212 protein-coding genes, 1 tRNA gene and 2 pseudogenes (2 of these 215 running past the window's edge) are annotated in these 225,312 nt (G+C 61.4%); 54 read left to right on the top strand and 161 right to left on the bottom strand.

Annotation, left to right across the window (positions count from 1 at the left end; all coding sequences use genetic code 11):
- Positions 1-47: the 3' end of an RNA polymerase sigma factor gene (locus tag AB4Z19_RS18170; RefSeq protein ID WP_442025914.1), read on the top strand. It extends 460 nt beyond the left edge of the window; only the last 47 of its 507 coding nucleotides appear in the window; its start codon lies off the left edge, out of view; its stop codon occupies positions 45-47.
- Positions 44-805 carry an anti-sigma factor family protein gene (locus AB4Z19_RS18165; protein WP_442025913.1) on the top strand — a complete coding sequence of 254 codons (762 nt, stop codon included), beginning with the start codon at positions 44-46 and terminating at the stop codon, positions 803-805. Before AB4Z19_RS18170 ends, AB4Z19_RS18165 begins: the two co-directional genes overlap by 4 nt.
- Here AB4Z19_RS18165 and AB4Z19_RS18160 read toward each other — a convergent pair.
- A complete protein-coding gene (locus AB4Z19_RS18160; protein ID WP_442025912.1) occupies positions 802-1,299 on the bottom strand; it encodes a winged helix-turn-helix transcriptional regulator in 498 nt (165 codons plus the stop codon). The two genes, AB4Z19_RS18165 and AB4Z19_RS18160, sit on opposite strands and share 4 nt — an antisense overlap.
- A 256-nt stretch (positions 1,300-1,555) precedes the next feature.
- On the opposite strand from AB4Z19_RS18160, the gene AB4Z19_RS18155 reads away from it, so the two are divergent.
- Positions 1,556-2,332: a response regulator transcription factor gene (locus tag AB4Z19_RS18155; RefSeq protein WP_442025911.1), complete on the top strand. Its 777-nt coding sequence runs from the start codon at positions 1,556-1,558 to the stop codon at positions 2,330-2,332.
- Between the two features lie 66 nt (positions 2,333-2,398).
- Here AB4Z19_RS18155 and AB4Z19_RS18150 read toward each other — a convergent pair whose 3' ends face one another.
- Positions 2,399-4,960, bottom strand: a complete 2,562-nt coding sequence (locus tag AB4Z19_RS18150; protein ID WP_442035744.1) for a TonB-dependent receptor plug domain-containing protein — start codon at positions 4,958-4,960, stop codon at positions 2,399-2,401.
- Between the two features lie 331 nt (positions 4,961-5,291).
- On the opposite strand from AB4Z19_RS18150, the gene AB4Z19_RS18145 reads away from it, so the two are divergent.
- Genes AB4Z19_RS18145 through AB4Z19_RS18135 form a run of 3 tightly spaced genes read left to right on the top strand, consistent with a single transcriptional unit; the run spans position 5,292 to position 7,677 of the window.
- Positions 5,292-5,669, top strand: a complete 378-nt coding sequence (locus tag AB4Z19_RS18145) for a BlaI/MecI/CopY family transcriptional regulator (RefSeq protein WP_442035743.1) — start codon at positions 5,292-5,294, stop codon at positions 5,667-5,669.
- A complete protein-coding gene (locus AB4Z19_RS18140) occupies positions 5,666-6,946 on the top strand; it encodes a TonB family protein (protein ID WP_442035742.1) in 1,281 nt (426 codons plus the stop codon). The genes AB4Z19_RS18145 and AB4Z19_RS18140 overlap by 4 nt, the downstream gene beginning before the upstream one ends.
- Entirely contained in the window at positions 6,931-7,677 is a 747-nt protein-coding gene (locus tag AB4Z19_RS18135; protein ID WP_442025805.1) for an SIMPL domain-containing protein, read from the top strand. The genes AB4Z19_RS18140 and AB4Z19_RS18135 overlap by 16 nt, the downstream gene beginning before the upstream one ends.
- A gap of 3 nt (positions 7,678-7,680) precedes the next feature.
- Here AB4Z19_RS18135 and yghU read toward each other — a convergent pair whose 3' ends face one another.
- The 5 genes and pseudogenes from yghU to AB4Z19_RS18110 all read right to left on the bottom strand — a co-directional run.
- Positions 7,681-8,529 (bottom strand): glutathione-dependent disulfide-bond oxidoreductase, encoded by an 849-nt coding sequence (gene yghU, locus AB4Z19_RS18130; protein WP_442035741.1) that lies wholly within the window; start codon positions 8,527-8,529, stop codon positions 7,681-7,683.
- 33 nt (positions 8,530-8,562) lie between these two features.
- The gene (locus tag AB4Z19_RS18125) at positions 8,563-9,723 is read right to left on the bottom strand and encodes an MFS transporter (protein WP_442035740.1); all 1,161 of its coding nucleotides are present in this window, start codon (positions 9,721-9,723) and stop codon (positions 8,563-8,565) included.
- 1 nt (position 9,724) lies between these two features.
- Entirely contained in the window at positions 9,725-10,285 is a 561-nt protein-coding gene (pnuC, locus tag AB4Z19_RS18120) for a nicotinamide riboside transporter PnuC (RefSeq protein WP_442025808.1), read from the bottom strand.
- Positions 10,286-10,288: 3 nt separating this feature from the next.
- On the bottom strand, positions 10,289-11,047 hold the full coding sequence (locus AB4Z19_RS18115) for a hypothetical protein (RefSeq protein WP_442025810.1): 759 nt from the start codon (positions 11,045-11,047) through the stop codon (positions 10,289-10,291).
- A 69-nt stretch (positions 11,048-11,116) separates the two neighbouring features.
- A pseudogene (locus AB4Z19_RS18110) lies at positions 11,117-11,398 on the bottom strand (peptidase M48 family protein); the annotation flags it as partial.
- A 271-nt stretch (positions 11,399-11,669) separates the two neighbouring features.
- Between AB4Z19_RS18110 and AB4Z19_RS18105 the strand changes: the two are divergent.
- Complete coding sequence (locus AB4Z19_RS18105) at positions 11,670-12,701, top strand: hypothetical protein (protein WP_442035739.1); 1,032 nt, start codon at positions 11,670-11,672, stop codon at positions 12,699-12,701.
- Between the two features lie 20 nt (positions 12,702-12,721).
- Positions 12,722-16,024 (top strand): ATP-binding protein, encoded by a 3,303-nt coding sequence (locus tag AB4Z19_RS18100; protein WP_442035738.1) that lies wholly within the window; start codon positions 12,722-12,724, stop codon positions 16,022-16,024.
- Positions 16,025-16,083: 59 nt separating this feature from the next.
- Here AB4Z19_RS18100 and AB4Z19_RS18095 read toward each other — a convergent pair whose 3' ends face one another.
- Positions 16,084-17,592: a tetratricopeptide repeat protein gene (locus AB4Z19_RS18095; RefSeq protein WP_442024985.1), complete on the bottom strand. Its 1,509-nt coding sequence runs from the start codon at positions 17,590-17,592 to the stop codon at positions 16,084-16,086.
- Positions 17,593-17,774: 182 nt separating this feature from the next.
- On the opposite strand from AB4Z19_RS18095, the gene AB4Z19_RS18090 reads away from it, so the two are divergent.
- Positions 17,775-18,524: a substrate-binding periplasmic protein gene (locus tag AB4Z19_RS18090; RefSeq protein WP_442024987.1), complete on the top strand. Its 750-nt coding sequence runs from the start codon at positions 17,775-17,777 to the stop codon at positions 18,522-18,524.
- On the opposite strand, the gene AB4Z19_RS18085 is transcribed toward AB4Z19_RS18090, so the two are convergent.
- From AB4Z19_RS18085 to AB4Z19_RS18070, 4 genes are all read right to left on the bottom strand, one after another.
- A complete protein-coding gene (locus tag AB4Z19_RS18085) occupies positions 18,517-19,476 on the bottom strand; it encodes an alpha/beta hydrolase (RefSeq protein ID WP_442024989.1) in 960 nt (319 codons plus the stop codon). The genes AB4Z19_RS18090 and AB4Z19_RS18085 overlap by 8 nt on opposite strands.
- Positions 19,477-19,560: 84 nt before the next feature.
- The gene (locus AB4Z19_RS18080; protein ID WP_442024991.1) at positions 19,561-20,442 is read right to left on the bottom strand and encodes a DUF2145 domain-containing protein; all 882 of its coding nucleotides are present in this window, start codon (positions 20,440-20,442) and stop codon (positions 19,561-19,563) included.
- Complete coding sequence (locus AB4Z19_RS18075; RefSeq protein WP_442024993.1) at positions 20,442-20,909, bottom strand: hypothetical protein; 468 nt, start codon at positions 20,907-20,909, stop codon at positions 20,442-20,444. The genes AB4Z19_RS18080 and AB4Z19_RS18075 overlap by 1 nt, the downstream gene beginning before the upstream one ends.
- Positions 20,910-21,002: 93 nt before the next feature.
- Positions 21,003-21,446 carry an Lrp/AsnC family transcriptional regulator gene (locus AB4Z19_RS18070; protein WP_442024995.1) on the bottom strand — a complete coding sequence of 148 codons (444 nt, stop codon included), beginning with the start codon at positions 21,444-21,446 and terminating at the stop codon, positions 21,003-21,005.
- A 90-nt stretch (positions 21,447-21,536) separates the two neighbouring features.
- On the opposite strand from AB4Z19_RS18070, the gene AB4Z19_RS18065 reads away from it, so the two are divergent.
- Positions 21,537-22,136 (top strand): LysE/ArgO family amino acid transporter, encoded by a 600-nt coding sequence (locus AB4Z19_RS18065; protein ID WP_442035737.1) that lies wholly within the window; start codon positions 21,537-21,539, stop codon positions 22,134-22,136.
- An 18-nt stretch (positions 22,137-22,154) separates the two neighbouring features.
- Here the strand turns inward: AB4Z19_RS18065 and AB4Z19_RS18060 are convergent, their stop codons facing one another.
- Both AB4Z19_RS18060 and AB4Z19_RS18055 read right to left on the bottom strand, forming a co-directional pair.
- Positions 22,155-22,436: a hypothetical protein gene (locus tag AB4Z19_RS18060; protein WP_442024998.1), complete on the bottom strand. Its 282-nt coding sequence runs from the start codon at positions 22,434-22,436 to the stop codon at positions 22,155-22,157.
- 14 nt (positions 22,437-22,450) lie between these two features.
- Positions 22,451-23,218 (bottom strand): SDR family NAD(P)-dependent oxidoreductase, encoded by a 768-nt coding sequence (locus AB4Z19_RS18055; RefSeq protein ID WP_442025000.1) that lies wholly within the window; start codon positions 23,216-23,218, stop codon positions 22,451-22,453.
- A 103-nt stretch (positions 23,219-23,321) separates the two neighbouring features.
- Here AB4Z19_RS18055 and gcvA point away from each other — a divergent pair, with 103 nt between their 5' ends.
- A complete protein-coding gene (gcvA, locus tag AB4Z19_RS18050; protein WP_442035736.1) occupies positions 23,322-24,224 on the top strand; it encodes a transcriptional regulator GcvA in 903 nt (300 codons plus the stop codon).
- Here the strand turns inward: gcvA and AB4Z19_RS18045 are convergent.
- The 21 genes from AB4Z19_RS18045 to ubiE all read right to left on the bottom strand — a co-directional run bounded on the left by AB4Z19_RS18045 (position 24,221) and on the right by ubiE (position 46,507).
- Positions 24,221-25,321: a redoxin domain-containing protein gene (locus AB4Z19_RS18045; RefSeq protein ID WP_442027363.1), complete on the bottom strand. Its 1,101-nt coding sequence runs from the start codon at positions 25,319-25,321 to the stop codon at positions 24,221-24,223. The two genes, gcvA and AB4Z19_RS18045, sit on opposite strands and share 4 nt — an antisense overlap.
- Before the next feature lie 37 nt (positions 25,322-25,358).
- Positions 25,359-26,126 (bottom strand): enoyl-CoA hydratase, encoded by a 768-nt coding sequence (locus tag AB4Z19_RS18040; RefSeq protein WP_442035735.1) that lies wholly within the window; start codon positions 26,124-26,126, stop codon positions 25,359-25,361.
- An 87-nt stretch (positions 26,127-26,213) separates the two neighbouring features.
- On the bottom strand, positions 26,214-27,410 hold the full coding sequence (locus AB4Z19_RS18035; RefSeq protein ID WP_442035734.1) for an acetyl-CoA C-acyltransferase: 1,197 nt from the start codon (positions 27,408-27,410) through the stop codon (positions 26,214-26,216).
- Between the two features lie 27 nt (positions 27,411-27,437).
- Entirely contained in the window at positions 27,438-27,935 is a 498-nt protein-coding gene (locus AB4Z19_RS18030; protein ID WP_442027366.1) for a YiiD C-terminal domain-containing protein, read from the bottom strand.
- Between the two features lie 6 nt (positions 27,936-27,941).
- The gene (locus AB4Z19_RS18025) at positions 27,942-30,356 is read right to left on the bottom strand and encodes a 3-hydroxyacyl-CoA dehydrogenase/enoyl-CoA hydratase family protein (protein WP_442035733.1); all 2,415 of its coding nucleotides are present in this window, start codon (positions 30,354-30,356) and stop codon (positions 27,942-27,944) included.
- 128 nt (positions 30,357-30,484) lie between these two features.
- Complete coding sequence (locus tag AB4Z19_RS18020; RefSeq protein WP_442035732.1) at positions 30,485-32,275, bottom strand: acyl-CoA dehydrogenase C-terminal domain-containing protein; 1,791 nt, start codon at positions 32,273-32,275, stop codon at positions 30,485-30,487.
- A 52-nt stretch (positions 32,276-32,327) separates the two neighbouring features.
- Positions 32,328-32,915, bottom strand: coding sequence for a TetR/AcrR family transcriptional regulator (locus AB4Z19_RS18015; protein WP_442035731.1), 588 nt, complete (start codon positions 32,913-32,915; stop codon positions 32,328-32,330).
- Between the two features lie 258 nt (positions 32,916-33,173).
- On the bottom strand, positions 33,174-33,548 hold the full coding sequence (locus AB4Z19_RS18010; protein ID WP_442025600.1) for an RNA-binding S4 domain-containing protein: 375 nt from the start codon (positions 33,546-33,548) through the stop codon (positions 33,174-33,176).
- Entirely contained in the window at positions 33,548-34,711 is a 1,164-nt protein-coding gene (gene clsB, locus AB4Z19_RS18005) for a cardiolipin synthase ClsB (RefSeq protein ID WP_442025596.1), read from the bottom strand. Before clsB ends, AB4Z19_RS18010 begins: the two co-directional genes overlap by 1 nt.
- Before the next feature lie 3 nt (positions 34,712-34,714).
- Positions 34,715-35,527: an endonuclease/exonuclease/phosphatase family protein gene (locus AB4Z19_RS18000; RefSeq protein WP_442025595.1), complete on the bottom strand. Its 813-nt coding sequence runs from the start codon at positions 35,525-35,527 to the stop codon at positions 34,715-34,717.
- Positions 35,528-35,565: 38 nt separating this feature from the next.
- Positions 35,566-37,254: an ATP-binding protein gene (locus AB4Z19_RS17995; protein WP_442025594.1), complete on the bottom strand. Its 1,689-nt coding sequence runs from the start codon at positions 37,252-37,254 to the stop codon at positions 35,566-35,568.
- Positions 37,251-38,531 (bottom strand): HD-GYP domain-containing protein, encoded by a 1,281-nt coding sequence (locus tag AB4Z19_RS17990; protein WP_442025593.1) that lies wholly within the window; start codon positions 38,529-38,531, stop codon positions 37,251-37,253. The genes AB4Z19_RS17995 and AB4Z19_RS17990 overlap by 4 nt, the downstream gene beginning before the upstream one ends.
- A 69-nt stretch (positions 38,532-38,600) precedes the next feature.
- Positions 38,601-39,065 (bottom strand): dihydroneopterin triphosphate diphosphatase, encoded by a 465-nt coding sequence (nudB, locus tag AB4Z19_RS17985; RefSeq protein ID WP_442035730.1) that lies wholly within the window; start codon positions 39,063-39,065, stop codon positions 38,601-38,603.
- A gap of 73 nt (positions 39,066-39,138) precedes the next feature.
- Positions 39,139-40,944: an aspartate--tRNA ligase gene (gene aspS, locus AB4Z19_RS17980; protein ID WP_442026159.1), complete on the bottom strand. Its 1,806-nt coding sequence runs from the start codon at positions 40,942-40,944 to the stop codon at positions 39,139-39,141.
- Positions 40,945-40,968: 24 nt separating this feature from the next.
- Positions 40,969-41,556: a DUF502 domain-containing protein gene (locus AB4Z19_RS17975; protein WP_442026158.1), complete on the bottom strand. Its 588-nt coding sequence runs from the start codon at positions 41,554-41,556 to the stop codon at positions 40,969-40,971.
- A 21-nt stretch (positions 41,557-41,577) separates the two neighbouring features.
- The gene (locus tag AB4Z19_RS17970; RefSeq protein ID WP_442026157.1) at positions 41,578-41,865 is read right to left on the bottom strand and encodes an FmdB family zinc ribbon protein; all 288 of its coding nucleotides are present in this window, start codon (positions 41,863-41,865) and stop codon (positions 41,578-41,580) included.
- Between the two features lie 32 nt (positions 41,866-41,897).
- Entirely contained in the window at positions 41,898-42,539 is a 642-nt protein-coding gene (locus tag AB4Z19_RS17965) for a methyltransferase domain-containing protein (RefSeq protein WP_442026156.1), read from the bottom strand.
- The gene (gene ubiB, locus AB4Z19_RS17960) at positions 42,539-44,107 is read right to left on the bottom strand and encodes a ubiquinone biosynthesis regulatory protein kinase UbiB (protein WP_442026155.1); all 1,569 of its coding nucleotides are present in this window, start codon (positions 44,105-44,107) and stop codon (positions 42,539-42,541) included. Before ubiB ends, AB4Z19_RS17965 begins: the two co-directional genes overlap by 1 nt.
- Positions 44,104-44,739: a ubiquinone biosynthesis accessory factor UbiJ gene (locus AB4Z19_RS17955; RefSeq protein ID WP_442026154.1), complete on the bottom strand. Its 636-nt coding sequence runs from the start codon at positions 44,737-44,739 to the stop codon at positions 44,104-44,106. Before AB4Z19_RS17955 ends, ubiB begins: the two co-directional genes overlap by 4 nt.
- 80 nt (positions 44,740-44,819) lie before the next feature.
- Positions 44,820-45,764 carry a Tim44 domain-containing protein gene (locus AB4Z19_RS17950; RefSeq protein WP_442026153.1) on the bottom strand — a complete coding sequence of 315 codons (945 nt, stop codon included), beginning with the start codon at positions 45,762-45,764 and terminating at the stop codon, positions 44,820-44,822.
- Positions 45,765-45,772: 8 nt separating this feature from the next.
- Positions 45,773-46,507: a bifunctional demethylmenaquinone methyltransferase/2-methoxy-6-polyprenyl-1,4-benzoquinol methylase UbiE gene (ubiE, locus tag AB4Z19_RS17945; RefSeq protein WP_442026152.1), complete on the bottom strand. Its 735-nt coding sequence runs from the start codon at positions 46,505-46,507 to the stop codon at positions 45,773-45,775.
- A 177-nt stretch (positions 46,508-46,684) separates the two neighbouring features.
- Between ubiE and AB4Z19_RS17940 the strand changes: the two genes are divergently transcribed.
- Together AB4Z19_RS17940 and AB4Z19_RS17935 are read left to right on the top strand one after the other, a co-directional pair.
- Positions 46,685-46,933 carry a hypothetical protein gene (locus AB4Z19_RS17940; protein ID WP_442035729.1) on the top strand — a complete coding sequence of 83 codons (249 nt, stop codon included), beginning with the start codon at positions 46,685-46,687 and terminating at the stop codon, positions 46,931-46,933.
- A 108-nt stretch (positions 46,934-47,041) separates the two neighbouring features.
- Entirely contained in the window at positions 47,042-47,236 is a 195-nt protein-coding gene (locus AB4Z19_RS17935; RefSeq protein WP_442027063.1) for a hypothetical protein, read from the top strand.
- On the opposite strand, the gene AB4Z19_RS17930 is transcribed toward AB4Z19_RS17935, so the two are convergent.
- The 4 genes from AB4Z19_RS17930 to AB4Z19_RS17915 form a co-directional block, all read right to left on the bottom strand.
- A complete protein-coding gene (locus AB4Z19_RS17930; RefSeq protein WP_442027065.1) occupies positions 47,230-47,646 on the bottom strand; it encodes a gamma-butyrobetaine hydroxylase-like domain-containing protein in 417 nt (138 codons plus the stop codon). The genes AB4Z19_RS17935 and AB4Z19_RS17930 overlap by 7 nt on opposite strands.
- Positions 47,639-48,040 (bottom strand): HIT family protein, encoded by a 402-nt coding sequence (locus AB4Z19_RS17925; RefSeq protein ID WP_442027067.1) that lies wholly within the window; start codon positions 48,038-48,040, stop codon positions 47,639-47,641. Before AB4Z19_RS17925 ends, AB4Z19_RS17930 begins: the two co-directional genes overlap by 8 nt.
- A 200-nt stretch (positions 48,041-48,240) precedes the next feature.
- Complete coding sequence (locus tag AB4Z19_RS17920; RefSeq protein WP_442027066.1) at positions 48,241-52,254, bottom strand: DUF3683 domain-containing protein; 4,014 nt, start codon at positions 52,252-52,254, stop codon at positions 48,241-48,243.
- A gap of 213 nt (positions 52,255-52,467) precedes the next feature.
- Positions 52,468-52,962 (bottom strand): YqaA family protein, encoded by a 495-nt coding sequence (locus tag AB4Z19_RS17915; RefSeq protein ID WP_442027068.1) that lies wholly within the window; start codon positions 52,960-52,962, stop codon positions 52,468-52,470.
- 167 nt (positions 52,963-53,129) lie between these two features.
- On the opposite strand from AB4Z19_RS17915, the gene ilvA reads away from it, so the two are divergent.
- The 5 genes from ilvA (at position 53,130) to rapZ (ending at position 58,238) form a co-directional block, all read left to right on the top strand.
- Positions 53,130-54,662 carry a threonine ammonia-lyase, biosynthetic gene (gene ilvA, locus AB4Z19_RS17910; protein WP_442023146.1) on the top strand — a complete coding sequence of 511 codons (1,533 nt, stop codon included), beginning with the start codon at positions 53,130-53,132 and terminating at the stop codon, positions 54,660-54,662.
- Positions 54,663-54,771: 109 nt separating this feature from the next.
- Positions 54,772-55,608: an NADPH-dependent 7-cyano-7-deazaguanine reductase QueF gene (gene queF / locus AB4Z19_RS17905; protein WP_442023127.1), complete on the top strand. Its 837-nt coding sequence runs from the start codon at positions 54,772-54,774 to the stop codon at positions 55,606-55,608.
- 205 nt (positions 55,609-55,813) lie between these two features.
- Positions 55,814-56,296, top strand: a complete 483-nt coding sequence (locus tag AB4Z19_RS17900; protein ID WP_442023128.1) for a PTS sugar transporter subunit IIA — start codon at positions 55,814-55,816, stop codon at positions 56,294-56,296.
- A 45-nt stretch (positions 56,297-56,341) separates the two neighbouring features.
- The gene (gene hprK / locus AB4Z19_RS17895; protein WP_395403087.1) at positions 56,342-57,277 is read left to right on the top strand and encodes an HPr(Ser) kinase/phosphatase; all 936 of its coding nucleotides are present in this window, start codon (positions 56,342-56,344) and stop codon (positions 57,275-57,277) included.
- A gap of 97 nt (positions 57,278-57,374) precedes the next feature.
- Complete coding sequence (gene rapZ, locus AB4Z19_RS17890) at positions 57,375-58,238, top strand: RNase adapter RapZ (RefSeq protein ID WP_442023129.1); 864 nt, start codon at positions 57,375-57,377, stop codon at positions 58,236-58,238.
- A gap of 72 nt (positions 58,239-58,310) precedes the next feature.
- Here the strand turns inward: rapZ and AB4Z19_RS17885 are convergent, their stop codons facing one another.
- From AB4Z19_RS17885 to AB4Z19_RS17835, 11 genes are all read right to left on the bottom strand, one after another.
- Positions 58,311-58,817, bottom strand: a complete 507-nt coding sequence (locus AB4Z19_RS17885; protein ID WP_442023130.1) for an arsinothricin resistance N-acetyltransferase ArsN1 family B — start codon at positions 58,815-58,817, stop codon at positions 58,311-58,313.
- An 87-nt stretch (positions 58,818-58,904) separates the two neighbouring features.
- Positions 58,905-59,279, bottom strand: a complete 375-nt coding sequence (locus tag AB4Z19_RS17880; RefSeq protein WP_442023131.1) for a VOC family protein — start codon at positions 59,277-59,279, stop codon at positions 58,905-58,907.
- A gap of 87 nt (positions 59,280-59,366) precedes the next feature.
- Entirely contained in the window at positions 59,367-59,828 is a 462-nt protein-coding gene (locus tag AB4Z19_RS17875; RefSeq protein ID WP_442023132.1) for an Lrp/AsnC family transcriptional regulator, read from the bottom strand.
- Positions 59,825-60,910: an enoyl-CoA hydratase/isomerase family protein gene (locus tag AB4Z19_RS17870; RefSeq protein WP_442023133.1), complete on the bottom strand. Its 1,086-nt coding sequence runs from the start codon at positions 60,908-60,910 to the stop codon at positions 59,825-59,827. Before AB4Z19_RS17870 ends, AB4Z19_RS17875 begins: the two co-directional genes overlap by 4 nt.
- Before the next feature lie 112 nt (positions 60,911-61,022).
- On the bottom strand, positions 61,023-61,382 hold the full coding sequence (gene hpf, locus AB4Z19_RS17865) for a ribosome hibernation-promoting factor, HPF/YfiA family (protein ID WP_442023134.1): 360 nt from the start codon (positions 61,380-61,382) through the stop codon (positions 61,023-61,025).
- Positions 61,383-61,449: 67 nt separating this feature from the next.
- Entirely contained in the window at positions 61,450-62,931 is a 1,482-nt protein-coding gene (locus AB4Z19_RS17860; RefSeq protein ID WP_442023135.1) for an RNA polymerase factor sigma-54, read from the bottom strand.
- Between the two features lie 9 nt (positions 62,932-62,940).
- Complete coding sequence (lptB, locus tag AB4Z19_RS17855) at positions 62,941-63,702, bottom strand: LPS export ABC transporter ATP-binding protein (RefSeq protein ID WP_442035728.1); 762 nt, start codon at positions 63,700-63,702, stop codon at positions 62,941-62,943.
- Positions 63,699-64,298 carry a lipopolysaccharide transport periplasmic protein LptA gene (lptA, locus tag AB4Z19_RS17850; RefSeq protein WP_442023136.1) on the bottom strand — a complete coding sequence of 200 codons (600 nt, stop codon included), beginning with the start codon at positions 64,296-64,298 and terminating at the stop codon, positions 63,699-63,701. The genes lptB and lptA overlap by 4 nt, the downstream gene beginning before the upstream one ends.
- A 21-nt stretch (positions 64,299-64,319) precedes the next feature.
- Complete coding sequence (gene lptC, locus AB4Z19_RS17845) at positions 64,320-64,916, bottom strand: LPS export ABC transporter periplasmic protein LptC (protein ID WP_442023137.1); 597 nt, start codon at positions 64,914-64,916, stop codon at positions 64,320-64,322.
- Between the two features lie 9 nt (positions 64,917-64,925).
- Positions 64,926-65,465, bottom strand: coding sequence for a KdsC family phosphatase (locus tag AB4Z19_RS17840; protein ID WP_442023138.1), 540 nt, complete (start codon positions 65,463-65,465; stop codon positions 64,926-64,928).
- Positions 65,465-66,487, bottom strand: a complete 1,023-nt coding sequence (locus AB4Z19_RS17835; protein ID WP_442023147.1) for a KpsF/GutQ family sugar-phosphate isomerase — start codon at positions 66,485-66,487, stop codon at positions 65,465-65,467. Before AB4Z19_RS17835 ends, AB4Z19_RS17840 begins: the two co-directional genes overlap by 1 nt.
- Positions 66,488-66,567: 80 nt before the next feature.
- Between AB4Z19_RS17835 and AB4Z19_RS17830 the strand changes: the two genes are divergently transcribed.
- Positions 66,568-68,547 (top strand): cation:proton antiporter domain-containing protein, encoded by a 1,980-nt coding sequence (locus tag AB4Z19_RS17830; protein ID WP_442023139.1) that lies wholly within the window; start codon positions 66,568-66,570, stop codon positions 68,545-68,547.
- A gap of 69 nt (positions 68,548-68,616) precedes the next feature.
- On the opposite strand, the gene AB4Z19_RS17825 is transcribed toward AB4Z19_RS17830, so the two are convergent.
- The 3 genes from AB4Z19_RS17825 to AB4Z19_RS17815 form a co-directional block, all read right to left on the bottom strand.
- Positions 68,617-69,747 carry a DUF484 family protein gene (locus AB4Z19_RS17825; RefSeq protein ID WP_442023148.1) on the bottom strand — a complete coding sequence of 377 codons (1,131 nt, stop codon included), beginning with the start codon at positions 69,745-69,747 and terminating at the stop codon, positions 68,617-68,619.
- A 31-nt stretch (positions 69,748-69,778) separates the two neighbouring features.
- Positions 69,779-70,630 (bottom strand): MOSC domain-containing protein, encoded by an 852-nt coding sequence (locus tag AB4Z19_RS17820; protein ID WP_442023140.1) that lies wholly within the window; start codon positions 70,628-70,630, stop codon positions 69,779-69,781.
- Positions 70,631-70,730: 100 nt separating this feature from the next.
- Positions 70,731-72,236, bottom strand: coding sequence for an NYN domain-containing protein (locus tag AB4Z19_RS17815; protein WP_442035727.1), 1,506 nt, complete (start codon positions 72,234-72,236; stop codon positions 70,731-70,733).
- A gap of 62 nt (positions 72,237-72,298) precedes the next feature.
- On the opposite strand from AB4Z19_RS17815, the gene AB4Z19_RS17810 reads away from it, so the two are divergent.
- Both AB4Z19_RS17810 and AB4Z19_RS17805 read left to right on the top strand, forming a co-directional pair.
- Complete coding sequence (locus AB4Z19_RS17810) at positions 72,299-72,790, top strand: nuclear transport factor 2 family protein (RefSeq protein ID WP_442023142.1); 492 nt, start codon at positions 72,299-72,301, stop codon at positions 72,788-72,790.
- Positions 72,790-74,013 carry a glycosyltransferase gene (locus tag AB4Z19_RS17805; protein ID WP_442023143.1) on the top strand — a complete coding sequence of 408 codons (1,224 nt, stop codon included), beginning with the start codon at positions 72,790-72,792 and terminating at the stop codon, positions 74,011-74,013. The genes AB4Z19_RS17810 and AB4Z19_RS17805 overlap by 1 nt, the downstream gene beginning before the upstream one ends.
- A 79-nt stretch (positions 74,014-74,092) precedes the next feature.
- Here the strand turns inward: AB4Z19_RS17805 and AB4Z19_RS17800 are convergent, their stop codons facing one another.
- From AB4Z19_RS17800 to ychF, 3 genes are all read right to left on the bottom strand, one after another.
- The gene (locus tag AB4Z19_RS17800) at positions 74,093-74,236 is read right to left on the bottom strand and encodes a hypothetical protein (protein ID WP_442023144.1); all 144 of its coding nucleotides are present in this window, start codon (positions 74,234-74,236) and stop codon (positions 74,093-74,095) included.
- A gap of 102 nt (positions 74,237-74,338) precedes the next feature.
- A complete protein-coding gene (locus AB4Z19_RS17795; protein ID WP_442035726.1) occupies positions 74,339-79,570 on the bottom strand; it encodes a hypothetical protein in 5,232 nt (1,743 codons plus the stop codon).
- A gap of 156 nt (positions 79,571-79,726) precedes the next feature.
- Entirely contained in the window at positions 79,727-80,818 is a 1,092-nt protein-coding gene (ychF, locus tag AB4Z19_RS17790) for a redox-regulated ATPase YchF (RefSeq protein WP_442029327.1), read from the bottom strand.
- Between the two features lie 70 nt (positions 80,819-80,888).
- Between ychF and AB4Z19_RS17785 the strand changes: the two genes are divergently transcribed.
- The 4 genes from AB4Z19_RS17785 to AB4Z19_RS17770 all read left to right on the top strand — a co-directional run bounded on the left by AB4Z19_RS17785 (position 80,889) and on the right by AB4Z19_RS17770 (position 87,005).
- Entirely contained in the window at positions 80,889-81,419 is a 531-nt protein-coding gene (locus AB4Z19_RS17785) for a DinB family protein (protein ID WP_442035725.1), read from the top strand.
- A 114-nt stretch (positions 81,420-81,533) separates the two neighbouring features.
- On the top strand, positions 81,534-84,746 hold the full coding sequence (locus AB4Z19_RS17780; protein WP_442035724.1) for a DUF2339 domain-containing protein: 3,213 nt from the start codon (positions 81,534-81,536) through the stop codon (positions 84,744-84,746).
- Positions 84,743-86,113, top strand: a complete 1,371-nt coding sequence (locus AB4Z19_RS17775; protein WP_442026698.1) for a DUF3999 family protein — start codon at positions 84,743-84,745, stop codon at positions 86,111-86,113. Before AB4Z19_RS17780 ends, AB4Z19_RS17775 begins: the two co-directional genes overlap by 4 nt.
- Before the next feature lie 19 nt (positions 86,114-86,132).
- A complete protein-coding gene (locus tag AB4Z19_RS17770) occupies positions 86,133-87,005 on the top strand; it encodes an N-acetylmuramoyl-L-alanine amidase-like domain-containing protein (RefSeq protein WP_442035723.1) in 873 nt (290 codons plus the stop codon).
- Here AB4Z19_RS17770 and pth read toward each other — a convergent pair.
- From pth to AB4Z19_RS17715, 11 genes are all read right to left on the bottom strand, one after another.
- Entirely contained in the window at positions 87,002-87,586 is a 585-nt protein-coding gene (gene pth / locus AB4Z19_RS17765; RefSeq protein ID WP_442026702.1) for an aminoacyl-tRNA hydrolase, read from the bottom strand. The genes AB4Z19_RS17770 and pth overlap by 4 nt on opposite strands.
- Positions 87,587-87,639: 53 nt before the next feature.
- Entirely contained in the window at positions 87,640-88,110 is a 471-nt protein-coding gene (locus AB4Z19_RS17760; RefSeq protein ID WP_442026704.1) for a YybH family protein, read from the bottom strand.
- A gap of 63 nt (positions 88,111-88,173) precedes the next feature.
- Positions 88,174-88,599: a hypothetical protein gene (locus tag AB4Z19_RS17755; RefSeq protein ID WP_442035722.1), complete on the bottom strand. Its 426-nt coding sequence runs from the start codon at positions 88,597-88,599 to the stop codon at positions 88,174-88,176.
- Between the two features lie 40 nt (positions 88,600-88,639).
- Positions 88,640-88,885, bottom strand: a complete 246-nt coding sequence (locus AB4Z19_RS17750; protein ID WP_442023479.1) for a hypothetical protein — start codon at positions 88,883-88,885, stop codon at positions 88,640-88,642.
- An 8-nt stretch (positions 88,886-88,893) separates the two neighbouring features.
- Positions 88,894-89,190, bottom strand: a complete 297-nt coding sequence (locus AB4Z19_RS17745) for an ArsR/SmtB family transcription factor (protein ID WP_442035721.1) — start codon at positions 89,188-89,190, stop codon at positions 88,894-88,896.
- 130 nt (positions 89,191-89,320) lie between these two features.
- Positions 89,321-89,926 (bottom strand): 50S ribosomal protein L25/general stress protein Ctc, encoded by a 606-nt coding sequence (locus AB4Z19_RS17740; protein ID WP_442023483.1) that lies wholly within the window; start codon positions 89,924-89,926, stop codon positions 89,321-89,323.
- Positions 89,927-90,038: 112 nt separating this feature from the next.
- Positions 90,039-90,989 carry a ribose-phosphate pyrophosphokinase gene (locus AB4Z19_RS17735; protein ID WP_442035720.1) on the bottom strand — a complete coding sequence of 317 codons (951 nt, stop codon included), beginning with the start codon at positions 90,987-90,989 and terminating at the stop codon, positions 90,039-90,041.
- 117 nt (positions 90,990-91,106) lie between these two features.
- Positions 91,107-91,183: transfer RNA gene (locus AB4Z19_RS17730), tRNA-Gln, on the bottom strand.
- 77 nt (positions 91,184-91,260) lie between these two features.
- On the bottom strand, positions 91,261-92,139 hold the full coding sequence (gene ispE / locus AB4Z19_RS17725) for a 4-(cytidine 5'-diphospho)-2-C-methyl-D-erythritol kinase (RefSeq protein WP_442023486.1): 879 nt from the start codon (positions 92,137-92,139) through the stop codon (positions 91,261-91,263).
- 6 nt (positions 92,140-92,145) lie between these two features.
- Positions 92,146-92,730, bottom strand: a complete 585-nt coding sequence (locus tag AB4Z19_RS17720; RefSeq protein ID WP_442023488.1) for a lipoprotein insertase outer membrane protein LolB — start codon at positions 92,728-92,730, stop codon at positions 92,146-92,148.
- Positions 92,730-94,520 carry a tetratricopeptide repeat protein gene (locus tag AB4Z19_RS17715; RefSeq protein WP_442035719.1) on the bottom strand — a complete coding sequence of 597 codons (1,791 nt, stop codon included), beginning with the start codon at positions 94,518-94,520 and terminating at the stop codon, positions 92,730-92,732. The genes AB4Z19_RS17720 and AB4Z19_RS17715 overlap by 1 nt, the downstream gene beginning before the upstream one ends.
- Before the next feature lie 88 nt (positions 94,521-94,608).
- Between AB4Z19_RS17715 and mutM the strand changes: the two genes are divergently transcribed.
- From mutM to mutY, 3 genes are read left to right on the top strand one after another with little or no spacing between them, the layout of a single operon-like run.
- Positions 94,609-95,442 (top strand): bifunctional DNA-formamidopyrimidine glycosylase/DNA-(apurinic or apyrimidinic site) lyase, encoded by an 834-nt coding sequence (gene mutM, locus AB4Z19_RS17710; protein ID WP_442023492.1) that lies wholly within the window; start codon positions 94,609-94,611, stop codon positions 95,440-95,442.
- A gap of 20 nt (positions 95,443-95,462) precedes the next feature.
- The gene (locus AB4Z19_RS17705; protein ID WP_442023500.1) at positions 95,463-97,391 is read left to right on the top strand and encodes a dynamin family protein; all 1,929 of its coding nucleotides are present in this window, start codon (positions 95,463-95,465) and stop codon (positions 97,389-97,391) included.
- A 45-nt stretch (positions 97,392-97,436) separates the two neighbouring features.
- Positions 97,437-98,555, top strand: coding sequence for an A/G-specific adenine glycosylase (gene mutY, locus AB4Z19_RS17700; RefSeq protein ID WP_442035718.1), 1,119 nt, complete (start codon positions 97,437-97,439; stop codon positions 98,553-98,555).
- Here the strand turns inward: mutY and AB4Z19_RS17695 are convergent.
- The 8 genes from AB4Z19_RS17695 to AB4Z19_RS17660 are packed head-to-tail and all read right to left on the bottom strand — an operon-like array spanning position 98,552 to position 108,694.
- Positions 98,552-99,679: a deoxyguanosinetriphosphate triphosphohydrolase gene (locus tag AB4Z19_RS17695; RefSeq protein ID WP_442023496.1), complete on the bottom strand. Its 1,128-nt coding sequence runs from the start codon at positions 99,677-99,679 to the stop codon at positions 98,552-98,554. The two genes, mutY and AB4Z19_RS17695, sit on opposite strands and share 4 nt — an antisense overlap.
- 3 nt (positions 99,680-99,682) lie before the next feature.
- A complete protein-coding gene (gene aroKB / locus AB4Z19_RS17690) occupies positions 99,683-101,302 on the bottom strand; it encodes a bifunctional shikimate kinase/3-dehydroquinate synthase AroKB (protein WP_442023501.1) in 1,620 nt (539 codons plus the stop codon).
- A 44-nt stretch (positions 101,303-101,346) separates the two neighbouring features.
- Positions 101,347-103,578 (bottom strand): beta strand repeat-containing protein, encoded by a 2,232-nt coding sequence (locus AB4Z19_RS17685; RefSeq protein WP_442035717.1) that lies wholly within the window; start codon positions 103,576-103,578, stop codon positions 101,347-101,349.
- Positions 103,579-103,622: 44 nt separating this feature from the next.
- The gene (gene pilQ / locus AB4Z19_RS17680; RefSeq protein ID WP_442035716.1) at positions 103,623-105,788 is read right to left on the bottom strand and encodes a type IV pilus secretin PilQ; all 2,166 of its coding nucleotides are present in this window, start codon (positions 105,786-105,788) and stop codon (positions 103,623-103,625) included.
- The gene (locus AB4Z19_RS17675; protein WP_442035715.1) at positions 105,785-106,318 is read right to left on the bottom strand and encodes a pilus assembly protein PilP; all 534 of its coding nucleotides are present in this window, start codon (positions 106,316-106,318) and stop codon (positions 105,785-105,787) included. The genes pilQ and AB4Z19_RS17675 overlap by 4 nt, the downstream gene beginning before the upstream one ends.
- On the bottom strand, positions 106,315-106,977 hold the full coding sequence (locus tag AB4Z19_RS17670; RefSeq protein WP_442030195.1) for a type 4a pilus biogenesis protein PilO: 663 nt from the start codon (positions 106,975-106,977) through the stop codon (positions 106,315-106,317). Before AB4Z19_RS17670 ends, AB4Z19_RS17675 begins: the two co-directional genes overlap by 4 nt.
- A gap of 8 nt (positions 106,978-106,985) precedes the next feature.
- The gene (locus AB4Z19_RS17665) at positions 106,986-107,618 is read right to left on the bottom strand and encodes a PilN domain-containing protein (protein WP_442035714.1); all 633 of its coding nucleotides are present in this window, start codon (positions 107,616-107,618) and stop codon (positions 106,986-106,988) included.
- The gene (locus AB4Z19_RS17660; protein ID WP_442035793.1) at positions 107,618-108,694 is read right to left on the bottom strand and encodes a pilus assembly protein PilM; all 1,077 of its coding nucleotides are present in this window, start codon (positions 108,692-108,694) and stop codon (positions 107,618-107,620) included. Before AB4Z19_RS17660 ends, AB4Z19_RS17665 begins: the two co-directional genes overlap by 1 nt.
- 374 nt (positions 108,695-109,068) lie before the next feature.
- Here AB4Z19_RS17660 and AB4Z19_RS17655 point away from each other — a divergent pair, with 374 nt between their 5' ends.
- On the top strand, positions 109,069-111,339 hold the full coding sequence (locus AB4Z19_RS17655) for a penicillin-binding protein 1A (RefSeq protein ID WP_442026838.1): 2,271 nt from the start codon (positions 109,069-109,071) through the stop codon (positions 111,337-111,339).
- A gap of 63 nt (positions 111,340-111,402) precedes the next feature.
- On the opposite strand, the gene cyaY is transcribed toward AB4Z19_RS17655, so the two are convergent.
- Positions 111,403-111,735 carry an iron donor protein CyaY gene (gene cyaY, locus AB4Z19_RS17650; RefSeq protein ID WP_442026836.1) on the bottom strand — a complete coding sequence of 111 codons (333 nt, stop codon included), beginning with the start codon at positions 111,733-111,735 and terminating at the stop codon, positions 111,403-111,405.
- Positions 111,736-111,774: 39 nt separating this feature from the next.
- Here cyaY and lptM point away from each other — a divergent pair, with 39 nt between their 5' ends.
- Positions 111,775-111,963, top strand: a complete 189-nt coding sequence (gene lptM / locus AB4Z19_RS17645) for an LPS translocon maturation chaperone LptM (RefSeq protein ID WP_442026835.1) — start codon at positions 111,775-111,777, stop codon at positions 111,961-111,963.
- A gap of 6 nt (positions 111,964-111,969) precedes the next feature.
- Positions 111,970-113,238 (top strand): diaminopimelate decarboxylase, encoded by a 1,269-nt coding sequence (lysA, locus tag AB4Z19_RS17640; protein WP_442026834.1) that lies wholly within the window; start codon positions 111,970-111,972, stop codon positions 113,236-113,238.
- Here lysA and rodA read toward each other — a convergent pair.
- From rodA to AB4Z19_RS17610, 6 genes are all read right to left on the bottom strand, one after another.
- On the bottom strand, positions 113,231-114,316 hold the full coding sequence (gene rodA, locus AB4Z19_RS17635) for a rod shape-determining protein RodA (protein ID WP_442035713.1): 1,086 nt from the start codon (positions 114,314-114,316) through the stop codon (positions 113,231-113,233). The genes lysA and rodA overlap by 8 nt on opposite strands.
- Positions 114,317-114,548: 232 nt before the next feature.
- A complete protein-coding gene (locus AB4Z19_RS17630) occupies positions 114,549-115,202 on the bottom strand; it encodes a sulfite oxidase heme-binding subunit YedZ (protein ID WP_442025467.1) in 654 nt (217 codons plus the stop codon).
- Positions 115,202-116,170 carry a protein-methionine-sulfoxide reductase catalytic subunit MsrP gene (msrP, locus tag AB4Z19_RS17625; protein WP_442025468.1) on the bottom strand — a complete coding sequence of 323 codons (969 nt, stop codon included), beginning with the start codon at positions 116,168-116,170 and terminating at the stop codon, positions 115,202-115,204. Before msrP ends, AB4Z19_RS17630 begins: the two co-directional genes overlap by 1 nt.
- 90 nt (positions 116,171-116,260) lie before the next feature.
- Positions 116,261-117,412 carry a c-type cytochrome biogenesis protein CcsB gene (gene ccsB / locus AB4Z19_RS17620; RefSeq protein ID WP_442025469.1) on the bottom strand — a complete coding sequence of 384 codons (1,152 nt, stop codon included), beginning with the start codon at positions 117,410-117,412 and terminating at the stop codon, positions 116,261-116,263.
- A gap of 27 nt (positions 117,413-117,439) precedes the next feature.
- Positions 117,440-119,524 (bottom strand): cytochrome c biogenesis protein ResB, encoded by a 2,085-nt coding sequence (locus AB4Z19_RS17615; protein ID WP_442025470.1) that lies wholly within the window; start codon positions 119,522-119,524, stop codon positions 117,440-117,442.
- Positions 119,525-119,625: 101 nt separating this feature from the next.
- Positions 119,626-120,291: a c-type cytochrome gene (locus AB4Z19_RS17610; protein WP_442035712.1), complete on the bottom strand. Its 666-nt coding sequence runs from the start codon at positions 120,289-120,291 to the stop codon at positions 119,626-119,628.
- A 160-nt stretch (positions 120,292-120,451) separates the two neighbouring features.
- On the opposite strand from AB4Z19_RS17610, the gene yihA reads away from it, so the two are divergent.
- Both yihA and hemB read left to right on the top strand, forming a co-directional pair.
- Entirely contained in the window at positions 120,452-121,150 is a 699-nt protein-coding gene (yihA, locus tag AB4Z19_RS17605; protein WP_442025474.1) for a ribosome biogenesis GTP-binding protein YihA/YsxC, read from the top strand.
- Between the two features lie 3 nt (positions 121,151-121,153).
- Positions 121,154-122,158 carry a porphobilinogen synthase gene (gene hemB / locus AB4Z19_RS17600; RefSeq protein WP_442025472.1) on the top strand — a complete coding sequence of 335 codons (1,005 nt, stop codon included), beginning with the start codon at positions 121,154-121,156 and terminating at the stop codon, positions 122,156-122,158.
- A gap of 68 nt (positions 122,159-122,226) precedes the next feature.
- Here hemB and AB4Z19_RS17595 read toward each other — a convergent pair whose 3' ends face one another.
- The 6 genes from AB4Z19_RS17595 to AB4Z19_RS17570 all read right to left on the bottom strand — a co-directional run bounded on the left by AB4Z19_RS17595 (position 122,227) and on the right by AB4Z19_RS17570 (position 131,230).
- The gene (locus AB4Z19_RS17595) at positions 122,227-123,690 is read right to left on the bottom strand and encodes a sodium:solute symporter family protein (RefSeq protein ID WP_442025473.1); all 1,464 of its coding nucleotides are present in this window, start codon (positions 123,688-123,690) and stop codon (positions 122,227-122,229) included.
- 109 nt (positions 123,691-123,799) lie between these two features.
- Entirely contained in the window at positions 123,800-124,639 is an 840-nt protein-coding gene (locus AB4Z19_RS17590; RefSeq protein ID WP_442035711.1) for a hypothetical protein, read from the bottom strand.
- Between the two features lie 158 nt (positions 124,640-124,797).
- Positions 124,798-127,935 (bottom strand): efflux RND transporter permease subunit, encoded by a 3,138-nt coding sequence (locus AB4Z19_RS17585; RefSeq protein WP_442028212.1) that lies wholly within the window; start codon positions 127,933-127,935, stop codon positions 124,798-124,800.
- Positions 127,932-129,122: an efflux RND transporter periplasmic adaptor subunit gene (locus tag AB4Z19_RS17580; protein WP_442035710.1), complete on the bottom strand. Its 1,191-nt coding sequence runs from the start codon at positions 129,120-129,122 to the stop codon at positions 127,932-127,934. Before AB4Z19_RS17580 ends, AB4Z19_RS17585 begins: the two co-directional genes overlap by 4 nt.
- Positions 129,123-129,140: 18 nt before the next feature.
- Complete coding sequence (locus tag AB4Z19_RS17575) at positions 129,141-130,487, bottom strand: ATP-binding protein (protein WP_442028128.1); 1,347 nt, start codon at positions 130,485-130,487, stop codon at positions 129,141-129,143.
- Positions 130,488-130,504: 17 nt separating this feature from the next.
- Positions 130,505-131,230 (bottom strand): response regulator, encoded by a 726-nt coding sequence (locus AB4Z19_RS17570; RefSeq protein ID WP_442028127.1) that lies wholly within the window; start codon positions 131,228-131,230, stop codon positions 130,505-130,507.
- 271 nt (positions 131,231-131,501) lie between these two features.
- On the opposite strand from AB4Z19_RS17570, the gene AB4Z19_RS17565 reads away from it, so the two are divergent.
- Positions 131,502-131,978: a Spy/CpxP family protein refolding chaperone gene (locus AB4Z19_RS17565; RefSeq protein ID WP_442028126.1), complete on the top strand. Its 477-nt coding sequence runs from the start codon at positions 131,502-131,504 to the stop codon at positions 131,976-131,978.
- A 172-nt stretch (positions 131,979-132,150) separates the two neighbouring features.
- Here the strand turns inward: AB4Z19_RS17565 and dsbD are convergent, their stop codons facing one another.
- The 29 genes from dsbD to rplC form a co-directional block, all read right to left on the bottom strand.
- A complete protein-coding gene (gene dsbD, locus AB4Z19_RS17560; protein WP_442035709.1) occupies positions 132,151-134,031 on the bottom strand; it encodes a protein-disulfide reductase DsbD in 1,881 nt (626 codons plus the stop codon).
- 117 nt (positions 134,032-134,148) lie between these two features.
- On the bottom strand, positions 134,149-134,544 hold the full coding sequence (gene rplQ, locus AB4Z19_RS17555; protein ID WP_442026296.1) for a 50S ribosomal protein L17: 396 nt from the start codon (positions 134,542-134,544) through the stop codon (positions 134,149-134,151).
- Positions 134,545-134,664: 120 nt separating this feature from the next.
- Positions 134,665-135,642 (bottom strand): DNA-directed RNA polymerase subunit alpha, encoded by a 978-nt coding sequence (locus AB4Z19_RS17550; RefSeq protein ID WP_395403206.1) that lies wholly within the window; start codon positions 135,640-135,642, stop codon positions 134,665-134,667.
- A 161-nt stretch (positions 135,643-135,803) separates the two neighbouring features.
- Positions 135,804-136,427: a 30S ribosomal protein S4 gene (rpsD, locus tag AB4Z19_RS17545; protein ID WP_442026297.1), complete on the bottom strand. Its 624-nt coding sequence runs from the start codon at positions 136,425-136,427 to the stop codon at positions 135,804-135,806.
- Positions 136,428-136,652: 225 nt separating this feature from the next.
- Complete coding sequence (rpsK, locus tag AB4Z19_RS17540; protein ID WP_028101645.1) at positions 136,653-137,057, bottom strand: 30S ribosomal protein S11; 405 nt, start codon at positions 137,055-137,057, stop codon at positions 136,653-136,655.
- A 14-nt stretch (positions 137,058-137,071) separates the two neighbouring features.
- Positions 137,072-137,437 (bottom strand): 30S ribosomal protein S13, encoded by a 366-nt coding sequence (gene rpsM, locus AB4Z19_RS17535; RefSeq protein WP_442026298.1) that lies wholly within the window; start codon positions 137,435-137,437, stop codon positions 137,072-137,074.
- A 19-nt stretch (positions 137,438-137,456) separates the two neighbouring features.
- Positions 137,457-137,570: a 50S ribosomal protein L36 gene (gene rpmJ, locus AB4Z19_RS17530; protein ID WP_442026299.1), complete on the bottom strand. Its 114-nt coding sequence runs from the start codon at positions 137,568-137,570 to the stop codon at positions 137,457-137,459.
- Positions 137,571-137,602: 32 nt separating this feature from the next.
- The gene (gene infA, locus AB4Z19_RS17525; RefSeq protein WP_005663428.1) at positions 137,603-137,821 is read right to left on the bottom strand and encodes a translation initiation factor IF-1; all 219 of its coding nucleotides are present in this window, start codon (positions 137,819-137,821) and stop codon (positions 137,603-137,605) included.
- Positions 137,822-139,156 (bottom strand): preprotein translocase subunit SecY, encoded by a 1,335-nt coding sequence (secY, locus tag AB4Z19_RS17520; protein WP_442026300.1) that lies wholly within the window; start codon positions 139,154-139,156, stop codon positions 137,822-137,824.
- 27 nt (positions 139,157-139,183) lie between these two features.
- On the bottom strand, positions 139,184-139,615 hold the full coding sequence (gene rplO / locus AB4Z19_RS17515) for a 50S ribosomal protein L15 (protein ID WP_395403219.1): 432 nt from the start codon (positions 139,613-139,615) through the stop codon (positions 139,184-139,186).
- 26 nt (positions 139,616-139,641) lie between these two features.
- Entirely contained in the window at positions 139,642-139,818 is a 177-nt protein-coding gene (gene rpmD / locus AB4Z19_RS17510; RefSeq protein WP_395403221.1) for a 50S ribosomal protein L30, read from the bottom strand.
- 10 nt (positions 139,819-139,828) lie between these two features.
- Positions 139,829-140,347: a 30S ribosomal protein S5 gene (rpsE, locus tag AB4Z19_RS17505; protein WP_442026301.1), complete on the bottom strand. Its 519-nt coding sequence runs from the start codon at positions 140,345-140,347 to the stop codon at positions 139,829-139,831.
- Between the two features lie 10 nt (positions 140,348-140,357).
- The gene (gene rplR / locus AB4Z19_RS17500) at positions 140,358-140,720 is read right to left on the bottom strand and encodes a 50S ribosomal protein L18 (protein ID WP_028101651.1); all 363 of its coding nucleotides are present in this window, start codon (positions 140,718-140,720) and stop codon (positions 140,358-140,360) included.
- A 13-nt stretch (positions 140,721-140,733) separates the two neighbouring features.
- Complete coding sequence (gene rplF / locus AB4Z19_RS17495) at positions 140,734-141,267, bottom strand: 50S ribosomal protein L6 (RefSeq protein ID WP_442035708.1); 534 nt, start codon at positions 141,265-141,267, stop codon at positions 140,734-140,736.
- Positions 141,268-141,278: 11 nt separating this feature from the next.
- Positions 141,279-141,674: a 30S ribosomal protein S8 gene (gene rpsH / locus AB4Z19_RS17490; protein ID WP_442035707.1), complete on the bottom strand. Its 396-nt coding sequence runs from the start codon at positions 141,672-141,674 to the stop codon at positions 141,279-141,281.
- A 14-nt stretch (positions 141,675-141,688) separates the two neighbouring features.
- Positions 141,689-141,994, bottom strand: coding sequence for a 30S ribosomal protein S14 (rpsN, locus tag AB4Z19_RS17485; protein ID WP_055937643.1), 306 nt, complete (start codon positions 141,992-141,994; stop codon positions 141,689-141,691).
- Between the two features lie 6 nt (positions 141,995-142,000).
- Positions 142,001-142,540 carry a 50S ribosomal protein L5 gene (gene rplE, locus AB4Z19_RS17480; RefSeq protein WP_442035706.1) on the bottom strand — a complete coding sequence of 180 codons (540 nt, stop codon included), beginning with the start codon at positions 142,538-142,540 and terminating at the stop codon, positions 142,001-142,003.
- Between the two features lie 6 nt (positions 142,541-142,546).
- Positions 142,547-142,861, bottom strand: coding sequence for a 50S ribosomal protein L24 (gene rplX / locus AB4Z19_RS17475; protein ID WP_342118638.1), 315 nt, complete (start codon positions 142,859-142,861; stop codon positions 142,547-142,549).
- A gap of 11 nt (positions 142,862-142,872) precedes the next feature.
- Positions 142,873-143,241 (bottom strand): 50S ribosomal protein L14, encoded by a 369-nt coding sequence (gene rplN, locus AB4Z19_RS17470; RefSeq protein WP_028101657.1) that lies wholly within the window; start codon positions 143,239-143,241, stop codon positions 142,873-142,875.
- A 256-nt stretch (positions 143,242-143,497) separates the two neighbouring features.
- A complete protein-coding gene (rpsQ, locus tag AB4Z19_RS17465) occupies positions 143,498-143,764 on the bottom strand; it encodes a 30S ribosomal protein S17 (protein WP_442027734.1) in 267 nt (88 codons plus the stop codon).
- Positions 143,761-143,952 (bottom strand): 50S ribosomal protein L29, encoded by a 192-nt coding sequence (rpmC, locus tag AB4Z19_RS17460; protein WP_442027733.1) that lies wholly within the window; start codon positions 143,950-143,952, stop codon positions 143,761-143,763. Before rpmC ends, rpsQ begins: the two co-directional genes overlap by 4 nt.
- 12 nt (positions 143,953-143,964) lie before the next feature.
- On the bottom strand, positions 143,965-144,384 hold the full coding sequence (gene rplP / locus AB4Z19_RS17455) for a 50S ribosomal protein L16 (protein WP_155440039.1): 420 nt from the start codon (positions 144,382-144,384) through the stop codon (positions 143,965-143,967).
- 2 nt (positions 144,385-144,386) lie between these two features.
- Positions 144,387-145,184 carry a 30S ribosomal protein S3 gene (rpsC, locus tag AB4Z19_RS17450; RefSeq protein ID WP_395403239.1) on the bottom strand — a complete coding sequence of 266 codons (798 nt, stop codon included), beginning with the start codon at positions 145,182-145,184 and terminating at the stop codon, positions 144,387-144,389.
- 9 nt (positions 145,185-145,193) lie between these two features.
- Positions 145,194-145,526, bottom strand: coding sequence for a 50S ribosomal protein L22 (gene rplV / locus AB4Z19_RS17445; RefSeq protein ID WP_395408768.1), 333 nt, complete (start codon positions 145,524-145,526; stop codon positions 145,194-145,196).
- On the bottom strand, positions 145,523-145,798 hold the full coding sequence (gene rpsS, locus AB4Z19_RS17440; RefSeq protein ID WP_093556914.1) for a 30S ribosomal protein S19: 276 nt from the start codon (positions 145,796-145,798) through the stop codon (positions 145,523-145,525). The genes rplV and rpsS overlap by 4 nt, the downstream gene beginning before the upstream one ends.
- A 9-nt stretch (positions 145,799-145,807) precedes the next feature.
- The gene (gene rplB / locus AB4Z19_RS17435) at positions 145,808-146,635 is read right to left on the bottom strand and encodes a 50S ribosomal protein L2 (protein ID WP_442027732.1); all 828 of its coding nucleotides are present in this window, start codon (positions 146,633-146,635) and stop codon (positions 145,808-145,810) included.
- Entirely contained in the window at positions 146,635-146,952 is a 318-nt protein-coding gene (rplW, locus tag AB4Z19_RS17430; protein WP_442027730.1) for a 50S ribosomal protein L23, read from the bottom strand. The genes rplB and rplW overlap by 1 nt, the downstream gene beginning before the upstream one ends.
- On the bottom strand, positions 146,949-147,569 hold the full coding sequence (gene rplD, locus AB4Z19_RS17425) for a 50S ribosomal protein L4 (protein ID WP_442035705.1): 621 nt from the start codon (positions 147,567-147,569) through the stop codon (positions 146,949-146,951). Before rplD ends, rplW begins: the two co-directional genes overlap by 4 nt.
- A gap of 3 nt (positions 147,570-147,572) precedes the next feature.
- Entirely contained in the window at positions 147,573-148,229 is a 657-nt protein-coding gene (rplC, locus tag AB4Z19_RS17420; protein ID WP_442035704.1) for a 50S ribosomal protein L3, read from the bottom strand.
- 241 nt (positions 148,230-148,470) lie between these two features.
- On the opposite strand from rplC, the gene AB4Z19_RS17415 reads away from it, so the two are divergent.
- From AB4Z19_RS17415 to AB4Z19_RS17405, 3 genes are all read left to right on the top strand, one after another.
- Complete coding sequence (locus AB4Z19_RS17415; RefSeq protein WP_442028958.1) at positions 148,471-149,229, top strand: PEP-CTERM sorting domain-containing protein; 759 nt, start codon at positions 148,471-148,473, stop codon at positions 149,227-149,229.
- 15 nt (positions 149,230-149,244) lie between these two features.
- Positions 149,245-150,033, top strand: a complete 789-nt coding sequence (locus tag AB4Z19_RS17410; RefSeq protein WP_442028957.1) for a PEP-CTERM sorting domain-containing protein — start codon at positions 149,245-149,247, stop codon at positions 150,031-150,033.
- 84 nt (positions 150,034-150,117) lie between these two features.
- Positions 150,118-151,482: a family 43 glycosylhydrolase gene (locus tag AB4Z19_RS17405; RefSeq protein ID WP_442035703.1), complete on the top strand. Its 1,365-nt coding sequence runs from the start codon at positions 150,118-150,120 to the stop codon at positions 151,480-151,482.
- Here AB4Z19_RS17405 and AB4Z19_RS17400 read toward each other — a convergent pair.
- The 14 genes and pseudogenes from AB4Z19_RS17400 to AB4Z19_RS17335 all read right to left on the bottom strand — a co-directional run bounded on the left by AB4Z19_RS17400 (position 151,465) and on the right by AB4Z19_RS17335 (position 173,479).
- Positions 151,465-153,351, bottom strand: a complete 1,887-nt coding sequence (locus AB4Z19_RS17400) for a glycoside hydrolase family 127 protein (protein ID WP_442035702.1) — start codon at positions 153,349-153,351, stop codon at positions 151,465-151,467. The genes AB4Z19_RS17405 and AB4Z19_RS17400 overlap by 18 nt on opposite strands.
- A 1-nt stretch (position 153,352) precedes the next feature.
- Positions 153,353-155,542 carry a formylglycine-generating enzyme family protein gene (locus tag AB4Z19_RS17395; RefSeq protein ID WP_442035701.1) on the bottom strand — a complete coding sequence of 730 codons (2,190 nt, stop codon included), beginning with the start codon at positions 155,540-155,542 and terminating at the stop codon, positions 153,353-153,355.
- On the bottom strand, positions 155,514-157,985 hold the full coding sequence (locus AB4Z19_RS17390) for a sodium:solute symporter family transporter (RefSeq protein WP_442035700.1): 2,472 nt from the start codon (positions 157,983-157,985) through the stop codon (positions 155,514-155,516). Before AB4Z19_RS17390 ends, AB4Z19_RS17395 begins: the two co-directional genes overlap by 29 nt.
- Before the next feature lie 7 nt (positions 157,986-157,992).
- On the bottom strand, positions 157,993-159,261 hold the full coding sequence (locus tag AB4Z19_RS17385) for a CaiB/BaiF CoA transferase family protein (RefSeq protein WP_442035792.1): 1,269 nt from the start codon (positions 159,259-159,261) through the stop codon (positions 157,993-157,995).
- A gap of 45 nt (positions 159,262-159,306) precedes the next feature.
- Positions 159,307-160,053: pseudogene (locus tag AB4Z19_RS17380) on the bottom strand (HpcH/HpaI aldolase/citrate lyase family protein); the annotation flags it as partial.
- Between the two features lie 5 nt (positions 160,054-160,058).
- Positions 160,059-162,197, bottom strand: a complete 2,139-nt coding sequence (locus tag AB4Z19_RS17375) for a TonB-dependent receptor (protein WP_442035699.1) — start codon at positions 162,195-162,197, stop codon at positions 160,059-160,061.
- A gap of 68 nt (positions 162,198-162,265) precedes the next feature.
- The gene (gene rbsK, locus AB4Z19_RS17370; protein WP_442035698.1) at positions 162,266-163,216 is read right to left on the bottom strand and encodes a ribokinase; all 951 of its coding nucleotides are present in this window, start codon (positions 163,214-163,216) and stop codon (positions 162,266-162,268) included.
- Between the two features lie 105 nt (positions 163,217-163,321).
- A complete protein-coding gene (locus tag AB4Z19_RS17365) occupies positions 163,322-164,323 on the bottom strand; it encodes a LacI family DNA-binding transcriptional regulator (RefSeq protein ID WP_442025786.1) in 1,002 nt (333 codons plus the stop codon).
- A gap of 1 nt (position 164,324) precedes the next feature.
- The gene (locus AB4Z19_RS17360) at positions 164,325-165,584 is read right to left on the bottom strand and encodes a serine hydrolase domain-containing protein (protein ID WP_442035697.1); all 1,260 of its coding nucleotides are present in this window, start codon (positions 165,582-165,584) and stop codon (positions 164,325-164,327) included.
- 38 nt (positions 165,585-165,622) lie between these two features.
- Positions 165,623-167,113 carry a tryptophan halogenase family protein gene (locus tag AB4Z19_RS17355; protein WP_442035696.1) on the bottom strand — a complete coding sequence of 497 codons (1,491 nt, stop codon included), beginning with the start codon at positions 167,111-167,113 and terminating at the stop codon, positions 165,623-165,625.
- A gap of 10 nt (positions 167,114-167,123) precedes the next feature.
- On the bottom strand, positions 167,124-168,134 hold the full coding sequence (locus AB4Z19_RS17350) for a cupin-like domain-containing protein (RefSeq protein WP_442030119.1): 1,011 nt from the start codon (positions 168,132-168,134) through the stop codon (positions 167,124-167,126).
- Entirely contained in the window at positions 168,121-168,831 is a 711-nt protein-coding gene (locus AB4Z19_RS17345; protein WP_442035695.1) for a SapC family protein, read from the bottom strand. Before AB4Z19_RS17345 ends, AB4Z19_RS17350 begins: the two co-directional genes overlap by 14 nt.
- 30 nt (positions 168,832-168,861) lie before the next feature.
- Positions 168,862-170,418, bottom strand: coding sequence for a tryptophan halogenase family protein (locus tag AB4Z19_RS17340; protein ID WP_442035694.1), 1,557 nt, complete (start codon positions 170,416-170,418; stop codon positions 168,862-168,864).
- Positions 170,419-170,506: 88 nt separating this feature from the next.
- On the bottom strand, positions 170,507-173,479 hold the full coding sequence (locus tag AB4Z19_RS17335) for a TonB-dependent receptor (RefSeq protein WP_442035693.1): 2,973 nt from the start codon (positions 173,477-173,479) through the stop codon (positions 170,507-170,509).
- A 307-nt stretch (positions 173,480-173,786) separates the two neighbouring features.
- Here AB4Z19_RS17335 and AB4Z19_RS17330 point away from each other — a divergent pair, with 307 nt between their 5' ends.
- The gene (locus tag AB4Z19_RS17330) at positions 173,787-175,061 is read left to right on the top strand and encodes an ROK family transcriptional regulator (RefSeq protein WP_442035692.1); all 1,275 of its coding nucleotides are present in this window, start codon (positions 173,787-173,789) and stop codon (positions 175,059-175,061) included.
- On the opposite strand, the gene creD is transcribed toward AB4Z19_RS17330, so the two are convergent.
- The 10 genes from creD to rpsL form a co-directional block, all read right to left on the bottom strand.
- A complete protein-coding gene (gene creD, locus AB4Z19_RS17325; protein ID WP_442035691.1) occupies positions 175,062-176,411 on the bottom strand; it encodes a cell envelope integrity protein CreD in 1,350 nt (449 codons plus the stop codon).
- A 75-nt stretch (positions 176,412-176,486) separates the two neighbouring features.
- Entirely contained in the window at positions 176,487-177,881 is a 1,395-nt protein-coding gene (gene creC / locus AB4Z19_RS17320; RefSeq protein ID WP_442035690.1) for a two-component system sensor histidine kinase CreC, read from the bottom strand.
- On the bottom strand, positions 177,878-178,594 hold the full coding sequence (creB, locus tag AB4Z19_RS17315; protein ID WP_442028719.1) for a two-component system response regulator CreB: 717 nt from the start codon (positions 178,592-178,594) through the stop codon (positions 177,878-177,880). Before creB ends, creC begins: the two co-directional genes overlap by 4 nt.
- The gene (locus AB4Z19_RS17310; RefSeq protein ID WP_442028717.1) at positions 178,591-178,788 is read right to left on the bottom strand and encodes a hypothetical protein; all 198 of its coding nucleotides are present in this window, start codon (positions 178,786-178,788) and stop codon (positions 178,591-178,593) included. Before AB4Z19_RS17310 ends, creB begins: the two co-directional genes overlap by 4 nt.
- On the bottom strand, positions 178,788-179,462 hold the full coding sequence (locus AB4Z19_RS17305; protein WP_442035689.1) for a M15 family metallopeptidase: 675 nt from the start codon (positions 179,460-179,462) through the stop codon (positions 178,788-178,790). Before AB4Z19_RS17305 ends, AB4Z19_RS17310 begins: the two co-directional genes overlap by 1 nt.
- 87 nt (positions 179,463-179,549) lie before the next feature.
- Positions 179,550-179,867, bottom strand: a complete 318-nt coding sequence (gene rpsJ, locus AB4Z19_RS17300) for a 30S ribosomal protein S10 (protein WP_028101676.1) — start codon at positions 179,865-179,867, stop codon at positions 179,550-179,552.
- Between the two features lie 106 nt (positions 179,868-179,973).
- The gene (locus AB4Z19_RS17295) at positions 179,974-180,933 is read right to left on the bottom strand and encodes an elongation factor Tu (RefSeq protein WP_442035688.1); all 960 of its coding nucleotides are present in this window, start codon (positions 180,931-180,933) and stop codon (positions 179,974-179,976) included.
- 76 nt (positions 180,934-181,009) lie between these two features.
- Positions 181,010-183,115: an elongation factor G gene (gene fusA, locus AB4Z19_RS17290; RefSeq protein ID WP_442035687.1), complete on the bottom strand. Its 2,106-nt coding sequence runs from the start codon at positions 183,113-183,115 to the stop codon at positions 181,010-181,012.
- A gap of 115 nt (positions 183,116-183,230) precedes the next feature.
- Positions 183,231-183,701: a 30S ribosomal protein S7 gene (gene rpsG / locus AB4Z19_RS17285; RefSeq protein ID WP_395403298.1), complete on the bottom strand. Its 471-nt coding sequence runs from the start codon at positions 183,699-183,701 to the stop codon at positions 183,231-183,233.
- Positions 183,702-183,812: 111 nt separating this feature from the next.
- Positions 183,813-184,196 (bottom strand): 30S ribosomal protein S12, encoded by a 384-nt coding sequence (rpsL, locus tag AB4Z19_RS17280; protein WP_028102972.1) that lies wholly within the window; start codon positions 184,194-184,196, stop codon positions 183,813-183,815.
- Between the two features lie 285 nt (positions 184,197-184,481).
- On the opposite strand from rpsL, the gene AB4Z19_RS17275 reads away from it, so the two are divergent.
- Entirely contained in the window at positions 184,482-186,317 is a 1,836-nt protein-coding gene (locus AB4Z19_RS17275; RefSeq protein ID WP_442035686.1) for a phosphoethanolamine transferase, read from the top strand.
- Here AB4Z19_RS17275 and AB4Z19_RS17270 read toward each other — a convergent pair.
- The 3 genes from AB4Z19_RS17270 to AB4Z19_RS17260 all read right to left on the bottom strand — a co-directional run bounded on the left by AB4Z19_RS17270 (position 186,310) and on the right by AB4Z19_RS17260 (position 188,592).
- A complete protein-coding gene (locus tag AB4Z19_RS17270; RefSeq protein ID WP_442030031.1) occupies positions 186,310-186,777 on the bottom strand; it encodes a DUF2269 family protein in 468 nt (155 codons plus the stop codon). The genes AB4Z19_RS17275 and AB4Z19_RS17270 overlap by 8 nt on opposite strands.
- The gene (locus AB4Z19_RS17265; RefSeq protein WP_442035685.1) at positions 186,762-187,976 is read right to left on the bottom strand and encodes an SDR family oxidoreductase; all 1,215 of its coding nucleotides are present in this window, start codon (positions 187,974-187,976) and stop codon (positions 186,762-186,764) included. Before AB4Z19_RS17265 ends, AB4Z19_RS17270 begins: the two co-directional genes overlap by 16 nt.
- A gap of 91 nt (positions 187,977-188,067) precedes the next feature.
- The gene (locus AB4Z19_RS17260; RefSeq protein ID WP_442028245.1) at positions 188,068-188,592 is read right to left on the bottom strand and encodes a GbsR/MarR family transcriptional regulator; all 525 of its coding nucleotides are present in this window, start codon (positions 188,590-188,592) and stop codon (positions 188,068-188,070) included.
- A gap of 100 nt (positions 188,593-188,692) precedes the next feature.
- On the opposite strand from AB4Z19_RS17260, the gene AB4Z19_RS17255 reads away from it, so the two are divergent.
- Positions 188,693-189,826, top strand: a complete 1,134-nt coding sequence (locus AB4Z19_RS17255) for a DUF1624 domain-containing protein (RefSeq protein ID WP_442028246.1) — start codon at positions 188,693-188,695, stop codon at positions 189,824-189,826.
- Here AB4Z19_RS17255 and AB4Z19_RS17250 read toward each other — a convergent pair whose 3' ends face one another.
- Positions 189,827-191,842 carry a serine hydrolase domain-containing protein gene (locus tag AB4Z19_RS17250; protein WP_442035684.1) on the bottom strand — a complete coding sequence of 672 codons (2,016 nt, stop codon included), beginning with the start codon at positions 191,840-191,842 and terminating at the stop codon, positions 189,827-189,829.
- A gap of 211 nt (positions 191,843-192,053) precedes the next feature.
- On the opposite strand from AB4Z19_RS17250, the gene AB4Z19_RS17245 reads away from it, so the two are divergent.
- The 8 genes from AB4Z19_RS17245 to AB4Z19_RS17210 all read left to right on the top strand — a co-directional run bounded on the left by AB4Z19_RS17245 (position 192,054) and on the right by AB4Z19_RS17210 (position 202,910).
- Positions 192,054-193,322: an efflux RND transporter periplasmic adaptor subunit gene (locus AB4Z19_RS17245; protein ID WP_442035683.1), complete on the top strand. Its 1,269-nt coding sequence runs from the start codon at positions 192,054-192,056 to the stop codon at positions 193,320-193,322.
- Between the two features lie 27 nt (positions 193,323-193,349).
- Complete coding sequence (locus AB4Z19_RS17240) at positions 193,350-194,051, top strand: ABC transporter ATP-binding protein (protein ID WP_442024294.1); 702 nt, start codon at positions 193,350-193,352, stop codon at positions 194,049-194,051.
- A gap of 2 nt (positions 194,052-194,053) precedes the next feature.
- Positions 194,054-195,367, top strand: coding sequence for an ABC transporter permease (locus AB4Z19_RS17235; protein ID WP_442024296.1), 1,314 nt, complete (start codon positions 194,054-194,056; stop codon positions 195,365-195,367).
- Between the two features lie 7 nt (positions 195,368-195,374).
- A complete protein-coding gene (locus tag AB4Z19_RS17230; protein WP_442024298.1) occupies positions 195,375-196,610 on the top strand; it encodes an ABC transporter permease in 1,236 nt (411 codons plus the stop codon).
- A gap of 15 nt (positions 196,611-196,625) precedes the next feature.
- Entirely contained in the window at positions 196,626-197,966 is a 1,341-nt protein-coding gene (locus tag AB4Z19_RS17225; protein WP_442035682.1) for a sigma-54-dependent transcriptional regulator, read from the top strand.
- 113 nt (positions 197,967-198,079) lie between these two features.
- Positions 198,080-199,408 carry a sensor histidine kinase gene (locus AB4Z19_RS17220; RefSeq protein ID WP_442024314.1) on the top strand — a complete coding sequence of 443 codons (1,329 nt, stop codon included), beginning with the start codon at positions 198,080-198,082 and terminating at the stop codon, positions 199,406-199,408.
- Positions 199,409-199,477: 69 nt separating this feature from the next.
- Positions 199,478-200,236, top strand: a complete 759-nt coding sequence (locus AB4Z19_RS17215; protein WP_442024302.1) for a spermidine synthase — start codon at positions 199,478-199,480, stop codon at positions 200,234-200,236.
- 223 nt (positions 200,237-200,459) lie between these two features.
- The gene (locus tag AB4Z19_RS17210) at positions 200,460-202,910 is read left to right on the top strand and encodes a TonB-dependent receptor plug domain-containing protein (RefSeq protein ID WP_442035681.1); all 2,451 of its coding nucleotides are present in this window, start codon (positions 200,460-200,462) and stop codon (positions 202,908-202,910) included.
- A gap of 44 nt (positions 202,911-202,954) precedes the next feature.
- On the opposite strand, the gene AB4Z19_RS17205 is transcribed toward AB4Z19_RS17210, so the two are convergent.
- On the bottom strand, positions 202,955-203,602 hold the full coding sequence (locus AB4Z19_RS17205) for a pentapeptide repeat-containing protein (protein WP_442024306.1): 648 nt from the start codon (positions 203,600-203,602) through the stop codon (positions 202,955-202,957).
- A 79-nt stretch (positions 203,603-203,681) separates the two neighbouring features.
- On the opposite strand from AB4Z19_RS17205, the gene AB4Z19_RS17200 reads away from it, so the two are divergent.
- The gene (locus tag AB4Z19_RS17200) at positions 203,682-204,083 is read left to right on the top strand and encodes a hypothetical protein (RefSeq protein ID WP_442024308.1); all 402 of its coding nucleotides are present in this window, start codon (positions 203,682-203,684) and stop codon (positions 204,081-204,083) included.
- Here AB4Z19_RS17200 and AB4Z19_RS17195 read toward each other — a convergent pair.
- On the bottom strand, positions 204,080-204,616 hold the full coding sequence (locus AB4Z19_RS17195) for a cysteine hydrolase family protein (protein ID WP_442024310.1): 537 nt from the start codon (positions 204,614-204,616) through the stop codon (positions 204,080-204,082). The two genes, AB4Z19_RS17200 and AB4Z19_RS17195, sit on opposite strands and share 4 nt — an antisense overlap.
- A 138-nt stretch (positions 204,617-204,754) precedes the next feature.
- Between AB4Z19_RS17195 and AB4Z19_RS17190 the strand changes: the two genes are divergently transcribed.
- Positions 204,755-205,405: a Crp/Fnr family transcriptional regulator gene (locus AB4Z19_RS17190; RefSeq protein WP_442035680.1), complete on the top strand. Its 651-nt coding sequence runs from the start codon at positions 204,755-204,757 to the stop codon at positions 205,403-205,405.
- Here the strand turns inward: AB4Z19_RS17190 and AB4Z19_RS17185 are convergent.
- On the bottom strand, positions 205,344-205,976 hold the full coding sequence (locus tag AB4Z19_RS17185) for a Crp/Fnr family transcriptional regulator (protein ID WP_442025745.1): 633 nt from the start codon (positions 205,974-205,976) through the stop codon (positions 205,344-205,346). The two genes, AB4Z19_RS17190 and AB4Z19_RS17185, sit on opposite strands and share 62 nt — an antisense overlap.
- Before the next feature lie 98 nt (positions 205,977-206,074).
- Positions 206,075-207,556: a MocR-like pyridoxine biosynthesis transcription factor PdxR gene (gene pdxR, locus AB4Z19_RS17180; RefSeq protein WP_442025744.1), complete on the bottom strand. Its 1,482-nt coding sequence runs from the start codon at positions 207,554-207,556 to the stop codon at positions 206,075-206,077.
- A 69-nt stretch (positions 207,557-207,625) separates the two neighbouring features.
- Here pdxR and AB4Z19_RS17175 point away from each other — a divergent pair, with 69 nt between their 5' ends.
- On the top strand, positions 207,626-208,264 hold the full coding sequence (locus tag AB4Z19_RS17175; protein WP_442025743.1) for a pyridoxamine 5'-phosphate oxidase family protein: 639 nt from the start codon (positions 207,626-207,628) through the stop codon (positions 208,262-208,264).
- Here AB4Z19_RS17175 and AB4Z19_RS17170 read toward each other — a convergent pair.
- The 10 genes from AB4Z19_RS17170 to AB4Z19_RS17125 form a co-directional block, all read right to left on the bottom strand.
- Positions 208,261-209,910, bottom strand: coding sequence for a hypothetical protein (locus AB4Z19_RS17170; RefSeq protein WP_442025742.1), 1,650 nt, complete (start codon positions 209,908-209,910; stop codon positions 208,261-208,263). The genes AB4Z19_RS17175 and AB4Z19_RS17170 overlap by 4 nt on opposite strands.
- Positions 209,907-211,946, bottom strand: coding sequence for a DUF4175 family protein (locus AB4Z19_RS17165; protein WP_442025741.1), 2,040 nt, complete (start codon positions 211,944-211,946; stop codon positions 209,907-209,909). Before AB4Z19_RS17165 ends, AB4Z19_RS17170 begins: the two co-directional genes overlap by 4 nt.
- Entirely contained in the window at positions 211,930-212,979 is a 1,050-nt protein-coding gene (locus tag AB4Z19_RS17160) for a hypothetical protein (RefSeq protein ID WP_442025740.1), read from the bottom strand. Before AB4Z19_RS17160 ends, AB4Z19_RS17165 begins: the two co-directional genes overlap by 17 nt.
- Positions 212,979-213,869: a DUF58 domain-containing protein gene (locus AB4Z19_RS17155; protein ID WP_442025739.1), complete on the bottom strand. Its 891-nt coding sequence runs from the start codon at positions 213,867-213,869 to the stop codon at positions 212,979-212,981. The genes AB4Z19_RS17160 and AB4Z19_RS17155 overlap by 1 nt, the downstream gene beginning before the upstream one ends.
- 5 nt (positions 213,870-213,874) lie before the next feature.
- Positions 213,875-214,876, bottom strand: coding sequence for an AAA family ATPase (locus tag AB4Z19_RS17150; RefSeq protein WP_442035679.1), 1,002 nt, complete (start codon positions 214,874-214,876; stop codon positions 213,875-213,877).
- On the bottom strand, positions 214,873-215,493 hold the full coding sequence (locus tag AB4Z19_RS17145) for a DUF4159 domain-containing protein (RefSeq protein WP_442035678.1): 621 nt from the start codon (positions 215,491-215,493) through the stop codon (positions 214,873-214,875). Before AB4Z19_RS17145 ends, AB4Z19_RS17150 begins: the two co-directional genes overlap by 4 nt.
- An 11-nt stretch (positions 215,494-215,504) precedes the next feature.
- On the bottom strand, positions 215,505-216,839 hold the full coding sequence (locus AB4Z19_RS17140; protein ID WP_442029009.1) for a TldD/PmbA family protein: 1,335 nt from the start codon (positions 216,837-216,839) through the stop codon (positions 215,505-215,507).
- An 8-nt stretch (positions 216,840-216,847) separates the two neighbouring features.
- Positions 216,848-218,485, bottom strand: a complete 1,638-nt coding sequence (locus tag AB4Z19_RS17135) for a TldD/PmbA family protein (RefSeq protein ID WP_442035677.1) — start codon at positions 218,483-218,485, stop codon at positions 216,848-216,850.
- Between the two features lie 84 nt (positions 218,486-218,569).
- Positions 218,570-219,907, bottom strand: a complete 1,338-nt coding sequence (locus AB4Z19_RS17130; RefSeq protein ID WP_442035676.1) for a TldD/PmbA family protein — start codon at positions 219,905-219,907, stop codon at positions 218,570-218,572.
- Positions 219,908-219,925: 18 nt separating this feature from the next.
- Complete coding sequence (locus AB4Z19_RS17125) at positions 219,926-221,560, bottom strand: TldD/PmbA family protein (protein WP_442026146.1); 1,635 nt, start codon at positions 221,558-221,560, stop codon at positions 219,926-219,928.
- 264 nt (positions 221,561-221,824) lie between these two features.
- Here AB4Z19_RS17125 and AB4Z19_RS17120 point away from each other — a divergent pair, with 264 nt between their 5' ends.
- Genes AB4Z19_RS17120 through AB4Z19_RS17110 form a run of 3 tightly spaced genes read left to right on the top strand, consistent with a single transcriptional unit; the run spans position 221,825 to position 224,393 of the window.
- Positions 221,825-222,643, top strand: coding sequence for a class I SAM-dependent methyltransferase (locus AB4Z19_RS17120; protein ID WP_442026147.1), 819 nt, complete (start codon positions 221,825-221,827; stop codon positions 222,641-222,643).
- Positions 222,644-222,700: 57 nt separating this feature from the next.
- Positions 222,701-223,561 carry a hypothetical protein gene (locus tag AB4Z19_RS17115; RefSeq protein ID WP_442035675.1) on the top strand — a complete coding sequence of 287 codons (861 nt, stop codon included), beginning with the start codon at positions 222,701-222,703 and terminating at the stop codon, positions 223,559-223,561.
- Complete coding sequence (locus AB4Z19_RS17110; RefSeq protein WP_442026149.1) at positions 223,539-224,393, top strand: substrate-binding periplasmic protein; 855 nt, start codon at positions 223,539-223,541, stop codon at positions 224,391-224,393. Before AB4Z19_RS17115 ends, AB4Z19_RS17110 begins: the two co-directional genes overlap by 23 nt.
- Positions 224,394-224,611: 218 nt before the next feature.
- On the opposite strand, the gene AB4Z19_RS17105 is transcribed toward AB4Z19_RS17110, so the two are convergent.
- Both AB4Z19_RS17105 and AB4Z19_RS17100 read right to left on the bottom strand, forming a co-directional pair.
- Positions 224,612-224,740, bottom strand: a complete 129-nt coding sequence (locus AB4Z19_RS17105) for a hypothetical protein (RefSeq protein WP_442026150.1) — start codon at positions 224,738-224,740, stop codon at positions 224,612-224,614.
- Between the two features lie 69 nt (positions 224,741-224,809).
- Positions 224,810-225,312: the end of a serine hydrolase gene (locus AB4Z19_RS17100; protein ID WP_442026151.1), read on the bottom strand. The gene runs 1,114 nt beyond the window's last position; 503 of the gene's 1,617 nt are visible here — the last part of the coding sequence; its start codon lies beyond the right edge, outside the window; its stop codon occupies positions 224,810-224,812.

The following is a 225,312-nucleotide window of genomic DNA, read 5'->3' as shown; positions in this document are numbered from 1 at the left end:
TGATGCTGGGCCAGGCCGTGCCCTCGCCCCTGAAAGTCGTCAAATGAGCATCCCTACCGAAGCCGAACTGCAAGCCTGGGTCGATGGCCGCCTGGCCCCGTCCCGCCGGGCCGAGGTGGACAGCTACCTGGCCGTGCGGCCGGACGAATCGGAACGCCTGACCGCTTACCGCCGCCAGAACAAGGAGCTGCGCGCCCTGTTCAATCCTGTCATGGACGAGAGCCTGCCTTCCGCGCTGACGCGCCCGCCGCGCCGTCCGCTGCCGTGGATGCGTATCGCGGCCGCCATTTCCATTGCGGTAGGCGCCGGTCTGCTGGGCATGGCGGCCGGCTGGTCGATGCGCGGCCAGGCACTGGCTACCATTGCCGCCGCGCCGGACGCCTTGCCGCACCGGGCGGCCGTGGCCCATGCCGTGTATGCACCGGAAGTGCGGCATCCCGTCGAGGTCGGCGCGGACCAGCAAAAGCACCTGGTGGCCTGGCTATCAAAACGGCTAGGTACGGAGCTGAAGCCGCCGCAACTGTCTCCTTTAGGCTACGAGCTGGTCGGCGGACGCCTGCTGCCGGGCGATGGCGGGCCTGTGGCGCAGTTCATGTACGCCGATTCCACCGGCCAGCGCCTGACGTTGTATGTGAGTTCGGGACAAAAAGAAATGCGCGAAACGGGCTTCCGCTTCGCGCAAGAGGGAAATGTGCGGGTGTTCTACTGGATCGACGGCAGCTTTGGCTACGCCCTGTCAGGCAGCATCAGCAAGGACGACCTGGGCCGCATCGCCCAGACCGTCTACGACCAGCTCACACCTTAACTGTGCATGCGGCGGCTGGCTTCGCTGATGCGGTTACGCATCACTTCGCTAGCTGCCGGGCCAGGCGCGAACATATAGTCCTCGTCATTGATGGCCAGGCCGCTGTTTGCATCGACCAGCACCTGGTCGGCTGGCTTGCCGGTTTCGCGGCTCACCACCAGCAGGCTGGCGCCTTCCGGCGACAGGTGTTCATTGCCCCAGGCGACGAACGCCAGGAGTACAGGTTTGAAATCGCGGCCTGCCTTGGTCAGGACATACTCATAACGTGGTGGACGCGCGCTGTACTGTCGACGCTCCATGAGTCCGCCCTCAACCAGGCCGGCCAGACGGCGGGTCAGCATATTCGGAGCGATCTTCAAACTCTTTTCGAACTCATCGAAGCGGGTTAAGCCGTAGAAAGCATCGCGAAGGATCAGGATGCTCCACCACTCACCCACCTTGGACAGGCTGCGAGCGATTGGGCACGGCATCTGGCCAAAGTCTGTGTGTTTCATATTGCCTCCGTTTCAGGTGGATAACCAAGTGTCAACGCCAGTCTCTGTTTTACATCTAAAAATGCCTGAAAAGACTCACCAATAATCACTAGCGGATCTCAAGCTGCGAAAACTGCTGCTTTGCTAGTTCATTTTGGTTGAGCCCGACTCACTACACTTTTGCCAGAAGCGACAGCACGTTTGCCAGAGGAGAAAAGCGAAAAAATTTTAAGAACTTGGGCATAATAAGCAACAAGCCCCCGGCATTTGTATTCACATGTATCTGACCAGCGATGCACAAGTTCGCAACATCCTCATCGTGGACGATTCCGCGTTTGAGCAGCGCATGCTTGTCGACCTGCTTAGCGAACTACCGTATCGCGTCTCTGTCGCCTTCAATGGCGAGCAGGGCTACCAGCTCGCCCTCTCCAGCCGCCCCGACCTGATCCTGCTCGATGTGCGCATGCCGAATATGGACGGCTATACCTGCTGCCGGCTATTGAAGGCTAACCCGGCGACGCGCGATATCCCGATCATCTTTTTGAGTGGTACGGATGCGGCGGAGGACCGCATCATGGGGCTGTCGATTGGCGGGGTGGATTTCGTGTCGAAACCCTTTACGCCCGGCGAACTGGCGGCACGCATTCACGTGCACCTGAATCTGATGCAGCGCCAGCCTGCACCGGCCACAGCGAGCGAGCCGGCCGAAGTGGACCCGGACACGGTCATCGTCAATGCGGCCAAGCGCCTGATTTCCGATAATCTGGCCGCCTTGCCCTCGCTGGCCGAGATCGCCTGCAGCGTGGGCACTTACCGCGAAAAGCTGAATCATCTGTTCCGCACGCACACGGGGATGACGGTGTTTGCCTTCATCCGCGAAGCGCGCATCCAGCGCGGACTGCAGTTGCTGCGTGATACCGATATGGATGTCCAGGACATCGCCTTACTCATCGGTTTCAATAACGCCGGCAATTTCGCGACCGCCTTCCGCGAAAAAACCGGCAACACCCCCAGCGCCTACCGCGCCTCCCTTGAGGACGACGCCGCCGCGTGAGCGTCACGCACGGCGGATCGAATGATCCGCCCTACGGCGTAGGTCGGATCATTGATCCGACTGCTTTTAGAACCTGTGGGTCAGCTTGACGGAAGCGAAGCGCCCGCGCGGGTCCGACTGGGTGTAATCGAAGAAGGCAAACGACGAATCCCACGACGGCTTCTTGTCTGCCAGGTTCAGCACGATCAGGTTGACCGTGGTCGCCGGCGTGATCTTGTAGCCGAAGTTCACATCGAAAGTGCCCACCGGCTTCACGCGCTCGCCCGGCCGCGTGGTCTGGTCGTAGCCATCCACGTAGTTCCAGGTCAGCGTGCCGCTGTACGCGCCGTTTTCCCAGTTCGCGGAAGTCACGCCGCGCCATTTCGGAATCGAACCAAACCAGTTATTGCCCGCGCCATTGGTCAACGGCGCGCCCAGTGACAGCGGCGCTTCGAACTTCAGCACATAGCTCAATTGCGCGTTCAGCGCGAAGCTGCCGTATGGCGTGTGCGGGAAGCGCTGGCGCAGGTCGAAGTCGAAACCGCTGGCCAGGCGGTCGCCCTGGTTCGCGTACTGGCGATACAGCGTGAGGATGCGGCCTTGTGCGTCACGCACGATCTTCTCCGGATGCGTGGCTTCGTTGGCGATGATGCTGTCCGCGCTCTCGGTGCCGATCACGCCATTGGTGCGGATACGGTAGTAGTCCACGCCAATGCTGCTGGTCGGCGTTGGCGACAGCACGAAGCCCAGGTCGATATTGTTCGAACGTTCCGGCGACAGATTGCTGTTTGCCGTCGTAATGTTGGTGATGCCGCGCGCCTGGGTTGGCGTGATCGGGTCACGCGGATCGATCACACTGCCATAGCTGACCGACGTCGAGTTGGTGATCTCCGGCAGCGATGGCGCACGGAAGCCGCGCGACACCGTACCGCGCAGCAGCAGCCACGGTGCGGCCTGATAGCGCACGCTGGCTTTCGGCGAGAAGGCGCTGCCGAAGTCGCTGTACTTGTCGGCACGGCCGGCCAGGTTCACGCTCAGGTCCTTCACCACCGGGATATTGAACTCGGTGAACAGCGCCGTTACATCGCGGCTGCCGTTGATGATGTTGATGGCCGGACGCAGCTCGGTGCCGGTCAGTACGGCGGTCGACGTCTGCGAGTCCATCTCTTCACGGCGCCATTGCGCACCGAAGGCAAAGCCCAGCGGGCCAGCCGGCAGTTGGGCCACTTCTTTGGACGCATTGAAGTCCACCGTGGTCAGCGTCGAATCGGCCGGACGCAGCGTGGACAGGCGCAGGCGGTTGCGCACTTCTTCGCTATTCTTCGACTGATCCGCGAAGTTGTAGCTGCCGTCGGCCAGCACCTTCTCAAATTCGTAGCGATTGACGAAGTTCTGCACGGTCTCTTTCAGCTTGCTGCCGGAGCGGCCAATCGAAACGTCGTAATCCCAGCCGGACCATGCGCCCTTCACGCCAGTCAGGGCGCGGTAGAAGTCCACCTTGTCCTGCTTCATGCGCGGGCCAAGATCGAACAAGGTCGCGTTAAACGGCAGCGGCGTGCTGCCCGGATTATTCGGATGGCCGACCGGCAGCACCACATTGATCGTATCCAGCGCCTGCCTGCCATTGTTCCATGCGCGCAGGCCGCTGCCCACCGTCAGCGGCGCGCTGAAAGTTTCGTCGGCGTGCGAATAGCCGTACAGGACTTCCGCATAGGCCTCGGTGTTCTCGTTCAGCTTCAGCGTCCCGCGCAGCGATGTGTGGACGCGCTCCACGCCTGGAATCAGGGTGCGGAATTCGGCCGGGTTATAGGCCAGTACATTGCCCGTCTTGCCCGGCGTGATGTCGCCGTAAGGCTTTACCTGCAAAGGCCCTTGCGCACCACCGAGGAACCGGGTCGGATCGTTGCCGACGTAATTGGTCGGCACCCAGGCCAGCGTGCCGTTCGCATTGCCGCGGAAATCGGAATCGCGCATCCACGACACATCGCTTTGCTGCAGCTTGTCGCGCTTCAGCGCATCCAGCGAGAACACGATGCTCCAGCCTTTTTCATCCAGGCTGCCGAAGCCTGTCTGCAGCATGGCGCTGCGCTCGACCTGGCCCGTGCCCTGCGTCGAACTGCCCACTTGCGCACTCACTTCGGTGCCGGTGAATTCCTTGTAGAGGATGATGTTCACCACACCCGCCACGGCGTCCGAACCGTACACGGAGGACGCGCCATCCTTCAGCACTTCGATGCGCTGGACGGCCGCCATCGGCAGGCTATTCAGGTCGACGAAGGTGTCTTGCAAATCCTGCGCGGTCGCATAGCTTGCCACGCGCTTGCCGTTCACCAGGATCAGCGTGTTTTTCTGTCCCAGGCCACGCAGCGACAGGCCCACCGTACCGGCCGAGAAGCTGCCCGTGTATTGCTCGTTGTAGCTGTTCCCGCTGTTGGCGGAAATGGTGCGCAGGATGTCCGCGACGTTGGTCTTGCCGGTAGCGGCGAGATCCTTCGCGCTGAACACCTGCACGGCGCTGGCGCCCTCTTTCTGCGCGGTGCGGATATTCGAGCCGGTAACGACAACGCGCGCCAGTTCCTCTTCCTGCGCAGCGGCGATTTGCGGGAATGCGGCGGCAATGGCCAAAGTGATGCTGAGTGGTTTGATCATGTTTTTCTCTTGGTGGAAAGTGGATGTGCGCGGCCACGCCGTCCTTGTGGGACAGTGTTTTTACGCGAACGGGGTACTGCGGGGGTCAGGTACGGCGGCACATGTACGGCACCATGCAGGGCGGCGCGTACAGGATGTTGGACTGGGAGATGTGGCTGGAATAGAACATTAGTGAACTATATCCAAGGATTTTCATTTCTGAAACGAATTAAAACGCGATTGCTTATACCTAAAACCACATATAGACAGCATTGTCTATAAATCGCCACAGCCTGCAGCGTTAGCAAACAAAGAAGTATACAAGTTTGTCTAGACAGACTATTCTGGACTTATGAACACGCCACCTAAACCGACTCCAGCGGAACTGGACCTGCTGCAATTCATCTGGCCCCTCGGCGCGGCAACCGCCAAGCAGGTGCACGAATCCATGCTGCAAGAGCGTCCCGACATCGCCTATGGCACCGTGCTGCGCCTGATGCAGATCATGCACGGCAAAGGCCTGCTGATACGCGACGAAAGCCAGCGCTCTCACATCTACGCGCCCGCCGTCGGCAAGGAAGCGATGCAGACCAATATGCTGCAGGACCTGCTGCAGCGCGCCTTCTCCGGCTCGGCCAAGGCGCTGGTACTGACGGCTCTGCGCAGCGGCATCAGCAAAAAGGAACGCGAAGAAATCGAGAAGCTGCTGAAAGACGGAGACCAGCAATGAACGCGGCCATCGTCGAAGCGATCGGCTGGGCGCTGGTGCACTTCGTCTGGCAAGGCGGACTGATTGGCGCTGCCGCCGCGCTGCTGCTCGTACTGCTGCGCCGCGCACCGGCCTCGCAGCGCTATCTGGTCGCGTGCGTCGCGCTGCTGATGTGCGCCGCGTGGCCTGCTGCCAGACTGGCCCTGCGCCTGTCCGCGCCCTCCTCCTCCGCCGCCGTGTTGGGGGCGCCTGGCAGCGGCGCCGCGGCCTTCGGCCCGCTGGCCAGCTTCAGCGCCGCATGGCTGGCCGCCCTGCGCGCGCATCTCACCGGCGTTGTCGTGTTCTGGCTCGCCTGCATCGTCGCCCTGAGCGCCCGCTCCGCGCTTGGCCTGTTGTGGATCGAGCGCGCCGCCCGCCGCGGCAACATCGACGTGCAGTGGCAAGCCCGCCTGTCGCTAATGGCCGATCGCTTCGGCATCAAGCGTCCCGTGCGCCTGCGCATCGTGCATACGCTGGCGAGCCCATTGACGGCCGGCTGGTGGCGCCCAGTCGTGCTGGTGCCGGGCGCCCTGCTGACCGGCATGCCTCCTGAATTGTTGGAAGCCCTGCTGGCCCACGAACTGGCACACGTAAGGCGCCACGACTACCTCGTAAACCTGCTGCAGAACGTGATCGAGATCCTGCTGTTCTATCACCCCGTGGTGTGGTGGCTGTCGCGCCGCATCCGCAGCGAACGTGAATTGATAGCAGACGAATTAGCCGCAAGACTGTCCGGCGAACCGCGGCGCCTGGCCCTTGCACTGTCCGAACTGGAAAAACTCCAGTTCTCCCACCACCACCTAGCCCTTGGGGCACATGGAGGAGATTTGATGGTACGCATTAAACGCCTGGTTCAACCTGAACGCAGCTCCAGCAACTGGAAGGCCGTCATCGCGGTATTCGGCCTCGCCGCAATCACAGCCGGCTGCAGTATCGCCAACGCGACGTCGGAAGCCAATGCACCAATTATCGTGGATAAGCCTGAGCAGCGTGCTGTCGTGGACTTCAAGTCCTGCTCAAAACCCGAGTGGCCGGCGGCCGATCTCAACGCCAGCCATACGGGCGCTGTCGTGCTGCGCTTCCTGATTTCCAAAGAGGGCAAAGCGCTCGATTCCGCCATCGTTAAATCGAGTGGCTACCCCGGACTTGACCAAGCGGCGCAGGAAGGCATCGCAAAATGCCACTTCTCGCCTGCCGTCAACGAAGGCAAGCCGGTCCAGTCCTGGACCCAGATGCAATACGTTTGGCTGCTGAACTGATGCGCCGCGCGCTGGCCGCCTGGATGCTGTGCAGTGCACTTGCTGCACAGGCATCGACTCTACCCGAGTATCCCTTCGTCTCCACCAGCGGCCGCGCGCAAACCTGGCTGGCACCGGATATCGGCGAACTGCAATTTGAAATCGGCGCACAGAACGTGATGACCGACGCAGCGAGCGCCGATCTGGACAACCTGGCAGCGACCGTACAAAAAGTCCTCGCCGCGCACACCATTCCGGACACGGACGTCGAAAGCTTCGAGCTGGGTAAGAAATCCGTCACGCTAGCGCAAGCGGCTGCAGACGGCGCCACGCAAGCATGGCTGCTTAGCCGCCAGTACCGTGTGCAGGTGCGCGATCTGTCGCAATGGGGTGCCGTGCTGACCGAACTGCTTGCGCTCGACCACCTGGACAGCATCAAGATCGCCTTCGATCGCACTGACCGTGATCGCATCAATAAGGACCTGATGGCGGATGCGGCAAAAGATGCGCGGACAAATGGCGAACTGCTGGCTGAATCCTTCGGCCGCAAGCTGGGACCGGCGACGGCTATTTCGCGTGCTCCGCTTGAGAAGGTTGGCGCGCCCTACCTCGCGCCACAGGAGCCTGCGCCGCGCTATGCACCGCGCGCCAGCGCCAGCTATTCCGTCAGCCCGGCGAATGTGGCGCAGTATCTGGTGCCCATATCGATACCATTTGGCCAGTCGGTCAACGCCATCTTCCGGCTGAAGTAGCGGTCATACCGGCGCCAGCTTGTCCTGTGTCTTCGTGTCGAAATCGCTGGCGTCGTGACGTTCATGCAGTTGCTGGGACGGCTCGCCGGTAGTGCGATTGACCATGCGGCCGCGCTGGACGGCCGGGCGGGCCAGCAGAGCGTCGGCCCAGCGCAGCACGTTTTTGTATTCGTGCACGGACAGGAACCCGCCGCCGTTGTATAGCCATCCTTTGACCATGCCGCCCATCCAGGGAAAGATGGCCATGTCGGCGATGGTGTATTCGGGACCGGCCACGTATTCGCTTTCGGCCAGGCGGCGGTTCAGCACATCCAGCAGGCGCTTGGTCTCCATTGCATAACGGTTGATGGCGTATTCGATCTTCTCCGGCGCATAAGCGTAGAAGTGGCCGAAGCCGCCGCCGACAAAGGGCGCGCTGCCCATCTGCCAGAACAGCCAGGACAGGCACTCGGCACGTTCCGCGGGTTCGGCCGGCAGGAAGGCGCCGAATTTCTCCGCGAGATACATCAGAATCGCGCCGGATTCGAACACGCGCACCGGCTGCGCGCCGGAGCGGTCCACCAGTGCAGGGATCTTGGAATTGGGATTGGCCTCCACAAAGCCGCTGCCGAATTGTTCGCCGTTGATGCGGATCAGCCAGGCGTCGTACTCGGCGCCGGTATGGCCCAGCGCCAGCAGCTCTTCCAGCATGATGGTGACCTTCTGGCCGTTGGGGGTGCCCAGCGAATACAGTTGCAGCGGATGGCGGCCGATCGGCAACTCCTTCTCGTGCGTGGCGCCGGCGATGGGACGGTTGGTGCCAAAGCCCTGGTTATTCCAGGTCCAGACTTCGGGAGGGGTGTAATCAGACATTCGAATCTCCAGCATCAAGAGCAGCTGGCCATTCTACTTCTTCGAGAAAAACAGCGCAGCGAGCGATACGAAACTGAGCGCGGCGCCAGTGAGGAAGGTCACCGACGCGCCAAAGTGGTCCCACAGCAGGCCCGCAATCACGCTGGCGAACAGCATGGCGATGCCACTGGCGAGGTTGAAGAAGCCGAAAGCCGTGCCGCGCAAATCATCCGGCGCCGCATCGGCCACCATGCGCGCCATCAGGCCCTGTGTGATGCCGAGATGGATACCCCACAGCGCAACGCCGCACAGCAGCACCGGCCAGCTGCCGTCCACCGACAGCACGAGGTCGGACGCCACCAGCACCGCCAGCCCCAGCGCCAGCAGCTTGCGGTGATCGAAACTGTCGGACAGTTTGCCGAAGGGGTAGGCGCTGACCGCGTAGAAAATGCTCATCGCCACCATCACCAGCGGCGTCATGGCCAGCGGCACGCCGGCCTGCTGGGCGCGCAGCACGAGGAAGGCTTCGCTGAAGCGCGCCAGCGTGAATGCGGCGCCGAAGATGGTCACCCACCAGAAAGCGCGCCCCAGGCGGCGCAAGGAATCGAGGTTCAGATGCGGCCGGTCCTCAGGCTTGGTCGGCGCGTTCGGCTCGGTGACGCCCATGACCAGCAACGCCACCGACGCCACGGCGGGCACGCAGGCGACCCAGAACACGGCGCGGAAATTGTTGGCCCAGGCCAGCATCAGCACCACGGCAAGCGATGGACCAAGCACCGCACCTACCGTGTCCAGCGCCTGCCGCAGCCCGAAGGCCGCACCGCGAATGGACGACGGCGTGATGTCCGCGATCAGCGCGTCGCGTGGCGCACCGCGCATGCCTTTGCCTATACGGTCCAGCAGACGTGCCGCCACAACCATGCCGTAGGCGTTCGCCAGCGCAAACAGAGGCTTGGTGGCGGCCGCGAGGCCATAGCCAAACGTCGCCAGCGCCTTGCGCTTGCCCAGCCGGTCGCTCAGCACGCCCGACACCACTTTGACGATCAAGGCCGTCGCATCCGCCAGGCCTTCGACCAGGCCGACCAGCGACACACTGGCGCCCAGCGGACCAACCAGGAACAACGGCAGCAGGCTGTGAATCATTTCCGAAGACACGTCCATCAGCATGCTGACCAGGCCAAGGACCCACACGCTGGACGGTATCTTCGCAGTCATGCTACGCCGCCTGCATCTGCCGGCGCCACCAGCGCCATGAAACGATGGCGTTGATCCAGTACGCCGCGTACAGCGCCGAAGTCAGATACAGCCCGCGGCTGGCATACAGCGGCACGGACACCGTATTCACCAGTATCCACACCGGCCAGCTTTCCACGCGACGCCCCATCAGCAGCACCTGCGCAATGATGGAAAACATCAGCACCGAGGAGTCGATAAACGGCGCATAGGCATTGGTGAAGTGCTTCAGCATCAGCCCATACACCACGGTGGAGCCCACGCCGACCAGCGCCATCCACATCAGCGTGCGCGGATTGGCGGAGGTCACGTGCAAGGCGCTGCCATGGTCGCCGCGCAGCCACTGCACCCAGCCGATCACGCAAGTAATGATGAAGAACAATTGCAGCGCCACGTCCGCATACAGCTGGGTGGAATAGAACAGCACCGCGAACATCGCGCAGCCGACAATGCCCAGCCACCAGGAGTGGATATTGTTGCGGCCCGCGAGAACGATCGATACAGTCATCACCGCATTGGCGGCCAATTCGAGTGGGGGCACCATCCCTTAATTACCTCTGCATTCGGCCGGCAGCAAATGTGCCGGAATCTGGGAACTGCCGCACAGCCAGGACAGCTTGTTGTCCGCGCCCTGCACCGGCACAAAAGCAATCGCCTTGCTGCGCCATTCATAGGCGGACGGGAACACGCGCACGACGCCACTGGCGTCCAGCTGGACATCCACCACGGCGCGGTCCGGGTCATCCAGCGCGTAACCCGCCTGGGCCAGGCTATCCGGATTGCGGCCATTCACATAATAGTAGCGTTCCACGGCGGCCGTCGCATCTTTGCCGACTTCAACGGCGCTCGCGATGCGCTGCTGGTCGCGGTTCTCGCGGTAGCCCGGCAGCAGCCCGGTGCCCAGAACGCCCAGCAAGGCAATCGCCACCAGCAGGCCGCCGGCGCCGCCGACCACACCGGTGCGCGGCACGAACAGCGCCAGCACATATGCCAGCGGATGACGCGATGGCACTTCGATACGCCGTCCGGCGGCCAGTGCATGTATGGCTGCGACGCGCTTGACCAGCCAGGGCTTGTCCGACACCAGTTCATGAAACGACATCCAGAATCCCGCCGACTCGCGCGCCTGGCCGGCGTAGGCGGTGAGCGACAGTTGCTGACGGCGGCGGCCGCATGCCGCCAGCACGGCCAGTCCCTGTTCGGCGCTGTGCAAATCGTCGCAGGCGAGGAAACCGTGGCGGTCGCAGGTATATTCCCTGGCCCGCGAATAAGCCGCGCCAAGCAGCGGCAGCACGGCCGATGGCATTAACAATGACGCCCAGCGCATATGCCGCAGTTTGATATGGCCGATTTCATGGCCAATATAAAAATTGATGGCGTTGGGTTTATCTTCAAGCGCTTCCACAATAGCGCTATCAAGGATGATAAAACGATCGGACAGAATACGCGCGGCCAGCGCATCCAGTCCGCCGCGCGGCTGCAGCAAATAAGCGCAGGGATTATCCAGCAGCCCAAGGCGCTCGCAGCAAACGTCGACGCGCGCCCGCAAATCGGGGAACTGCTGATAGGTGATTTTGACGGCAGTACCTTTGACCCATGCGCCCAATGCAGAACGGATAAATACAAAGGTCAATATCAGAAATGCCAAAATTAACATTCCAGCAAAAGGAGCAATGACAATCAAGGCGCCCCAGAATAATAGGGCCAACCCCAGCATCAGGCCAAACAAAGTGCGCTCGGTTTTATAGATCAGCTCCATGAGCCGGCATTTTAAATTAGTTTATTAAAAATTAAAACGCACGGTTTCTTTCATTTACAAATTAATTAAGCCGATACCATCTGATACCGAACTGAGACGATACTGGACTGTTGCCCTTCAGGGCGGCACGGGATACTGGCAATAAGTCGCAACGCAACGGAATACCGCCATGACCACCATGCCCATCGTCGCCAACATCCCCACCCCGGCCCTGCCCCATGCACGCCGCTTCAGCAGCGTGCTGCCGATGAACGAGGTGCTGCAAGTGGGTGATCTCATCGTCTCCGACAACGGCCTGTTCTTCGCCACCCTGCGCGAGGATGGCTGTTTCGCCATCTATCGCGGCATCGACGATACCGATCCCGATGCCCTGCTGTGGGAGAGCACCAGGAAGCCGGCCGAGGGTCCCTTCTTCGCCCTGGTGCAAGGCGATGGCAATTTCTGCATCTATCAGGGCACGGACCTGGAACACAACGCTGGCTGGCATTGGGGCAGCCAGATGACGGCCAAGGGCAACCGTTTTTACGGCACCCTGCAGGACGATGGCAATTTCTCCATCCGCAAAGGCAGCAGCCCGCAGGACAGCTGTGGCCTGATCTGGGCCAGCGGCGCTACCGACCGGGTGGAAAGCATCGTCGAAGTGCTGCACATCGAATACGAACTGGAACAGGCCTGCGTGCTGCGCACCAGCCCTGCCAGCCTGTATAGCGAAACCATCAACAACACCCGCGAAGCGCAGGAAACCCACCGCGTGCTGGGCGCCATTGCCGTCACCGAAACCACGGCATGGACCAACGCCATGAGCGCGCGCTACTGCGCCGACAGCCACTTCCGCGCCCCCGTCCCCATCATGGACGGCGACGAATTCCGCCTGTGCGACGAGGCCAAACGCTATGAGCCGAACGGCGCCCAGACCAGCACCCGCAACTGGGGCTTCAATACGCCGGTCTGCGTGGAAGCGCAAACGGCAGTGCGTGCGGCCATCGCCGTGACCTACTCCACCATCGCCGTGCCGTACGTGCTGCTGGGTCAACTGCGCTTCGAATCGGGTGTGCGCGTAATCGGCCCCGTCAAAGGCGCCTTCCTTGGCACGAATGCCCACAGCCTGGTTGCCACTTTCGCACCGCAGGAGCCAAAACCCAACAGTGGGAAGGCGCATCGGCGTTCTTTGCAGCCAGTGCTGGAGGTCCGCGCGAATTGACGTGCTATATTGGGCGGGCTATGAGCCCGGACCAATTTTCACCCAACGCCAACGATTTCGCACCTTCAGACGGCCGCGTCCTGCTCGATGCCAGTTTGCTAAAAAAGCTGCGCAAGGCGCGCGGCCTTAGCCAGGAAGCCCTGGCGGAATTGTGTTTTCACCAGCAGCTGTGCGTTTCCATCGCTTCCATCAAGCGCGCCGAAACCGGCAAGGTGGTGCTGTACCGCACCGCGCGCCATCTGGCGCAAGTCTATGAAGTGACGCTGGAATCGCTGGTGGCCGCCGGTGCCGGCGCCGATGCACTGCCGGCCGACGTGCCGCAAGCCATTGCGGACTTTGCCGCCGCCTACGCTACCCTGCAGCCCACGCCGCCGCTCGCCGATGAAGCGGTGCGCTACGTCGTCATGCTGCATATCGAACTCTCCGAAGCGCCGGATACCAGACTGCAGCAGGAAATCGGCACGCACGTACTGCAATTCGGCGGCCGTGTGGAATCCGTCACCGGCACGCAGCTGTGGGCGGTGTTCGGCCTGCCGCGCGCCTACCGCTCGGATGCTGAACGCGCGGTGCGCTGCGCGCTCGAACTCAATCGCACTTTGCTGGCTCACGGTGGCCGTGCCATGGCCGTGCGCCTGGCGCGCTGGGAACATGGACGTCCCGGGCGCAGCGACGGCGCTCTGCCCGATCTGCGCCTGCCCGATGCGGTGCGTCCGATCCGTGTGCCGCTGTTCGTTTCCGCCAGCCTGCTGCCGCAGCTGGAAGGCCGCTTTGTGTTCGACGCGGGGCCGCGCCGCTTCCCCGGCTACGTGGCTTTCAGCCGCCCTGCCACCGGCGACGCTGCTTCGCTGCCGGCCCTGATCGGCCGTTATTCCGAAACGCGCCAGTTCAAGGCCGTGGTGGAAGCGATGCTGGAAGCGCAGAGCGGCAGCCTGGTTTATCTGCGTGCGATGGCCGGCGTTGGCAAGAGCCGGCTGGCGCAGGAATTCGCTGAAATCGCCCGCCAGGACGGCATGCTTTGCCACAGCTGCGAAGTGGCCGATGCTGGCGCCGACAACTGGCGCGCGCCGCTGGAACAATTGGCGCGCAGCCTGTTCCGCATCGACGCGTCCACGGTGGATGTGGCGCAAACCATCGCCGACACCATTGCCGGCCTGCGCCTTCCAAATGAAACCGCCATGTTCTACCGCGCCCTGTGCGGCGTGCCGTTGACGCAGCCGCAGACCGCGCTGTACGACGCCATGAGCCACGAGGTGCGCGAGCGCGGACTGGCGCGCGCACTGGAAGTGCTGGTGCTGCGCCTGGCCGTCAATGAGCCGCTGCAGATCACGGTGGAAGATGTGCACTGGGGTGAGCCGCACTTCTTCGATGCGCTGGCGTCCCTGCTGTCGGCAACGCGCGAGGCGCCCGTGTTGTGGGTGCTGACCTCGCGCGTCGACGACGATCCGCTGGAATCCGCATTGCGCCCGCAGCTTTACGATATGGCGCTGACGGTGTTTGACCTCGGTCCCATGAGCCCGCGCGAAGCGCTGGCCCTGGCCGACCAGTACAACGAAGTCGATGCCGAATTCCGCCGCCAGTGCGTCGAGCGTGCACAGGGCAATCCGCTATTTCTCACGCAGCTGCTGGCGAACCCCGGCGACCTGCTGCCGGACAGCCTGAAACATCTGATCCAGGCCCGCCTGGACACGTTGCCTGCTGAGCACAGCCGCGCGCTGCGCATGGCGTCCGTGCTGGGCAACCGCTTCGATCTGGCGCAGCTGCGGGTTGCGCTGGGCGACACCGAATACACGCCACCTGCATCCGGCCGTAACAGCCTGCTGCGCCCTGCCGGTGCGGGCCGCTATGCCTTCGTGCATGATCTGGTCATGCACTGTATTTACGATTCCATCGAAGGCGAACAGCAGCAGCGCATGCACGCCATCGCAGCGGAGCTGTACCGCGAGCAGGATGCGGTGCAATGTGCGCAGCACCTGTACCGCGCCAGCGATCCGGGCGCGCTGGACATGATGCTGACCGCGATCCGCGGCAAACTGGCATCGCACGAATACGAAGCGGCGATGGATCTGACCCGCGAATGCAACAAGGCCGATTCCACCACCTTCTCCAGTTTCCCGCTTGCGCTGCTGCGCGCACACGCCAGCGCCGGTATGGGACAGATGCCGAATGCACGCCAGTATTACCAACATGCGGTAATGTTGGCAGGACGACCAGAAGAAAAAATCGATGCGGTGGTCGGCCTGGCGACAACGCTGAACATCCTGGAAGAACTGGAAGAGGAAGAGCGCCTGCTGGACGAGACGGTGCCGCTGGCCATGTCCGTCGGTGCGGAAGCGGCACTCGGCAAGCTGCTCTACCTGAAAGGGAATATCTACTTTCCGCGCGGCGACTACAGCGAGTGCCGCCGCTACCACGAGGACGCAGCGCGCTACGCGCAGGCCAGCGATATGGCCGAAACGCGGGCACGCGCGCTGAGCGGCGTAGGCGATTCGTATTACGCGCAGGGCCGCATGCGCAAAGCCAATGAGCTGTTCAGCGAATGCCTGTCCATGTGCGAGGAGCACAGCTATCTGCACATCGAAGCGGCCAACCGCTCGGCGCTGGGCTCCACGCGCATCTACCTGGGAGAATCCGAGCATGCGGTGGCTGATGCGCTGGCATCGGCGGATATCGCGCGCAAGGTGGGCAATCGCCGTGCCGAGACTTTCGCCCGCATGACCGCAGGATGGGCGCTGGTCGCCAGTGGCCAGTCCGACGCGGCATCGGAGCAGGTGGAAACAGGACTGGAACTGGCACGATCGCTGGGCAGCGCACGCTTCGAGACCTTCCTGCGCGAGAGCCAGGCGCGCATCGCCTGGCAGCGCGGCGAGCGTGAAATGGCCGAGCGCCAGATTCGCTCTGTCGCCGAAGACGTCGAGAAGCACAAGCTGCAGAACTTCATCGGACCGTGGGTGATGGGCACTCTGGCCCTGTTCTCGCAGGATGCGTCCACACGCAAGCGCGCGCTGCTCAAGGGTGCGTCCTACTTCACCCGCGACTGCCTGGCGCACAATGCCTACCGCTTCTATCTGAATGCGGCTGAAGTGGCGCTGCAGGATGGGGATCTGGTGTCGGCCGAGTTCTATGCGGAGCAGCTGGCCGCCTGCGGCGCGGCAGAATCCTGCGCCTGGGTCGAGCACCATGTCCAATTGATCCGCGATGCGGCGGCGTGGCAGACCAGTCCCGACGACGTCATCCGCGCCCGCCTGATGGCCCTGCGCGCGCAAGGCACGCTGTACGGCTTCACGGAAGCAGCACCGCTGCTCAACCGCATGGCGGATCGATGATCCGCCCTACGCCCGGCCAACGACTCCGGATACCGGTCCGCGACATGATGTAGGGCGGATCATCGATCCGCCGTCATCACGGCCAGCAGGCCGGCGATGTCGGCGCCATCCTCCTTGCGCAGCACACAGGGCTCCAGCGCGCTGATGATGAATCCATGCTCCGCAGCGGCCGCGCGCAGGTATCCGGCTGAATGCGCGTAGCGTCCCGATGCGCGCAAGGCAAACTGCCCGGCGTTCCACTCTTCCACCGAAAACGCCAGCTGTCCGCCGGCCCGCAGCGACGCGCGCGCCGCCGACAGCACCGGCGACAAATCGCCTGCATAGACGAATACATCGGCCGCCACAATCAGGTCCGCGCTGCCTGGCCGCGCGCGCAGGAACTCCGTCATCTCCGCGCGATACAGCGCATCATAAATCCCCAGCTCACGCGCGCGCTCCAGCATGCGCGGCGACAGGTCGACGCCAACCAGCGTGCGCGCCAATGGACGCAGCAGCGCGCCGCACAGTCCAGTGCCGCAGCCCAGATCCACCACATCGCGCACCGGCCGTCCCCCCGCCTGCTGCAAAGCGCTGCGCCGCAGCGCATCCGCCAGCAGTGCCGGCGTACGGTATTGCAGCACTTCCACCAGATGCTGGTCGAAACGGCCCGCGTACTGATCGAACAGGCCCTGTACATACGCCGCTGGCGATGCAGAAGGCGCCTGCTGTGCACCCAAGGCTGCCAGCATATAGCCAACCACCTCCGGATCGGCGCCCAGCGCCAACGCCTTTTCGTATGCCGCCACGGCTTCCGCTTCGCGCTGCAAGGCACGCAATGCGTTGGCCAGTCCAAGCTGGGCGCGTGCATAGGCGGGGCGCAGATCCAGCGCATGCTGGAAGCTGGCCAGCGACTCGTCCAGCTCCTGTGCCCGCAACAGCAGGCTACCGCGGGCGCACCACGCTTCCGGATAATCGGGACGCAGCTTGAGCGCCCGCTCGAAACCCTCCAGTGCCTGTTCCGCCTCGCCCAGCGCCAGCAGCGAATTCGCCGCGCCATGCAGGGCCTCAGGATAAGCGCGCTTGACGGAGAGCGCCGCGCCAAAGCTATCCAGCGCCTCGTCGTGGCGGCCCAGCTCCTGCAACGCCGCGCCGCAATTGCACAAGGCCTCGGCATAATCCGGCTGCACCGCCAGTGCGCCGGTATAGCTATCCAGTGCCTCCTCCACGCGCCCCAGATTGCGCAGCGCATTGCCGCGGTTGGACAGCGCCATCGCATAGCGCGGCTGCAAGTCCAGCGCGCGATCGAAGCTGTCCAGCGCATCTGCATAGCGCTGCAAATCCTGCAAGGCCACGCCAAGATTGCAATGCGCGATGGCCTTGCCCGCATCGATCGCGATCGCCTGGCCGATCAGATCCAGCGCCCGCTGTGCATCGCCCTGCTGGCGTGCCAGCACGCCGCTCAGATGCAATGCGTCGAAATTCCGGGGATCGGCGGCCAGCACCTGCTCGTACAAAACCTGGGCGCGCGCCAGTTCGCCCTGCTGGTGCAAAGTGACCGCTTGCTGCAACAAATTGAGAGAATCATCCATAAAACGTATTACAGCACAGCAGTCAAACGCCTGTCATATTCTCTCGGCAGAATGCGGGCTTCCTGGTGCCACGCACCACTACCGGCGCCGGCGGTCGGGAAATATACCGGCACCAAATTCTTTACATCGGCAATCGCTTCTGAAACACTTATCAGTGTGAGCATCTCCCGAAGCGAAGTCCAATGAAGTCCCTGATCGCAGCCTTGCTGTGCGTATTTGTCATGCCCGTGCAGGCCTGCACCCTGCGCCTGTCGCCGGAAGAATGGCCGCCCTACATCTATCGCAGCAGCGGGCATCTCGCTGGCCTCGACTACGAACTGATTTCCGCCATTCTGCGCCAGGCTGGCTGCAAACTGAAAGAGGAGGAGGAAGTCCCGCCGGCGCGCCGCCAGGTCCTGTTCCAGCAAGGCCGGATCGACCTGCTGTTGGCTGCATCCGACACTCCCGAGCGCCGCGGCTTCGCCCGATTCACGCTCCCCTACCGCAGCGAGACAGTCGGTCTGTTCGTCCTGCCACAAAAACTGGCGCGATTTCGCGAAGCGGCCAGCTTCCCGGCCTTGACGCGCCTCGGCGCATCGCTGCTCACGCCACGTATCGGTTTTTACGGCGACGATTATGAGAGCGCCTTACCGGCTCTTGATGCAAACGGCAAACGCAGCACCTTCACCACATTCGAGCAGGGCATCAAAATGCTGCAGGCCGGGCGCGGGGACCTGATCATGGGCGACACCGTGGCGCTGCGCCACACGGCCCGCCTGCTTGGCGTCCAGATCGAAGCGCTGCCCTTCGCGCCCTATCACGCACCCGTGCACATGATGCTGAATGCGGTCAGCACCACGAGAGAGCAGCTGGCGCGCATCAATCAGGCGATCACCCAGCTTGAGCGGAACGGCACGCTGGGCACCATCCGCGCACGCTACGGCGTCAATTAGCCAGGAATCGCTCAACGGCTGCTTGCAGTTTCTCGTGCGCCGCCTCCAGATGCATCACATGCGTGCCGCGCGGGATGATGACGTATTCCTTGCTTTGCGCACGCGTCAGTTTCGCCATCAAGCCTTTGAAATCGGCATCGTTCGGCCATTTGTCCCATTCGCCGCGCACCAATAGCACCGGCGCCGTGATGCGGCTTGGATCGTAGTACCCCTGCCCGTGGCGCAAATCATCCACATCCGCCGACGGGCCGGACGGGAAGCGCACTTTGCCCACGCCACCGTGCACGCCCGCGCGGTCCGACGCCAGCCATTCCGCACCCCAGCGCTTGAAAACATCAGGATGCAGCAACGGTGCTTCATTGGCTGGCCGCAGACCATCCATGCTGGCGATGCGCTGCTCCGGCGTCAGTTCTTCAAACGGTTCGGCGGCTTCACGCGGCGTGGATTCCTTGCGTTCCGTGACGGCCGCAAACAGCACCAGCTTGCCTATCTTTGCCGGCTGCTTCTCCGCATACAGCGCGCCAACCGAGCCGCCCCACGAGTGAGCGATCAGCGCGAGCTGCGGCTTGCCGGTTTTTGCCAGCACGAGATCGACCGCGCGATCCACATCGATCACCACATCGCGCGCGCGTCCCTGCGCTTGCGCAGCGCCGGGATAGCGGTCGGACAGACCGTAGCCGGGAAAGTCCAGCGCGTAGACATCGAAACCGCGCGCGGCCAGCTTGTCCATCCACGACTGGCCATCCATGCGGAAGTCGAAAGCCAGCGCTGAGGGAAAGGATGCGCCATGGATGAACAGTACCGGCAAAGCGTGCCCGCTTGCGCTGGCCGGCGGCGGGGTGTGGCGCAGGCGGATTTGCAGGCCGGCCAGGTGGCTGTCCGTCGACAGCACTTCGGCCCGTGAAACGGCGCTGGCAGCGGCCAGCACGACAGCGGAAATCAGTTTGCTCATGTACGCTCCAGAATCAATCGGAAAGCGCGCATGCTAGCCCGCCGCAGCGGGCAACAATTCGGCGGCCAACGAAATGTCGTTGCGCTAGAAGGCGATGACCTCGTCGCCGGGCATTGGTTCGCAATCGGCGCCCAGCGGCTGCCAGCCGTGGTGCACCACCATGTGCTGCGAGTTGTAGCACATCTCCACGCGCTGGGCCTGCGGCGCTTCGTGGCGCGCAAAAGCCTCAATGGACGTAGGCATGCTGACGCGAAGCTTCAGCGCATAGATATCGTCACGCGGATGGTCGCTCAAGTGCACGAGCGGAATGAACTGGCCTGCAAACATCAAGGCATGGCCGGGAATCTGCACGGCTTCCGGTTCGTAGTCCTGCTCGCGCAGCCACTGCTGCGCATCATCGCGGCCACGGCGGCGGCCCCAGGCGCCTGCGAGCATTTCCATCACCCATTGATTGCAATTCTGGTAGCGCGTGCTCCAGGCGTAGGCGTTGGCGCTGTAGTCGCTGGCGAGCAGCGTGAGAGCAAGGGGCTTATCCAGGGCTGCCGATTCCAACGCGGCGTCCTGCGGCGCTGGCAGCGTCACCAGCGAGACATAACCCAGCTTCGCTGCATCGGCGCCGAGCACAAAGCCCGGCATGCCCTGATCGAACAGGCGCGGGCGCGACTCGTCACAGGCGTAGTAAAGCTGGCGCACCGACCACGGCGCATTGGGACTATCCCGCAACGCGATGCCCGCATGGGAATAGCGGATGCCGAAGCGGCTCAGGTCCGTGCCCGCCCTCGACACCAGCGCGGCTTGCGCGCCGGTGCGCTCCAGTTCCTGCTTCACGACAGCGGAAAAGCGCAGCATGCGGTCCTGATCGCCCGCCGTGATCTCGACAGCGCGGTCGCAGAAGACCAGGCCACCAGCCATCGCCGCCGTGCCCCAGCAGGCGGCAAATGCGGCGACGGCGCAACGCAGAAACATCAGATCGCGTTGGAACGCAGCTCGCGATACCAGTCGTCCTTCAGCGCCAGGAAGAAGGAGCGCTGGTTTTCTGCGTAGGCGAACTCATAGCCGTAAGTGCGCTCGCGCACATCGACCAGATTGCCCGCAACCAGTGGCTGCGCAGCCAGCGCCTTGTTCGGCACATCGAGGAAGAATTCCTCATCACGGCCAGCGTCGGCCGCATGCAGGGTCACGCGCAAGGTGTCGGCCTTGCCTGGCGCTGCTGCGATGTCGATCACACGGTATTGGCCAGCAGCGACCTTCTTGTCCTTTTTGGAGCTGTTGCTGGAAGAGCCGAGCGAATCGGAAATGCTGCCGGAAGAAGCGGAACCCGCGCTGGATGCGGAAGAAGCCAGGCTTTCCGAATGCGCCGGCAAAGCCACGACTGCTGCAAACAGAGACGCGCATGCCACGCGATGCAGATTTTTCAAGACAGAGGAAACCATAGTCAAAATTTCAAGTACGTAAAAACAAAGCTGGCGTGATTGTCGCACAAGCTTTCGTGGCAAAGAATTTCTTTAGGCGCGGCAGCCTATGCATTAAAAGCGCTGCACGCCGCGGCGCGGAATCTGCGAGGACATCACGATCGATGTCCGCGTTTCGCCATACTTGTTAAGGCCCGCCAGAATCTGCTCCAGGTCCGACATATTCTTTGCCACCACGGTGAACAGGCAGGAATCCGCGCCCGTCACGTGCAGGCATTCCAGCACTTGCGGCATGGCGCGCAGGATGTCGATGAACTTGTGCTTGTAGGGATGCTGGGTGGTGATCGCCACCACGGCCTTGATGATGTAACCGAGGGCTTCGGGATCGATGTCCGCGTAATAGCCGCGGATGATGCCGGACTCCTCCATTTTCTTGATACGCTCCGCCGTGGCAGGGACGGACAGGCCCGCGATTTCGGCCAGCGTTTTCAGCGAAGCGCGTGCGTCGTCCTGCAGCGCGGTCAGGATGCGCCAGGATTTATCGTCCACTGTATTCATGGCCTGCCTCCTTAAATTCTAAGGTGAATAAGCCATTTTGCCTGAATTAACGCATTCTTCGCCAGATCTGCTGTCGATATACTTTTCGCGATGGACAGCATATTTCTCAAATCGGTGTTGATCGGCCTTTCAATCGCCGTCCCGGTCGGCCCCATCGGCCTGCTCTGCATTCAGCGCACCCTGGACCACGGCTCGCGCATTGGCCTGGCGACCGGCCTCGGCGCCGCGGTGGCGGATGCGTTGTACGGTGCGATCGGTGCGTTCGGCGTGACCGCGTTGATAACATTGTTGACCGGCGCCCGGCCGCAACTGGCCGTTGGCGGCGCGATCTTCCTGTTGTGGCTCGCCTGGCGCACCTGGCGCGGCGCCGATCCGCAACAAGCGGCCGCAGTCAAAGGCGGCGTGAAGCCGTGGCATGCTTTCGGCGGTACCTTCCTGCTCACGCTGTCCAACCCATCGACCATTCTGTCCTTCATCGCCGTGTTCTCGTCGCTGGCGCACGGCTTGTCGACCGCATCGCCGGGCTGGATGATCGCCGGCGTCTTCCTCGGCTCGACGATCTGGTGGCTCGTGCTGGTCGCGCTGGTGGGACGCCTTCGTGTGAAACTGACGATGTCCCACCTGCGCATCCTGCGCCGCGGCTCGGCCTTGCTGCTAGCAGCTTTCGCCGCCTATCAGCTCGCGGCCTGAGCGCGCATCGTCAACATCTCAGGCGACCTGATAAATCCGCACGTCCGGCGCCGCGTCCAGCAATGGTTTGAGTTGGCCCACTACGTCTGCGGTGAACAGCGCACTTTCCAGATAAGCGTGGGCGGCTTGAATGCTGTCGAAGCCATGCAGCACTTGCACATCTTCGGCGCGGATCAGCAATTCCTTCGACTTCGCACCGGCGATCGTATTCAGGAACGGCGCCTTGAACTTCTCATACACCGCGGCAGCGGCGGCACGATTGGCGTCGGCGATTTTCAGTGCGATTTGCAGATAGACCATTTCTACTCTCCTTTTCAATTGCGGCCGGCCATCACGCCGCCGTCTACGTCCCAGATTGCGCCGGTTACCCAGCTCGCTTTTTCCGACAGCAGGAACACCACCGCTTCCGCCACATCCTGCGGCGTACCTACGCGCCCTATCGGATGGAAGCTGTTGAAGCCCTGGAGCGCGCTGTGCACTTCCGCCTTTGGAATAAAGCCTTCGTAGATCGGCGTCTGCACCACGGCAGGCGACACGGCGTTCACGCGGATATGCTTCGGCGCCAGTTCCATCGCCAGGTGCTGCGTCAGCGAATGCAAGCCCGCTTTGGCCATCGAGTAAGCTGACGACGGCGTGGCCGCGATAGCCTGTCTGGCCCACATCGACCCGATGTTGACGATGGCGCCGGCGTGATTGCGCGCCACCAGATTGGCCGCCACTTTTTGCGTGATGAAGAAGAAAGCCTTATTCAGCTTCATGTATTGCTCGTAGTCCGCTTCCTGATGCTCCAGGAATGGCTTGGGGAAGAACACGCCGGCGGCATTGACCAGCAGGTCGATGTCCGCATGCTCGTCCAGAGCACGCAGCAGCGTAGACAGACCGTCTTCGCTGGACAGGTTCGCCGACAGCGCGGCGACCGGACCGAGTGCCGCCAGCTCTTTGCGCGCTTCTTCCGTTTTCTCCGGACGGCTCCCCACGATTACGGCACTGCCGCCTTGCGCCAGCACCAGCTTTGCCGTTTCAAGCCCCATTCCGCTCGTGCCGCCGACAACCAACAGCTTTTTGCCTTTAAACTGCATCATTAACCTCACAAGAAAAACTATTCATGAGGCCGCATTATTGGCCACTTTTTACGGCCAAACAAACGAGATAAAGTGTCAGTAATTGATAGAAATTCTTTAGTGTATGAAGCTACCCATCCACTTGAACGCCTTGCGCGCCTTTGAAGCCAGTGCCCGCCATCAGAGCTTTTCGGCCGCTGCGGCAGAACTGAACGTGACGCCCGCCGCGGTGGGCCAGCTCGTACGCGCCCTGGAAGACTGGCTGGGCGCTCCGCTATTCCTTCGCAACGCCAGCGGCAGGACGCGGCTGGTGCCAACCGAATCCGCCGAGCGCGCACTACCGAACATCCGTGCCGGGTTTGACCGGCTGACGCTGGGATTGGAGGAGTTGAAAGAAGGCTCGCTCAACGGTGTGCTGACGGTGACGGTCAGCCCCGCATTCGCAGCGAAGTGGCTGCTGCCGCGCATCGAACGCTTCCAGGCCGCGTGCCCGGATACGGATGTGCGCCTGGATACCAGCCTCAAACCTGTGGACTTTGTCGCCCAGCGCGTTGACATCGGTGTGCGCTACGGCACCGGCAACTGGCCCGGACTGGCAGCGGAAAAGATGATGGACGAGGAAGTCTTCCCCGTATGCTCGCCCGCACTGCCACGGCTCAAGAATCCAGCCGACCTGGCGGCGCACACGCTGATCCATGATCAATCCATGGACAGCAGCGCAGGCTTTCCAACCTGGGAGGCCTGGCTCCGCAAGGCCGGTGTGAGCGGCATATCTGCCAGGCGCGGCCTGAAGATCAACAACTCCGCCGCCGTGCTGCAGGCAGCAATTGAAGGCCACGGCATCGCACTCGCACGCAGCGTGATGGCGCATGACGACATCGCGGCGAGGCGCCTGGTGCGGCTGTTCCCAAAGATCAGTTTCTCGTCAGCGCTCGCCTACTACGTCGTCTATCGCGCCGACTGCGCAGGATTGCCGCGGATTGTGGCCTTCCGCGACTGGCTGCTCAAGGAAGCTACTGCACGCTAGCCAAAGGTGAATACGAAGACTTCGACCCGCGGATCAAGGAAGGTGATTTCGAACTGACGGTCGGCGATCGGGTTTATTTGCCGCACCAGTTGATACATCCTCTGTTCGGTCACCATACCTTCGCCCTTTTCATCAACATCGACGCCGTGAGCCGATCCAGGTGGCTGGCCATCGATGAGCACACGGAATCGCACGCTGGTCCCGCGCATGGCAGGCCCCATCACGAGATGCAGATCCCGCGCGTGGAAGCGATACGCGATGCTCCCGCTGGATTCGTTCAGAACGACAGACGGCTTGCCAATCGTCCAGGCGCCTGACAGTGCCCAGTGATTGAGGTCGAGCCGTGATGGGAGGGTGTAGCTGCGGCGCTTGTCCGCTGCCGCGCCACCGGGAGACGAAAAATTCGTCGCCTGGCCATATCCGACGTAGCTTTCCGGGGACTTCAGGTTCTCCCAATCGGCCGGAGCTTCCGCGCCACGCGCGTCGGCCGTCACCAGCGAATTATCGATGCCTGCGCTGCCTGCTTCGGCCAGTAATTGCTGAATCACGCGCTCGGATTGCTCGTATTCCCCTTCGCCGAAGTTATGGCTTCTGATGCGCCCCTGGGCATCAACGAAATAGAGCGCCGGCCAGTATTCGTTGTTGAACGCACGCCACACGCCGTAATCGCTGTCTACCGCGATCGGATAATCAACCTGCAAATCCTTGATCGCCTTGCGCACATTGTCCAGATTCTTTTCGAATTCAAACTCCGGGGTATGCACGCCGATTACCACGAGGCCCTTATCCTTGTATTTCGCCGCCCATGCACGGATATGCGGAAGGGTGCGGCGCCAATTGATGCAGGTGTAGGTGCAGAAATCGACCAGAACGACTTTGCCGCGCAAACCGTCCGGCGTGAGCGGCGGTGAATTGATCCATGCGGTCGCACGGTCGAGCGATGGCAGCTTGCCTTCAACTGGCAGGCGGGATGCCGCAGCTTTGGCCTGGCTGGATTGCGCCCTCGCGGCACTGCCAATTGTGAGCTCTGCGGCTGCGATCGTCACGACTGCCGCGCCCAGCAGGCGCCGGCGGCGATAGTTGATTTGTTCCTGCATTGCTGGCTCCAATGGTCGGTGCCGCGTGCGGCGCGGATCAGGCGAATTTGGTGAAGTCGGGTTTGCGTTTTTCGAAGAAGGCGGTGAAGGCTTCCTTCGCTTCCGGCGCCATCAGCATATCACCAAACATTTTGCTTTCGACGTCGATGTGGGCTTGCAGGGCTTCGCGGCCGGATTTCATCAGGCGCTTGGTGGCGCGGATGGAAGTCGCCGGCAGCGCGACCAGCTTGGCGGCTTGCGCCTGTGCATACGCCAGCACTTCGGCAGGTGGCAGCACCTTGGAGATGAGGCCCATGTCGTAGGCTTCCTGCGCGCCCCATGGTTCACCCAGCATCAGCTTTTCGGCAGCGCGGGAGTGACCGGCGTTGCGCGGCAGGAGCATGCTGGAGCCGAATTCAGGGCACAGGCCAAGCTGCGAGAACGGTACCGAGAACTTGGCGCTGTCGGCGGCGTACACCAGGTCGCAGTGCATCAGCATGGTGGTGCCGATGCCGATAGCGGCGCCGTTCACTGCGGCCACCACAGGCTTGTTGCAGTTGAACAGAGCCTGCATGAAGCGGAATACGGGACGCTCGCTGATCGGCGCATCCGGCGTCGTTTTCAGGAAATCATCCAGGTCGTTACCGGCCGTGAAAATCTCGGGGGTGCCATGAATCAGGATGGCGCGCACTTCGGCGTCGCTGTCGACGCCGTTGATGGCGTCGGCCATGGTCTGGTACATGGCGGACGTGATGGCGTTCTTGCGCTCGGGGCGATTGAACGCCACGGTCAGGATGCCGCCGGCCTTGCTGGTCTGGATTTCCATTTGTTGTCTCCACATGAAAAAAAGGCGGGTCAATGACCCGCCCTACGATGCACCGCGGGTTGTGCCTGCGGCGCGAGTTTGCGCGAATTATACGCGCTCGATGATGCCTGCTGCGCCCATGCCGGCGCCTACGCACATGGTGACCATGCCGTATTTCAGGCTGTTGCGGCGGAGCGCGTGCACGACGGTCGCGGCGCGGATGGCACCGGTCGCGCCCAGCGGGTGGCCGAGGGCGATTGCACCGCCCATCGGGTTCACTTTGCTGGTGTCCAGGTTCAGGTCGCGGATCACGGCCAGTGCCTGGGCGGCAAACGCTTCGTTCAGTTCAATCCAGTCCAGCTGGTCCTGGGTGATGCCGGCTGCGGCGCAGGCCGCAGGGATCGCCACTTTAGGACCGATGCCCATGATCTCAGGCGGCACGCCGCGCACGGCGAATGAGGAGAACTTGGCCAGCGGGGTCAGATTGTGTTCTTTCAGGATCTTCTCGGACACCACGATCAGCGCGCCGGCGCCGTCGGACATCTGGGAAGACGTTGCAGCGGTCACGGAACCCTTGGCAGCGAAGACTGGCTTCAGCTTGGCCATGCCTTCAGCGGAAGCGTCGGCGCGCGGGCCTTCGTCCAGGTCCACGGTTTTCTTGCCGATCTTGATTTCGCCAGTGCGAAGGTCCGGCGTGCGGGTCACGATTTCAACCGGGGTGATCTCGTCCTTGAACAGGCCTGCCTGCTGTGCGGCGATGGCCTTGCGGTGCGATTCCAGGCCGAAGGCGTCCTGGTCTTCGCGCGATACTTTCCACTGGTTCGCCACTTTTTCAGCGGTCAGGCCCATGCCGTAGGCCAGGCCCACGTTTTCGTCCTTGAAGGTTTCCATGTTGATGGATGGGTGATGGCCCATCATCGGCACCATGGACATGGATTCCACGCCGCCGGCGATCATCACGTCGGCTTCGCCAACGCGGATGCGGTCAGCAGCCATGGCCAGGGCTGTGATGCCCGATGCGCAGTAACGGTTCACGGTCACGCCGCCCACGGTGTTCGGCAGGCCTGCCAGTACCACGGCGTTACGCGCCACGTTGAAACCTTGCTCAGCCTCCGGGAAGGAGCAGCCGACGATGGCGTCGACAATCAGGGCCGGGTCCAGGTTAGGCACGGCGGCCATGGCGCCACGGATGGCGTGCACCAGCAGGTCGTCCGGACGGGTGCTGCGGAACATGCCTCGCGGCGCCTTGCCGATTGGAGTGCGGGTGGCGGCGACGATGTATGCGTCTTGAAGTTGTTTGCTCATTTTAAGCTTCCGATATTGTGTGTTCGATTAGCGTTTGGCGGAGAGGTACCAGTCCACCTGTACTTGTGCTGCCAGCGTGCCGTGTTCGTCGAAGATGTCGACATTGACCGGGAACGCTACTTTCCCTTCATCCTTCAGCTGAGCCTTGAGCGCGCCGATATCGCCAGGCACGCGGCCGGAGGCGCGCGTCGCGCCCTTGGCCACTTTCTGGTACTGGATGCGCGACTCTTTTGCCACCGGACGCATATCCATGATCAGGTCCGCGAAACCGCCGGCCATGGCTGCGCCGGACGCGGTTTCGGCCAGCGTGAACAGGGCGCCTGCGTGCGGCGTGCCGAGGTGGTTGTGCAGCTTGCCGTCATCCGGCATCGACACTTCCGACGTCCCGGCACCGATGCTGTCGATGCGGATTCCCAGCAGCCGCGTGAAAGGCAGCGACTCGCTCATATGCTTTTTGATCTGTTCGTAGACCATGCTCGGTTTCACTCGCAAAAGGACTTTGAAAGCCAGCGACAGGATGGACATAGCCTCTTAGTTGCGTACCGGCTTACCGGTCTGCAGCATGCCCATGATGCGCTCCTGCGACTTCGGATTGTTCAGCAATTCCAGGAAGGCCTTGCGTTCCATATCCAGCAGCCACTGTTCGCTCACCACGCTGCCCTGGTCGATGTCGCCACCGGACACGATCTCGGCGATCATGTCGCCCAGCTTGTAGTCGTGGGCGGAGATGAAGCCGCCGTCACGCATATTGACCAGCTGGCCGCGGATGGTGCCCCAGCCATAACGGCCGGTCACGGTCACAGGACGCTGGATCGGTGCGCGGTAGCCCGCGTCGAACATGGAGCGCGCGGTCACTTTGGCCACGTGCAGCAGTTCGTACGGGTTGAACACGATCACGTCGTCTTCTTTCAGGTAGCCCATGGCCTTCGCTTCCAGCGCCGACTTGGATACGTTCGCGGTTGCCGCGTTGGTGAAGCCGGTCTTCAGGAATTGCAGGATGTCGTTGCCCTTGGCTTCACGCTGTGCACGCACGGCCGCTTCCTTCAGGCCACCGCCCGCAGGGATCAGGCCCACGCCCACTTCTACCAGGCCGATGTAGGACTCGATCGATGCCACGCGCTTGGATGCGTGCAGCGCCATTTCGCAGCCGCCCCCCAGCGCCAGGCCAGCCACTGCAGCCACCACAGGCACGTTGGAATACTTCATCTTCATGAAGGTGTCCTGCAGTTCGCGGATGATCGGATCAACCGCTTTCGCGCCGCCTGCCATGAAGGCCGGCAGTGCCGATTGCAGGTCCGCACCGGCCGAGAAGGCGCCGCCATCGGCTGCGTCTGCGCTCCAGATCACCAGGCCCTTGAAGCTCTTCTCGGCTTCGGCCAGGCCACGCTGCAGGCCCTTGATCACGCCGTCGCCGATCACGTGCATCTTGGTCTTCAGCGAGACGATCAGCACGTCGTCGCCGGTGTGCCACAGGCGCACGGAGTCGTCTTCGAATACGGTGGTGCCGGCGGTCTTCGGATCGGCTGCGCCGCTGCCGAATACCGGTGCGCGGAATTCCTGGCGCTTGTACACGTCCAGGGTCGAACGCGGTACGAAGGATTTGGACTTGGCGGAGTAAGAACCCTCAGGGGTATGCACACCCTTCTCGGCCACGGCGCCTTCGAACACCCAGGCTGGCAGCGGTGCGTTGCACAGTGCCTTGCCTTCTTCGATATCCTGCTTCACCCACTCGGCGATCTGGTTCCAGCCGGCGGCTTGCCAGGTTTCGAACGGGCCGACGGACCAGCCGAAGCCCCAGCGCATGGCGAAGTCCACGTCACGCGCGTTGTCGGCGATGGATTCCAGGTGGTAGGCGATGTAGTGGAATGCGTCGCGGAAGATCGCCCACAGGAACTGGCCTTGCGGGTTGGTCGACTCGCGCAACGCCTTGAATTTCTTGACCGGGTCCTTTTCCTTCAGGATGCGGGCCACGATGTCGGCTGCTTTCGCGCCGCCTTCAACGTATTCGCCGGATGCGAAGTCCAGGCGTTTGATGTCCTTGCCGACTTTCTTGTAGAAGCCGCCACCAGTCTTCTGGCCCAGGGCGCCCTGCTCGATCAGCTTGGCCAGCACGGCCGGGGTCTTGTAGACGCCGAAGAATGGATCGTCAGCCAGGTTGTCCTGCATGGTCTTGATCACGTGGCCCATGGTGTCCAGGCCGACCACGTCCGCGGTGCGGAAGGTGCCGGACTTGGCGCGGCCCAGTTTTGCGCCGGTCAGGTCGTCGACCACGTCCACGGACAGGCCGAACTTCTCGGCTTCGTGAATGGTGGCCAGCATGCCGAAGATGCCCACGCGGTTGGCGATGAAGTTAGGCGTATCTTTTGCGCGCACCACGCCCTTGCCCAGGGTCGAAGTCAGGAAGGTTTCCAGCTGGTCCAGGATCTCAGGCTTGGTGGCAGCGGTCGGGATCAGTTCCACCAGGTGCATGTAGCGCGGTGGGTTGAAGAAGTGCACGCCGCAGAAGCGCGCCTTCAGGTCCGCGTCGAAACCTTCAGCCAGCTTCTCGATCGAGAGGCCGGAAGTGTTGGAGGCGAAGATGGCGTTCTGGCCGATGTGCGGAGCGACCTTCTTGTACAGGTCATGCTTCCAGTCCATGCGCTCGGCGATGGCTTCGATGATGATGTCGCAGCCGGCCAGCAGGTCCAGGTTGTCTTCGTAGTTGGCGACCTGGACCAGTTCAGCGTCGGCCTTGTCGCCGAACGGCGCCGGGGACAGCTTTTTCAGATTCTCGATGGCGCGCAGGACAATGCCGTTCTTTGGCGTGCCACCGGAGACATGCTCCGGCTTACCCGGCAGGTCGAACAGCACGACCGGCACTTTGGCGTTGACGCAGTGGGCCGCGATCTGCGCACCCATCACGCCCGCGCCCAGCACGGCTACTTTTTTCACGTTGAAGTTGCTCATGTTTTTCCTTTGTGGTGTGCCGGCGGCTTCTTGTTAAACCAGAGGCGGAAACCTGGTGGCTGCCACGATGTGGCAGCCACCTGCTCTTTGCCTTGGGTTCTAAAAGGGCCAACGGCGCTTTCAGACAATTAGAACAGGTCGGCGTCCAGGGCCATCAGGTTGGCGGCGCCGGAACGTGCCTGGCGGATCAGGGTTGCGGTTTCAGGCTGCAGGCGGCCGAAGTAGAAGCGCGCGGTTGCCAGCTTGGAGGTGTAGAACTTGTCGCCGGTGCTTTCCTTTTCCAGCGCGATCTTGGCCATCTGCGCGAAGAAGTAGGAGTACACCAGGTGGCCAACGACGCGCAGGTAAGGCACGGCGGCAGCGCCCACTTCATCCTGGTTCTGGAACGCCTTCATGCCGATTTCCATGGTCAGCTTGCCGACTTTCTCGCCCAGGTCACCCAGCGGGGTAATGAATTCGGACATCGCTTCGTCGGTACCGTTTTCTTCCACGAACGCGCGGATTTTCTCGCCGAACTTGCGCAGCTTGGCGCCGTTGTCCATCAGGATCTTACGGCCCAGCAGGTCCAGCGACTGCACGGTGTTGGTGCCTTCATAAATCAGGTTGATACGAGCGTCACGCACGTACTGCTCCATGCCCCACTCGCTGATGTAGCCGTGGCCACCGTACACCTGCATCGCGTCGGAGGTTGCGGTCCATGCATTGTCGGTGATGAAGGCCTTGATGATCGGGGTCAGCAGCGCCACTTCGTCGCCGGCTTCCTTGCGCACGTCTTCGTCAGGGTGGTTCAGTTCGCGGTCGATCTGCAGTGCCACGTAGGATGCGAAGGCACGTGCGCCTTCAGCGTAGGCTTTACCGGTCAGCAGCATGCGGCGCACGTCCGGGTGCACGATGATCGGGTCGGCAGGACCGTCCGGGTTCTTCACGCCGGACAGGGAGCGCATTTGCAGGCGGTCTTTCGCGTACACCAGCGCGTTCTGGTACGCCACTTCGGTCAGGCCCAGGGACTGCACGCCCACGCCCAGGCGGGCGGCGTTCATGAACACGAACATCGCGTTCAGGCCCTTGTTCGGCTGGCCGATGATCCAGCCCTTGGCGCCGTCCAGGTTCATCTGGCAGGTGGAGTTGCCGTGGATGCCCATCTTCTCTTCGATCGCGCCGCAGAAGATCGGGTTGCGCTCGCCGATGGAACCGTCAGCGTTCGGCAGGAACTTAGGAACCAGGAACAGGGAGATGCCCTTCGAACCTTCCGGTGCGTCCGGCACGCGTGCCAGCACCAGGTGCAGGATGTTTTCGGACATATCGTGTTCGCCGGCCGAGATGAAGATCTTGGCGCCGGTGATGTTCCAGGAACCGTCGGCGTTAGGGATGGCTTTCGAACGCAGCATGCCCAGGTCGGTGCCGCAGTGCGGCTCGGTCAGGCACATGGTGCCGGTCCACTCGCCGGAAACCAGCTTAGGCAGGTACAGGCGCTTCTGTTCGTCGGTGCCGTGTTCCTTCAGGCACTCGTAGGCGCCGTGCGACAGGCCTGGGTACATGGTCCATGCCTGGTTGGCGGAGTTCAGCATCTCGTAGAACGAGTTGTTCAGAACGATAGGCAGGCCCTGGCCGCCGTATTCAGGATCGCAGGCCAGTGCGGCCCAGCCGCCTTCCACGTACTGCTTGTACGCTTCCTTGAAGCCCTTCGGAGTGGTCACGGTCTTGGCCGCGGCATCGTGGTGGCAGCCTTCGCGGTCGCCGGAGTGGTTCAGCGGGAACAGCACTTCGGAGGTGAACTTCGCGCCCTCTTCCAGCACCTGGTTGATGATGTCGGCATCGGTTTCCGCGTGCGCCGGCAGTTCCTTCAGCTTCTCTTCCACGTTCAGCAGCTCGTGCAGCACGAACTGCATATCACGGATTGGCGCGACGTATTGACCCATTTTTTTCTCCTGAAGAAGGCTTAGACTATTTGAAGACTGCTGAAACGCAGCGTTAGGATTGGTAATTCTCGATCAAGCGATTGAAGGCGATGGTGGCTCTATCCACGCTGCCCGGGCTGCGCATGAAGCGGGCTTCATGGTGCAGCGCCAGGATCAGGCCGTACATCTCGTAGACCAGCTGGCCAGCGTCCGTTTCCGTGCGCAGGTCACCGTTCTCGATGGCCTGGCGCACGCAACGCAGCAGTGCGCCCTGCCAGGCCGAGACCATCGCGACCAGTTCCTCGCGGATCGGGCCGGGACGATCGTCGTACTCGACGGCGCCGCTGATATAGATGCAGCCGGAGGCGATTTCGACGCTGACTTTCTTCACCCAGTGCGCGAACATGGCACGCAGACGCGGCAGGCCGCGCGCCTCTTTCATGGCCGGGTAAAAGACTTCCTGCTCGAAACGGCGGTGGTACAGCTTCAACACTTCAATCTGCAAATCTTCGCGCGAACCAAAATGGGCAAATACGCCGGACTTACTCATGTTCATTTTGTCGGCCAGCACGCCGATGGTCAGGCCTTCCAGGCCGTCACGGCTCGCCAGGTCCAGGGCCACGTCCAGAATGGCTGCCCGGGTCATTTCGCCTTTGCGCATGAATTTAGTTGGAGTATTAATAAGAATGCCACTCACGGTAAGTACCCATTCAGAGATGTAGGAAAAATCTTATTCTCTCTCCAACAGGCTCTTTTGGTGCAAAAAGATTTGCGAACGTTCGTACTATTATCCAGCAGGACTTAAAAGTCAAACGCCGTTCTAGAGGTGAGGTTCTATTATTGCGAAGCAGCAATGACGCAGGTGTGACCGGGCGCAAAAAATGGGGACGCAACACATTTCCGCGCCGGCGGAATGGTGTTACGTCCCTATTTTTTCCAGGGTGCGGCGATCGCGTTTGGTGGGGCGGCCTTTGATGTCGGCGCCGGGTTCGTGGAAGAAGCGGCGGCGCTCGGCTTCTTTGGCGCGGCGGGCGATCGAGTCTTCGCTTTCCTCGTATAGCGTGCGGGCGATCGGCGCGGACTGGCGCTTGTCGGAGAGGCCGACTACCAGCACATCCCACTCATCCGAACCATTGTCGATATGCAGCTTGTCGCCCAGTTTGACCGCGCGCGACGGTTTGACGCGGTCGCCGCCGGCCTTCACACGGCCGTTGTCGATGGCATCGATGGCCAGCTGGCGGGTCTTGAAGAAGCGCGCTGCCCACAGCCATTTGTCGATGCGTACATTGTCCATCATGCGTATTTCCCTACAGCAAAAATTCTCATTAGTGTTTTATATGCAACATAAGCGATTTCGTAGCCGACCCGTTTGAAGCGTCCGACGTGCTCGAAATCCTGGGCATGAACTTCCACGCCCTCGGCCACCGCCGCCTCGATCTGGCAGCGCAGGGCTTGAGCGAAGCGGGCATCCTTGATGACCACGTTCGCTTCCTGGTTCAGGAACAGGCTCAGCCCGTCCACGTTGCTGGAGCCGACCGTGGCCCAGTCATCGTCGATCACCGCCACCTTGGCGTGCAGCTGCGTCTTGCGATATTCAACCACTTTCACCCCCGCCGCCAGCAGCTTTGGATAGAAGGAGTGGGCAACGGCATCCTGCAGCCAGATTTCGCCGACGCCGATCAACAGCACCACCTCGACGCCGCGCTGCGCCGCTTTCGCCAGGCCGCGGCGGAATTTGCGTCCCGGCGCAAAATACGGGTTTGCGATCAGCACCGATTTGCGCGCGCGGCCCAGCGCGTGCAGATAGGCCTTCTGGATCTTGGTACGGTTGCGCAGATTGTCGCGCACCACGAAGCCCGCGTGTACGGTCATATCACTGGCGGCCTTGGCCACCTTGCGCATTTCCTTGAACAGCTGATAGCGCTGCTTCAGGCCCATATGGCCCAGGCGCTGCCATTGGGCCTGCGCTTCTTTGTGGATCACGGCGACCAGCGGTCCGCGCACGGACACCGCGAAGTCCCAGCGCGGCGCCGCCAGCTGGATGCGCGGGCCGATATCCGCATACATATCGTCATTGACGTTGATGCCGCCCACGAACGCCACCTCGCGGTCCACCACGCAAATCTTGCGATGGGTACGCGTAATGCCGCGCGTGAACCAGGGATTGAAAATGCGATGTTCGACGCCCGCCGCTTCCATCTCTTCATGCATGCGGTTGGCGGCCTTGTGGCCCGTGCCGAACCAGTCCGTTAGCACGCGCACCTGCACACCGCGGCTGGCCGCCAGTTTCAGCGCAGCCTTGATCTGCTTGCCCGTGTCATCGTCGGCAAAGATATAGGTCTCGAAATAGACCTCATACTTCGCCTGATCGATGGCTTCGATCAGGGCTGGGAAAAATTCGGTACCGCAGTGTAGGAGAGTGACTTCGTTATCGGCTATAAACTCGACAGGGCGCATAGGCTAAGACACCAGTTTGAGATTCGCCACGATAGGTGCGTGGTCCGACAGCCTGGCCCACATGGAGCCGTGCAGGACTTCCGCGGATTCTACCTTGAACCCTCGAACATAGATGCGGTCCAACCTGAAAAAGGGCAAGGCTGCCGGGAATGTACGGGCTGGACGGACGGCTGCCTCACGCCGCGCCAGGGTACGGACCAGGTCGCCCAGGCTGGAGCCGGCACCGACGTCGTCAAAGACCTCGACCACTCCCAGCGCCTTGCGCAGTTTGGCGCTCAGAGTGTTGCGCCAGTCGTTGAAATCGCCGGCGATAATCACCGGCTCGTTATTCGGTGCGGAATGCCTCACCGCTTCGATCAGGGCTTCGACCTGGCGCACACGGCTGCGCTCGAACAGGCCAAGATGGATCACGTAGCAATGCACGGTGGTGTCCGGCGTCTGCACGATGGAGTGCAGAATGCCACGGGCCTCGTAGGCGTGATCCGAAATGTCGGTATTACTCCACTTATCGATCGGGTACTTGCTCAGCAGCGCATTGCCGTGGTGGCCATGATCGTATTGCGCGTTCAGGCCATACACGGACTGGTGCGACTCGCCCGCAAAGAATTCATGCTGGGCCTTCTTCGGCCAGTTGCGGTGGCCATGCTGCTCGTCGCCATACATCGCTTCGATACGGTCATGCTGCCCCTGCACTTCCTGCAGGAACACCAGGTCCGCATGGAAGGCGCCAATGGCATTCTTGAGCGCATGCACGCGCGGATGGCTGCGGTACGACACGCCCTTGTGAATGTTATAGGTGGCAACACGGAGCTTCATGGACCTGATTGTACCCCCGCTGCCGCGCTTGCCGCTGATCAATTGTGCGGCGGTGACACGGTTGCCTCGCTAACCGACTGGCGCGGCAAAATAATGCGGAAGGTGGTCCCTTTGTCGATGATGCTGTCCACCTCGATGCGGCCGCCGTGTTTCTGCACGATGCCGTAGGACAGCGACAGGCCCAGGCCCGTGCCCTTCCCTACCGGCTTGGTAGTGAAGAAGGGTTCGAAAATGCGGCCCAGGTTTTCTTCCGGAATGCCGCCGCCGGTATCGGACACTTCCACCGTCACATTCTGCGCATCCTGCCGCGTGCGCACGGTGATGCGGCCCCGTTCGCGGATGGCATGGGCCGCGTTCACCAGCAGGTTCATGAAGACCTGGTTCAGCTGCGAGGGAATGCATTCGATGGGCGCCACGCCGCCGTATTCCTTGACCACTTCGGCTTTATATTTCAGCTCATTCCAGACCACGTTCAGCGTGCTGTCCAGGCCCGCCTCGATGCTGGACACCAGCACGTCGCCGGCGCCGACGTGCGAGAAGTCTTTCATATCCTGCACGATGCGCTTGATGCGGTCCAGGCCATCCATCGACTCGGACAGCAGGCAGCCCAGGTCTTCGCGCACATAATCGGCGTCGACTTCGCGGCGCAGCGCGGCCAGAGTCTGCTGGTCGGCATCCCCCAGCCGCGCCGCCGCTTCTTCATAGCCGTCCAGAAGCTTGAGCAAGGCCCCTGCATAGCGCTGCAGGCTGCTCAGGTTCGAGTTGACGAAGCCGACCGGGTTGTTGATCTCATGCGCCACGCCGGCCGCCAGCACGCCGATGGATGCCATTTTCTCCGATTGCAGCAGCTGGTTCTGCGCCTCGCCCAGCTTGCGGATCAATTCGGCCTGGCGTTCCTTTTCCTTCTCCAGCGTTTCATTCGCCATCTGCAGCGCGAGAGTGCGTTCCAGCACGCGGCTCTCCAGCTGATCGCGCGATTCGCGCAGCGCTTCCTCGGCATGCTGGCGTTCCGTGATATCGGTGTAGCCGAACACGCGGCCGATAATGCGCTCGCCCAGATACTGCGGACGCGAACGGCATTCGAACACGCGGCCATCGTTCAGGCGGAAGGTGTCTTCCGTTTCGGCGCGGTCCACCACCTGCTGCAGGCGTTCGCGGCACAACTCCGATTCCTCCACGCTGCTGGCGAGGAAGGCCAGGATCGCCGCGTCATTCCCCGCTTGCAGCAAATCCACGGGAATGCGCCACATCTGGCTGAACAGGCGGTTCATGCTGGCGATGTTGTTGTGCCAGTCAATGACCAGGATGCCGTTGCCGGTCGATTCCAGCGTGGTGCGCAACTGGGACAGCGTATGCTCCAGCGTGTCCTCCACCTTGCGTTCCTGCCGCACGTCGCGCGCCTGCACCAGCAGCAGGGTATGGCCTTCGTACGCCACGGGCCGCACCGATTTCATCACCGTGATCGGCGTCGAGTCCACACAGTGATATTCGCCTTCCTGCGCCTCGATCAGCTGGTACTGGCCGTTGCGCACGTCTTCCCAGTAGAACACGTCCTGCAGCGAGCTTTCGATATCGGTGATCTGCATCGACAGCAGCTGCTCACTGCTGTAACCCAGCGCCTGTCCCACCGCACGGTTGGTGACGATAATGCGCAAGTCGGACGGATCGACCAGCAGCATCATCTGCGGACTGTGGTCCAGCATCAGCTGCCGCAGTTCGGCGATCACGCGCCAGCCCCCTGCCCCGGCTTGCCGGCGTCGAAGTAATAGCTGACACGCTTGCGGGGACTCAGGTAATGGAAGATCTCTTTCGGCACCTGCGCCGGTTTGATCGAGCGCACGATGTTCAGATCCGGCTCGCGGTCCAGGTCCACCATGATGGCTTCTTCGCGCGGCACGCCGGATTCGTAAATCACCAGCACCGGCTTGGTCGGCTTGTCCGTATTCACGGTCGCGACCATGCCGGTGGCGCCGTTCGCCAGTTGCACGATGGTCCCCGGCGGATAAACGCCCAGGCAGCGGATGAACACTTGCAGCAGCTTGGGATCGAACTTGGTGCGCAGCTTGGCGAACATCAGCGACAGCGCTTCGTGCGGCGTCAAGCCGGCGCTGCCATTCAGCGGGTTGCACAGCTCATCGTAGTAATTGGTGATGGCGACAATGCGCGCCAGCAGGCCGATCGCTTCGCCCTTCAGGCCGCGCGTGTAGCCGCTGCCATCGAACATTTCGTGATGGTCGCGGCAGATCGCAATCGCAGCATTCGGGAAGTGCATCCCCTGCCCGATCTCGGCGCCGCCATGGGCATGGGTTTCGTACAGCTTCTGCTCTGCGGGCGTCCACGCTTCGTGCTTGTTCAATACGCGGTCCGGAATGTTCTTGGTACCGATGTCGTGGAACAGCGCGCCGATGCCCAGCGCATTGGCGACTTCCACCGGCAGCTTGATGTCGCGCGCAATCATCATGGACAGCATGGTCACGTTCAGCGAGTGCACATAAATTTCTTCGCCACCGGCCTTGTCGCCCATGACGTGAATGGCGAGGTCCGGCGCGACCAGGATCGAGTCCGTGATCTGGCCGATCAGCTCCGTCGCCTGCTTCACGCTCTCTTCCGGCCGCGAGAACAGATTCTTCTCGATATTGCGGATCGACTTGGCCGTGTCGGCAAAGGCGTGCTCGATGCGCGCAGCGTTCTCGCGCTGCTCCTGGATGCGCGCCATCATGGCGCGCTTGGCTAACAGCTCGGGTGAATCCGGGGGCGGCGCGCGCGATGCTTCATCGGCGGGTGCCGGCGGCGCATGGCCGGCAGCGGGCGTGGGACTTACGTCGCTCAAGGCAGGATCGAAACGGATCGTTTGCAGGCCGAGACTGCGCAAGGTGCGGATCTGGTCTTCAGACTTGATCTTGAACTGGCTGAAGGCAAACGGATGCTCGAACCATTTCAGATCGAGGTGGATATAGAGCCCGACTTGCAGCTGCTCTGGTGAAATGTCCTGGGTGTCTGGCATGGTGGCCGTCCTCGCGAACACACGTGGATGTTTCTATTATCCACAGTTTCGCTGAGAACGCACGCTGCGTTATGCCTTGTACTTTGCTAGCTGATGCGGCAATTGCAGGACCGCTTCCGCATTGGAGGGCGAGAAGCATTTGTCCGCAGCTTCCAGCCACGATAGCCAGACATGCGCCACGTGCTCGCGGGGGCTGAGCATGATCGGCACTTCACGCGGCACTTCTACGCTGAACACATGCTCCGTGTTGTGCGTGATGCCGGGTGCGTAGCGATGACGCCAGACGGGATAGATTTCGTAGATATTGGAGAGGCCCCAATCGCGTAAAACAATGTTCTTGCCGTCGGCAACGATGCCGGTTTCTTCGAACAGTTCGCGGGTGGCCGTGGTGAGCAAAGGCTCGTCGGGAAGATCCTTGGAACCGGTTACTGATTGCCAGTAACCGGTTTTGTCGGCGCGCTCAATGAGCAGCACTTGCATGTCGCTGGTGTGGATGACCACCAGCACTGATTCCGGGATTTTGTAAGGCCGCATACGCGTTCAGAACCCAAAACGGAAACCTGGTGGCAGGCACATTGTGCCTGCCACCTGCTTTTGGCCGCGGGTTTTAGCCGGCGACCTTCGGTTCAGGCGCACGCAGGCGGATGTGCAGTTCACGCAGCTGCTTCTCGTCCACTGGCGACGGTGCGTGGGTCAGCAGGCACTGTGCACGCTGGGTTTTCGGGAAGGCGATCACGTCGCGGATGGAATCGGACTTGGTCATCAGGGTCACGATACGATCCAGGCCGAATGCCAGGCCACCATGTGGAGGCGCGCCGTACTGCAGTGCGTCCAGCAGGAAACCGAACTTCTCGCGGGCTTCTTCAGCGTTGATCTTCAGCGCACGGAACACCTTCGACTGCACTTCTTCGCGGTGGATACGGATCGAGCCGCCGCCCAGTTCCCAGCCGTTCAGCACCATGTCGTAGGCCTTGGCGATGCAGGAACCCGGATCGGTTTCCAGCATGTCTTCGTGGCCGTCTTTTGGCGAAGTGAATGGGTGGTGGGTTGCGGTCCAGCGGTCTTCTTCTTCGTCGTATTCGAACATCGGGAAGTCGATCACCCACAGCGGTGCCCACACGTCGTTGAACAGGCCGGCGGCCTTGCCGAACTCGGAGTGGCCGATCTTCACGCGCAGCGCGCCGATCGCGTCGTTCACAACCTTGGCCTTGTCCGCGCCGAAGAAGATCAGGTCGCCGTCTTGTGCGCCGGTCATTTCCAGGATCTTGTTCAGGGCTTCGTCGTGGATGTTCTTCACGATCGGCGACTGCAGGCCGTCACGGCCCTTGGCCTTCTCGTTGACCTTGATGTAAGCCAGGCCCTTGGCGCCGTAGATGGCGACGAACTGGGTGTACGCGTCGATTTCCGAACGCGGCATGTCGGCGCCCTTCGGCACGCGCATACCGACCACGCGGCCGTTCTTCATGTTGGCGGCGCCGGAGAACACCTTGAACTCCACGTCCTTCATCACGTCGGTCAGGTCGGTGAATTCCAGCTTCACGCGCATGTCCGGCTTGTCGGAACCGTATTTGCCCATGGCTTCGGCGAAGTCCATCACAGGGAATGGGTTCGGCAGGTCCACGTCCATGGTGTTCTTGAACACTTTACGGATCATGTCTTCGAACAGATCGCGGATTTCCTGTTCGGTCAGGAAGGAAGTCTCGCAGTCGATCTGGGTGAACTCAGGCTGGCGGTCAGCGCGCAGGTCTTCGTCACGGAAGCACTTGGTGATCTGGTAGTAGCGGTCGAAGTTGGCCACCATCAGCAGCTGCTTGAACAGCTGTGGCGATTGCGGCAGAGCGAAGAATTCGCCGGCGTTCACGCGGGACGGCACCAGGTAGTCGCGGGCGCCTTCCGGGGTGGACTTGGTCAGCACCGGGGTTTCGATATCGATGAAGCCCAGGTTGTCCAGGTACTTGCGCACTTCCATCGACACCTTGTAGCGCAGGCGCAGGTTGTTCTGCATCTGCGGACGGCGCAGGTCCAGCACGCGGTGGGTCAGGCGGGTGGTTTCGGACAGGTTGTCGTCGTCCAGCTGGAACGGCACCGGCACGGAAGCGTTCAGCACTTCCACTTTCGATGCGACCACTTCGATCTTGCCCGACTTCAGGTTGTTGTTGACGGTGCCGGCCAGACGGTCTTTCACCACGCCGGTCACGCGCAGGCAGTACTCGTTACGCACGGATTCGGCGACCTTGAACACGTCCGCCTGCTCAGGATTGCAGACAACTTGCACCAGGCCTTCGCGGTCGCGCAGGTCGATGAAGATCACGCCGCCGTGATCGCGGCGACGGTGTACCCAGCCGCACAGGCTGACGGTTTGGCCTAACAGTGCTTCAGTGGTGAGGCCGCAGTATTGAGTACGCATGGACATATTGATTCTCAGTTCAGGTTGGATTTATTCAGGGGCGACAACGCCCATCGAAACGATGTACTTCAGCGCGGCATCGACAGTCATGTCGAGTTCGATTACGTCTTTCTTCGGCAGCATCAGGAAGAAGCCCGAAGTAGGATTTGGCGTGGTCGGCACGTAGACGCTGATGAATTCTTCGTCCAGGTGCTTGGCCACACCGGCGGCAGGAACGCCGGTCAGGAAACCAATGGTGCGCGAGTTCGCGTGCGGGTAAGGCACCAGTACGGCTTTGCGGAAGGCGTTGCCGGACGAGGAGAACAGCGTGTCCGACACCTGCTTGACGCTGCCATACAGCGAGCTCACGACGGGAATGCGGTGCAGCAGCTTTTCCCATTGCTTGACGACGAAATTGCCGACCAGGTTATTGGTCAGCAGGCCGGTCAGGAACACGATGAGGATGGTCAGGATGGTGCCCAGACCCGGTATATCGAAGCCGATGATCGTGTGCGGCTGCCAGCGCTCAGGCACCAGCAGCAGCGACTGATCCAGCGTGCCGACGATAATGTTCAACACCCAGGCGGTAATCGCCAGGGGGACCAGGATCAGCAAACCGGTAATGAAATATTTACGCATCGTGTTCCTTGAGTGCGGAGCTTATTCCGACTTGGCGGGTGCAGCAGCTGCCGGCGCAGCGGGTGCCGCCGCCGGGGCGTCGGATTTGGCGCCCGTGCCGCTGGACACGCCGGTGGCTGGCGCACTGCCGCCACGGAAGTCCGTCACATACCAGCCGGTGCCTTTGAGCTGGAAACCGGCAGCGGTGAGCTGTTTCTTAAAGGTCGATTTGCCGCAGGATGGGCAATCGGTCAGCTGCGGATCGGAGATCTTTTGCAGCACGTCCTTCGTAAAGCCACAGTCCTCGCAGCGGTAAGCATAGATAGGCATCTTTACTCCGCAAAAAACATCAAAACCCTGAATTATAAGCCTTTTTTCCGGCGCCAGGACATCCAGCGCTCCTTGCCCTGGAAGACAGGGATGGAGTCTTCCACCGGCTCATCCTGTTCCAGCACGAAATCCCGTTCCAGCTGCGCTACCAGTTCCTCGCGGTTGGCGCCGAACGGCGGGCCTTTTTCGTTGTTATCGAAATAGAAATAACCCACCAGCCGCGCGCCTTCCGGCAGCAGGGCCGCCCAGCGCTGGATCACCTGTGGCCACATATGGCGCGGCATGGCGCACAGGAAGGCCCGTTCATAAATGACATCGAGCGGCTTGGGCGGCGCGTAGGCAAAGAAATCCGCTTCCACCACGCGGCCTGCCCACGTGCCGACGTTTTGTCGCGCAGCTGCCACAGCGGAGGGGGAGAAGTCGATCGCAGTGGCGTCCCAGCCCGCCTCGGACAACAAGGCCAGTTCGTATCCGGCCCCGCAGCCTGGAATCAAAACCCGCGGCGCAAGAGCTGGTGGCTGCCACGCCGTGGCAGCCACCTGGTTTGCGGTTTCGGTGACAAAGCGCCGCAGGCGCTCAGGCGCCGCACCGCGGTCCCATGGCGTAAAAGTCTTATCGAAACGTTCATCCCAGAACGCTGGCGACAAAGGGTCGCGCGTGCGGAACTCCGGCATTACATCCCTCCGCGCCAGCGCAGATAAGCCTGGAAGCCAATCGCGCCAACCACAAATGCGCCCACGAAGAACACAAAGAAGGCCAGCAGCCGATTGGTGCGGCGCTGCTCGGCCACGACCTGGCGCAGCAATTCCCGCCCGACTTCATCGCGCTCGCCAGCCACAATCAGCGCCTGCTGCGCCAGGCGTGGCAGCGCAGGCAGAATGTGCGAATAGCGCGGCGCTTCGGCCTTCAGGCGCTCGATCAAGCCGCGGAAGCCCACCTGCTCGGCCATCCAGCGCTCCAGATACGGCTTGGCGGTCTTCCACAAGTCCAGCTCCGGGTCCAGCGTGCGGCCCAGGCCTTCAATATTCAGCAGGGTTTTCTGCAGCAGCACCAATTGCGGCTGCACTTCCACATTGAAGCGGCGCGAAGTCTGGAACAGGCGCAGCAGCACCTGGCCGAAGGAGATGTCCTTCAGCGGACGGTCGAAGATCGGCTCGCAGCAGGCGCGCACCGCCGACTCCAGCTCGTCCACGCGGGTTTCCTTCGGCGCCCAGCCGGACTCGATGTGCGCTTCCGCCACGCGCTTGTAATCGCGGCGGAAGAAGGCCAGGAAGTTCTGCGACAGATAATCCTTGTCGTAATCGTTCAGCGTGCCGACGATGCCGAAGTCCAGCGCGATATAGCGGCCGAAAGTGCGCGGATCAATCGACACCAGGATATTCCCCGGATGCATATCGGCGTGGAAGAAGCCATCGCGGAACACCTGGGTGAAGAAGATCTCCACGCCGTCGGAGGACAGCTTCTTCAGGTCCACGCCCGCTTCGATCAGGCGATCCACCTGCGATACCGGAATGCCGTGCATGCGCTCCATGACGATCACATTGCTGGAGCAGTAATCCCAGAACATCTCCGGCACCAGCAGCAGCTGGGAATCGGCGAAGTTGCGGCGCAGCTGGCTGGCGTTGGCCGCCTCGCGCATCAGGTCCAGCTCATCGTGCAGGTATTTGTCGAACTCGGACACCACCTCCTGAATCTTCAGGCGGTGCGCATCGGCCCACACGCTGTTGATGAAGTTGGCCGCGATGCGCATCAGCGCCACGTCTTCATCGATCAGGCGCTTCATGCCGGGGCGCAGTACCTTCACCGCGACCTGCGTGCCATCCTTCAGCGCCGCAAAGTGCACCTGCGCAATGGACGCCGAGGCCACAGGCACGCGCTCGAAGCGCGCAAACAATTCATCCGGATGCGCGCCAAGCGAGGCTTCGATCATCGCCATGGCGGTATCCGAATCGAAAGGCGGCACGCGGTCCTGCAGGCGCGATAGCTCGACAACCAGATCGGGCGGAATCAGATCGCTGCGGGTGGAGAGCACCTGGCCGAATTTGACGAAGATCGGTCCCAACTCTTCCAGCGCGCGGCGCAGGCGCACGCCGCGCGGCGTCGACAAGTCGCGCCAGAAGAAGACGAAGTCGAGGAATTTGCTGATGCGTGGCTTATCGAAGCCGGAGATAGCGATTTCGTCGAGTCCGTATTTGACGGACACGCGAACGATTTTGAAAAGCCTGAGGAATTTACGGATCATTGAGCTTCGGGAGTGTCGTGCGCGGCGGCACGGCGCGCCAGTTTCTGTTCGAGTTTTTCAAGGCGCTTGCTGGCGCGTTCCACGTCATCGCGCAGCTTCACAACGTCTGCGCCGAATTGCTCCGCCAGCACGGGGCGAATCAGCAGCGGCTTCTCTTCGAGGAAGTATTCGGCCACGTTCTCGGCCAGCTTGCGCTGCCCGGTCTGCGCTGCGCTCACGGCGGCTTTCGCGCCCTGCACCATGCGCACGGCAGCGATCGGACCAACGACACGCTCCAGGTCATGTTCGGCTTCCCAGCGCAGCGACTGGCTCAGGTGCGAGATGGCGTTCGCGAACTCCGCGTCGCCCTCGATCTGCACATAGGAGAAAGCGCGCTCGCGGTTCTGTGCGATCAGCGGCAGGTCGGACAGCTTGAGGCGGATCGTGACATTGGCCGCGGCTGCGGCAGGCGCCGCTTCCACCATGCCGTCCTGCGTCACGCGCAGGCGCAGCGTGGCGGGGCTGGCATCGATCACCGCCACTTTCCCGGCGTGGAATCTGAGTTCCGCGCGCGCCCAGGCCTCCTGCGCCAGCAAGTGGTTGACGGTGGCGGCGACGGGCACGCCCAGCGAAGGCAAGGAAAATGGGAGCATAAACGTGTGAACAAACAAAAACCGCCCCGGAAAGCCGGAGCGGTCTAGATCTTACCAGTTTGACAGCAGCTGCGCCGCCATCAAGCGATTTGCTGGATACCGCCCAGCAGCCAGCCACGGTCGCCGGATACCGGCTTGACGAGGTTCCAGACTTCCTTGAACGGCTCGGCCAGCGCATCCGGCGCCGACTTGATCATGCCGGTGAAGCGCACGCTGGCCAGGTAGTCCTTGCCGTCGTTCTCGATGCCCAGCAGCTCGGCGTCGATCTGCACCACGTCGGTGTAATCCTTGGTCGCGCCGCGCTCCTGGATCTGCATGCGCAGCTCGGCGAAGACTTCCGGCGTGGTGAACTCGCGAATGTCTTCCACGTCGCCCTTGTCCCATGCCGCTTGCAGGCGGATGAAATTGCCTTTGGCCGAACGCAGGAAGGCCGGGGTATCGAAGTCCGACGGCACGCCCCACTGCTGATGCGCAGGCGCCGCTGGTGCGGCCACCGGCTCCGGCTGCACCGGCTGGGAAGCGGCCGGCTGACTGATGCCCGAGCCGATTTCCGGCGTCTGGTTATACGACTGGTTATAGCTCTGCTGGCCGCCAAACGCCGATACCGGACGCGGTTCCTGCTTGCGGCGCAGCATATTAAAGAGGAAGAAGATCACGCCGCCAACCAGCGCAATCATCAGGATCGAGCCGAAGGCGCTGGCCATCGCGCCGCCCATGCCGAAGTGCGAGAACAGCGCGCCAAGGCCGAGGCCCAGCAGCGCGCCGCCCAGAATGCCCTTCCATGGGCTAGGCGGTTTCGGCGTTACGGCCGGTGGCACGGCGGGAGCCGGCGCCGGCTGGGCAGCCTGGCGCGGCGCCATCGAAGGCGACTGGGACGGCGCCGGCGCGGCCGGCATGCGGCTCACACTGGACGACTGGCGTCCGAAGGAACGGCCGCCGCCCATCGGGCGTGCCGACAGTTCGGCCATCACGCCCATGGCGGTGACGGCAATGGTCAGGCCGACCAGGAATTTCTTGAAGTTCATCAGTCTTCTCACATTTTGATACCGGTATGCAAAGCGGCCACACCAGCCGTCAGGTTGTAATACTCCACGCGCTCAAGACCCGCAGCCTGCATCATGGTCTTCAGCGTTTCCTGATCCGGGTGCATGCGGATGGACTCGGCCAGGTAGCGGTAGGATTCCGCATCATTGGCCACTTTCTGGCCCATCCACGGCAGCACCGTGAAGGAATAGAAGTCGTAAGGCTTCTGCAACGGCTCGGCTACTTTGGAAAACTCCAGCACCAGCAGCTTGCCGCCCGGCTTCAGCACGCGGCGCATTTCGGACAGGGCGACATCCTTGTGCGTCATATTGCGCAGGCCGAAAGCCACGCTGACACGGTCGAAGTAGTTATCCGGGAATGGCAGCTTCTCCGCGTCACACAGCAAGGTGGGGGTCACCAGACCGCGGTTCAAGAGGCGGTCGCGTCCCACACGCAGCATGGACTCATTGATATCGGTCAGCCAGACCTCGCCCGTTGGCCCCGCCTGCTTGGCGAAGACCTTGGCCAGATCGCCGGTACCGCCGGCAATGTCCAGCACCTTCATGCCCGGACGCACGGCCGCGTTGGCGATGGTGAAGGTCTTCCAGATACGGTGCAGGCCGGCCGACATCAGGTCATTCATGACGTCGTACTTTGCGGCAACAGAGTGGAAGACTTTGGCGACTTCCTTTACCTTATCGTCTTCATTGACGGTTTTATAACCGAAGTGAGTAGTATTAGTCATAGTGAGCGAGGCCTTAATGTTGGCAGCATTATACAAGGCCTGGGGGACGCTAATATTTCCTGTTGGGCAACACACAAAGAATCAAAAAAAGTTTGTCAACCAGTTCGCTCAACAGGCGTTAATGAGTTCAGATCCCGTAGTCAAAGAATGGGGTCATTAGCCCACTAGGAGCAAAGAATGGAACTTCAGCAAAAATTGCCCGCGGATATCTTTTTCCCGGAAATCGATGATGCAACCAAGCAATTTATCGATGCCACCCGTGCGCAATCCCGTGTGCTGCCGGACGACGAGCCGCATCCGATGACTTTCAACGTGGAAGCCATCCGCCGTCTGACCCCGGAAGCCCGCGCCGCCTTCCGCTACATCTGGGAACGCGAACAGCTGCGCTACGAGGAATTCCAGCGCCGCAAACGTCTGGTCAACTAAGCCATTCCCGCATCCGGGCGGCCTAATCCAAGCCGCCCGCGACCGCTCTCTTCCTCGTCTGATCCCCCTCCAAGCAGCGCCCAACGATCCAGCCTTATGCCGGACGCTATGCCCTGCGCGCTCCACCTCGACAGCACGCTGATCCGCGCCCTCGCCGATCCGCCCAGCCGCCGTGCCCCCACTCGCTCGCCCCGCAGTTCGCCCGCCGCTGGTGGCACACGCGCTGTGATCCGTTACGTATTTGAGCTGAACTTGCGCGATTGCTGCGCGTGGGACGAATCCCACCCGGAGCAGAATCAGTGATGGTGGCCGCAGCCGTGGGCCTTGGGAGCGCCAGGGAGTTCGGTGCCGGGCGCGCGGCCGGAGTCGCCGGGGAAGCCGGCGGCTTCGAGGCGGGCGGCGTAATCGGCCCAGTGATGATCCTGGCGCGCGCCGAGGTCGTAGAGGTAGTCCCAGGTGTAGAGGCCTGAGTTGTGGCCATCGGTGAAGGTCGGCTTCACAGCGTAATTGCCGACTGGCTCAAGGTCTGTCATGCCAACGTCGCGTTTGCCAACCTGCAGCACTTCCTGGCCCGGACCGTGGCCCTTCACTTCCGCCGACGGCGAATACACGCGCAGCAGTTCGTAAGGGATGTTAAAGCTGGCGCCATCCTCGAAGGAGATTTCGAGATAGCGCGACTTGTTGTGCAGGGTCAGACCAGTTGGATTAGGCATCTTTGTTCAGTTTCGCGACGATTGCTGCGCGCAGTTGCGGCAACAGGGCCTGGCGTGCCGCCACCGCGGCGGCATCCGGCTCGCGCTGCTTCGCGCCCCAGGTCGGGTTCGGGAAGTGCGCATCGTCAGTGTAACGCGGGATGACGTGCCAGTGCACGTGCGGGGTCATATTGCCAAAGCTGGCCACGTTCACCTTGTGCGGGGACATGGTGTCGCGCTGCGCCTGCTCGACCGCCCAGACAGTCTGCATGACGTGGTCGCGGCCCTGCGGCGACAAGTCGGTCATCTCGCGCACGTGGTCGTGCCACACGACGCGCGTGTAGCCGGGATAGCCCGCTTCGTCGACGAAGATGACGACCAGACGGTCGTCGCGCCAGACCAGCGCATCCTGCAGGCCGGGCGCAGCGACTGCGGCTGGCGAGCCCGGCGGAGTGGCAGCGTTCAGCGCAGCCTGAGCGCCGGAACCGGTGGAAGCGGCGGACGACGCAGCGGCGCCAGCGAACGCGTTGGCAGCGGCAGACGACGCGCCCGCGCCAGCGGACGCGCTGGCCGCGTCAAAGCCCGCGATCAGGCGGCACAGGTCGCAGCCAGCCGTCATACCAGCACTCGCTCAATGCCGCCGTCATTCGCCTTGGCGACATAATCGACCAGCCAGTTCTCGCCCAGTTTATGCTTGGCGATCTCGATCACGATGTAATCAGCCGTGGTGCCGGAATCGTCGTTGTAGCGCGTCAGACCCTGCAGGCAGGATGGGCAAGACGTCAGAATCTTCACATCGCCGGTGAAGCCATCGGCGCGCAGCTTGTCCGCACCGGCAACCATCTCCTGCTCCTTGCGGAAGCGCACCTGCGTCGAGATATCGGGACGCGAAACCGCCAGCGTGCCCGACTCGCCGCAGCAGCGGTCATTCTTCTCGATCTTCACGTTATCGACGGTCGATACCAGCGCGTTCACGGTCTTCAGCGGGTCCTGCTGCTTCATCGGCGTGTGGCAAGGATCGTGGTACATATAGCGCGTACCCGTCACACCTTCCAGCCTGACGCCCTTCTCCAGCAGGTATTCGTGGATGTCCACGATGCGGCAGCCCGGGAAAATCTTCTCGAACTCATAGGTCGCCAACTGGTCGTAGCAGGTGCCGCAGGACACCACCACAGTCTTGATGTCCAGGTAGTTCAGCGTATTGGCCATGCGGTGGAAGAGGACGCGGTTATCCGTCATCATCTTCTCGGCCTTCTCATAATCGCCGGAACCGCGCTGTGGATAGCCGCAGCACAGATAACCCGGCGGCAGCACGGTCTGCACGCCCACATCCCACAGCATCGCCTGCGTTGCCAGACCAACCTGCGAGAACAGGCGCTCCGAACCGCAGCCAGGGAAGTAGAACACCGCTTCCGTGTTCGCATTCGTCTTCTTCGGATCGCGGATGATCGGGATCATCTTGTTGTCTTCGATGTCCAGCAAGGCGCGCGCGGTCTTCTTCGGCAGATTGCCCGGCATCTTCTTGTTCACGAAGTGGATCACCTGCTCGCGCACGGCCGGCTTGCCCACGGTTGGCGGCGGCGCCTTGGTCTGCTTGCGCGACACGGTCTTGAAGATCTCGTGGCCCAGGCGCTGCGCCTTATAGCCCCAGCCGATCATCGCTTCGCGCGTGGCGCGAATGGTCGCAGGATCGGTCGCGTTCAGGAAGAACATCGACGCCTTCTTGCCGGGATTGAAGGAGCGCTTGTCCATCTTGCGCAGCAGATTACGCATATTCATCGACACGTCGCCGAAGTCGATGTTCACCGGACATGGCGTCACGCACTTGTGGCATACGGTGCAGTGATCGGCCACGTCCTCGAATTCTTCCCAGTGGCGGATCGACACGCCGCGGCGGGTCTGCTCTTCGTAGAGGAAGGCTTCGATCAGCGAGGACGTCGCCAGGATCTTGTCGCGTGGCGAATACAGCAGGTTCGCGCGCGGCACGTGGGTCGAGCACACCGGCTTGCACTTGCCGCAGCGCAGGCAATCCTTGACGCTGTTGGCGATCTCGCCGATATCGCTTTGCTGCATGATGAGCGATTCATGGCCCATCAGGCCGAAGGACGGCGTGTACGCGTTCAGCAGCGTGGCATCCATGCCGGGCATATTCAGCAGCTTGCCCTTGTTGAAGCGGCCTTCAGGATCGACGCGCTCCTTGTACTTGCGGAAGTCGCCAATCTCGTCGTCGGTCAGGAATTCCAGCTTGGTGATGCCGATACCGTGTTCGCCCGAAATCACGCCGTTCAGCGAACGCGCCAGCTTCATGATGCGCGCGACGGCTTTGTGCGCGTCCTGCAGCATCTCGTAGTGGTCCGAGTTCACCGGCAGATTGGTGTGCACATTGCCGTCACCCGCGTGCATGTGCAGCGCCACGAACACGCGGCCATGCAGCACCTTCTTGTGGACGGCCTGCGCTTCGTCCAGGATGATCTTGTAGGCGCCGCCGTTGAAGATCTGGCGCAGCTGCGCGCGGATTTCCTGCTTCCAGCTGATGCGCACCGTACGGTCCTGCGCTACGTCGAACAGCGTGGCGTTAGGCTGGCGCTGCAGGCGTTCGTCGAAAGCGCCAGCCAGCGGCTGCAAGCCCAGATCGAACAGGTTGCCGCGCACTTCGCTCAGCGGCTTATCCAGGTTGGCGAGGATGAAGGTCCAGCGTGCATGGACCTGGTCCAGCAGCGCCAGCGCCTGCGCGGGACGGTCGCCGATGATTTCGGCGTAGGGCACCTTCTCGTCCGACACTTCATCGCTCTTGCCGACCGGGAGATTCCCGGCCGCGAAGAATTCTCGCAGCGCTTCCGCCAGTTGCAGCTTGTTCTTGATCGACAGCTCGATGTTGATGCGCTCGATGCCGTCGGTGTACTCGCCCATGCGGTTCAGCGGAATCACCACGTCTTCATTGATCTTGAAGGCGTTGGTGTGCTTGGCGATGGCCGCGGTACGGGCGCGATCCAGCCAGAATTTCTTGCGTGCTTCCGGGCTCACGGCCACGAAGCCTTCGCCGACGCGGGTATTCGCCAGGCGCACCACTTCCGATGCAGCCAGCGCCACGGCTTCTTCGTTGTCGCCAACGATGTCGCCGAACAGCGCCATCTTCGGCAGCGTGCCGCGCTTGGATTTGGTGGCGTAGCCGACGGCGCGCAGGTAGCGCTCGTCCAGGTGTTCCAGGCCCGCGAGGCGCAGGGTCTCGAATTGCTCACCCTGTTTCGGCAGGCCGTCCAGATAGTCCTTGATCTCGACGATCGACGGAATCGCATCACGCGCCTGACCGAAGAATTCAAGGCAGACGGTGCGCGTGAACTTCGGCATCTTGTGCAGAATCCAGCGCGCGGACGTGATCAGGCCGTCGGTACCCTCTTTCTGCACGCCCGGCAGGCCAGCCAGGAATTTGTCGGTAACGTCCTTGCCCAGGCCCTCTTTGCGGAACTTGCGGCCTTCGATTTCCAGGATCTCGGTCTTGAATGGCTCGCCCTTCGCTTCGCCTTTGGCGTTCGGGTGCGTCCATTCCAGCTTGAAGCGTGCTACCGGGGTGTCGTGAATCTTGGACAGGTTGTGGTCCAGGCGCGTGACTTCCAGCCAGTCGCCTTGCGGGTCAACCATGCGCCACGAGGCCAGGTTATCCAGCGCAGTGCCCCACAGCACGGCCTTCTTGCCGCCTGCGTTCATCGCGATATTGCCGCCGATGCAGGAGGCGTGGGCCGAAGTCGGGTCCACTGCAAACACGAAGCCTGCCTTCTCGGCCGCTTCGCTGACCTTGTTGGTGATGACTCCGGCTTCGGAGAACACGGTCGCGTATTCGCGGTCCAGGCCCGGCAGGACTTTCATCTCGACCTTGCCCAGCGTGAGCAGCTTTTCGGTGTTGATGACGGCCGACAGTGGCGTCAGCGGAATCGCGCCGCCGGTGTAGCCGGTGCCGCCGCCGCGCGGGATGATGGTCAGTCCGAGTTCGATACAGCCTTTGACCAGCCCCGCCATTTCGTCTTCGGTATCGGGGGTCAGCACCACAAACGGATATTCAACGCGCCAGTCGGTCGCGTCGGTCACGTGCGTGATGCGCTTCATCGCATCGAAGCAGATATTGTGCTTCTCGGTGAACTTGCCCAGCACTTTCTGCGTGCGCTTGCGCAGGTCGTACATCTGGCGGAATTCTTCGCCGAAGTCCGCCACGGCCTTGCTTGCGGCACGCAGCAGCTTCTCGACGTTCTCGCTGCGCTTGGCCTGGTCGGCGTCGTTCTCGCTGGAGTCGACGGCCAGACGGCGCTTGTCCACTTCCTTCAAGCGGTGATGCAGCGCTTCGATCAGCGCATCGCGACGCTTCGGGTTATCCAGCAGGTCGTCCTGCAGATAAGGGTTGCGGCGCACGACCCAGATATCGCCCAGCACTTCGTACAGCATGCGCGCGGAGCGGCCGGTCTGACGGGCGCCGCGCAATTCATCCAGCAGCTGCCAGGACTCTTCGCCCAGCAGGCGAATCACAATCTCGCGGTCGGAGAAAGACGTGTAGTTATAAGGGATTTCGCGCAAACGGGTTGGCGCGTGACCATCGGGAGACTCTGCGAGCAATGCCTGGATTTGTGCTGGTGCGTTCATTGTGTGCGTTGACGAAATGCTGACGCTAGGACAGAACATTCTATCGTATTGCGGCGCACAAAGCCCTAACAGCCTTAAAAGCCAACAGGGTTCCGTTAACGTCAATTAGCGATCCAATATTCGATCCAACTGGACCGCCGCAAAATTTAATTTAATGAAATAGGGATGATTGCGGCTTTCAATTTGCCGATTAGCGCAAACTGGAAAGTAAAATCAACCGCCGAGGGCGTTGGCGAGACTGCGCCAGAAGCCGTCAGGGACGAACAGGAGGGCTGCGGTCATGGTGATGTAACGGGCGAATTTGCCGATGGCCATGTAGGAAACCGAGGACCAGAACGGCAGCTTGAGCCATCCACCCAGCGTGCACAGGGGATCGCCAATGCCCGGCAGCCAGGCCAGCAGCATGGTCTTGGCGCCGTAATGGGACAGCCAGCCGAACCAGCGGCTCTGGCGTTCTTTGGCAAAGGCTTCCTTCGCGTAATAGCCCAACCAGTAGTCGACCACGCCACCCAGCGTGTTGCCGACCGTCGCCACGGCGATGGCGGGCCAGAACATGTCGCCATTGGCCTTGCAGACCGCAAAGACAGCGGGTTCGGAGCCCAGAGGGACCAGGGTGGCGGAGACAAAGCTGATGATGAAGACCGACGTGAGGCCCACTTCGGGCGCAGCGAGAAAGCCGAGGAGCCAGGAGATTGCAGATTCGATCATGGCTTCCATTATAATGATCTGCACCGAGCACACCGCACGACTGACAGCCGGCCCCACCGCAGATCCGCGCTGGCCGGCGTGCTTGCCCCCTTCGGTTACCCACCGTTGAAAGCATGTCTTTGCACCAGGCCATCCTGCCTGGCCATGAATCGTTCTATACGCAGACTATGACTATCGACTACCTGAAGAAAATCCTGACCTCCCGCGTCTACGACGTGGCCCTTGAAACACCTCTGGAACTGGCGCCGACCTTGTCGCAGCGCTATCAGAACCAGATTTATTTCAAACGTGAGGACATGCAGGACGTCTTTAGCTTCAAGGTACGCGGCGCTTATAACAAGATGGCGAATCTAAGCGACGCGCAATTGAAGCGCGGCGTCATTTGCGCCTCCGCAGGCAATCACGCACAGGGTGTGGCCCTGTCGGCCGCCAAACTTGGCTGCCGCGCGCTGATCGTCATGCCGACCACCACGCCGCCACTGAAGATTGAATCGGTGCGCGCACGCGGCGGTCCGAACGTGGAGATCGTGCTGCATGGCGACTCCTACACCGACGCCTACAACCACTCGCTGCTGCTGGAGAAAGAACAGAAGCTGACCTTCGTCCATCCCTTCGACGATCCGGATGTGATCGCGGGCCAGGGCACCATCGCCATGGAGATCCTGCGCCAGCACGCAGGTCCAATTCACGCGATCTTCGTGCCGATCGGCGGCGGCGGCCTGATTGCAGGCGTGGCGGCGTATGTGAAGCAGCTGCGTCCGGACATCAAGATCATCGGCGTGCAGACCATGGATTCCGACGCCATGGGCCGCAGCCTGAAATCGGGCGACCGCGTGACCTTGCCGGATGTGGGCCTGTTCTCCGACGGCACTGCAGTGCGCCTCGCGGGCCAGGAAACATTCCGGCTCGCGCAGCAGTTCGTGGACGAAGTGATCATCGTCGATACGGACGCGATCTGCGCCGCGATCAAGGACGTGTTCACCGACACCCGCTCGATCCTGGAACCTGCAGGCGCGCTGGCCGTTGCGGGCGCCAAGGCTTATATCGAACGCGCGGAACTGACCAGGAATCCGGTCAAGAACGAAACCCTGGTCACCATTGCTTCCGGCGCGAACATGAACTTCGACCGCCTGCGCTTCGTGGCCGAACGCGCGGAGCTGGGCGAGTCGCGCGAAGCGGTGTTTGCGGTGTCGATGCCGGAGCAGCGCGGTTCCTTCAAGCGCTTCTGCGGCTTGATCGGCCCACGCAATGTGACCGAGTTCAATTACCGTATAAGCGACCAGGACACGGCGCACGTCTTCGTGGGCGTGCAGATCAGCGACCGCAATGAATCGAGCTCGGTGGCGCGCCGCTTCGAAGAAAATGGCTTCAAGACGCTGGACCTGACGCACGATGAACTGGCCAAGTCGCACTTGCGCCACCTCGTTGGCGGCAAGAGCGCTTTGGCGAAGGACGAGCTGCTGTACCGCTTCGAATTCCCTGAGCGTCCGGGCGCGCTGATGCGCTTCCTCGATTCGATGGCGCCGAACTGGAACATCTCACTGTGCCACTACCGCTCCCAAGGCGGCGATGTGGGACGCATTCTGATCGGCTTGCAGGTGCCGCAGGAAGAGATGAACGAATTCGCACGCTTCCTCGCGACCCTCGGCTATCGCTACTGGGATGAGTCGCAGAACCCGGTCTACAAGCTGTTCCTCTGAAAAACCAACACCCTGAAACGCTGGTGGCAGGCACGATGTGCCTGCCACCTGTTTCTGCCTTGGGTTTGCGCTAACATGTCGGTCTTTACGCAAAATACGAAGCACCGCCATGTCCACCAACTCCCCTGATCAATCCCCACTCGGCAAATCCTCGTCCTATCTGAGCGAGTATGCGCCGGACCTGCTGTTTCCTATTCCGCGCCAGGCCAAGCGCGATGAGCTGGGCTTGTCGGGCACGCTGCCCTTCTACGGCGTGGACATCTGGAACGCCTACGAGCTATCGTGGCTGAACATGCGCGGCAAACCGCAAGTGGCGGTGGCGCGCATCACCGTGCCGGCCGCATCGCCGAACATTATCGAATCGAAGTCCTTCAAGCTGTATCTGAACTCCTTCAACCAGACCCGCCTCGCCGGTCCTGAAGCGTTGAAGATGCTGCTGGAGCAGGACCTGTCCGCCGCAGCCGGCACCAATGTGCACGTCGTGCTGATCATGCAGGAAGACTTCGCCAGGCTGGCGATGGGCGAACTGGAGGGCCAGTTGCTGGACCGCCTCGACATCGAGATCGACAACTACTCGCCGCAGCCGGAAATCCTGAAAGCGAACTTCGACGAAAACCCGGTGGAAGAAGTGCTGATTTCTCACCTGCTCAAATCGAATTGCCTGGTCACCGGCCAGCCCGATTGGGGCAGCGTGCAGATCACGTACGCAGGCCCGCAGATCGACCAGGAAAGCCTGCTGAAATACCTGATCGGCTTCCGCGAGCACAACGAGTTCCACGAGCAGTGCGTAGAACGTATCTTTACGGACATATTGCACCAATGCAAACCTCAACACCTGACGGTGTACGCGCGCTATACCCGCCGAGGCGGTCTTGATATTAATCCGTGGCGTACCAACTTTAGTGGTGCAAGCAAGCCGTCCAATTTACGCAACGCCCGACAGTAATTCGGCGGAATTTGTCTTACAATGAATCAATAACTGTTGCGGCAATTCCTCAGCGATTGCCGCCTTCAGATCCGCTCAAAAATCGGCAAAACCACATCACCGCAGCGAAAAAACTGGTGTTTGCCTTGCATGACCGATTTCAAGTTACACCGCTGAGAAAGAAGCCTATAATTCGCTCCGCTGTCAGCAGATACTATGTCGCGTTATGAATAACCTGAGCAAAATCCTGTCGCTCGAGAACGTACAACTGGACCTTGAAGTGTCCAGCAAGAAACGTGCTTTTGAGCAAGCAGGTCTGATTTTCGAGAACAACTGCGGCATCGCCCGTTCCACCGTTTCGGACAACCTGTTCGCGCGCGAGCGCCTCGGTTCGACCGGTCTGGGCCATGGCGTCGCAGTGCCCCACGGCCGCATCAAGGGTTCCAAGAGCCTGAAATCGCCGCTGGCTGCTTTCGTGCGCCTGGCGGAGCCGATTCCTTTTGAGTCGCCGGATGGCAAGCCCGTCAATCTTTTGTTCTTCCTATTGATCCCGGATCACGTCACGCAGCAGCACCTGGAAATCCTGTCGGAAATCGCCGAGATGTTCTCGGACGATGCCTTCCGCGCTGCCCTCTCCACCGATTCGGACCCGGCTTCCGTATACAGCCGTATCGTCAATTGGCAGCCCAGTCTGCAGGCCGCAGGTTAAGTTAAGTTAAACTAGGGGCTTCGACACTACCCTTCAGGCAGGCACATGCTGCAAACCCCTCTGACGATTCAACGCTTATACGATGATAATCGGGAGACTTTGCAACTTGGCTGGTTCGCAGGCTTTCCCGGCGGCGAGCGCCTGATTTCGGGCGATGTGGCATCCGCAGCCGACCAGGTCGGCCACCTGAACACCATCCACCCAGGCCGTATCCAGGTCTTCGGGCACCAGGAAATCAACTACTACCAGCGCCTGAAGTCGCTGACGCGCGCACACGTGATCGGCGAACTGATTGCGGGCGGCCCGCCGGCACTGATCATCGCGCAGGGCCTGGAAACACCGCCCGACATCCTCGCCATCTGCGACGAGAAGAATATTCCGCTGTTCTCTACGCCGCTGCCTGCCGCGCAGGTAATCGACTTCCTGCGGGTGTATTTGTCGAAGAAGCTGGCGCAGCGCGTGATCATGCACGGCGTATTCATGGACGTGCTGGGCGTGGGCGTGCTGATTACCGGCGACTCGGGCCTCGGTAAATCCGAGCTTGGCCTGGAACTGATTTCGCGCTCCCACGGCCTCGTTGCCGACGATGCGGTCGAATTCTCGCGCATTGCGCCGAATATGATCGAGGGCCGCTGCCCTCCACTGCTTCAAAATCTGCTCGAAGTGCGCGGCCTGGGCCTGCTGGACATCAAAGCCATCTTCGGTGAGACGGCCGTGCGCCGCAAAATGCGTCTGAAACTGATCGTGCATCTGGTGCGCCGTTCCGCGCTGGAAGAGGAAGTGGAACGCCTGCCGTTCCAGTTCCCGACCGAGGACGTGCTTGGCCTGCCTGTTCGCAAAGTCGTGATCCCTGTGGCGGCTGGCCGCAACATCGCAGTGCTGCTGGAGGCTGCAGTGCGCAATACTATCTTGCAGCTGCGCGGCATCGACACGCTCCAGGAGTTCATGGAGCGCCAGCGGCAAGCGATGAGCGGGGATTAAAACCCACAGCCTGAAACCTGGTGCCTGCCACATCGTGGCAGGCACCTTTGCTTGGGTTCTCGGGTGATCAGGGATGACTGATGGTATCATCGGCCGCATGCGAATCGTTCTAATCACTGGCATTTCCGGCTCGGGCAAATCGGTCGCGCTGAACGTACTGGAAGATACCGGCTACTACTGCGTCGACAATCTACCGCCGGCACTGCTGCCCAATCTCGTTGCAACCCTGGCCGATGAAGGCACCGAAGCGCTGGCTGTTGCCGTCGATGCGCGCAGCGCGGCCTCGCTGGCCAGCCTGCCCGCTGAATTCCGCAAGCTGAAGGAAGACGGTCATGACGTGAAAATCATGTACCTCACCGCCAGCACGCATTCGCTGGTCGCGCGCTTCTCGGAAACTCGCCGCAGCCATCCACTGTCGCACGAACTGCGTCCGGGCCAGAACCCGGCGGCGCGGCGCACGCTGATCGAATGCATCGCCGAGGAACGCGAGCGCTTGTCGGCCATTCAGCAACTGGGCCATGTGATCGATACGTCGGAGCTGAGCGCCAACAAGCTGCGCGCGCTGATCAAGGATCTGGTGGAGAGCGAGAATGCGCCGCTGACACTGTTCTTCGAATCCTTTGCCTTCAAGATGGGCGTGCCGCTGGACGCCGACTTCATGTTCGACGTGCGCGCAATTCCGAATCCCTACTACGACCTCGCACTACGTCCGCTGACTGGCCGCGATGCGCCCGTGATCGCCTTCCTCGACGCGCAACCGAGCGCGGAGGAGATGTTCCATGACATCAAAGGCTTCGTTGAGAAATGGCTGCCGGCCTTCAAGAAGGACAACCGCAGCTATCTCACCGTGGCGATCGGCTGCACCGGCGGCCAGCACCGTTCGGTGTACATGGCCGAGCGCCTGGCGCGCCACTTCCACGACACCGAAAACGTGGTACTGCGCCACCGCGAGCAATCCTGACATGCATGCGCGGCGGGTCAATGACCCGCCCTACGCCCAGCCGCGTTTAGTGGCGCCACGTTGTAGGGCGGATCATTGATCCGCCGCGCCCAGCCGCAGCTGCCAGTAGCTGACGTCCAGCCAGCGGCCGAATTTGAAGCCGACTTCGCGGAAACTGCCCACTGGCTCGAAGCCCATCTTTTCATGCAGGGCCATGCTGGCGTCGTTGGGCTGCGCAACGCCGCCGATTACGAGATGAATGCCGCTTGCCGCCAGCTGATCGAGCAGCTGCCGATACAAGCGCCGTGCATGGCCACGGCCAATCGCGCTTGGCTTCAGATAAATTGAACTCTCCACCGAGCGCCGGTAAGCCGAGCGCTCCTTCCACTTGGTCGCGTAGGCATAGCCGAGAATTTCGTCGCGGTCTTCCAGCACCAGCCAAGGCAGGCCGCCAGTCATGACGTGGTCGATGCGGCGCGCGATTTCGGCGCTCGTGACTTCGACCTCTTCGAAGGTGATGGTGGAGTTGGAAACGTAATGGTTGTAGATGCTTGCGATGGCTGCGGCATCGGCCGGATGGGCTGCGCGGATCGTGGTCATGTCTGCTTGGGTAAAGTTGACGACCATAGTGAAAGAGCAATTAGCGCGCCAGTGTTAAAGGCGCGCTTCCGCACCAAGACGGGGCGTTCAGGACATCCAGTGCACCACTTCGATCATGTGCTGGTCCGGATCACTAATGATCGCACCGTAGTAGCGCTCATTGACGTCGGGACGCAGGCCAGGCTCGCGCAAGGTTTGTGCGCCCAGCTCGATCGCCTTGGCGTGGAAGGCTTGCGCCGCTTCCTTCGATGGCGCACTGAAGGCGATGTGGGCGCGATGGCCTTGCAGTGGGCTGTCGTCCTGTGCCGGATAGGCGATGAAGCTCCAGTTGCCATCGGCACCGAAGACGGCCAGTGCCGCGTCCTGATGCTGTACGGTGTAGCCCAGCGGCGCCAGACAGGCGGTGTAGAAGTCCAGTGCACGCTGCAGGTCGCGGGTGCCGATGGATACGTGGTCGATCATGATGCTCTCCTTATGCTTGGAGAGCCCATCTTACGTATCGCTTGCGAATCGATTTCCCATTCTCGCCGTCTCAAATGGGAAATTTTCTCACAGCGTAACCTTGGTCTCGAACTTGGAGCAGTTCATCGCGAACAGGCTTTTCACGTTGATGACATTGTTATTCGAAGTGAACACGCGGCGCGTGAACTCGTGATAGGCATCCATCGACGCCGAAGTGACGATCAGCATGAAGTCGAATTCGCCGGCCACCTCATAACAGGACATCACATCCGGCTCCTGCCGCATTTGCGCTTCGAACTGCTGCAGGATGGCGCTGTTCTGGTGGCTCAGCTCCACCGAAACAAACACCGTCAACGGAAGTCCCACCTGCACGCGGTCCACCAGCGCCACATCTTTCAGCAGCACGCCGGATTCTCGCAACTGGGCAACACGGCGCTGGCAGGTCGCCACCGAGGAATGCACGCGCTCTGCAATCTCGCGCAGCGGCGTGGCAGCGTCTTCCTGCAGGATGTTGAGGATCGCGCGGTCGATCCGGTCCAGCTCCCTCATGCGAGGTGACGCAGCGGGTGAGCGTAATCGGGCCAGCACGGCTCGAAGAAGCGCGCCACCATTTCCGGCGTGACCTCGGCCAGCGTTGGCGGATTCCAGCGCGGGGCATTGTCCTTGTCGATCACCAGGGCGCGTACGCCTTCCAGGATTTCGCCATGCTCGAAATTACGTCGTACCAGATTGCGTTCCATGCGCAGGCAATCGGCCACGCCAAGGGTCGTGCCGCGGCGCAGCAATTCGTGGGTGACGCACATCATGATCGGCGAGCGCTGGGCCATCGCGCTCAATGATTTTTGTGCGAACGGATCGGCGTCGCCACGCAGAGAATCCATGATGGCGGTCACGCTGCCGGCCGAGAAATGGCGATCGATGAGCGAACGCTGAGCTTCCAGTTCGCTTTGCCCCGCCAAGGTCTTTAACGGGGCTGCAAAGGCCGCGATGGCCTCCTGCTGAGCCGAACCGTGGGAAGCATCGATCAGCGCGCCCAGGGTGCGCCATTCGGCTTCCGGCACGAAATGATCGGCCAGCCCCAGGTAGAGCGCATCGGCGGCGCCGACGGTCAGGCCGGTCAGGCCCAGCCACATGCCCAGTGCGCCCGGCGCGTGGGACAGGAAATGGCTGCCGCCCACGTCCGGGAACAGCCCGATGTTCACTTCCGGCATGGCCATCCTGGTGCGGCTGGTCACGATGCGCACGCCGCAATCCGGCCCGCCCTGCGCGATGCCCATGCCGCCGCCCATCACCACGCCGTCCATCAGCGAAATGTATGGCTTGGGGTAGAAATGGATTAAATGATTTAGTGCATATTCCTCGGTGAAGAAATCTTCCAGCAGCGCGCTGTCGCCCTGCGGCGTTTTCTGGCCGACATCGTGGAAGAAGCGGATATCGCCACCCGCGCACAGCGCTTTCTCGCTGCTGCTGCGGATCACCACCGCAGCCACGTCTGCGTCCTCGCGCCAGGCCAGCAGCGCCTGAGTAATGGCGCGCACCATGTCGAGGGAAAGGGAGTTCAGAGCCTTGGGGCGGTCGAGGGTGATGAAGCCGGTGCCGTTGCTGACTTGGGTGTGGACGTATTCGCTCATGAACAAGATACTAAATAATTAATATTGTTTATTTTATCGCGCCACAGCCAGCGGCGCGGGGCGCAAAAAAGGGCGCCAGATGCGCCCTTAGTTTGATTGTCCCGCCACTCCTTTACATGACGGTGACAGGTGCTTCGTAAGTGTCCGGGATATGCTTGATCGCTTCGTGGTTGTGATTCTGGACGCGGGCCTTGTACTTCATGACCTGGCGGTCCAGTTTGTCGATCAGCGTATCGATGGCGGCATACAGGTCTTGCGACAGGCTCTCCACATACACAGTCTTACCCGACATACGCAGATTGATCTCCGCTTTTTGACGTTTTTCTTTCTCGGTGAGGTTATCTACAGTCAGGATGACAGCAATATCAATCACTTGATCGAAATGGCGCTTAACCCGCTCCAGCTTGTTCTGCACGTACTCGCGAATCGCTGGGGTCACTTCGACATGATGTCCACTGATGGTGAGATTCATACACACTCCTAAAGATGATGTCGCTTACTAGTTCGTACACGCTGGTGGCGTGCAGCGGAACCGTGCACTACAAAGACTTGCGGAGGCTAACGGGAGGAATTTTCAGAGCTTCGCGATACTTGGCAACAGTACGTCGCGCAATCACCATGCCCTGTTCTCCCAGCATGTCCGCAATCTTACTGTCGGATAAAGGATTTTTAGGGTCTTCAGCTCCTGTCAATTGCACGATCAGCGCACGGATCGCAGTAGAGGAAGCTTCACCCCCGGCTTCGGTTGCGACGTGGCTGCCAAAAAAGTACTTCAACTCAAACATTCCATGCGGGGTGAGCATATATTTTTGAGTTGTTACCCGAGAAATAGTGCTCTCGTGTAGTCCCAGTGTATCAGCTATTTCACGCAACACAAGGGGTCTCATGGCAACTGCACCATGACTGAAAAAGTTCTTCTGCCTTTCAACGATCGCTTGTGCAACGCGCAAAATCGTATCGAAACGCTGGCGCATATTCTTGATCAGCCACTTGGCTTCCTGCAGCTGTGCGCTCATCTGGCTCTCGCCTTTGCCCTGCTTGAGCAGGCTGGCGTACAGCGCATTCACACGCAGGCGCGGCATCACATCATTGTTCAGCATGACGATCCAGCCGTTGCGCCCCTTCTTCACGATCACGTCAGGCACCACGTAGTCTGACACGTCTGACGCAAATTCAGCGCCCGGATGCGGATTGCACTGGCGGATCACGGCCTGCGCTTCACGCAGGTCTTCGTCGTCGCAGTCGAGGGCTTTTTTCAGCTTGTTGAATTCACGCTGGGCGAACCAGGCCAGGTGCTTCTCGACGATGCATAGCGCCATGCGGCGCGTTACCAGCGGGATGTTCGGCAAGCGCTTGATTTGCAGCGCCAGGCACTCGGACGCATTGCGCGCGCCCACGCCAATGGGATCGAAAGTCTGCAGCAGCGCCAGCGACGTACGCAATTCTTCCAGTTCGATTTCCAGCTCTTCCGGCAGACGCGCATGGATTTCTTCCAACGGCTCTTCCAGGTAGCCGTTTTCGTCCAGCGCATCGATGATGATTTCCATCAGCGCGCGGTCGCGCGGTTCCTGCACGGTCACGCGCATCTGCTCCAGCAAATGCTCGCGCAGCGTGCAGCCGCTGGCTTCCAGTTGCGGACGGCCGTCTTCATCATCGGGCGACTTGCTGCTGGAGGAATTGCTCCAGTCGTCAACAGCATCGCCCTCGCCGTTGCCTTCATAGCTCTCGCCGTCGGCCGCAGGTGCTTCCGCGCCCTCGCCGCCTTCGCTGGCAGCCTGGCCGTTTTCTTGCGGCGGCGCTTCGCCATTGCCGCTGCCCTGGCTGATGGCGCCGTCCGCCAGCAGGCGCACGGAATTGTCCAGTGGATCGTCCAGCCGCTCCAGTAATGGGTTATCACTGAGCAGCTGCTCCAACTCCTGGTGCAGCTCAAGCGTCGACAGCTGCAACAGGCGGATCGACTGTTGCAGTTGCGGCGTAAGCGCCAGGTGTTGCGAAGTTCGCAGTTGCAGTGATTGTTTCATGGGCCTTTCTTACATCCGGAAGTGTTCGCCGAGGTAGACGCGGCGCACGGATTCGTCAGCAATAATGTCGTCAGGGCGGCCGGAAGCCAGTACCGAACCCTGGTTGATGATGTAGGCGCGGTCGCAAATGCCGAGCGTCTCACGCACATTGTGGTCGGTAATTAAGACGCCGATGTTGCGCTCCTTCAGAAAACGCACAATCCGTTGGATTTCGATCACGGCAATCGGGTCCACGCCGGCAAAAGGTTCGTCCAGAAGAACGAAGCGTGGGTTAGTGGCAAGAGCCCGTGCAATCTCAACACGGCGGCGCTCACCACCGGACAGCGACAGCGCCTGATTCTCGCGCAGCTTCTCGATTTGCAGATCGGCCAGCAGCGCTTCCAGGCGCTCTTCGATCTGCTCCTTGGCCAGTGGCTTGCCGTTCACCTGCTGGATCTCCAGCACGGCACGGATATTCTCTTCCACGGTCAGCTTACGGAACACCGAAGCTTCCTGCGGCAGGTAGGACAGGCCCAGCGTGGCGCGCTTGTGAATCGGCAGGCTCGATACATCGATGCCACCGATATCGATGGTGCCAGCGTCGGATGCCACCAGTCCCACGATCATATAGAACGACGTCGTCTTGCCGGCACCGTTTGGTCCCAGCAGCCCTACCACTTCACCGCAATCGACCTGCAGCGAAACGTCATGCACCACCTGGCGTTTGCCATAGGTCTTTTGCAGACCTTTGACAACCAGGGTGCTGCTGCAATTGTTCTCCGCCATATTCATTTGACCGCCGGAGTGGTAGCTGGAGTTACCGGCGTTGCAGGCGCTGGTGCGTTGGCTTGCGAAGGCTGGATCACCATCTTCACGCGGCCGCCGCCCTGCTTGCTCTCGCCCGTGGTGGAGTTCTGCACGGAGAAGAATTCCTTGCGGCTGTCGTAGGAAATGAAAGGACCTTCAACTTCATCGGTGGTCTTGGCGCCTTCCAGGCGCGTGACCTTGGCCTTGGAAATCAGGCGCACCAGTTCGGACTTCTGGTCGTATTCGATGCGCTCGGCCTGGCCTTCGACCCACTGGTCGCCGGCGCCATCGCGCTTCTGGCGGAAAGTGGCCAGCGCGTTCGGCGCCGCCCAGAAGGTCACGTACTGATAGCCCTGCGGATCTTCCGTCACCAGCGCGCGGCCTGCCTTCATCAGCAGCGTGCCGCGGGTCAGCACCACGTCGCCGATCAGCGTGCGGGTCTGCTTCACTTCATCCGTGGTGCCCTGATTGGCTTCGATCACCGTTGGCTTGAGGGAGTCCGCCTTTTCCGCGCGGGCCAGGTTCAGGCCCATCAGCGGCAGCAGGGACAGCAGCAATAACTTGCTCAGTTTCTTTTTCATGTATGCTCCGAAAATTCTTGCTCAACGCTGAGGGGCAGGCGGATACACCAGGCGCATGCGCTGGTTCACTTCCGCCTGGCTGGTGGCGTTATTCACCTTCAGGCCAGTGCCTGTCAGCTTGGCGTTGCCGGACGTGGCGGTGAACGCCTGGTCCGTTTCCATCCGGTCTTCGTCCGGATAAATCGTCATCGCTTCAGTCTTCATGCTGAAGCTCTTTACGGTCTCGGTGCCGGCGCGGTCGGCGGTCACATTGCCGGCCAGCTTGACGCGGCTATTGCTGTCGTCCACGCGCGCCGTTTTGGCGTGAATGTCCATTGGCGGCAGGTCCGGCGTGATCTTGCGCACGACGGGCTTGTCGATCTCGGACGAATCGTCAATCGGGCGGTGGGTCAGCTTGTCGCCGGAAACGATATACGCCGGCTTGCCCTCTTTGCTCAGACGCACAAAGCTGAAGCGCTCGACGATGTAGTCAGGCTCCGTGAGCTTGGCGGCCGCCTGCATTTCCTCGCCTTCGCGGTTCAGCAGTTCGAGCAGCCAGAAGGTGCCGACGGCTGCGAACAGCGCCAGCATCATGCCGATCGAAAGCCTGACACGGTGAGAGGTCCTCTGGTTGCGCATACTGCTTCCTTACACCATGAATTGCGCCATGATGCGCTCAAAATTGCCCTGAGCGCGCAGCACGAATTCGCACACCTCGCGCACTGCACCGCGGCCACCGCTGGCCTGGGTCACGTGATGCACGCGGCTGTGCACTTCCGGGCGGCCGTTCGGCACACTCACGGCGAAACCGACGCGGCTCAGGATAGGCAGGTCCACCACATCGTCGCCGATGAAGCCGACCTGCTCTTCGGTCAGGCCCAGTTGCTGCAGCAGGGCCTTGAACGGCGTCAGCTTGTCGTGGCCGCCCTGGTGGACGAATTCGATGCCGAGGTCCTTGGCACGCGCGGTCACCTGCGGCGAACGGCGCGCGCTGATGATGGCGGTCTGCACACCCGATTCCTGCAGCAGCTTGATGCCCAGGCCATCGTGCACATTGAAGGTCTTCATCATCTCGCCGTCGGCACCGTAATGCAGGCTGCCGTCGGTCAGTACGCCATCGACGTCAAAGATCATCAGGCGCACCTTGGCGGCGCGCTTGACGATGTCCATATTGTAGGGGCGGCTCATCAGATCACCTTGGCGCGCGTAAGGTCGTGGATGTGCAGGGCGCCTACCAGTTTGCCCGCTTCGTCGGTGACCAGCATCTGGTTGATGCGGAATTCTTCCATGATGGCCACGGCATCCACGGCCAGCTTGTCCGCGTTGATGCTGCGCGGGTTCAGATGCATGACATCCTTGATGATCACCTTGCCGAAATCCTGCACCTTCTCGATCATGCGGCGCAGGTCGCCGTCGGTGAACACGCCGACCGGCTTGTTGTCCGCGTCGACGATGGCGGTCATGCCCATGCCCTTCTGGGTGATTTCCAGCAGCGCGTCCGGCAGACGGGTATCCAGGCCCACGGCCGGAATGGCGTCGCCGGTGCGCATGATGTCGCGCACATGGGTCAGCAGGCGGCGGCCCAGGGCGCCGCCCGGATGCGAACGGGCGAAGTCTTCTTCCTTGAAGCCGCGCAGGTCCAGCAGCGCCACGGCGATCGCGTCGCCCAGCGCCAGCGTGACGGTGGTGGAGGCGGTCGGCGCCAGATTCATCGGGCAGGCTTCCTTGGCGACCGACACGTCCAGGTGCACGTCCGACAGCTTGGCCAGGCTCGATTCCGGCTTGCCGGTCATCGAAATCACCACGCCGCCCATGCGCTTCACGACCGGCAGAATGGCCATCAGTTCGGCCGCTTCGCCGGAATAGGAAATGGCGATCACCGCATCTTCCGGCGTGATCATGCCCAGGTCGCCATGCGCCGCTTCGGCCGGGTGCACGAACAGGGCCGGCGTACCGGTGGACGCCAGGGTGGCAGCAATCTTGCGACCGATATGGCCGGACTTGCCAATGCCGGACACCACGACGCGACCTTTGCAATTCAGCAACAGCGACACGGCCTTGCCCACGGACTCGTCGGTCGCCAGGCGTTCATGCAGGGCGCGCAGCGCGTCCGTCTCGATTTGCAGGGCCTCGCGCGCCAGTTCCAGTGCGCGGGTTGCGGTCTTGGCATCAAAAGCTTTCAGCATTGTTTTTTCATCGGTTACACTCATGCCGGAAGTATAGCCGAATTGGTAAAGCAAAAAACTTGCCAGACGCAACAAACAACGGTGCCAAGTCGACTAGGATCAAAATGTTCTCGCCCCTCGAACTGACTCTCCTGCTGCTCGCCAGCGCCGTGCTGGGCGTGGTCGCTTTCCGCATGCTGCACCTGCCACCGATGCTCGGCTATCTGGCAGTCGGCATTCTGATCGGTCCCAATGCCCTGAACCTGGCCGCCGAGAGCGAAGCCACCCACTCGCTGGGCGAATTCGGGGTGGTGTTCCTGATGTTCTCCATCGGACTGGAATTCTCGCTTCCCAAGCTGATGTCGATGCGGCGCATCGTGTTCGGACTGGGCATGGCGCAGGTGGCGCTGACCATTGCCGTCACCATGCTGTTTGGCTGGGCGGTGCATTTCGTGCTGCCGCCGGCAATTCACCTGACCTGGCAGGCTTCCTTCGCCCTGGGCGGCGCGCTGGCCATGTCGTCCACCGCGATCGTGGTCAAAATGCTCACGGAACGGCTGGAACTGGAGCGCGAACACGGCCGCAATATCGTGGGCATCCTGCTGTTCCAGGATCTGGCCGTGGTGCCACTGCTGATTCTGATCCCGGCGCTGGCGCAGAATCCCGAGAACCTGGCGCCGACGCTGGCCTTCGCGAGCTTCAAGGCCACGGTGGTGCTGGTGCTGCTGCTGTTTATCGGCCAGCGCGTGATGCGCAAGTGGTTCACGGTGGTGGTCAAACGCCGCTCGCAGGAACTGTTCATGTTGAACCTCCTGCTGATCACGCTGGGCGCGGCCTGGATCACCGAGCAGGCCGGCTTGTCCCTGGCGCTGGGCGCTTTCGTGGCGGGCATGCTGATTTCCGAAACCGAATACAAGCACCAGGTGGAAGAGGACATCAAACCGTTCCGCGACGTGCTGCTGGGGCTTTTCTTCATCACCATCGGCATGCTGCTGAATGTGCGCATCGTGCTGGAAAACTGGTGGCTGGTGCTGCTTCTGCTGGCCGGTCCGGTGCTGCTGAAGTTCGGCCTGATCGCCGGCCTGGCGCGCCTGTTCGGTGCAAATACCGGCACGGCGATGCGTACCGGCCTGGCGCTGGCACAGGCGGGCGAATTCGGCTTCGTGCTGCTGAACGTGGTGGGCGGCATGCGCCTGGTCGATCCCTTTGTGGTGCAGGTGGTGCTGGCGTCGATGGTGTTGTCCATGCTGCTGGCGCCCTTCCTGATCGAGCAGTCGGACAAGATTGTGCTGAAGTTCTCCGCCAACGAATGGATGATGCAGTCGCTGACCCTGACCAAGATCGCGGCACGCACCATGTCCACCAACAAGCACGTGATCGTGGCGGGTTTCGGCCGTTCGGGCCAGAACCTGGCGCGCCTGCTGGCCGAAGAGAATATCGATTACCACGCGCTGGACCTGGACCCGACCCGCGTGCAGGAAGCGCAGAGCGCCGGCGCCAACGTGTCTTACGGCGATGCGGCGCGGCGCGAATCGCTGATTGCAGCCGGTATCTATCGCGCTTCAGCGATCGTGATTACCTACGCCAGCACGCCCTCGGCGCTGAAGGTGCTGTATCTGGTGCATGAGCTGGCCCCTACCCTGCCGGTCATCGTGCGCTCGCATGACGATTCGGACCTGGACCGCCTGAAAGCCGCCGGCGCTGCTGAAGTAGTGCCGGAACTGATGGAAGGCTCGCTGATGCTGGCCTCCCACGCCTTGGTGATGCTGGGCGTGCCGCTACGACGCGTGGTGCACCGCGTGCAGCGCGCGCGCGAAGAACGCTATGCCTCGCTGCGCGGCTACTTCCACGGCGCCAGCGATACGGGCGACGAGTCGGAGCTGGTGCGCCTGCATACGGTGGCGCTGGGCGATGGCGCTTCCTGCGTCGGCAAGCCGCTACGCGAGGTCGATCTCGGCGACACCGGCGCCGAGGTGACGGCCATCCGGCGCGGCAAGGCAAGGCTGGAAGTATCGGAAGAAACGGTGCTGGAGGCGGGCGACGTCATCGTGCTGCGCGGCGCCGCCGAAGCCGTAGCGCGCGCCGAGAATAATCTTTTGGCCTGAACGGCGGATCGATGATCCGCCCTACAATACGCCACTGCGTAGGGCGGGTCATTGACCCGCCATGCGTGATCAGCCGTAGCGAATCACGCGGTTACGGCCGCCTTCTTTGGCCTGGTACAAGGCTTCGTCCGCGTGGGCAATCAGCGCCTGCGCCTGGGCATCAACATCGGCATCGGCCGGCGTCTGCGCCAGACTGGCCACACCCACCGAAGCGGTAATCGATACCTTCACGCCGCCCGACAAATCGATCATGCTGGCAGCAATGCCGGCGCGGATGCGTTCCGCCACGAAGGCCGCGCTTTCCAGGTCCGCATTGATCAGCAGGACAACAAACTCCTCGCCGCCGAAACGCGCCAGCGCGTCCGACAGGCGCAGTTCGTTCTTGATGCGGTTGGCCACCTCGCGCAGTACATCGTCGCCGCCCTGGTGGCCGACGGTGTCGTTGACGCGCTTGAAGTGGTCGATGTCGATGTACATGAAGGAGATCGGATAATCCTGGCGGCGTGCGCGCGAGATCTCTTCCAGCAGGCGGCGGTCCACATAGCGGCGGTTGTACACGCCGGTGAGCGAATCGGTCAGGCCGATGTACTTCAACATTTCATTGGAGATCACGTTCTCCAGGCAGATGGCGATGATGGACGCCATATGCTCCACGAAGTCCGTGCCCAGCGATGGCGAGAAGCGCGCCGGGTCCACGCTGCCCAGATTCAGGCTGCCGATGATGCGCTTGTTACGCAGCAGTGGCACGATGGCCACGCTTTGCAGGCGCTGCGAGCTATCCGGGAACTGCGCACCGTGGCGCTCAGGATCGAACATGCCCAGTTCCGGCTTGGGCGGCATGCGCGGCGTCAGCTCGAAGCCCAGGGCATCGACATCCGGCACGAAAATCAGCTGCGGGAAATCTGCAAAGTTCACACCCAGCTTTTCCATCACGGTGCGGATGTCCGAATCCTCGTCGATCAGGCTCAGGGTAACGGCACTCAGGTCCGAGATGACGGGCAGCGTGCGGAAAATAGTGCCAATCAGTTCAGGGAAGCTGGCGGCGCCGACGATCTCCAGGTCGAAAGCCTGGTGGCGCATCATGATGGCGTGATTGCGTTCGGCCTGTTCGATCAGGTAAGCCATGCGCGCCCGCAGCGCCTGGTTTTCTGCCGCCAGGTCCGTTTGCTTGGGCCCCTTGCCCGGGATTTTTTGCGTCATGTCCATCAGCCCCGCCGATTCGATGCAACTATCAAAATGCCAGTGTAACTCCGATTTCCTCACCTACCCTTAAACGCTGGCCCTCGCCTTGCAGAACTACCACATTCATGCCGAAGCAGATGCCGCCGTCCACTTCCGGCTTGGCGCGGTAGCCTTGCAGAATATCCATTGGGTCCGGGCCGAATTCGCCGGTGCACTGATCGATCGAGGGCATGGGGCAGCGCGGGCAAGGTTTCACCGGCTTCAGAACGGCATCGCCGATGGTGAAGGTGTCGGTGTAGTCTTCTTCGAAAGGCTCGATACCGCCCACCACAATGTTCGGGCGGAAGCGGTTCATCGGCAGCTGGTCGCGGCCTGCCTTGCTCAGTTTTTCGTTGAGGTCCTGCAGGGAGCCGGTGCCGATCACCAGGATCGGGTAGCCGTCCGAGAACAGGGTGGGATGCTGCTCGCCGTTGGTCCAGGTGCCGCTGGTGGTGCGCTTGGCATTGACGTGGAAGCGCGCCAGGCGGCACGGCAGTCCGAGATAGCTGCTGAACCAGGTCGCGGTGGTTTCGTCGCAATCGTAGGCCAGCACGCTGTCTTCCCACACCTGCACTTGCAAGGTGGGCGCGGTGTCCGGATCGGGCATGCCAAGGGGGATTTCGAGACGCAGCATGCCGGGAGCACTGATCTCCAGCACGTCGCTTTTCAGTTTGGGCTTGATCAGGGCCATGCGCGGATGCTCGCGCTGGGTGAGCGCCACCCCGTCGGTGCCGACCAGCACCCACTCGCGGTCGTAAATCTGCTCCGACATCAGGCCGGCGCGCGTCAGCGTGGCTTCCTTGAGCGCGATGCCCGCACAGGATTTGATCGGATACAGATTGAGTTCGGAGAGGATGGCCATGTTGCTAACGCCCGATGACTAATTATTAAGCATCGATTATGGCAGCAAAGCGGACGGCCGACAATCGGCCGCCGCGCTTATTTCGGCCCTCCCGGCCGGATCAGGCCTCGGTTTTGGGCTTCGGCTTGCGTGGCAGCCTGCTGCGGGCAGGCGCCTTGTGCTTGCCCGGCTTGGGCACGCGCTTCGCCTTGGCGGCGCCGGAATCGGCATCGAGTTCGTTTTCGATAGCGTTCACGGACGCTTCCAGTGCGCGGTCGGCGGCGGCTTCGGCATCCGCATCGGCAGCCTTGCTGTCGGCCGCAGCGGCGGCAGCGTCGGCGGCCAGTACGGCTTCCGCTTCGTTCACGGCTTCCGCAGCGGCTGCGGCGGCCTTGGCGACCTTGCTGGTGCGGGTGGTCTTCTTGGCGGCCGGCTTGCGGGCCGCGCCACGGGCGCCGCGCTTGGCAGGCGCCGGGGCTTCAGACTGCTCCGGGGCTTCGGCTTCAGCATCGGCTGCAACGGCGCCGGCCTCCACTTCGGGCGCGTCATCCAGCGCGGCCTCGACCTGATTGGCCTCGGCCGCCAGTGCTTCCTCCGCGGCGGCGATGTCGGCGGCCATGGATTCCTCGGACTCCGGCACAGGGGCGCCACCACGGCGATTGCGTCCGCCACGGTTGCCGCGGCTGCGGCGGCTATCCTGGCGGCCTTCACGGCCTTCGCGCTGCTCGCCGGCTTCTGCCTGCGCTGCCTGCTCAGCAGTTGCGCCGGCGGTTTCGCCTTCAGCGGCAGGCTCGGTCACCGCCACTGGCGCCACTACCGGCTGGCTGCCGCGGTACACATAAGCACCCGATTTCTCGTCACGGCCGAATTCCAGCAGGCCGCGCGCCTTCATCTCTTCCAGCAGATTGCCGAAGGTACGGAAACCGTAATAGGACTCGCTGAAGTCCGGCTTGCGGCGCTTGATCGCCTCTTTCAGCACGGACGCCCAGATCTTTCCCTCGCCGCGTTCGGCGGCCAGCGCATCGAAGGTCGAGTAGGCAATTTCCACCGCCTGGTTGCGGCGCTTGTCCATTTCCTCCTTGCGGCGCTTCTCTTCTTCCGGCGTACGCTTCGGACGCTGCTCGTCGCGGCGCGCAGCCTGCTGGCGGCGCGATTCGCGCACCAGGTCGTCGTAGAAAATGAATTCGTCGCAGCCTGCCACCAGCAGGTCGGAAGTGGAATCCTTCACACCCACGCCGATCACGCGCTTGGCGTTCTCGCGCAGCTTGGAAACCAGCGGGGAGAAATCGGAGTCACCGGAAATGATGACGAAGGTGTTCACGTGCGACTTCGTGTAGCACAGGTCGAGCGCGTCGACGACCATGCGGATGTCGGCGGAGTTCTTGCCGGACATGCGCACGTGCGGAATCTCGATCAGTTCGAAGTTCGCTTCATGCATGCCGCCCTTGAAGCCTTTGTAGCGGTCCCAGTCGCAGTACGCCTTCTTGACTACGATGCTGCCCTTCAGCAGCAGGCGTTCCAGTACCGGCTTGATGTCGAATTTTTCGTAGTTCGCATCGCGCACGCCCAGTGCGACGTTCTCGAAGTCGCAGAACAGCGCCATGCTGAGGTTTTCGTTTGAAGCCATCGATGAGTCTTGTTATCTTCTATGCACAATCCAACGATTATAAACGGTGTATGCTACCGCCCATGAAAAAACTCATCGCGACCCTGCTATTGTGCGCTGCTGCCAGCGGCGTTTCCGCCCAGACGCCCGACGCCGATGCGGCCTTCCGCCAGCAAGTAAACGCCTTCGTCGACCGCTGGCACGACGACGCCGCCAACACCCGTCCCGATTACTGGGACAAGTTCGCCCCCGAGGGCGTGTTCATCGGCACCGACAAGTCCGAAATCTGGACCCGCGACGAGTTCAAAGCCTGGGCCAAGCGCTTCTGGGACCGCAAGAAAGCCTGGAGCTTCACCGCGCAGAAACGCAACGTCTACTTCTCTCCGGACAAAAAGTACGTCTGGTGGGATGAGCAGCTCAACACCCAGTTCGGCACCGCCCAAGCCAGCGGCGTGCTACACAACACCGGCCACGGCTTCCTGATCGACCATTACCAGCTCTCGCTGGCCGTGCCGAATCCGCTGATGGACAGCTTCACCAAGGCCATTTCCGAGTACGAGAACAAGAACAAGTAATGGCGCGTTTCCTTTTCATCCATCAGAACTTTCCTGGTCAATTCCGCCACCTCGCTCCCGCCCTTGCTGCGGAAGGCCATGAAGTTGTTGCGCTGGGAATGGCTGAACAGCCCGAGCCCCTGAAAGGCGTTCGCTACTTCCGCCACATGGCACGCGTGCCACAGCCGGTGAAGTCTCAGGCGCCACAACTGCAGGACCTGTACAGCAAAGTGCTGCGCGGCGAATCGGCCGCTCATTCGCTGCATCAGCTGAAGCAGCAAGGATTCGATCCGGACGTGGTCTTTGTTCATCCTGGCTGGGGCGAGGCGCTGTTCATCAAGGACGTGTTCCCGCGCGCGCGCATGCTGGTCTACGCCGAGTACTATTATTCTGCCCAAGGCGGCGATTCCCACTTCGACCCGGAATTTTCGACCGAGCCGACGCTGGCCAGCCTGCAGCGCTTGCGCCTGCGCAATACCCACTTGCTGCATGCGATATCGGCTGCCGATGCCGGCTTGTCGCCAACGCGGTTCCAGCGCGACCGCCATCCCGCCTGGTTCCGCGACCGCATTTCGGTGATCCACGACGGTATCGACACGGAGCGCTTCCGCCCAAGTCAGAACGCCAGCGTGAGCTTGGCCACGGCGGGCCTTACACTGCGCCCCGGCGACGAAGTGGTGACTTTCGTCTCGCGTCAGCTGGAGCCTTATCGCGGCTACCACATCTTCATGCGCGCCCTGCCTCTGGTGCAGAAGCTGCGGCCGAATGTGCGTGTCGTGATCGTGGGAGCGGACGGCGTGAGCTACGGCGCCGCGCCGCCGAAAGGCAAGACGTGGAAAGAGATCTTCCGCGATGAGGTCAAGGATAAGCTGGATATGAGCCGCGTACACTTTGTCGGCAAGCTGCCCCATTCCGTGCTGACGCAGCTGATGCAGGTGTCGGCGGTGTACACCTACCTCACCTACCCCTTCGTGTTGTCCTGGTCGCTGATGGAAGCCATGAGCGCAGGGTGCCTGATTGTCGGCTCCCGCACCGCGCCGCTGGAAGAGATGATCACCCACGGCCAGAATGGTCTGCTGACGGACTTCTTCGACGTCGAACAGCTGGCCCACACCGTTGCCAACGCCCTGGAACGTCGCTACAGCCTGACCGCGCTGCGCGAAGCCGCGCGCCAGACCATCGTCGACCGTTACGACCTGCACCGGCATTCGCTGCCGGAGCAGATGCGCTTCGTACTGCCGTAAGCCCCCAGCAAGGAGCCGCTGACGTCCAGGTCAGATCAGAAGAACTGGACGTCCTGGAAATTGAGGGCGGTAACTCCTGTCAGCCACTGCCGCCATCAGCCAGGTCATGGCCGCTGCCTACGCGCAGCAGGTCGTTGCTGTCGCCGCCAAGCAGGGTGTCGTTACCCGCCACGCCGCTCAGGAAAGCGCTACCGGTGCTGCCGGTCAGGACGTTATCCAGCACGTTGCCCGAGCCCTCGAACGCGGACGATCCGGTATGGGTTCCCGCTCAGAAGGGCATCGTCAGAGGAAATCTCACCATTCGCCACAGGCAATACAGTTTTCTTCATGCAAACAAAAGATCTTCCGCTGAAATAATAGGCGCACCAGTCAGGGTGGCCAGCTGCGTCAGCTCGGCGGCGCTGACAACGGCATCGTCGCCATTCGAAGTGAACTTGAACAGGGTGTTGGTCGTGCCGCTGTGCAGTGCGAACAAGACTGTGTCCCCCGCGTGGTAATTCGACGCCGCGCTGCCGATGGCTGCGGCAGCGTTGACCGCATTCATCGACGCCACGTTCTGCGTGAAGACCACCAGTTCGGCGCTCGCGCTAAAGCCACCTGCAGCGCCGCGAATCTCGGCGCCATCGACGACGTTGTCCTTGTTGCCGATAGCGATCCCAGACTGCAGCACAATGAGCTTGTCGGTGCCGCTGACGAAGTCCTTGACCGTGTCGCTGCCGATGGTGGTGTTGAGCACGAAGTAGTCGGTGCCTGCGCCACCAGTCAGGGTGTCGCTGCCCGCGCCGCCCAGCAGCGTATCGTCGCCACCCATGCCATTCAGAACGTCGTTGCCGGCACCGCCTGTGATCAGGTTGCTGTCTGCGTTGCCGGTGCCGGTGAAGTTGCCGCTGCCGGTGTACAGCAGCGCTTCCACATTGGCCGACAGGGTGTAGCTGGAGGAGGAAGCAAGGACAGTGTCGGTGCCTTCGCCAGACTGTTCGACAATGACGTCAGCGGCGCTGTCCACCACGTAAGTATCGTCGCCAGCGCTGCCAACCAGCTTGTCGTTGCCTGCCCCGCCGATCAGACTGTCGTTGCCAGCACCACCGTTCAGGACGTCATTGCCGGCGCCACCGTCCAGCGTGTCGTCGCCATCCATGCCGGACAAGGAATTGGCGCCGCCATTGCCAGTCAGGATGTTGTCTTCGCCATTGCCGATGACATTCGCGGCTACGCTGCCCTTGATGATGGCGTTCTCTAGATTGTCGGACAGCGTGTAGGTGCCGGCAGTTGCAAATGCCACCTCCACCATGTCCGTACCGCCTGCTGCGTCTTCGTGGATCACGTCGCCAGCGACATCGACCACATAGGTGTCATTGCCGGCACCGCCCGTCATGTCGTCCGCGCCCTTGCCCCCGTCAAGGCGGTCATCGCCCGCGGTGCCACCCAGGATATCGTTGCCGATGCTGACCACATTGAAGACCAGATCCTTGTAGCTCTTGGTGACGATGGAGTCGTCGGTCGTGTTGTGGAAGCTGACCGCCTCCACATTGCGCAGCGTGATGACCTGGCTGCCCTTGGTCAGCACCAGATCCGTCGCGTTCGGACGGGTGCGCACGAAGTCCGCGAAGCTGCCATCGACAATAACGGTATCGTTGCCGGCTGCGCCGTCGACCGTACCGCTGGCCCGATTGAGATAAATGGTGTTGTCCAGAGTATTGCCGGTCAGCTTGAAACCGGAAGCGCCACCAAAGATAAGTTCCTCGACGTTTGCTGCCAGCGTGTAAGTCGCCAGCGCAGTCTTCACCGTATCGTGCCCTTCGTTCAGCAGTTCCGTAACGACGTCGCTTGCCGAGTCCACTACATATGTGTCATCACCAACACCGCCAATCAGCCTGTCTGCGCCAGCACCGCCATCCAACGTGTCGTTGCCAGCATTGCCAACCAGCGTATTCGCGCCGCTGTTACCCTTCAGGTTATTGTCTGATGCATTACCTGTTACGCCAGCGCCCGCACTGCCAGTTACGACAGCGTTTTCGATGTTATCCGACAAGATATAAGTCCCGATGGATGTGAAGGCGACTTCGACCTTGTCGGTGCCTGCATCAAGATCTTCGTGGATCACATCCCCTACCGCATCGACCACATAGGTGTCATCACCTGAGCCACCCGCCATGCTGTCGTTGCCCTTGCCGCCATCAAGACGATCATTTCCCGAAGTGCCAACCAGGATGTCATTGCCGACGCTGACGATATTGTTGATCAGCTCTGCATAGCTTTTCGTGACCAGCGAATCGTCAGCCGGGTTGTGGAAGCTCACTGCCTCCACGTTTCGCAAAGTGATTACCTGACTGCCTTTGCTCAGGACCAGGTCAGTCGCGTTCGGACGTGCGCAAACGTAATCGCTGAAGACGCCATCGATGAGGACGGTGTCGGCGCCAGCCCCGCCATCTATAACGCCACTCGCACCACCGATGACCTGGATGACATTGTCAAGTACATTGCCCGACAGTCTGAACGCCGCGCTGCCTTCGTAGCTCAGATCATCGACGTTCGCTGCCAGTGCGTAAATCGCGAGCTTGGTGATGACTTTGTCGTGGCCCTCGTTTGCGAATTCGGTCACGACGTCGCTGCTGCTATCGACGTAATAAGTGTCATCGCCAGTGCCGCCCATCATCCTGTCCCCGCCTGCACCGCCATCAAGCGTATCGTTCCCGGCGGCTCCTTGCAGAACGTTGACGCCATCATTGCCCTTCAGGAGGTTGTCTTGCGCATTGCCTGCAATACCGACTGCCAGCGTGCCTTTCACCGCATAGGCCTCCTCCACATTGTCGCCAAGCTGGTAAGGTGTTCCTACGTATGAAACCTCGGCTTTATCGTAGCCTCCGTCCGTCTTTTCGATGATCCGTACGCCGGCAGAGGAGACCAGGTAGAGATCATCCCCTCCTCCGCCAACCATGGTGTCATTCCCGCCCATGCCATCCATCGTATCGGCGCCATCACCGCCAACCAGGCTATCGGCACCGGTACTTGGCAGCCCCACCAGAAGGTCCGCCAAAGAAGCCTTCACGCCGTTCATTAGGAAATACTCGACACCCCGCACGGTCAGGGTGCCTCCCGTGACAGTATTGGTAATCAGCGTGTCTGTGGCACTCAGACGCTTGACTGTGTAGTCGCTGCGCGCAGCCATCATCAGTACCGTATCTTCACCGTCGCCGCCCAGATAGGTATCGTTGCCAGCGCTCGCTTCAAACCGGTCATTGCCGCCCAGTCCTTCCAGCCGGTCGGCGCCGCTGGTGCCGTGCATGAGGTTATCCAGATTGTTGCCGACGCCAATAAATCCAGTCGATCCTGTCGCGATCAGGTTTTCGACGTTGTCGCTCATGGTGTAGCGCGCCAGTGTCGTGTACACCGTATCCTGCCCGCCGCCAGCGAGTTCCACTACCTTGTCGCCCACGCTGTCGACATAGTACGCGTCGTCGCCTTTGCCACCGATCATGGTGTCGTTGCCGGCCAAGCCATCCAGCACGTCGGCACGATCGGTCCCCGTCAGCACGTTGTCGCCAGATGTACCAAGCATCGCCCGAATCTGCGCCGCAGATTGCGTGACATTGGAGAAGGCCAGCGATTCGATATTTTTCACGGACACCACGTCATCGACGTCTATCCGTGTGATCACGATTTGACCATCAGCCGACAGCGCAAAGCGATAGTCTTCGTAGCTGCCCTCCAAACGCAATTCGTCTTTGCCGGCGCCGCCATCAATTACGTCATGACCGCCACCACCGATCAGCACATCGTCCCCGTCCCCGCCGGACAAGGTTTGCGCACCCGCGTCGCCGACCATGGTGTCGTTACCGGCCATGCCATATGCGGCTCCGCTAACGTGCAGCTCGATTTGATTAGCCAGCTCATTACCGTTAACGACACCGGCCTCGGACAGTATCTTTGCATTCTCGACGTTCGGCGCCAGTGTGTAAGCATCGATATACACTGCGCCATTCATGACAACGGTATCGATACCGCCGTTGCTTTTCTCAACCACAACGTCATCAATGCTATCAAGCACGTAATAGTCATTGCCCGAACCACCAATCAGGGTGTCCGCGCCCGCGCCGCCATCCAGGGTATCCGCGCCTGCGCCGCTTTGCATATAGTTGTTCGCGTCTGTGCCCTGCAGCGAGTCGGCGCCCACGCTGCCGGTAATGGTGTTGCCATCCACTACCGGAGCGGATGCGGCAAAGTTTGCATCCGTCAGCGTGCTGGCCTGGAAGTTTGCCAGCGTCACAACCACATGGAATGGCCAGCCATTTCCGCCCCAAGCGACCGCAGTGTCGGCGCCCTGCTGTACAAACGTAAGACGGCCGATACCGAAGGGATCGAGACGCACATCAGGACTCGCATGCACATAATCCAGCAAGGGCTTCAGATCCAGCATGTCTCCACCTGCACCGCCCTGGAAATCCAGGATCTTGTAGCTGAAGCCATTATTGAAGTCCCACACGACGGCGTAAGTATCCGAACCGGCGCCGCCTCGAGCGATCACCTTGATGTTATCGTTCTCGCCCCAATTAAAGTACATATTGATGCGGTCATTGCCATCGCCGCCGTCGATAAACACGGTTTCGACATGCGTGCTCCACACTGGCAGAACGCCGTGCAGGGTGAAACTGTCATCGCCTGCGCCACCCGACAGCGTTGTATTGCCGACCAGCAGATCGCCAAACTTATAGCTGAATGCATCATTCCCGGCACCGCCATCGAGCAACTTGTCTTCGGACGTACCAATCAGCGTGTCGTTACCGTCACCACCGTACATGGTATTGTCGCCATCGCCGCCAATCAGCACATCGTCCCCATCTCCTCCATTGAGAAGGTCATGGCCGTAATCGCCGGACAGGGTATCGTTGCCGCCGTTGCCAAGCAGGGTGTCGTTAGTGCTGTCGCCAACCAGGCTGTCATTGCCATCGGTCCCCGTCAGCAGCAGGCCTGGTGCGCCAGTGTTAATCGGCACGCTGTTGACGAAGTTATCGCGCGTAAGGCTTGCCAACTCCACGTTTTGCAGGACGACAAGAACCTGAGGATTGTAATAAGGGCTGATGCCATCCCTGTCAAACAGTACGTGAACATCGGCGCCTACCTGCTGTAAATCCATAACGCCAATCTTCGGGTCAAAGGGATTTCCACCGAAGTAGTAGTAGTTATTGAGAGCCTTCAGCAATTTCGTCGTGTCGATGCAGTCACCGCTAGCGCCAGCCTTGAAATCCGTGATGATGGGATGGCTTTGGTAGAGCACAGATTCAAAGACATAGGTCTGGCGACCGACGCCGCCAGTAATAGTTCCACCATAGCCATCAGCCAGCATATTCAGCAGAACCGTATCGTCACCATCCCCGCCATTCACAGTGAAGTTGCCAGAAACGGGGGCGACCAGCGTATCGTTGCCAGTACCACCATCCAGCAAATCATTTCCAGCAGTACCGACGAGCGAATCATCGCCCGCACCGCCGTAGATCGAATCATCTTCCGAGGTGCCAAACAGCGTGTCGTTCTGGTCAGTGCCGATATAGATCGCCATGATGGTAATTTGCCAATATGAAATGACAAATGCTAGCACGGCAATCTTATTGCAAATCTATCGATTATTCACAATTGGAACCGGCATGTGCGCGAGTGCGCGCCGGAAAAAGAAAGGAGCTTGCCGGCCAAGGGCGGCCGGCAAGCGAGGGGAAGCTTAGACGTTGAACAGGAAGTTCAGCACGTCGCCGTCTTTCACCACGTATTCCTTGCCTTCAGCGCGCATCTTGCCCGCTTCCTTGGCGCCGGCTTCACCCTTGAACTGGATGTAGTCGTCATAGGAAATGGTCTGGGCGCGGATGAAGCCGCGTTCGAAGTCGGTGTGGATCACGCCGGCCGCTTGCGGGGCGGTGTCGCCGATGTGGATGGTCCAGGCGCGGACTTCCTTCACGCCGGCGGTGAAGTAGGTCTGCAGGCCCAGCAGCTTGTAGCCGGCGCGGATCAGGCGGTTCAGGCCTGGCTCTTCCATGCCCATGTCGGACAGGAACTCCACCTTGTCGGCGTCGTCCAGGTCGGCGATCTCGGCTTCGATGGCGGCGCAGATCGCCACGATCGGTGCGTTCTGGGACTCGGCGTACTTGGTCAGCTGGTCCAGCAGCGGGTTGTTGGTGAAGCCGCTATCGGAGACGTTGGCCACGTACATGGCCGGCTTGGCAGTGATCAGGCACAGTGGCTTGATCAGGGCCATCTGTTCAGCGTCCAGTCCCATGGCGCGCACAGGCTTGGCTTCGTTCAGGTGCGGCACGATGGTTTCCATCAGGGCCACCAGCTTGGCGGCATCCTTGTCGCCGGAGCGGGCCTTCTTCTGCTCGCGGTGGATGGCTTTCTCAACGGTGCCCAGGTCGGCCAGCGCCAGTTCGGTCTGGATGACCTCGATATCGTCCAGCGGGCTGACTTTGCCAGCCACGTGGATCACGTTGTCGTCTTCGAAGCAGCGCACCACGTTCACGATGGCGTCGGTTTCGCGGATGTGCGACAGGAACTGGTTGCCCAGACCTTCGCCTTTCGACGCGCCCGCCACCAGGCCGGCGATGTCGACGAATTCAACGATCGCGTTCACCATGCGCTCAGGATTGACGATGGCAGCCAGCTTGTCCATGCGCGGGTCAGGCACTTCCACCACGCCCACGTTCGGCTCGATCGTGCAGAACGGGTAGTTCTCGGCCGCGATACCGGCCTTGGTCAGTGCATTGAAGAGGGTGGACTTGCCGACGTTAGGCAAGCCGACGATGCCGCATTTGAGACTCATGGAAAACCTTTAAGATATATGTTCTGCTACGGCGAACGCCGCAAAATAAACCGAGATTGTACCCCAGAACATGTCCCTGACCGCCCAATTCCGCCTGATGGCCCAGTACAACGACTGGATGAACCACAAGCTGTACGAAGCTGCCGCCAAGCTGTCGCCCGAGGAGCGCACCGCCGACCGCGGCGCGTTTTTCGGCTCCTTGCAGGCGACGCTTCAGCATATTGTCAATGCGGACACGATCTGGCTGCGCCGCTTTGGCTCCCATCCGCGCTTTGCCGAGATGCTGGCAGCCGTAATGGAGCTGCCGCAACCGACTGATCTGCGTGGCGAAGCCATGGAATTCGACGCGCTGCGCGTGCGCCGCGCCTGGATGGACCGCCAGATCATGCATTTTGCCTGCGCGCTGACGGGGGCGGATCTCGATCTCGTGATGCATTACAAGAGCATGGCGGGAGTGCCCGGCAGCCGCAGACTGGACGGGCTGCTGATGCACTTCTTTAACCATCAAACCCATCACCGTGGCCAGGCCACGACCTTGCTGTCGCAGCAGGGTATCGACGTGGGCGTGACTGACCTGGTGGTGCTGGTTCCAGAGGCGTGACCCCGGATCAAATCATGATACTTCCGGCAGCGGCCAGCGATACAAGTATCGCCAGGCTTGTGCTATCGTCCCCTCTTGCAAATAATGCACTGCGGACAATCTTCGGGGGCATTCATGGATTTGCTTTGGTTTGTGCTGTTCATCGTCATCGGACGCTGGGCGTGGCTGGCGCGGCGCGATGCACGCATTGCGGGCGAACAGGTCAAGCGCCTGCAGCGCGACCTCGCCAGTCTTCAGCACGCGCTGGAACGCCTGCGGCCACGCGGTATTGCCGCTGCCGACGAGGCCATTCGGACACCGTCGCCTGCCGCGCCGGAAGCGCCGGCAACGGCACCCACGCCGCCAGCGCGGCAGCCCCAACCTCAAGCCCAAGCTCAAGCTCAACCCGCATCGCGCGAGCCCCTGGTGGCCCGCGCGATGCCACCGGTCACGGCACCAGCAACTGAGTCAGGCGCACCAGCCGAGAGCGCTGCCGAGCCGGCCGGAGCATACGCTATGCCGCTGCCAACGCCCCCAGCCGCTGGCGTCGATGCAACCACGCATGCGCAGGCGCCGCGCCGCGAACGTCCACAAGCCCCGCCAAGCGAACCTCCGGCCTGGTTGCTGGCCGCCAGGCGCTGCCTGTTTGAAGGCAATCTGGTCGCCAAGATCGGCCTGCTGATCCTGTTCATTGGCGTCAGCTTCCTGCTCAAATACGCTGCCGCCCGCGTGACGGTGCCGATCGAGCTGCGGCTTGCGGGCATTGTGCTGGTCGATCTGGCCGCACTCGCCTGGGCCTGGCGCATCCGCAACAGCAACGCGGCAGTCAGCCTGCCACTGCAAGGCACGTGTATGGCCGTGCTGATGCTGGTGAGCTTCGGCGCCTTCCGCTTGTACCACCTGATCCCCGGCGGGATGACTTTCGCGCTGCTGTTCCTGCTTACGCTTGGCACCTGCATGCTGGCGGTACTGCAGAACGCGCAGTGGCTGGCCATCTTCGGCATTGCCGGTGGCTTCGCCGCACCGATTTTGGCATCGACGGGCAGCGGCAGTCACATAGCCCTATTCAGCTATTACGCCCTGCTGAATGCCGGCGTGTTTGCAATCGCGCTGAAGCGTTCGTGGCGCGCACTGAATTTGCTGGGCTTCGCATTCACCTTCGCCATTGGCACTGCCTGGGGCGTGCTGCGCTACCAGCCGGAAAACTATCAGTCGGCGCAAGCCTTCCTGATTCTGTTCTTCCTGTACTACGTCGGCATCGCCGTCGCCTATGCGCGCCTGCAAGCACCTCAGTTGAAGAACTATGTCGACGGCACGCTGGTCTTCGGTACGCCAATGCTGGCGGCCAGTTTGCAGTTCCCGCTGGTGAAAGGCATGGCATTCGGCATGGCTTTTTCTGCCTTGGCGCTTGGCCTGTTCTACGGCGCATTGGCGATGGTGCTGGCGCGCCGGCGCGCGGTGTTCGGCATGCTGGTTGACGCTTTCATCGCACTGGCCGTCGTATTTGGCACGCTCGCAATTCCATTTGCGCTTGATGGCCGCTGGACGTCCGCCGCCTGGGCGCTGGAAGGCGCGGGCATCGTGTGGATCGGCCTGCGCCAGCGCCAGCCGCTCGCCTGGGGCTTCGGCCTGCTGGTGCAGCTGGGAGCGTGGGTCAGTTTCATCGGCAGCGTGTCCGGCATCGACAAGGAAGCGGCGCTGCATTCCAATTTGTGGCTGGGCTTCCTGCTGCTGGCGGCAAGTGCCTTCCTGATGGCGACGCGCTTCCGCGCTCAGCGCAGCGATGGTCCGAACGCGCTTGGCCTTCTGGGCACGATCTTCCTCGCCGGCGCCGCTGTATGGCTTGTAGGCGGGTTCTGGACGGAGATCCTGCTGCGCACGCAGGGCAACGCGCAAGCCAATCTGCTCGTGGCCAGCGCCCTTGTGAGCGCCATGCTGTTGGCCTTTATCGCACGCCGCATGGCATGGGCGCTGGCGGGCTGGCTTGCAATGGCGGTCGAGCTGCTGGCTGGCGCCGTGCTGCTTGCGCTGATGCTGCAGCAATGGGCCCTGGCGCCAGTGTCCACCGACCTGTTTGCGACGCCCTTCCTCGGCGGCCTGATGATCCTGGCTGGTGGCGCCTTCACCGCCTGGGCCATGTTCCGTCATGGCGATGCGCCGCAGCAGAAGCTGTCGCATGTGATTCTGGGCTGGTCCATGCTGTGGTGGCTGGCGATGGTGGCGCCGACCTTGTCCAACTGGCTGCTGGCGCATTACGAAAACTGGTCTGGCATGGCGGCGCGCGCTGAACTGCAATGGCCCGCCTATTGCCTGCTGATTGCGGCAACAACGCCGCTGTGGCTCTCGCTGGCGCGGCGACTCACCTGGCCAGCACTGCGCTGGACAGCACTGCCCGCATGGGCTCTCTTCGCCCTGACCAGCGTGGGCATGCTCGCGATGCTGCACTTCACCGGCATGCCATCGCGCGAATTCTGGCTGGCCTTCGCCGCGCTGTGGTTGCTGTCCGAATGGCTGATGCGCGTCTGGTCGCCGATCAGAGATGTGCAAATGCGCATCCTGCACACGCTGCGCTCGGCCGGCCCGTGGCTGATGATCTGGCCCGTTGCCGCGTACTGGATTGCGCGCGGCCTGCAAGGTTCGCATGCCGATCCGTCCTGGGCGCGCTTCCTGCCATTGTGGCTGATGATGGGCGTGCTGGCGTGGACCATGCACCGCGTGCGCACCGATGCCTGGCCCGTGCGCCCTGTGGCGCAGTGGTATCGCACGGTCCTGCTGCCGCTGGGATGCGCATGGTCGCTGCTGCTGGTAGCGGCATGGAATCTGTCGCAGGATGGCGCAATGGCGCCGCTGCCATACATCCCGCTTGCCAATCCGCTCGACCTGACCAGCATCTTCGCCATGCTGCTGGCCATTGGTTGCTACCGCCAGCTGCAAAACGAGTTGACGCACGCACGGCAACCGTTGTTCATCGCCGCTGCGCTGGCCGCGTACGCCTGGTTCAATCTCGCCCTGCTGCGTACCGTCTCGCACTATCTCGATGTGCCATATGAGTTCGAGCGCCTGTTCGCTTCGCAGTTTGTACAGGCCATGTTCTCGCTGGTGTGGAGCGTGACCGCGCTGATATTGATGCGCTATGCGGCGCGCAAGCAGGAGCGCAATATCTGGCTGGCAGGCGCCGTCTTGCTTGGCGTTGTGGTGCTCAAGCTTTTCCTCGTCGACTTGTCGAACGTGGGCGGCGTTGAGCGCATCGTGTCCTTCCTTGGCGTCGGCGCGCTGATGGTCGGCATCGGCTACATTGCGCCCTACCCGTCCGGCAAAGGCGGGCAAGCGCAGCAGGAGGCAGCATGAGCGCTCTTCTGCTCGCTGCAGCCCTGGCCAGCGCGGCCAGCGATACGCCGCAAGACTACAGTCATCTGATCCCGCTGACCATCAGCGGCAAGCAGAGCGTGGTGCAGTTGCAGCTGCCGCGCGCGGTGTACCTGAATGCGCGCTCCCCTGATCTGCGTGACCTGCGTGTGTTTGACGCGCGCGGCATCATTCAGCCATTCGCGCTGCGCCAGCCCGAAGGCGATGCGCAAACCAGCCACCGCAGCCTGGCCGTACGTATCTTTCCGCTGATGGCAGACAGTGCCGATAACGCACTGGCAGGCCTGGAGGTCAGCACCGGCACCGACGGCCGCGTGCTGTCCGTGCGCTTGCCCGCTGCGCAGGATGCAGCCAGGCCGCGGCAACAACTGGCCGCGCTGGTACTGGACCTGCGCCGCGATGGCGAAAGCGAACCACCACAGGTCGATGCACTGCGCTTTCAGCTGCCAGCGGGACGCAGCAATTACACAGGCCAGATCTGGCTGGAATCCAGCACCGACCTGAAAAACTGGGACACGGTGGGCGTCGCGGAACTGAGCTGGCTCGCCAACATGAGCGATGAGACGCTGGCCAACGACCGCCTTGAATTCGCGCCGCGCTCAATGCGCTACGCGCGCCTGCGCTGGCGCAGCGGCGAGCCCCTGCAGTTCGCAGCGGTGACCGCCGAATCGCCCGTTCGCGACGAAGCGCTGCCAATGGAATCCGTGCAACTGCCCGCGCAGCCGGGACGTGAAGCACGCGATCTCCAATACACCAAGCCGCCGGGCATTCCCGCCACGCGCGCTGGACTGCAATTCGACAGCGGCAATGTCGTGCTGCCTGCAACGCTGGGCCGCTATAACGCGCAGCGTCAGGGCCGCAATTATTTCGAGCCCGCGCTGCGTACGACCTTCTACCGGCTGGAGCGCGACGGCAAGCCCCACGTGTCGGCCGACATTGCCGTGCCATCGTATCTGGGCGATCGCTGGGTACTGCGTTTCGATCAGCCACCCGCGATGCAGCCTATGCTGCGCTTAAGCTGGCAACCGGCTACGCTGGTCTTTGTCGCCGGTGGCACTGCGCCTTACACCTTGGCAGTGGGACGCGACAAGGCGAATTCCGCCGCGCGCGCCATCGGCGATGTGGCGCCGGGATTTTCGTCCGCCGAATTGCGCGCACTGGAGCAGGCGCGTGCCGGCGACGTGCAACTGCAAACCGACGCGCTGGCCAATGCCGCCAAGCGCGCCAGCGCCGACGCCGCCAGCGCACAGCAACGCTTGATCCTGTTGTGGGGCGTGCTGCTTGCAGGCGTTGCCGTTGTGGCATGGATGGTGTGGCGCTTGCTGCGCCAGGCGAGCAATCCGACCTGAATGCCTTTAGAATGGACGCATGCGTATTCTTCCCTTGCTCGCCATGTGCGTCACCCTGTGCGCCGCCGCCCAGGAACCTAAACAGATCTACCAGATGACGCCCGCCGAAGCGGGTAGCTTCATCAGCAGCGTCCACGATAGCCAGCCGGATCTGCGCAAGCGCATCGCAGCTATCGCGCGCCGCAATATCGGCCAGCCCTACAAGTTGAATCTATTGGGCGAATATCCCTATGAGCTGCATGACAGCTTGCCAATGTTCAGCCTTGGGCAAAGCGATTGCACGGTCTTCATCGAGCACACTTATGCGATGGCTCTGAGCGAATCGTGGGAAGAGTTCTTCTGGATGCTGCAACGCATACGCTACAAGGACGGCGTGGTTGGCGTGGCCACGCGCAATCACTACACGGAAGTGGATTGGAATATCAACAACCGCTGGCTGCTCACTGACGTCAGTGCATCGTTACCCGGCGCTGCCTACTACGACCTGACCGTGGACCGCGCGCAGTTTTTGAAAACGCATCACAACACCGAGAGCAGCATTCCGGTACAGCACACGCGCGAGGCTTACGTACCGGTGGAAAATGCCAGGCAGGCATTCCAGCAGATGAATGAGGGTGACATGGTCAACGTCATCTCGATCCGCAACGGCGAGCATATGGTGACCCATGTTGGCCTGGTGGTGCAGGACGCGCATGGCCATCGCCGCTTCCTGCATTCATCTGCACCCGCCGTACGCGAGGAGGAATTCGAAGACTTCATCGCCCGCACGCAAGCACGCAAAAGCGGCCTGCAGCTGGCGGGCTTCAAGTTCCTGCGTCTGAATGAGGTGGTTGAAGTGCCGCCGGCGGCGCCGCAACCGCGGCCGCAACGGCAGCACGCTGCTGCGCCTTAAGGCGTGTGCAGCTCCATCATCGCCTTGGTGAAATCGCCGGTGACGGCAGTAGGGATGATGCGCAGGGATTTTTCGATCGCTTCTTCGATCAGCAGCTGTTCTTCGCGGCGCGGACGATGCAGTACGAAATCCGCCACCGGCTGGTTCAGATTCAGTGTGCGCGGATGGCCGATGCCGATGCGCAGCCGCCAGTAGTCCTGGGTGCCGAGTGCCGAGGTGATGTCCTTCAGGCCATTGTGGCCGCCGCTGGAGCCGCCTTTTTTCAGCTTGGCCACACCCGGCGCCAGATCAAGTTCGTCATGCACGACGAGCACTTCGTCCGGCTGGATTTTGTAGAAGCGCGCGATAGCACCGACCGACTGGCCGGAACGGTTCATATAGGTTTGCGGCTCCAGCAGCCAAAGCTGGTTGCCGCCGATGATCGTCTTCGCCACCATCGCGTTGAAGCCGGACTCGCGCTGCAGGCGCGCATTCGGCAGCGAATTGGCCAGGTTGTCCACCAGCCAGAAGCCGGCGTTGTGGCGGGTTTGTTCGTAGTCGGGTCCGGGGTTGCCGAGGCCGACGATCAGACGAATAGGCATGGCTATGCTAACGCTTGGCAAAAGCGCAGATTATACCCGCCGGGCGCATGCGATTAAGGCTTCACGCGGGGCGTATCGAAATTCCAGGTATCGCGCACGTAGAGCCATTTGCCATTGACCTTGTGCGAGACGGACAGGAATTTCCCCGCATCGACCTGCTTGCCATCCTTGTCCTTGACGGTGAAGTGGCCGGCTGCCCAGCCCGTGCCGTCATTGGCGCCACCATCTTTTTCTCCGCTAAAGCTCATTGTGATGCCGGCTTTGGCGGAATCGGCAACATCCTTGGCCCAGTACGCGCGGATCGCGGCCTTGCCACGTACGGCTGCGGAACCAGGCGGCATCAGCACGGCATTCTCGTCGTACAGATTGGCCAAAGCATCCGCATCACCGGCCGTGTAGGCCTTGAGGAAGGCCTGATCTATCGCGTGCACAGCCGCCACATCCGCCTTCTGATCCGCCGTGGCCAGCCCCGCCATCCCGGCCAGGACGGCGACAATACCCACTACCCGAAAGCTCTTGTTCATGACGGCCTCCTTCTGAGTTGATCTACTCAGCATAGCCGCATTCGGGCAGTTAGCCAGCTTTCCTCAAGCTTTCGCGGGCACGCGGGCGGAGCCCCAGCGGTCACCGGATTTGCGGATGTAGTGGTCGAACACATAGCCCCATGGGACCACGAGCGGAATGATCACGACGAAGGCAACCTGGAAAGCGTAATGGGCTAGGTGCTCGTCCATGGTGCCGTTGAGGTAGCGCGGCAAGGCTTCGTTGAACAGCCAGATCAGCTTCCAGGTTATTTCCCAGAACAGCACCGGCAGCATTTGCAGCGGATAGCGCAGGCCCAGCAACGCCATCAGCGAGAAGCCTGCCAGCATGCAGACGACGACGCCTTCGTTCAGCTCCCACGCCACATGGCGGTTCAGCACTTCGGGCCAGATCAGGTTCCCAAGGCCCACGACGATAAACAGGTACATGGCCCGCAGCAGATACAGGCGCAACAGCGAAACTTCGTTCATTTGCAGCTCCTCTTCAAAGTGCGGGCTTAGCCGCGATGGTCTATTCGACTTGTCTCAGCAATTTTTCTACCGCAGCGAGACGCGCCGCGGTTTCCGAAGCCGAGGCGCGCAGGGCGGTCAGCGTGGACAGCGTTTCCGCCTGCTGTGCTGCCGCCTGCGCAGCCAGCTGGCGATACGCTTCATTCGCTTTTGCCGTCTGGGCCGCCGCGTAATACTTCATGCCAAAGATGATCAGCAGCGTGACGAACGGCAGGCAGATCGAAAACAGATAGATCGGTGCGGACATGATTTCCTCTACTCTTCCTCGTTACTCAGGCTTGCAGCTGCTTCGGCGATGGCCGCAGGATTCAGCTCCAGCCCAAAGGGACTGACCTCGAAGTAGTTCAGCGCCTTGCCGTCCTGCGACAGCTCCAGCTGGCTGGTCACCAGGCCGGCGTCTTCCAGCTTCTGCAGATGCAGGTGCAGCAGCGGCCGGCCGATGCCCAGTTCGCGGGCGAGCTGGCTCACATAATTACGGCCGCCGTTGGCGAGGGCCGCAATGATGCGCAGGCGGTGCGGATTAGCGAGGGCTGCCAATTGCGCCAGCAGCAAGTCGCCTCCACTTCGGTTTGTTTTTTCTATCACGTGTCAACAATAACTGACACGTGAAAGGATTGCAAGCGGTATGGGCGAAAAAAAACCCCGCCGAGGCGGGGTCTTCTTTTTGGCAGACGCCAGAAGATTACTTCTTGTCTTCTTCAGCGGCAGCAGCAGCTTCAGCGGCAACGGCACCAGCCGGTACGGAAGCGGTAGCAACGGTAGCGTCGGAACCGTGGGTCACGATGGTCACGCCCTTCGGCAGCTTGATTTCCGAAGCGTGGATCGACTGGCCTACGTCCATCTTGGACAGGTCAACCACCAGGAACTCTGGCAGGTCAGCTGGCAGGCAGGAGATTTCGATCTCGTTGGCCACGTGGCTGATGGTTGCGGAGTGCAGTTTCACGGCTGGGGACACTTCAGCGTTTTCGAAGTGCAGAGCTACTTTCACGTGCAGTGGCTTGTTGGCGTCGATACGCTGGAAGTCAGCGTGCAGAACCAGTTGTTTGTAAGCGTGCATCTGGAAGTCGCGCAGCAGCACTTTCTGTACTTTGCCGTCGATTTCCATGTCCAGGATGGACGAGTGGAAGGCTTCTTTTTTCAGCGCGTGGAACAGTGCGTTGTGGTCCAGGGCGATGGTCACCGGTGCTTCGGTGCCGCCGTAGATGATGCCAGGGGTCTGGCCGGAATTACGCAGGCGGCGGCTCGCACCCGTACCTTGCAGATCACGTTTGAATGCAACAACTTTCATGGAATACTCCAAAAAATAAAAGACAAGGCTCGCGCCTTGCCGGTAAATAGAAGCGCCCCGCGACCAGGACGCTTCAGCGAAAACGGCCATGGTTTCCCACAGCCGGCAAATCTTAGTCTACGAAGAGCGAAATAACCGAATCGCCCTTGATGATGCGCTTGAAGGTCTCGGCCAGCAGCGGAGCGCTGGTCAGTTGACGGATCTTGCCGCATGCCTTGGCTGCTTCGGACAGCGGGATGGTGTCGGTCACCACCAGCTCGTCCAGCGAAGAGCCGGTAATACGTTCAATCGCAGGACCGGACAGCACAGCGTGCGTGCAGTAAGCGGTCACTTTCAGGGCGCCGCGCTCTTTCAGCACTTCCGCTGCCTTGACCAGGGTACCGGCGGTATCCACCATATCGTCCATGATCACGCAGTTGCGGCCTTCGACGTCACCGATGATGTTCATCACTTCGGACACGTTGGCTTTTGGACGGCGCTTGTCGATGATCGCCAGGTCGCAGTTCAGGCGCTTGGCCAGTGCACGGGCACGCACCACGCCGCCGACGTCCGGAGACACCACCAGCAGGTTTTCGTTGTCCTTCTTCTGCAGGTCGCCCAGCAGAATTGGCGAAGCGTAAATATTGTCAACCGGGATATTGAAGAAACCCTGGATCTGGTCAGCGTGCAGATCCATGATGATCACACGTTCAACACCGGCGCTTTCCAGCATGTTCGCTACCACTTTCGCGGAGATCGCGACGCGGGCGGAACGTGGACGGCGGTCCTGGCGGGCATAGCCGAAATAAGGAATTGCAGCGGTGATACGGCCAGCGGACGCACGTTTCAGGGCATCAACCATCAGGATCAGTTCCATCAGGCTGTCATTGGTCGGCGCACAGGTCGATTGCAGCACGAACACGTCTTTACCGCGGACGTTTTCGTTGATTTCGACCATCACTTCGCCGTCCGAGAACTTCGATACGACTGCTTTGCCGAGAGGAATGCCGAGATTCTTTGCGACCCCTTCTGCCAAGGCAGGATTAGCGTTGCCGGTAAAAACCATCAGGTTTTCGAAAGCCATTGGGAGTCCCGAGAGATGTAGAGTTTTGAAATCTTGAAGGTGCTCCGCGCTTGTCGCGGGAGTCTTGTTTTTAACCCTGGCTGGAGACTAATGCCTCGACAGATCCAGGGAAAACGGTGGCAGGGGAACAAGGATTCGAACCTTGGTATGCCGGAATCAAAATCCGGTGCCTTAACCAGCTTGGCGATTCCCCTACTTTTAACTGACTGCTTTCCGTCAGTAGGCCGACATTATAAGACCTAATTCACGAAAAGCCAAATCTTTTTACGCATCACAACTTTTCGATGATCGGGTGCCGTTTCAGCGCTTTAGCCTTCCAGCCAGCCCAGGCGGCAGGCACTCTTGCGAGCACTGCATCGGCCTGTTCTTCGCTGCGGACTGCGCAGAACACACATGCACCGGAGCCAGTCATCCTGGCATCACCGTAAGCATCCAGCCATTCTACCGCGTCTGATACTTGCGGGAACAACCGGGTGGCTACCTGTTGCAAATCGTTCTTTCCAAACTGTCGCAGATCTTTACGATTTGCGTGGTAGCTGGAAAAGTCCGACATATTAACGACTGGAGTATTTCTTGTCAAATGCTCAGACGTGAAAATCGTCAGCGTCGGCACCTGCACACCGGGCTCGATCACCACATACCAGCACTCCGGCGCATCGACCGGACGCAGCGCTTCGCCCACGCCTTCGGCCCACGCCGTCTCGCCAAAGATAAAGAACGGAACGTCGGCGCCCAGCGGCAGCGCGAGGTCCATCAATTCCTGCTTGCTCAACCCCACCTTCCACAGCTTGTTAAGCGCCATGAAGGTGGTGGCGGCATCGGACGATCCACCACCAACGCCGCCGCCCATCGGCAGCACTTTGTGCAGAGTGATATTCACGCCCTGCGGCTGTGCGCCAGTGCGCTTCTGCACTTCGCCCGCCAGCATGCGCGCGGCGCGGATGACGAGATCGCTGTCTTCCGGCACGCCGGGCACCTCGTTCACGCGGCGGATTTCGTGGTCCGCGCGCAGCTCGAAATCGAGCGTGTCGCTACGGTCGATGATCTGGAAAACCGTTTGCAGCAGGTGATAACCGTCGGCGCGGCGGCCAGTCACGTGCAGGAACAGGTTCAGTTTGGCCGGGGCCGGGCAATTCTTCAGGCTATTCATTCTTGTTTATTCTGCATCGATCACGATGCGCAGGGATACTTCTTCAATCTGGCCGCTGGCGGAACGCTCGGCGTCGATGCGCTTGGGCTTGGGTGGATTGCTGCCGTCCTGCCAGCTGACAAAGCTCAGGCGCCAGCCATCTTTGGTGGTCACATCCGTATTGCCCGGGCTGGCGTTAAATCGCTTGCCGTCCGCCGCAGTGGCATAGCCTTGCATCCACTCGCGCAGGCCCGCCACGGGCAACGACCAGCCGAGGATGCGCGCGGTCAGCGTATCGATGTCGGGAGCGCTGCGCGGCGGCTTGCCGCTTTCCGTCAACACGGCCTGCTCCGGCGTTACTTCGATTGTGGCAATCGTCGAGCCGATCGGCATCGACAAGGCCACGTTCGTGCACTGGGGCGTCTGGCTCCAGCTGTAATTGACCGTCATTGATTTGGGCTCGCTGTTCTGCGTGTACTTCACGGCCAGGCGGCCGTGCAGATCCACAGCGTCACCCGACGCAGCGCTGCAGACAGGAGCCTTGGTGGTCGTGGCGCAACCGCCAAGCAGGAAAGCCGCCGCCGCTGCGGCTACATAAACACGCGCGCCCATCAGATACTGGCGTTCAGGCGCGCCAGCGTCGTGCGCAGCGCATCGTTATTCGGGTCTTTGGCACGGGCTTCGCGCCACAGCTTCTGGGCGCCGCTCTTGTCGCCCTGCGCCCACAGCACTTCGCCGAGGTGCACGGCAATCTCCGGATCGTTGCGCAGCGTGTAGGCGTCGCGCAGCATTTTCTCGGCTTCCTTTAACTGGCCCATGCGGAACTTGACCCAGCCCATGCTGTCCATGATGAAGGGATCGCCGGGCGACATCTTCAGCGCCTTATCGATCAGCTCATAGGCTTCATCGAGGCGGATGCCGCGATCGGCGAAGGAGTAGCCTAGCGCATTGTAGGCGTGGTGATTGTCCGGCACGGACTCGATCACCTTGCGCAGCGCGGTTTCCATTGAATCAAGCTTGCCCATTTTCTCGGCCGCCAGCGCGTAGTCATACATCAGGTCCGGGCTGTTCGGGAAACGCAGCACGCCGTCTTCCAGCGTGGCATAGGCTTCCTTGGCGCGGCCTGCGTCGCGCAGCAGCTGGCCCTTGGTTTGCAGCACCTGCACTTCTTCCGCTTCGTCGGCGGGCGTGATTTCCGCCAGCTGCTTCAGGGCGCCATCAATATCGCCTTTGCGCGACGTCAGGTGGGCGCGTTTCAGGCGCACCGCCAGCGTGAGGCGTGGATCATCGGTATCGACTTTATCCAGCCAGGCAATCGCGCCGTCGAAATCATTGCGTTCCTCGTCGATCTGCGACAGGATCATCAGGGCCTTGGACGGATCGCGGTCCGGGTCCGGGCTCTTTTCCAGCGCATCGACAAAGCGCTTGAAATAGCCTTCGGCAGCTACCGTGTTATTGCCCTGCATAGACATGATGCCCAGCGCATACAGCGTTGCAGGATTATCCGGCTGCGCCTTCAGCAGAATCTGGAACTGCTCGGTGGCCTTGTCGTACTGCTTCTGTTCGACCAGCAGGCGGGCGTAGGCCGAACGCACCTCGCGCGCATCGGGGTATTTCTTGAGGAAGCCGGTGAACAGCGTTGCGGCGCCGTCGAGATCCTGCAGCACCTGCGCCATGGTCAGCGCGGCCAGCTCGGAATCGGGCTTGATGGTCAGCGAGCGCCTGGCTTCGGCAATGGCCTGTTCGTTCTCGCCTGCGGCCAAGGCGCCCTGAGCCAGCACGAGGTGCGATTCCAGCATTGCGTCATAAGGCTTCAGCACGCGCTGCATCAGCGCGTAGGCCGCGGCTTTGTCTTTGGCGCGCAGCAGGAATTGCTGCATCTGGAACATGGCCAGGCCGCGTGTGGACGGCTGTGCCGCCTGCAGTCGCTGGGCGAAGACTTGCTCCGCTTCGCTCAGGTCATCACCCAGCACAGAGAAGCCGAGGAAGTATTGCGCTGCTTCGTCCGAATCTGGCGCCAGTTCGCGCCACAGACGGATCGCCGCCAGCGCCTCGTTGCCCTGCTTGGCCGACAGCGCCATTTCTGCGGAACGTTTGGCCAGGCGCGGATCACGCGTCTGCTGCGCCAGCACCATCATGGTGAGGTAGGCGCTTTGCCATTGGCCGCGTTTGAAATCCAGTTCTGCCTTGGTGAGCTTGTAAAACAGCTCGCTGGTCAGCTCCACGGATGGCAGGTCGCCGTCCGGTTTGACGGCGGCTGCGATGGCATCGGAACCGGGCGCATTGACGGCGGCTTCAGGCGCCGGAGCGGGTTCTGGTGCGGGCGCAGCCTCTTTCTGCGGGGCGACCGCGCAAGCGGACAACAGGGCCGAGAGCGTTACAATGGCGAATGCGTTTTTCAATGGATGATCCTGCGAAGTCGGACTCAGGACTTGATTCTACGCCAACCCACAACTTGCGTTGCTTTGCAGGTGTAAGCAATTCCCAAACATGCCTGAATTACCAGAAGTTGAAGTCACCCGGCGCGGGGTCGCGCCACATATCGAAGGCCGTACCGTGCGCAACGTCGTTCTGCGCCGCGATGGCTTGCGCTGGCCGTTTCCGGACGACCTGCCGGCCAATCTAACGGGCCGCGCCGTCATCGCCACCGGGCGCCGCGGCAAATACTTGCTGATACATTTCGAACATGGCACTTTGATTATTCATCTTGGCATGTCCGGCCACTTGCGCGTTCTGCCGCCCGGCATCCCCGCTGAAAAGCATGATCATTTCGACATGGTCGTGGAAGGCGCCGACGGCACGCAGGTGCTGCGCATGACCGACCCGCGCCGTTTCGGCGCCGTGCTGTGGCATCCGCGTGAGGAAGGCGAACTGGACGAGCACGTGCTGCTGCGTGGCTTGGGCGTAGAGCCGCTGAGCGAAGATTTCACCGGGAAATTGCTGTGGGAGCAGACCCGCACCCGCAGCGCCGCCATCAAGCAAGTGTTGATTGCAGGCGACATCGTGGTTGGGGTCGGGAATATCTATTGTTCTGAAAGCCTTTTCCGCGCCGGGATCAACCCGAAAACCGCGGCAAACCGCATCAGTGCAGCACGTTACGACCGTCTCGCACAGGCCATCCGCGAGGTATTGGCTGAGGCAATTGTGCAAGGAGGCAGCACTTTGCGCGACTTTATCAGCGTAAATGGGCAATCAGGCTATTTCCAGCAGACATATTTCGTCTATGATCGTGCTGGTGTGCCCTGCCGCATCTGCGGTGCCCCCGTGCGCCAGATCAAACAGGGCCAGCGTTCAACCTTCTATTGCGTAAACTGTCAAAAATAACAACGGGGTAAAGTCTGATGATGGTCAGGGACCTGGAGCAATACAGCGCGTGGCGTCAGAATGTGTACGCCGCCGTTCAGAATTACCGCAACTGGGTGGTAGGGGCCGAACTGGCCGATGCCGCCGCCGAACAGCGCCTGGCGCGCACACTGGCCAAGCTGGCCGACGACAAGCTGTCCGTGGCTTTTGTCGCTGAGTTCTCGCGCGGTAAATCCGAACTGATCAACTCCATCTTCTTCGCCGATTACGGCCAGCGCATCCTGCCTTCCGCGGCGGGCCGCACCACCATGTGCCCGACGGAGCTGATGTACGACCCGGCTTACCCCGCCTGCATCCGCCTATTACCGATTGAGACGCGCGCAGAAAACCTCTCCACCAGCGACTACCGCGACCAGCCTTCCGCCTGGACCGTGCTGCCGCTGAATCTCGACAAAGCGGACGAGATGCATGAAGTGTTCAAACAGGTCAGCCTGACCCGCCACGTGAGCGTGGAAGAGGCCAAGCGCTACGGCCTGTATGACGAGAACGATCCCGACATGCCGGTCACGCTGGACGAAGACGGCCTGGTTGAAATTTCGCTGTGGCGCCACGCCATCATCAACTTCCCGCATCCCCTGCTGAAGCAAGGCCTGGTGATTCTGGATACGCCGGGCCTGAACGCGATCGGTACCGAACCCGAACTGACGCTGAACCTGATTCCGCATGCCCACGCCGTGCTGTTCATCCTGGCTGCCGATACCGGCGTGACCAAGAGCGATATCGAAGTCTGGCGCACCCACATCGGCGGCGGCGCGGGACGCATGGTAGTGCTGAACAAGATCGACTCGATGTGGGATGCATTGCGCAGCGACGGCGAAGTCGAAGCAGAAATCGCGCGCCAGCAGGAACATGCAGCGCATATGCTGGGGCTCGCACCGCGCCAGGTGTTCCCTGTCTCCGCGCAGAAGGCCTTGCTGGGCAAGATCACCGGCGACAAGGCGCTGCTGGAGAAGAGCCGCATGGAGCAGCTGGAAGGTGCGTTGTTCAACGAGCTGATTCCGGCCAAGAAGGACATCATCCGCAAGCGTCTGTCCGACGAAATGCAGGCGCTCAGCACCTCGCAGCACGCGATGCTGTCGACCCGCTCGCGCGGCATCGTCGAGCAGCTGCTGGAACTGAAAGGCCTGCGCGGCAAGAACCAGAATGTGATCGCGCACATGATGAAGCGCGTCGACGCAGAGAAGAAGGAATTCGACGAGAGCCTGTTCAAGCTGCAGGCGACGCGCGCCGTGTTCACGCGCCTGTCCACCGAGCTGTATTCCAGCCTGGGCATGGACGTATTGCGCGACCACGTGCATGCGGTACGCGATGCGATGTCCAACAGCCGCTTCTCCACCGGCCTGCGCGATGCGGTGCGCGTGTACTTCGACGCCATTCGCACCGACCTCGACGCGTCCGAACAGAAGATCGGCGAGATCCGCGAAATGATGGAAGGGATGTACCGCAAGTTCTCCGGCGAGCATGGCCTGCAGCTGACCATGCCGATGCCCTTTTCGCTCGCCAAGTACCGCGATGAGATCCTGGAAGCGGAAGACATCTATCACAAGAACTTCGGCACCGCTGCTCTGCTGACGACCACGCGCGTGGTCGTCATGGAGCGCTTCTTCGACTCCGTGGCCTCGTCGGTCAAGCGCTGCTTCAAAGCCGCCAATGCCGATGTGGATGCCTGGCTGAAGGTCATCATGGCGCCGCTGGAAGCCCAGATCAAGCAGCACAAGGACCAATTGAAACACCGCCAGGCCTCGATCCAGCGCATACACGATGCCACCGACACACTGGAGCAGAAGATCGAAGCCTTTGAAACCGCACAGGCCGAGCTGGATGCGCTGAAATCGTGCCTGGCCGAACTGGCTGGCGCGGTGAGCATCGCCATCAATTCCGAACTGGTCGAGCTCCAGGCAGCAGCATAGCCGCGTAGGGCGGATCATCGATCCGCCGAAGCATTGAGGAACATCTTGCAGTACCACGACCCGAGCTTTTCCGCGGACCTGATCCGCTGGCAGAAACAACATGGCCGCCACGCACTTCCGTGGCAGAACACGCGCGACGCCTACAAAATCTGGCTGTCCGAAATTATGCTGCAGCAGACGCAGGTGAGTGCGGTGCTGGGCTACTTCGCGCGCTTCCTGGAGCGCTTCCCCACGCTGCAGGACCTCGCTGCGGCGCCTGTTGAAGACGTGATGGCGCAATGGTCTGGCCTGGGCTACTACACGCGCGCCCGCAACCTGCACAAATGTGCCCAGCGCGTCGTGGCAGAGCATGACGGTGTATTCCCATCCGATCCTGCTTTGCTTGCGGAGCTGCCCGGCATTGGACGCTCCACAGCTGCCGCCATTGCCGCATTCTCTTCCGGCCGCCGCGCCGCCATCATGGACGGCAATGTGAAGCGCGTTTTCGCACGCGTGTTTGGCATTAACACGTACCCCGGTGAACGCAAGACGGAAGAAGCCATGTGGGCGCGCGCAGAAGCGCTGCTGCCGGAAGCAGGCATCGAGTCCTACACGCAAGGCCTGATGGATATGGGCGCCACGCTGTGCACGCGTAGCAGCCCTGAATGCACACGTTGTCCGATGCAGCCGCGCTGCGTGGCTTTCGCGACCGATCGCGTGAAGGATCTGCCGGTACGCAAGCCGAAGAAGGCCACGCCAGAGAAGCACGCCACCATGCTGCTGATCGTGGACCGCGATGAAGTGCTGCTGGAACAGCGACCTGCCAGCGGCATCTGGGGCGGCTTGCTGTCCTTGCCAGAGCTGGATGGCCACAACGCGGCCAATGATGACGACGATGTCCTACCCGAGCCTGACGCCGCAGCCGTTGCAGCAGCTGCATCACCCTTCGGCGCAGTCGAGTCGCAGGAACGCCTGAAAACTGTGACGCATGTGTTCACCCACTACAAACTGCACATCGCCCCGCTGCTGATCACGCTCGCGCAGCGTACCGCGCTGGCCGGCGAGCCCCGCTACACCTGGCTTCCCGCAGCATCGGTAGCCGACGCAGCCTTGCCCGCCCCCATCAAGAAACTGCTGCTCGAACTGCTCGGCAACCGCACCGACGCGCAAGCCAGAATGTTCTAAAGCTCCTCGAGCGAATACAGGCGGCGGTGTTCGGCGATCGCGTAGCGGTCGGTCATGCCGGCGATGTAGTCGGCGACGCGGCGCGCTTGCGCACTGGGACCTTCGTCGCAGCGGTAGTCCGGCGGCAGCAGGGCGCTGTCGGCGGTGAAGGCTTCGTACAGCTCGCGCACGATGCGGCTGGCCTTCAGGCGCATGCGGTTGACCTTGTAGTGGCGGTAGAGGTTCTCGTACAGGAAACGCTTGAGTTCTGTGGCGTCCTTGCGCATCTGGTCGGAGAAGCGGATCAGCGGCGGCGCATTGCGCACCTCGTCCATGCTTTGCGGGCCGTGTTCCGCGATGCGCTCGGTTGAAGTGACTATCAGGTCGTCGGCCAGCGAAGTAATCAGGCGGCGCAGCGTTTCGTAAATGGCGCGGCGGCCGGACAGGCCCGGGTGCGCCTGCTGCACTTCACGCCACAGGCGCGCGAAGAAATCTACCTGCTCCAGCTGCTGGATTGAGATCAGGCCGGAGCGCAGGCCGTCGTCGATATCGTGGCTATTGTAGGCGATTTCATCGGCGAGGTTGGTCAGCTGCGCCTCCAGCGAGGGCTGGGTGCGGTCGATGAAGCGCTGCGCCACTTCGCCCAGCAGCTTGGCATTCTTCAGCGAGCAGTGCTTGAGGATGCCTTCGCGCGTTTCGAACATCAGATTCAGGCCATCGAAGGCGCCGTATTGCTCTTCCAGATGATCGACCACGCGCAGGCTTTGCAGATTGTGCTCAAAGCCGCCGTGCTCCTTCATGCATTCATTCAGCACGTCCTGCCCCACGTGGCCGAAAGGCGTGTGGCCAAGGTCGTGCGCCAGCGCGATCGCTTCCACCAGGTCTTCGTTCAGGTGCAGATTGCGCGCCAGAGAGCGGCCGATCTGCGCCACTTCCAGGCTGTGCGTCAGGCGCGTGCGGAACAGGTCACCCTCGTGATTCAGGAAGACCTGGGTCTTGTATTCGAGGCGGCGGAAGGCCGTGGAGTGAATGATGCGGTCGCGGTCACGCTGGAACTGCGAGCGCGAGGCGTGCGGCGTTTCTTCGTAATGGCGGCCGCGCCCCTTGTCCGAATGCGCGGCGTAAGGGGCAAGCGTCTCTTCCATGTCTTATTTCGTGCAGGCTGCCAGCGTTTGCAGCAGCAGGTCCTGCGGTGCGTTGGTGATGTGGGCTTTACCCAAAGGATTGAGCAGGATGAACTTGATCGCCCCGCCCTCGTTCTTTTTGTCGACTTCCATCAGCTCCAGCCAGCGCGCGGTGCCAAGGTCCGGCGCTTTCACCGGCAGGCCGGCCGCGTCGACCAGCTTGCGGATGCGTTCCACGGTCGCGGCATCGATATAGCCCATGCGCTGCGACAGATCGGCCGCCATCACCATGCCGCAGCCCACGGCCTCGCCGTGCAGCCAGTCGCCATAGCCCAGGCCCGCTTCGATCGCGTGGCCGAAGGTGTGGCCGAAATTCAGGATGGCGCGCAGGCCGCCTTCGCGTTCGTCCTGGCGCACCACGTCGGCCTTGATCTCGCAGGAACGCGCAATCGCATAGCCCAGGGCGCCCTTGTCGCGCGCCATCAGCTTGCTGATGTTCGCTTCGATCCATTCGAAGAAGGCGGTATCGATAATGCAGCCATGCTTGATCACTTCGGCCAGGCCGGCGGACAACTCGCGGTCCGGCAGCGTGTCCAGCGTGGAGGTATCGGCCACCACCACCTTCGGCTGGTAGAAGGCGCCGATCATGTTCTTGCCCAGCGGGTGATTGATGCCCGTCTTGCCGCCTACCGAGGAATCGACCTGGGACAGCAAGGTGGTCGGCACCTGGATGAAGTCCACGCCGCGCATATACGATGCCGCGGCAAAGCCGGTCATGTCGCCGATCACGCCGCCACCGAGGGCGATCATGGTGGTCTTGCGGTCGCATTTATTGGCCAGCAGCGCGTCGAAGATCTGCATCAGGCTGGACCAGTTCTTGAATTCTTCGCCGTCTTCCAGCACCACGGAAATGACTTCCTTGCCGGCCGCCGCCAGCGGGGCGCGCACGCGCTCAAGGTAAAGCCTTGCCACGGTGGTGTTGGTGACGATGGCGACTTTTTTGCCGCCTGCGTGGCGGGCAAACAGTTCCGGCTCGTCCAGCAGGGACGGGCCAATATTGATCGGGTAACTGCGTTCGCCGAGATCGACGTTCAGCAGCATACGGGTTTCTTCAGTCATCGAGGGTTCCGCCTGGGTGGAGCAGTTCGGCGTGGCCGCGCAGGCCATCGCATCCAGCTGGTTCAAAATCGAGTGCACCATGGATTGTACGTTAGGTCGGCCGGTGTCGATCACCAGGTGCGCCAATTCCATGTATAGCGGCTCGCGCTGGGCCAGCAGCTCTTCCAGTTTTTTGCGGGGATCGGCCGTCTGGAGCAGAGGCCTGTTCTTGTCGTGCGCCGTGCGGGCCAGGATGCTGTTGATGGTGGCGCGCAGGTAGACTACGGTGCCGCGCTCCCGGAGGAGAGCGCGGCTGTTTTCGTTCAGGATGGCGCCGCCGCCGGTGGCCAGCACAATGCCTTGCTGGCTGGTCAGGTCGCGGATCACGTCTGCTTCCCGCCGGCGGAAGGCTTGTTCGCCTTCGATTTCGAAGATCCAGGGGATCGAAGCACCAGTGCGCGCTTCGATCTCGTGATCAGAGTCGACGAAGCGCAGCCCCAGTTTGCGGGCAAGCAGACGACCGATTGTCGTCTTGCCCGCCCCCATCAGCCCTACCAAGAAAACATTTTGCATCCATACATGATAGCTTATTAATTTGCTGTCGTGCAGTCTGCGGCAGTGCCGGTGTTGACCTGGCCGTATGGGCTGCTGGCGCCTGGCGGCGAAATCTTGATGTCGCTGTAATCGGAAGCGGCACCAACCAGATGCGGAACATAAGCCTTGTAAATCGCCTCCGAACCGGAGACGCTGCCGCGGATGGTCAGATCCACACCAGTCCACAGTGCGCGGTCACGCGGATAGGTCAGAGTCACCGTGGCCTTGCCGCTGGCATCGGTCGTACCGGAGGACGTCACTGTAACAGGGATGCCCGGGTCCAGGACGCCGTTACCGTTGGTATCTTCACCTGCATTCAGAATGCCGTCGCCGTTGGTGTCTTCATTCGGGCAGGCGAATGGCACTGGCTTGCTGCCATTTACGCCAATCGGCATGCCCCACGAGGCGCCGGTGAAGAACTCCAGTTGCCCCTTGTAGTAGTAGCGTGGCAGCACGGAAGCAGTCACGTTCACGCCTGACACGGCATTGCCGTTAGCATCGGTCACCACCACGGCATAATCCTTGGTGTAGGTCGTCGGGTCGTTGACACCGACGGCGATGCCGGTACCGGCCGAGATAAACAGCGCCTTCTTGGACACGGTCAGGGAAACAGTGCTGGAAGCACTTGAAGCACCTTGCAACTGAGCGCGGATGACCACACCGTTCAATGCGGTGGAGGAAGTGCCAGCAATAAAGCTAACGCTGGCCGAACCGTCGCTGCCAGTTGGCACTACGGCCGGCTGGCTCAGGCTACCGCCGCTCGGGTCGCTGACGATGCTGAAGGTCACCAGGGCGCCTTTGACCAGATTGTTGGCGGACGTGCCATCGCGCACGATGGCGCGGATGGTGGCCTGCTGGCTGGTGCTACCAGCCGAGTTGGCGCCGATAGTGCCTGGATCGGCCTGAACGCTAATGGAGGAGGAAGCGGTCAGCGGGGCCACGAATTCCATCGTCCCTTGGGTAATGCCGCCACTGCTCAGGTTAGCCGTCAGCGTTGCTACACCTGGGCTGGTTGCCTGCACGTACACTTGCGCATCGCCGCCGCCACTCAGGGTCTTCGCAACGGTCAGTTGGGTCAGGCAGGAAGCATCCGTGTACACGGTACCGCGCGAGCTGCTCACCATTACCTGTGGCAGTGGCGAGCTGACATTATCAGTGTGCACATTGACCAGGATGCAGCTGTTGATATTTGCCGTGGTCTGGGTTGGCTTTACGGTGAAGTTGGCCGCGCTGATGGCGACAACAGCAGACGCGCTTTCGCCCATGGAGCTCACAGTAATAGTGTCCTGGGTACTGGTAGATCCGCTGGCGACAGCATAGGTCAGCACCAGCTGGCCAGCCGAATTGGTAACGGCCGCGCCACCACCTTTGACGGACAGCGAATTGCTTGCGCTGAAGGTAACGGTCTTGCCGACCAGTGGATTACCAGCCGAATCGACCAGCTTGACAGTAACGTCGGTCGCGCTGCCGGTATTGACGGTGCTATTGGCATTGACCTGCAGCTTGGTGCCGGAAACCAAAACGTTGGCAGTCACTGGAGGCAGGCCGGAGATGGACGCGGTAACCTTGATAGTACGGCTGGTCGCGTCGCCGCCGGTCGACAGCTTTTCAGTCACGCGGCCGGTAGCATCGGTGACACGGCTACCATTGGTCAGGCTGCCGGAGTCGGCCGACAAAGTCACTGGAACACCAGCCATGACGGAATTGTTGGAATCCTTGACCAGGGCCGTCACGGTCACTTCAGAACCGGCAGCACCGGCCGACTGCAGGGTACCCGCGTCAGTGGTCAGGGTCAGGGTCTGCGTTGCCGAGACGACTTTCACGGTAACCGCGTTGGAGGTTGCGCCGCCGGCACTGGCGGTAATGGTGATGTCGCGCAGGCTGGTATCACCTTTTACGTTCAGCTTTTCCGTCACCACGCCATTGGCATCACTGATACGGTTGGTATTGCTGATGTTGCCGGAGCTGGACTTGAAGCTCACGGTTTCGTTCGGGAGTGTGTTGTTGTTGCTGTCCTTGACGATGGCCGTCAGGGTCACTTCGGTGCCATCCTGGCCAGACGATGCAATGGTGCCGGAGCTTGCGCTCAGGACCACGGTCGCGGCCTTGGATGGCTGCTGGCCGTTGGCATTGGTGCCGGGCGAACCGCCACCGCCGCCGCAGGCGGCCAGCAGACTGGCGGCGGCGAAAGCGCCGACCCAGCCTGAAAGTTTGCGTAATGCTTGCATGCTCATCTTTTATTACCCTTTTTCTTGAAGCAGCCTAACCGTTATCAGCGCGCCGACAGACGCTCGGCAACGATCTTTGGCGTGATAAAGACCAGCAATTCGGTCTTGTCGTTGGTACGGCTATTATTTTTAAACAGGTTGCCCAGCACCGGCACATCTCCCAAAACCGGTACCTTGCTCACTGTATTACGCTCCGTCTGCTGGTAAATACCACCCAGCACCACGGTGCCGCCGTTTTCCACCATCACCTGAGTTTTCACGTGCTTGGTGTCGATTGCGAAGCCGGCCCGGGTCTCCTGGCCGACACTGTCTTTGTTTACGTCCACGTCCAGCACCACGTTGCCGTCGGGCGTAATTTGCGGAACCACATCCAGCTTCAGGTTCGCCTTGCGGAAGATAATCGCCGTGGCGCCGCTGGAGGTCGCGACCTGGTAAGGCAGTTCCACGCCCTGCTCGATGGTGGCGGCGGCCTTGTCGGCGGTCACCACGCGCGGGCTGGAAATGATCTTGCCGGTGCCATCTGCTTCCAGCGCCGACAGCTCCAGGTTCAGGAAGCGGTTAGCAGCCGAAGAGAACAGACTGACAGCCAGGCTGCCGGCCTGTGCGCCATTGATGCCCGCCGCCGGCAGATTGATGAATTGCGTGTTGTTCCAGGCGTCCGTAATGCTGGTGACGGTGGTTTGGCCGGTCGCCGTGCCGACGCCGGTGATATTGCCACCCAGGCCGAGACGGGTATTGCTGGTGCCCAGCTGCCAGCCCGAGTCGCCGCCGCGCTGTGTACGCAGGTCGGAGAAGCCCAGCTTGGCACCCAGGTTGCGGGTGAAGGTGTCGGACGCTTCCACGATACGCGCTTCAATCAGCACCTGCTTGGTCGCGACGTCGGTCTTGGCGATCAGCTTACGCACGTCTTCCAGCTTGGACGGAATATCGGTCACGAACAGCTGATTGGTGCGCGGCTCAATAATGGCGCTGCCGCGCTTGGACAGAATACGGTTGCGCTGCTCACCCGAGCCGCCGTCCAGGCCGAACACAGTCTTGAAGGCTTCCGCTTTCTGATAGTTCAGCTGGAAGATCTCGGACTTCAGTGGCTCCAGATCAGCGATCTGGGCACGCTGCTCCAGTTCCAGCTTTTCCTTGGTCAGCAATTCTTCTTTCGGTGCGATCCACAGCACGCTGCCGTTCTTGCGCATATCGAGGCCTTTGGCCTGCATCACGACGTCCAGCGCCTGATCCCATGGCACTTCCTTCAGACGCAGGGTCAGGTTGCCCTGCACGCTGTCGCTGGTGATGATGTTCAGGCCGGAGATGTCGGCAATCGCTTGCAGCGCCGCGCGCACATCCACGTTCTGGAAGTTGAAGGACAGCTTCTCGCCACGGTAGCCCTGGGTGCCTTGCACCAGCTTGTTCGGGTCTTCCTTGATCGGCTTCACATCCACCACCAGCTGGGTGTCGCTCTGGTAGACGCTCTGCTCCCACAGGCCATGCGCTTCGATGGTCATGCGCGAATTTTCGCCCTGCGGAACGGTCGTCACCTTGGTCACCGGGGTGCCGAAGTCGGTCACGTCAAGGCGGCGGCGCAAGGTTTCCGGCAGACCGGTCTTCATGAAGTCCACCACCACGCCGGTTGCGGTCTGGCGCACGTCAACGGCGACCTGGCTGTTCGGCAGGTCCACCACTACGCGCCCTTCACCACTGGTACCGCGGCGGAAGTCGATATCGCGCAGCAGCTGCTTGCCCGCCGGGACCACGGGAGCCGCCTGAGGAATCGGCAGACCGCGCGCATCGACCGCAGTGGCGATGCCGCCGGAGCCGTCGATGGTCATGATCACAGCTTTGCCATCAATAGCGGTTGCATAATTCAGAGGGCGCTTCAGGTTGAATACCAGGCGCGAACGCTGGCCAGCCTGCACTACGTTGACACTGTTCAGGTCACCGAGGTTGATTTCCTGACTGGTCTTGCCGGTGCCGTTGCTGGTGGCGCCGAAATCCAGCGCAATGCGCGCCGGATTGGTGATGGAAAAGCCGATGGGCAGCTTTTCCGGCGCATCTTTCAGCGCGATTTTGACGATGACATTGCTGCCTTGCTGGTTGGCCGTGATCGATTCGATCGCGTTGCCTTGCTGGGCGTGCGCCACGGCTGCGCTGCCGGCCAGCGCCAGCGCGAGGCCTGCAAAACGCAGGGCACGCGTCACGGTTCTGATGGCGATCATTTGGTATTCTCCTTACTTTCCTGCAGTTCCAGCTTCGACATGCGTTCGACCCAGTCGCCGGCCGCATCCTGAACAATTTCCTTGATTGTTATCGCGTCTTCGGACACCGAGGTAATGAGACCGAAGTTCTGTCCTGCGTGCTGGCCGGGCCGCACCTGGTACACGGTGTGGTCGATCTGCAGCAGGCCAAAGATCTGCTTATCTTTTTCCAGGGTTCCCACCATCTTCATCACATCGAGCGGGAAGCTTTCGAGGAATTCCTTGCGGCGGTTGGTGTCCGGCTGCAGGCCGCCACCGGGACGCGACTTCGCCAGTTCAGCCAGCAGCTTGTTGGCATTGAAAGGGTCCGGCTGATCCGCTGCGGCATAGGCGAAGGGCACGAATTTTTTCGGCGCCTGCAGCGGCTTGACCGTTGGCTGGGTCTGAGAGTCCACCTGCTTCATCCAGGTGCGGACTTCCTGCACATCGCTGTCACCGCAGCCGGCCAGCGCCAGCAGGGGCAGCAGGGTAAGGATCGCGCGGCGCATCATTTCTTCGCTTTCTTCTTGTCAGCGGCCGCCTTGCGCGCCGCCGCCACTTCCTCCGGATCGAGGTAGCGGAAGGTCTTGGCCACGGCATCGAGCACCAGGGTGTTGCCATCCTTGCCGGTGTTCAGCGTCATATTATTCAGCGTCACGATGCGCGGCAGATTGGCCATGTCGCCGGCGAAGGAGCCGACGTCGTGGTAGTTGCCGGTGACGCGGATATCGATCGGCAGCTCGGCGTAGTATTCCTTGACGTCCACTTTGCCCGGCTTGAACAGCTCGAACTGCAGACCACGGCCCAGGCCCGCCTGGTTGATGTCCGACAGCAGGGCCGCCATCTCCGCTTTGCTCGGCAGCTGCTTCTCCATCTGCAGCACGTACTCGTCAACCTTTTCCTTCTGCTTCTTCAGCGCTTCCAGGTTGACCGCCTGCGCGGTCTTGAGCTTGTACTCGTCACGCAGCTTCAGCTCCTGCTGCGCGCCGGCGTCCTGCTCCTCGAACTGGCCTTGCCAGTAGCCGAAGTAGCCCAGCGCCACAACGGCTGCCGCCACGCCAACGCCGCACAGCACGCGCGGGACGATGGGCCACATGCCAGGATGAATGCCGTTCAGGCCCTGGAACTGGGACTTCAGCGAGTCTCCCAATTGATTCAGATCGATTGCCATGGTGCGCCTCAGCTCTTCGGGGCCGCAGTCGCCTGCGGGTTCTTGGCGCCAGGCTTGCCGTCTTGCGGCTTGTCCTTGTCGCGCGGACGCTTGATGTTGACGGACAGGTTGAACTCGACCACCTTGCGGCCGGTGTTCTTATCCTTGCCAAGAGTTGCGGCCTTCACTTCGATCAGGTCCGGGCGCTCCAGCCAGGGCGAGTTGCCGGCCAAGTTACGCAGCAGTTCGGAGACACGTTCCTGCGACTGGGCATAACCGTTCAGCGTGACCTTCTGGCCTTCCTGCTTGAAGCCTTTCAGATAAACGCCAGGGGGCGTCTGTTTGACCAGTTCATCCATCAAATACACCGGCTGGTTGCGGTCGGCCTGCAGATCTTCGACCGCTTCCTGGCGCGCTTTCAGCGATTCGATTTCCTGTTTCAGGGATGCGATCTCGGCGATCTTCACATCCAGGCCTTTGATAGCGGTCGTCAGCACCTGGTTGCGCTCTTCCTGCACGGAGATGGCGCGCGCGTTGTAGCCGCCGACCAGCAGCACGATGGCGCCACCGGCCAGGGCGCCCAGCACCAGCAAGGCTGCGAACGCTTGCTTGCGCTGTTTGCGCTTCGCCTCGCGGTGAGGCAGCAGATTAATGCGTATCATCAGCCGAACCTCCGCATGGCAAGGCCGCAGGCCACGAGATAAGCCGGCGCATCAGCGCGCAGTGCCTGTTCGCGCACACCGGAGCCCAGCTGCATGCCTTTGAAGGGCGAGATCACCGCGCTCGAAATGCGGGTACGGCTGGCGATCAGTTCGAGCAAGCCGGGCAAGGTGGCACAGCCGCCCGCCAGAAAGATCTGGTCGATCTTGGTGTAAGGGGTGGAGGTAAAGAAGAACTGGATGGCACGGGTGATTTCCAGCGCAGCGCTTTCCAGGAACGGGGCCAGCACGTCGCTGGCAAAGTTCTCGGGCAGATCGCCGCTCTTCTTGCGCGCTTCGGCTTCCTCGTAGGCGAGGCCGTATGCACGCACGATATCCTGGGTCAGGGAGTGGCCGCCGAAAGGCTGCTCGCGTTCATATACGGTGGTGCCATCCAACATCACGGAGATATGGGTGACCTGGGCGCCGATCTGGAACAGGGCCACCACCTGGCCGGTACCGCCATCGGCCATTTGCACCACGACGCGGTCCAGCGCAGCGCGTGCAGCATAGGACTCGATATCCAGCACTTGCGCCTTCATGCCCGAAGCTTCCGCTACCGCCACGCGGTCTTCCACTTTTTCGCGGCGTGCTGCGGCCAGCATGACTTCAATATCGTCGGTGGAATTGGGCACCGGGCCAATGACGTCAAAGTCCAGGCTCACTTCGTCGAGGGCAAAGGGAATATACTGGCTGGCCTCGGACTCCACCTGCACTTCCAGCTGCTCTTCCGACATGCCGGCTGGCAGAACGATTTTTTTGGTGATAACCGAGGCCGGCGGCATACCGAGCGCCACATGACGGGCGCGTGTGCCGCTTTTCTTGATCAGGCGGCGCACGGCGTCGACCACCTGGTCCATGTTCTCGATATTACCGTCGGTGACGGCACCTCGCGGCAAGGCTTCGGCAGCATAGCGCTCAAGGCGCATGCCATCCTTGCCGGCATCGGCCAGCTCTACCAGGCGGACGCTGGAGGTGCTGATGTCGATGCCGACCAGCGGGGCCTGGGCGCCGCCGAGCAGGGCTTTTAGATCGAGCATCATTTATGCACTCCTGACAACTCCATAGACATTTGAATATCGGAATTCTTTTAAAAACCCATGCTTAGCGAGCAAAGGTGAGACAGTACATTAGATGCTAGCAATATTGCTCAAACAATGTAAAGGTATTTCTACAAAGCACGATTGTGTCGTTGTTTGCCTTACGCCACAGTGACTTACCTTAGACGTGGCTGCGGAATTAACAGAGTTGTTTTGTTGCTCATGGTAAATATTACTCAAAATAATGGCCTATTTTCGTGCGCGCCCCGTAATTGCTGCTCGCTTATAATTCCTCGCATAACTATTAACCCGTACTGCGCATGACTTCTATTAATAAAGAGACCCCGCCGCAAAAGAAATCTCACGGTTTCCTGATGATGGCCCTGGTCTCGGTATTGGGCCTGATCCTGGCAGGCGTGTTGCTGGTCGTCTTTGGACTGGCGCTGGCCTACCCCAACCTGCCCTCCCTGGATACGCTGACCGATTACCGGCCCAAGATGCCACTACGGATCTTCTCTGCCGACAATGTGCTGATCGGCGAGTTCGGCGAAGAACGCCGCAACCTTGTGCACTTCAAAGACATCCCCGATGTGATGAAGAAGGCCGTGCTGGCCATCGAGGACGATCGCTTCTACGAACATGGCGGCGTGGATTACTGGGGCATCCTGCGCGCGGCCCTGCACAACGCCACGGGCGGTGCGCGTCAGGGCGCATCCACCATCACGCAGCAGGTGGCGCGCAACTTCTTCCTCTCCAGCGAACAGACACTGAAACGCAAGGCTTATGAAGCCCTGCTGGCCTGGAAGATCGAACAGAACCTCACGAAGGACCAGATCCTTGAGGTCTACATGAATCAGATCTACCTGGGCCAGCGCGCTTACGGCTTTGCGTCGGCCGCCCAAATCTACTTCGGCAAGAATCTGAAAGACATTAGCGTGGCAGAAGCGGCCATGCTGGCCGGCCTGCCCAAAGCGCCTTCGGCTTACAACCCGGTAGTCAATCCGAAGCGCGCACGCACGCGCCAGCAGTACATCCTGCAGCGCATGCTCCAGCTTGGCTATATTACGCCCGCACAGTACGACACGGCCAAGAACGAGCAGCTAAAAGTGAAAACCGACAGCAGCGAGTTTGGCGTTCATGCCGAATATGTTGCGGAAATGGCGCGCCAGCTGGTCTATGAGCAGTTCAAGGAAGATACCTACACGCGCGGCCTGAACGTCTTCACCACCATCACCAAGGCCGATCAGGACGCCGCTTACCTGGCCCTGCGCCGCGGCGTGATGGATTACGAGCGCCGCCACGCTTACCGTGGTCCGGAAGCTTATGTGGACCTGCCGGCCAATAAATCCGAAGCCGACGAGATGATCGAAACCGAACTCGCCGAACATCCGGACAGCGACGATATCGTGGCTGCCATGGTGCTGGACGCCGGCGCGAACAAAGTCACCGCCGTCACCGCATCGGGCGAAGAGATCAGCATCACCGGCGCCGGTCTGGAACAGGGCCGCTCGTGGCTATCGGACAAGAACCCGCCGAATAAGCGCATTCGCCGTGGCGCGGTGATCCGCGTCTACCAGGAAGGCAAGGACTGGCTGCTGACCCAGATGCCGGAAGTGGAATCGGCCTTCATTTCGGCCAGCACCGAAGACGGCGCCATCAAATCGATGGTGGGTGGCTTCGACTACAACCGCAACAAGTTCAATCACGTGACGCAGGCATGGCGCCAGCCAGGCTCCTCCTTCAAGCCCTTCATCTACTCGGCTTCGCTGGAGCGCGGACTTTCACCGTCCACCATGATTAACGACGCACCGATCTCCTTCGACGCAGGCCAGACCGGCGGCCAGGCATGGGAGCCGAAGAACTACGACGGCAAGTACGAAGGCCCGATGACCATGCGCCGCGGCCTGACCAAGTCGAAGAACATGATCTCGATCCGCATCCTGCACAAGATCGGCGCCAAGTACGGCCAGGAATATGCCACCCGCTTCGGCTTCGATGCGGAACGTAATCCGCCTTACCTGACGCTGGCTCTGGGTGCGGGCGCCGTGACGCCGCTGCAGATGGCGGGCGCCTACTCTGTATTTGCCAACGGCGGCTACAAGGTGACGCCATATCTGATTTCCAAAGTGACCGATGCGAATGGCAAAGTTCTGTCGCAAGCCGCTCCTGACCGTGCGGGCGACGAGAAGAACCGCGTAATCGATGAACGCAATGCCTTCCTGATGGATTCGATGCTGAAGGATGTGGTGCGCTTCGGTACTGCCACCAAGGCGCTGGTGCTCAAGCGTCCGGACATCGCGGGCAAGACCGGCACCACCAATGATTCCATCGACGCCTGGTTCGCAGGCTATCAGCCAAAGCTTGTGGGCATCGCCTGGATCGGCTTCGACCAGCCGCGCAACCTGGGCAACCGCGAAACCGGCGGCGGCCTGGCGCTGCCGATCTGGATCGGCTATATGCAGAAGTCGCTGAAGAATATTCCGATCGAGGAACGTGCAGTGCCGGAGGGCATCATCATGGCCGACGGTGAATACTATTACGCGGAGAATCCGCCGGGAACCGGCGTGCAGAGCCTGGAAGGCAATACCCGCGGCACTCCGGCGGAGGAAAAGCAGAAGGACGCTGTGAAGAACGAGCTGTTCTAAAAACCAACGGCGCAAACCTGGTGGCTGCCACGATGTGGCAGCCACCTGCTCTCTGCCTCTGGTTTAAGGCGCAAGCACCACCGGCGCGCCGCCTTGTGCGGTGGCAATCTCCGACAGCGCAGCGAACAATTCCAGCCCGCTGCGCGTATCGCACCATTTACCTTCCAGAAAGCGGTAGTGGAAACCGCCCGAGCGCGCGGCCACCCACAGCTCTTTCATCGCTGCCTGGCTGTTGACGATCACCTTCGATCCGTTCTCCAGGAACTCGATTTCCAGCACATTGCCGTTGCGGCTGCACTCCACATCCACCATATCCTGGTCGGCCAGACGGTCCAGTGCTGCCTCAACAGCATCCAGCGTCTCTTCCGCCAGCTCCAAAAATTCCGATTCGGTCATGCTACACTCCAAGGTCTCAATCCAAACCGTATTTTAATCGTGAAGTCCAGAATCGCACTGCCTGCCGCGCTGGCCCTCGCCGCAATGCTGACCGCATGCGGCCAAACCGGTCCGCTCTACCTGCCCAAACCGCCCACCAAGCCTGCCAGTTCCGACAACCTCGGCAAACCAGGCGTGGCGCCACCGTCTTCCCCAGTGCCCTCCACTCCTCCAGCATCCCAACAGTAAGCTCTTATGTCCCAATTCGAATACCAGAATGGCGTGATGCACGCCGAAGACGTTGCGCTCAACGCGATCGCAGAACAATACGGCACCCCGGCCTACGTCTATTCCAAAAAGACGCTGCTGGATAACTTTGATTCATACGCGAATGCCGCTGCCGGCCGCGATGCGCTGGTCTGCTATGCCATGAAGGCGAATTCGAATCTGGCGATCCTGAAGCTGCTGGCGGACAAGGGCGCGGGCTTCGATATCGTGTCCGGCGGCGAACTGCTGCGCGTGATTGCCGCCGGCGGCGATCCGAAGAAAGTGATCTTCTCCGGCGTGGGCAAGAGCGTGGATGAAATGCGCCTGGCGCTGAACCACGACATCCTGTGCTTCAACGTGGAATCCATCCCTGAACTGCACCGTCTGAACGAAGTGGCCGGCAGCATGGGCAAGAAGGCCCGCGTATCGCTGCGCGTGAATCCGAACGTGGATGCCAAGACCCATCCTTACATCGCCACGGGCCTGAAGGCCAACAAGTTCGGCGTAGCGTTCGATGATGCGCTCGATACCTATCGCGTCGCTGCCAAGCTGCCGCACCTGGACGTCTCCGGCATCGACTGCCACATCGGCTCGCAGCTGCTGGACGACGCACCGCTGCTGGAAGCACTGGACAAGCTGATTGAACTGATCGACACCCTGCACGCTGAAGGTATCCACCTGCACCACCTGGACATCGGCGGCGGCCTGGGCATCGACTACGGCGACGGCGCGCCGGTGCCGGTCGGCGATTATCTCGGCCGCCTGTTCAAGCGCATCGACGCCTGGCGCAAGGAAAAGCACAACGGCCAGCCGATCAAGGTGATCTTCGAACCGGGCCGCTCGATCGTCGGCAACGCCGGCGTACTGCTGACCCGCGTGGAGTTCATCAAGCACGGTGAAGAGAAGAACTTCTGCATCGTCGATGCGGCCATGAACGATATGGCGCGTCCGGCGATGTATCAGGCGTGGATGGACATGCAGCCTGTCGTGAAAGCCGGTACGGCTTCCGCCATGTTCGACGTGGTCGGCCCGATCTGCGAATCCGGCGACTGGCTGGCACGTGACCGCGAGCTGGCGGTTGCCCCAGGCGATCTGCTGGTGATGAAGACCGCCGGCGCCTACGGCATGACCATGGCTTCCAACTACAACACCCGCGGCCGCGCCGTTGAACTGATCGTGGACGGCTCACAAGTCCACGTCGTGCGCCAGCGCGAAAATCCAGCCGACCTGTTCGCGCTGGAATCCGTTATCAAATAAGTCGTTGCCGGGACTGGCGCTGGATACTCATCAAGATCCCGCAGCCCAGTCCCAGCGTCATGAGCGCTGTGCCGCCGTAGCTGATGAAGGGCAGCGGCACGCCGACCACCGGCACGATGCCACTGACCATGCCGATGTTCACGAAGACGTAGGTGAAGAAGATCATCGTGATCGATCCGGCCAGCAAGCGTGCGAACTGGGTGTCCGCGCGGGCGGTAATTTGCAGGCCGCGCGCAATCAGCAGAAAGTACAGCAGCAGCAAGGCGCAAATTCCGAGCAGGCCAAATTCTTCGGCAAAGACGGAGAAGATGAAGTCCGTCGAGCGCTCCGGCACGAAGCCGAGATGGCCTTGCGTGCCTTCGAGCCAGCCCTTGCCCGATAAGCCTCCCGAACCAATCGCAATGCCCGCCTGCGTGATCTGGAAGCCTTTGCCCATTGGGTCGGCGCCCGGATCGAGCATGGTTATCACGCGCTGACGCTGGTAGTCGTGCAGGAAGGGCCAGGCAATCGGCACAGCCACCACCGCCGCGGCAGCCAGCGCCGCCAATGCCTTCCACGACAGGCCAGCAAACAGAATCACATAGAAGCCCGCGGCCAGCACCAGCAGCGCAGTACCCAGGTCGGGCTGCCTGGCGATCAGTGCGACAGGAATCAGCAGCAGCACGGCAGCCACTGCAAAGGTCTTCCAGCGCTGCGTGGCGCGGAAATGATGGAAGAACCAGGCCAGCATCAGCGGCATGGCGATCTTCATCAGCTCCGAGGGCTGGAATTCGAAGCCGAGATTAATCCAGCGCTGCGAGCCTTTACGGCTGGTGCCCGCAACGAAGACAGCCAGCAGCATCAGCACGCCCGCGGCATACACGCCCGCTGCGTAGCGCTGCAATTGCTGTGGCGGGACATTCGCCACTGCCCACATGAGGCCAAGCGCGATCAGGATATTGCGCAGCTGGAGTTCGAAGCGGCCGGGGAAATCGAGGGCCGCGGAATACAGGGTGACCAGGCCCGCCGCCAGCAGCAGCGTGACGCACAGCGCCAGCGGCGCATCAACGGCCAGCCAGGGCCGAACGCGCTGCCACATCAGCTCAGCGCCTGCAGCCAGACCAGGCGAGCGACCAGTACGGCGATGCCGGCAAGGGCAATGACAGCAAGAACAGCGAGGCGGCGGCGGAAGCCGTCAGGGGAAGGGTTTTGCATGAAGAGCGCCGATGTAGTTTTTGCAGCATTTTACATCGGCGCCCCTGCCTGCGGGAGCGCCGCGGCAGGGCAGGCAGACGGCGGACCGGTGATCCGCCCTAAGCCTCACTGGCAATTCATCGGCTCGCGGCGGGCGCAGCGCGCACGCTGCCTTGCGCCAGCGCCGCGGCTTTCTCGCGCGCCCACCAGACACGCAGCGCCAGCAGCACGAACACGATGGAGCCGAACAGGATAGGCTGCGCGAAGTCGTGCTTGCCGGCCTTCATCCACCAGAAGTGCAGGATGCCCAGCGGCGCGATCACGTACACCAGCTTATGCAGCAGCTGCCAGCGCTTGCCGCCCAGGCGGCGCACCATGGCATTGGTGCTGGTCACCGCGAGAGGAATCAGCAGCACGAAGGCGATGAAGCCGACCGTGATAAAGGGACGCTTGACCACATCCTTCAGCATCTCCTGCAGATCAAAGAAGTGATCGAACCAGAAGAAGGTCATGAAGTGCAGCAGGCCGTAGAAAAAGGCATACAGGCCAAGCATGCGGCGCAGCTTGAGGACCCAGTTCCACTTCGAGAAACGGCGCAGCGGCGTCACGCCCAGCGTGATGCACAGGAAGTACAAGGTCCAGTCGCCGGTGGCGCGCGTGATGTATTGCAGCGGCTCCACCAGCTGGTCGTTGGCGACCAGCCAGACCAGTTTGAAGAACGGCAGCAGCGACAGTGCGAAGACAATGGTCTTCAGCACTGTGAGCTGCCGGGGTGTCGGATTGGCGATCATCAGAAGTTCTTCCTCAAATCCATGCCCGTGTAGAGCGAGGCCACGTCGGAATAGCCGTTGAACATCAGCGTCTTGCGCTTGCGGTTGAAGAAACCATCCTCGCCGATGCGGCGCTCGGAAGCCTGCGACCAGCGCGGGTGATCCACGTCCGGATTCACATTCGAATAGAAGCCGTATTCATTCGGCGCCGCCAGGTTCCAGGCAGTACGCGGCATGTCCTTCACGAAGCGGATCTTCACAATCGACTTGGCTGATTTGAAGCCATACTTCCACGGGACGATGATGCGTACCGGCGCGCCGTTCTGGTTCGGCAGCACTTCGCCGTACATGCCCAGCGTGAGCAGGGCCAGCGGGTGATTGGCTTCGTCCATGCGCAGACCTTCCACATACGGCCAGTCCAGCACGCGGCTGCCGACGCCTGGCATCTGCTTCTTGTCGGCCAGCGAAACGAATTCAACGAACTTCGCATTGCCGGTCGGTTCGGCCTTCTTGATGATTTCGGAAAGCGAGTAGCCGATCCATGGAATCACCATCGACCAGCCCTCCACGCAGCGCAGGCGGTACACGCGCTCTTCCAGCGGCGCCAGTTTAAGCAGGCTATCGAGATCCAGCGTGAATGGCTTCTTCACTTCGCCTTCGATGGACACGGTCCATGGCCGTGGGCGCAGCGTGCCGGCATAGTGCGCCGGGTCGCTCTTATCGGTACCGAACTCGTAGAAGTTGTTGTAGCTGGTCGCATCCTTGTACGCGGTCTGCTTTTCCATGGCCGACCAGGCGGGATTCAGCTTGGCGGCCAGCTTGGCGTTGCCGCCGCCCTGTGCGAAGGCCGAGTCCAGCAGGCCAGCACCGGCAATGGAGCCGACAGCCAGCTGTTTGATGAAGCTACGGCGCGACTCAAAAATCTCGCGCGGCGTGATTTCGGAGGAAAACGGCAGGTCGATGCCGTTGGGGCTACGTTTGATCAGCATGTCAACTCCGGATAAGTGTTCGGTTAGGACTTGGTCGTCCAGACACTTCAAACCTTACACCAATCCGGAATTCACATAATTACGTTGTGATTACAATTTGCCGTAGGAGTGCAAACCTGACAAGAACATGTTGACGCCCAGGAAAGCAAAGGTCGTCACCACCAGGCCCACCAGCGCCCACCACGCCGCCGCACGGCCGCGCAGGCCGGACATCAGGCGCATATGCAGCCAGGCCGCGTAGTTCAGCCAGACGATCAGCGCCCAGGTTTCTTTGGGGTCCCAGGACCAGTAGCCGCCCCAGGCCTCAGCCGCCCACAGCGCGCCCAGAATGGTGGCAATTGTAAAGAAGGCAAAACCGACCGAGATGGCCTTGTACATCACGTCGTCCAGCAGTTCCAGCGACGGCAGGCGGTCCGCCAGGTAGCCGTGGGACTTCAGCAGATAGGCCGACGCCACCATGGCCGCCAGCGCAAAGGTGCCATAGCCGATGAAGTTGGCCGGCACGTGAATCTTCATCCACCAGCTTTGCAGCGCCGGCACCAGCGGCTGGATGTCGGCCGCGCCGCGCGCCACCGTGTACCACAGCAGGAAGCCAATTGCCGCCGAGATCACCAGCAGCACGAAGGGACCCAGCTGGCGGGTCTGGTAATGCTGTTCGTAGTAGAGGTAGAACAGGGCAGTGATCAGCGAGAACAGGATGAACACTTCATACAGGTTCGAAATCGGGATATGGCCCACGTCCGTGCCGATCAGGTAGGATTCGTACCAGCGCACCAGCATGCCGGTCAGGCCCAGCACCACTGCGGCCCAGCACAGCTTGGAGCCGACCGAACCACCAAACGGCGAGCGCAGTACCAGGCCGCCGATGTAGAACAGCGTGGACAGGAAGAACATGGTGCTCATCCACAGGATCGCGGACTGGCTGGACAGCATGTACTTCAGGAAGAAGCGCGATTCCGCATTGGCCAGCTGGCCGTCGTAGAAGTGGACGCCGAAATAAGCCAGCAGGAAGGCCAGCGGCATCAGCCAGCGCACCGGCTTCCAGTGCCAGCCCAGCGCCGCAAAGGTCGGCACGGCTGCCACCAGGATGCTCTTCTCGTAATAATCCATAAAGGCGCCGAAGCGGTTCAGCGCATACAGCGCGCCCGCCAGCAGGGCCAGGGCGAACAGCCAGTCCAGTGCGCCCAGACGCTTGAAGTAGCCGGGCGCCTGCGTGTAAGTTTGGTTTTGCGTGATTTCCATCGTATCTCTCCGAAAACTGGCACTAGCTTACGCCGATTGCGGCAGCTTTTCCTTTAATTCCTTAAACTCTCTTTCAAAGTCCATGGTCCTGCGCTGAGTGCTCATGGCCATCAGGGCTTGCGCGCCCTCCCCGGCATCTTTCACCCATACCCACACGCGGCGCTCGCGGATGTAGAACATGGAGAACACGCCCAGCACCAGCAGCACGCAGCCGAGGTAGACCACCGTCTTGCCCGGCGAGCGCGTCACCTGGAACACGGACGCCTTGATCTGGGTGTAATCATCCAGCTGCAGATAGACCGGCGCGCCGTAGAAGAAGCTGTCCGACAAAGCATTGGTGGCCAGCTGCAGGAAGCGTGCGTGCTTCTCGTCCGGCGTGGGGCCTTGCTGGCCGGCCTGCTCGCGCATGGTCTGCCACAGTTCCCACATGGTGCCGTTCAAAATTTTCAGGAAGATGTCAGCGGCCTTGGTTTGCTCGGCTTGCGGCACTTTTTCCAGGAAGCGGCTGATGGCGACGAAGCCGGAGCCCTTGTCGTCGCCGGCGAAGATCTCCAGACCTTTCTGCGCCGATGCCTGCAGCTGGGCGCGCATGGCCTCGTTCGCATCCGGCATGGCGCGGCGGGAATAGCGCTCCGCGGCTTTGGCGCGCAGGGCTGGGTCCTGCACGGCGGCGCGCAGGCGCATCCACTCCTTGACGGTGTGCTCGTCGTCGGCCGGAATACGCAGGTAGCTGAACTGGTCGCCCGGATTGGTGCGCACGCCGGACAGGAAGATCTCGTCGCCGTCCAGGGTCACCGGCTGCATATAGTTCTGGTATTCGCGCGCCTGGCCGGTCTTGTCGCGCAGACGGTATTGCACGCTCGGGCCGACGTTCTTCAGGTTCTTGTTATTAGCGTTCTTGGCCGCGGAGCCGAGTTGTTTGTCCAGGCTGTGCGCGAAGGATTCGCTCAGGTTTTCGCCTTTGGTGACCGCACGCGCATCCTGCGAGCCTGTGTTCTCCACGTTGAAGGGACGGAAGTCCGACCACTCCACGGTGTAATCGTCATTCAGCTTGCTGGCGCCTCCCACTTCGCCCGCGATCTCGAACTTGTCGGCCTTGTCGCCCTTCATCGGGAAACCGCTCAGCTTCAGCTTGGAGCCGCCGTCTTCAAAACTGGACTGGTAGATGGCAACGCCTTTGTAGATCAAGGGCTTGTTCACCTCGATGGTGGCGGCCTTGGTTTCACCCGTCTCGTTATCGCGCACCACCACATCGCTGGCGAACAGCTTGGGCATGCCGGTGCTGTAGAAATCGATGTCGAACTTCTTCAGCTGGATGGAGAACGGCAGATCCTGCAGCAGCACGCCATCGGGACGCGGCAGGATCGCAGTATTGCCGGCCTGGCCTTCCGGCAGCGAGATATTGCCGCGGTAGGTCGGGTTGTGTACGCCCAGGCGATGCTTGGCCGGGATCTCGCTGATCAGGCCATTGCCGGCAAAGGCGCTTTTATCGAACAGCCATTGCTGGAAGCGGATCGGCACATCGGAATCGAGCATGCCGCCGATACAGATAATGACGATGGCACTGTGCGCAAAAATGTAGCCGAATTTATTGCCGGCACCGCGCTTGGCGGTGACCAGCGTGGCGCCGTCCTTGTCGACGATCTTGGCCGCATAGCCCGCGTGTTTCAGGCGCTCGGCAGTTTGCGCAGCCAGTGCCTGGCGCGCCAGCGGCGACTGCCACTGGTTCTTGTGGTGGAAGTTGTTGAGCGAAGCTTCGCGCACCTTCTCGCGCCAGCTGCGCATGTCCTTCAGCATCTTGGGCGTATTGTGGACGATGCACAGCGTGGTCGAAACCACCAGCACACCCATGATCGTCAGGAACCACCAGGACGAATAGATGGCGTACAGCCCCAGCTTGCCATACACCTCGGACCAGAACGGTCCGAACTGGTTGATATAGTCGGCTGCCGGTTTGCCCTGCTGCATGATGGTGCCGATGACCGAGGCAATCGCGATCATGGCGAGCAAGGCGATGGCAAAGCGCATCGAGGACAGCAGCTCGACGACTTCCGCCATGGGGCCGCGGCTATTGCGCAGCTGGATACCGGATGTGCTGGTGATGTTGCTCATGTGCAGGAAAAAATCAGGAGATTAACGCAAAAAAGGGCTGCCTGCTTGCGCGGGCCGCCCTTTTCATGTCTTAAGCCGCTTCGTACTGCGGCAGATAGCGATTACTTCAAGCCGGCCACGTAGTCGGCGACGGCTTTCATCTCGTCGTCGGACAGGCGCTTGGAGATGGTTGCCATCTCAGCGCTGTTCTTGCGGGCGCCGGACTTGAAACCGCTCAGCTGAGCGATGGTGTAGTCCTGGTGCTGGCCGCCGATGCGTGGATAGCGGGCTGGCATGCCGCCGCCGGAAGCGCCGTGGCAGGATGCGCAGGCAGGCACGTTCTTTTCAGCGATACCACCGCGGTAGATCTTCTTGCCCAGTTCGATGGTGTCTTTGTTCTTGGCAGCGCCCGGCTTCTGGGTCTGGTTGGACAGGTAGGCAGCGATATTGTGCTTTTCCTCTTCCGTCAGCATCTTGGCGTAGGTGGTCATCACCGGCTGGTTGCGGTTTGGCTCGGTGAAGTCCACCAGCTGCTTGTAGATGTAGGCTTCAGCCTGGCCAGCCAGCTTCGGGTTGGCCGAAATGGTCGAGTTACCAGCGGCGCCGTGGCAGGACACGCAAGCCGGCAGCCCGCGCGCTGCATCACCGTCGCCAAACAGGGTGGCGCCCTTGGCCGCATCAGCCTTTGGAGCGGCAGGTGCATGCGCTTCAGCAGCGGATGCGATACCAGAAACAGCCAGCAGTGCAACGAACAAGGATTTTACAAACGGTGAAAACGCACGATTCATTAAGACACCCTGAGACTAGTAATAAATTAGTGGTAAAGGATTCGCTGCCACCAGTGCCCGTAAATTAGGCAGAAGGGGCATGACAACAATTCGTAACCCCTTATTGTACAATAGCTTTCTAGCGTTTTTCCTTCCTTTGTTGCAATTTCTGTCCCATCCCATGTCCAAACTCTGGCAAGCCCGCTTTTTCACGACCGTAAACCATTTGCGCGACCTGCCACGCACTTCCGTGCCTGAAATTGCTTTTGCCGGCCGCTCAAATGCCGGCAAATCCACCGCAATTAATATTCTGTGCAATCAAAAAGGGCTGGCATTTGCGTCCAAAACGCCCGGCCGCACCCAGCATATTAATTTCTTTTCCGTTGGCGGCGCCCATGTGGCAATGCATCGCCATGATCCCGTTAAAGTCGATGAAATCCAATGCCTGATTGCCGACTTGCCGGGTTATGGCTACGCCGAAGTTTCTGGCGACGCGAAATTCCACTGGCAGCGTCTTCTCGGCGATTATGTGCAGCAGCGCGATCAGCTGGCGGCGCTTGTGTTGATGATGGACGCACGCCGCCCGTTCACCGAACTGGACCAGCAAATGATCGAATGGTTTGCCCCGACCGGCAAGCCGATCCACTGCATCCTGACCAAGGCGGACAAGCTGAACCGTAACGAATCCATCAACGTGCTGCGCCAGGCGAAAGCCAAGCTGGATAGCTACGTGGATGAAGACGGCGAAGGTTTCCCCTTCACCGTGCAATTGTTTTCCGCGCTTAAGCGCATCGGCATCGAGGAAGCGACGGCCAAGATTGAAGAGCTGGCCGGCCTCAATGACGCGCCGGACGCATCCACCCCAACTGAAACGGAATGACGAATGATTACGCCTGACTTCCCAGCAATCCGCATGCGCCGCATGCGCCGCGATCCCTTCTCCCGCGCCCTGATGCGCGAGAACATGGTGACCGCTTCCGACCTGATCTACCCGGTGTTCATTCTCGACGGCGCCAACCGCCGCGAGCCGGTGGCCTCCATGCCGGGCGTGGAGCGGGTGTCGGTCGACCTGCTGATGAAGGTGGCGGAAGAGTGCGTGGCGCTGGGCATTCCCGTGCTGGCCCTGTTCCCGAATATCGACGCGTCGCTGAAAACGCCGGATGGCATCGAAGCCGCCAATCCGGAAGGCCTGGTGCCGCGCGCCGTGCGCGAACTGAAGAAGCATTTCCCTCAGCTGGGCATCATGACCGACGTGGCGCTGGACCCGTACACCAGCCACGGCCAGGATGGTCCGATCGACGACAACGGCTATGTGCTGAACACCGAAACCACCGAGCTGCTGGTGCGCCAGGCATTGACCCAGGCGGAAGCCGGCGTGGACATGGTGGCGCCGTCCGACATGATGGATGGCCGCATCGGCTATATCCGCGCGGCGCTGGAAGAGAAGAACCTGATCCACACCCGCATCATGGCTTACTCGGCCAAGTACGCCTCCGCCTTCTACGGCCCCTTCCGCGACGCGGTGGGCTCGGCAGGCACGCTGGGCAAGGCCGACAAGATGACTTACCAGATGGACCCGGCCAACAGCAACGAAGCGCTGCGCGAAGTGGCGCTGGATATCGCTGAGGGTGCGGATATGGTGATGGTCAAGCCCGGTATGCCGTACCTGGATATCGTGCGCCGGGTAAAGGATGAGTTCAAGGTGCCGACCTTCGCTTACCAGGTGTCCGGCGAATACGCGATGCTGAAAGCCGCCGCGCTCAACGGCTGGCTGGATCACGACAAGGTGATGATGGAGTCGATGCTGGCTTTCAAGCGCGCCGGCGCGGATGGTGTGCTGACTTACTTTGCGCTGGATATCGCGCGCAAGCTCAAGGCAACGGCCTGAGCGCATGCACGGCGGATCGATGATCCGCCCTACGAAAAAAAAACGCCGCGAATTTCGCGGCGTTTTTTTTATGCGCTGAGGCCTTTGACCACGTGCTTCGCATCCTGCCGGTTGCGCAGAATCTGCGGCATCAGCGAACCGCCGATCATGCCCGCAAAGGCTGCCAGCAAACCAGCCAGCTGGCCCGGGAAGTGCGTACCCAGATCCGACAGCTGCGGGAAAAAAATAATCCAGGTCGCAATCCCCGCACCCAGCGAGAAAATGGCCCCCTGCGTGGTCGAACGCTTCCAGTACAGCCCCATCACCAGCGGCACAAAGGCGCCCACCAGCGTCACCTGGTACGCGCTGGACACCAGATCGTAAATCGACGTGCCCTTCATCGCCACCGCGTAAGCCAGCACCAGCGCGGCAAAGATCACGATGGTGGTCCGCATGGCCAGCAGTTGCTGGCGGTCGCCCATGCCCGGCCGCAGGTTCTTCAGGATGTTCTCAACAAAGCTGGTGGAAGGCGCCAGCAGCGTCGCCGACGAAGTCGACTTGATCGCAGACAGCAGCGCGCCAAAGAACAGGATCTGCATGATCAGCGGCATGCGGGTCAGCACGAAGGTCGGCAGCAGGCGCTGGTAATCGTTCTTCGCCAGCTCCATCGCGTGGTCGCCCATCACGATCACGGCACAGGCCACGATGAACATCGGCACAAAGGCAAACACGATATAGGAAGCGCCGCCGATCATCGCGCCGGTGCGCGCAGTCGGCGCGTTCTTGGCGGACATCACGCGCTGGAACACGTCCTGCTGCGGAATGGAACCCAGCATCATGGTCACGCCGGCGCCGACAAACATGGCGATGTCGGTAAAGGTTGCCGGCGGCAGGAAATTCCACAGATGGCTGTCGGTCGCCATGGTCAGCACCTTGCCGGTGCCGCCGGCCAGGTCAGCCGAGAAGAAAGCAATCACGGACAGGCCCAGCACCAGCACGATCATCTGGATGAAGTCGGTCCATGCCACCGCCAGGAAGCCGCCCACCACCACGTAGATCAGCACGGCCAGCGTGCCCACGATCATGCCCGCGGTTTCGGACATGGCGCCATTGGTCAGTACCGAGAACACCAGGCCCAGCGCGGTGATCTGCGCCGCCACCCAGCCAAGGTAGGAAATAATGATGGCCACCGAGCAGAACACTTCGATGCCCTTGCCGAAACGCTGGCGGTAAAAGTCGCCGATGGTCAGCAGGTTCAGCTTGTACAGGCGGGCCGCGAAGAACATGCCGACCAGGATCAGGCAGGTGCCGGCGCCAAACGGGTCTTCGATCAGCGCGTTCAGCCCGCCCTGCACGAATTTGGCGGGAATGCCCATCACGGTTTCCGCGCCAAACCAGGTGGCGAAGGTGGTGGTCACGACCATGATCAGCGGCAGGCTGCGGCCGGCCACGGCGAAGTCGGTGGTGTTCTTGATCCGCGTTCCTGCCCACACGCCCAGGGCAAGCGTACCCAGCAAATACAGTACGACAAAAGAAATCAGCGTGACGTTCATCTCAGTTAAGTGCTCCAGCCAGTGTGCAAAAATTTTGGGCGATTATAGCGGCAGAACTGTGCTGGAACTACGTCAGATGCAAGAAAAAGGTCGCAGTGACAACACTTTTTTAGCGCAGCTTGCCGTAGCCCGGGAAGAACTCCTGCAGCAGGAAAGCCTGCAGCTCCGGCTCGTCTTCCTTGCGCGCACTCATTGGCACATTTCGGCCAAGGCGGTGCGATTCCCAGACGAAGTCGCCTGGCTTTTCCTTGCGGATCATCTCGATCATTTTCTTCACGATTGCCGTTTCAATATCCTTCTCCCCGCCCTGGTCCACATGCACTTGCTGCGACCAGTTGCGCTTGAAGTTGGAGCTGAAACCACGGAACTTGATTTCGGCGCTGTTGAAGGTCTTGTCGGTGACCTGGAAGATACCGCCGGTATCGTTGCGCTCACCGTTCGCGTTACGGCCCTGGGCGCCCATGATGTTGGCGCGGGCGCGGTTCAGCGCGGCCTGGGCTTCGCTTTCTGCGGCGGAAGGCTGGGTCGGCTGGTCGGCATTGCGGGATCGGCGGCGCATTTCGATCATGGACTGCATATCGGTGGCTTCGGCCGGTGGCGGCGTCAGCTTGGCCTGCTCAGGCGGCACAATGCGTTCCTGCGGCTTGATGCGCTCGGTGATCGCGTTTGGATTCGGCGGCAGATAAGCGCGCGTGGCCTTCGGCTTTTCCGCCTTGGCGGTCTTGGTGATCGGCTTCGGTGGCTGCGGCGTCGGCTTCGGTTTGCTGACCGGCACCGGCGCCACCCACACCATCTCGCCCTCTTTCGGGGGCGGCGTCAGCTTGATCTTTTCCTTCGGATTGAAGAAATACAGCAGCACCACCAGCAGGTGGACCAGGATCGTTGCGCCAATACCCCAACGGTTCGGCTTGCGCGAACCATACTCAAGCACGGGCCGGTCCTGTGGCATGGGCTGGCCACAGTGCGGGCAGAATTCGGAGTGCTCCTCGGGGACTTGGCTGAACTGATACAAGATATACGGTCTTCTGGACGGACTGGGATAGAAGCTTACTCAAAGTAGACATTGAAGAATGTTACAGTATGTAAGCTTCCCAACCAGCAATGATATCAGTGCTTACCGGCGGAGACCGCCTTCAGCTCGACTGCCCGTACCTGTTCTGTTGTTTCGCCGTCTTCCAGGTCCTCATCCTTCATTGGACCCGTGCCGCTGTACTTATCAAGGAACAAATAAATCACCGGGGTGATGTACAGCGTAATCACTTGCGAGAAGATCAGGCCGCCGCACACCGCCAGGCCCAGCGGCTGGCGCAGTTCGGCGCCGGCGCCCAGGCCCAAAGCGATCGGCAGCGCGCCCATCAGGGCGGCCAGCGTCGTCATCATGATCGGACGGAAGCGCAGGATACACGCTTCGCGGATCGCATCGGCCGGCTTCATATTCTGCTCGCGCTGAGCGTGCAGGGCGAAGTCGATCATCATGATCGCGTTCTTCTTCACGATACCGATCAGCATCAAGATGCCGATGATGGCAATCATGGTCAGGTCCAGCTTGAAGAACCACAGCGTCAGCAGCGCACCCACGGCTGCGGAAGGCAGGCCCGCCAGAATCGTCAGCGGGTGGATATAGCTTTCGTACAGCACGCCCAGCAGCACGTAGATCACGCCCAGCGCGGCAATGATCAGGATGACCTGGCTGCCCTGGCTGCTCTGGAACACGGCCGCGTCGCCGCCGTAGCTGGTGATGATGGAGGCCGGCAGGCCCATGTCCTGCGCCATCTTGTCGATCTTGCCGGTGGCGTTACCCAGCGGGACATCCGGCGCCAGGTTGAAGGAAATCGTGATCGCCTGCAGCTGGCCCTGGTGGTTCACCGCGGTCGGGCCAACGGTGCGCTCCACCGTCGCAAAGCTGGACAGCTGCACCAGATTGCCCGCCGTATTGCGCACCGAAATCTTGGTCAGCGCATCGTCGAAGTTGCGGTCTTCATCGGAGGCTTCCAGGATCACAAAGTAGCTGGCGGCGGAAGAGAAGATGGTCGACACCTGGCGCTCACCATACGCCAGATACAGCGCGGTACGGACGTCCGCCATCTTCACGCCCAGCAGATTGGCCTTGTCGCGGTCGATCTTCAGCTGTGCCTGCAATCCCTTGTTCTGGGAATCGCTGGTCACGTCGCGGAAATCAGAGTCTTCGCGCATCTTGTCCAGGAACTTGGAGGCCCAGCTGTTCAGTGCATCCGGGCTGACCGACTGCAGCGTGTACTGATAGCGGCTCTTGGATGGGCGGCCGCCCAGCTGCAGGTTCTGCACCGGGCTCAGATACACCGAGATACCGGCGATCTTCCTGGTGGCCTTGCGCAGATCGTCCAGCACTTGCGGCATCGGCTTGCGCTGGCTGTGCGGTTTCAGCACCAGGAACATGCGGCCCGTGTTGCCTGCGCCGGTGAAGGAAGTCACATCCTTCACACTTGGATCGGCCTGGATGGTTGCCGCAACTTTCTCCTGCAGCTCCAGCATGGCGGCAGTCGAGATATCTTCCGACGCTTCCGTGTTGACACGGATCTGGCTCAGGTCTTCCTCAGGGAAGAAGCCCTTGGGAATCGCGATGTAGAGCCAGATGGTCAGCGCAAACGTACCAAAGGCAATCGCCAGCACGATGAAGCGGTGGTGCAGCGCGATGTCCAGCGTGCGCGCATAGGCATTGCGGGTGGCGGTGAAGATGCGCTCGAAGTGGCGCCCGATGAAGCTGTCGTCGCCCGAAGTTTCGTGCGAGTCGGCCGGCATGAAGCGCGAGGCCAGCATCGGCACCAGAGTCAGCGAGACGGCAGCCGACACCAGCACGGACAAGGCCACCACCACGGCGAATTCGTGGAACAGCAAGCCCAGCACGCCTGGCATGAAGAAGATCGGAATGAACACGGCCACCAAAGAGACCGAGATCGAAACGATGGTAAAGCCCATTTCGCGCGAACCGATCAGGGCTGCCTGCAAAGGCTTCATGCCATGCTCGATATGGCGCACGATGTTTTCCAGCACCACGATCGCATCGTCCACTACCAGGCCGACAGCCAGCGTGATACCCAGCAGGGACACGTTATCCAGGCTATAGCCGAAGGCATACAGCAGGGCCAGCGCGCCGAGCAGCGAGATCGGCATGGTGATCGCCGGGATGAAGGTGGCGGCAAGGCGGCGCAGGAACAGGAAGATCACCAGCACCACCAGCACCACGGTCAATGCCAGCGTCACGTTCACGTCATGGATTGCTTCGCGGATCGACACCGAGCGGTCGTTCACCAGTTGGATGTTGACCGAAGTCGGCATCTGGGCGCGGAAGCGCGGCAGCAGGCGGCGCACGCCGTCCACCACCTGCACGGTGTTGGCGTCCGGCTGACGCTGCACCAGCAGCACGATGGAGCGCTCGCCGTTGTAGGAGCCGGCAGACTTGATGGACTGGTAGCTGTCTTCCGCCGTCGCCACATCCTTCAGACGCACCGGCTGGCCGTTGCGCGTGGCAACGATAATGTCGTTGTAGTCGGCCGCGCGCATCATCTGCGGATTGCCCATGATGGTCAGCGTTTGCTTCGGACCATCCAGGGTACCCAGCGGCGTGTTGGCGTTGGCGGATTTGATCGCCTGCTGCAGATCGTCCAGCGTCAGATTGCGCGCGTTCAGCTGGTCGGAGCGGGCGCGGATACGCACCGCAAAGCGCTTCTGGCCGTTGACCGACACCTGGGCCACGCCCGGCAGGGTCGACAGGCTCGGCGCAATCAGGTTTTCCGCGTAATCGTTCAGCTCGGACAGGCTGAGCGATGGCGAGTTCATGGTCATGAACAGCACCGGCGCATCGGCCGGGTTGACCTTGCGGTAGGACGGCAGGTCCGTCATTTCCTGCGGCAGCTGGCGTTGCGCGCGCAGCAGAGCGGCTTGCACGTCCACGGCCGCCTCATTGACGTTGATCGACGGGTCGAACTCCAGCGTCAGCGAGGTATTGCCCTGCGTGCTGGTGGAGGTAATCATCGCCAGGCCGGCAATGGTGGAGAACTGTTTCTCCAGCGGCAGCGCAACGGACGACGCCATGGTGTCCGGCGCGGCGCCCGGCAGGTCGGCCGAAACGTTGATGACCGGGGTGTTGTAGCTCGGCAGCGCGGCGACCGGAATATGGGAATAGGCCAGCACGCCAGCCAGGATCAGGCTTAGCGAGAGCAGCACCACCATGACGGGGCGCCGGATGCTCAGCTCGGAAAGGTTCATTCTGGCTTACCTTTCTGGTTGCCCGGCTCTGCGCTCAGGCCTTCTTCCTGCGCCAGCTTGGCGTCGGCGATACGCACTTTGCCGCCCGGACGCAGGTTCTGCTTGCCTTCGACGATCACCTTCTCGTTGCCCTGCAGACCATCCACCGCCACATAAGCGCCAAAGCCATACAGGCGCTTGACGTTGGTGATCTTGGCGGTCTGGTCCGGCGCAACCGTGTAGACGAACGTGCCGCGTGTGTTGGTGATGATAGCGTTTTGCGGCACCACGGTCGCCCCCTTCATGGTGGCGACGATCAGCTTGGTGGTCACATACTGGCCCGGCCACAGACGGGTGTCCTTGTTGTCGAAGCGGCCCTTCACGCGGATCTGGCCAGCGGCGGCGTCGACCGTATTGTCGACAAAGCTGAGCTCGCCAGTTACGGGCTTATCCGAATTGTTGAGGAAGACTTGCACCTGCACCTTGCCGGCGCGCTGGGCGTCCAGCAGTGCGGACAGATTGGTTTCCGGCACGTTGAAAGCAACGTTGATCGGGTCCAGTTGAGTGATGGTGGTCAGCGAGGTGGTCAGCTGTACCAGGCTGCCGGGGTAGACATTGATGGCGCCCACACGGCCGGTCTGCGGCGCGCGGATCACGTTGTAGCTCTGGTCGACCTTGCTGGCGCGGGCAGCGGCCACGTCGGACTCCAGCACGGCGCGGGCGGAATCGACTTGCGACTTCAGGGTGTCCACCGAGCTTTGCGCCATGAACTTCTGCGCCACCAGTTCCTGGGCGCGCTTGTACTGGCGTTCCAGGTCGGCCAGGTTGGCGCGGTCTTTATCGACCTGCGCTACGGCTTTCTCGACATTGGCGGAAGCGCTGCGGCTGTCCAGCGTGAACATCAGTTCGCCTTCCTTGACGAACTGGCCTTCTTTTACGTGTACCTTGACGATGGTGCTGGTGGTTTGCGGATGCAGGTCCACCATCGTGATAGGGCTAACAGTACCATTGGCACTCAGCGTGATAGGCACATCTTCGTGCGCCGGCGCCACAATGTTCACGGTAGTCGGGCCGGAATCCCCCTTACCTTTGCCGCCGCCAGCCGGCGCACCGCCCCCTTCGCCAGGCGCCTTGTTCGAATACCAGGCGCCAGCGCCGATCACGGCGGCCACACCAACCAGAATTGCCAATGTCTTCTTTTTCATCATGAGAGAGAAACTGAGGATCTACTTACCTGCGTAAAATTCGGGGACGACGAGGACGGCTTCCAGCCCGCCCCTTTCGTGATTGGCCAGGCTCAGGCTGGCCCCATGTTGTTCGGCGATATTGCGGGCGATAGTCAGCCCCAGGCCGGTGCCGCCGGAGCTGCGCGAGCGCGAGGTCTCCAGACGGTAAAACGGTTCGAACACGCGCGCCAGTTGGTCCGAGGGAATGCCCGGACCTTCATCGCGGATGCGCACGCGGGCGGCGCCGGCCAGCCGATCCACGGTGACGTGGGCACGCTGGCCATACTTGACTGCATTATCGATCAAGTTCACCAGGCAGCGGCGAATATCGAGCGGACGGCCCATCAGCGCCATGCCGGTGTGGCCCTTCAGATCGACTTGCTGGCCGGCGTCGGCGGCATCGGAACAGACGCTGTCGAGCAAGGCATCCAGGTCCAGCCTCTGCATGGCTTCGGCCGTGTCCATGCTGCGCGCCAGGTCCAGGCCTTCCTTGACCATCTGCTGCATGGCGGACAGGTCGCCCAGCAGCTTCTGCTGCAAGTCTTCATCCCGCACTTTTTCCAGGCGCAGGCGCATGCGGGTCAGCGGCGTCTGCAAATCATGGGTAATGGCGGCCAGCATTTCCGTGCGCTGGGCGATGTGCTGGCGGATACGCGCCTGCATGGCGTTGAAGGCGGCGCTGGCCTGGCGGATTTCGTTGGAGCCGGTGATTTCGACCGGCGGGTGGTTGATGTCGTTACCGAGATTCATTGCGGCCTTGGCCAGGCGCTTCAATGGCGTCATGGCCATGCGCGCCACCAGGTAGGCCAGCACGGCAATGCTCAGCAGGAAAGGCACGAAGGCGGCGTATTCGTTGTGGCCGGTCGGTGGCGGCGGGCGCGGCGGCAGAATGGACAGCTTCAGCATCTGGCCATCCGGCATTTCCACCAGCAGCGATTCGCAGGCGCCGCGATAGGGGATGAGCTGCGGGGCAAACATGGCGAAGGTGGAATAGGAGGTGCGCGGGCGGTCGCAGCTCTCCGGCTTGTCCACCAGCGAAGTGAACTTGTATTCGGGACCGAGGCGATTAGCCAGCGTCGCGCCGAATTCACTCAGCTCCTGGGATTCTTCGTGGCCGCGCGCCACTTCCAGCTTGATCGCGCCCTTGCTGGCCACTTTCAGGTACTGGTCGCGCGACTCGGGACGCACCACATCGGTGGTCGCAATGATCTGCTCGGCACGCTCCAGCGCATGGAAGCCGCGATAACGCTCCAGTGTGCGCTGGCGTTCGTTCACCGCCAGCCATTGCGTCAGGGCAGCGGAGGCGACGATACCGAGCATCAGTACCAGAAACACGCGGCCCGTCATGGACCTCCAGAAAGGAATCACGCCGATGGCTCCACAGCAACCGGGCCGGCCAGCACGTAGCCGCCGTTACGCACGGTCTTGATGATCTGAGGCAAGCGGGCGTCTTCACCCAGCTTCTGGCGCAGGCGGCTGATCTGAATATCGATGGAACGGTCGAAAGGGTCGGCGTCCCGGCCCTGGGTCAGGTTCAGCAGCTGGTCGCGGTTCAGCACGCGGTTCGGATGCTCCAGGAAAACCTTGAGCAGACGGAACTCAGCGCCGGACAGCATGATGACCGTGCCCTGCGGATTGAGCAGGTGACGGGCGGTCAAATCCAGAATCCAGCCCGAGAAGCGGATCTGGCTGGCCTTTTCGGTACCCGATGCGGCGCTCGCCGTGGTGCGGCGCAGCACGGAACGGATGCGGGCCAGCAATTCGCGCGGCTCGAAAGGCTTGGGCAGATAATCGTCGGCGCCCATTTCGAGGCCGAGGATGCGGTCCAGCGGTTCGCTGCGGGCGGTCAGCATGATCACCGGCAGGTTGGAATGCGCACGCAGTTTGCGGCACAGGGTCAGGCCATCCTCGCCCGGCAGATTCAGGTCGAGCACGATCAGGTCCGGCTTGGACTCATCCAGCAGTTTCCACATGCCGCTGCCGTCCCCCGAGCCTTGGGTGCGGTAGCCGTTAGTTTCCAGATAATCCTGCAACAAAGTGCGGATATCACGGTCGTCGTCGACGATGAGGATATTCGTGGCATTTTCCATGCCCACAATTATCCCTTGCATCGGGGGTGGCAGGTAAGCAGTTTGTATCGTCATGTTTAAATATCGGGCATTGATACAGTACGTTACAAAACTGCCGCTTGCTGAAAAGGCAAGTTATTCATATCGACAATTGGCATATTGTTGACGGGAAATCACGAAACACTTGGATACAAAAAGTGTCGCTGAGGACACTTAGCTGAAACAGGCTGCTGAGAAGATGTGTCCAAGTGCCGTGGAATTGGTTCCACGAATTTGAGATAAGGATTTTCTTATGAATACCTTGCGTAAAGCTTTCGTCGTAGGCGCTGCTGTCATCAGCCTGGGCTCCGTGGCATTCTCCGCACAAGCGCAGGATACTCCGCACCGTCAATATGCGGCGACCAAATTCGATCCCGCGCAAATGTCCGCGCGTCTGGATAAGCGTCTGCAGAAATTGCATGATGCGCTGAAATTGAATTCATCGCAGGAAGCCGGCTGGCAAACTTATGCCGCTGCCATTAAGGCCGATATTCCAACCACCCGTCCGGATTTTGCTTCATTTAAAAATCTGAGCACGCCGGAAAAAATGGAAAAGCGGATTGAATTCTCCAAAACGCATATCACCCAGATGGAAAATCATCTGGCCGCGCTGAAAACCTTCTACGCAACGCTGACGCCTGAACAGCAGAAGACCTTCGACCAAGCCATGAGCCATGCCCGTCACGGCCGCTGGAGTCAACACGGTCCAGCTGACAAGAAACAAGGCTAAGCCCCCCCGTTTTCTTTGCTCTTTGGTGCTTATGGCCGAGCCGGCGCAAGCTGGTTCGGCTCTTTTTTCGTCATCTCATGCCAAAGATTGGCGTGATCGCACCAGATTTGAGCTCATCACTAGCAAAAAGAAAGGGCGCCCGCAGGCGCCCTCCTCGTTTGGTCCGGCTCGATCAGTTCAACTTGTCGAGCGACTTGCTGAACTTGCCGCTGTCCTGGAAACCAATGACCCGGGAATCCGCAATTTCCTGACCTTGCTGATTGAACAGGATAATTCCCGGCGGTCCGAATAAACCGAAACGCTTCAGCATGGTTTTATCGTCTTCATTATTCGCCGTGACATCGATTTGCAGCAGAATCGTATTCGTCAATTTCTGCTGAACAGCCGGTTCGACAAAAGTCAGCTTTTCCATTTCCTTGCAGGACACGCACCAGTCGGCATAAAAATCGAGCAGTACGGTTTTACCGCCGGTATTGGCCAATACCGCATCCAGATCGGCGCTGTTTTTAATACCGGTGAATTTGACATGGTGATCGGCGCCGCCGGTCAAATGCGCCAGCGGCGCCAGGGGATCGCGTCCGCCCGTCGCCACGCCGACTAATTGCGCCGCGCCGAAAATGACAAATACGGCGCCAATGACTTTCGGCAGCCAATTGCCGCGGGCACGCAATAGGTAAATCCCGTACGCAAATCCCAGAATTACCCAGCCCGCCATTTGAACAGCCGCCGGAATTACCGGCGATACCAGCCACCAGGCCATTGCCAGCAGTAATACGCCAAAGAACTTCTTCACTGAATTCATCCAGGCGCCTGCGCGCGGCAGTAATGTGCCCGCCGATACGCCAACCAGAATCAGCGGCACGCTCATGCCAACCGCCATCGAGAACAGCGCGCCGCCGCCGATCACCACGTCGCGGGTCTGGCTGATGTAGACCAGGGCGCCCGCCAGTGGCGCAGCGACGCAAGGACCGACGATCAGGGCCGAGATGGCGCCCATGACGAACACGCCCGCCAGCTTGCCGGCGGACTGGCGATTCGATGCGCTGGCCAGACGGCTCTGCATCCCGGCCGGAACCTGCAGGTCATACACACCGAACATGGACAAGGCCATGCCGGCCATGCCGATGCCGAAGGCGCCCAGCACCCACGGATTTTGCAGCGCAGCAGAAAGGCCTTCCCCGATCAGGCCAGCCGCCACACCCAGCGCGGTGTAGACGATGGCCATCCCCAGAGAATAGGTGATCGACAGCGCCAGACCGCGCGAACGGTTGCCGCGGGCGCCCTCCCCCACGATGATCGAGGACAGAATCGGCACCATCGGCAGCACGCAGGGCGTGAACGCCAGGCCCAGACCGAGAACGATAAACAGGGGCACGATCACCGCCAGGCTGCGGCCCTTCAAGGCAGCCTCGATACGGCCCATTTCGCCGTCGCCGGAGGCTTTGGCCGCCGCTGGGGCGGCCGCAGGGGCGAGCGTCGCCGCGGCGCCTGCGGCAGGGGCCGCGGTGGCTGGCAGGACAGCGCCAGGAACGCTGACGTCGGCGGCTACCGGCTGCGTGCCGAGGCTCAGTGCGCCCGGCTTCACACCTTCGGCCGGCGGGCCAGCCTGGGCCGCGCCGCCGATCGCCATCAGGCGCGCGGTGGACTCTTGCGGCGAGTAGCACAGGCCCTTATCCGAGCAGCCCTGGCCGGTGGACACCAGGGTGAACGGACCGGCGGCCTGCACCGGAATCAGGATCGTCACACTGTGACGGTAGGTTTCGACATTCTTGTTGAAGGTCTCGTCGAACTTGACCTTGCCGGGCGGGATCTGGGGCGCACCGAGCGTGGCGCCATCCGCTCGGAAGGCAAAGCGCTCGCGGTACATGTAATACCCTTCCGCGATGTCGTAGGTGACGGAGATGGTCTTGCCATCCACCACCTTGGCCGAAAATTTAAAGGCGACAGCGGGGTCGAGGAAGTCGTCTTCCGCACGCGCCGGGTTGGCGAACAGCGTGAAGAACAGGAGCACGGCGGATAGCAGTGCCAGCAATCGGGAGTGGGAACGCAGCATGGATTCGGGACAAATGGATGAACAACAACGCAGGCAAATAGTACACCCATGCATGCTTTTCCGTGCGCATATAAAAAAAGCCGGGCAATGCCCGGCTTCTTAATCAACCAGCTGACATTACTCAGCGGTTGGTGCCTCTTCAGCGGTGGTGATCTCTGGACGATCAACCAGCTCAACGAACGCCATAGGAGCGTTGTCGCCATGACGGAAACCCATTTTCAGGATACGCAGGTAGCCGCCGTTGCGGTTTGCGTAACGTGGGCCCAGTTCAGCGAACAGCTTCAGAACCATCTCGCGGTCGCGCAGACGGGAGAAAGCCAGACGCTTGTTGGCCAGGGTGTCGGTCTTGCCCAGGGTCAGGATCGGTTCCACAACGCGACGCAGTTCTTTTGCTTTCGGCAGGGTGGTCTTGATCGCTTCGTGCTTCAGCAGCGAAACAGTCATGTTGCGCAGCATAGCCAGACGGTGGGAGGAGGTACGGTTCAGTTTACGAAGGCCGTGACGGTGACGCATAGTGCTTCCTTTCGATAATGTTTAAATCCGAGATCTTCGATCGCTCAGGCACAAGGCGAGAGCGCGGTCCGGTTAGAGTGAAAACGCCCGGCGCAACACGCGCCGGGCGGGTACAGCAAATTACTTCTCCAGGCCGGCAGGCGGCCAGTTTTCCAGCTTCATGCCCAGGGTCAGACCGCGCGATGCCAGAACTTCCTTGATCTCGTTCAGCGACTTGCGGCCCAGGTTCGGGGTCTTCAGCAGTTCGTTTTCGGTGCGCTGGATCAGATCGCCGATGTAGTAGATGTTTTCGGCTTTCAGGCAGTTCGCGGAGCGAACGGTCAGTTCCAGGTCGTCCACTGGACGCAGCAGGATCGGATCGACCAGCGGAGCGCGGGATGGCGCTTCGGCGGCGGTCTCGGTGCCTTCCAGGGCGGCGAACACGTTCAGCTGGTCAACCAGCACGCGGGCCGATTGGCGGATCGCTTCTTCCGGGGTGATCACGCCATTGGTTTCAATGTTGATGATCAGCTTGTCCAGGTCGGTACGCTGTTCCACACGGGCCGATTCCACGGCGTAGGAAACGCGGCGCACTGGGGAGAACGATGCGTCCAGAATGATGCGGCCGATGGTCTTGTTGGTGTCTTCCGACAGACGGCGCACGTTACCTGGCACATAACCACGGCCTTTTTCGACCTTGATCTGCATGTCCAGCTTGCCGCCGGCGGTCAGGTGAGCGATCACGTGATCCGGGTTGATCAGTTCAACGTCGTGCGGCAGATCGATGTCCGAAGCCAGCACGGCGCCTTCGCCTTCCTTCTTCAGGGTCAGGGTCACGGAGTCACGGTTGTGCACCTTGAACACGACGCCCTTCAGGTTCAGCAGCAGGTCAACCACGTCTTCCTGCACACCGTCCAGCGAGGAATACTCGTGAACGACGCCAGCGATGGTCACTTCGGTCGGCGCGTAGCCGATCATCGAGGACAGCAGCACGCGGCGCAGTGCATTGCCCAGAGTGTGGCCGTAGCCGCGCTCGAACGGCTCCATCACGACTTTGGCGTGACCGTGGCCCAGGGCTTCAACGTCGATAATACGTGGTTTCAACAAGCTATTTTGCATGGATAAATGTCCTTTTCATTACCCTCGGCTCGTTACACCGATAAGGCTGATGGCATTGTTTAAATGGTAAAACGGCGGGTCAATGACCCGCCCTACGGCGCAACCCAAACAGCAGGGTCAGACCCCAGGGTCTGACCCGAAGCTCGGGTTTGATTCAACGATTAACGCGAATACAGTTCGACGATCAGCGCTTCGTTCACGTCAGCAGCGATTTCATTACGCTCTGGCAGGGACTTGAAGGTGCCTTCCATCTTCTTGGAATCGACCGACACCCAAGCTGGCATGCCAACTTGTTCAGCCAGCGACAGCGCTTCAACGATACGGGTCTGCTTCTTGGACTTTTCGCGCACAGCGATCACGTCGCCGGTCTTCACAACGTAGGAAGGGATGTTCACGACGTTGCCGTTCACGGTGAAGGCCTTGTGGGAGACCAGCTGGCGTGCTTCAGCGCGGGTGGAGCCGAAGCCCATGCGGTAAGCTACGTTGTCCAGGCGGGTTTCCAGCAGGGACAGCAGGGTTTCACCGGTGTTGCCCTTGCGGCGGGACGCTTCAGCGAAGTAGCGGCGGAACTGACGCTCCAGCACGCCGTAGATACGCTTCACTTTTTGCTTTTCGCGCAGCTGGTTGCCGTAGTCGGAGGTGCGGGCACCCGACTTGACGCCGTGCTGGCCTGGCTTCACGTCCAGTTTGCACTTGGAATCCAGCGAGCGGCGGGCGCTCTTCAGGAACAGGTCGGTGCCTTCACGGCGGGCGAGTTTTGCTTTAGGTCCGATATAACGTGCCACGGTAGTTTTCCTTAAATATTTAAATGACGCCCCAGCCGCATCGGAGTGCGGTTAGGCGCTAGCCTGGCTCACTGTCAGCACAGGCGGTGGCTCAACAGCCATTCCCGGCAAGCCGGAAAGGCGAAAATAGCCGGACAGTATAACCGTTTCCGGTTCACTGTTCCAGCGATTTCCTTCAGGGACGGTGACCGGTGCACACCGCACCGGCCATGGTCTTGCTGATTCTTAGATACGACGACGCTTTGGAGGACGGCAGCCGTTGTGCGGCACTGGGGTCACGTCCTGGATCTCGGTGATCTTGATGCCCAGGTTGTTCAGTGCACGAACAGCGGATTCGCGGCCAGGACCAGGGCCCTTGATGCGAACTTCCAGGTTCTTCACGCCGCATTCCTGCGCCACTTTACCAGCGGCTTCAGCAGCAACCTGCGCTGCGAACGGGGTCGACTTACGCGAACCCTTGAAGCCAGCACCACCGGAAGTCGCCCACGACAGAGCGTTGCCCTGACGGTCGGTGATGGTGATGATGGTGTTGTTGAAGGAAGCGTGAACGTGAGCGATACCTTCAGCGACGTTCTTTTTAACTTTCTTACGAACGCGAGCTGCTGCTGCGCTGCTTTGTTGCTTAGCCATAATAGTTCCCTAGATTATTTCTTCAGCGATTGAGCGGCCTTACGCGGGCCCTTACGGGTACGCGCGTTGGTGCGGGTGCGCTGACCGCGGACCGGCAGGCCCTTACGGTGACGCAGACCGCGGTAGCAGCCCAGGTCCATCAGACGCTTGATGTTCATCGACAGTTCGCGGCGCAGATCGCCTTCTACTACGAACTTACCGATTTCATCACGCAGCTTTTCCAGCTCGCTGTCGTCCAGGTCCTTGACCTTCTTGTTGGTTGCAACGCCGGTCTGGGCGCAGATGAACTGCGCACGAGGACGGCCAATACCGTAAATCTCGGTCAGGCCGATAACGGTGTGCTTATGATTTGGGATGTTAACCCCTGCAATACGTGCCATTCGTTATTCCTCGAACTGATTAACCTTGACGCTGCTTGTGACGCGGTTCGACGCAGATGACGCGAACGATGCCCTTGCGCTTGATGATCTTGCAGTTGCGGCAGATCCGCTTAACTGAAGCGTTAACTTTCATGATTGCACTCTCTATGGTTCGATTTTCTAAAATTACTTGGTCCGGAACACAATACGAGCCCGGGACAGGTCATACGGCGTCAATTCAACCGTGACCTTGTCGCCAGGGAGAATGCGGATGTAGTTCATGCGCATTTTACCCGAAATGTGGCCGAGTACCACGTGTCCGTTTTCCAGCTTTACTCGAAATGTTGCATTCGGCAGATTCTCAAGAATCTCGCCCTGCATCTGTATAACGTCGTCTTTTGCCATTTATCGCGTCGGAATTCCGCCCTTGAAGTTAGCTTTGCGCAGCAGCGATTCATATTGCTGAGACATCACATAATTTTGCACTTGCGCCATGAAGTCCATGGTCACAACCACAATAATCAACAGGGAGGTGCCACCGAAATAGAACGGCACTTTCCACTGGGCTTGCATGAATTCCGGCAACAAGCACACGATGGTGATGTAGACGGCGCCCGCCAGGGTCAATCGGGTCAGGATCTTGTCGATGTAACGGGCTGTCTGCTCACCGGGACGAATCCCTGGCACAAAGGCCCCGCTCTTCTTCAAGTTATCCGCAGTCTCCTTGCTGTTAAACACCAGAGCGGTGTAGAAGAAGCAGAAGAACACGATTGCCACGGCGTACAACAGAGCATGGATCGGCTCACCAGGAGCCATCGATGCAGCCAGATCTTTCAGGAACCGCACCACCGGATTCGATGGGTCGGCGCCTTTCGAAAACCAGTCCACGATGGTAGCCGGGAACAAGATAATCGACGAAGCGAAGATCGGCGGGATCACGCCGGCCATATTCAGCTTGAGCGGCAAGTGACTGGTTTGGCCACCGTAGATCTTGTTACCGACCTGACGTTTGGCGTAGTTCACCAGAATCTTGCGCTGGCCGCGTTCCACGAACACCACGGCATAGGTCACAAATGCAACCAGGGCCACGATGACGATTGCCGAGAAGGCGCCGATGGTGCCCGTCGATACCTGGGTGAACAAGCCGCCCAGGGCATTCGGCAGGCCGGCAGCAATACCGGCGAAGATGATGATCGAGATGCCGTTACCCAAGCCACGCTCGGTAATCTGCTCGCCCAACCACATCAGGAACATGGTACCAGTCAGCAACGTCACAATCGTGACGAAGCGGAAGCCCAAACCAGGGTCCAGTACCAGGCCGGGCTGAGCTTCCAGCGCGACTGCGATACCGAAGGCCTGGAACAGCGCCAGGAACACTGTGGCATAGCGGGTGTACTGGGTAATCTTGCGACGCCCCGATTCACCTTCTTTTTTCAGCGCTTCCATCTGCGGCACGACGATCGACACCAATTGCATGATGATCGACGCCGAGATGTAAGGCGTAATGCCCAGTGCAAACACCGTGAAGCGCGACAGGGCACCACCCGAGAACATGTTGAACATGCCCAGGATGCCGCCTTCTTGCGACTTGAACAGTGCTGCCAGCTGTACCGGATCCACGCCGGGAACGGGGATATGAGCCCCGATCCGGTACACTACCAGAGCGCCCAGCAAAAACCACAGCCGGTTCCAGGGGAAGCCGGCGGCGGCACTTTTAGCAAGCTGTTGGTTCGTTGCCAATTTTCGCTCCGATCAAGCCAGCGGGACTCAGGCTACCGAGCCGCCGGCTGCTTCGATTGCGGCTTTCGCGCCAGCGGTCACCTTCAGGCCCTTGAGGGTCACTGCTTTGGTGATTTCGCCGGAAGCGATAACGCGCACGTCACGTGCCAGGACATTCAGCACACCCGCCTGCTTCAGCACCAGCAGGTCCACTTCGGACACTGCCAGGGCGTTCAGTTCGGACAGACGTACTTCAGCCTTGAAAGTAGCATTCAGCGATTTGAAGCCACGCTTCGGCAGACGACGCTGCAGAGGCATCTGACCGCCTTCGAAACCGACTTTGTGGAAGCCGCCCGAACGCGATTTCTGACCTTTGTGACCACGGCCAGCGGTTTTACCCAGGCCGGAGCCGATACCGCGGCCTACGCGACGCTTAGCGTGCTTCGCGCCTTCTGCCGGTTGAATGGTATTCAATTCCATTAGTTTCTCCTGATCGTAAGGGGTGCTTACGACACGACTTTGACGAGGTAGGCGACCTTGGTGATCATGCCGCGCACAGCAGGGGTGTCCTGCAGTTCACGCACGGAGTTCACACGGCGCAGGCCCAGGCCGCGCACGGTGGCACGGTGGTCCTGACGGGTGCCGATCAGGCCCTTCACCAGTTTTACTTTAATAGTGCTCATGAAGTTCCCCTTAAGCCAGGATGTCTTCAACCGACTTACCGCGCTTGGCGGCGATTTCGGCTGGAGTGCTCATTTTCGACAGGCCGTCCAGGGTGGCGCGCACCAGGTTGTACGGGTTGTTCGAACCGGTGGATTTCGCCACCACGTCGGTCACGCCCATCACCTCGAAGATAGCGCGCATGGCGCCACCAGCGATCACGCCAGTACCAGGCTTGGCCGGGGACATCATGACGCGCGAGGCGCCGTGACGGCCGGTAACGGTGTGCTGCAGGGTACCGTTCTTCAGAGGCACCTTGATCAGGTTGCGGCGGGCTTCTTCCATTGCCTTCTGCACACCGACCGGTACTTCCTTCGACTTGCCCTTGCCCATGCCGATGCGGCCATCGCCGTCACCTACCACGGTCAGCGCGGCGAAGCCCATGATGCGACCACCCTTGACCACTTTGGTCACGCGGTTGATCGCGATCATTTTTTCGCGCATGCCATCATCCGGCTTATCGGATGCCATTTTTGCTTGCATTTTTGCCATGATCGTACCCTTAGAACTTCAGGCCAGCTTCACGCGCGGCTTCCGCCAGCGCCTTGATGCGGCCGTGGTAACGGAAACCGGAGCGGTCGAAGGCGACTTCGGTGATGCCCGCTTTCAGTGCTTTTTCTGCGACGCGCTTGCCAACCAGTGCGGCAGCGGCGGCGTTGCCACCCTTGCCAGACTTGCCAGCCAGCTCGGCGCGCACTTCCGCTTCCACGGTCGAGGCCGAAACCAGAACTTTGGCGTCCGGGCTGATCAGGTTCGCGTAAATGTGCAGGTTGGTGCGGTGCACCGACAGGCGGTTCACTTTCAGTTGCGCGATCTTGATGCGAGTTTGACGTCCGCGGCGCAGACGAGATTCTTTTTTGTCCATCGTCAGCCCCTAATTACTTCTTCTTGGTTTCTTTGAGCTTAACCACTTCGTCCACATAGCGGACACCCTTGCCCTTGTAAGGCTCAGGGGAGCGGTAAGCACGAACTTCAGCAGCCACTTGGCCAACCTTCTGGCGATCAACACCGGTGATCACGATTTCGGTTGGGGTCGGGGTTGCCACCTTGATGCCGGCAGGCATGTCGTGTACGACTGGGTGCGAGAAGCCCAGGGACAGATTCAGCTTGTCGCCTTGCGCCTGGGCCTTGTAGCCCACGCCCACCAGGGACAGCTTCTTCTCGAAGCCCTTGGTCACACCGGTAACCATGTTGTTCACCAGGGCACGCAGGGTGCCGGACATGGCGTTCGATTCACGGCTGTCGTTGACCACGTCGAAGGTCAGGGTGCCAGCATTGTTTTCAACTTTAACCAGGCCGTTCAGGCTCTGGGTCAGGGTGCCCAGCGGGCCCTTGACGGTGATCGCTTGCGCGGAGATGGCGACTTCGGCGCCAGCAGGCACAACGATCGGCATTTTAGCTACACGAGACATTGTGTTACTCCTTAAGCCACGAAGCAGATGACTTCGCCACCGACGCCGGTAGCGCGCGCTTTGCGGTCGGTCATGACACCTTTCGGGGTCGACACAATCGCCACGCCCAGGCCGTTCATCACGGTCGGGATTTCATCCTTGCCCTTGTAGATACGCAGGCCTGGACGCGACACACGCTCCAGACGCTCGATCACAGGACGGCCTACATAATATTTCAAACCGATCTTCAGTTCCGCTTTGCCTTCCGCGGTGCTCACGGCGAAGTCTTCGATGTAACCCTCGTCCTTCAGGACGGAGGCGATAGCTACTTTGACTTTCGACGATGGCATTGCCACGGTGGTCTTCTGCACGCCCTGGGCGTTGCGAATGCGGGTCAGCATATCGGCGATAGGATCGCTCATACTCATTGCTTATTCTCCTATTACCAGCTGGCTTTGGTCATACCCGGGATCTCACCACGCATGGCGAATTCACGGAGCTTGATACGACCCAGGCCGAATTTACGGAAGGTACCACGTGGACGGCCGGTTACCTGGCAGCGGTTACGCTGACGGGTCGGTGCCGAGTTACGTGGCAGCGCCTGCAGTTTCAGGCGGGCTTCGTAGCGCTCTTCTTCCGACTTGGTCTGGTCATCAATGATGGCCTTCAGAGCGGCGCGCTTGGCAGCAAACTTGGCTACCAGGTCAGCACGCTTCTGTTCACGGTTAATCAGTGCGAGTTTTGCCATGATCGTTTAGTTCCTGAACGGGAATTTAAAGGCGGCGAGCAGAGCTTTCGCTTCGTCGTCGGTCTTCGCGGTGGTGGTGATCGAGATGTTCATACCACGCAGTGCGTCGATCTTGTCGTACTCGATTTCCGGGAAGATGATCTGCTCTTTCACACCGATGTTGTAGTTGCCACGGCCGTCGAAGGACTTGCCGGACACGCCACGGAAGTCACGCACGCGCGGCAGGGCCACGGTGATGAAACGGTCCAGGAATTCATACATGCGGGCGCCGCGCAGGGTCACCATGGTACCGATCGGGTAGCCTTCGCGGATCTTGAAACCTGCGATTGCCTTACGGGCCTTGGTCACGACTGGCTTCTGGCCGGCGATCTTGGTCAGGTCGCCAACAGCGTGCTCGATAATCTTCTTGTCAGCCACGGCTTCCGACAGACCCATGTTCAGGGTGATCTTGGTCAGACGCGGCACTTCCATCACCGACTTGTAACCGAATTTTTCGGTCAGCTCGGCGACGACTTTGTCTTTATACAGTTGTTGCAGACGGGCCATTTCTTATTACCCCTTCACTACTTCGCCGGAAGACTTGAAGACGCGGACTTTTTTACCGTCCACTTCCTTGAAGCCTACGCGATCTGCCTTGCCGGTCGCAGCGTTGAACAGCGCAACGTTGGACACGTGGATTGGCATGGTCTTGTCAACGATGCCACCTTGAACACCAGTCATCGGGTTTGGCTTAACGGCCTTCTTGGCCACGTTAACGCCTTCTACCACAACGTGCTCAGCGTCTACACGCTGGGTTACCACGCCGCGCTTGCCCTTGTCCTTACCAGTCAGGACGATGACTTCGTCGTTTTTGCGAATCTTATCCATTGTCTGACTCCTTACAGGACTTCCGGTGCCAGGGACACGATCTTCATGAACTTCTCAGTGCGCAGTTCACGCGTCACTGGGCCAAAGATACGGGTACCGATCGGTTCCAGTTTGTTGTTCAGCAGGACAGCAGCATTGCCGTCAAACTTCACCAGGGAACCGTCCTGGCGACGCACACCCTTAGCGGTGCGCACTACCACGGCGTTATAAATTTCACCTTTTTTGACACGGCCGCGAGGCTGAGCCACCTTAACGGTGACTTTGATCACGTCGCCAATGCCAGCGTAACGGCGCTTGGAACCGCCCAACACCTTGATGCACATGACTTCCTTGGCACCGGTGTTGTCGGCTACTTCGAGCCGGCTCTCAGTTTGAATCATAGTATTCTCTTTCCCAACTTAAGCCGAAGAATCCACACAATGCGGACATCGGTCAGTCTTGGTCCCGCCAATGGGCACGATGCCCATTGCTTGGGTGCTTGATCTTCAAACACGTAACTGACCGCATACCGCGCCTGTGGAGAGACACTTTGCGGCGGATACATGAACGAAGCCCGCAAGTATTACATAAAACCTGCGGGCCTGCAAGAACTAATTGGCTTGTGGCCGAAACCTCACGGTTCCGGCCCCAGACTTCTTAGACGATTTGTGCGACTTGCACTACTCGGGTCACCGTCCACGCCTTCGTTTTGGAGATCGGGCGGCCTTCCTGGATTTCAACCGTATCACCGGTCTTGGCCGAGTTGGCTTCGTCGTGCGCGTGGTACTTGGCGCTACGGACGATGATCTTGCCGTACAGAGGGTGCTTCACGTGACGCTCGATCAGAACGGTAACGGTCTTGTCCATCTTGTCGGACACAACTTTACCGATCAGCGTGCGCTTCAGCTTTACTTGATCAGTCATTTTGCTTCCTTCGAGTTCATTACCGTTTTCACGCGTGCGATGTCGCGGCGTACCTTCTTGAGCTGCGAAGTGTTCGCCAGCTGCTGCGTAGCGGCTTGCATACGCAGGCCAAACTGGGCCTTCAGCAGATCATTCAGCTCTTTCTGCAGAGCTGCCTGGTCTTTGCCGCGGAGTTCAGTTGCTTTCATATTTCTCTCCGATTATTGGCCTACCTGGCGCACCACGAAGGTGGTAGCCAGCGGCAGTTTGGCAGCAGCCAGGCGGAACGCTTCGCGTGCCAGCTCTTCAGCAACGCCATCCATTTCGTACAGGACTTTGCCTGGACGAATTTCGGCAACGTAGTACTCCGGGTTACCTTTACCGTTACCCATACGGACTTCGGCAGGCTTGTTGGAGATTGGCTTGTCTGGGAAAACGCGAATCCAGATACGGCCACCACGCTTGATGTGACGGGTCATCGCACGACGTGCGGACTCGATCTGGCGCGCGGTGATACGGCCGCGTGCCACGGCCTTCAGGCCGAACTCGCCGAACGACACATTGGTGCCGGTGGTGTGCGAAATGCCGGTGTTACGGCCTTTCTGCTCTTTACGATATTTCCTGCGGCTAGGTTGCAGCATGCTTATTCTCCTGCTTTGTCAGCTGCAGCCGGCTTGGCAGCGCGGCGACCGGCTGGTGCGGTTGCTGGTTTAGCACCTGGACGGCCACGGCCAGCTGGCTTGCCATCTTCGCGACGCGGACCACGTGGCTTCTTCTCGTCGGCTGGCGTCTCGATGACTGGTGCTTCGCCGGTAGCGGAGCGGTCACCCTTGTAGACCCAAACCTTGACACCGATGATGCCGTAGGTGGTCGATGCTTCGGAGGTACCGTAGTCGATGTCCGCCTTCAGGGTATGCAGAGGCACGCGGCCTTCGCGATACCATTCGGTACGGGCGATCTCGATGCCGTTCAGACGGCCGGAGGACATGATCTTGATGCCCAGGGCGCCCAGACGCATTGCGTTCTGCATCGCGCGCTTCATGGCGCGGCGGAACATAATACGCTTTTCCAGCTGCTGCGAGATCGAATCGGCGATCAGTTGCGAATCGATTTCCGGCTTGCGGATTTCTTCGATGTTCACGTGCACAGGCACGCCCATGATCTTCGACAGGGAAGACTTCAGCACTTCGATGTCTTCGCCCTTCTTGCCGATCACAACGCCCGGACGCGAGCTGTAAATGGTGAAGCGTGCGTTCTTGGCAGGACGTTCGATCACGATACGGCCCACGGAAGCGTTTTTCAGCTTCTTCTTCAGGAAAGCACGTGCCTTCAGGTCTTCGTTCAGCATCGAAGCGAAGTTACCGTTGGTTGCGTACCAGCGCGAAGCCCAGTTACGGGTGACCGCCAGACGGAAACCGGTTGGATGAATTTTCTGACCCATCGCAGCTCCTTAGTTACCGACAGTCACGTAGATGTGACAGGATTGTTTGGAAATACGGTCACCACGGCCTTTTGCGCGAGCGGTGAAACGCTTCAGGATCGGGCCCTTTTCAACGTAGATCGTTTTCACGAACAGTTCGTCGATGTCGGCACCGTCGTTGTGCTCGGCGTTCGCAATAGCGGACTCCAGCACTTTCTTCATGATGAACGCGCCCTTTTTTGGGCTGAACGTCAGGATGTTCAGCGCAGCGTCAACCTTCTTGCCACGGATCAGGTCCGCGATCAGGCGGCCTTTTTGATCCGACAGGCGCACGCCTTTGAGGATAGCTTTGGTTTCCATTATTTCTTAGCCTTTTTGTCAGCAGCGTGGCCCTTGAAGGTACGGGTCAGCGCGAATTCGCCGAGCTTGTGACCAACCATGTTCTCGGAAACGTACACAGGCACGTGCACCTTGCCGTTGTGCACGGCAATGGTCAGACCGATGAAGTCAGGCATGATCGTCGAGCGACGGGACCAGGTTTTGATTGGCTTTTTGTCTTTGGTCGCTTGCGCGGCTTCGACTTTTTTCACCAGATGGGCGTCGCAGAACGGCCCTTTTTTCAATGAACGAGTCATGGTTTATCCTTATTTCTTGCCGCGGCGCGAGACGATCATCGAAGAAGTACGCTTGTTGGAGCGAGTCTTCTTACCCTTGGTCTGTTGACCCCATGGCGACACTGGATGACGACCAGCTGCGGTACGGCCTTCACCACCACCGTGCGGGTGGTCGATCGGGTTCATCACCACACCGCGAACGGTTGGGCGAACACCGCGCCAGCGCATGGCACCAGCTTTACCGATCTTACGCAGGCTGTGTTCGGCATTGCCGACTTCACCGATGGTTGCGCGGCACTCGATGTGCACGCGGCGCACTTCGCCGGAGCGCAGACGCACCTGAGCGTAAGTACCTTCACGTGCCATCAGCACCACAACGGCGCCAGCGGTACGGGCCATCTGAGCACCTTTGCCAGGCAGCATTTCCACGCAGTGGATATTGGTACCCACCGGGATGTTGCGGATTGGCAGGCAGTTGCCCGGCTTGATCGGCGCTTCCGAACCGTTCAGCAGGGTGTCGCCGACAGCAACGCCTTTCGGGGCGATGATGTACTTGCGCTCGCCGTCGGCGTAGCACAGCAGGGCGATGTGCGCGGTGCGGTTCGGATCGTATTCGATACGTTCCACTTTCGCAGGGATGCCATCCTTGTTGCGCTTGAAGTCCACCAGACGGTAGTGGTGCTTGTGACCACCGCCGATGTGACGGGTGGTGATGTGACCGTTGTTGTTACGGCCAGCCGTCTTGGACTTCTTTTCCAGCAGGGCAGCGAACGGACGACCCTTGAACAGGTCGGCGTTCACAACCTTCACCATGCCGCGACGGCCTGGGGAGGTTGGCTTCATCTTAACGAGTGCCATTATTTAGCCTCCTCGGTGAAATTGATTTCCTGGCCGGGCTTCAGGCACACGAAAGCACGCTTGGTGTGGTTGCGGCGACCGATGAAACGGCCGGAACGCTTGACCTTACCTTCGCGGTTGACGGTCTGCACCGATTCCACTTGGACCTTGAACAACAGTTCAACGGCGGCCTTGATTTCTGGCTTGGTCGCATCCTTGGTAACCAGGAACACGATCTGCTCGTTCTTTTCCGCGACCATGGTGGCCTTCTCGGAAATGACCGGCGCCAGCAGCACCTTCATCAGGCGCTCTTCGCTGTGTTTGATGACTGCGCTCATGCCAGCATCTCCTCAATCTGTGCCAGTGCCGCTTTGGTAACCAGGACCTTCTTATAGAAGACCAGCGACATTGGATCTGCGTGACGTGGCTCAACAACCAGCACGTTCGGCAGGTTACGGGAAGCCAGCTCCAGGTTTTCCTGGATGGTGTCGGTGATGATCAGAACGGATTCCAGACCCATGCCGGTCAGCTTTTGCGACAGCAGCTTGGTCTTAGGAGCGTCGATCGCCAGTTCTTCGATCACGACCAGACGCTCTTCGCGAGCCAGCTGGGACAGGATCGAGCACAGGCCGGCGCGATACATCTTCTTGTTCACTTTGTGGGTGAAGTTCTCGTCAGGCGAGTTCGGGAAGATGCGACCACCGCCGCGCCACAGAGGCGAGGAGGACATACCAGCACGAGCACGGCCGGTACCTTTTTGGCGCCATGGCTTCTTGGTCGTGTGGTGGACTTCTTCACGGTCTTTTTGCTTGCGGTTACCGCTACGTGCGTTGGCAGCGTAGGCAACAACAACCTGGTGGATCAGCGCTTCGTTGTAGTCACGGCCGAAGACGGTGTCAGCGGCGGCTACGTTCGAGGAGGCTTGACCTTGCGCGTTCAAGAGCTTGAGTTCCATCGATTAAGCTCCCTTCTTTGCTTTAACTTTAACAGCTGGCGACACAACAACCTGGCCGTTTTTCGCGCCTGGTACTGCACCTTTCACCAGCAGCAGCTGGCGGTCAGCGTCGATACGAGCGATTTCCAGATTCTGGGTGGTGACGGTAACGTCGCCCATGTGACCGGTCATGCGCTTACCTGGGAACACTCGGCCTGGGTCCTGCGCCATACCGATGGAACCTGGTACGTTGTGCGAACGGGAGTTACCGTGGGTAGCACGGCCAGACGAGAAGTTGTAGCGCTTGATGGTACCGGCGTAGCCCTTACCAATCGAAACACCTTGTACGTCGATCTTTTGACCGACTTCGAACAGGGACACGGCAACAGCGTCGCCGGCTTTCAGTTCGGATGCTTTAGCAGCGTCAACGCGGAATTCCTTGATGAAGGAACCAGCTTCAACACCAGCTTTAGCGTAGTGACCGGCAGCAGCTTTAGTCACGCGGGATGCGCGACGCTGACCGAAGACAACCTGAACAGCGGAATAACCATCCACTTCAGGAGTTTTGATTTGCGCAACACGGTTGTTCGATACGTCCAGCACGGTCACAGGGATCGAGTCCCCATCATCCGTGAAGATGCGCATCATACCAACCTTGCGACCGAGGAGGCCAAGGCTCATTTTTTCTCCATTCCCACCTACGATTGGGCAGGACTAAGTTGAACTACAAAAAAAGATACGGGCCATAAAAAAGACGAACCCATACCGAAGCCGGCTAGTGTACTTCGATTTGCCCCTTGACGCAACAGGTTTGTACGGGGTATGTCAAATGTGCGCAGCATATTGTTAAGTCCGCCTACACTTCCCGACACACTTGCAAAAGTGCTACTTTTAATAAGCAAGCAACTACGGGGAAATCATCATGGCAATGAAACTTACGCGCCTCACGCCGGCGCTGATCCTGTATGGCGTTTTTGCGGCGCAACCGGCCCTGGCCGACCGGCTGAGCACTTCCCTGGTCCTGAGCGGACTGAATATCCAGTCCTGGTCGCTGACGGACAGCGCCGCCCTCGGCTATCAGCTCTACCCTGGCGGTGATGCGGTTTATGGAACCATCGCCGACACGCTCAACCGCGAGACCTCGTTGTTCGAGATGGATACCGCCGGCTCCTGGCGGCCGACGGCGGCAGCCGTGGCCGGCCTCAGCTCCGTCGCCGGCGGCGCCGTGACCGGCAAGCTGGGCGACGGTTCGCTGGTAAACAGTATCGATAGCATCGACGCGCCCTGGAACTACAGCTACGCCAATATGAACAGCCGCGGCCAGGTACGCATTGCGCCCTACAGCGTCAATATTTTCAGCGGCAATTGGTTATTTGACTATGAAAGCGAAGGCGATCTGCCCGACCGCAGTGGCAGCTTCCTGCTGCAAGCCTGCCTGTACGAGGGCTACGACTGCCTGCCGGGCTACACCGGCTTCAGCTTCGGCGAGCGTTCACTCAGCCGCAGCGGTACCTTCTCGCAAACGCTCACCAATAATAGCGACCGCACGCTGCTGCTGAACTGGCGCGTCTCGTCCTATATCGAAACCGGTTACGCCCTGGCGCCGGTACCGGAACCCGCCACCTGGGCCATGCTGGGCGCCGGCCTGCTGCTGGTGGGAACGCAGCGCCGACGCGCTTGAGCCAAGGGGCATGCCATGAAACTGCTGTCCCAAATGCTGTTGCTGCTTACGCTGGGCATTTCCGTCGCCCACGCTGGCCCGGTTAATGTCACGGTGACTGCGGACCAGTTCGCCTTTCAGGTGTGGGCACTGCAACCCGGCGCCCATCCCTCTTTCACGCTGACGCCTGGCAAAACCGATCTGGAGGCCGCGCTTCAGACTGCCGCCGGCAGTCCCAGTGTGGACGACCGCCAGCAATCGCCCGGCACCCGGGACGCGATGGCCGCCTCGGTCACGCACGGCGATTCGCTGGTGAATGCCATACTGAACCCGGCGCTGGGTTCGGCCAGCGTGCACGCCAGCGTTGCCGATGACGATGGCGCCTGGCGACAGGGCTATAGCCGCATCTGGAGCTTTCCCCGGATCGTGCTGGCACCGCAAAGCGGCCTGACCATCACCGGCCGCGCCCGGCTCACGTTCGAGAATCATGGCGGCTCCCTGGCGCGCGCCGACGGCATTTTCAGCACTTGCCTGCACGCCACCATTCCCACCGCCTGCGACGTCGACTACTCGCATTGGACAACCATGGCCATGTCGCCGGATGGCTTCAACGATAGCTTCAGCATGAGCATCCAGAATCCCGGCGACACGCCGCTGCCGATGACCTGGGACCTCATCCTGTTCACCCAGGCGGTGGCGCCACCGGTGCCCGAGCCGGCGACGTGGACCATGCTGTGCGCCGGGCTGCTGCTGGCCGGCGTATGGCGCAAGCCCAGATGGCGCGGCTCACGGGCGCATACCGAAAAAGGTATCAAGCTTGCGTAAAAACTCATTAGCAGTGCGGGTGAGTAACTCCTAATCTGTGCGGACAGCTTCGGCTGTCCATACTTATAACGATCAGGAGACCTTATGAAAAGATTATTGGCAGCCCTCTGCCTGGCTGCGCTCGCCCTTACCGCGCAAGCGATCACCCTCAGCGGCGTGCAGAACGCCCACGATCCCGGCACCATCACCAAGGACGGCGACACTTATTTCAATTTCACCACCGGCACCGGCATCTGGTACTCGACCTCAAAAGACATGATCACCTGGGCAGCCGGACCCGCGCCGGTGTTCACCACCTACCCCAGCTGGATCGCCAACAAGATCCCCAACTTCAGTGGTTCGTTCTGGGCGCCGGACGTGATCCATATGAACGGCAACTACTACCTCTATTACTCCGTTTCGACCTTCGGCACGTCGAGCTCCGCCATCGGCGTGGCGCGCTCGCCCTCGCTGAAGAACCCGCAGTGGACGGACCTGGGCATCGTGGTCGAATCCTTCGGCGGCAGCAGCGAAATCAATGCCATCGACCCCGCGCTGTACCGCGACCATGATGGCAAGGTCTATATGACGTACGGTTCCTTCTTCGGCGGCATCGGCATCGCGGAGATCAACCAGAGCACGGGCAAGCTGGCATCCAGCGTCAGCACCATCCTCGGTGGCGGCGGCAAGGACATGGAGGCGCCCTATATCACGCGCGATGGCGGCTATTACTATCTGTGGGTGAACCGCGGCGCCTGCTGCAAAGGCGTGGACTCTACCTATTACGTCGAAGTGCAGCGCGCCACGACCATCAGCGGCCCCTATTCCGGCACCCGCACCGCCTTGCCCAATGTCGACGGCCGCTATAAAGGCCCCGGCCACATCGCCGACCTGAAGCAGGATGGCTGCAACTGGGTGTCCATTCACTATTACGATCTGAACGACAATGGCAATCCCAAGCTGGACATCCTGAAGATGACGTACAGCGGCGGCTGGCCCACCCTCACCCGCAGCTTCAGCGCTTTCGACAGCTGCGGCGGCGTCAGCGACGGTCCGTGGGTCTTCAAATCGCGCCTGAGCGGCAAGGCGCTTGCGGTGGCAGGCGCATCGACCACGAACGGCGCCTGGGTCCAGCAGCAGACCTACAGTGGCGCAAAGAACCAATACTGGTATGTGATCGGTCACGGCGACGGCCAGTACAGCGTGATCAACGCAAACAGCCTGCTCAGCCTGGATAACTACGACAACTCCACTACCGCCGGCACCAATATCGCGCAATGGTCCTACTGGGCCGGCAATGGCCAGCACTGGAGCTTCACCAGCCCCGCCACCGGCTACTACAACGTGAAGAACCTGCTAAGCGGCTACGTGCTCGACGTGCAAAACAAGAGCACGGCGGAAAATGCGCAGATCATCCAGTACCCGTCCAACGGCGGCAGCAACCAGCAGTGGTCAATGACCAGGCCCTAAGGGCGGCGCGAGCTGCAGCCAGGTGAGGCGCCAGGCGCCGTCCTGCCTGCCGCCGGCCTCGTAGTAAGGCACGAACACCAGGTCCGGCCGCGACGCCAGCTTCAGGCGGATGGCCGGACCATTCGCGCCTTCGGGCAGTGCTTCGGGCGCCATCTCCAGCAGCGGACCGTCGGCCAGAATCACCGTTTCCTCCATCTTGAAGCCGTCGATCAGCCCCGTGGCAAACACCAGCGGGCCGCGCGTGATGGCCGCGTACTCGTAGCGCATGACCTGCTGCGCGACGGGCGAACCGTCCGGAGCGCGCGACTCCTGCGTGTTCTGGCTTAGCTTGCGATGCAGGGTTGGCACCATCGGCAGCGACAATTCGACCACATCACCAGCGCGCCACTCGCGCTCCAGGCAAAGGTAGCCGCCGGCTTCTGCCCCGGCGGCGTTCGCGCCCATCCATGCCTCGCCGTCTGCGCCATTCACGCGCACCGATGCGCCGTCCGCCCAAGAAGGAATGCGCAGCGCAAGCGCAAAGCGCCCCGCGCGTTCTGGCTGGACGCTGATGCGCACAGCGCCGTCCGCAGGATACGCCGTGTGCTGGACCAGCCGCACATTGCCGGCAGCGGCAGTCGCCAGCGTGGCCTCGCCCGGCCCATAAATATTGATTGCGATTTCGTCAGCGCCGCGCAAGGCATACGTCACGCCGGGCAGCTCCTCCAGCGCCATGGCGCCGCTCGATTTGCAGCAGCGCCAGTACGTCGTGTAGACACGCCGTCCGTTCGGGAAAATGTAGTAACACCAGTCCTCGCCGTTTGGCGCTTGCGCGCCCAGCAGATCGTTGTAGGCCGAGCGCTCAATCTCCTCTGCGTATTGCGCCTCGCCCGTGATCGCCAGCAGTTCGCGGTTCATCTGCATCCACGCCAGCGTGGAGCAGGTTTCGATATAGCCGTATGGCGAGAAGGCGCCATGATGATTGAACACTTCGCGCGAACGATGCGCGATACCGCCCCAGGGTCCGCCGCCCAGGCTCAGATGATATTCGTGAACGCTATGCCAGACCTTGCGCACGGCGTCGAGATATGCCGGCTTGCCGGTGGCCCGGTGCAGCTTGGCCAGGCCGACCATATTCCAGCACAGCTGATAGGCCTTGCCGGTGGCGATTTCCGCCGCGTCGGCGCCCTTCAATGCCTGCGTCAGCAGATTCAGTTCGGGGCGCGCGTCCGCCTGCTGCACGATCAATTCCGCCAGCTGAAGATAGCGCGCCTCGCCAGTGCGTAGATACAGCTCCACCGCAGGATCGAGCAGGATGGTGGCGGACATGCCGTGATGATTGCCCAGCTCCGTGATATCGACGCCACCTTGCGTCAGCGCTTGCAGGCACAAGTCGCCGATGAAGCGCGCGGCATTCAGATAACGCGGCTCAGGGAAGTATTTGTGCACTTCCAGCAGACCGATGATCAGATAGCTGTGCGTCCAGATATCCCAGGTACGCTGGCCGGGTGCCCCATCCCAGGTGCGCGGTCCGCGCGGCTGCTTGTGCATGAAGCGGCGCTCCGGCGCGTAATTACCCAGATAGCCGTCCTCCTCCTGCTGCGCCACCAGAAAGTCCGCCACCCGCAGCACATGCGATGCGAGCGGATGCCCGGCGCTTCGGCTGGCCGCGCGCGCTGCCGCATACAGCCATTTTCCCGCATGCTCGCCATACCAGTCGCCTTCGTGATTGCAGCACTTGTGCTCTGCGCCAAAAAGCGCGATGGCCGGACTATGTTCATCCTCGATGAAATGCGACAGGCGGCCATTCAGGTTGGCCTGCAGCGCGTCGCCCAGCAAGCCTTGCAGCTGGACTTGCGCTGGCGATGGAAAACGGACAATCGCTTCCATATCAGGCCGCATCCACCACGCAGCGGAAGCCCAGCATGCCGGAGCGGTCTTTCGACGGCGCCATCAGCAGGTATTTGCCATGCTGGTCCAGCCGATGCGCCTGCGGGAAGTACCAGTGCGAGCTTTGCGGAATATACGAACTGCCGCCGCGCAGCGCCGCCGCGCGCGTGTGCTCGTCCTCGAATTCGCTGGTCCATTGCCACACATTGCCCACCAGATCCATCACGCCGAACGGGCTGGCGCCTTCAGGGTGCGCATCGACATCATCCGGCGGCAGCAATTCGCGGCCGGTGTTCTGCTGCGGCACCACGTTGCCGTTCCATTGATCGCCCCACGGGTAAAGGCGGCCGTCGGTGCCTTGCGCCGCGTACTGCCACTCCCATTCATGCGGCAAACGCTTGCCGGCCCAGGCGGCATAGGCACGCGCATCCTCCAGGCTGACCCAGGTCACTGGCTTGTTTTCCCAGCCCTTGCGTGGCGCGCCGTTGTCCCAGTCCTTCAGGAAGTTGTGGGCATCGCGCGGCGCGTAGCCGCTGGCGTCCAGGAACTTCTTGAATTGGGCATTGGTGACGTTGTACTTATCGATGTAGAACGGCTTCATCGCCATGCGGCGGCGGTGCGCGCGGCGGCCGATGCTCTCCCACGGATACTGGAAGTCCATGCTGGCCCAGGTATAGCCCTCAACTTCAATGCCGGTCACCACGAAGTCGAAATCGCCAGCGGGGATGGCCACCATGCCTTCCGGCGCTTCGCCTGCGGTGGCAGTCGGCGCAATATCGATCATCTTCTGCGGCAGCGGCTTCCAGGAACCGGAGAAGCTGCGCAGCGGTGCGCTCGCCATGTCCGACATCTTGTGCAGGAAATCATCCATGCCCGCCACGCTGACACCGGCATCCACACCGACGATGGCGCCGAAACCCTTGGTTTCCAGCGTCAGATCAAAGGTCGCGGTCGCGCCTTCGCCCAGCCCCTGCAGGCGCGGCGTGAGCGGCACGCCATTCCAGGCGTCGTAATAGCTGCGGCCCTCGGTATGCGGCACCACCAGCTGCTCGCCGTTCACTTCGTATTCATTGCGGTTCACAATCGTCCACAGCGTGACGCCATCGGCCGGGAAGCGGCTGGCGAACACGTTCTGCTGCAGCGCCATCGCATACGGTTCCCAGCCTGGGCTGACCAGCTGCTCCGGGAACTGGCGGTAGATGGTGGCGATACGGCGCAGCGCTTCACCATCGCGGTCCGTAAACTTGTTCCAGATACCCCACACGTTTTCCCAGGCCGTATAGCCCACGCCGTTGAAGAACATGTACTGGAAATCGTCGGTGCGGTCGCGGCACCAGCGGTTTTCCAGATTGACCATGTGGCGCGACTCCAGCCACTTCACCTTGCTCACGGCAGGTATGGTGTCCGTCGACGCCTTGCCCCAGGTTTGCTGATTCCATTGCAGCGCTTCGTCCGCGGTCAGCGAGCCTTCGGGCTGGAAAATCATGGGGCGATTGGCTTTGTCCGACACATCGGCATACACACGCGGCACACCATTGTAGGTGTCGCCGTTCACGCCGTCGGCGCCCAGTTGCACCGCGAGTCCGGTCACCGCGTCCCAGTCTTCCATGCCTTCCGGCCTGGTGCCGTTATCCCACGGCATAGTCGGCAGGAACACGCGCACGCCGCGCTTCTGGAAAGCCTGCACCGCCTTTTTCAGTCCATCCAGGCCGCCCGGCATATCGCTGGCCAGCATGGTCTGGTTACGGTTGTCGATGCCGATGTTCGGATAGACGTACCAGATCAGCACACTGTCGATGCCGCCGAAGCGCTTTTCCAGATCGTCCAGATAACGGTCCACCGTGTACTCACCTTTGACTGGATCGTAGAAGTAACGGTCCTCCACCATCATCTGCGTGTGCACGAAATTGCGCTGCGACCAGGCCAGCTCCGGGCGGTCGTAGCGCGAGCCGTCATAGCCCGCGCGGATCTTGTGTTCGTGGCGCCAGATCGTCAGTTCCTTGCGCCAGCTGTCGGCATAGTTGTTGACGTCGATCCTCCACTTGCCGATATTGATGTAAGGCCAATCCGGCGACTTGCCCGGCGTGGGCAGATGGGCCGGCAAGGTGTGCGGCAGCGGCGTGTCCCAGTGCTTCGGCTCTTTCGCCGGCACGGTGCGGGTGTCATAAGTGGGTGGACGTTTGCCGGTCATGATCTTCCTCGGTTCTCGATGGGGTGTCTGCGTAGATGGTGAGGCCGGCCAGCGACTGGTCCGGCGCAGGGAACAGATAGCTGGCCAGGTAGCCGAAGACGATGCACAGCATGATCGAAATCGGCAGGTAGAAGTACGGGTGGACAAGCTTCATCGTCCAGCAGATGGTGGTCAGGATCGAACTGCACAGAATGCCGATCGCTACGCCCTGCCAGTTGGCGCGGCGCGTGAACATGCCCAGCGTGTAGGCGCCTGCGAAACCGCCGCTCAGCAGTCCCGCCAGTTCGATCGATACGTCGAACAGCGAGTGCGCATTGAAGCGCGACAGAATCAGCGCGGCGGCAATGCCGATCAGGCCCGTCGCCACGGTGGCGATTTCCGCAAACAGCACGCTCTTTTTCGGTGTCGGGTTCTTCACCAGCTTTTCATAGAAGTCCACCGAGGCCAGTGTCGCGACGCTGTTCATGATGCCGGACAGCGTAGCCATTGCCGCCGCCAGGATGCCCGCGATGATCAGACCGGTGACACCTGTCGGCAGTTCGGCCGCAATGAACAAGGGGAACGTGGCGTCCACATTGAGCAGTGGATTCATACGCTCGGGGTGGCTCTTGTAGTAGGTGTACAGTGCGGTGCCGATGGTGTAGAAGATGAAGCCACCGGGGATGGAGATCGCCGCGAAGGTCCAGATCGAGCGCGTTGCTTCCTTGGCGGACTTGGTCGACAGCACGCGCTGCATCAGCACCTGGTCTTTGGGGAAGGTCAGCACCACGTCGAACACCACAAGGAAGATGAAGCCCCACACGGTCGGCTGGGTCAGGTCCCAGCTGAAGTCGAACAGCTTCGTCTTGCTTTCCGCTGCCGCGACGTGAACGAACTCCATCACGCCGCCATCCAGCTTCCACAGGATGAAGCCAATCGCGAACAGGGCGCCGCCCATCTTCACGAATAGCTGCACGAAGTCGGTCCACACCACGGCCTTCATGCCGCCCATCGCCGTGTACACGATCGTAAAGCCGCCCATCAGGATGATGCTCCAGGTGACGTCGATACCGGTAATCGTGGCGATGGCCAGCGACGGCAGCAGCAGAATCACGCTCATGCGGCTGCCGATCTGCACCAGGATGCAGATCAGGCTTGCGATCATGCGGATCGCCGGATGGAAGCGGATTTCGAGGTACTGGAACACCGACATCAGGTTCAATCGGCGCAGCAGCGGCACGATGGCGACAGCAACGAACGTCAGCGCCACCACGGCTACCAGATTATTGGTCATGTACTGCCAATTGGTCTCGAACGCCTTGGCTGGAATGGCGATGTAGCTGATGGAGCTGGTGTTGGCAGCATACAGGCTGATGCCCGCTGCCCAGAACGGAATGCTGCGGCCACCAACGAAGAAGTCCGATGTGGAGTTGCGCTTCTCGCGCATATAGCAATACCAGCCGATGCCCAGCATGCCGGCGAGGTAGACCACGATGACGATCCAGTCGAAGGTTTTCAGCAGGCGCTTGCCGCTGACGATTTCGGTGTATGCGAGCTGCTGGCGGCCGCCGGCGTCGACGTAGGCGCGCAGTACGCCGTTGCCCCAGCCTGCTCCAAATTCGGCGCCTTGGGCGGATTCGGCTTCAGACAGCGGCGCTACGGCCCAGGAGCCGGTAATCGTGTGATAAGTGTGCAGCTGCGTGTGGCCATACGCTGCGCCCTGGCTTGCACCGAGCGGCTCGGCCAGATACAGGACATGGGCTTGGCCCGTGGCGCGCACCGCGCCTGGCAGTACGCGGCCGCCAACGGGCTTCGCTTCCGACCAGCCGTTGCGGGCAGTCCAGCGCAGCAGGCGGTCGCTCTGTCCTTCCGCGCCGCGCACGGTCAGCAATACCGTGGAGTTCTGTGCTACCAGCGAAGTGATGTCGCCACCGCGGCCATCCCAGGCCGGGAGCACTTCCCAGCCTGCGCCCGGCGTGACGGTATCCAGTGCCAGCATGCGCGGCTCACCGGCGGCGGTCTGGCCTGCGACATACAACTTGTCTGCCAGTACAGCGGCGAAGGCGTGCGTTAGCGGCTCAGGCAGCGCCGGCAGCGGTGCGCTGTCGATGCCTTGCCCCTGCAATGCAAGGCGCTGCACGTTGGCGACGCTACCGTCCGGACCGGACAGCAGCCAGGTGTAGCGCGGGCCCGCAGCGAAAGTGCGTGCTTGCGGAGCGCGGAAATTCGTGGCGCGCCACGCCTTGCGGTCCTCGTCCAGCAGCCAGCTGCCGGACTCCGTCAGCGCCAGCAGGCGGCCCTCGACGGTTGCGATCTGCGCGGCAGACTGCGGCAAAGGCGGCAGCGCGACCTTGCGGACGGTAGCCAGATTGTCGGCCAACGCCAGGCGTGGTGCGAGAGAGGCGATGCATAGCGTGGCGAGCAGCGCCAGCACGCGTACCACATGAATGAAATGCCTGGTCATGAATACCTCAGCGAATGACATCGAGAGCGCGCAGCCGCGCGATCTCTTCGGCCGAATAGCCGTTGGCTGCCAGGATCTGGTCCGAGTGCTGCCCCAGCGCCGGTGCGGCAAATGGCTTTGGCGCAGGCGCGTCGCCGAAACGAACCGCCTCGGTGAATCCCCTGTAGCTGCCGGCTGCCGGATGCTGCATGTCCGCCATCATATTCTCAGCCAGGACTTGCGGGTGATCGAACATTTCTTCCAGCTGGCGCGCGGCGGAACATGGCACGTCGCTGCCGAAGACCTGTTCCCATTCGCGGGCGGTACGTGCGGCCAGCGCTGCGCGCAGTTTCGGCACCAGTACCGATGCGTGCTCGGCGCGTTTGCGGACGCTGTCGTAACGCTGGTCAGTGGCCAGTTCGGGCAAGCCGACGCGCTCGCACAGGGTGGCCCAGAAATGCGGCGTGTTGGCGGACAGGTAGATGTAGCCTTCACGCGCGGGATGGATGCCGGTGATGCCGCCGGAACGCATGTCGCGGCCAATGTCCAGCGGTTCGCTTTCGGCCTTGATCAGACGGGCGGATTGCATGGCCAGGGCACTGCGCAGCAGCGAGACGCCCACATATTGCCCGCGTCCTGTGCGGCTGCGTTCAAACAGGGCGGCGTTGACGCCGGATGCGACCAGCGCAGCGGCGTAGTAGTCGACCACGCTGCCATACACGATCTGCGGCTCGCCGCCTTGAGGGCCTTGCATGGCGCAGATACCGGTGAAGGTTTGCAGCACCTGATCATAGCCCGCGTTGTCTTTCATCGGACCGCTTTCGCCATAGCCGGTGACAGCGCAGTACACCAGCTGCGGGCGGCGTGACCTCAGCTGCTCATAGCCGATACCCAGGCGTTCGGGCACGCCCGGGCGGAAGTTGTGTACCAGGACGTCGGCGGTGTCGACCAGCTTGAGCAGCACGTCGCGGCCTTCCTGCTGTTTCAGGTCGATCACGATGCCGTGTTTGCTGCGATTCACGCCGAGAAAGGCGCGGCTTTCGGCCTCCAGCGTGGACGGGTACTTGCGCAGATTGTCGCCCACCGGCGGCTCGACCTTGATCACCTCCGCGCCCATGTCAGCGAGCTGCGTGCAGCCGTAGGGGCCGGCAATGTAGGCGCTCAAATCCAGCACACGGATGCCCGCCAGCGGCAGCCGCGCAGCCGTTCCGGACCCGGCGTCCACCGCGGCCGGGGTGGCGGGACGGCCGGCAGCGACGAGCGCTTCGGCGCGGCGGATGAATGGCAGGTCGATCATCTTGCCGTCCACCGTGAACGCGCCCGCACCGGATGCCTGCGCCGCGCGCGCGGCGTCGAGCACGCGCACGGCATGCTCGAACTCCTCCTCGCTCGCGCTGAAGACTTCATTGGCCAGCGCCACCTGGGACGGATGAATACAGCTCTTGCCCCAGAAGCCCAAACGCCGCGACATCTGGGCCTCCGCGCGGAAGCCATCGGCATCGCGGATATCGGGAAACGCACTGTCGTAAGCAAACACCCCCGCCTCCGCTGCGGCCATGCGCAAGGCGAACATCGCCGCGTGCACATTACCGGCATCGCGGCGCGCAATGCCGTTGGACTCGAACAAGTCAGCAAACCCCAACTGCAAGCCCGCCACCCGCGAATTAGCCGCGCCGATTTCGGCAGCCCGGCGCAAACCGGCCGCCGACTCGATATTGGCCAGTACGCGAATCGGCCGGATCACCCCGTTTGCCGCCTCAGCCCGTGCCAGCGCAGCACACAAGACTTGCACATCGTCCGCCGATTCAGCCTTGGGCAAATTCAGCATGCCCAGCGCGGGCAACGCAACCGCCGCGACGTCGGCCTCGAAATACGGGGAGCCAATCGCGTTCACGCGAACGATGATCAGCGTCCCGCTCTCCAGCGCTGCGGGAGAGCGCAGAAACTCGGCCACGGCCAGGCGCGCCTCCTCCTTGCGCCCTTCAGGCACGGCATCTTCCAGATCAATCGATATGGCGTCAGCCTGCCCGTTAAGTGCCTTGACGAACAGCTCCGGACGCGAGCCGGGGACAAACAGTTTGCTGCGCATAATGCTTAGAAGGTGATGCTGTGAGTCAGCGAGTAAGTGCGGCCACGGCCCGCGAAATAGTTCTGGAAGCCCGGCACCTGCGCCCACGTCATGATGTAGAAGCGGTCCGCCAGGTTTTCGATACCGAGAGTCAGATCACCATACTTCGTCTTATAAGTGCTGGTCAGGTCAAACAGCGTGTAGCCGCCGGTCTTCTCCGCCGAGCTCTTGCCCTCGTTGATCGAGCGGCCCTTCAGCGTAGTGGAGTTGATGCGCACGTTGCCGCGATCCGACCACTGCCAGCTGGCGCCCAGTCCCAGTTTGTCCGGATTGATATTGGCCACACCCTGTTCGGTGTCCAGCGGGCCGCCAACCTTCGACGCCGATTTGCCGCGAATGCGCGAGTACAGTCCGTTCAGGCGGATAGACGGCGTGACGATGTATTCACCGGACAGCTCGAAACCCTTCACCTGCACCGGCGAGCGCTGCATGATGAAGTCGCCCGTCACTGGATCGATGGACAGCGACACGCCAAAGTCCGAATCCGATTTGTAATAGGAAGCGGCCACGCTGCCCCACTTGCCCTTCCAGTTCGCGCCGATTTCCTTGTTCTCGACGATGACCGCCTGCAGGTCCAGAATGCCTTGCACCGTCTGTCCAGGCACCTTGATATTACGCAGTGGGATACCGACGTTCGGCAGGCTGAAGCCCTTGGCATAGGACACATAAGTCGACCAGCCCGGTGCGAAGCGCCATACAACGCCGGCATTCGGCAGATTCGCCTGATAGTCCAGAGAACCGCCCTGTACGAATACGCGGTTGTTGAAGTAAGTGGTGGTATAGCTGTCCACCTCCAGTTCCCCATCCTCGCGGCGGAAGCCGCCACTGAAGGTGAAATCGCCCAGGTCATACGACAGCTGCGCATAAGGCGCCTTGCTGGTATAGACCATCGGCGGCACCCAGGTGCGGTTGGTCAGCGCCAGACGCTGCTCGGTCTGATCGCGCACCACGTCCACGCCGGCGCGCAATTCCAGATTACTGATCAGGAAATCGGGACGGTTATAGCCGGTACGCAGTCCGCGCTTTTTAGAGAACACTTCGGACTGGTCGACCAGGGTACCCAGCGGCGCAATCAGCGGGTCCTGCTTGTCGGCGCCGCCCTTCTCCGCCACGAAGCGCATGGCCTGCTGCGCGCTGTAGACCTGAGCCGTCACGGTGCCGCCCCACACATCGTCGTTGCTGTAGTTGGCCGCATACTGGCGGAAGTCGTTGAATTCAGCCTGGCCATTAAACGGCTTGCCCGGCACCGACGTGTCGGTGATGAACTGTGCGCGGTTGCCTTCCTGGTAGACGTAGTTGCCCTTGCCATCCAGCTTGAAGCGGCTGGCCTGTACTTCCAGGCGCTGGTGCGGCGTCAGGTTGAAACCTGCTTTCAGGAACAGGTTGCGGCCCTCGGTATCGTTCAGCGAACCGGAAGCGTTCATGCCGATGCGGCGGCCGTTGGCGTCCCATTGCATACCGCGGTCCACTTCGGACAGCGCGACCAGCAGGTCGTATGCCTCTTCCTTGTGGGCGAACACGCCGCCGACTTTCCAGCCGAAGCTGTCGTCGCGGAACTGGCTGGTCAGCTTGGATGTGAGCGTGAATTCGTTGCCCATCTTGGTGGGCGTCTTCGACACGTAGTTGATGATGCCGCCCGCCGCGCCAACGCCCTCGGATGCGGATGGACCGTTGATTACTTCGATGCGGCCCACCACGCCGAGATCGGTGAAGGAGCCGCCACGCTGGGTTTCGCGCAATGGCGAGCTTTGAGGAATGCCGTCGAACAGGCGCAGCGCGATACGGCCGCGCAGTGTTTCGCCGGTATTGCTCATGGCCTGGGTCGACTCGGCATAGCCAGGCACGGTGCGCGCCAGCACGGCCGTCGCGTCTTCGGTGATGGCCAGCGAGCTGGAAATCTCGGCGCTGGTAATCACGTTCACCGCACCGGGGATCTTGTCCACGGCTTTTGCGGTGCGGGTGCCGGTCACGATCACCGTGGCGGCGTTCTTGTCCTTGTCGTCATCCGATTTCTTTTCGTCGGCCTGCTGTGCGAAGGCGCCGCCGCAGAAAAGCAGTGCCGCTATGGCTGCGGCTATCGGCTTCAGTTTGATTGTCTCACTCATTGCTATCTCCTCGTTATCGCGGTTTTTTTTATAACTTATGAGAGTTACTGGATTACGGGCCGGCCCTCCTACTCGTCGAGACCGAGGGCGGCCCGCCCACCCCGGCTGTCGATAAATTCCTGCAATTCCGCGCGCGTCGGAATCGATGTCTGAGCGCCGATACGTGTGACGGCCAGCGCCGCCGCACATTGCGCCTCACGCGTCGCGGCCGGCAGCGTCATGCCGCGCGCCAGCGCCACAGTCAGCGCGCCGACAAATGTGTCGCCGGCCGCCGTGGTATCGACCGGCTGCACTTTCACGGCCGGTATCAGGTACTCGCCATCGGCGCTGCACACGGCGACACCGGCCTCGCCCATCGTCAGCAGGACCGCACCCGCGCCACGCTGGCGCAGGGCACGTGCAGCAGCTGCCGCTTCTTCGGGACTGCCAACACTCAGGCCGCTCAGTTGCGCGGCTTCGGTTTCGTTGACGATCAGGTAATCGGTCATGGCCAGCAAGCCTTCCGGCAGCGGTGCAGCGGGCGCAGGATTGAAGACGACTTTCACGCCGGCGCCATGTGCGATATCAATGGCGCGCACCACGCTGTCCAGCGGGATTTCAAGCTGGCAGACAAGGTAGGAAGAAGACTTGATCGCACCTGCCGCGGCGTCGACCTGGGCCAGGCTGATCGCATGATTGGCGCCGGGAGCCAGCACGATGCTGTTGGCGCCATCGTCATCGACAAAGATGCCCGCCACACCGGTCGCCACATCCGGGACCACGAGAATCTGGCTGGTTTCCACTTCGTTCTCGCGCAAGTCGGCCAGGGCGCTGTAGCCGAAAGCATCATTGCCCACGGCGCCTACGAACAGGACATCGGCGCCCTGACGAGCCGCCGCAACCGCCTGATTCGCGCCTTTGCCGCCGCCGATCTGACGGAAACCGCTGCCGCTGATCGTCTCCCCAAGCAGGGGCATGCGCGGCGTGCGCAACACCAGATCGATGTTGATGCTGCCGACGATGGTGATGCGGGGAGTCATGCTCTGGAGTCTCCGATTTTAAGTATTTTCAGACGCAAACGATTGCGCAAACGATTGCTATTGAACGCGCGCATCAATCTGATGTCAACTCTTTCTTTTCGGAAATTACTTCGGAGGGGACGTGGATTGCCGCACAACCAGCTTGGTATGCAGCAGTTCGCGGCGCAGGGAATCGTTCTGGCCGCCTACGCGTTCGAGGAGTAAACGGGCAGTCAGCTCGCCCATTTCGTACTTCGGCTGGGCCACGGTGGTCAGTGGCGGCGTGGTGAAAGAAGCAAGTGCAATGTCGTCATAACCCAACACCGAGAGCTGGTCCGGCACGCGCACGCCGCGCGCGCTGGCCGCACAAATGCCACCGATGGCCATCAGGTCGTTGCTGGCGAAAATGGCGCTGGGTGGTTTGGGCAGGGCAAGCAGCTGGCTGAAGCCCTGGTAGCCGCCCTCGCTGGTAAAGTCGCTGCGCACCAGGTAATCGAGGCGGAAGCGCAGGCCCGCTTCCTTCAGCGCGCGCAGATAGCCTTCGACGCGGGCGCGCGACGGCGGCAGGTCGATGGGGCCGGAGACGCAGGCGATATCGCGATGTCCCAGCTCGATCAGATAGCGGGTGGCCAGATAGCCGCCCTCCTCATGGTCCGCTTCCACGAAGTCCGCTTCCACACCCGGCACTTCGCGGTCGACCAGCACGGTCGGAATCGGCAGATGCTGCAGACGGGACGACAATTCGGCATCCGCGCCGGATGCGACCAGGATCAAGCCATCAATGCGCTTCTCCATCAGCACCTGCAAGTAGGCCGTCTGCTTGCGCGTGTCGTCGTAGGCATTGCACAGGATGACGTTGTAGCCCTGCTTGAAGGAGGCGTCTTCGATGCCCTGGATCAGTTCAGCGAAATAAGGATTGGTGTTATTCGGGATCATCATCCCGATGGTGTGCGTCTTGTCGCCCTTCAGGCTGCGCGCCACCGCGCTGGGGATGTAGCGCAAGTCCTTCATCGCAGCCCGCACGCGCTCCTGCACGTCCTCGCTGACGACGCGCGTGTTGTTCAACACGTGGGATACGGTCGTGGTGGACACGCCCGCGCGTTCCGCCACTTGCTTCATCGTTGCCATATCAGTCGATCAAGGATTGATACACCAGGTTATAAAATTTCACGCTCAGCTTCGGCGGATCGCCGGGCAGCCCTTGCGGCAGGTGCTGCATCATCAACAGCGCCACCAGCTGCTCTTTGGGATCGATAGTGTAATAGGTGGAAGCCGCTCCCGACCAGCCGAATTGTCCGACACTGCCAAGCCGCCCGCGCCGCGCCACGTCCAGCACCACATAGCCGCCGAGGCCAAAGCCCTCCCCTTTGCTGAATTCATTCACCGGCGGGTCGAGGTGGGTAAGGTGGTTAGACATCATCAGCTCCACACTCTTGCGGCCCAGGATCTGCGCGCCATCCAGATGTCCGCCATTCAGCAGCATCTGCGCGAAGCGGGCGTAATCCGATGCGGTTGAATACAGTCCGCCGGCGCCACTAAGATACGGATTCAGCTGCTCGCCATCCGGTGCGATCTTGCCTGGCAGTGCAGACAGCTTGCCATTGGCGTCGGTGGTAGTCATCGCAACGATGCGGTGGCGCTTGGCCTGCGGCACGGTGAAGCCGGTGTCCGCCATCTTCAGTGGCGCGAACAGGCGTTCCTGCAGGAAGGCGTCGAAACGCTGGCCGGAGACGATTTCCACGATGCGCCCGGCCAGCACAGTGGCCGTGCCGTCGTAATGGAATTCCGCGCCCGGCTCGTGCGCCAGTGGCAGCCTGGCCAGGCGCTGCGCGAAGCTTGCCAGATCCGGTGACTCGCCCAAGTCCGCTGCGTCGAAGATGCCGTTTACAGCCAGCGAGCGGTCGCCGAACGAAGCAAAGCCCGGCGTGTGCGTGAGCAGCTGACGGATCGTCACCGGACCTGCCGGCGCGTGCAACGCCGGCGCTTGCCGCGTCCCTCCGGCAAACACGCGCAGATCGGCAAACTCAGGGATGTACTTCGATACGGGATCATCCAGCAGCAGCTTGCCCTCTTCCATCATCATCACGATCGCTGCCGCCGTGATGGTCTTGGTCATCGAGTAGATGCGGAAGATGGCGTCGCGCTGCAGCGGCTCGCTGCGCGCCAGGTCGCGGTGGCCGAATGCCTTGTAATCGACCACCCTGCCCTTGCGCATGATCAGCACCACGGCGCCCAGGTACTGCTGCTGCGCGATGGACTGGGCCAGCAAGTTGTCGACCCGTTGCAGGCGCTCAGCCGACATGCCCTGCGCCGCGGCCGGCTGCGCGCCAGCCTGCGCCAGCGGAACGCAAGTCAGGGCAAAGGCCAGGGCAGGCAGCAGTCTTTTCATCAAGGCGCGGAAACAGAGGTAACGCGCGCCATTGTACGTCAGGGCGCGCGGCAGTACCTTTGCAGGTAGTCCTTGTGGTGCGGCAGCTGCTTCACCAGGGAATCGACCGAGCCGCTGATCGTGCGCAGGAAATGCGTCAGTTCGGCGTCGCCCATCATGTCGACGATCTGGTGGTAGCGCTCCGGGACGATGCCCTGGCCCAGCATGACCTGCACCCACGAATTTTCCGCGAACAGTTCATTCGGCACCCGGAACACCCGGCCAGTTTCGCGGAAGTGGCTGATACGGTGATGCAGGGATGGCGGCAGCTCCAGTTCGCGACAGGCGCGCCAGAACGGCGAGTCGTCGCGGTTGCTCACGTTGTAGTGCAGGATGATGAAGTCACGAATGTGCGCCACTTCGTGCGCCGTCTGTTGATTGAATTCGTCGATGTCGGTCTGGCAGATGCCTGCGCTGGGGAACATCTGCAGCAGGCGAATCAGACTGCGCTGGATCAGGTGAATGCTGGTCGATTCGATCGGTTCCAGGAAGCCGCTGGCAAGACCGATCGCCACACAGTTGCGATGCCAGGTCTGACGGCGCTGGCCCGGCTTGAAACGGATGGGGCGCGGTTCAAACAGGGGCTCACCTGCCAGGTTGGACAGCAGCTTGCTGCGCGCATGTTCGTCGTCCAGGAAGCGGCTCGAATACACCAGGCCATTGCCGACGCGGTGCTGCAACGGGATGCGCCATTGCCAGCCCGAGTCATGCGCGATGGCGCGCGTGTACGGCGGCACCACGCCTGTCGCTTCGGTCTGCACCGCCAGCGCACTGTCGCAGAACAGCCAGTGCGACCAGTCCTCGAATTCCACGCCCAGGGTTTGCCCCAGCAGCAGACTGCGGAAGCCGGAACAGTCGATGAACAGATCACCCTCAATCTTCGCGCCATCATTCAGCGTCAGGGACCGGATGAAGCCGGACTGCGCATCCTGGCTCACTTCTACAATCTTGCCCTCGATGCGGCGCACGCCCAGCGCTTCGCTGAATTTGCGCAGGTAGCGCGCGTACAAGCCCGCGTCCAGGTGATAGGCGTAGTTCATGCCTTGGTCCGGGAGATGGGCGAAGCGGTCCATCTGCGCTGCCTTCAGCTCGCGGCAGTAGTCGCCGTATTCACCTGCCAGTCCCCGGGCGCGGCCTTTCAGCCAGAAATGCTGGAAGCCCGCGGTCCAGTGATCGGTGCCCGTGGTGCCGAAGGAATGGATGTAGTGCTCGTCCACATTGCGCCAGTTCTCGAAACTGATGCCCAGTTTGAAGGTAGCCTGAGTGGCGGCCATGAACTCCGCTTCATTCAGTTCCAGCAGATCGTGGAACGTGATCATGGTCGGGATGGTGGCTTCACCGACGCCTACCGTGCCGATTTCGTCGGATTCGATCAGCGTAATGTCGAGAATCTTGCCCATAGTTTTGGACAGCGCAGCCGCTGCCATCCAGCCTGCCGTGCCACCGCCGGCGATGACCACGCGGCGGATCGGTTGATTGTTTGCTTGCATACGATTGTCCTTAACGGTTCATGCGATTGAGGATCTGGCCGCGCAATGCGCGCGCGCCAGCATCATTCAGCGGCGACAGCACACTGCGGGCATTCGGTGGAATGTGCGCGGCTTCGCTGCCATTGCTCTCGAAAACGTAATGGCGGAATAGTTCCTGCCAGGCGGCGCGCTGGGCCGGCGGCAGGTCGCGCATGGTCATCAGCGCCAGCATCAGGGCATTGGTGGGCGTGTCCATGAAACCGGGCGACTGGCGCCACCAGTAGTTGACCAGGATATTGAAGGGATCAAGCGCCTCCACCTGGTGCCACCACATGCTCGGGATGAAGATCGCGTCGCCCGCTTCCAGCTCGGCCGACTGCGCCTGCGCCAGCGCCTCGGCAAAGCGCGGGTAACGCACCATGTCCGGACGATGGAAATCCACTAGGCTGATGGCCTGTCCCGCCGGCGTAAAGTCAAGCGGACCGATATACAGATTGCGCAGCTGCTCAGGAGGGAACAGCGTGAAGCGCCGCCGCCCCGCCGCTACGCAGGCGATATTGTCAGGCAGGTCGTAGTGGGCAGCGATGCGGGTCTGATTGCCCAGCCAGATACTGACCCAGGGCTGGCGCGCGCCCATCTCCAGGTCGTTCTCGGTGCGCAAGCCCGGCAGGCAGCCATCGACCTCGGTGGAACCAACGTAGATGGCGGGCGGCTGCACATCATTGCGGTGGGCCTCCAGTTCTTCCAGCACGCCGCCAAGCCCCGTGCGCACGGAAGCGAAATTGAAACCGCTCAGGTCTTCGTTGTAGAAGAAGCGGCCGCGGATGTCCGGCGCCCCCAGCATGGCGACTACCTTTTCGCCCTGGTAGAAACGGTGCAGGTAATCGCTGGCGGCGCGCTGCGATGTGCGGGCTGCCTGCACCAGAGGCCACTGTGCGGCCAGGCCACGCAACACCAGCGGCTCGGTGGACGTCAGCAGCTCGTCATCCAGATCTGAAGGGCACAAGCCCGCCAGTTCGCGCATGGGCTTAGGCGTTTGCATTGACAGCACGCTGCTTGCGCTCAATCAGGCCGCGGAAATTGGACAGCGAAGCCATCACCATGTAAATCGACTGAAGATGTCCGGCGCGGTTCAGGCTTTCCAAAACGTCGCCTGGCAGCTGCAGCAGCTTGTCTTCGTTGATCGTGTGGAAACCGAACAGGCGGTTCTGCGAGCCATCTTCCAGCTCGATATCGGCCACGAAGGATTCCAGCAGATCGTGCTCGCGCAGCACGGCAATGAAGCCAGGCAGATCCTGCAAGCCCTGGTGGATCGCCAGCAGCATCGAATTCACGTGTTCCAGATAGGGCGTGGTGCCGCCATAAGCCAGGAACAGCGCCTCGCCTTCCGTGCGGCTGACGCGCGGGCTGTCCATGTCGATGTGGATGTTGAGCTGCTCGCCCGAGCGTCCGATCAGGAAAGGCAGGCGCTCCATCGCCATCGGGATGTAGTTCACATCCCAGCCCTGCGGACCGAGATACAGATTCTCGTCTTCCTGGAATCCCAGCAGCGCCACGGGTTCGAAGCCGAAGCCATCTTCCGTCTTGCGGAACACGATGGGGTAATGGGTTTGCAGGTCGCGGAACTCGCGCGGGAAGGTGGCGCAGGTCATCGCGTTATCGCCATACTTTTCCCCGCGTTCGGTGATGATGCGCAGGTTCTGATGGTCGACGTTATTAAGCATTACGATATTGGTCATGGTGTCTCTGTTGTTATAGGGCCGGGCGGATCAGCGCCGCGCCAGGCCATGTCGTTGAATGTGCGCCAGCAGTTCGCGGTTGGTAGGCAAGCCGGCCAGCATCTTGCGCGTCAGCGATTGCGCTTCGGCGAAATAGGCGTCAGCCAGATCGGGGCGGTCCGAGCGGCGGCGCCCGTCGCCATAGTCGGTCTCGAAACCCATGCCGTACAGGACGTACTGGTAGCTGGCAGCCGGGAATACTTCCTCGATGCGATGCAGGTCGTAGCGCGAAGGCGGCTGATGCCGCCACAAACGCAGCAGCTCCTGCAACCGTGCCGGAATTGACGACGCTTCACGGTTCTCGCGCCAATAACCAGTGTCATCGCGCTTGCTCAGTACGTAGTGCAGCTTGAGGAAGTCGATGACGCGCTCCCAGCGATAGCGGAAGGCATCGTTGAAGCGCTGCGCCGCGATGTCCATTGCCGCGCGATTGGCCGGCATGGCATCGGCCAATGTCGCGGCCGACAATTCGACCATGGCCAGTGCCGACGCTTCCAGCGGTTCCAGGAAGCCGGCCGCCTGGCCGATCGCGACGCAGTTGCGATGCCAGAATTTCTCGCGGTAGCCGGGCTGGAACGACAGTTTGCGCGGCGTCGGCAACTCATGCTGGCTGCCGGTGCGCCGCAAATAGCCGTACAAGGCATTCACTGCTTGTTCATCGCTGCTGTGCGCGCTGGAATACACGTAGCCGATGCCGCGCCGTGTTGGCAGGCCGATGTCCCAGATCCAGCCATGGGCCTGCGCCGTCGACAGCGTCTGCGAGGCGATCGGTGCGCGCTCATCGGAATAAGGCAGCTGCAGCGCCATCGCACTGTCGTTGAACAGGATGTGTTGCTGCGGCAGCAAAGGAATGCCGAAGTGCTGGCCGAGCAGCAGCGACTGCGAGCCGGTGCAATCGATGAACAGATCGGCCTCGATGGCGCCATGACGGCGCGTCAGCAAGGCGCCGATATCGCCGTTGGGCCGCGAGGTAACGGCAGTCACGTGATCGGTGATATGGCGTACGCGCAGCTTGTCGGTGCAGTGCCTGCGCAGAAAGCTGCCGAATTTTCCAGCATCCAGGTGGTAGCCGTAATTCGACACCGCCGCAAATTCAGGCGTACCGGCTTGCTTGGGTGCGCGGCCGTGCAGGCAAAGCTGCGGCTGGAAACTGACCAGGTCCGCAAACGCGGCTTCAGGACGCATGTGCCGCCAGCGTGCCGCCAGGTTGGCTTCGCCGTAGCCATGGGGCACGACAAAGGGATGAAAATAATGGTCGTCCTCGCTGCCATCGACCCAGGCATTGAAGCGCGAACCTTGTTTGAAGGAGGCGTCGCAATGACGCACGAAATCTGTTTCCGACACGCCGATGCGTGCCAGGGTGTCGCGCATGCTGGGCCAGGTGCCCTCGCCTACGCCAATCGGTGCCACATCGGGCGATTCAAGTAAGGTCACATGCAGGCGCGCGCCCGCGTGTGCCGCGTGTTCGGCTGCGATCACTCCGGCCGTGAGCCATCCTGCCGAGCCGCCGCCGACAATGACGATATGCTGAAGTTCCTGGGCGCTCATGGGCTCTTTCGCAAAAAGCAGGCCGCCGGAGCGGCCTGCGAAAAAATGCCGGGACAGCACCACACTGCCCCCGCACCACCACTAGAGCTTAGAACTTGTAGCGTGCCCCGAACATATAGCGCGGTCCGGACTGCGTGAGGCTGAGCACCATCATTTCGGTGCGGCCGTGGACGCGCTGCTGCTGGTCGGTGAGGTTGATCACCTCGAACTGGAAGCTCAGGTTCTTGTTGTAGGCATAGCCCACGCTGAGGTCCAGCTGGCCGTACGGCTCGACGTACTGCGGGTTCGGGCCAGCCAGGTCAGTGGTCGACGAGAGGAACTTGTCGCGCCAGTTGTAGGCCGCGCGGATACTCCACTTGTTGTCCTCGTAGATACCAATCAGGTTGGCCGAATTGCCGAGGCCCACCAGCGCAAACTGGTCGCCAAAGCCGCCGTCGTTATAGGTCAGGCCCGACTTCACATAGGTGTAGTTGGCCTGGATACCGAAGCCGCTATTGCCGAACATATGCTGCCAGTTGATTTCCGCGCCATGCAGATTCGCCGACTGTGCGTTGACGTAGCTGGTGGTCTGGAAATTGATGATCGGGTCGAAGTCCTGGCCCGTAATGGTGCCGGTGATCTCACCCTTCTCATTGTCCGGTCCACGCACCACGCCTGGCTGTCCGTTGAAGTTCTTGAAAATGAAGTTACGGATACAAGCCGTGTCGGTATTGATACAACCCGCCGTCAGCGCCGCGTTCCAATACTTGCCGCCCACCGGCGTATGCAGCCCGGCTTGCGGAATATTGGTGACCGATTGGCCCGCGTAGTTACTCAGCTTCTTGTAGAACAGGCCAAGCGACACCACGCTGCGGTCGTCGTAATACCATTCGCCCGACAGGTCCAGGTTCTTGGACTTGACTGGCTTCAGGGCCGGATTACCGGTGGACGCCGAGTCGCCATTCACATTGGCAGTGGCGCCAATGGTGGTGCCGCCCTGGATCTGGTCAAAGCGCGGACGCCCGATCGTGACGCCATAGCTGGCGCGTACCTTGATGTCCTGCCGCAGGTCGGCATCCCAGTCCACGTTCGGCAGCACATTGGTGTAGGACCCCGTCTGCGAGGTGAAGACTTTGCCGTCGAATTTGACCGGCAACTCATTCTGCGACACCCAGGTCACCGCTACCGGCTTGGCCGACAAGGCGGTGGCCAGCACGTCGGTCTTCTCGAAACGCACGCCAATGCCGGTGTGCATCGGGATCGCCGTGTCCCATTCCGTCACGAATTGCGCGTACGCGGACTTGGAATTCTCGCGTGTGCGGCGGTCATAGTCCGGATTGGCCAGGCTAGGCATGTAGAGGTCCGGCTTGCCGGTCGCTTTCGCCGCAACCTCGCGCATTGCGGCAAAGTTGAAGGTATGGATCTGGTTGAAGAGCGCAGGATCATCCACGCCATCCATCTTGCCGAAGTATTTCCGCAGATCGTCCGCCACGAACAGCGATTGCGGATAGTCGGAAGCCTTGGTCGCGCCGCCCCAGGTATCGCTCTGCACCTGCTGGAAGGCGGACCGGTTACGCACGCGGCTGAAGGACAGGCCGAAGTTCAGGTTGGAGCTGTCCATCAGTTTCAGGCTGCCGCTGCCCTGGGCCTGGTCGATGGTCATCTTCTGGTAGCCGTCCTGGAACCAGGAGCCGGACACCTGCATCGGCGCGTTCACGAAGTCGGCGCCCTGGATGCTCAGCACCGGCATCTCGTGCTCGAAGTTGACGCGCGTATTGCCGCGGCTGAAGCTGACCGTGGCCAGGTCGTTGTTGGAGCCAAACGGGCTATCCGATTTCGATTCGGCGGTCGAGTGGTGCGCATCGAACACCAGTTTCAGGGAGCTGGTTGGCTTCCACACGGTGTTGAAGCCGATCGATTTATTTTCCGACTTGGTCGCGTAGTCGGCGCCATTCATCGCGATGTCCTGCGCCGTCACGTTTTCCTGATAGAAGATCGGGGAAGCGATCGGGCCACCAGTCCACGAGCTCACGGAAGGCCCCATATTGAACCAGGCGCTCAGCTCATGCGACTTGGTCTGGATCTTGTTCTGCGAGTAGGTGTAATCCAGCGTGGTAACCGACTCGTTCACCGGCTTGAACTGCAAGGTCAGCTGGCCATTGGTACGCTGACGCTGCGAACCGCGCATGAAGTAGGAAATATTCTGCGGCACCGAATAGATRGTGCTGCCTGTCGGGCGGTTGGTGATGTCGCCATAGCCCGCCTGGCCTGCTTGCGGAATCGTGCCCCAGTTGTTTTCGTCGGCTTTGAACGGACCGCGCCAGCCATTGGTGATGGACGCCGTGTTCACGCCCAGGTTGCGCTCCTGGTAGCTGCCGCTGATAGCGATACCAAACTTACCGTCAGCAAAGGTGTTGCTGTAGATGCCGGAGATCTCCGGCGTGACGGAAGTCTTGGCCTTGTCTTCATCCGGCAGGTGGTCGTTCGAGCTGTCGTACACGCCCTTCACGCCGATACTGGAATGCAGGCCCGGATTGTCGAACGGGCGCGCGGTGATGATGTTGACCGTCGCGCCAATGCCGCCCGGCGGCGTGTCGGCGCGGCTGGTTTTGTAGACCTGGATCTGCTGAATCGCATCGGACGCCAGGTTGGCGAAGTCGAAAGCGCGGCCGTTCAGATCGGCCAGGCTGGACGTCGGCATCTGGCGGCCATTCAATAGGATCATGTTCAGGTCGGGACCGACACCGCGCACGGTGACCTTGGCGCCCTCGCCGTTGGTACGGTCGATCGAGACGCCGGAAATGCGCTGGATCGATTCGGCCAGGTTGGTATCGGGGAATTTACCGATGTCATCGGCGACGATACCGTCAACGATGCCATCAGAGTTGCGCTTGAGGTTCAGAGTGGACTGCATCGAGGCACGGATGCCCGACACAATCACTTTTGGCGCGTCGCCGGAATCCCCGACCGACCTGACGGCCTCGGCGTCTTGCGCCTGCGCCGGCAGATAGCTGGCACAGACACTGGCAACGGCCAGGCTGATCAGGCGCCGGTTCATACGGCGCTTTGAAAACGTTTTCATAGAGTGATGCACGTGGTCTCCTTGGTTTTGATTTAATTAGAAGCGACTACCCGGTGCTGAAACAGAAAGACTGAAAACGGCTGCGGCGCGGTGGCGCCGAGATACTGCACTTCCAACCGGCGGTTAGCCCTTAGGAAGGTTGAATGACTTAGTCCAATCGAATTACTAATTGAGCAAGGCAAGAATAGGAGAAATGTAATAATTCGTCAATCGGATGAACAAATTACTGCGCATGCAATGTTGCATGAATACAGCACTCGTCGCTTCGTGTATGATCGGCTGACGCCCTACTTCCCAACCGAAACCCATGATTGTCGCTGGCGACCAGCAGCTGCTGAAGCAAATCAACCGCATGGCCCTGGTGCGCCAACTGTGCAGTCAGCCGGGTCTGTCACGGGCGGCGCTGGCCGAAATCGTGGGGCTGACCAAATCCACCGTCAGCATGCTGGTACGCGAGCTGCTGGACGAGGGCTGGCTTACCGAAAGCGAGCTGCGCGCCACAGGCGCCCTGGGCCGCCGCGCCACCCCGCTGCACATCGATGGCAGCCGCCTGGCCTTGCTGGGCGCCGACCTGGGCATCGGCGAAGCGCGCATCGTCGCCACTAGCTTGCTGGGCGATGTGCTGGCCGAACGCGTCCTGCCCTACGCCGACGCCACCAACCCCGATGCCTGCATTGCCGCTGCCGCGGCCAGCATGGCCGACCTGGCACGTCCCGGCGGTGAACTGCACGGGCGCACCATGCTGGGCGTGGGCGTCGGCCTGCACGGCGTGGTCGATGACGTGACGGGAGTGCTGCATTACGCGCCCCACATGGGCTGGCGCAATGTGGACGTGGCCAACCAGCTGCGCAGCCACTTCCAGGGCACGGCGCTGGCAGGCCTGCCGCTGTTCGTGCAGAACGAAGCGAACGTCGCCGCACTGGCGGAACTGGAATTCTCCGGCCAGGTCGATGCCGACCCATTGATCTACCTGAGTATCGGCTACGGCGTCGGCGCCGGCATCATCGTCAACGGCCGCCTGCTGACAGGCCTGTATGGTTTCGCCGGTGAAGTCGGTCACACCATTCTGCAGCAAGGCGGCCCGCCCTGCTCGTGCGGCCGGCGCGGTTGTGCCGATGCGCTGATCGGCTTGCAGGCCTTGCTGGACGAGGTCTATGGAAAATTGCCCGGCGCCGGCCCCGAGCACCTGGAACGCCTGTTCCAGCAAGCGGAAGCCGGTGAAGCGCCCGCCTGCAAGGCCATCGAAGCAGCAGGACGCAATCTGGGTGTGCTGCTCAACAATCTGTGGGTCGCCTTCGACCCGATGTGCATCGTGCTGGGCGGCGCTGCAATCCGGCTCGGCGAGCGCTTCATCGAAACCGGTCGCCGGGTACTGAACGACTACGCCAGCGCCACCCTGCTGCCTGCACCCACCACCCGCACGCCGCACTTCGGCAGCAACGCCATCGCCATCGGGGGCAGCGCCATGGTGCGCCACTACCTGATGCGCCCCTTCGTAGGCGAGGGCGCGGCCCGCCGCACCGGCGGCAAACCGGCCGACCTGTCACCCGCCCCTGCGGCAGGCTTCTGGGCCTGGAGCTAATCACGCCAGTTCGGTTTCACCGCCGAGGCGATACCAGTCGACCTTGCGGGTTGCCACCATGATGGCGGCCAGTACCGCGAACAGCAGGATCGCGCCCAGCACCAGGGCATTGTTCTCGGAACTGAGCAAGCCATACAGCACGCCGTACAACATTGTGAGCGCTGCGCCGAAGCCGACGCCGCGTTTGCGGTCGCGCAGCACGTGGGCCAGGTAGTAGCCGATCAAAGCAATACACGCGGCACTGGCCACCAGATAGGCAAGCAGGAAGTCGATGTGTTCGGACAGGCTGACCAGCAGCAGGAAGAACAGCGCGAGCGCCAGCCCGACCAGCGCATACTGCACCGGGTGCACCGGCAAGCGTTTCATCACCTCGAACAGGAAGAAGGCAGCGAAGGTCAGCGCGACAAACAGCATGCCGTACTTGGTCGCGCGGTCCGCCATCGAGTACACATTGACCGGTTCGATAAAGCTGGTGCGGATGGCATCGACCGGCGGTGTGCCACGCGGTTCAGGACCCGAGGCGCGCTCCAGACGCAGCAGCTGATCCTGTGCTTCCGTCGCCAGCGAGGAAATACGCCACACGGCCTGGAAGCCTTTGTCAGTGACCTCGCGCTGCTCCGGCAGGAAGCGTCCACTGAACTGCGGATGCGGCCATGGCGAGGACATGATGAAGCGATTGTTCTTCGCCAGCGGCACGAACTCCTGGCTGTTCATGCCCGCCAGGTTCAGGTCAAAGCTGAACTTCACAGGCCCGGGCGCCACATCAGCCAGCGCCAGTGTGGCGTGCAGTCCCGCCGATTGCGAGCGTAAGCCGGAACCGCGCTCGAACTCGAAGCTGCGCGCGCCCCATATCAGACGCGGGAAATCTCTGACGCCGCGCACGTCGGACACTGCCAGCGCCACGTATGGCTGCCCAAGCGTGATGTCGGAGCCGCGCACCGTATGCGGCAGGTCTGCCATCGACGGCACGCTGAAGTCGCCGCTCACCTTGTGCGTTCCATTGAACATCAATACCTGGTGGATGCCGCGATAGCGCCGTTCGGTGTCCAGCCTGGACGCCACCTCCAGCTGATTCGGGAACACGAGATGCGTCGAGCGGCGCGTCTTGCGGTGGATTTCCGTCTTGTCGCCGGCTTTCTCTTCCGCGTTGTAGGCCTCGTCGTAGGGGATGACGAGCACGGGACCATATACCTGCTGCTGTCCCACCGAGTCGTTCGCGATGCTCTGCGCCGCCTCGTCGCGGTAGCGCATACGTTCATTGATGGTCGACTCGATCATCAGCAGTGGTACACCAAGCAGCAGCATCAGCAATCCGATGATGCATACCTTGATGGCGAGTTTTTTTTGCATGGGTGGCGCTTTCTGTTGTTAAGGTTGCGCCAGTGTAGAAAGCGAATATGCGCTGATGATGCGTTCTGTGTGAAGTCAGGACACCGGCTGCGCCGGCAGCCGCAAGGTGGCGCGGCAGCCGCCCTGTTCCGCGTTGGCCACCTGCACGCTGCCGCCGTGCAGGGCCGCGACTTCGCGCACGAAGGGCAGGCCAAGGCCCGTGCTCTTGGCGCCATCGGGACGCGGCAGCGAATAGAAGCGCTCGAAGATACGCTGTTCGGCGTAGTCCGGCACGCCGGCGCCGCTGTCGCTGACGGTGATGTCGACCGCCGCGTCACGCCGCTGCGCTGCCATGCACACCACGCTGTGCGGAGGTGCGAAGCTGATGGCGTTGTCCAGCAGGTTGCCGATGGCCTGGCGCAGCAGCAGCGGATCACCGTGGACGCGCAGCTGCCCTGCTGCTGTCGTGTCCAGCGTCAGCTCGCGCTCGGCCGCGCGGGCGCGGAAGTCGCCGGCTACGTCCTGCAGCAGCGCCGTCACATCGACCACTTCCGCGGCTTCCAGACCCTGCTGTTTTTCCACCCGCACCAGGGCAAGGAGCTTGTCGATCAGCTGCCGCTGGCGCGCGTTCTGGCCCTGGATATTGGCGAGGAAGTGGCGCCGCTCTTCCACCGACATATCCTCTTCCAGCAGCTCGGCCGATGCCTGGATGGCGGCGATGGGGCTTTTGAGTTCGTGGGCCAGCGTATGCATCAGGGTTTCCACATACTCCTTGCCTTCCAGCTTGGCGCGCATGGCGTCCATGGCGCGGCCCAGCGTGCTGATTTCGCTGCTGCCCAGGGTTGGCAGCACCGCCTTGCGGCCGGCAAGCACGGCTTCCACATAGTCCATCAGCTTGCCGACCCGATACGCCATACGCCAGGTCACCGCTGCGCCGATCAACAGGGACAGTCCAAGCAGCACGGCGCCATAGCGCAGCATGCGGCGCTGGCTGCGCTCGACAATCGCCTGCACGCTGGAGATGGGCTTGGCAACGGTCAGCACGCCGATGAGGCGCTGGCCATCCCGCACCGGCGCCGCGACATACATCACCACGCTGCGTTCATCCGCCGGGTCATCGCGTGTCATGCGCGCACCGTACTGGCCGCGCAAAGTACGATAGATGTCGTTCCATTGCGAGTAGTCCTGGCCCACATGCTTGTTCTCGGAATCGAAACGCACGATGCCTTGCGCGTCCGTGATCGTGATGCGGTAATCGAGTTCGCGTCTTGCGACGCCGCCCATCGTGGCCTGTAGCGAGGCTTCCGAATTACCGTCGCGCAGGTCGGCGGCAACGACTTCGGCCAGCAGCTGTGCCGTTTCCCGCAGCGTGTCTTCCAGCGTGGAGCGCACGCCGGGTTTGACCTCTTCCACGAACACGTTCAGCAGGAACCATGCGGCCAGGCCAACGATCAGGAAGTAGCCCAGCAGGATGCGCAGGCCGATCTTCATGCGGGCGGCAGGCTGTAACCCATGCCGCGATGGGTCTGGATCGGATCGGCGCCGGGATCGATGGCACGCACTTTGGCGCGCAGCGATTTGATGTGGGCGTCCACGGTGCGGTCCAGCGTGTCGGGCGCATCGGCCCAGACGCGGTCCATCAGCTGCGCGCGCGACAGCACGTGGCCGGGGTGTTCGATCAGTGTTTTCAGGAGCAGGTATTCGTAGCGCGTGAGGTCCAGTGGACGGCCGCTGTACAGCACACGGGCTTCGGCTGCACGCAGTTCAAAGCGGGCCGCGGCGCGCGGCGCAGCCGAAGACGCAAGCGCGGATGAAGCGGCGTGCGCGGCGCCTGCGTTTGCGCCCGCGCGGCGCAGGATCACGCGCACGCGCGCCACCAGCTCGCGCGGCGAAAATGGTTTGGTCACGTAATCGTCGGCGCCGATTTCGAGGCCGACAATGCGGGCGATCTCGTCGCTGCGCGCGGTCAGGAAGATCACCGGCACATCGGAGAACTGCCGCAGGCGGCGGCACACTTCGAGGCCGCTGATATCGGGCAAGCCGACATCGAGAATCACCAGCGCCGGCGGTGTGGCGCGTGCGGCATCAAGCGCCGGCTCACCCAGTGTGACATGCTGCGGCTCGAAGCCATCCTTGCGCAGTGCGAAGGCGATGCTGTCGGCAATGGCCGCCTCGTCCTCGACGATCAGAATCGCCTTGCTCACTGCTTCTCGTCACCGGCCTTGTCGGCGGCTTCCTTCGCCTTGTTCTGGCTGTCCTCCAGCTCCTTCAGCGCGTCTTTCGTCTTGTCGCGCTGGGCACCCATCGCCTTGATATCCTGGCTCGCCTGATCCGCAGGATTCTTTTTGCCGCAGCCGGCGACCAGGGCCAGCGCGAGCATCATGATTGCCGTTTTCATCACCGCTCCTCTATGTTTAGAACGTGCCTGCGAAAGATCTCGGGAAGCATATCAAGCACCAGTTCGCGGCCCAGCATATCAGCATCGCGGATGGCGCGCACCACCATATCGATGTCGAATGCCGCCAGCGCGGCCTGGGCGGCGCTCAGGTGGCTCAGGTGCCACGGTTCGGCGTACATGCCGCCGCGGTAGCTGCGGTACGGCCGGAAGAAACCAAAGCGGCCGATGTTCACGTCCAGCCATGCGTGCAGGCGTTCGTAGACGCCGCCCGGCGCGACCTCCTCCGGCAGCAGCTTCACCTTATAGCCGGGCGGCTGCGAGGCGCGGTCGAAAACATCGATATCCGTGCCCCAGTGACGGCGCGTGGCGCCCGGCAGGCCGGACCAGCCGAGAATCGCCCACACCAGCTCCTCCTGCGACAGCGCCGCAAACTCGCGCGGCGCGCCGTCCTGGCCGCGCAGCGTGGCTTCGCCGGAGAACTTGCGGTTCCAGATGCGCAGCTGGCCTTCCAGCGGACGAAAGGACGCGCAAGGCAGCATATCGATGCCATCTGCCAGCGCCGCCTCGCGCATCGCCAGGAAAGCCTGCGCCACCACGGGCTGCGCGGCAAAGCGTGGCTGCGACAGCTGCTGCACATGGCTGCGCGCGCGCCCCGTCAGTTCGTATTCATTCATCCGGAACTCCAAATGAAAAAGGCCGGCCCGCGCGAGCGGACCGGCCTTTCTGTGGCTGGCGGCATAGGGCCGCCTGCCGAAACCGAATTACTGCAGTTTGATTTCGACGTCCACGCCAGCTGGCAGATCCAGCTTCATCAGCGCGTCAACGGTCTTGTCGGTTGGGTCCACGATGTCCATCAGACGCTGGTGGGTGCGGATTTCGAACTGGTCGCGCGAAGTCTTGTTCACGTGCGGGGAACGCAGCACGTCGTAACGCTGGATACGGGTTGGCAGAGGAACTGGACCCTTCACCACAGCGCCGGTGCGCTTGGCGGTGTCAACGATTTCCAGTGCGGACTGGTCGATCAGCTTGTAGTCGAAAGCCTTCAGGCGGATACGGATCTTTTGGTTTGGAGCGGACATGCTATTTCCTTAAAAAGAACGAACCGGCAACGTTAAAGTACCGGCAATATAAGTAAATACAGCGACGGGCCGACATAATAGCATATGCCGGCCCGTTTGATTCAGACTAAACGCCGGCGCCAACGGTACGGCCGCCTTCGCGGATTGCGAAGCGCAGACCTTCTTCCATAGCGATCGGGGAGATCAGCTTGACGGTGATCGACACGTTATCGCCAGGCATAACCATTTCCTTGTCCTTCGGCAGCTCGATGGAGCCGGTCACGTCGGTGGTACGGAAATAGAACTGTGGACGGTAGTTGTTGAAGAACGGGGTGTGACGGCCGCCTTCATCTTTCGACAGAACGTAGATCTCGCCGGTGAAGTGCGCGTGCGGCTTGATCGAGCCTGGCTTCGCCAGAACCTGACCACGCTGAACGTCTTCACGCTTGGTGCCGCGCAGCAGCAGACCAACGTTGTCGCCGGCTTGACCCTGRTCCAGCAGCTTGCGGAACATTTCCACGCCGGTGCAGGTGGTCTTGACGGTGTCAACGATACCAACGATTTCGATTTCTTCGCCGACCTTGATGATGCCGCGCTCAACACGACCGGTCACCACGGTACCGCGGCCGGAGATCGAGAACACGTCTTCCACTGGCATCAGGAAGGTGCCGTCAACAGCGCGCTCTGGGGTTGGGATGTAGGTGTCCAGYGCATCGGCCAGACGCATGATGCAGTCTTCGCCCATTTCGCCAGCAGCGCCTTCCAGGGCCATACGTGCCGAACCCTTGATGATTGGCAGGTCGTCGCCTGGGAACTCGTACTTGGACAGCAGCTCGCGCACTTCCATTTCCACCAGYTCCAGCCGGGTTGCGGTCTCGTACTCAACGTGCGCGGTGTTGATGGTAATGCCGCGTGCTTTTTCTTCAGGAGCAGCGTCGATCTGGTCGTAAGCTTTCGCTTCGCCGCCGAACTTCTTCGACAGAACGGTTGCGATTGCAGCGGTCAGGGTGGTTTTGCCGTGGTCAACGTGACCGATGGTGCCAACGTTCACGTGCGGTTTGGTCCGCTCGAACTTCTCTTTTGCCATTTTAATTCTTCCTTAGAACTATAGATTTAAGGTTGTGTTGCCTGCCGGGGGATCGCCCCGGCAGGCAGGATCAGGATTACTTCGCTTTCGCGGTGATGATCGCGTCGGTCACGTGCTTCGGTGCCTCGGAGTAGTGCTTGAACTCCATGGTGTAGGTAGCACGGCCCTGGGTTGCGGAACGCAGGATGGTCGAGTAGCCGAACATCTCGGACAGAGGAACCTCTGCCTTGATGATCTTGCCGCCGCCGCCTGGGATCTCGTCCATGCCCTGCACCATACCGCGGCGGGACGACAGGTCGCCCATCACGGTACCGGCGTAGTCTTCCGGAGTCTCAACTTCCACAGCCATCATCGGCTCCAGAATCACTGGGTTAGCTTTACGGCAGCCATCCTTGAATGCCATCGAGCCTGCCATACGGAACGCGTTTTCGTTCGAGTCCACGTCGTGGTAAGAACCGAAGGTCAGGGTGACTTTAACGTCAACCACTGGGTAGCCCGCCAGTACACCGGTGTTCAGGGTTTCGCGCACACCCTTCTCAACTGCAGGGATGTATTCGCGAGGAACGGTACCGCCCTTGATCGCGTCCACGAACTCGAAGCCCTTGCCGGCTTCTTGCGGTTCGATGGTCAGCACAGCGTGGCCGTACTGGCCGCGGCCGCCGGACTGCTTGACGAACTTACCTTCCACGTCGGTCACGGTCTTGCGGATGGTTTCGCGGTATGCCACTTGTGGCTTACCAACGGTCGCTTCCACGCCGAATTCGCGCTTCATACGGTCAACGATAATTTCCAGGTGCAGCTCGCCCATACCGCCGATGATGGTCTGGCCGGATTCTTCGTCGGTCTTCACGCGGAAGGACGGGTCTTCCTGTGCCAGGCGGTTCAGGGCCAGGCCCATCTTTTCCTGGTCAGCCTTGGACTTCGGCTCAACAGCCTGCTGAATCACTGGCTCCGGGAACACCATGCGTTCCAGCACGATCACGGACGACGGGTCGCACAGGGTTTCACCGGTGGTCACGTCTTTCAGGCCCACGGCAGCGGCGATGTCGCCAGCGCGCACTTCCTTGATCTCTTCACGCTGGTTAGCGTGCATCTGCAGAATACGGCCCAGACGCTCTTTACGGTTCTTCACCGAGTTCAGCACGGTGTCGCCGGAGTTGATGGCGCCGGAGTACACGCGGAAGAATGCCAGCTGGCCCACGAACGGGTCGGTCATGATCTTGAATGCCAGCGCGGAGAACTTCTCGTCGTCAGCGGCCTTGCGGGTCACTGGCTGTTCGTCTTCGTCGGTGCCGCCCACTGGTGGGATGTCCACTGGGGATGGCAGGTATTCGATCACGGCGTCCAGCATCGCTTGCACGCCCTTGTTCTTGAAGGCGGTACCGCACATCATCGGAACGATTTCCGAAGCGATGGTACGTGCACGCAGGGCCTTCTTGATGTCGGCTTCCGGCAGATCGCCTTCTTCCAGGTACTTGTTCATCAGCTCTTCCGACGATTCGGCAGCTGCTTCCACCATCTTCTCGCGCCACTCTTGCGCTTGATCCTGCAGTTCAGCAGGGATATCGCGGTAGTCGAACTTCATGCCCTGGGACGCGTCGTCCCAGATGATGGCCTTCATCTTCACCAGGTCGATCACGCCGGCGAAGTTGTCTTCGGCGCCGATCGGGATCTGGATCAGAACCGGGTTGGCCTTCAGGCGGGAACGCATCTGTTCGTAGACCTTGAAGAAGTTGGCGCCGGTACGGTCCATCTTGTTCACGAAGGCCAGACGAGGCACCTTGTACTTGTTAGCCTGACGCCACACGGTTTCAGACTGAGGCTGCACGCCACCCACTGCGCAGTAAACCATGCAGGCGCCGTCCAGAACACGCATCGAGCGCTCAACTTCAATGGTGAAGTCAACGTGGCCCGGGGTGTCGATGATGTTGATGTGGTGCGGCTGGAAGTTGTTGCCCATGCCTTTCCAGAAGCAGGTGGTCGCAGCGGAGGTAATGGTGATACCACGCTCTTGTTCCTGCTCCATCCAGTCCATGGTTGCTGCGCCGTCGTGCACTTCACCAATCTTGTGGTTCACGCCGGTGTAGAACAGCACGCGCTCGGTAGTGGTCGTCTTACCTGCGTCGATGTGAGCGGAAATACCGATGTTACGGTAGCGCTCAATGGGGGTCTTGCGGGCCATAGTTAATCCTAAATCTTTGAATGGACAAAACCGAGCAGCATTTTTGCGATCAAAAATGTGCCCGGCCTGAACAACATAAGGGGCCGGGCGAGCCGGCCATATATTTTAGTGGCTTTTAGAAGCGGAAGTGCGAGAACGCCTTGTTCGCTTCAGCCATACGGTGCACCTCGTCACGACGCTTCATCGCGCCGCCGCGGCCTTCCGCAGCTTCCATCAGCTCACCGCCCAGGCGTTGTGGCATGGACTTTTCGGAGCGCTTGTTAGCGGCTTCACGCAGCCAACGCATGGACAGGGCCAGGCGGCGTACTGGACGCACTTCAACCGGCACCTGGTAGTTAGCACCGCCAACGCGGCGGGACTTAACTTCAACCATAGGCTTGGCGTTGTTGATTGCTGCGGTGAACACTTCCAGCGGGTCCTTACCGGACTTCGATTGGATGTGGTCGAATGCACCGTAAATGATGTTTTCAGCAACAGACTTCTTGCCGGACAGCATCAGAACGTTAACGAATTTAGCGACTTCGGTGCTACCGAATTTTGGGTCCGGCAGAATCTCGCGCTTGGGTACTTCACGACGACGTGGCATGTTATTTCCTTTGTCTTCAGTTGAGCGCCACTGTTTTGGCACTCGCGGAGGCCATCATAGCCTTCCACTTACTCGGTCTCGCGACCGCCTCAACTCATTAAATTGCAAGAATTACTTCTTAGCGGCCTTAGCACGCTTAGCACCGTACTTGGAGCGAGCCTGCTTACGGTCTTTAACGCCCTGGGTATCCAGAGAGCCGCGGACCATGTGGTAACGCACACCTGGCAAGTCTTTTACACGACCGCCGCGCAGCAGAACAACGCTGTGTTCCTGCAGGTTGTGGCCTTCACCGCCGATGTACGAAATCACTTCGAAACCGTTGGTCAGACGCACTTTTGCAACTTTACGCAGTGCCGAGTTAGGCTTCTTAGGAGTGGTGGTGTACACACGGGTGCACACGCCACGCTTTTGCGGGCAGTTTTCAAGTGCCGGCGATTTGCTCTTCACGACCAGCTTGGTACGTGGTTGGCGAATCAATTGATTGATGGTTGGCATCGTTCTTAATCCAACAAAATTACAGCATTGACATCCCAGGCAAGCCTGCCTGGGGGCTAAAACCGATTCTCTCGTCAATCGCAGCAGAGGCGCGGAAAGCCACCCTCACTGGAGCGGCCTGATAAACGCGTATACGATGCGCAGACTAAATTGAGAACTCGCGAGTATATACCCCGTCGACAGCTCAGTCAATGGGTTTTGCTGAATAATGTGGCAGCATTGCGGTCCCATGAAGATGGGAAATACCACCATAATAGCGCTCGTTTTTGCCCATTTCCGGACTTTATGCGTTTTCTGCTGCGCCCTGCCCACTTAGTTATCCTGCTCAGCTACCTCGCGCTGTCGGCCGTGCCCTTCGTGCCGCTGCTGCTGGGTAAGCCGCTGGACCAGCCCTGGCAGCTGGCGGGCATCGAAGTCATGGCGTGGACGGCGGTGTGGGCCATCTTCAAGCGCCCCGCTTATTTCCACTGGCTGCTGATTCCCGCCTTCCTGGCGCTGCCGACGGAAATCTATCTGTTCGTTTTTTACGGCCAGGGCATCTCCACCCATCATCTGGGCATCCTGGCGGAAACCAGCCCGCGCGAGGCGCTGGAATTCCTGGGCCAGAAGGTGTGGACCATGCTGGCGGTGATGATTGCCGTGGCTGTCTGGTGGGTATTTACTTTTCGCGCAGCCCGCCAAACGCGCGAGATGGACTGGCATGACAACTCGCGCTGGGTGGCCATCGGCATGATCGCGGTGCTGGCTTGCGTGGCGGGCTATGGCTATGAGTTCGGCTTGCGCGGTGTGGCCGGCGCGGCCTCGCACGCCGCCGCCAAAGGCAGTTCCAGCTCCAGCGAAAGCGACAACGCCAGCGCTCCCGGCAAAGCCGCCGCCGGCGCCAACCTCACCGGCCTGAAGCTGCCCGCCCTGCCGCACTGGGCGCATGTGCCGATCGAGTCGAAGGCATTTGGCGATTCCTGGCCCTTCGGGCTGGCCGTGCGCGGCTACGACTTCTATAAAGAGCGCCGTTACCTGGCGGAGCTGAACGAGCGCAGCGCGAAATTCAGTTTCCACGCCAGCCAGCCGGAGCCGGACAAGATCCCCGAAGTGGTGGTGATGGTGATCGGCGAATCGTCCCGCTACGACCGCTGGAGCCTGAACGGCTACTCGCGCGAGACGAATCCCCTGTTGTCGAAAGAGGCAAACGTGGTGCCGCTGGCGGACGTGATTTCCGCCGTCTCGGCCACGCGCCTGTCGGTGCCGGTCATCATTTCGCGCAAGCCCGCCACGCAAAGCCTGAAGGATGGCTTCAGCGAAAAATCCTTCCTCACCGCATATAAGGAGGCGGGCTTCAAGACCTGGTGGCTGTCCAATCAGATTTCGTTCGGCCAGTACGACACGCCGGTATCCGTGTTCGCGAAAGAAGCGGACGTGATCCAGTTCATGAACCTGGGCGGCTTCACCAACAATTCGAACTTCGACCAGATTCTGCTTGATCCGCTCAAGCTCGCGCTGGCCGATCCTTCGCCGAAAAAGCTGATCGTACTGCACACGCTCGGCAGCCACTGGAACTACAGCCAGCGCCACCCGAAGGCTTTCGACCAATGGCAGCCATCGCTGTTCGGCATCGACAAGCCGGTGTACACGGACCTGAAGATCAAGCCGCAGCTGAATAACAGTTACGACAATTCGATCCTGTACACGGATTGGTTCCTGTCGCAGGTGATCGATACACTGAAACTGAGCTCCCCGTTGTCGTCCCTGATGTATGTGGCGGACCACGGACAAACGCTATACGACGGCGCCTGCCGTCTCGCCTTCCACGGCCACAACACGCAGTATGAATTCCACGTGCCGGCTTTCATGTGGTACTCGGACGATTACGCCGTGCGCTACCCGGAGAAGATCACGCAGCTGAAGGCGCACCGTAAATCGAAGCTGGCCACCGAAAACTTTTTCCATACCCTGGTCGATATGGGCGACATCCGCTATCCGGACGACCACCTCGAATGGAGCTTCCTCAGCCCGCAGTTCAAGCTGCACAAGCGCTACGTGGACAGCTATGGCTGGACCAATTACGACAACGCGGCCTTCAAGGGCGACTGCCGCGAAGTGATCGACAAGTCCAAGTCTAAATAGGTTTCAGCACCATCAGGAAGTAGATCGCCGCCATCGCCGCAAAGGCCGGATAGCCCAGCAACTCCCAGCGCCGCGCATAACGCCAGTACGCGCGCGGCAGCTCCGTTCCTCCTTCGTGCGCGGCCAGCGCCAGCCTGGCCATCTTCAGCTGATACCACACCACCGGCAGCCAGCAAACGCCGGCGACTCCATACAGCGCCAGCGACAGCTTGATCCACAGTGCGCTGAGCGGATAACCCGCCGTGTAAATCATCCAGGCGCCGGACAGCGGCTGCACGATGCCGGCCGGCGTGGTGAACCACCAATCCGCGCGCACCACCAGCCGCGACACCGTGGCGATGGACTCCACCGATCCCGAGCGGTTGGCGAAGAAAAGATAGAAGGCCGTTCCAGAGCCCGTCCCCACCAGGAAAACGGAAGAGATGATGTGGATGGCTTTGATGGTCAGGTATTCCATGATGTCGGCTCCGCGTAAAGCACGGCCAGGATGGCCAGGATGGGCAGGTTCTTTAGCACTGGCCCGAAAGGATGCGCCCAGTATTCCGGCATGGCGGCCGTGATGACGATGCTATAGCCGAGAATCAGCGCTGCTTGCACGGCCCACAGTGCGCGCCGCGGCCAGGCCAGCGTGGCGATGCCGAGTGCAAAGTGCAGCAGGCTGGCGCCGTACAGCGCAACCGGCGCCACACTGCCGTGCAGGCCCACGCGCGCCAGGATCTCGAGGCTGCCGCTGACCGGATAGACAAAGGCACTGATGACCGCTGTCGCAATCCACACCAGCGCCAGCGCGAATTGCAGCGCGCGCGTACGCCAGTCTGCGAGCGCGCGGTGGCGCAGCAGCTCGGCCTCGCCCTGCGCGATGAAGCTTTCGATGCCGCGTGGCGAGCGGCCCAGCAGGCGCGCGACTCTGGCGGCGCCGTCCGGCCCTGTCGCGCTGCCGGCGCGCAGCATGCGCCAGTTGTCCGGCGTGAGCGTGGCGCCGGGCAGCAAGCCCGCCACGACCGCCGAGCTGCGCATCAACAGCGCCGGAATCGTCACGCGCAGCGGCGCCGCCAGGCCCATGGCGCGGCGGTAGCAGTCCAGCATTTCTGCGTAGCTGACCGTCGTTGCGCCGACCAGGTCGACTTCCTGATGTGCTGGTTCGCCGGGTGCAAGCAGGCGCGTGATGGCCTCGCAGACATCGTCGATATGCACCGGCTGGAATTTCGCATCGCCCAGCTCCGGCAAGGCGGCCACCGGCAAGCTGGCCAGGGTACGGAACATCTTTGCCGACGCGCCGTCCGTGCCATACACCAGCGACGGCCGCACGATTTGCCACTCGACCGGCAGCGCCTTCAGCGCGCGCTCGCCGGCGAACTTGCTGCGGAAATACGGCGTGCCGCCATCCGGCGCGCCGAGCGCGGAAATGTGCACGACCCGGCGCACTTTCGCCTTCACACAGGCCGCGAACAGTGCAGCCGGGCCGGAATGATGCACACGCTCGAAATCGCCCTTCTCGCGTTCAGTGATGATGCCTGCCGCATTGACGACCGCGACCACGCCATCCAGTGCCGCGTTCCAGTCGCGTGACCGGCGCAGAACATGATGACCGCCAGCCTCCAGCCGCGCGCACAAAGCGCGGCCGATAAATCCGGAGGCTCCAAATACCAGCACTCTCATATCACGCCTCAACTTTCATTTATTTCTGTTGAAACAGAAATTGTAGGCTTCAAAAAAACGGGCCACGCCGCCCGTTTGTCCGTTGCGTCATTCAGCTACGCCGGATTGCCTTGCTGATCTTGGCGCTCATGCCCATCATCTTCATCAGTGTTTCCGGCTTAAAGCGCAGCATCTCCTCCGCCAGGGTACTCATGGTTTCGATGAACTTCAGCGTTTCCTCAATGCGCTCGCGCGTGCCTTCGTCTTCCTCGTCGATGGCCGGATTCTCCAGGCACTCGGTCAGCGCCACCGCAGTCGGATCGATCTCGCGCTGGCGGCGCCCTGCGACAATCAGCTTGAACAGTTCCCACACATCGGTCGACGTCTCGAAGTGATCGCGGCGGTCGCCCTTCAGGTGCACCACGCGGATCAGGTTCCACGACTGCAGCTCCTTCAGGCTATTGCTCACGTTCGAACGCGCCACGCCCAGCGTGGTCGTGATCTCTTCCGCGTCCATCGGCCGGCCGACCAGGTACAGCAGCGCATGTATCTGCGCCACGGTGCGGTTCACGCCCCAGCGGGACCCCATTTCGCCCCAGTGGAGCACAAAGCGTTCAGCGATCGGTTTCAGTTCCATGTCTTCGATTCTACGCTTACATTAATTTCTGTCAAGACAGAAATAACTTGCTCTTCACCCGCTCCACCCAGACAATGATCAAATCGACATGGAGGCGATCATGGGCAAGCAAGGGCGCATTGCGAGCATCGATATGCTGCGCGGGCTGGTGATTGTCATCATGGCGCTGGATCATGCGCGGGACTTCTTCGGGCCGGCGAACTGGGGGCCGGAGCAGCTGGACCAGACCACGCCCGCTTGGTTCTTCACCCGCTGGATCACGCATCTGTGTGCACCGACCTTTGTGCTGCTGGCCGGCAGTTCAGCCTTCCTGCGCGGGACCAGCGGCGGCACCCCCGCCCTGTCGCGCTACCTCTTCACGCGCGGCGCCATGCTCCTGCTGCTGGAAGCGACCTGGATCAGTTTCAGCTGGCAGTTCAGCTACAACGTCACCATCTTCCAGGTGATCTGGGCGCTCGGCATGGGGATGATGTTCCTGTCGCTGCTGGTGTGGCTGCCGCAGTTGGCAATCGCACTGGCCGCCGCGCTGCTGATCCTGCCCCACAATCTGCTGGACGGCCTGCACTCAAGCAATCCGCTGTGGCTCGCCTGGCATGAGGGCGGCTTCCTGCCGGTTGGAGGCTCCGGCTATGGCGTGCTGTTTGTTTATCCGCTAATGCCCTGGCTTGGCCTGATTGCCGCAGGTTACGCGCTCGGCCCCATCTTTCATTGGGACGCCGCGCGCCGCCAGCGCTTCCTGCTGACAGCCGGCGCCGTGCTGATGGTGGCCTTCATTGCTCTGCGCAGCGGGAACTTCTACGGTGATCCCGATCCCTGGTCGCCGCAGAACCGAGGCTGGATCTGGGACCTGATTTCCTTCGTGCGCGTGCACAAATATCCACCGTCGCTGCTCTACATCTGCGTGACGATGGGGATTTCGTTGCCGCTGCTGGTGCTGTTCGAACGCCTCAAACCCGTGCCGGTGCTGATCCTGTTCGGCGGCTCGCCGCTGTTCTTCTACGTGATCCACATCGCGCTCACGCACTTCCTCGCCGGGCCTTACTTCCTCGCCCGCTATGGCGCACTGCCAAGCGGCAGTCCGGTCGGTTTCACCTTCCCGCCCGGCTATGAGCCGTCACTGCTGGCGGCCTACGGCGGCTGGATCTGCGTCATCGCCATCATGTATGCGCTGACGCGCTGGTGGAAGCGGCGCAAAACCACCGCGCTCGCCACCGCCAGCGTTCAGCCATCGTGATCAGGGCTTGGTGCGCGCCTTGCCCTGCACGCCGGACACCTCCTCGAACACATACTCGTGCTGGCTGTCGCGCAGGACCAGTGCACGCTTGCCATCGCGCTTATCGGCCACCAGTTCCAGGCCAACCATGCTCGGGCTGATCATGGTAAAGGAAGTGCTGCCATCGTCATTGTGGCGTGCGCCGACGGGGCTCTTCCACTCGTCCACGTCGAAGACCACATCCTTGCCAACACGGCGCACTGTCAAGCGTCCCAGTTCAGGGCTCCGGTAAGAGCCTCCCAGCAGGGCCATTGCATCGGCGGGCACCGGAAGCGTCTGGCGGCTGCGCACATCATCCCTTTCAGCCCGGTCACGCTGCATGGCAACGCGCACATCTTCCTGTGCTTCCGGCTCGCCGTCGTAGAGCACTTCCAGCAAGCGCCGCAGGGTCGGGCGCAGCAGGCGATAACCATCTTCCGAATTGGTCAGCAAAACGACGCCGGTGCCAGTCTCCGGCAATAGATAGAAATTGCTCTTGTAGCCATCCAGGCTGCCGCCGTGCGATACAACCGGGACGCCCCACGCCTTTTCCGTCGACAGGCCCATGCCGTAGAACGCATCCTCGCCTTCCGCTACCTGCGGTTCGCGGCGCTTCAGGATATTGGCGGCGGACACCAGCTGACGTCCATCCGGCAGCTTGCCCTGCAGGGCTTCCAGTTGCACATAGCGGATGAAGTCATGCGCCGAGGTCCACGCGCCGCCCGCCGGACGGTGCGGCACCACCGCGTAGTTGATATTCATCTGCATCACGACCGTTTTGTTGTACAGGTCACGTCCATGCGGACTGGCATGGTTGCCGCGCAGCGCGCGCGCCATGTCGAAGGTCGTATCGTTCATGCCCAGCGGCTGGAAAATGCGCTCGCTCATCGCCTTGTCGTAAGCCTTGCCCAGTTCCAGCTTGGGATAAATCAGGTGTCCGCCGATATAACCCGCCGCGGACGCCATCAGATTGTTGTACTGGAAGACCTCACCGAAACCGCTGGTTGGCTTGTTGGTGGCCAGCATCCCGATCGACTGCGCCGGCGTGGTGTTCTTGTATTCAAACAGCCATTCCATGTCCTGGCGCGGCAGGCCGGTGCAGGCGCAAACCAGGTGATGCACCTGGACCTGACGCGTGGTCGCATCGTCGCCGAGACGGAAGGATGGATACAGCTCGATCACCGGCTGGTCCCAGCGCAGCTTGCCCTCGTCGGCCAGGGTGGACAGCAGCAGCGTGCTCATGCCCTTGGTGTTGGACGCGGCCATGAACAATGTGTGTTCATCGACCGGCGTTGGCTTGCCCAGTTCGCGCACGCCCACGCCGCCTTCATACACAATGCGGCCCTGCTCCATCACTGCAAAACCGGCGCCGGGAATTTGCGCATCCTTGATGGCCTGCTGCAGGAAATCGCGCAGCTGGGCGATGCGTGCGGCGTCCAGCGGATGCGGCGTGCGTCCGGCGAAAGACTCCGGCACGTAGCCGCTGGGGCGCAGGCTTTTGCCCAGCAAACCCAGCGCGGCGCCACGCTTCTCGGCTGCTTGCTCGCTGCCGTCGATAATCATCACGGTCCAATCCTCGCCGCGCCGTGCGGCCACAACTTCGATGACCAGACGCTCATTGGGCGTGGTGTCGTAGTCGGCCACCTGTTTTTCATCCCAGCCTTCGCGGGCACTGCGCGCGGTCATGATGCGCAGCGCGTGCTTCTCGTCCGGACGGTAACGTGCCCACGCCTCCTTGATCGCGGCCGTTGCGTCGGCGGCTTTCAGGTCGAGCAGCGCCACCTTCATATCGCCTTCCGGAGCCACCAACACCAGCGCCTGCGGATCGCGGCGCACCGTCCAATCGCGCGGCCCCGTGACCTGGGTGCCGGTGGCAGTCAGCAGTGGCTTGTCGGCAGCGAGCTTGCCGGCGAAAGCGCCATCAGGCGTTTCAGCGGCATGTGCAAAAGCGAGGGAAAGGGCAAGCACAAGCGGGGACAACAGACGGACAGGTTTCATCGTAGCTCCCAGGTTGATAGGTGATGCAAACATTGCAACTATTTCATCTTGGCATCCCCTTTCGGCCCTGTCAATGCGGGAAACGCGGACGACCGGACGGCCGCGGACAGGGTAAAGGAAGTGCGGACAGTCTTAAAAATCAATCGCTTACGCGCTGGCACAGTTCGTGCAACGTCAACCTTGACTCTTTCACCAGACACCGAAGAACAAAATGATCCGCGACACCTCACATCAAGATACTGTGATTGCCCCGCCATCAGGACTGAAGACCAAGCGCCGTGCCATGCTGCTGATTGGCGGCGTGGTCGTTGCTGCCGCCGCTTTTGGGCTGGTCAGGACCTGGAGTGGCAGCCAGCATTCCATCAACGCCTCGCGCCTGCGTATCGCCGAAGTCACGCGCGGCACGCTGATCCGCGACGCGGCGGTCAATGGCCGCATCGTGGCAGCCGTCAGCCCGACGCTGTACTCCACCTCGCCGTCCACCGTCACCCTGAAAGTCCATGCGGGCGACACCGTGAAGAAAGGCGATGTCCTGGCCGTCCTCGAATCGCCCGACCTGATGGACGAATTGAAGAAGGAACAGTCCAGCTACAACGAACTGACCGCCGAAGTGGCGCGCCAGCAGATCCTGGCCCGCAAGCAGAAGCTGGCGGCGCAGCGCGAAGCCGATACCGCGGAGATTGACCGCGTGTCCGCCATGCGGACGCTGCAGCGTTACGACAGCGTGTCGAATGAAGGCATTGTGGCCAAGATCGACTACCAGAAAGCCAAGGACGCCGTTGCCGCCGCCGAGATCCGCGCCAAGCACACCAAGATGGCGGCGGAACTGGAACAGGACAATGTGGCGCTCGAACTGAAAACCAAGACCGCTCAGCTGGAACGCCAGAAAGCTTCGCTGTCCAATGCCCAGCGCCGCGTCGAAGAACTGACCGTGCGCGCGCCGGTGGATGGCTTCATCGGCACGCTGTCCGTCGCCAACCGCAGCGTGGTGCAAGCCAATGTGCCGCTGATGACCCTGGTCGACCTGAGCCAGCTGGAAGTCGAGCTGGAAGTGCCCGAAACCTATGTCAATGATCTGGGCATCGGCATGAACGCCGAGATCGAAGTGGCAGGCGTGAAGACCACCGGCAAGCTGTCCGCCCTGTCGCCGGAAGTGGTGAAAAACCAGGTGCTGGCGCGCGTGCGCTTCAACGGCAAGCAGCCGGAAGGCCTGCGCCAGAGCCAGCGCGTGTCGGCCCGCTTGCTGATTGACGAAAAACCGAATGTGCTGATGGTCCAACGCGGTCCATTTGTTGAATCGGAAGGCGGCCGCTTCGCCTACCTGATGCAGGACGGTATCGCCGTCCGCACGCCGATCAAGATGGGCGCCACCAGCGTGAGCGCCGTGGAAATCATCAGTGGATTGAAACAGGGCGACAAGATCGTCATCTCCGGAACCGAAAACTTCGAGAACGCAGCGCGCGTCTCGATCAACCAATAACCCCCAACAAGGACACAGGAGCCAACCATGCTGCGCATGCAAAACCTGAGCAAAGTTTACCGCACCCACATGATCGAAACCCACGCACTGCGCGGCTTCGAGATCGAAGTCAAGCAAGGCGAATTCGTCACCGTGACCGGCCCTTCCGGCTCGGGCAAGACCAGCTTCCTGAACATTGCGGGCCTGCTGGAAGATTTCACCAGCGGCGAGTACATCCTGGATGGCGTCAACGTCAAAGGGCTGGACGACAATGCGCGCTCCCGCCTGCGCAACGAAAAGCTGGGCTTCATCTTCCAGGGCTTTAACCTGATTCCCGACCTGTCCCTGTACGACAACGTTGACGTGCCACTGCGCTATCGCGGCTTCAACGCGGCCGAGCGCAAGGAACGCATCACCGAAGCACTGACCAAGGTGGGACTGGCTTCGCGCATGAAGCACTTCCCGGCCGAACTGTCCGGCGGCCAGCAGCAGCGCGTGGCAATTGCCCGCGCGCTGGCCGGTTCGCCCAAGCTGCTGCTGGCCGACGAACCGACCGGTAACCTGGACACCCAGATGGCGCGCGGCGTGATGGAGCTGCTGGAAGAGATCAACGCCGAAGGCACGACCATCCTGATGGTGACCCACGATCCGGAACTGGCGCAGCGTTCGCAGCGCAATGTGCACATCATCGACGGCCAGGTGTCCGACCTGGTGCGCAAGTCCCCGACCCTGGTCGCCAAGGAGGCCTGATCATGTTCCAGTATTACTTCATGCTGGGCGTGCGCAGCTTGCGCCGCAATCCGGCACTGACGGCGCTCATGGTGCTGATCCTCGCAGTCGGTGTGGCTGCCAGTGTTTCGACCCTGACCATCCTGCACGTGATGTCCGGCGACCCATATCCGGACAAGAGCGAGCGCATGATCGTGCCGATGGTCGATAACGGCCCGATCGAAGGCTACACGCCGGGCGATGAACGCAACGACAACCAGGCTTCCTACCGCGATGCCGTCAACTTCCTGAACAGCAAACAGGGCGACCGCCGCACCGCGCTGTATGGCGTGGCAGGTTCGGTGGAACCGGAGCGCACCGACATCGGCGTGTTCACCGCCGAAGGCCTGGCGCCGACCCGCGATTTCTTCGACATCTTCGAAGTGCCGTTCATGTATGGCCGGGCCTGGAGCGCGTCCGAAGACAAGGATGCCACCGACGTGATTGTCCTGAGCCGCAAGCTGTCCGAAAAGCTGTATGGCAGCGAAAATCCGGTCGGCAAACGCATCAAGCTGATGAACAACAGCTACCTGATCACGGGTGTGATCAACAACTGGCGCCCAGTGCCGCGCGTGCACCGCATCATCGGCGGTCCCGGCGCGTTCGGCGATGAGGACGAGTTCTTCATCCCCTTCAGCAGCGCGATCCGCCATGAGACACAGCACAACGGCAGCATGAACTGCACCAGCTATCGCGATCCGGGCTGGCAGTCGCTGCTCGATTCCGAGTGCACCTGGATTCAGGTGTGGTTCGAACTGCATTCCGCCAGCGCCCGCGGCGACTTCCAGAACTGGCTGGATGCCTACTCCGCCGAACAGCGCAAGCTGGGCCGCCTGAAACGCAATGCACCGAATGTGCAATTCAATCTGATGGAGTGGCTGGAGCATCTGAAGGTGGTGGGTAAGGATAGCCGCATCTCCGCCTGGCTGGCCTTCGGCTTCCTGGTGCTGTGCCTGGTGAATACCATCGGTCTGCTACTGGCGAAGTTCTCGGTACGCGCTCCGGAAATCGGTGTGCGCCGTGCGCTGGGCGCATCGCGCAAGGAGATCTTCACGCAGTTCCTGATCGAGAGCGCAGTGGTTGGCCTGGTCGGCGGTGTGCTGGGACTGCTCCTGGCGCTTGCGTCCCTGACCCTGATCGGCAAGAGCTCCGAACAGCTGGCCATCGTCACCCATATGGACTGGCTGATGCTGGGCGTGACCTTCGTGATGTCGGTATCCGCCGCCATCCTGGCAGGCCTGCTGCCAACCTGGCGCGCTTGCCAGGTGACGCCGGCCATGCAACTCAAATCGCAGTGAGGACACCATGGAAATCAAACCAATCTTTTCCGCGCTGATGCGCAGTAAAACAGGCCCCATCCTGGTGGCCGTGCAGGTAGCGCTGTCGCTGGCGATTCTGTCCAACGCGCTGCATATCGTGAACGTGCGCCAGGCTGTCTCCGCCCGTCCTACCGGCGTGGTTGCGGAAGAAAACACCTTCAGTCTGCGCGTGAAACCGCTGCGCCAGGGCGGTCACGAAGAACAGCTGGCCATGCAGAAAGCGGAAGCGGCGGCGCTGCGCGGCGTGCCGGGCGTGATCTCGGTGGCCAACACGATCCAGGTGCCGATGTCGAATTCGGGTAACTACAACAGCCTGGCCGCCAAGCGCGAGCAGCTGAAGGAAAGCATCGACGCGGCGATGTACGTGACGCCGGATTCGCTGGTGAAGACCTGGGGCCTGAAGATCATCGAAGGCCGCGACTTCACTCCGGCGGACGTGCTGGAAATCGACCAGAACACCAGCAAGGAATTCCCCAACGCGACCATCATCACCAGGACGGTTGGCGAGAAGGTATGGCCCGGCGCCAGCAGCTATGTGGGCAAGACGCTGTATTACGGCACCGGCAAGGAAGCGCGCCAGGCCGTGGTGGTCGGCGTGCTGGAAAAACTGCAAACGCCCGGTGCAGCCGTCGGCGAAAATGGCGAAGCCTCGACCATCATCCCGGCCCGCCTGACGGGTGGAACGCGCTCGTTGTACGCGATCCGCGCCGAGCCGGGCCAGATCGACCGCGTGATGAAGGATGCCGAGCAGGCGATCAGCAATGTGTACAAGGGCCAGGTGGTCACCCGCACGCGCACCATGCTGGAAGACCGCGCCGACCGCTACAAAGCCGACCACGCGCTGGCATGGATGCTGATCACCGTCAGCGTGCTGCTGCTGATCGTCACCGCCAGCGGCATCGTCGGCATGGCCAGCCTGTGGGTCACGCAGCGCCGCAAGCAGATCGGTGTACGCCGCGCACTGGGCGCGCGCCGCATGGACATCCTGCGCTATTTCATCACGGAGAATGTGATGATCACCTCGGCCGGTATTTTCGGCGGCTTGCTTGGCGCGCTGGCGCTCAATCAGCTCCTGGTGAGCAAGCTGGAACTGGCGCGTTTGCCAGCCGAGTACATGGTCGTTGGTGCGATTCTGTTCTGGGCACTGGGCATCTTCGCGGTGTATGGTCCGGCATGGCGCGCGGCCTCGATTTCGCCGGCGCTCGCCACCCGCAGCGCCTGATGTTATCCTTCTGGCATGCCTACTGTACTCATTATTGACGACAACGCGGCGGTCGCCGTAGCCCTCGAAGTCCTGTTCTCGCTTCACGACATCGATGCGCTGCGCGCCGCCTCGCCGGAAGAAGGCCTGGCCATGCTGGAAAAGCAGGGTGCGGGCATCGATCTGGTAATCCAGGATATGAACTTCACCGCCGACACCACGTCCGGCGAAGAAGGCATTGCGCTGTTTGGCGAAATCCGCAAGCTCTATCCGGACCTGCCGGTGATCCTGCTGACCGCCTGGACGCATCTCGATGCGGCGGTGGATCTGATCAAGGCCGGCGCTGCCGATTACCTGTCCAAGCCGTGGGACGACAAGCGGCTGATCGCAACCGTGCAGAATCTGCTGGAGCTGGGCCAGGCCAATCGCGTCCTGCGCCAGCGTCTGCAGGGTGATCTGCGCCAGCGCCGCGAACTGGAACGCTTCAATTTGCGCGGCATGGTGTTTGCCGATCCCGCCACCGAGCGCGTGATCACGCTGGCTTGCCAGGTGGCGCGCGCCGATGTGCCAGTGCTGATCAGCGGCCCGAATGGCACGGGCAAGGAACGCATTGCCGAAATCATTCAGGCCAATTCGTCGGTGAAGGATGGTCCGTTCGTGGTGCTGAACTGCGGCGCGCTGCCGGCGGAGCTGATCGAGGCCGAGCTGTTTGGCGCGGACGCGGGTGCTTACACGGGCGCCTCCAAAGCCCGCGAGGGCAAGTTCGAGGCGGCCGATGGCGGCACCCTGTTCCTCGACGAGATCGGCAACCTGCCTCTGGCGGGGCAGATGAAGTTGTTGCGCGTGCTGGAGACGGGGCGCTTCGAGCGTCTGGGCTCCAACCGAGAGCGGCAGGTGCAGGTGCGTGTGATCAGCGCGACCAATGCGGACTTGCCGGCGATGATCCGCGCCGGAACCTTCCGTGAGGATTTGTATTACCGCTTGAACGTGATTGAGCTGAAGCTGCCGCCGCTGGCGTCGCGCCCCGGCGATATTCTGCCTTTGGCGCGCGGCTTCCTCGGTTCCGGCCGCCGCCTGCGTGCCGATGCCGAAGCGGCTCTGCTGGCGCACGGCTGGCCAGGCAACGTGCGCGAGCTGAAAAATGTGATGGCGCGTGCGAGCCTGCTGGCTTCGGGCGATGAGATTGTGGCGGCGGACCTCGGCCTGCCTGAGGCGACCTCCAGCGCCAGCAGCACGGACAACGAGCCGGACCGCGAAGCCATCGTGGTCGCGCTGAATCGCGCCAACGGCGTGGTCGCACAGGCGGCGGCTGAACTGGGCCTGTCGCGCCAGGCGCTCTACCGCCGCATGGAACGCCTCGGCATCGCCCGCCCCTGATGTCCGTCCCTCCCGACGAGCCGAACGCGCCCGGCGCCCAGCCATCAACCGCCGCCACCGATGGACGCTCGCGCGCTGGCGCCGCCGCGCAGGACGCGCCCCAAGATAAGCGGATGCGCCTGTCCCTGCTCACGCGCTGGTCCGCGCTGGTGGGCACACTGCTGACGGTTGGCATCCTGATCGCGCTGGCCCTAATGCGCCTGATGCCCGACCAGCCGCTGGCGGTGATTGGCATTTGCCTGCTGTGCGTGGTGCCGATTTCGATCATCACTATCCGCATCTATCTCGAACAAACCCTGTCGCTGTACCGCGCGCTGACCGGCACGGTGGCGAGCTACCGTGACGGCGATTTTTCGTTCAGCCTGCACTGGCCGCAAAACGACGAGCTGAGCGACCTGGTTAGCGCGCACAATGAACTGGGCCAGGTGCTGCGCGAACAACGCCTCGCGCTGGTGCAAAGGGAGCTGCTGCTGGACACCATGGTCCAGCACACGCCCGTCGCCATGATGCTGGCCACCGACAGCGGCGCCATCGTGTACGCCAACATCGCTGCGCGCCAGTTGCTGCATGAAGGCCGCAAGCTGGAAGGCGCCCACCTGCAGGAGATCATGGAAAACGCCACGCCCGCCCTGCGCGAAGCGATGGCGCGCGGCGGCGACGGCCTGTTCACCAGCGGCGAAGCGGAGGAGGAGGAAGTGTTCCACCTGGCCCGCCGCAGCTTCAGCCTGAATGGCCGCCAACACGAGCTGATCCTGTTGCGCCTGCTGACGCCCGAGCTGCGCAGGCAAGAAGTGCAAACTTGGAAGAAAGTGATCCGCGTCATCAGCCACGAGCTGAATAATTCGCTGGCCCCGCTGACCTCCCTCGCCCACTCCGGCGCCGAACTGGTGCGGCGCGGACAAACCGAGCGCCTGCCGCAAATTCTGGCCACCATCGAAGAACGCACGCGCCATCTGGAGAGCTTCATTCTCGGCTACGCCCGCTTCGCCAAGCTGCCCACGCCGCGCCTGGAAGCGCAGGACTGGCAAGCCTTCCTGAACGGCCTCGCCGACCAGGTGCAATTCAAACTGACCGGCGAAGTGCCGCCAGAGCCCGCCGACTTCGATGCTGCCCAGATGGAACAGGCCCTGCTGAACCTGCTGAAGAATGCACACGAGTCCGGCTCAGCGGCCGACGAGGTGGCGCTGGACCTGCGCCGCGTGCAAGGCATGCTGCGCATCGAAGTGCAGGACCGCGGCCCCGGCATGAGCGACGCCGTGCTGGCCAATGCGCTGGTGCCTTTCTACTCCACCAAGCGCAGCGGAACCGGCCTCGGCCTGGCGCTCGCCCGCGAGATCGCCGAGGCCCACGGCGGCCGCATCACGCTGGCCAATCGCGAAGGCGGTGGCCTGGCCGTGACGATGGTGCTGCCCGCGCAGGCAGGCGCCGCCGGTGCGCTTTGACCTTGAGCCGACACTGCTGCTCCTCTTCGGCGGATCAATGATCCGCCCTACGCTGGTAAACTAGCGTCCATGCAAAACCGACGTTTCGACCAGCCCGGCCATCCTCCCGCCACCATTACCGAATTTGAAGGCGTTCGCTCGCTGCATCTGGGGACTTCCTGGGTGCAGGGCGCGATGCGCCTTTCCAAACCAGACAATATCGAACTGGAATACGTCCAGATGATGATGATGTGGATGCTGTTCATTCAGCAACCGCGCCACATCGTGCAACTGGGACTGGGCAGCGCCGCCCTCACCAAGTTCTCCTACCGCCGCTTCCCCGACGCGCGCGTGACCACGATCGAGCTGAACCCGAATGTTATCGCCATCTGCGAAGCCCTGTTCGGCCTGCCGCCCAACGACGCACGCCTGCAGGTGAGGGAAATGAACGCGATGGACTGGGTCACCGATCCCGCCAACCACAACAGGGCCGATGTGCTGCAGGTCGATCTCTACGATGAGGAAGCGCGCGGCCCGGTGCTGGACAGCCCCGAGTTCTATCAGGCCTGCTCCGACTGCCTGACGGCGGAAGGCATCATGACCACCAATGTGTTTGGCGAGCTCAGTAACTACGACCGGAATTTGAGCGCGATGGCGGAAGTGTTCGACGCGGTGGTCTGGCTGCCGGAAGTCCACGACGCCAATATCGTGGTCCTTGCATTTAAGAAGTCGCCTTCGCTGGACTTCAGTGAGCTGTATGACCGCGCCTCAGTTATTCGAAAACAGATGAACCTGAACGCGAAATCGTGGGTGGATGGTCTGAAAGAGTGGATGCAGGACCAGCACTAAAGCATTCAGCAATGTTGTAAAAACCCCATACCGAACCCATGAATCCAGGTCATGGGGCCATGAGATTACTTTATTTCGAGTTGGAAAGCACGCAATATTGTCTTGCGTGCACATTCTGCAACATTTCGATACATGGGCTTTTGCCTGTATCAAATGTGCGCGTTAGTATTTTTTTCGCGTTACCCCTAGTAATGCCAAGAAAACACAACGAGAGACCGCACATATGAAGAAGAAAGCCGCGCACCACGTATCGCCTCAGTTCAAACGCACTCTTCTCGCCAGCGCCGTCCTGCTGGCAGCCACCACCCAGGCCTGGGCCCAAACCGACGCCATCGCCGACGACCAGAAAGTGATCGTTCTGGGTTCCCGCTCGCAGCCTAAAACCGCCCTTGATACCGCCAACCCGGTTGGCCTGATCAGCGCCAAAGACATGGAAACCGCTGGCCCGCTGGAGCTGGGCAAGCTGCTGCAAACGCTGGACCCATCGTTCAACTTCTCGTCCACCTTCATTTCGGACGGTACCGACATCATCCGCCCGGCCACCCTGCGCGGCCTGGGTCCTGACCAGCTGCTGGTCCTGGTGAACGGCAAGCGCCGCCACCAACAGGCGCTGGTGAACGTGCAGCAGACGGTGGGCCGCGGCTCGGCCGGTACCGACATCAACGCGATTCCACTGTCCGCCATCCACCACATTGAAGTGCTGCGCGACGGCGCGGCCGCACAGTATGGCTCGGACGCAATCGCCGGTGTGATCAACATCGTGCTGAAGAAGAATGTGGGCGAGACTGCCGTTTCCGGCACCCTGGGCACCACCAATGAAGGCGACGGCGACCTGTACTCCGCCAGCGTGAACCGCGGCTGGGCGATCGGCGAGAACGGCTATATCAACCTGACCCTGGAAGGCCGCAAGCGCGGCGAGACCAACCGCGCCGGTCCGGACACCCTGCGTGTCGATCCTCCGCGCGTGACCCAGCGCATCGGCGACTCCGATGCCAAAGATGCTTACCTGTGGTGGAACGCGGCAGTACCGGCCGATAACGGCGGCGAATTCTATTCCTTCGGTGGCGTGTCCAAGCGCAAAGGCGATTCCTCCGGCTTCTTCCGCTCGGCCGGCGATGGCCGCACCGTACCTGCCGTGTATCCGAACGGCTTCCTGCCGAACATCCGCACCACGGTGAAGGACTACTCGGTGGCCTTCGGCTTCCGCAAGGACCTGAGCGCCGACTGGAACTTCGACATCAGCGTCAACCACGGCCACAGCGAGCTGGGCTTCCACGAAGCGAACACCATCAACGTGTCGTACTGGTATGAGCCGAAACCGGGCGGCGGGATTTACGCCGATTCGCCGCTGTCCGCCGATACCGGTAAGCTGAAGTTCAACCAGACCACCTTCAACGCCGATCTGAAAGGCCCTGTGAAGCTGGGCGGCGCCGACCTGTTCGTGGCAACCGGCTTCGAGTACCGCCGCGACAATTACCAGATCGAAGCGGGCGATCCCGTGTCCTATCAGTACGGCCGCTCCAACAATCCGGCCATCGTGATCAAGGACCAGACAGGCGGCGTGGCTGCGGCGGGTACCCAGGGCTTCCCAGGCTATACACCAGCCACCGCCGTGGATGATGGCCGCCACAACACCGCCGTCTACCTCGACGTCGAACACCGTCCGTTCAACGAACTGCTGATCGCCGGCGCTGTACGCTACGAGCACTACTCCGACTTCGGCAACACCACCACCGGCAAGGTCAGCGCACGCTGGGACCCAAGCGAGCAGTTTGGCTTCCGCGGTTCCTTCTCCACCGGCTTCCGCGCACCGGGCGTGCAGCAGGAGTTCTATAGCTCCGTGTCCACCAACCTGAATGCCGCCGGCGTGCTGACCGAAACCCTGACCGCGCGCCAGAACAGTGCCGTCACCAAAGCACTGGGCATCGCTCCGCTGAAGGAAGAGACATCGCGCAGCGGTTCCGTGGGTATGGTGCTGCGTCCGGCCAAAGACATGTCGCTGACAGCTGACCTGTACCGCACCAAGATCAAGGACCGCATCGTGTTCTCCAGCGTGATCGAGCCGGAAGCCAAGGGCGGCCCGATCGCCAACATTCTCGGCCCATTGAAAGTCGGCCAGGCGCAGTTCTTCACCAACGCGGTTGACACCACCACCACCGGCCTGGATATCGTGGCAGAGAAGACCGTACGCCTGCCGGCATCCACTCTGGTGCTGTCCGGCCAGCTGGGCTTCAACAAGACCGAAGTGGATGGCCGCCATTCGACTTCCAGCGTGCTGACCGGCCAGCAGCTGTTCGACGATTCCCAGGTGACCCTGATCGAACATGGCCAACCGCGCAAGCACCACGTGCTGGCAGCGGATTACACCATGGGTCCGTGGAACTTCAACACCCGCGCCAACTACTACGGTCCGGTGCAGGGCCAGGGCTTCACGCCAGGCTATATCCAGACCTGGGCTGGCAAGTGGCTGCTGGATATCACGGGCCGCTACAGCTTCAGCAAGAAGACCCACGTCACCGTCGGTATCGACAATGTGGCCGATACCATGCCGACCAAGTGGGACCCGGTCAAGGCAGCGCCGTTCCCTCAGCTGGGCTTCACCCACTGCTGGGAAACCTGCCCGTTCGGCATCAACGGCCGTTCCTACTATGTCCGCTTCGACACGGCGTTCTAACGATCCCGGTAGTCTTGGATACGGCGCCTGCGGGCGCCGTTTTTTTATGTAACGATCAGTCCCAGTTCGCGCAGCAGTGCAGCGGCCTGGGCGTGCGAGATGACCGCGCCTTTGAACATGGCCGCATCGGTGAGGCGCACGCCTTCGATGTCCGCTTCGCGCAGATCGGCGCCCGCGAACTTTGCCTGTTTGAGCACGGCGTTGCGCAGGCTGCCGCCTTCAAATACGGCTTCCCTGAAATCGCAGCCGGACAAATAGGCATCCGAGAAATCCAGGTGCTTTAATGTCGCGCCCTTGAAGCCGAAGCCGCGCAGATCGGCGCCTACCAGCAAGCTGTCTTCGAACCTCAGGCCAAGGTGCGCGGCTTCCTCGAACGAAGCGCCGGTCAGCTTGCAGCTGCGGAAGGTGGCCGAGGCCAGCCGGGCGCGGCGCCATTTGCTGTTATTCAGGTCGCAGCCCTCGAAATGCGCATCGACCGCATCGACAGCCTCAAAATCCGCGCCACCGGCACGGCAGCGCAGCCATTTCGTGCCCGCCAGCTTGCCCGCGTAGAGATTGGTTTCGGCAAAGGTGCAGCGCTCGAAGGTGCAGCCCTGCAGATCCAGGCGCGAGAGGTCCGCGCCGTCAAAAGAGCAATCGGCAAAGCGGGTTTGCGATTGCGCGAGAAGATGTTCGAGTTCAGTCCTGTCCATGTGCGGCAGTGTACTCGATGGAGGGATTGCAGCGTGCCCGCACCTGAGCGAAGATAGCGGCATATTCAAGGAGGCGGTCATGGACGAGAATCAGATGCGCGGCGAACTGCGCGAACTGTCGCGCGCACTGCGCAAGGTGCATAAGGCGGTTGCCGACGTCGAGCTGCAATACCACGGCGCCCCGGTCAACGCGCTGGAACAGCTGCAGATGCTGACCAATCACCCGCAACTCCTGTGGCTGCAGAAGCTGTCCGCGCTGATGGCGGAGCTGGACGAATGCATGGAAGAGCCGGACCTGGCCGCCGCCGACATCGCCGCCCGCTTCCGCACCGTGATCGAACAGCTGATCGGCCCGCGCGCGCCCAGCGACGAAGAATTCCGCAAGCGCTACAACACCCTCCTCCATGATGGCCCCGACGTCGCCATCGCCCACGGCGCCCTGCGCGCTGTCCTCTCCCGCCTGCCCTCGGCGGCCGTTTAAGCGAAGCTGATTTCCTGCGCGGGCAGCACGGCGATTTCCGGGCCGTAGCTGCGATGGTTAGCCAGCGTGGCGTTGTGGTGGGCCGTGATTTGCGCGGCGCTTAGCACGCCGTTCGCCATCGTCGAATGCGCATCCGATGCCAGCGCAACGTGAAAGCCCAGGCTAAGCGCGCGGCGTACCGTGGCGTCGATGCAGTAGTCGCTTTGCAGGCCGCACAGCACCAGCCGTCCCACGCCCAGTTCGCGCAGGATCTGGTGCAATGAGGTGGCGTGGAAGGAGTCCGGCGTCGTCTTGCGCAAGCGCAGATCATCGTGATCCGCCGCGACGCGGTCGTCGATCTGCCAGCCTTCGCTGCCGAAGACCAGCGAACCCGCCGCCTCCTCGTGCTGCATGAAAATCACCGGCACATCCGCCGCGCGCGCCCGCGCGATCAGCGCGTTGACGTTTTCAATCACGCGGCCGATATCGAAGGCCTCTTCCTCGCCCGAACACAGTCCGCGCTGCATATCGATGATCACTAATGCTGTAGTCATAAGGACAAGCATACACCGAACCAATTCGCCGGTTAGTTACACGTACTTATCTACAAAACATTGCTGTGCGGCGCGGGGAGGCGTATATTGCAGAACCCAAAGTTGCACAATGACAACAACATTGTCAGAAATACCAAAATGCCAGCCGTATTCCTTCAGCAGCGCGAACGCTTTCGCGAAGCCACGCTCAAGCGCCTTGGCGTCAGCGGTGAACTGTTCGATCAGTTCAACCGGACGCTCGCGCCGCACGTGCAGCAGGTGCGTTTCCGCAAAGGGGAGTATTTGCAGCATGCGGGGAAGCCCGCCACGGCAGGATTCTGGCTGTTTTCAGGCGTGGGCCGCCGTGGCCTGATCACCAGCGATGGCACCGACGTCACAATGGGCTTCGCCACCGACGGCGAGCCATGCGGCTCGCATCACGACCTGCTGGCCGGCGAACAAGGCCTGCCTGCGCTGGAATTCGTCGTCGCTGAATCGGCCATCACGGCCGCGCGGTTTGAATGGACCACCATCGTGCGCCTGCGCGAGCAGCACGAATTCATGCGCGAGTATTACCTGAAGGTGGCGGAGTATTCGCTGCGGCGCTATTCGCAGAGCTGCTATATGCGCAGCATGACGTCTGCCGCCGACCGGCTGCAGACTTTCCGCCAGCAGCACCCAGGACTGGAGGCGCGCATTTCGCAAAAGGCGCTGGCCTCCTTCCTCGGCATCACGCCGCAGTACATGTCTATGCTACTGCGTTCCGCTCGGATTCGCGGCGAATCAGCTGGGACAGATAAGCCGGCGTAATCTGCAGGTAGGACGCCAGCACCTTCTGCGAAATGCGACGTTCCAGACCCGGATAATCCAGACGGAAGATCGACAGACGCTGCTCGGCGTCCGACGCGCTGTGCGTCACGAAACGGCGCGACTGCGCACCCAGCGCATGCTCCAGCACACCCTTGTGATAAGCCGACAGCGCGTTGCTGCTGCCCAGCACACGGCATACCGCCTGCCAGTCGAAGCGATAGCCGTTCAGCGCTGTCTCCGCCACGATAAAGCTGGTCACTTGCTGGTCATCGCGGAATTCCAGATAGTCTTCGAACGCGTTGGCGCCCTGGCCTTCGGTAGCGAAGCGCGCCGTGATTTCCGCACCCGTTTCGCTGACATAGCCGACGCGGGCCACACCGCCCGTCAGCCAGAACACTTCCCTGTTGGCCTGACCTGCACGCTGCAGCATTTCGCCGCGGCGTAAACTGAAATGCGTTGCCAGCGGCGCGATACTGAGGCTGGCTTCGTCGTAGGTCCGTTCGTTGATACCGTAGCGCGCCATCATATCGTTTTTGTAATGCTGGCGGTGGCGCAGGAAATGCTGATTCATTCGAAATTGTCCCAGGTTGATCCTTTATTTATTCGACGACCATTCTAGGAAATTGTCTAACGTCTGATGACCAACTAGTTTAAGATTGTGAAAAAAAACTATCGCTTCCGCTTCCGAATGTCTCGATTTGTATAGGCAAACAGGTGGACTACGGCGGCCAGACGTTTCACCAGTTCCGCCATTTCCTCAGGCGGCACCTGGGCATATCCCAACATCAGTCCCTGCCAAGGCGACTCGCCCTGCACCGCCTGCACGCTGAGCGCATTGGCAATCAGGCCCTCGTCATGCGCGCGCTCGCTGATGGCGACGTCAGACAACGCCGGATCGATAAAGCGCAGCGCCAGATGCATGCCGGTGGACGCACCATGCACTTCCGCGATGCTGCCCAGATGGGTTTCCAGCAGCGCCACCAGGGTGTCGCGGCGCTCGCGGTAAACGCGCCGCATGCGCCGCAAATGCAGCATGAACTGCCCGCTGCGCAAGAATTCGGCCAGTGCCAGTTGTTCGGCGGGCCTGCCGCGCGACGCGGCCTGCGCCAGCATCAACGACAGCGGCTGCGCCAATTCAGGTGGTACCACCAGGTAGCCGATGCGCAGCGCGGGGAACATGGTCTTGCTGAAAGTGCCGCAGTACAGCACCGGCGCATCGGGACACAGTCCCTGCATCGCCGCCAGCGGCGGACCATCGTGGCGAAATTCGCTGTCGTAATCGTCTTCGATAATCAGCGCGCCCGCAGCACGTGCGCCGTCGATCAGGGCCATGCGCCGCTGCAGCGACAGCACGGTGCCGGTCGGGTATTGATGCGAAGGCGTGGTGTAGATCAGTTTGGGTGGACGCTTGCGCCAGTCGGCGGTCTTGGGCGCGATGCCGTCTTCGTCGACATCGATGCCCTCAATGCGCAGGCCCGCAGCGCGGAAGGACGCCAGCGCGCCACCGTAGCCGGGGTTTTCCATCCACACCACGTCGCCTTCATCGGCGCAGGCGCGCGCACACAGATCCAGGCTGCTTTGACTGCCGTCCGTGATGAAGACTTGCGAGGCTTCGCACACCACGCCACGCGAAGCGCGCAGATAATCGGCCACGGCTTCGCGCAGCGCCGCCTCGCCGGCCGGGTCGCCGTAATTCAGCTTATGCGTTGGCAACGTGCGCCAGGCGCGGTCCAGCAGGCGCCGCCACAAAACCATGGGGAAGCTGGGTAGATCCGGCACACCAGGAACAAAGGGGCTGCCGATGGCGGCGGAAATCGTCTTGCGCCGCAGATTGCGCGCACGCTGCGACAGGCCCGCCTGTGGAATCGGCGCGGCCTGCCGCTCCTTTGGCGCCACCGCGGCCACGATGGTGCCGCGCCGGTCGCTGATCACAAAGCCTTCGCTGGCCAGCTGCTCGTAGGCGTACAGCACCGTGTTGCGGGCGACGCCCAGTTCGGACGCCAGCTCGCGCGTGGCCACCAGGCGCGTGCCCGCTGCAAGGCGGCCATCGCGAATGGCGGAGCGCAGGCATTCGTGCAGCAGGCGCTGGCGCGGCCAGGCGTGGTGTCCCTGTTCCTGGGTGAAGCTGGAAAGCAGCAAGGCGTAGTCCATTGTGGCTCCATCAATTTTGCGGTCACTGGACCTGTTGCAGGAGCCAGCAATCCCATTATAGTGCGGCCCATGCACAACTCAAACGCCCCCAGCGCACGCACCAGGCTGCAGCGCATTCCCCGCAACGCTTCCTACGATCGGGCGCTGCTCCATTCGATCGTGGACGAGGCGTATATCTGTCACATCGCCTTTGCCGACGCCCACGGAACGCATTGCATACCCACGGCCTGCTGGCGCGAAGGGGACTATCTCTACATCCACGGCTCAAACGGTTCGCGCATGCTCAAGCGCCTGATGGAGCAGGATGCCTGCGTAACGATCACGCATCTGGATGGGCTGGTGATGGCGCGGTCGGCGTTCAATCATTCGATGAACTACCGTTCGGCCATGGTCTATGGGCGCTTCGAGGAAGTCGCCGACAAGCATACAGCGATGGCGGCGTTCATGGAGCATCTTGCACCAAGCCGCCAGGCGTCGATTCGCGCCGGGAATGAGAAGGAATATGCAGCCACCACGGTGATGCGCATCGCCTTGAGCGAGGCGGCCTGCAAGGTGCGCAGCGGCGGGCCGAATGATGACGAGGAAGACATGTCCATCGCCGTATGGGCTGGCGTGCTGCCGCTTGCTGTCACGCGCGGCGCACCGGTCCGCGACCAAGCCTGTCCGGTTGACGCGCCCGGCTACGTTCAGGATTGGGCCGCTCGCTAACGCCGCTCGCGCCACCAGAGGCCAAGCATCGCCGCCATAAACGCGACGCCGAATGGCCACGCAGGCAGGTGTTCCCAAGGCAGCGCAGCCGCAAGGAGCGCCGGCTCGGCGCGCCTTGCAACGGCGGCGGGAGCGCTGCGCGCCATATAGCGCTCTGTCGCATCGTGCCGCAGCGCCTTCTGCCACGCCGGCCAATCCGCCGCGCCGAACACATACACCTGGCTCGCCGCGTCGCCACTGCGCAGCTGCTGCCATCCCGTCTTTGCGGGCCAGAACGCTGCGCATGCGGCATCAGCCTTGTCCGCCCGGGACTGCAGCGCTGCTGGCGCACCATCGGCCAGTTGCAGCGGCGCGCCGGGCGCCAGGCCCTGTGCGCATATCTCCGTGCGCACACCCGGCAACGGCATCGGATCGTCCAGGCGCCACGCCATCTTCTGCGTGCTGCCCGCCGTCGCGTAATCGAGCACTTGCTGCCACCACTGTCCCAAGGCAGCAGGCGCCGTAATCGCGTACTTGTGCCAGTCGGCGAGGCCCAGCCAGATAATGCGGCCCTTGTGCCATTCACGCTGCCACAGCCAAGGCTTGCCATCCTTGTCCGAGGCGAGCGCCTGCCAGCTGCCCTGCGCAGGCAGCAGCGCGGCCGGTGGCAAGGCCAGCGTGGCGCCGGCCAGTGCGAAGTGACGCACATCTTCCTTTTCAGTGGTCGGCGACACCGCCTGCAAACGCAGACCCAATTCGCGCTGCCACAGCGCGCTGTCGGCCGCGTCGCCGCCAAACACCAGCAGCGGCGTGCCTTGCGCAACCTGTGCCAGCAGAGCGGCGCGGGCTGCATTGGATTCGACAAAGGCCGCGTCAGCCAGAATCGCGTTCGGCTCCTTGATTGTCTCCCGCGCCGCTTCAGTACGCGCAACCGCCTTGCCCAAGGTGGTCTGCCAGTCAACGACGGCATTGCTGTCGGATAGCAGTTGATTCAGCACCCGCGCGTCAAATGAGGGTGCGCCGAAGCGAGCCTGCAGCTGCAAAGGAATCGCTGCCTCCACACGCAGTGGAACCGGGCCTTGCGCAATCACGCCGCCCTTGCTGTCCAGCAGGCGCGCCTGCAGCACCATGGTCTCTGCAATCGGCGGCTGCCACTGCACGGTGACTGCCGATGCAGCCTGCGCCGCACCGGCATCGGCCAACACCTGCCCATTTTCGGCCAGTAACTGCAAACGCCAGCCACTGGATGGCTGCGTGCGGCGCACGGTCAACGCAAATGTGCGTCCCAGCGCAACCGTGCGCGGGAAATCGAGCCGCAGCAGGTCGGCAGCGGGTTCCCGCCACTGCACCGGCACCGGCGGCAAGTCACGCCACTGCGCTTCCATCAAGCCATGGCCCTCAATGACCAGTGCCTCAGCACGCGGAGCGGCCAGCAGCGCCGCTTCCAGTGCAGGCGATGTAGCGCGAACCGCAGCCGGTTCCGTCGCCAGCGTGACCGCGGCAGCGCTGATCGCGGATGGTCCGTGCGCCGTCAGCAATCCCGCCAGCGAAGTGGCGGCAACCAGCGACAGCGCGGCACTGGTCCACTGCCGCTTGCGCACATACAGCGCAGCACTGGCCACACCCGTGAACGCCACGGCAGCAACGACGATCAGTTCAGGCGTCATGGCCCCTCCTTGCGCAAGGCGCGGCCAAACGCGCTGTCCGATCGGGGGCGCGCCTGCAACACAACGGAAGGCTGGGTGACGGTCGCACGCAGCCAGGCACGCAGCGCGCCGCGGCAGGATGCGCAGCCATCGTCCACATCCTGCACTGCACGCTGCGCGGCCAGGCGCTGATCCTCGTCCGGCAGATGCGATAAGGCTTCGCGCGCCGTCTTGCTCCACAGTGCGGGCAAAGCGCCCTCGCCTGCCAGCGCCTGCACCAGCTCACGCACTTCCGGTGGCACGATCTGGCTGGCCTCCGCCTGCGCGCGGCGATAACTCTGCGCGCCGGCCATATCGCCGGACATGCGCTTTTCTTCCTTGATCGCAGGCGGTACGAAGGCCGTACGGTGCAGGTAGATGCGCTCGGCCTGCTGTAGTTCCTTGATCGCATCCAGCGCCTTGTACTCCGGCGGCAGCGCAGGTTTCGGCGTGATCGCGCGCAGGGCCTTCTCAGCGTCCCACATCGCGGACAGGGCGCGGCGCAGAACGGCCTTGGTTTGCGGATCGAATATCGTGGCGTTGTCTTCCATATCGTGTGCGTGGCCGAACTGCGCGATGATCGCCGCTTCGCCGCCGCCGATCGCTTTGCTTTCGTGACCACCAGCATGTTCTTCGTGATCATGGTCTTCGTCGCCGAACAGGGACGACTCTTCGCCCAGGAACTGGCCGTAACGCAGACGCAGCTTGGCCTGGTCGGATGCGATCTGTTCACTGCGCTGGCGCAGCGCGGCAGCGGACAGCTTCGGTGCATCAGCCACCAGCTGTTCGGTGTCGAGGATGATCTGGCGCTGGCTGCGCAGGTTTTCGGGCTTCACCATCGACGGCAATGCGGTCGATTCCAGCGATTCGCCTTCCGGACCAGGCAAGCGCAAGGTATAGGTCGGTGATTGCGTGGTGTGCGGCGCATCGGGTGCGTTGTCGGTGGCGCGCACGAAGAAATACAGTTCATCACCAGGCTCCATACCCAGATCGCTCAGCTGCCATTCCTTGTTCCAGTTGCGCGTGCGCGGGTCGCTGGACGCTGGGAGCGGCACTTCCTTGTCGCTGAAGCGGATATTTTCTCCGCTGCCGCGCGCAAGCGTCAGGTGCATAGTCGCGTTCACAATGGCGTAGTCGTCGGATGCCTGCACGGCGATCTTCACGCTGTGCGCATCGCGTTTCAGCACGTGCACTGGCTCGGAGGGCGCCGAGATGGCGATGGTCGGCGCCTGATCTGGCGTAACGCGAATGTTGAAGCGGCGGTTACGGTCGGATTGCGCGCGCCAGAATAGCGATTCTGTTGCGCGCCATGTGACGCAGTGGTCTTTCTTCACTTCGAGATTCTGCCCGTCGCTCAGTTCGACCGTGTCGTCGGCGTTGGTTGCGCACCAGCGCACGGCTGCCGCCTGTGGGAGTTGCAGGTCGCGCGGGGCGCCCTCGCTGGCGGGCATGCGGGTGTAGGCTGGCGGTTCGGCGCGCAGCGTGAGCGTTGCGTGCGCGATGGCGCTTGCTTTCTGCTGCTCTGCTACGCGCTGAGCGTATTGCGGCGAATGCGCGTAGCCGATGGCCCACGCCGCGCCGGACGCAACCAGCGCCAGTGCGAAGGGGATGGCGTTGTGGCGCACCTTGCTGCGGACGATGCTGTGCAGCGTGGCGTCATCGGCAGCGTCCCGCAGGCGGGCGAGCACGCGGTTGCGCTGCAGGGCAGCCAGCGGCGTGTGGTGGCTCTGCGCGTCGTCACTCAGGAGAGCGCTGCTGTCTTCCAGTGCGGGAATGGCGTCGTTCAGCCAAGTGGCGGTCTTGCGCTCGATGCGCTGCTGCCATTGGCGATAATCGACGGCGATCCAGATCGCCAGCAGTACGGCCAGCAGGAAGGCGGCGGCAAGGTGCGAGGCCGGCGCCAGCGCCAACATGGCGACCGGCAGCAGCGGCAGCAGCCAGCTCCAACTGCGGCGACGCAGGAAGGCGCGCAGCAGACGGGCTTTCACCGGGGCGAGATGGTCAGCGGCGGCGGACATGCGTCAGAATCCGTTCGATTGCGAAAAGGGCGAGCAATGCCCAGGCGAGCCACTGCGCGGGCGAGACGCCGGGCAATGGCAGGGGTGCGCTGCGCGTGGGCCTGGAGGCGTATTGCGGCATTGGATAAGCTGGCGTCGGCCGGGCGAGCTGCTGCCAGGTTTCATAGAGTGCGGCAGCGCTGGACTCGTTCGCCGGCAGCCAGTCCGGCGCGGTCCAGATGCGGCCTTGCGGGGCGTCGGCAATGTGCATCCTCAGGCCGTTGATTGTCAGCGCATTGGCTGCGGCGGCGCCCGAACGCCACCAGAGAGGGGCGTGCCAGTTCGCCGGTGGCGCTTCGGGACGGTCCCACACAATCAGTTCCGTGTCGCTGGTCGGCGCCTGCTGCAGCTGGTAGCGGCCGGCGGCGCTTGTGCCAAAGGCTGCGAATACAGCCTGCCATTGCGGGCGCCGCGCATCCGTCGTCGCCACCACGATGGCGTGCGCCGGCAGCGCGGCGGCGGAAGCAGCAGTCGACGCGGGGTGCGCGGCGGAGGATGCCGGTGCGGGAGCGGTGCGGATGTCGAGGGGGTGGGACAGCCGTGGCGGCTCGGCGGGCATCGGGAGTTGGCTCGCGAGGATCAGCAGGCGCGCGCCGGGACGCCATTCGTGTTCATGGTGGGCGAGCCAGGACAGTGCATCGGCAGGCAAAGGCAGGCGCGCGGCTTGCGTCATGCCGGCTGCGGCGACCTGCTGGACGACCCAGGCCGGTTCACTGGATTCGAGCGGCGCTTCGATGAGAACGGTGTCTCCGCGCCAGGGAATAGTGGTGACGGCCAGCCAGGCGATCAGCGTGATGAGCAGCAGCAGACGCAGGACGAGCAGCAGAAGCTCGATCCAGCGCGGCACGCGCTGCTGCTGGGGCGCAGCGGCAGGCAGGAAGCGGGCGGTGGCCAGCAACTCCGTCTTGACGCGCTCGCGCTTCTGCATGTGCCACCAGATCGGCAGCAGCAGTACCGGCAGCGCGAACCACCACAAAGGCTGAAGACTGGCCATCAACGCTTCCTCGCCGAAGGTGGACGCAGCCAGTCGCGCAGCACGGCGCCGACCGGCTGTTCGATCGTGGCAACGCACAGCGGCACGTCATGCTGGCGGCAATTCGCCCACACCGCATCGAAATGTGCGCCAACTGCGGCGCGGTAGGCATCGCGCTCCTCCGCTGTGAAGCGATGCAGCACGCCAGGCTGCTCAGGGTCGCGGTAAGCGTGGCCGCTGGCGAACTGCGCGTCAGCCTCCGCCTGCGTGCGCAGCGCCAGCAGGCGGACATCGTGGCGCAGGTGGCGCAGGCGCAGCAGCGCTTCGCTTAACGGCGATGGCCAATCCAATGCATCGGTCGTCGCCAGCACCATGCTGGGCGAACGGGCGAAATGCAGATTGGCGCGCAGGACGTCGGCATCGGGAAGCAGGCCCGATGGTGTGGCACGCTGCAGCGCTGCCAGCACGCGCTGCAGCTGACGTGGGCCGCGCGAGGCAGGTGTGAAGTCGATACGGCCGTCGGTGCAGATCACCAGGCCAAAGGCGTCGCCCTGGCGCTGGGCGATGGCAGCCGCGCAGGCCAGCGCCGTGCGCGCGAACCAGAATTTGTCGAGCCCCTGCACACTGCGGCTTGGCTCGGCCATGGATGCTGTAGCGTCCAGCCAGAGCCAGACGGCGACGTGGCTGTCGCGTTCCGCCTCGCGAACGTAATAGCGGTCCGCGCGCGCCAGCAGCTTCCAGTCCACGCGGCGCCACTCGTCACCCGGCGCATAAGCGCGGTATTCGGAGAACTCGACGCCAGCGCCGCGCTCACGGCCCGCGTGAATGCCATGGCCGAGACCCGCCAGCACATGGCGGATCACCAGCTCAAGGTCGGCGGCTTGCGCGACGAGCGCAGGAGTTTCCAGCAAAACGATTACTCCGGACGAATGGCGTCGCGCAGCGAGGCGAGAATGTCGGCAATCGCGATGCCGTCAGCTTCGGCTTCGAAGTTGCGCAGGACGCGATGGGCCAGCACCGGCAGCAGCATGTGAGCGATGTCCTCGCGCGTGACAGCCAGGCGGCCCTGCATCAGCGCGCGCGCCTTGGATGCCAGCACCAGCGCCTGGCCTGCGCGTGGACCTGCGCCCCAGCCGACATGCTTGCGCACTGCGTCCACCGTGCTCTCGCGCGGACGCGTCGCGCGCACCAGGCGAGTCGCCCAGCGCAGCAGATGCTCGCCAATTTCGATATCGCGCACCAAAGCCTGAAGGCGCAGCAGCGTCGCCACGTCCATCGCCGGTACGGCATCAGCCAGGCCAGCGTGGGTGGTGGCGGATACCATCGCGATCTCTTCGTCTTCGGTTGGATAGCCGACATCGATGTGCAGCAGGAAGCGGTCCAACTGCGCTTCCGGCAGCGGATAGGTGCCCGCCTGCTCGATCGGATTCTGCGTGGCCAGTACGAAGAACGGCTTCGGCAGTTTGTGCGTCTGGCCGGCGAAGGTCACCGCGCGCTCCTGCATTGCTTCCAGCAGCGCAGACTGCGTCTTGGGCGGCGCGCGGTTGATCTCGTCCGCCAGCAGGACTTGCGTGAACACCGGGCCTTGCTGGAAGCGGAACTCGCGCTTGCCGGTAGCGTGTTCCTCTTCCAAAATCTCGGTGCCGACGATATCGGACGGCATCAGGTCCGGCGTGAACTGCACGCGGCGGAACTGCATATCGGTCGCCTGCGCCAGAGACTTCACCAGCAGTGTCTTACCCAGGCCCGGCACGCCTTCCACCAGCGCGTGTCCACCGGCCAGCAGGCAGATGATGAGGGAATCGACCACAGCCTCCTGGCCGATAATGACTCGGCCCATGCTGGCCTTGAGGTCCTTTACCTTGGCGTGCAATACGCCGATCTCGTTTTCGCTCCAGCCACTTTCAGCCACGGTCATGCTCCCAACGCGTATTGAATGATGTTGACTGCGAAGCGCGTATTGTCGATGGCGAGCCAGCGCTTGTTGCGGAAATCGTAGTCCCACTCACAGCCATAATCCTTGTTACTGTATAAAACCCTGATCCGGCCATTGATCTCGATGGCCTTCAGGTAGTCGTGCACCAGATCGTCGCCCCAGCCATTCAGTTCAACGGAGGTATTCGGCGGGCCGTCAAACTTGAAGAAGGCCGAGTACAGCGGATGCGTATTCGGAATCTTCTTCAGGGCTTTCGGGCCGAAGATACGGGCCAGTTCCGCCTCAAACGATTTCGCGAACAGGCCGTCCACATCGTGATTGCAGTCGTCGACGAAGACGAAGCCGCCGCCCTTCACGTAGCGCTCGAAGTTGCGGCGTTCGGCCGGCGTGAACTGCACCAGCTTGTGGCCAGCCATATAGCAGAACGGCGCTTCCAGCATCCTGGGGTCGGACAGCGGCACGATACGCTCAACGGGATCAACTTTCAGGGTCGTGTATTCGACCAGGGAGTTGAGCACATTGCTCGGCATGCGGATGTCCACATCCCAGTCGCCCGATTCATACATCAGGCGCGTGAAATAGAAATCGTAGCTCGGCATTGCAGCGCCGTTTAAACCGCGTCCGACAAGGAGGTGAAGTTGAAGTCACGCACCTTCATCGCCGGCAGCATCAGCTTGCGCGAATCGGTGTCGCCCATCAGCACCGGCTTGCCCAGTTCATCGATATTGTTCAGCATCGATACCGGGCTGTCGTTGAAGCGGAAGTTCTTGATCGGATGCTTGATCTTGCCGTTCTCGATGTAGAACGTGCCGTCACGGGTCAGGCCGGTCAGCGCCACCGCCTGCGGATCAACCATGCGGATGTACCAGGTGCGCGTGACCAGGATGCCCTTCTTGGTGCTGGCAATCAGCTCCTCGGTGGACTTGTCGCCGCCCGCCATGATGATATTGCCGGCACTGGCCACGGCCTGCTTGTTCTGCTTCTGCGCCCAGTAGCGATCGTAGTCGAGCGATGCGACCACGCCATTCTTGATCAGATCACGGCGGGTACGGGCCATCATGGAGTTCTGGTCCCATGGCAGCACCGGCGCGCGAGGGTCCCACGGGTCGGTCCAGATATTCACTTGTTCATCGAACAGCTTGTCTCCCAGGCGGTTGGCGCCGCCCTTCTTGGACAGGAAGCTGCGGCCTTCGTCGGCATTACGCGCGCTGAAAGCATTGAACATGAAGTTCAGCAAATCGTTGGTGGCGGCAGGCTCCATCACGACCGTGTAGCGGCCTGGTTCCAGTGCCTTGGCGTCCACCGAACGCAGTGCTTTTTCAATCGCGATTTCGGATGCTTCGCGTGCGTCGAATTGCTTTGGATCGTAGGCAGCGCGGCTGACCCAGCCCGAACCGCGGCCGTCTTCGGTACGCGTAGTGACGGTAAAGTTCAGGCCAGCGGTCTGCTGGAAACCGAACACGCCGTTCGAGTTGGCGATGCAATCGAAGCCGATGCTATCGTTGAAGAAGCCAGCTGCTACCAGGCCTTTCTTGCGTGCTGCATCGATACTGGCGAATGCCACGTCGGCGCGATACTCGGGATTGAAGGCTTCGGCGGCCGGCGTGTAGGTGGCGGTCGGCTTGAATTCCTGCTTGCCGATGGCCGGCACGAATTCCGGATTTTCCGGCGCCAGACGCGCGACTTCTTCGGCGCGGCGCACGGCCGCTTCCAGCGATTTCTCGTCGAACTGGTTGACAGTGGCGGCGCCCTGGCGCTTGCCGAAGGCGACGCTCACCTGCAGCGTGGTGTCTTCGTTCAGGCCCGCGGTGGAGACGCTGTTGCGTGCATAGCGCACATTGCCCTTGCGGCTGCCGGTCAGCACCACACGGCATTCGTCCGCCTTGGACAGGGACATCACTTTGTCGGTGATGCGTTTTGCTTCTTCCTGATTCAGCAATTTCATGGTGTTCCTCAGCCGATCTTGCGGGCAGTGTTAATCACGTTCACGGCATTGAAGCGCGTGGTGGAGGAGCCGTGCGATACGGCGCTGACCTGCGAAGGCTGGCCCTTGCCGTCAAAGAAGGAGCCGCCCATGCGCCAGTCGCGCTCATCGCACATCGCTGCGCAGGAGTTCCAGAATTCCTGGGTGTTGGACTGGTAGGCCACGTCATTCAGCATCTGGCCAACTTTGCCGTCCTTGATTTCGTAGAACAGCTGGCCGCCGAACTGGAAGTTGTAGCGCTGCTGGTCGATCGAATAGGAACCGCGGCCCATGATGTAGATGCCCTTCTTCACATCTTTCACCAGTTCGTCCGGCGTCATTGGTTTCTTGCCTGCTTCCAGCGAGACGTTCGGCATACGCTGGAACTGCACGCTGCTCCACGAATCCGCGTAAGAGCAGCCATGCGATTCTTTTTCGCCGATGATGTGCGCCTGATCGCGGGTGGCCTGGTAGTTGACCAGAATGCCGTTGCGGATCAGGTCCCACTTCTTGGCCGGCACCCCTTCATCGTCGTAGGCCACTGCACCCAGCGAACCCGGCGTGGTTTTCTCGGCGACGATGTTGACGAGGTCCGACCCGTATTTGAATTTCTTCGACTGCCACTTGTCCAGCGTAGCGAAGCTGGTGCCGGCGTAGTTCGCCTCGTAGCCCAGCACGCGGTCCAGTTCCGTGGCGTGGCCGACGGATTCGTGGATGGTCAGGAACAGGTGTTCGGGCGATAGCACCAGATCGTACTTGCCCGGTTCGACCGATTTGGCGGTCAGCTTTTCCTTGGCCTGGCGCCCTGCGGCCTTGGCGTCTTCAATCAGATCGTAGCCGCCTTTGTACAGGGTAGTGACGCCGCCCGCGGCACGTACTTTGTGCTCCTGTTTGGCATCGAAGAATTCATAGCCCATACCGGCCGGCGAAGACAGGCCATCACGGGTGCGGAATTTGCCGGTGGACTTGTCCACGGCGGTCGCGGTCAGTGGGGACCACAGACGGTGAATGTCCTGGTCGATGTAGGAGCCGTCGGTGGACGCGAAATACTTCTGCTGGTTGACCTGGAACAGCATGGACTGCATGAAGGAGGCGCCGGCATCCATACCAGCCTTGTTGGCGGCGATCAGCATCTCGGCCTTGTCCTTCACCGGCACCGTGCGCCAGTCCTTCTTGTATGGCGTGCTCCATGCCACTTCGCCGACGCCTTTTACCGGCGCCAGTTGCACCGGTTCCGTTTGCAGCTTGGCGTTGGCCTTGGCGATGGCGACGGCCTGGCGCGCTGCGTCGGCAACGGCATCCATGGTCATCACATTGGTGGCGGCGAAGCCGTAGGCGCCGTTGGCGATCACGCGCACACCGACGCCGGAGCTTTCGGTATTGACGATGTTCTCGACGTTCAGGTCACGGGTAGTGATGAACTGATTCAGGTAACGGCCAATGCGCACGTCGCAGTATGTCGCGCCGGCTTTGGTGGCGGAGTTCATTGCGGCGTCGGCCAGCTGCTTCTTGAATTGACGCGCCATCGGGTTGAGCAGCTCTTCGGCTGCGATGGCATTGCCGAAGACGGGCACGATGAGAGCGCTACCTGCGGCGGCGCTGAGTTTCAGGAATGTTCTGCGTTCCACGCTTGCTCCAAATACTAAACCAGACCTAAAAACAGGTGGCAGGCACACCGTGCCTGCCACCAGGTCCTGGCCGTGGGGTTCTAATTAAACTGCGTCGGACAGAGAGGTGAAGTTAAAGTCGCGCACCTTCATGGCCGGAATCAGCAGCGAGAACTGGCTTTCGTCGCCCTGCAGCACTTCCGGACGGCCCACTTCTTCGATGTTGTTCAGCATCGTAACCGGGCTTTCGTTGAAGCGGAAGTTCTTGATCGGGTGTTTGATCTTGCCGTTCTCGATATAGAAAGTACCGTCGCGGGTCAGGCCGGTCAGCAGCACGGTCTGCGGATCGACCATGCGGATGTACCAGGTACGGGTGACCAGCACGCCCTTCTTGGTGCTGGCGATCAGCTCCGCGGTGGACTTGCTGCCGCCTGCCATCACGATATTGCCCGGTGCGCCAACCGCGCGTGCGCCCTGCTTCTTCGCCCAGTATGGCGAGTAGTTCAGGTTGGCGATCTTGCCGTTCTTGATGATGTCCATGCGCTCGCGGGCCAGCATGGTGTTGTTATCCCAAGGGACGACAGCGGTGTCCTTATCCCACGGATCGGCCCACACATTGACCTGCTCGTCGAACAGCTTTTCGCCCAGGCGATTGCCGCCGCCCTTCTTGGACAGGAAGCTGCGGCCTTCGTCCGCGCTGCGCGCATCGAAGCCGTTGAACATATAAGCCAGCAGGTCGGAAGTGGCGGCCGGTTCCAGGATCACGGTGTAGCGGCCTGGTTCCAGCGCCTTGGCGTCCACCGAGCGCATGGCTTTTTCCATTGCCACTTCAGCCGCAGCGCGCGGGTCGAAGTTATGCACGTCGGTTGCATCGCGGCGCACCCAGCCCGAACCGCGGCCGTCTTCGGTACGCACGGTGCAGGTGAAGTCGATGCCGGACGTGGCCTGGTGACCGAATACGCCACGCGAGTTGGCGATAGTTTCAAACGCCGACTGGTCGGTGAAGAAGCCCGCAGCTACCAGCTTGTTCTTGCGGCAGGCTTCGATGCTGTACGCCGCAACCTGCGCGCGATACTCGGGATCGATGGCGTCGGTGTTCTTGCTGAAGGTGTCGGAAGCCTTGAACACCTGTTTGTCCGGAGTCGGCATGAACTCCGGATTTTCCGGCGCCAGGCGGGCCAGGTCTTCAGCGCGGCGCACCACTTTTTCCAGCGACTTGTCGTCGAATTCGTTGATGACGGCCGTGCCCTGCTTCTTGCCGAAGGCGACCTGCACCTGCAGCTGGGTGTTTTCCACCAGGCCGGCAGTCGATACGGCGTTGCGCGCGTAGCGGATATTGCCGGTGCGGGAACCGTTGATGGTCACCGTGCATTCGTCCGCCTTGGAGAAGGACATCACCTTGTCCGCAATGCGCTTGGTCTCTTCCTGATTCAGAATCTTCATCGTTTATGTCCTTTGCGCTCAGCCGATCTTGCGGGCAGTGTTGATCACGTTGATGCCGTTGAAGCGCGTGGTGGACGCGCCGTGCGAAACGATACTGATCTGCGAAGGCTGGCCCTTGCCGTCAAAGAAGGAGCCGCCCATGCGCCAATCGCGCTCGTCGCACATGGCCGAGCAGGCATTCCAGAATTCCTGGGTATTGGACTGATACGCCACGTCTTCCAGCATCTGGCCGATCTTGCCGTCCTTGATTTCGTAGAACAGTTGGCCGCCGAACTGGAAGTTGTAGCGCTGCTGGTCGATGGAGAAGGAACCGTCGCCGACGATGTAAATGCCCTTCTTCACGTCTTTCACCAGCTCGTCCGGCGTGAGCTTCTTCTTGCCCGGCTGCAGCGACACGTTCGGCATGCGCTGGAACTGCACGCTGCTCCACGAATCCGCATACGAGCAGCCATGCGATTCCTTCTCGCCGATGATGTGAGCCTGGTCGCGGGTCGCCTGGTAGTTGACCAGGATGCCGTCCTTGATGATGTCCCAGCGCTTGCACTTGACGCCTTCGTCGTCGTAGCCGACGGCGCCCAGCGAACCCGGCGTGGTCTTGTCGGCCACGATGTTGACCAGGTCGGAGCCGTACTTGAATTTCTTGGTCTGCCACTTGTCCAGCGTCGCGAAGCTGGTACCGGCGTAGTTGGCCTCGTAGCCCAGCACGCGGTCCAGTTCCGTCGGGTGGCCGACGGATTCGTGGATGGTCAGCCACAGGTGTTCCGGCGACAGCACCATATCGTACTTGCCCGGTTCGACCGACTTGGCGGTCAGCTTTTCCTTGGCTTGCTTGCCTGCTGCACGGGCGTCTTCGATCAGGTCATAGGAACCGCGGTACAGCGTGGTCACGCCGCCGGCGGCCTTGAACTTGTCTTCCTTGCGCGCGTCCAGGTACTCGTAGCCCATGCCGACCGGCGTGGACAGGCCGGAGCGGCTGCGGAATTTGCCGGTGGTCTTGTCCACGGCGGTAGCGAAGAACGGCATCCACAGACGGTGCAGGTCCTGGTCGATGTAGGAACCGTCGGTCGATGCGAAGTACTTCTGCTGGTTCACCTGGAACAGCAGCGACTGGATGAAGGACGCGCCGCCTTCCATCGCGGCCTTGTTGCCGGCGATGAGCAGGTCCGCCTTTTCCTTGATCGGCACGGTGCGCCAGTCCTTCTTGAACGGCGTTGCCCAGGACACTTCGCCCACGCCCGGCGTTGGCGCCAGCTGCACGGCTTCGGTCTGCAGCTTGGAGTTGGCCTTGGCGATGGCGACGGCCTGACGCGCGGCGCCTGCCACGCCGTCCGGAGTCATGTCGCTGGTGGCGGCGAAGCCATAAGCGCCGTTGGCGATGACGCGCACACCCACACCTGCCGATTCCGTGTTGGTCACGTTCTCGATGTTCAGGTCACGGGTGGTGATGAATTGATTCAGGTAGCGGCCGATGCGCACGTCGCAATAGGTGGCGCCGGCTTGCGTGGCCGCGCCCATGGCGGTATCGGCCAGCATCTTCTTGAACTTCACTTCCACGGGCTTAATCAGCTCGTCGGCCGCGATGGCGCGTCCGTAAGGCATCAGCATGGCGGCAATCGCGCCACCGCTCATGTTGAGGAATGCACGTCGTTCCATAGTCTCTCCAGGGTTTTTGTTAGGTTCCTGACAGGCTTGCAGGAGTCACATCCTACGCAATTTTTGTGCCATTGTGTGGGTCTGTCTTACGGTTGCAACCACGGGGCCTCGCCTCGCTTATGCTGTCCGGCCAGTGTCCGCTGAGTGTCCGGCCTTGTCCGCATGCTGTCCGCGCGGACACTGGACAGTCCACCAATCTTGCATCATTATTATTTGAGCGAGGCGACCCACGGCGGCGTCGCCCGCCCTCAAGGAGACAAACGCATGAAACGATTCGTTCTCGCCGGCCTGCTGGCCTGCGGCTTCGTGGCCCATTCCGGTGCAGCCCTGGCCGACGATGCACTAAAAGCGGCCGTCGCCAGCCCGGTGCGCACACCCGCCAATATGCAGCGCGATGTGTACCGCCATCCGTATGAAACCCTGAACTTCTTCGGCATCAAGCCGAATATGACGGTGGTTGAGCTGTCGCCGGGCGGCGGCTGGTACACCGAGATCCTCGGTCCTTATCTGCATGACCAGGGCAAGCTGATTGCCGCCGGTTCGACGCCGGATTCGGCCAACGAGAATGTTCGCCGCGGTGCAGCACGATTCCAGGAGTTCCTGAACAAGCATCCGGACGCGCTGGGCAAGGTGCAAATGAGCGCCTTCGAACCGGGCAAGGGCATCTACAAATTCGGCCCTAAAGACAGCGCGGACATGGTGCTCACCTTCCGCAATATCCACAACTGGATCGAGACTGGCGACGACAATATGCAAAAGCTGTTCGCTTCTGTGTACGACGTGCTGAAACCGGGCGGCGTATTCGGCGTGGAAGAACACCGCCGTCCTTCAGCGATGGCGCAGGATGCAAAGGCCGACAGCGGCTATGTGCATGAAGCCTATGTGATCAAGATGGCCGAACGCGCCGGCTTCAAACTGGCCGGCAAGTCCGAGGTCAATGCCAACCCGAAAGACAACGCGGACCACGAAGGCGGCGTATGGGCACTGCCTCCGACCTACACCAATAAAGACAAGGACCGCGCCAAATATGCGGCCATCGGCGAAAGCGACCGCATGACGCTGAAGTTTGTGAAGCCTCAGTAAGTGCGTCTGGTTGCAAGCCTGCTGTTGTGCACCGCCGCCTGCTCTCATGCGGCGGAAATGACAGCAGGTATTCCCGAGCCGGGGCCGCGGCCGCAGTTTAACGAAAGGCCATGTGCCGCACTGCTTTCGTTCAAACCCGAGCCGCAGTCGTCCGGCGACGCGCCGTATGCCGCAACGGTCGAACATTATTTTGAGCAGACTCCGTCCGGCGCGGTACTGTTCAAGGCCATGCGCTCGGAAGCGCTGTGGTGGATACGCTCGGAGCGCGGCGTCACGCTGACCTCCCTGCTGACTGCCATCCACGAAACAAACCACGTCTACGATCTTGCGCTGAGCCGCTGCAATGGCGGCGACAAGACTTATTACTTTGATGGCGCCGTGTGGCGCACCGAGCTGCGCTTCGGCGATACGCCGCCTTATGCGATGGCGGAAAAATGGGTCCCGGCCAGCATGAAGGCCAGTCCGATCGGGCGCTATCAGCACTACTTCAAGCGTATTGGCCCGCAGCGCGGCAACGATATGCCGACGCTGCTGGACGAGTTGAATGCCCACATTACCGGCGCCGAACTGGAACGAAGCCTTATCGGCAGCGATATCTACCAACAGTTCAGCGGCGGGAACACCGTCGATGCGAATATGACGGGGACCGTCGATTTCATGGTCTTTACGCTGGCTTATCTGCGCACCCTGCGCGAAGACTATCCGGCCAGCTGGGCCAAGGTGAAAGCCAGTCCCCTGCTGCTGCAGCATCTGCAGCGCCTGTGGAGCAAAAGCGAAGCGCTGCTGTCTTCGTGGCCTGTCGAGGGCGCCCAGAAATTTCTCGTGAACGTCGCACCGCTTCACGATGCTTATGCCGCCGGATTGCAGACGGAACTTGACCGGCTTGGAATTATTCATGCTGCTGCGCCTGCGCGATAAGGTTTGCCTGCTGCTGGCGGCGTTCCTCGCGTCAGCCGCGCTGGCACAGCCGCCGGTGCAACTGGTGCTGCCTGCCATGGCGCCAGGGTCGGAGGAGCACACGGCCTACTTCCCGCTGCTGCTGCGGCTCGTGATGGAAAAGACGGAGCCGCATGACGGGCCTTTCATCATCAGCTATTACGCCTACGACCTCACCAGTCCACGCAAGCTGCTGGAGCTGCAACGCAATGGCGTCATCAATGTGATGTGGGATGGAACGAATGCCCAGCGTGAGCACGACCTGCTGCCGGTCCGGATTTCGCTGCTGCGCGAGTTGAACGATTACCGCCCTTTCCTGATCCGGCGCGAGGACGAGGTGCGCTTCCGCAGTGTGCGTACGCTGGCCGATCTGCGCCGCCTGCGCGCCGGCGCGGGCTTCAACTGGCCTTCAGTGGATATACTGCGGCATAACGGATTGACGGTGGAGACGGCCGTCAGCTACACATCGCTGTTTCCGATGCTGAAGGCAAGGCGTTTCGATTATTTCCCGCGCGGGGCCAACGAGGCGTGGGTGGAGGAGAAGGCGCACGAGCAGGAAGGTTTGATGGTGGAGCCTACCCTGTTCCTGCATTACCGCGTACCGTTTTATTTCTTCGTCAGCCGGGACAATCCGGCGCTGGCGGACCGCATCGAACGGGGCCTGAAGATGGCCATGGCGGACGGCAGCTTCGACAAACTGCTGAACAGCTATCCCGCGTATCGCCGCGGACTTGCTGAAATCGCGGCCCACAAGCGGACCGTCATCGAACTGGAAATGCCTACTTTGCCGATTGCAGATGGCTCATCAAAGTAACGAAAGCATAAACACCAATCGCCAATGCACCCAAGGTGGCGCCGATAGAGATAAACAGTTCGGTCATTCAGTGATACTCGTGTTATCGAAAGCAGTATTATGCTGCATTCGCACATGAAAGAGTGTCACAGATTTTCACTACTTGTCCAAATTTTACGAATAAATTTCGCCGCTTTGCCGCAATCGATATCCGCTTTGATAACTGTGCTGTCATTAAGCTAATCGTGCAACTGCCGTGCAAAGCGAACGGCCACCAGGCACGCTGCGAACACGAAGCCATAACTGAAGCGATCGAGGCGGAACAGCGCCTGTTCGCGGCGCGCGCACCAGCGGCCAATGACGGACATGGTGAAGCATGCCGCCCTTCATAAGAATCTGCAGGACGATCTCGAAGATCGTCTGCAGAATGAGAAGAATCAGTTCTTCGATGGTTCGGCTTTCTTGACCGGCGTGAAGGCCAGGTCCTGGAAGTCGTAGCTGAAGTCCGTTTCGGCGGAGATCGGGGCCATTTTCATGCGCTCGATGCTGCCGTCCGGGTTCAGGGCGAAGCTGACGTAGGCGTCGGCGTTGAAGTTGCGCTCTTTCCAGCGCACGATGAAGGTGTCGTGCTGGAAGTGCTCAAGCTGGCCAACCAGGTCCGGCGTGCGCGAGAAGGACATCAGCTGCTTGCCGCCTTCCTGGCGGATCGTCACGCTGCCATACCACGGGTCCCTGTACTCGCCGTTGTAGGCCGACAGCGGCAGCGACGGCGAAGACTTGGCCGCGCGCGTGGCGTTGGCCTTGCCGATCTTGGCCAGTTCCTCCGCATGGCGCTCCGCTTCCTGCCTTGCGATGATGCCGATCCAGTCGGTTGGCGCCGCGCCCATGTAGTTGTCGAGGATGCGCCAGCCCAGCGCCGTCATGGAGCCGCTGTTCTCCG

It is taken from the genome of Pseudoduganella sp. RAF19, assembly GCF_052114165.1.
In the GTDB taxonomy this organism is placed as follows: domain Bacteria; phylum Pseudomonadota; class Gammaproteobacteria; order Burkholderiales; family Burkholderiaceae_D; genus Rugamonas.
The sequence above is the reverse complement of the archived record's forward strand: the minus strand, read 5'-3'. Positions and strand labels throughout refer to the sequence as shown.

What these genes read in the sequence shown, in the direction of transcription:
- clsB (WP_442025596.1), bottom strand. Translation starts at nt 34,711, where the DNA reads ATGCGCCCTGTCGAGTTTATAGCCGATAACGAAGTCACTCTCCTACAC.
- AB4Z19_RS17340 (WP_442035694.1), bottom strand. Translation starts at nt 170,418, where the DNA reads ATGAGCGCCCAGGAACTTCAGCATATCGTCATTGTCGGCGGCGGCTCG.
- AB4Z19_RS17225 (WP_442035682.1), top strand. Translation starts at nt 196,626, where the DNA reads ATGCCTACTGTACTCATTATTGACGACAACGCGGCGGTCGCCGTAGCC.
- lptB (WP_442035728.1), bottom strand. Translation starts at nt 63,702, where the DNA reads ATGAATATGGCGGAGAACAATTGCAGCAGCACCCTGGTTGTCAAAGGT.
- lptA (WP_442023136.1), bottom strand. Translation starts at nt 64,298, where the DNA reads ATGAAAAAGAAACTGAGCAAGTTATTGCTGCTGTCCCTGCTGCCGCTG.
- hemB (WP_442025472.1), top strand. Translation starts at nt 121,154, where the DNA reads ATGATTACGCCTGACTTCCCAGCAATCCGCATGCGCCGCATGCGCCGC.
- AB4Z19_RS17120 (WP_442026147.1), top strand. Translation starts at nt 221,825, where the DNA reads ATGAAACGATTCGTTCTCGCCGGCCTGCTGGCCTGCGGCTTCGTGGCC.
- ccsB (WP_442025469.1), bottom strand. Translation starts at nt 117,412, where the DNA reads ATGGAAATCACGCAAAACCAAACTTACACGCAGGCGCCCGGCTACTTC.
- AB4Z19_RS17390 (WP_442035700.1), bottom strand. Translation starts at nt 157,985, where the DNA reads ATGACCAGGCATTTCATTCATGTGGTACGCGTGCTGGCGCTGCTCGCC.
- rplC (WP_442035704.1), bottom strand. Translation starts at nt 148,229, where the DNA reads ATGAGCCTTGGCCTCCTCGGTCGCAAGGTTGGTATGATGCGCATCTTC.
- rpmJ (WP_442026299.1), bottom strand. Translation starts at nt 137,570, where the DNA reads ATGAAAGTTAACGCTTCAGTTAAGCGGATCTGCCGCAACTGCAAGATC.
- AB4Z19_RS17190 (WP_442035680.1), top strand. Translation starts at nt 204,755, where the DNA reads ATGCCAGCCGTATTCCTTCAGCAGCGCGAACGCTTTCGCGAAGCCACG.
- AB4Z19_RS17885 (WP_442023130.1), bottom strand. Translation starts at nt 58,817, where the DNA reads ATGACCACGATCCGCGCAGCCCATCCGGCCGATGCCGCAGCCATCGCA.
- AB4Z19_RS17900 (WP_442023128.1), top strand. Translation starts at nt 55,814, where the DNA reads ATGAATAACCTGAGCAAAATCCTGTCGCTCGAGAACGTACAACTGGAC.
- rpsK (WP_028101645.1), bottom strand. Translation starts at nt 137,057, where the DNA reads ATGGCTAAGCAACAAAGCAGCGCAGCAGCAGCTCGCGTTCGTAAGAAA.
- AB4Z19_RS17160 (WP_442025740.1), bottom strand. Translation starts at nt 212,979, where the DNA reads ATGGCCAGTCTTCAGCCTTTGTGGTGGTTCGCGCTGCCGGTACTGCTG.
- AB4Z19_RS17965 (WP_442026156.1), bottom strand. Translation starts at nt 42,539, where the DNA reads ATGCCGGAGTTCCGCACGCGCGACCCTTTGTCGCCAGCGTTCTGGGAT.
- AB4Z19_RS17165 (WP_442025741.1), bottom strand. Translation starts at nt 211,946, where the DNA reads ATGTCCGCCGCCGCTGACCATCTCGCCCCGGTGAAAGCCCGTCTGCTG.
- AB4Z19_RS17655 (WP_442026838.1), top strand. Translation starts at nt 109,069, where the DNA reads ATGATGGCCCTGGTCTCGGTATTGGGCCTGATCCTGGCAGGCGTGTTG.
- AB4Z19_RS17630 (WP_442025467.1), bottom strand. Translation starts at nt 115,202, where the DNA reads ATGATCGCCAATCCGACACCCCGGCAGCTCACAGTGCTGAAGACCATT.
- AB4Z19_RS17360 (WP_442035697.1), bottom strand. Translation starts at nt 165,584, where the DNA reads ATGAAAAGACTGCTGCCTGCCCTGGCCTTTGCCCTGACTTGCGTTCCG.
- AB4Z19_RS17375 (WP_442035699.1), bottom strand. Translation starts at nt 162,197, where the DNA reads ATGAGTGAGACAATCAAACTGAAGCCGATAGCCGCAGCCATAGCGGCA.
- AB4Z19_RS18165 (WP_442025913.1), top strand. Translation starts at nt 44, where the DNA reads ATGAGCATCCCTACCGAAGCCGAACTGCAAGCCTGGGTCGATGGCCGC.
- AB4Z19_RS17585 (WP_442028212.1), bottom strand. Translation starts at nt 127,935, where the DNA reads ATGAACCTTTCCGAGCTGAGCATCCGGCGCCCCGTCATGGTGGTGCTG.
- AB4Z19_RS17950 (WP_442026153.1), bottom strand. Translation starts at nt 45,764, where the DNA reads ATGAACTTCAAGAAATTCCTGGTCGGCCTGACCATTGCCGTCACCGCC.
- AB4Z19_RS17175 (WP_442025743.1), top strand. Translation starts at nt 207,626, where the DNA reads ATGCACAACTCAAACGCCCCCAGCGCACGCACCAGGCTGCAGCGCATT.
- AB4Z19_RS17210 (WP_442035681.1), top strand. Translation starts at nt 200,460, where the DNA reads ATGAAGAAGAAAGCCGCGCACCACGTATCGCCTCAGTTCAAACGCACT.
- AB4Z19_RS17835 (WP_442023147.1), bottom strand. Translation starts at nt 66,487, where the DNA reads ATGAGTGTAACCGATGAAAAAACAATGCTGAAAGCTTTTGATGCCAAG.
- AB4Z19_RS17695 (WP_442023496.1), bottom strand. Translation starts at nt 99,679, where the DNA reads ATGGAAGAGACGCTTGCCCCTTACGCCGCGCATTCGGACAAGGGGCGC.
- AB4Z19_RS17365 (WP_442025786.1), bottom strand. Translation starts at nt 164,323, where the DNA reads ATGGCAACGATGAAGCAAGTGGCGGAACGCGCGGGCGTGTCCACCACG.
- AB4Z19_RS17580 (WP_442035710.1), bottom strand. Translation starts at nt 129,122, where the DNA reads ATGATGAAAAAGAAGACATTGGCAATTCTGGTTGGTGTGGCCGCCGTG.
- AB4Z19_RS17415 (WP_442028958.1), top strand. Translation starts at nt 148,471, where the DNA reads ATGGCAATGAAACTTACGCGCCTCACGCCGGCGCTGATCCTGTATGGC.
- AB4Z19_RS18070 (WP_442024995.1), bottom strand. Translation starts at nt 21,446, where the DNA reads ATGAATACAGTGGACGATAAATCCTGGCGCATCCTGACCGCGCTGCAG.
- rpsG (WP_395403298.1), bottom strand. Translation starts at nt 183,701, where the DNA reads ATGCCACGTCGTCGTGAAGTACCCAAGCGCGAGATTCTGCCGGACCCA.
- AB4Z19_RS17610 (WP_442035712.1), bottom strand. Translation starts at nt 120,291, where the DNA reads ATGAATCGTGCGTTTTCACCGTTTGTAAAATCCTTGTTCGTTGCACTG.
- AB4Z19_RS18080 (WP_442024991.1), bottom strand. Translation starts at nt 20,442, where the DNA reads ATGTTTCTGCGTTGCGCCGTCGCCGCATTTGCCGCCTGCTGGGGCACG.
- AB4Z19_RS18075 (WP_442024993.1), bottom strand. Translation starts at nt 20,909, where the DNA reads ATGGTTTCCTCTGTCTTGAAAAATCTGCATCGCGTGGCATGCGCGTCT.
- AB4Z19_RS18145 (WP_442035743.1), top strand. Translation starts at nt 5,292, where the DNA reads ATGAACACGCCACCTAAACCGACTCCAGCGGAACTGGACCTGCTGCAA.
- fusA (WP_442035687.1), bottom strand. Translation starts at nt 183,115, where the DNA reads ATGGCCCGCAAGACCCCCATTGAGCGCTACCGTAACATCGGTATTTCC.
- AB4Z19_RS17405 (WP_442035703.1), top strand. Translation starts at nt 150,118, where the DNA reads ATGAAAAGATTATTGGCAGCCCTCTGCCTGGCTGCGCTCGCCCTTACC.
- AB4Z19_RS17735 (WP_442035720.1), bottom strand. Translation starts at nt 90,989, where the DNA reads ATGGCTTTCGAAAACCTGATGGTTTTTACCGGCAACGCTAATCCTGCC.
- AB4Z19_RS17240 (WP_442024294.1), top strand. Translation starts at nt 193,350, where the DNA reads ATGCTGCGCATGCAAAACCTGAGCAAAGTTTACCGCACCCACATGATC.
- AB4Z19_RS18035 (WP_442035734.1), bottom strand. Translation starts at nt 27,410, where the DNA reads ATGAGCAAACAACTTCAAGACGCATACATCGTCGCCGCCACCCGCACT.
- AB4Z19_RS17795 (WP_442035726.1), bottom strand. Translation starts at nt 79,570, where the DNA reads ATGGCGATCTATATCGGCACTGACCAGAACGACACGCTGTTTGGCACC.
- AB4Z19_RS18140 (WP_442035742.1), top strand. Translation starts at nt 5,666, where the DNA reads ATGAACGCGGCCATCGTCGAAGCGATCGGCTGGGCGCTGGTGCACTTC.
- msrP (WP_442025468.1), bottom strand. Translation starts at nt 116,170, where the DNA reads ATGCTGATCAAACGTAGCCCCAACGGCATCGACCTGCCGTTTTCCTCC.
- rapZ (WP_442023129.1), top strand. Translation starts at nt 57,375, where the DNA reads ATGCGAATCGTTCTAATCACTGGCATTTCCGGCTCGGGCAAATCGGTC.
- AB4Z19_RS17265 (WP_442035685.1), bottom strand. Translation starts at nt 187,976, where the DNA reads ATGAGAGTGCTGGTATTTGGAGCCTCCGGATTTATCGGCCGCGCTTTG.
- AB4Z19_RS17615 (WP_442025470.1), bottom strand. Translation starts at nt 119,524, where the DNA reads ATGAGCAACATCACCAGCACATCCGGTATCCAGCTGCGCAATAGCCGC.
- AB4Z19_RS17170 (WP_442025742.1), bottom strand. Translation starts at nt 209,910, where the DNA reads ATGACGCCTGAACTGATCGTCGTTGCTGCCGTGGCGTTCACGGGTGTG.
- rpmC (WP_442027733.1), bottom strand. Translation starts at nt 143,952, where the DNA reads ATGAAAGCAACTGAACTCCGCGGCAAAGACCAGGCAGCTCTGCAGAAA.
- AB4Z19_RS18085 (WP_442024989.1), bottom strand. Translation starts at nt 19,476, where the DNA reads ATGAGCAAACTGATTTCCGCTGTCGTGCTGGCCGCTGCCAGCGCCGTT.
- AB4Z19_RS18100 (WP_442035738.1), top strand. Translation starts at nt 12,722, where the DNA reads ATGAGCCCGGACCAATTTTCACCCAACGCCAACGATTTCGCACCTTCA.
- rpsE (WP_442026301.1), bottom strand. Translation starts at nt 140,347, where the DNA reads ATGGCAAAAATGCAAGCAAAAATGGCATCCGATAAGCCGGATGATGGC.
- AB4Z19_RS17920 (WP_442027066.1), bottom strand. Translation starts at nt 52,254, where the DNA reads ATGAACGCACCAGCACAAATCCAGGCATTGCTCGCAGAGTCTCCCGAT.
- pth (WP_442026702.1), bottom strand. Translation starts at nt 87,586, where the DNA reads ATGCCTATTCGTCTGATCGTCGGCCTCGGCAACCCCGGACCCGACTAC.
- aspS (WP_442026159.1), bottom strand. Translation starts at nt 40,944, where the DNA reads ATGTCCATGCGTACTCAATACTGCGGCCTCACCACTGAAGCACTGTTA.
- AB4Z19_RS18155 (WP_442025911.1), top strand. Translation starts at nt 1,556, where the DNA reads ATGTATCTGACCAGCGATGCACAAGTTCGCAACATCCTCATCGTGGAC.
- ispE (WP_442023486.1), bottom strand. Translation starts at nt 92,139, where the DNA reads ATGAATAGCCTGAAGAATTGCCCGGCCCCGGCCAAACTGAACCTGTTC.
- AB4Z19_RS18105 (WP_442035739.1), top strand. Translation starts at nt 11,670, where the DNA reads ATGACCACCATGCCCATCGTCGCCAACATCCCCACCCCGGCCCTGCCC.
- AB4Z19_RS17250 (WP_442035684.1), bottom strand. Translation starts at nt 191,842, where the DNA reads ATGAAACCTGTCCGTCTGTTGTCCCCGCTTGTGCTTGCCCTTTCCCTC.
- AB4Z19_RS17205 (WP_442024306.1), bottom strand. Translation starts at nt 203,602, where the DNA reads ATGGACAGGACTGAACTCGAACATCTTCTCGCGCAATCGCAAACCCGC.
- AB4Z19_RS17110 (WP_442026149.1), top strand. Translation starts at nt 223,539, where the DNA reads ATGCTGCTGCGCCTGCGCGATAAGGTTTGCCTGCTGCTGGCGGCGTTC.
- rplF (WP_442035708.1), bottom strand. Translation starts at nt 141,267, where the DNA reads ATGTCTCGTGTAGCTAAAATGCCGATCGTTGTGCCTGCTGGCGCCGAA.
- ubiB (WP_442026155.1), bottom strand. Translation starts at nt 44,107, where the DNA reads ATGATCCGTAAATTCCTCAGGCTTTTCAAAATCGTTCGCGTGTCCGTC.
- AB4Z19_RS17990 (WP_442025593.1), bottom strand. Translation starts at nt 38,531, where the DNA reads ATGCCAGACACCCAGGACATTTCACCAGAGCAGCTGCAAGTCGGGCTC.
- cyaY (WP_442026836.1), bottom strand. Translation starts at nt 111,735, where the DNA reads ATGACCGAATCGGAATTTTTGGAGCTGGCGGAAGAGACGCTGGATGCT.
- rpsM (WP_442026298.1), bottom strand. Translation starts at nt 137,437, where the DNA reads ATGGCACGTATTGCAGGGGTTAACATCCCAAATCATAAGCACACCGTT.
- rpsL (WP_028102972.1), bottom strand. Translation starts at nt 184,196, where the DNA reads ATGCCAACCATCAATCAATTGATTCGCCAACCACGTACCAAGCTGGTC.
- hpf (WP_442023134.1), bottom strand. Translation starts at nt 61,382, where the DNA reads ATGAATCTCACCATCAGTGGACATCATGTCGAAGTGACCCCAGCGATT.
- AB4Z19_RS17575 (WP_442028128.1), bottom strand. Translation starts at nt 130,487, where the DNA reads ATGACGGGCCGCGTGTTTCTGGTACTGATGCTCGGTATCGTCGCCTCC.
- AB4Z19_RS18065 (WP_442035737.1), top strand. Translation starts at nt 21,537, where the DNA reads ATGGACAGCATATTTCTCAAATCGGTGTTGATCGGCCTTTCAATCGCC.
- AB4Z19_RS17410 (WP_442028957.1), top strand. Translation starts at nt 149,245, where the DNA reads ATGAAACTGCTGTCCCAAATGCTGTTGCTGCTTACGCTGGGCATTTCC.
- AB4Z19_RS17915 (WP_442027068.1), bottom strand. Translation starts at nt 52,962, where the DNA reads ATGATCGAATCTGCAATCTCCTGGCTCCTCGGCTTTCTCGCTGCGCCC.
- AB4Z19_RS17955 (WP_442026154.1), bottom strand. Translation starts at nt 44,739, where the DNA reads ATGCTCCCATTTTCCTTGCCTTCGCTGGGCGTGCCCGTCGCCGCCACC.
- AB4Z19_RS17590 (WP_442035711.1), bottom strand. Translation starts at nt 124,639, where the DNA reads ATGCCACAGGACCGGCCCGTGCTTGAGTATGGTTCGCGCAAGCCGAAC.
- AB4Z19_RS17840 (WP_442023138.1), bottom strand. Translation starts at nt 65,465, where the DNA reads ATGAGCCGCCCCTACAATATGGACATCGTCAAGCGCGCCGCCAAGGTG.
- pilQ (WP_442035716.1), bottom strand. Translation starts at nt 105,788, where the DNA reads ATGATCGCCATCAGAACCGTGACGCGTGCCCTGCGTTTTGCAGGCCTC.
- AB4Z19_RS17775 (WP_442026698.1), top strand. Translation starts at nt 84,743, where the DNA reads ATGAGCGCTCTTCTGCTCGCTGCAGCCCTGGCCAGCGCGGCCAGCGAT.
- AB4Z19_RS17830 (WP_442023139.1), top strand. Translation starts at nt 66,568, where the DNA reads ATGTTCTCGCCCCTCGAACTGACTCTCCTGCTGCTCGCCAGCGCCGTG.
- AB4Z19_RS17245 (WP_442035683.1), top strand. Translation starts at nt 192,054, where the DNA reads ATGATCCGCGACACCTCACATCAAGATACTGTGATTGCCCCGCCATCA.
- AB4Z19_RS17195 (WP_442024310.1), bottom strand. Translation starts at nt 204,616, where the DNA reads ATGACTACAGCATTAGTGATCATCGATATGCAGCGCGGACTGTGTTCG.
- yihA (WP_442025474.1), top strand. Translation starts at nt 120,452, where the DNA reads ATGTCCAAACTCTGGCAAGCCCGCTTTTTCACGACCGTAAACCATTTG.
- AB4Z19_RS17870 (WP_442023133.1), bottom strand. Translation starts at nt 60,910, where the DNA reads ATGAGCGAATACGTCCACACCCAAGTCAGCAACGGCACCGGCTTCATC.
- AB4Z19_RS17115 (WP_442035675.1), top strand. Translation starts at nt 222,701, where the DNA reads ATGACAGCAGGTATTCCCGAGCCGGGGCCGCGGCCGCAGTTTAACGAA.
- AB4Z19_RS17150 (WP_442035679.1), bottom strand. Translation starts at nt 214,876, where the DNA reads ATGACCGTGGCTGAAAGTGGCTGGAGCGAAAACGAGATCGGCGTATTG.
- AB4Z19_RS18020 (WP_442035732.1), bottom strand. Translation starts at nt 32,275, where the DNA reads ATGGGTCAATACGTCGCGCCAATCCGTGATATGCAGTTCGTGCTGCAC.
- AB4Z19_RS17235 (WP_442024296.1), top strand. Translation starts at nt 194,054, where the DNA reads ATGTTCCAGTATTACTTCATGCTGGGCGTGCGCAGCTTGCGCCGCAAT.
- AB4Z19_RS17570 (WP_442028127.1), bottom strand. Translation starts at nt 131,230, where the DNA reads ATGGAAAATGCCACGAATATCCTCATCGTCGACGACGACCGTGATATC.
- rpsQ (WP_442027734.1), bottom strand. Translation starts at nt 143,764, where the DNA reads ATGACTGATCAAGTAAAGCTGAAGCGCACGCTGATCGGTAAAGTTGTG.
- rpsJ (WP_028101676.1), bottom strand. Translation starts at nt 179,867, where the DNA reads ATGTCCGCTCCAAACCAAAAGATCCGTATCCGCCTGAAGGCTTTCGAC.
- AB4Z19_RS17230 (WP_442024298.1), top strand. Translation starts at nt 195,375, where the DNA reads ATGGAAATCAAACCAATCTTTTCCGCGCTGATGCGCAGTAAAACAGGC.
- AB4Z19_RS17200 (WP_442024308.1), top strand. Translation starts at nt 203,682, where the DNA reads ATGGACGAGAATCAGATGCGCGGCGAACTGCGCGAACTGTCGCGCGCA.
- rplW (WP_442027730.1), bottom strand. Translation starts at nt 146,952, where the DNA reads ATGAGCGCAGTCATCAAACACAGCGAAGAGCGCCTGATGAAGGTGCTG.
- gcvA (WP_442035736.1), top strand. Translation starts at nt 23,322, where the DNA reads ATGAAGCTACCCATCCACTTGAACGCCTTGCGCGCCTTTGAAGCCAGT.
- rpsC (WP_395403239.1), bottom strand. Translation starts at nt 145,184, where the DNA reads ATGGGTCAGAAAATTCATCCAACCGGTTTCCGTCTGGCGGTCACCCGT.
- AB4Z19_RS17825 (WP_442023148.1), bottom strand. Translation starts at nt 69,747, where the DNA reads ATGACGCAAAAAATCCCGGGCAAGGGGCCCAAGCAAACGGACCTGGCG.
- AB4Z19_RS17815 (WP_442035727.1), bottom strand. Translation starts at nt 72,236, where the DNA reads ATGGCTTCAAACGAAAACCTCAGCATGGCGCTGTTCTGCGACTTCGAG.
- AB4Z19_RS17750 (WP_442023479.1), bottom strand. Translation starts at nt 88,885, where the DNA reads ATGTCCGCACCGATCTATCTGTTTTCGATCTGCCTGCCGTTCGTCACG.
- AB4Z19_RS17860 (WP_442023135.1), bottom strand. Translation starts at nt 62,931, where the DNA reads ATGAAACAATCACTGCAACTGCGAACTTCGCAACACCTGGCGCTTACG.
- rplB (WP_442027732.1), bottom strand. Translation starts at nt 146,635, where the DNA reads ATGGCACTCGTTAAGATGAAGCCAACCTCCCCAGGCCGTCGCGGCATG.
- AB4Z19_RS17675 (WP_442035715.1), bottom strand. Translation starts at nt 106,318, where the DNA reads ATGATGCGCCGCGCGATCCTTACCCTGCTGCCCCTGCTGGCGCTGGCC.
- rplD (WP_442035705.1), bottom strand. Translation starts at nt 147,569, where the DNA reads ATGGAACTCAAGCTCTTGAACGCGCAAGGTCAAGCCTCCTCGAACGTA.
- hprK (WP_395403087.1), top strand. Translation starts at nt 56,342, where the DNA reads ATGCTGCAAACCCCTCTGACGATTCAACGCTTATACGATGATAATCGG.
- AB4Z19_RS17665 (WP_442035714.1), bottom strand. Translation starts at nt 107,618, where the DNA reads ATGATACGCATTAATCTGCTGCCTCACCGCGAGGCGAAGCGCAAACAG.
- AB4Z19_RS17400 (WP_442035702.1), bottom strand. Translation starts at nt 153,351, where the DNA reads ATGGAAGCGATTGTCCGTTTTCCATCGCCAGCGCAAGTCCAGCTGCAA.
- AB4Z19_RS17595 (WP_442025473.1), bottom strand. Translation starts at nt 123,690, where the DNA reads ATGAACGTCACGCTGATTTCTTTTGTCGTACTGTATTTGCTGGGTACG.
- rplN (WP_028101657.1), bottom strand. Translation starts at nt 143,241, where the DNA reads ATGATTCAAACTGAGAGCCGGCTCGAAGTAGCCGACAACACCGGTGCC.
- AB4Z19_RS17940 (WP_442035729.1), top strand. Translation starts at nt 46,685, where the DNA reads ATGGAACTTCAGCAAAAATTGCCCGCGGATATCTTTTTCCCGGAAATC.
- aroKB (WP_442023501.1), bottom strand. Translation starts at nt 101,302, where the DNA reads ATGGGGGCGGGCAAGACGACAATCGGTCGTCTGCTTGCCCGCAAACTG.
- rpsS (WP_093556914.1), bottom strand. Translation starts at nt 145,798, where the DNA reads ATGACTCGTTCATTGAAAAAAGGGCCGTTCTGCGACGCCCATCTGGTG.
- mutM (WP_442023492.1), top strand. Translation starts at nt 94,609, where the DNA reads ATGCCTGAATTACCAGAAGTTGAAGTCACCCGGCGCGGGGTCGCGCCA.
- AB4Z19_RS18095 (WP_442024985.1), bottom strand. Translation starts at nt 17,592, where the DNA reads ATGGATGATTCTCTCAATTTGTTGCAGCAAGCGGTCACTTTGCACCAG.
- infA (WP_005663428.1), bottom strand. Translation starts at nt 137,821, where the DNA reads ATGGCAAAAGACGACGTTATACAGATGCAGGGCGAGATTCTTGAGAAT.
- AB4Z19_RS17670 (WP_442030195.1), bottom strand. Translation starts at nt 106,977, where the DNA reads ATGGCAATCGATCTGAATCAATTGGGAGACTCGCTGAAGTCCCAGTTC.
- AB4Z19_RS17345 (WP_442035695.1), bottom strand. Translation starts at nt 168,831, where the DNA reads ATGACCAATATCGTAATGCTTAATAACGTCGACCATCAGAACCTGCGC.
- ubiE (WP_442026152.1), bottom strand. Translation starts at nt 46,507, where the DNA reads ATGACTAATACTACTCACTTCGGTTATAAAACCGTCAATGAAGACGAT.
- AB4Z19_RS17930 (WP_442027065.1), bottom strand. Translation starts at nt 47,646, where the DNA reads ATGCCTAATCCAACTGGTCTGACCCTGCACAACAAGTCGCGCTATCTC.
- AB4Z19_RS17705 (WP_442023500.1), top strand. Translation starts at nt 95,463, where the DNA reads ATGGTCAGGGACCTGGAGCAATACAGCGCGTGGCGTCAGAATGTGTAC.
- rplP (WP_155440039.1), bottom strand. Translation starts at nt 144,384, where the DNA reads ATGCTGCAACCTAGCCGCAGGAAATATCGTAAAGAGCAGAAAGGCCGT.
- AB4Z19_RS17740 (WP_442023483.1), bottom strand. Translation starts at nt 89,926, where the DNA reads ATGAAAGTTGTTGCATTCAAACGTGATCTGCAAGGTACGGGTGCGAGC.
- AB4Z19_RS17565 (WP_442028126.1), top strand. Translation starts at nt 131,502, where the DNA reads ATGAATACCTTGCGTAAAGCTTTCGTCGTAGGCGCTGCTGTCATCAGC.
- AB4Z19_RS18115 (WP_442025810.1), bottom strand. Translation starts at nt 11,047, where the DNA reads ATGCCATCGGCCGTGCTGCCGCTGCTTGGCGCGGCTTATTCGCGGGCC.
- rplQ (WP_442026296.1), bottom strand. Translation starts at nt 134,544, where the DNA reads ATGCGTCACCGTCACGGCCTTCGTAAACTGAACCGTACCTCCTCCCAC.
- dsbD (WP_442035709.1), bottom strand. Translation starts at nt 134,031, where the DNA reads ATGCTGCGTTCCCACTCCCGATTGCTGGCACTGCTATCCGCCGTGCTC.
- rpsN (WP_055937643.1), bottom strand. Translation starts at nt 141,994, where the DNA reads ATGGCAAAACTCGCACTGATTAACCGTGAACAGAAGCGTGCTGACCTG.
- ilvA (WP_442023146.1), top strand. Translation starts at nt 53,130, where the DNA reads ATGACTATCGACTACCTGAAGAAAATCCTGACCTCCCGCGTCTACGAC.
- AB4Z19_RS18090 (WP_442024987.1), top strand. Translation starts at nt 17,775, where the DNA reads ATGAAGTCCCTGATCGCAGCCTTGCTGTGCGTATTTGTCATGCCCGTG.
- AB4Z19_RS17720 (WP_442023488.1), bottom strand. Translation starts at nt 92,730, where the DNA reads ATGGGCGCGCGTGTTTATGTAGCCGCAGCGGCGGCGGCTTTCCTGCTT.
- rplE (WP_442035706.1), bottom strand. Translation starts at nt 142,540, where the DNA reads ATGGCCCGTCTGCAACAACTGTATAAAGACAAAGTCGTCGCCGAGCTG.
- AB4Z19_RS17785 (WP_442035725.1), top strand. Translation starts at nt 80,889, where the DNA reads ATGTCCCTGACCGCCCAATTCCGCCTGATGGCCCAGTACAACGACTGG.
- AB4Z19_RS17275 (WP_442035686.1), top strand. Translation starts at nt 184,482, where the DNA reads ATGCGTTTTCTGCTGCGCCCTGCCCACTTAGTTATCCTGCTCAGCTAC.
- AB4Z19_RS17755 (WP_442035722.1), bottom strand. Translation starts at nt 88,599, where the DNA reads ATGAACGAAGTTTCGCTGTTGCGCCTGTATCTGCTGCGGGCCATGTAC.
- AB4Z19_RS18125 (WP_442035740.1), bottom strand. Translation starts at nt 9,723, where the DNA reads ATGACTGCGAAGATACCGTCCAGCGTGTGGGTCCTTGGCCTGGTCAGC.
- AB4Z19_RS17260 (WP_442028245.1), bottom strand. Translation starts at nt 188,592, where the DNA reads ATGGAACTGAAACCGATCGCTGAACGCTTTGTGCTCCACTGGGGCGAA.
- AB4Z19_RS18060 (WP_442024998.1), bottom strand. Translation starts at nt 22,436, where the DNA reads ATGGTCTATCTGCAAATCGCACTGAAAATCGCCGACGCCAATCGTGCC.
- AB4Z19_RS17880 (WP_442023131.1), bottom strand. Translation starts at nt 59,279, where the DNA reads ATGATCGACCACGTATCCATCGGCACCCGCGACCTGCAGCGTGCACTG.
- AB4Z19_RS17140 (WP_442029009.1), bottom strand. Translation starts at nt 216,839, where the DNA reads ATGAAATTGCTGAATCAGGAAGAAGCAAAACGCATCACCGACAAAGTG.
- AB4Z19_RS18045 (WP_442027363.1), bottom strand. Translation starts at nt 25,321, where the DNA reads ATGCAGGAACAAATCAACTATCGCCGCCGGCGCCTGCTGGGCGCGGCA.
- AB4Z19_RS17770 (WP_442035723.1), top strand. Translation starts at nt 86,133, where the DNA reads ATGCGTATTCTTCCCTTGCTCGCCATGTGCGTCACCCTGTGCGCCGCC.
- AB4Z19_RS18010 (WP_442025600.1), bottom strand. Translation starts at nt 33,548, where the DNA reads ATGGACAATGTACGCATCGACAAATGGCTGTGGGCAGCGCGCTTCTTC.
- AB4Z19_RS18160 (WP_442025912.1), bottom strand. Translation starts at nt 1,299, where the DNA reads ATGAAACACACAGACTTTGGCCAGATGCCGTGCCCAATCGCTCGCAGC.
- AB4Z19_RS17395 (WP_442035701.1), bottom strand. Translation starts at nt 155,542, where the DNA reads ATGACCGGCAAACGTCCACCCACTTATGACACCCGCACCGTGCCGGCG.
- AB4Z19_RS17975 (WP_442026158.1), bottom strand. Translation starts at nt 41,556, where the DNA reads ATGCGTAAATATTTCATTACCGGTTTGCTGATCCTGGTCCCCCTGGCG.
- rpsH (WP_442035707.1), bottom strand. Translation starts at nt 141,674, where the DNA reads ATGAGTATGAGCGATCCTATCGCCGATATGCTGACCCGCATTCGCAAC.
- rodA (WP_442035713.1), bottom strand. Translation starts at nt 114,316, where the DNA reads ATGTGGCAGCGCGTTCGGCCCTGGCTGGCCGTTGATGCGCCGCTGGCG.
- AB4Z19_RS18015 (WP_442035731.1), bottom strand. Translation starts at nt 32,915, where the DNA reads ATGCGCAAAGGCGAAATGACCCGGGCAGCCATTCTGGACGTGGCCCTG.
- AB4Z19_RS17805 (WP_442023143.1), top strand. Translation starts at nt 72,790, where the DNA reads ATGGCGCGTTTCCTTTTCATCCATCAGAACTTTCCTGGTCAATTCCGC.
- queF (WP_442023127.1), top strand. Translation starts at nt 54,772, where the DNA reads ATGTCCACCAACTCCCCTGATCAATCCCCACTCGGCAAATCCTCGTCC.
- AB4Z19_RS18055 (WP_442025000.1), bottom strand. Translation starts at nt 23,218, where the DNA reads ATGATGCAGTTTAAAGGCAAAAAGCTGTTGGTTGTCGGCGGCACGAGC.
- AB4Z19_RS17310 (WP_442028717.1), bottom strand. Translation starts at nt 178,788, where the DNA reads ATGAAAACGGCAATCATGATGCTCGCGCTGGCCCTGGTCGCCGGCTGC.
- pdxR (WP_442025744.1), bottom strand. Translation starts at nt 207,556, where the DNA reads ATGGACTACGCCTTGCTGCTTTCCAGCTTCACCCAGGAACAGGGACAC.
- AB4Z19_RS17550 (WP_395403206.1), bottom strand. Translation starts at nt 135,642, where the DNA reads ATGCAAAATAGCTTGTTGAAACCACGTATTATCGACGTTGAAGCCCTG.
- AB4Z19_RS17130 (WP_442035676.1), bottom strand. Translation starts at nt 219,907, where the DNA reads ATGAAGATTCTGAATCAGGAAGAGACCAAGCGCATTGCGGACAAGGTG.
- AB4Z19_RS17760 (WP_442026704.1), bottom strand. Translation starts at nt 88,110, where the DNA reads ATGAACAAGAGCTTTCGGGTAGTGGGTATTGTCGCCGTCCTGGCCGGG.
- AB4Z19_RS17810 (WP_442023142.1), top strand. Translation starts at nt 72,299, where the DNA reads ATGAAAAAACTCATCGCGACCCTGCTATTGTGCGCTGCTGCCAGCGGC.
- AB4Z19_RS18150 (WP_442035744.1), bottom strand. Translation starts at nt 4,960, where the DNA reads ATGATCAAACCACTCAGCATCACTTTGGCCATTGCCGCCGCATTCCCG.
- AB4Z19_RS17660 (WP_442035793.1), bottom strand. Translation starts at nt 108,694, where the DNA reads ATGCTCGATCTAAAAGCCCTGCTCGGCGGCGCCCAGGCCCCGCTGGTC.
- AB4Z19_RS18040 (WP_442035735.1), bottom strand. Translation starts at nt 26,126, where the DNA reads ATGGAAATCCAGACCAGCAAGGCCGGCGGCATCCTGACCGTGGCGTTC.
- AB4Z19_RS17145 (WP_442035678.1), bottom strand. Translation starts at nt 215,493, where the DNA reads ATGCCGAGCTACGATTTCTATTTCACGCGCCTGATGTATGAATCGGGC.
- rplO (WP_395403219.1), bottom strand. Translation starts at nt 139,615, where the DNA reads ATGGAATTGAATACCATTCAACCGGCAGAAGGCGCGAAGCACGCTAAG.
- AB4Z19_RS17220 (WP_442024314.1), top strand. Translation starts at nt 198,080, where the DNA reads ATGCGCCTGTCCCTGCTCACGCGCTGGTCCGCGCTGGTGGGCACACTG.
- AB4Z19_RS17185 (WP_442025745.1), bottom strand. Translation starts at nt 205,976, where the DNA reads ATGAATCAGCATTTCCTGCGCCACCGCCAGCATTACAAAAACGATATG.
- AB4Z19_RS17350 (WP_442030119.1), bottom strand. Translation starts at nt 168,134, where the DNA reads ATGCAAACGCCTAAGCCCATGCGCGAACTGGCGGGCTTGTGCCCTTCA.
- AB4Z19_RS17935 (WP_442027063.1), top strand. Translation starts at nt 47,042, where the DNA reads ATGCCCTGCGCGCTCCACCTCGACAGCACGCTGATCCGCGCCCTCGCC.
- creC (WP_442035690.1), bottom strand. Translation starts at nt 177,881, where the DNA reads ATGAAGATCGGCCTGCGCATCCTGCTGGGCTACTTCCTGATCGTTGGC.
- creD (WP_442035691.1), bottom strand. Translation starts at nt 176,411, where the DNA reads ATGCAAAAAAAACTCGCCATCAAGGTATGCATCATCGGATTGCTGATG.
- AB4Z19_RS17255 (WP_442028246.1), top strand. Translation starts at nt 188,693, where the DNA reads ATGGGCAAGCAAGGGCGCATTGCGAGCATCGATATGCTGCGCGGGCTG.
- ychF (WP_442029327.1), bottom strand. Translation starts at nt 80,818, where the DNA reads ATGAGTCTCAAATGCGGCATCGTCGGCTTGCCTAACGTCGGCAAGTCC.
- AB4Z19_RS17125 (WP_442026146.1), bottom strand. Translation starts at nt 221,560, where the DNA reads ATGGAACGACGTGCATTCCTCAACATGAGCGGTGGCGCGATTGCCGCC.
- AB4Z19_RS17780 (WP_442035724.1), top strand. Translation starts at nt 81,534, where the DNA reads ATGGATTTGCTTTGGTTTGTGCTGTTCATCGTCATCGGACGCTGGGCG.
- AB4Z19_RS17330 (WP_442035692.1), top strand. Translation starts at nt 173,787, where the DNA reads ATGATTGTCGCTGGCGACCAGCAGCTGCTGAAGCAAATCAACCGCATG.
- AB4Z19_RS17685 (WP_442035717.1), bottom strand. Translation starts at nt 103,578, where the DNA reads ATGCAAGCATTACGCAAACTTTCAGGCTGGGTCGGCGCTTTCGCCGCC.
- AB4Z19_RS18025 (WP_442035733.1), bottom strand. Translation starts at nt 30,356, where the DNA reads ATGAGCAACTTCAACGTGAAAAAAGTAGCCGTGCTGGGCGCGGGCGTG.
- yghU (WP_442035741.1), bottom strand. Translation starts at nt 8,529, where the DNA reads ATGTCTGATTACACCCCTCCCGAAGTCTGGACCTGGAATAACCAGGGC.
- AB4Z19_RS17215 (WP_442024302.1), top strand. Translation starts at nt 199,478, where the DNA reads ATGCAAAACCGACGTTTCGACCAGCCCGGCCATCCTCCCGCCACCATT.
- AB4Z19_RS17820 (WP_442023140.1), bottom strand. Translation starts at nt 70,630, where the DNA reads ATGGCCATCCTCTCCGAACTCAATCTGTATCCGATCAAATCCTGTGCG.
- AB4Z19_RS18000 (WP_442025595.1), bottom strand. Translation starts at nt 35,527, where the DNA reads ATGAAGCTCCGTGTTGCCACCTATAACATTCACAAGGGCGTGTCGTAC.
- pnuC (WP_442025808.1), bottom strand. Translation starts at nt 10,285, where the DNA reads ATGGTGCCCCCACTCGAATTGGCCGCCAATGCGGTGATGACTGTATCG.
- rbsK (WP_442035698.1), bottom strand. Translation starts at nt 163,216, where the DNA reads ATGACTCCCCGCATCACCATCGTCGGCAGCATCAACATCGATCTGGTG.
- AB4Z19_RS17305 (WP_442035689.1), bottom strand. Translation starts at nt 179,462, where the DNA reads ATGAATGAATACGAACTGACGGGGCGCGCGCGCAGCCATGTGCAGCAG.
- rplX (WP_342118638.1), bottom strand. Translation starts at nt 142,861, where the DNA reads ATGGATAAGATTCGCAAAAACGACGAAGTCATCGTCCTGACTGGTAAG.
- AB4Z19_RS17385 (WP_442035792.1), bottom strand. Translation starts at nt 159,261, where the DNA reads ATGATCGACCTGCCATTCATCCGCCGCGCCGAAGCGCTCGTCGCTGCC.
- AB4Z19_RS17970 (WP_442026157.1), bottom strand. Translation starts at nt 41,865, where the DNA reads ATGCCTATCTATGCTTACCGCTGCGAGGACTGTGGCTTTACGAAGGAC.
- lptC (WP_442023137.1), bottom strand. Translation starts at nt 64,916, where the DNA reads ATGCGCAACCAGAGGACCTCTCACCGTGTCAGGCTTTCGATCGGCATG.
- lysA (WP_442026834.1), top strand. Translation starts at nt 111,970, where the DNA reads ATGTCCCAATTCGAATACCAGAATGGCGTGATGCACGCCGAAGACGTT.
- nudB (WP_442035730.1), bottom strand. Translation starts at nt 39,065, where the DNA reads ATGCGGCCTTACAAAATCCCGGAATCAGTGCTGGTGGTCATCCACACC.
- rplR (WP_028101651.1), bottom strand. Translation starts at nt 140,720, where the DNA reads ATGGACAAAAAAGAATCTCGTCTGCGCCGCGGACGTCAAACTCGCATC.
- AB4Z19_RS18030 (WP_442027366.1), bottom strand. Translation starts at nt 27,935, where the DNA reads ATGTCCATCCTGTCGCTGGCTTTCAAAGTCCTTTTGCGAGTGAAACCG.
- AB4Z19_RS17105 (WP_442026150.1), bottom strand. Translation starts at nt 224,740, where the DNA reads ATGTCCGTCATTGGCCGCTGGTGCGCGCGCCGCGAACAGGCGCTGTTC.
- AB4Z19_RS17355 (WP_442035696.1), bottom strand. Translation starts at nt 167,113, where the DNA reads ATGCAAGCAAACAATCAACCGATCCGCCGCGTGGTCATCGCCGGCGGT.
- rpmD (WP_395403221.1), bottom strand. Translation starts at nt 139,818, where the DNA reads ATGAGCACTATTAAAGTAAAACTGGTGAAGGGCCTGATCGGCACCCGT.
- AB4Z19_RS17875 (WP_442023132.1), bottom strand. Translation starts at nt 59,828, where the DNA reads ATGAGGGAGCTGGACCGGATCGACCGCGCGATCCTCAACATCCTGCAG.